Annotated in this window: 227 protein-coding genes, 1 pseudogene and 2 riboswitches (1 of these 230 cut by a window edge); of the genes and pseudogenes, 158 read left to right on the top strand and 70 right to left on the bottom strand. The window is 40.6% G+C overall.

Annotated features, from left to right (window positions below):
- From EV282_RS16170 to EV282_RS16155, 4 genes are all read left to right on the top strand, one after another.
- Nucleotides 1–563, top strand: partial view of a bifunctional 3,4-dihydroxy-2-butanone-4-phosphate synthase/GTP cyclohydrolase II gene (locus EV282_RS16170; RefSeq protein ID WP_130296778.1) — the 3' portion only. It extends 631 nt beyond the left edge of the window; the window shows 563 of its 1194 coding nt (coding positions 632–1194); its start codon lies off the left edge, out of view; it ends in the stop codon at nucleotides 561–563.
- Nucleotides 564–580: 17 nt separating this feature from the next.
- Entirely contained in the window at nucleotides 581–1048 is a 468-nt protein-coding gene (gene ribH, locus EV282_RS16165; protein WP_130296777.1) for a 6,7-dimethyl-8-ribityllumazine synthase, read from the top strand.
- Between the two features lie 860 nt (nucleotides 1049–1908).
- The gene (locus EV282_RS16160; protein WP_130296776.1) at nucleotides 1909–3666 is read left to right on the top strand and encodes an ABC transporter ATP-binding protein; all 1758 of its coding nucleotides are present in this window, start codon (nucleotides 1909–1911) and stop codon (nucleotides 3664–3666) included.
- A gap of 2 nt (nucleotides 3667–3668) precedes the next feature.
- Nucleotides 3669–5699, top strand: a complete 2031-nt coding sequence (locus EV282_RS16155; RefSeq protein ID WP_130296775.1) for an ABC transporter ATP-binding protein — start codon at nucleotides 3669–3671, stop codon at nucleotides 5697–5699.
- Nucleotides 5700–5926: 227 nt separating this feature from the next.
- Here EV282_RS16155 and EV282_RS20350 read toward each other — a convergent pair whose 3' ends face one another.
- Nucleotides 5927–6079, bottom strand: coding sequence for a hypothetical protein (locus tag EV282_RS20350; protein WP_165389501.1), 153 nt, complete (start codon nucleotides 6077–6079; stop codon nucleotides 5927–5929).
- 174 nt (nucleotides 6080–6253) lie between these two features.
- Here EV282_RS20350 and EV282_RS16150 point away from each other — a divergent pair, with 174 nt between their 5' ends.
- Nucleotides 6254–7573 carry a globin-coupled sensor protein gene (locus EV282_RS16150; RefSeq protein WP_165389500.1) on the top strand — a complete coding sequence of 440 codons (1320 nt, stop codon included), beginning with the start codon at nucleotides 6254–6256 and terminating at the stop codon, nucleotides 7571–7573.
- Between the two features lie 47 nt (nucleotides 7574–7620).
- Here the strand turns inward: EV282_RS16150 and EV282_RS16145 are convergent, their stop codons facing one another.
- The 4 genes from EV282_RS16145 to EV282_RS16130 form a co-directional block, all read right to left on the bottom strand.
- Nucleotides 7621–7956, bottom strand: a complete 336-nt coding sequence (locus EV282_RS16145) for a hypothetical protein (protein WP_077363514.1) — start codon at nucleotides 7954–7956, stop codon at nucleotides 7621–7623.
- 81 nt (nucleotides 7957–8037) lie between these two features.
- On the bottom strand, nucleotides 8038–8559 hold the full coding sequence (locus tag EV282_RS16140; protein ID WP_165389499.1) for a GDYXXLXY domain-containing protein: 522 nt from the start codon (nucleotides 8557–8559) through the stop codon (nucleotides 8038–8040).
- A complete protein-coding gene (locus tag EV282_RS16135) occupies nucleotides 8552–9790 on the bottom strand; it encodes a DUF2157 domain-containing protein (protein WP_130296772.1) in 1239 nt (412 codons plus the stop codon). The genes EV282_RS16140 and EV282_RS16135 overlap by 8 nt, the downstream gene beginning before the upstream one ends.
- Nucleotides 9791–9986: 196 nt before the next feature.
- A complete protein-coding gene (locus EV282_RS16130; protein WP_130296771.1) occupies nucleotides 9987–10763 on the bottom strand; it encodes an SDR family NAD(P)-dependent oxidoreductase in 777 nt (258 codons plus the stop codon).
- Between the two features lie 143 nt (nucleotides 10764–10906).
- Between EV282_RS16130 and EV282_RS16125 the strand changes: the two genes are divergently transcribed.
- Nucleotides 10907–12424 carry an aldehyde dehydrogenase family protein gene (locus EV282_RS16125; protein WP_130296770.1) on the top strand — a complete coding sequence of 506 codons (1518 nt, stop codon included), beginning with the start codon at nucleotides 10907–10909 and terminating at the stop codon, nucleotides 12422–12424.
- 240 nt (nucleotides 12425–12664) lie between these two features.
- Here the strand turns inward: EV282_RS16125 and EV282_RS16120 are convergent, their stop codons facing one another.
- Entirely contained in the window at nucleotides 12665–12973 is a 309-nt protein-coding gene (locus EV282_RS16120) for an ArsR/SmtB family transcription factor (protein ID WP_130297034.1), read from the bottom strand.
- A 170-nt stretch (nucleotides 12974–13143) separates the two neighbouring features.
- On the opposite strand from EV282_RS16120, the gene EV282_RS16115 reads away from it, so the two are divergent.
- On the top strand, nucleotides 13144–13335 hold the full coding sequence (locus tag EV282_RS16115; protein WP_130296769.1) for an alpha/beta-type small acid-soluble spore protein: 192 nt from the start codon (nucleotides 13144–13146) through the stop codon (nucleotides 13333–13335).
- 78 nt (nucleotides 13336–13413) lie between these two features.
- Nucleotides 13414–13662, top strand: coding sequence for a hypothetical protein (locus tag EV282_RS16110; RefSeq protein ID WP_130296768.1), 249 nt, complete (start codon nucleotides 13414–13416; stop codon nucleotides 13660–13662).
- A 34-nt stretch (nucleotides 13663–13696) separates the two neighbouring features.
- On the opposite strand, the gene EV282_RS16105 is transcribed toward EV282_RS16110, so the two are convergent.
- From EV282_RS16105 to EV282_RS16080, 6 genes are all read right to left on the bottom strand, one after another.
- Nucleotides 13697–14350 (bottom strand): amino acid ABC transporter permease, encoded by a 654-nt coding sequence (locus EV282_RS16105; protein WP_130296767.1) that lies wholly within the window; start codon nucleotides 14348–14350, stop codon nucleotides 13697–13699.
- Nucleotides 14343–15104: a transporter substrate-binding domain-containing protein gene (locus EV282_RS16100; RefSeq protein ID WP_207224341.1), complete on the bottom strand. Its 762-nt coding sequence runs from the start codon at nucleotides 15102–15104 to the stop codon at nucleotides 14343–14345. Before EV282_RS16100 ends, EV282_RS16105 begins: the two co-directional genes overlap by 8 nt.
- Nucleotides 15105–15451: 347 nt before the next feature.
- Nucleotides 15452–16549 carry an ABC transporter ATP-binding protein gene (locus tag EV282_RS16095; protein ID WP_130296765.1) on the bottom strand — a complete coding sequence of 366 codons (1098 nt, stop codon included), beginning with the start codon at nucleotides 16547–16549 and terminating at the stop codon, nucleotides 15452–15454.
- A gap of 140 nt (nucleotides 16550–16689) precedes the next feature.
- Nucleotides 16690–17622: an ABC transporter permease subunit gene (locus EV282_RS16090; protein WP_130296764.1), complete on the bottom strand. Its 933-nt coding sequence runs from the start codon at nucleotides 17620–17622 to the stop codon at nucleotides 16690–16692.
- Nucleotides 17619–18641, bottom strand: a complete 1023-nt coding sequence (locus tag EV282_RS16085; RefSeq protein WP_130296763.1) for a hypothetical protein — start codon at nucleotides 18639–18641, stop codon at nucleotides 17619–17621. Before EV282_RS16085 ends, EV282_RS16090 begins: the two co-directional genes overlap by 4 nt.
- Nucleotides 18642–18769: 128 nt before the next feature.
- On the bottom strand, nucleotides 18770–19651 hold the full coding sequence (locus EV282_RS16080) for a PucR family transcriptional regulator (RefSeq protein WP_130296762.1): 882 nt from the start codon (nucleotides 19649–19651) through the stop codon (nucleotides 18770–18772).
- Nucleotides 19652–19782: 131 nt separating this feature from the next.
- Here EV282_RS16080 and EV282_RS16075 point away from each other — a divergent pair, with 131 nt between their 5' ends.
- From EV282_RS16075 to EV282_RS16050, 6 genes are all read left to right on the top strand, one after another.
- Nucleotides 19783–20388 (top strand): polysaccharide deacetylase family protein, encoded by a 606-nt coding sequence (locus tag EV282_RS16075; RefSeq protein ID WP_242611893.1) that lies wholly within the window; start codon nucleotides 19783–19785, stop codon nucleotides 20386–20388.
- A gap of 25 nt (nucleotides 20389–20413) precedes the next feature.
- Nucleotides 20414–21115 (top strand): diphthine--ammonia ligase, encoded by a 702-nt coding sequence (locus EV282_RS16070; RefSeq protein ID WP_130296761.1) that lies wholly within the window; start codon nucleotides 20414–20416, stop codon nucleotides 21113–21115.
- Between the two features lie 79 nt (nucleotides 21116–21194).
- Nucleotides 21195–22340, top strand: coding sequence for a DUF445 domain-containing protein (locus tag EV282_RS16065; protein WP_130296760.1), 1146 nt, complete (start codon nucleotides 21195–21197; stop codon nucleotides 22338–22340).
- 50 nt (nucleotides 22341–22390) lie between these two features.
- The gene (locus tag EV282_RS16060) at nucleotides 22391–22759 is read left to right on the top strand and encodes a YlbF family regulator (RefSeq protein ID WP_130296759.1); all 369 of its coding nucleotides are present in this window, start codon (nucleotides 22391–22393) and stop codon (nucleotides 22757–22759) included.
- Nucleotides 22760–22913: 154 nt separating this feature from the next.
- Complete coding sequence (locus tag EV282_RS16055) at nucleotides 22914–23765, top strand: Cof-type HAD-IIB family hydrolase (protein WP_130296758.1); 852 nt, start codon at nucleotides 22914–22916, stop codon at nucleotides 23763–23765.
- Nucleotides 23766–24141: 376 nt separating this feature from the next.
- A complete protein-coding gene (locus EV282_RS16050) occupies nucleotides 24142–25626 on the top strand; it encodes an aldehyde dehydrogenase family protein (protein WP_130296757.1) in 1485 nt (494 codons plus the stop codon).
- Between the two features lie 296 nt (nucleotides 25627–25922).
- Here the strand turns inward: EV282_RS16050 and EV282_RS16045 are convergent, their stop codons facing one another.
- The gene (locus EV282_RS16045; protein ID WP_165389498.1) at nucleotides 25923–26357 is read right to left on the bottom strand and encodes a GNAT family N-acetyltransferase; all 435 of its coding nucleotides are present in this window, start codon (nucleotides 26355–26357) and stop codon (nucleotides 25923–25925) included.
- Nucleotides 26358–26386: 29 nt separating this feature from the next.
- On the bottom strand, nucleotides 26387–26572 hold the full coding sequence (locus tag EV282_RS16040; protein WP_077363479.1) for a YhzD family protein: 186 nt from the start codon (nucleotides 26570–26572) through the stop codon (nucleotides 26387–26389).
- Between the two features lie 149 nt (nucleotides 26573–26721).
- Here EV282_RS16040 and EV282_RS16035 point away from each other — a divergent pair, with 149 nt between their 5' ends.
- The 9 genes from EV282_RS16035 (at nucleotide 26722) to EV282_RS15995 (ending at nucleotide 38517) form a co-directional block, all read left to right on the top strand.
- Entirely contained in the window at nucleotides 26722–27618 is an 897-nt protein-coding gene (locus EV282_RS16035) for an ABC transporter ATP-binding protein (protein WP_130296755.1), read from the top strand.
- Nucleotides 27611–28885, top strand: coding sequence for an ABC transporter permease (locus EV282_RS16030; RefSeq protein WP_130296754.1), 1275 nt, complete (start codon nucleotides 27611–27613; stop codon nucleotides 28883–28885). Before EV282_RS16035 ends, EV282_RS16030 begins: the two co-directional genes overlap by 8 nt.
- A 353-nt stretch (nucleotides 28886–29238) precedes the next feature.
- Nucleotides 29239–30453, top strand: coding sequence for a metallophosphoesterase family protein (locus EV282_RS16025; RefSeq protein WP_165389497.1), 1215 nt, complete (start codon nucleotides 29239–29241; stop codon nucleotides 30451–30453).
- 7 nt (nucleotides 30454–30460) lie between these two features.
- A complete protein-coding gene (locus EV282_RS16020; RefSeq protein WP_130296752.1) occupies nucleotides 30461–33322 on the top strand; it encodes an ATP-binding protein in 2862 nt (953 codons plus the stop codon).
- A gap of 19 nt (nucleotides 33323–33341) precedes the next feature.
- Nucleotides 33342–34019 carry a response regulator transcription factor gene (locus EV282_RS16015; RefSeq protein WP_130296751.1) on the top strand — a complete coding sequence of 226 codons (678 nt, stop codon included), beginning with the start codon at nucleotides 33342–33344 and terminating at the stop codon, nucleotides 34017–34019.
- Nucleotides 34016–35380 (top strand): HAMP domain-containing sensor histidine kinase, encoded by a 1365-nt coding sequence (locus EV282_RS16010; RefSeq protein ID WP_130296750.1) that lies wholly within the window; start codon nucleotides 34016–34018, stop codon nucleotides 35378–35380. Before EV282_RS16015 ends, EV282_RS16010 begins: the two co-directional genes overlap by 4 nt.
- A gap of 91 nt (nucleotides 35381–35471) precedes the next feature.
- Nucleotides 35472–36431, top strand: coding sequence for a 3'-5' exoribonuclease YhaM (gene yhaM / locus EV282_RS16005; RefSeq protein ID WP_130296749.1), 960 nt, complete (start codon nucleotides 35472–35474; stop codon nucleotides 36429–36431).
- Between the two features lie 379 nt (nucleotides 36432–36810).
- Nucleotides 36811–38118: an MDR family MFS transporter gene (locus tag EV282_RS16000; protein WP_130296748.1), complete on the top strand. Its 1308-nt coding sequence runs from the start codon at nucleotides 36811–36813 to the stop codon at nucleotides 38116–38118.
- 66 nt (nucleotides 38119–38184) lie between these two features.
- Nucleotides 38185–38517: a sporulation YhaL family protein gene (locus tag EV282_RS15995; RefSeq protein WP_242611892.1), complete on the top strand. Its 333-nt coding sequence runs from the start codon at nucleotides 38185–38187 to the stop codon at nucleotides 38515–38517.
- A gap of 278 nt (nucleotides 38518–38795) precedes the next feature.
- Here EV282_RS15995 and EV282_RS15990 read toward each other — a convergent pair whose 3' ends face one another.
- Complete coding sequence (locus EV282_RS15990; RefSeq protein WP_130296747.1) at nucleotides 38796–39692, bottom strand: peptidylprolyl isomerase; 897 nt, start codon at nucleotides 39690–39692, stop codon at nucleotides 38796–38798.
- A 233-nt stretch (nucleotides 39693–39925) separates the two neighbouring features.
- On the opposite strand from EV282_RS15990, the gene EV282_RS15985 reads away from it, so the two are divergent.
- The 4 genes from EV282_RS15985 (at nucleotide 39926) to EV282_RS15965 (ending at nucleotide 41990) form a co-directional block, all read left to right on the top strand.
- A complete protein-coding gene (locus EV282_RS15985) occupies nucleotides 39926–40021 on the top strand; it encodes a YjcZ family sporulation protein (RefSeq protein WP_130296746.1) in 96 nt (31 codons plus the stop codon).
- A 102-nt stretch (nucleotides 40022–40123) separates the two neighbouring features.
- Entirely contained in the window at nucleotides 40124–40210 is an 87-nt protein-coding gene (locus EV282_RS15980) for a YjcZ family sporulation protein (RefSeq protein ID WP_130297031.1), read from the top strand.
- A gap of 475 nt (nucleotides 40211–40685) precedes the next feature.
- On the top strand, nucleotides 40686–41264 hold the full coding sequence (locus EV282_RS15970; RefSeq protein WP_130296745.1) for a YpmS family protein: 579 nt from the start codon (nucleotides 40686–40688) through the stop codon (nucleotides 41262–41264).
- Nucleotides 41265–41648: 384 nt separating this feature from the next.
- Nucleotides 41649–41990, top strand: coding sequence for a DUF1878 family protein (locus tag EV282_RS15965; protein ID WP_130296744.1), 342 nt, complete (start codon nucleotides 41649–41651; stop codon nucleotides 41988–41990).
- Here the strand turns inward: EV282_RS15965 and EV282_RS15960 are convergent.
- The gene (locus tag EV282_RS15960) at nucleotides 41981–42562 is read right to left on the bottom strand and encodes an HTH-type transcriptional regulator Hpr (RefSeq protein WP_130296743.1); all 582 of its coding nucleotides are present in this window, start codon (nucleotides 42560–42562) and stop codon (nucleotides 41981–41983) included. The genes EV282_RS15965 and EV282_RS15960 overlap by 10 nt on opposite strands.
- 210 nt (nucleotides 42563–42772) lie before the next feature.
- A complete protein-coding gene (locus EV282_RS15955; RefSeq protein WP_165389496.1) occupies nucleotides 42773–43054 on the bottom strand; it encodes a YtxH domain-containing protein in 282 nt (93 codons plus the stop codon).
- Nucleotides 43055–43419: 365 nt separating this feature from the next.
- Here EV282_RS15955 and EV282_RS15950 point away from each other — a divergent pair, with 365 nt between their 5' ends.
- Complete coding sequence (locus EV282_RS15950) at nucleotides 43420–43848, top strand: YkvA family protein (protein ID WP_165389495.1); 429 nt, start codon at nucleotides 43420–43422, stop codon at nucleotides 43846–43848.
- Nucleotides 43849–43874: 26 nt separating this feature from the next.
- Here the strand turns inward: EV282_RS15950 and EV282_RS15945 are convergent, their stop codons facing one another.
- The 3 genes from EV282_RS15945 to EV282_RS15935 form a co-directional block, all read right to left on the bottom strand.
- On the bottom strand, nucleotides 43875–44387 hold the full coding sequence (locus tag EV282_RS15945; protein WP_130296740.1) for a tryptophan transporter: 513 nt from the start codon (nucleotides 44385–44387) through the stop codon (nucleotides 43875–43877).
- A gap of 119 nt (nucleotides 44388–44506) precedes the next feature.
- Nucleotides 44507–45586, bottom strand: a complete 1080-nt coding sequence (gene serC, locus EV282_RS15940; RefSeq protein ID WP_130296739.1) for a phosphoserine transaminase — start codon at nucleotides 45584–45586, stop codon at nucleotides 44507–44509.
- 82 nt (nucleotides 45587–45668) lie between these two features.
- Nucleotides 45669–46097: an HIT family protein gene (locus EV282_RS15935; RefSeq protein WP_130296738.1), complete on the bottom strand. Its 429-nt coding sequence runs from the start codon at nucleotides 46095–46097 to the stop codon at nucleotides 45669–45671.
- A 737-nt stretch (nucleotides 46098–46834) separates the two neighbouring features.
- Here EV282_RS15935 and EV282_RS15930 point away from each other — a divergent pair.
- From EV282_RS15930 to EV282_RS15910, 5 genes are all read left to right on the top strand, one after another.
- Nucleotides 46835–47362 carry a PCYCGC domain-containing protein gene (locus EV282_RS15930; RefSeq protein WP_242611891.1) on the top strand — a complete coding sequence of 176 codons (528 nt, stop codon included), beginning with the start codon at nucleotides 46835–46837 and terminating at the stop codon, nucleotides 47360–47362.
- A 70-nt stretch (nucleotides 47363–47432) separates the two neighbouring features.
- Nucleotides 47433–48176: an ABC transporter ATP-binding protein gene (locus EV282_RS15925; protein WP_130296737.1), complete on the top strand. Its 744-nt coding sequence runs from the start codon at nucleotides 47433–47435 to the stop codon at nucleotides 48174–48176.
- Nucleotides 48173–49390, top strand: a complete 1218-nt coding sequence (locus EV282_RS15920; protein ID WP_130296736.1) for an ABC transporter permease — start codon at nucleotides 48173–48175, stop codon at nucleotides 49388–49390. Before EV282_RS15925 ends, EV282_RS15920 begins: the two co-directional genes overlap by 4 nt.
- A gap of 90 nt (nucleotides 49391–49480) precedes the next feature.
- Nucleotides 49481–50848 (top strand): FAD-binding oxidoreductase, encoded by a 1368-nt coding sequence (locus EV282_RS15915; RefSeq protein WP_165389494.1) that lies wholly within the window; start codon nucleotides 49481–49483, stop codon nucleotides 50846–50848.
- A 56-nt stretch (nucleotides 50849–50904) separates the two neighbouring features.
- The gene (locus EV282_RS15910; RefSeq protein WP_130296734.1) at nucleotides 50905–51651 is read left to right on the top strand and encodes an EcsC family protein; all 747 of its coding nucleotides are present in this window, start codon (nucleotides 50905–50907) and stop codon (nucleotides 51649–51651) included.
- A gap of 85 nt (nucleotides 51652–51736) precedes the next feature.
- On the opposite strand, the gene EV282_RS15905 is transcribed toward EV282_RS15910, so the two are convergent.
- Entirely contained in the window at nucleotides 51737–52168 is a 432-nt protein-coding gene (locus EV282_RS15905) for a ferritin-like domain-containing protein (RefSeq protein ID WP_077363426.1), read from the bottom strand.
- Between the two features lie 205 nt (nucleotides 52169–52373).
- Between EV282_RS15905 and EV282_RS15900 the strand changes: the two genes are divergently transcribed.
- Nucleotides 52374–52706: a DUF3243 domain-containing protein gene (locus tag EV282_RS15900; RefSeq protein WP_130296733.1), complete on the top strand. Its 333-nt coding sequence runs from the start codon at nucleotides 52374–52376 to the stop codon at nucleotides 52704–52706.
- A gap of 449 nt (nucleotides 52707–53155) precedes the next feature.
- The gene (locus EV282_RS15895; protein ID WP_130296732.1) at nucleotides 53156–53863 is read left to right on the top strand and encodes a phosphatase PAP2 family protein; all 708 of its coding nucleotides are present in this window, start codon (nucleotides 53156–53158) and stop codon (nucleotides 53861–53863) included.
- Here EV282_RS15895 and EV282_RS15890 read toward each other — a convergent pair.
- Nucleotides 53841–54755, bottom strand: coding sequence for a diacylglycerol/lipid kinase family protein (locus EV282_RS15890; RefSeq protein WP_130296731.1), 915 nt, complete (start codon nucleotides 54753–54755; stop codon nucleotides 53841–53843). The two genes, EV282_RS15895 and EV282_RS15890, sit on opposite strands and share 23 nt — an antisense overlap.
- Nucleotides 54752–55243, bottom strand: a complete 492-nt coding sequence (locus tag EV282_RS15885) for an antibiotic biosynthesis monooxygenase family protein (protein ID WP_130296730.1) — start codon at nucleotides 55241–55243, stop codon at nucleotides 54752–54754. The genes EV282_RS15890 and EV282_RS15885 overlap by 4 nt, the downstream gene beginning before the upstream one ends.
- 157 nt (nucleotides 55244–55400) lie before the next feature.
- Between EV282_RS15885 and EV282_RS15880 the strand changes: the two genes are divergently transcribed.
- Nucleotides 55401–57629 carry a transglycosylase domain-containing protein gene (locus EV282_RS15880; protein WP_130296729.1) on the top strand — a complete coding sequence of 743 codons (2229 nt, stop codon included), beginning with the start codon at nucleotides 55401–55403 and terminating at the stop codon, nucleotides 57627–57629.
- 260 nt (nucleotides 57630–57889) lie between these two features.
- Here EV282_RS15880 and EV282_RS15875 read toward each other — a convergent pair whose 3' ends face one another.
- Entirely contained in the window at nucleotides 57890–61108 is a 3219-nt protein-coding gene (locus tag EV282_RS15875; protein ID WP_130296728.1) for a M36 family metallopeptidase, read from the bottom strand.
- Between the two features lie 608 nt (nucleotides 61109–61716).
- Here EV282_RS15875 and hemE point away from each other — a divergent pair.
- From hemE to EV282_RS15835, 8 genes are all read left to right on the top strand, one after another.
- Nucleotides 61717–62745: a uroporphyrinogen decarboxylase gene (hemE, locus tag EV282_RS15870; protein ID WP_130297029.1), complete on the top strand. Its 1029-nt coding sequence runs from the start codon at nucleotides 61717–61719 to the stop codon at nucleotides 62743–62745.
- Between the two features lie 6 nt (nucleotides 62746–62751).
- Complete coding sequence (hemH, locus tag EV282_RS15865; protein WP_130296727.1) at nucleotides 62752–63690, top strand: ferrochelatase; 939 nt, start codon at nucleotides 62752–62754, stop codon at nucleotides 63688–63690.
- A 5-nt stretch (nucleotides 63691–63695) separates the two neighbouring features.
- Nucleotides 63696–65102 carry a protoporphyrinogen oxidase gene (hemY, locus tag EV282_RS15860; protein ID WP_130296726.1) on the top strand — a complete coding sequence of 469 codons (1407 nt, stop codon included), beginning with the start codon at nucleotides 63696–63698 and terminating at the stop codon, nucleotides 65100–65102.
- A 105-nt stretch (nucleotides 65103–65207) separates the two neighbouring features.
- Complete coding sequence (locus tag EV282_RS15855; protein ID WP_130296725.1) at nucleotides 65208–66485, top strand: ATP-binding protein; 1278 nt, start codon at nucleotides 65208–65210, stop codon at nucleotides 66483–66485.
- Nucleotides 66485–67054 carry a TetR/AcrR family transcriptional regulator gene (locus tag EV282_RS15850; RefSeq protein WP_130296724.1) on the top strand — a complete coding sequence of 190 codons (570 nt, stop codon included), beginning with the start codon at nucleotides 66485–66487 and terminating at the stop codon, nucleotides 67052–67054. Before EV282_RS15855 ends, EV282_RS15850 begins: the two co-directional genes overlap by 1 nt.
- Before the next feature lie 287 nt (nucleotides 67055–67341).
- Entirely contained in the window at nucleotides 67342–69480 is a 2139-nt protein-coding gene (locus EV282_RS15845) for a YhgE/Pip domain-containing protein (protein WP_130296723.1), read from the top strand.
- 408 nt (nucleotides 69481–69888) lie between these two features.
- On the top strand, nucleotides 69889–71040 hold the full coding sequence (locus EV282_RS15840; protein WP_130296722.1) for an ABC transporter ATP-binding protein: 1152 nt from the start codon (nucleotides 69889–69891) through the stop codon (nucleotides 71038–71040).
- Entirely contained in the window at nucleotides 71033–72577 is a 1545-nt protein-coding gene (locus EV282_RS15835; RefSeq protein ID WP_130296721.1) for a glycine betaine ABC transporter substrate-binding protein, read from the top strand. Before EV282_RS15840 ends, EV282_RS15835 begins: the two co-directional genes overlap by 8 nt.
- A gap of 214 nt (nucleotides 72578–72791) precedes the next feature.
- Here the strand turns inward: EV282_RS15835 and EV282_RS15830 are convergent, their stop codons facing one another.
- Nucleotides 72792–73514, bottom strand: a complete 723-nt coding sequence (locus EV282_RS15830; RefSeq protein ID WP_130296720.1) for an amino acid ABC transporter ATP-binding protein — start codon at nucleotides 73512–73514, stop codon at nucleotides 72792–72794.
- Between the two features lie 203 nt (nucleotides 73515–73717).
- Here EV282_RS15830 and EV282_RS15825 point away from each other — a divergent pair, with 203 nt between their 5' ends.
- The 20 genes from EV282_RS15825 (at nucleotide 73718) to paaX (ending at nucleotide 92906) form a co-directional block, all read left to right on the top strand.
- Nucleotides 73718–74704 carry a LacI family DNA-binding transcriptional regulator gene (locus tag EV282_RS15825; protein WP_130296719.1) on the top strand — a complete coding sequence of 329 codons (987 nt, stop codon included), beginning with the start codon at nucleotides 73718–73720 and terminating at the stop codon, nucleotides 74702–74704.
- A 46-nt stretch (nucleotides 74705–74750) separates the two neighbouring features.
- Nucleotides 74751–76052 (top strand): ABC transporter substrate-binding protein, encoded by a 1302-nt coding sequence (locus EV282_RS15820; RefSeq protein ID WP_130296718.1) that lies wholly within the window; start codon nucleotides 74751–74753, stop codon nucleotides 76050–76052.
- Nucleotides 76053–76207: 155 nt separating this feature from the next.
- Complete coding sequence (locus EV282_RS15815; protein ID WP_130297028.1) at nucleotides 76208–77536, top strand: carbohydrate ABC transporter permease; 1329 nt, start codon at nucleotides 76208–76210, stop codon at nucleotides 77534–77536.
- A 29-nt stretch (nucleotides 77537–77565) separates the two neighbouring features.
- Nucleotides 77566–78393, top strand: coding sequence for a carbohydrate ABC transporter permease (locus EV282_RS15810; RefSeq protein WP_077363390.1), 828 nt, complete (start codon nucleotides 77566–77568; stop codon nucleotides 78391–78393).
- A 117-nt stretch (nucleotides 78394–78510) separates the two neighbouring features.
- Nucleotides 78511–78843 (top strand): YmaF family protein, encoded by a 333-nt coding sequence (locus EV282_RS15805; protein WP_130296717.1) that lies wholly within the window; start codon nucleotides 78511–78513, stop codon nucleotides 78841–78843.
- Nucleotides 78844–78958: 115 nt separating this feature from the next.
- Entirely contained in the window at nucleotides 78959–79693 is a 735-nt protein-coding gene (locus EV282_RS15800) for an MBL fold metallo-hydrolase (protein ID WP_130296716.1), read from the top strand.
- Between the two features lie 27 nt (nucleotides 79694–79720).
- On the top strand, nucleotides 79721–80710 hold the full coding sequence (locus EV282_RS15795; RefSeq protein WP_130296715.1) for a lipoate--protein ligase: 990 nt from the start codon (nucleotides 79721–79723) through the stop codon (nucleotides 80708–80710).
- Between the two features lie 556 nt (nucleotides 80711–81266).
- Complete coding sequence (locus EV282_RS15790; protein ID WP_130296714.1) at nucleotides 81267–82595, top strand: phenylacetate--CoA ligase family protein; 1329 nt, start codon at nucleotides 81267–81269, stop codon at nucleotides 82593–82595.
- A 70-nt stretch (nucleotides 82596–82665) separates the two neighbouring features.
- A complete protein-coding gene (paaA, locus tag EV282_RS15785) occupies nucleotides 82666–83631 on the top strand; it encodes a 1,2-phenylacetyl-CoA epoxidase subunit PaaA (protein WP_130296713.1) in 966 nt (321 codons plus the stop codon).
- 24 nt (nucleotides 83632–83655) lie between these two features.
- Nucleotides 83656–84000, top strand: coding sequence for a 1,2-phenylacetyl-CoA epoxidase subunit PaaB (gene paaB / locus EV282_RS15780; RefSeq protein WP_130296712.1), 345 nt, complete (start codon nucleotides 83656–83658; stop codon nucleotides 83998–84000).
- Nucleotides 84000–84806 (top strand): 1,2-phenylacetyl-CoA epoxidase subunit PaaC, encoded by an 807-nt coding sequence (gene paaC / locus EV282_RS15775; protein ID WP_130296711.1) that lies wholly within the window; start codon nucleotides 84000–84002, stop codon nucleotides 84804–84806. The genes paaB and paaC overlap by 1 nt, the downstream gene beginning before the upstream one ends.
- 26 nt (nucleotides 84807–84832) lie before the next feature.
- On the top strand, nucleotides 84833–85333 hold the full coding sequence (gene paaD, locus EV282_RS15770; protein ID WP_413466131.1) for a 1,2-phenylacetyl-CoA epoxidase subunit PaaD: 501 nt from the start codon (nucleotides 84833–84835) through the stop codon (nucleotides 85331–85333).
- Nucleotides 85334–85374: 41 nt separating this feature from the next.
- Nucleotides 85375–85680, top strand: coding sequence for an EthD family reductase (locus EV282_RS15765; RefSeq protein WP_077363372.1), 306 nt, complete (start codon nucleotides 85375–85377; stop codon nucleotides 85678–85680).
- Complete coding sequence (locus tag EV282_RS15760; RefSeq protein WP_130296710.1) at nucleotides 85673–86449, top strand: enoyl-CoA hydratase/isomerase family protein; 777 nt, start codon at nucleotides 85673–85675, stop codon at nucleotides 86447–86449. The genes EV282_RS15765 and EV282_RS15760 overlap by 8 nt, the downstream gene beginning before the upstream one ends.
- Nucleotides 86450–86459: 10 nt before the next feature.
- Nucleotides 86460–87230: an enoyl-CoA hydratase-related protein gene (locus EV282_RS15755; RefSeq protein ID WP_130296709.1), complete on the top strand. Its 771-nt coding sequence runs from the start codon at nucleotides 86460–86462 to the stop codon at nucleotides 87228–87230.
- 26 nt (nucleotides 87231–87256) lie between these two features.
- Nucleotides 87257–88765 (top strand): aldehyde dehydrogenase family protein, encoded by a 1509-nt coding sequence (locus tag EV282_RS15750; protein ID WP_130296708.1) that lies wholly within the window; start codon nucleotides 87257–87259, stop codon nucleotides 88763–88765.
- A 311-nt stretch (nucleotides 88766–89076) separates the two neighbouring features.
- Complete coding sequence (locus EV282_RS15745) at nucleotides 89077–89949, top strand: 3-hydroxyacyl-CoA dehydrogenase (protein WP_130296707.1); 873 nt, start codon at nucleotides 89077–89079, stop codon at nucleotides 89947–89949.
- Complete coding sequence (locus tag EV282_RS15740; protein ID WP_130296706.1) at nucleotides 89949–91154, top strand: thiolase family protein; 1206 nt, start codon at nucleotides 89949–89951, stop codon at nucleotides 91152–91154. The genes EV282_RS15745 and EV282_RS15740 overlap by 1 nt, the downstream gene beginning before the upstream one ends.
- 12 nt (nucleotides 91155–91166) lie before the next feature.
- Entirely contained in the window at nucleotides 91167–91943 is a 777-nt protein-coding gene (locus EV282_RS15735; RefSeq protein ID WP_130296705.1) for an enoyl-CoA hydratase-related protein, read from the top strand.
- Nucleotides 91944–92012: 69 nt separating this feature from the next.
- A complete protein-coding gene (paaX, locus tag EV282_RS15730; protein ID WP_130296704.1) occupies nucleotides 92013–92906 on the top strand; it encodes a phenylacetic acid degradation operon negative regulatory protein PaaX in 894 nt (297 codons plus the stop codon).
- A 247-nt stretch (nucleotides 92907–93153) separates the two neighbouring features.
- On the opposite strand, the gene EV282_RS15725 is transcribed toward paaX, so the two are convergent.
- Nucleotides 93154–93669, bottom strand: coding sequence for a gamma carbonic anhydrase family protein (locus EV282_RS15725; protein ID WP_066286691.1), 516 nt, complete (start codon nucleotides 93667–93669; stop codon nucleotides 93154–93156).
- Between the two features lie 67 nt (nucleotides 93670–93736).
- Between EV282_RS15725 and EV282_RS15720 the strand changes: the two genes are divergently transcribed.
- The 4 genes and pseudogenes from EV282_RS15720 to EV282_RS15705 all read left to right on the top strand — a co-directional run.
- Nucleotides 93737–94687: an NAD(P)H-dependent flavin oxidoreductase gene (locus EV282_RS15720; protein WP_130296703.1), complete on the top strand. Its 951-nt coding sequence runs from the start codon at nucleotides 93737–93739 to the stop codon at nucleotides 94685–94687.
- 37 nt (nucleotides 94688–94724) lie between these two features.
- Nucleotides 94725–96074 (top strand): sodium-dependent transporter, encoded by a 1350-nt coding sequence (locus EV282_RS15715; protein WP_130296702.1) that lies wholly within the window; start codon nucleotides 94725–94727, stop codon nucleotides 96072–96074.
- Nucleotides 96075–96160: 86 nt separating this feature from the next.
- The gene (locus tag EV282_RS15710; protein ID WP_130296701.1) at nucleotides 96161–96880 is read left to right on the top strand and encodes an SDR family oxidoreductase; all 720 of its coding nucleotides are present in this window, start codon (nucleotides 96161–96163) and stop codon (nucleotides 96878–96880) included.
- Between the two features lie 138 nt (nucleotides 96881–97018).
- Nucleotides 97019–97459: pseudogene (locus tag EV282_RS15705) on the top strand (AhpC/TSA family protein); the annotation flags it as partial.
- Nucleotides 97460–97638: 179 nt separating this feature from the next.
- Here the strand turns inward: EV282_RS15705 and EV282_RS15700 are convergent.
- A complete protein-coding gene (locus EV282_RS15700; RefSeq protein ID WP_130296699.1) occupies nucleotides 97639–98058 on the bottom strand; it encodes an HIT family protein in 420 nt (139 codons plus the stop codon).
- Between the two features lie 152 nt (nucleotides 98059–98210).
- Between EV282_RS15700 and EV282_RS15695 the strand changes: the two genes are divergently transcribed.
- The 12 genes from EV282_RS15695 (at nucleotide 98211) to EV282_RS15645 (ending at nucleotide 109486) form a co-directional block, all read left to right on the top strand.
- Nucleotides 98211–98606, top strand: coding sequence for a thioesterase family protein (locus EV282_RS15695; protein WP_130296698.1), 396 nt, complete (start codon nucleotides 98211–98213; stop codon nucleotides 98604–98606).
- 94 nt (nucleotides 98607–98700) lie between these two features.
- A complete protein-coding gene (locus EV282_RS15690; protein WP_130296697.1) occupies nucleotides 98701–99801 on the top strand; it encodes a Leu/Phe/Val dehydrogenase in 1101 nt (366 codons plus the stop codon).
- Nucleotides 99802–99815: 14 nt separating this feature from the next.
- A complete protein-coding gene (pdhA, locus tag EV282_RS15685; protein WP_130296696.1) occupies nucleotides 99816–100880 on the top strand; it encodes a pyruvate dehydrogenase (acetyl-transferring) E1 component subunit alpha in 1065 nt (354 codons plus the stop codon).
- A complete protein-coding gene (locus EV282_RS15680; RefSeq protein ID WP_130296695.1) occupies nucleotides 100880–101875 on the top strand; it encodes an alpha-ketoacid dehydrogenase subunit beta in 996 nt (331 codons plus the stop codon). The genes pdhA and EV282_RS15680 overlap by 1 nt, the downstream gene beginning before the upstream one ends.
- Before the next feature lie 12 nt (nucleotides 101876–101887).
- Nucleotides 101888–103165, top strand: coding sequence for a dihydrolipoamide acetyltransferase family protein (locus tag EV282_RS15675; RefSeq protein WP_130296694.1), 1278 nt, complete (start codon nucleotides 101888–101890; stop codon nucleotides 103163–103165).
- Entirely contained in the window at nucleotides 103166–104599 is a 1434-nt protein-coding gene (gene lpdA, locus EV282_RS15670; RefSeq protein WP_130296693.1) for a dihydrolipoyl dehydrogenase, read from the top strand. It begins immediately after the preceding gene.
- 175 nt (nucleotides 104600–104774) lie between these two features.
- Nucleotides 104775–105839, top strand: coding sequence for an undecaprenyldiphospho-muramoylpentapeptide beta-N-acetylglucosaminyltransferase (locus EV282_RS15665; RefSeq protein ID WP_130296692.1), 1065 nt, complete (start codon nucleotides 104775–104777; stop codon nucleotides 105837–105839).
- A gap of 106 nt (nucleotides 105840–105945) precedes the next feature.
- Nucleotides 105946–106671, top strand: coding sequence for an AzlC family ABC transporter permease (locus EV282_RS15660; protein ID WP_130296691.1), 726 nt, complete (start codon nucleotides 105946–105948; stop codon nucleotides 106669–106671).
- Nucleotides 106664–106969, top strand: a complete 306-nt coding sequence (locus tag EV282_RS15655; RefSeq protein WP_130296690.1) for an AzlD domain-containing protein — start codon at nucleotides 106664–106666, stop codon at nucleotides 106967–106969. Before EV282_RS15660 ends, EV282_RS15655 begins: the two co-directional genes overlap by 8 nt.
- Nucleotides 106970–107063: 94 nt before the next feature.
- Nucleotides 107064–107198 (top strand): hypothetical protein, encoded by a 135-nt coding sequence (locus tag EV282_RS20630; RefSeq protein WP_264191234.1) that lies wholly within the window; start codon nucleotides 107064–107066, stop codon nucleotides 107196–107198.
- A gap of 418 nt (nucleotides 107199–107616) precedes the next feature.
- Nucleotides 107617–108477, top strand: a complete 861-nt coding sequence (locus EV282_RS15650) for a Cof-type HAD-IIB family hydrolase (RefSeq protein WP_165389493.1) — start codon at nucleotides 107617–107619, stop codon at nucleotides 108475–108477.
- A gap of 154 nt (nucleotides 108478–108631) precedes the next feature.
- A complete protein-coding gene (locus tag EV282_RS15645; RefSeq protein ID WP_130296688.1) occupies nucleotides 108632–109486 on the top strand; it encodes a glycerophosphodiester phosphodiesterase in 855 nt (284 codons plus the stop codon).
- Between the two features lie 28 nt (nucleotides 109487–109514).
- On the opposite strand, the gene EV282_RS15640 is transcribed toward EV282_RS15645, so the two are convergent.
- The 4 genes from EV282_RS15640 to EV282_RS15625 form a co-directional block, all read right to left on the bottom strand.
- Entirely contained in the window at nucleotides 109515–110207 is a 693-nt protein-coding gene (locus EV282_RS15640; RefSeq protein WP_165389492.1) for a DUF421 domain-containing protein, read from the bottom strand.
- 95 nt (nucleotides 110208–110302) lie between these two features.
- Complete coding sequence (locus EV282_RS15635) at nucleotides 110303–111361, bottom strand: ABC transporter permease subunit (RefSeq protein WP_130296686.1); 1059 nt, start codon at nucleotides 111359–111361, stop codon at nucleotides 110303–110305.
- The gene (locus tag EV282_RS15630) at nucleotides 111351–112235 is read right to left on the bottom strand and encodes an ABC transporter ATP-binding protein (protein WP_130296685.1); all 885 of its coding nucleotides are present in this window, start codon (nucleotides 112233–112235) and stop codon (nucleotides 111351–111353) included. Before EV282_RS15630 ends, EV282_RS15635 begins: the two co-directional genes overlap by 11 nt.
- Entirely contained in the window at nucleotides 112219–112623 is a 405-nt protein-coding gene (locus EV282_RS15625; protein WP_130296684.1) for a GntR family transcriptional regulator, read from the bottom strand. Before EV282_RS15625 ends, EV282_RS15630 begins: the two co-directional genes overlap by 17 nt.
- A gap of 141 nt (nucleotides 112624–112764) precedes the next feature.
- On the opposite strand from EV282_RS15625, the gene EV282_RS15620 reads away from it, so the two are divergent.
- On the top strand, nucleotides 112765–113592 hold the full coding sequence (locus EV282_RS15620) for an HAD family hydrolase (protein WP_130296683.1): 828 nt from the start codon (nucleotides 112765–112767) through the stop codon (nucleotides 113590–113592).
- A gap of 74 nt (nucleotides 113593–113666) precedes the next feature.
- The gene (locus EV282_RS15615; RefSeq protein ID WP_425590203.1) at nucleotides 113667–114953 is read left to right on the top strand and encodes a M48 family metallopeptidase; all 1287 of its coding nucleotides are present in this window, start codon (nucleotides 113667–113669) and stop codon (nucleotides 114951–114953) included.
- Between the two features lie 299 nt (nucleotides 114954–115252).
- Here EV282_RS15615 and motB read toward each other — a convergent pair whose 3' ends face one another.
- Both motB and motA read right to left on the bottom strand, forming a co-directional pair.
- The gene (gene motB, locus EV282_RS15610; RefSeq protein ID WP_130296682.1) at nucleotides 115253–116026 is read right to left on the bottom strand and encodes a flagellar motor protein MotB; all 774 of its coding nucleotides are present in this window, start codon (nucleotides 116024–116026) and stop codon (nucleotides 115253–115255) included.
- On the bottom strand, nucleotides 116019–116804 hold the full coding sequence (motA, locus tag EV282_RS15605; protein WP_066286740.1) for a flagellar motor stator protein MotA: 786 nt from the start codon (nucleotides 116802–116804) through the stop codon (nucleotides 116019–116021). Before motA ends, motB begins: the two co-directional genes overlap by 8 nt.
- Before the next feature lie 229 nt (nucleotides 116805–117033).
- Between motA and EV282_RS15600 the strand changes: the two genes are divergently transcribed.
- On the top strand, nucleotides 117034–117591 hold the full coding sequence (locus EV282_RS15600) for a peroxiredoxin family protein (protein ID WP_165389491.1): 558 nt from the start codon (nucleotides 117034–117036) through the stop codon (nucleotides 117589–117591).
- A 234-nt stretch (nucleotides 117592–117825) separates the two neighbouring features.
- Nucleotides 117826–119238 (top strand): PAS domain-containing sensor histidine kinase, encoded by a 1413-nt coding sequence (locus tag EV282_RS15595; protein WP_130296680.1) that lies wholly within the window; start codon nucleotides 117826–117828, stop codon nucleotides 119236–119238.
- A 42-nt stretch (nucleotides 119239–119280) separates the two neighbouring features.
- On the opposite strand, the gene EV282_RS15590 is transcribed toward EV282_RS15595, so the two are convergent.
- Both EV282_RS15590 and EV282_RS15585 read right to left on the bottom strand, forming a co-directional pair.
- Nucleotides 119281–119925: a CAP domain-containing protein gene (locus EV282_RS15590; protein WP_130296679.1), complete on the bottom strand. Its 645-nt coding sequence runs from the start codon at nucleotides 119923–119925 to the stop codon at nucleotides 119281–119283.
- Nucleotides 119926–120014: 89 nt separating this feature from the next.
- Nucleotides 120015–120554 (bottom strand): histidine phosphatase family protein, encoded by a 540-nt coding sequence (locus EV282_RS15585; protein ID WP_130296678.1) that lies wholly within the window; start codon nucleotides 120552–120554, stop codon nucleotides 120015–120017.
- Between the two features lie 335 nt (nucleotides 120555–120889).
- Here EV282_RS15585 and EV282_RS15580 point away from each other — a divergent pair, with 335 nt between their 5' ends.
- Nucleotides 120890–121528: a hypothetical protein gene (locus EV282_RS15580; RefSeq protein ID WP_130296677.1), complete on the top strand. Its 639-nt coding sequence runs from the start codon at nucleotides 120890–120892 to the stop codon at nucleotides 121526–121528.
- Between the two features lie 232 nt (nucleotides 121529–121760).
- Here EV282_RS15580 and EV282_RS15575 read toward each other — a convergent pair whose 3' ends face one another.
- From EV282_RS15575 to EV282_RS15565, 3 genes are read right to left on the bottom strand one after another with little or no spacing between them, the layout of a single operon-like run.
- Nucleotides 121761–122750 carry an NAD-dependent epimerase/dehydratase family protein gene (locus EV282_RS15575; RefSeq protein WP_130296676.1) on the bottom strand — a complete coding sequence of 330 codons (990 nt, stop codon included), beginning with the start codon at nucleotides 122748–122750 and terminating at the stop codon, nucleotides 121761–121763.
- Between the two features lie 13 nt (nucleotides 122751–122763).
- Entirely contained in the window at nucleotides 122764–124008 is a 1245-nt protein-coding gene (locus tag EV282_RS15570) for an MFS transporter (protein WP_130296675.1), read from the bottom strand.
- 1 nt (nucleotide 124009) lies between these two features.
- Entirely contained in the window at nucleotides 124010–124606 is a 597-nt protein-coding gene (locus EV282_RS15565) for an ArsR/SmtB family transcription factor (protein WP_130296674.1), read from the bottom strand.
- A gap of 172 nt (nucleotides 124607–124778) precedes the next feature.
- On the opposite strand from EV282_RS15565, the gene EV282_RS15560 reads away from it, so the two are divergent.
- From EV282_RS15560 to EV282_RS15530, 7 genes are all read left to right on the top strand, one after another.
- Complete coding sequence (locus EV282_RS15560; RefSeq protein ID WP_130296673.1) at nucleotides 124779–125246, top strand: MarR family winged helix-turn-helix transcriptional regulator; 468 nt, start codon at nucleotides 124779–124781, stop codon at nucleotides 125244–125246.
- Nucleotides 125247–125387: 141 nt separating this feature from the next.
- Nucleotides 125388–126542 carry a stage II sporulation protein P gene (gene spoIIP / locus EV282_RS15555; RefSeq protein WP_130296672.1) on the top strand — a complete coding sequence of 385 codons (1155 nt, stop codon included), beginning with the start codon at nucleotides 125388–125390 and terminating at the stop codon, nucleotides 126540–126542.
- 429 nt (nucleotides 126543–126971) lie between these two features.
- Nucleotides 126972–128483: a cardiolipin synthase gene (gene cls, locus EV282_RS15550; RefSeq protein ID WP_130296671.1), complete on the top strand. Its 1512-nt coding sequence runs from the start codon at nucleotides 126972–126974 to the stop codon at nucleotides 128481–128483.
- Nucleotides 128484–128578: 95 nt separating this feature from the next.
- Nucleotides 128579–129361, top strand: a complete 783-nt coding sequence (locus EV282_RS15545; protein WP_130296670.1) for an undecaprenyl-diphosphate phosphatase — start codon at nucleotides 128579–128581, stop codon at nucleotides 129359–129361.
- Nucleotides 129362–129439: 78 nt separating this feature from the next.
- Nucleotides 129440–129597, top strand: a riboswitch (cyclic di-AMP (ydaO/yuaA leader).
- 137 nt (nucleotides 129598–129734) lie between these two features.
- Nucleotides 129735–130391 (top strand): potassium channel family protein, encoded by a 657-nt coding sequence (locus EV282_RS15540; protein WP_130296669.1) that lies wholly within the window; start codon nucleotides 129735–129737, stop codon nucleotides 130389–130391.
- Between the two features lie 3 nt (nucleotides 130392–130394).
- Complete coding sequence (locus EV282_RS15535) at nucleotides 130395–131741, top strand: TrkH family potassium uptake protein (protein WP_278043781.1); 1347 nt, start codon at nucleotides 130395–130397, stop codon at nucleotides 131739–131741.
- A gap of 181 nt (nucleotides 131742–131922) precedes the next feature.
- Nucleotides 131923–133041 (top strand): GerAB/ArcD/ProY family transporter, encoded by a 1119-nt coding sequence (locus tag EV282_RS15530; RefSeq protein WP_130296668.1) that lies wholly within the window; start codon nucleotides 131923–131925, stop codon nucleotides 133039–133041.
- 8 nt (nucleotides 133042–133049) lie between these two features.
- Here the strand turns inward: EV282_RS15530 and EV282_RS15525 are convergent, their stop codons facing one another.
- On the bottom strand, nucleotides 133050–133508 hold the full coding sequence (locus EV282_RS15525; RefSeq protein ID WP_130296667.1) for a hypothetical protein: 459 nt from the start codon (nucleotides 133506–133508) through the stop codon (nucleotides 133050–133052).
- A 397-nt stretch (nucleotides 133509–133905) separates the two neighbouring features.
- On the opposite strand from EV282_RS15525, the gene hutP reads away from it, so the two are divergent.
- From hutP to EV282_RS15485, 7 genes are all read left to right on the top strand, one after another.
- Nucleotides 133906–134340 (top strand): hut operon transcriptional regulator HutP, encoded by a 435-nt coding sequence (gene hutP, locus EV282_RS15520; protein WP_130296666.1) that lies wholly within the window; start codon nucleotides 133906–133908, stop codon nucleotides 134338–134340.
- A gap of 321 nt (nucleotides 134341–134661) precedes the next feature.
- Nucleotides 134662–136188 carry a histidine ammonia-lyase gene (gene hutH / locus EV282_RS15510; RefSeq protein WP_130296664.1) on the top strand — a complete coding sequence of 509 codons (1527 nt, stop codon included), beginning with the start codon at nucleotides 134662–134664 and terminating at the stop codon, nucleotides 136186–136188.
- 15 nt (nucleotides 136189–136203) lie between these two features.
- Nucleotides 136204–137865: a urocanate hydratase gene (gene hutU, locus EV282_RS15505; protein ID WP_130296663.1), complete on the top strand. Its 1662-nt coding sequence runs from the start codon at nucleotides 136204–136206 to the stop codon at nucleotides 137863–137865.
- 288 nt (nucleotides 137866–138153) lie between these two features.
- Nucleotides 138154–139425, top strand: a complete 1272-nt coding sequence (gene hutI, locus EV282_RS15500) for an imidazolonepropionase (protein ID WP_130296662.1) — start codon at nucleotides 138154–138156, stop codon at nucleotides 139423–139425.
- Nucleotides 139400–140365 carry a formimidoylglutamase gene (hutG, locus tag EV282_RS15495; RefSeq protein ID WP_130296661.1) on the top strand — a complete coding sequence of 322 codons (966 nt, stop codon included), beginning with the start codon at nucleotides 139400–139402 and terminating at the stop codon, nucleotides 140363–140365. The genes hutI and hutG overlap by 26 nt, the downstream gene beginning before the upstream one ends.
- Nucleotide 140366: 1 nt before the next feature.
- A complete protein-coding gene (locus EV282_RS15490) occupies nucleotides 140367–140624 on the top strand; it encodes a helix-turn-helix domain-containing protein (protein ID WP_130296660.1) in 258 nt (85 codons plus the stop codon).
- Between the two features lie 375 nt (nucleotides 140625–140999).
- The gene (locus EV282_RS15485) at nucleotides 141000–142688 is read left to right on the top strand and encodes a S8 family serine peptidase (protein WP_242611889.1); all 1689 of its coding nucleotides are present in this window, start codon (nucleotides 141000–141002) and stop codon (nucleotides 142686–142688) included.
- Nucleotides 142689–142747: 59 nt separating this feature from the next.
- Here EV282_RS15485 and EV282_RS15480 read toward each other — a convergent pair whose 3' ends face one another.
- From EV282_RS15480 to EV282_RS15470, 3 genes are all read right to left on the bottom strand, one after another.
- A complete protein-coding gene (locus EV282_RS15480; RefSeq protein WP_130296658.1) occupies nucleotides 142748–143788 on the bottom strand; it encodes an acyltransferase family protein in 1041 nt (346 codons plus the stop codon).
- Between the two features lie 152 nt (nucleotides 143789–143940).
- On the bottom strand, nucleotides 143941–144975 hold the full coding sequence (gene ytvI, locus EV282_RS15475) for a sporulation integral membrane protein YtvI (protein ID WP_130296657.1): 1035 nt from the start codon (nucleotides 144973–144975) through the stop codon (nucleotides 143941–143943).
- Between the two features lie 160 nt (nucleotides 144976–145135).
- On the bottom strand, nucleotides 145136–145948 hold the full coding sequence (locus EV282_RS15470) for a YihY/virulence factor BrkB family protein (protein WP_165389490.1): 813 nt from the start codon (nucleotides 145946–145948) through the stop codon (nucleotides 145136–145138).
- Between the two features lie 504 nt (nucleotides 145949–146452).
- On the opposite strand from EV282_RS15470, the gene EV282_RS15465 reads away from it, so the two are divergent.
- Both EV282_RS15465 and EV282_RS15460 read left to right on the top strand, forming a co-directional pair.
- Nucleotides 146453–147163 carry a TerC family protein gene (locus EV282_RS15465; RefSeq protein WP_130296655.1) on the top strand — a complete coding sequence of 237 codons (711 nt, stop codon included), beginning with the start codon at nucleotides 146453–146455 and terminating at the stop codon, nucleotides 147161–147163.
- 277 nt (nucleotides 147164–147440) lie between these two features.
- Nucleotides 147441–149447, top strand: coding sequence for a methyl-accepting chemotaxis protein (locus tag EV282_RS15460; protein WP_165389489.1), 2007 nt, complete (start codon nucleotides 147441–147443; stop codon nucleotides 149445–149447).
- A 290-nt stretch (nucleotides 149448–149737) separates the two neighbouring features.
- Here EV282_RS15460 and EV282_RS15455 read toward each other — a convergent pair whose 3' ends face one another.
- The 3 genes from EV282_RS15455 to EV282_RS15445 are packed head-to-tail and all read right to left on the bottom strand — an operon-like array spanning nucleotide 149738 to nucleotide 152425.
- A complete protein-coding gene (locus EV282_RS15455; RefSeq protein ID WP_130296653.1) occupies nucleotides 149738–150718 on the bottom strand; it encodes an ABC transporter permease in 981 nt (326 codons plus the stop codon).
- A complete protein-coding gene (locus tag EV282_RS15450) occupies nucleotides 150711–151625 on the bottom strand; it encodes an ABC transporter ATP-binding protein (protein ID WP_130296652.1) in 915 nt (304 codons plus the stop codon). The genes EV282_RS15455 and EV282_RS15450 overlap by 8 nt, the downstream gene beginning before the upstream one ends.
- A complete protein-coding gene (locus EV282_RS15445; protein ID WP_130296651.1) occupies nucleotides 151622–152425 on the bottom strand; it encodes a GDSL-type esterase/lipase family protein in 804 nt (267 codons plus the stop codon). The genes EV282_RS15450 and EV282_RS15445 overlap by 4 nt, the downstream gene beginning before the upstream one ends.
- 145 nt (nucleotides 152426–152570) lie before the next feature.
- Between EV282_RS15445 and EV282_RS15440 the strand changes: the two genes are divergently transcribed.
- The 7 genes from EV282_RS15440 to copZ all read left to right on the top strand — a co-directional run bounded on the left by EV282_RS15440 (nucleotide 152571) and on the right by copZ (nucleotide 160370).
- On the top strand, nucleotides 152571–153782 hold the full coding sequence (locus EV282_RS15440) for a DUF418 domain-containing protein (RefSeq protein ID WP_130296650.1): 1212 nt from the start codon (nucleotides 152571–152573) through the stop codon (nucleotides 153780–153782).
- A 121-nt stretch (nucleotides 153783–153903) separates the two neighbouring features.
- A complete protein-coding gene (locus EV282_RS15435) occupies nucleotides 153904–154218 on the top strand; it encodes an ArsR/SmtB family transcription factor (protein ID WP_130296649.1) in 315 nt (104 codons plus the stop codon).
- An 18-nt stretch (nucleotides 154219–154236) separates the two neighbouring features.
- Nucleotides 154237–156294: a heavy metal translocating P-type ATPase gene (locus tag EV282_RS15430; protein WP_130296648.1), complete on the top strand. Its 2058-nt coding sequence runs from the start codon at nucleotides 154237–154239 to the stop codon at nucleotides 156292–156294.
- Between the two features lie 294 nt (nucleotides 156295–156588).
- The gene (locus tag EV282_RS15425; RefSeq protein WP_130296647.1) at nucleotides 156589–157134 is read left to right on the top strand and encodes a TVP38/TMEM64 family protein; all 546 of its coding nucleotides are present in this window, start codon (nucleotides 156589–156591) and stop codon (nucleotides 157132–157134) included.
- 77 nt (nucleotides 157135–157211) lie between these two features.
- Nucleotides 157212–157499 (top strand): metal-sensing transcriptional repressor, encoded by a 288-nt coding sequence (locus tag EV282_RS15420; protein WP_278043780.1) that lies wholly within the window; start codon nucleotides 157212–157214, stop codon nucleotides 157497–157499.
- Nucleotides 157500–157516: 17 nt separating this feature from the next.
- On the top strand, nucleotides 157517–159913 hold the full coding sequence (locus tag EV282_RS15415; RefSeq protein ID WP_130296645.1) for a heavy metal translocating P-type ATPase: 2397 nt from the start codon (nucleotides 157517–157519) through the stop codon (nucleotides 159911–159913).
- A 247-nt stretch (nucleotides 159914–160160) separates the two neighbouring features.
- Nucleotides 160161–160370 (top strand): copper chaperone CopZ, encoded by a 210-nt coding sequence (copZ, locus tag EV282_RS15410; protein ID WP_130296644.1) that lies wholly within the window; start codon nucleotides 160161–160163, stop codon nucleotides 160368–160370.
- Nucleotides 160371–160430: 60 nt separating this feature from the next.
- On the opposite strand, the gene wrbA is transcribed toward copZ, so the two are convergent.
- The 3 genes from wrbA to EV282_RS15395 all read right to left on the bottom strand — a co-directional run bounded on the left by wrbA (nucleotide 160431) and on the right by EV282_RS15395 (nucleotide 162403).
- Nucleotides 160431–161057, bottom strand: a complete 627-nt coding sequence (gene wrbA, locus EV282_RS15405; protein WP_130296643.1) for an NAD(P)H:quinone oxidoreductase — start codon at nucleotides 161055–161057, stop codon at nucleotides 160431–160433.
- A 97-nt stretch (nucleotides 161058–161154) separates the two neighbouring features.
- Nucleotides 161155–161613, bottom strand: a complete 459-nt coding sequence (locus tag EV282_RS15400; protein WP_130296642.1) for a hypothetical protein — start codon at nucleotides 161611–161613, stop codon at nucleotides 161155–161157.
- A gap of 124 nt (nucleotides 161614–161737) precedes the next feature.
- A complete protein-coding gene (locus EV282_RS15395) occupies nucleotides 161738–162403 on the bottom strand; it encodes a phosphatase PAP2 family protein (protein WP_130296641.1) in 666 nt (221 codons plus the stop codon).
- A gap of 338 nt (nucleotides 162404–162741) precedes the next feature.
- On the opposite strand from EV282_RS15395, the gene EV282_RS15390 reads away from it, so the two are divergent.
- From EV282_RS15390 to EV282_RS15355, 8 genes are all read left to right on the top strand, one after another.
- Nucleotides 162742–162966 carry a hypothetical protein gene (locus EV282_RS15390; protein ID WP_130296640.1) on the top strand — a complete coding sequence of 75 codons (225 nt, stop codon included), beginning with the start codon at nucleotides 162742–162744 and terminating at the stop codon, nucleotides 162964–162966.
- Nucleotides 162967–163042: 76 nt separating this feature from the next.
- The gene (locus tag EV282_RS15385; protein WP_130296639.1) at nucleotides 163043–163255 is read left to right on the top strand and encodes a hypothetical protein; all 213 of its coding nucleotides are present in this window, start codon (nucleotides 163043–163045) and stop codon (nucleotides 163253–163255) included.
- 435 nt (nucleotides 163256–163690) lie between these two features.
- A complete protein-coding gene (locus EV282_RS15380) occupies nucleotides 163691–164935 on the top strand; it encodes an MFS transporter (RefSeq protein WP_130296638.1) in 1245 nt (414 codons plus the stop codon).
- Between the two features lie 181 nt (nucleotides 164936–165116).
- The gene (locus EV282_RS15375) at nucleotides 165117–165674 is read left to right on the top strand and encodes a DJ-1/PfpI family protein (RefSeq protein ID WP_165389488.1); all 558 of its coding nucleotides are present in this window, start codon (nucleotides 165117–165119) and stop codon (nucleotides 165672–165674) included.
- A gap of 220 nt (nucleotides 165675–165894) precedes the next feature.
- On the top strand, nucleotides 165895–166539 hold the full coding sequence (locus EV282_RS15370; RefSeq protein ID WP_130296636.1) for an FMN-dependent NADH-azoreductase: 645 nt from the start codon (nucleotides 165895–165897) through the stop codon (nucleotides 166537–166539).
- A gap of 95 nt (nucleotides 166540–166634) precedes the next feature.
- Nucleotides 166635–167246, top strand: coding sequence for a nitroreductase family protein (locus EV282_RS15365; protein ID WP_130296635.1), 612 nt, complete (start codon nucleotides 166635–166637; stop codon nucleotides 167244–167246).
- A gap of 106 nt (nucleotides 167247–167352) precedes the next feature.
- Nucleotides 167353–167547 (top strand): YtzI protein, encoded by a 195-nt coding sequence (gene ytzI, locus EV282_RS15360; RefSeq protein ID WP_130296634.1) that lies wholly within the window; start codon nucleotides 167353–167355, stop codon nucleotides 167545–167547.
- 32 nt (nucleotides 167548–167579) lie between these two features.
- Nucleotides 167580–168503 (top strand): DNA-3-methyladenine glycosylase family protein, encoded by a 924-nt coding sequence (locus EV282_RS15355; protein WP_165389487.1) that lies wholly within the window; start codon nucleotides 167580–167582, stop codon nucleotides 168501–168503.
- 260 nt (nucleotides 168504–168763) lie between these two features.
- Here the strand turns inward: EV282_RS15355 and EV282_RS15350 are convergent, their stop codons facing one another.
- From EV282_RS15350 to EV282_RS15320, 7 genes are all read right to left on the bottom strand, one after another.
- Nucleotides 168764–169699: an ATP-grasp domain-containing protein gene (locus tag EV282_RS15350; protein WP_130296632.1), complete on the bottom strand. Its 936-nt coding sequence runs from the start codon at nucleotides 169697–169699 to the stop codon at nucleotides 168764–168766.
- A 96-nt stretch (nucleotides 169700–169795) separates the two neighbouring features.
- Nucleotides 169796–171007: a DUF4129 domain-containing protein gene (locus EV282_RS15345; protein ID WP_130296631.1), complete on the bottom strand. Its 1212-nt coding sequence runs from the start codon at nucleotides 171005–171007 to the stop codon at nucleotides 169796–169798.
- Nucleotides 171001–172215: a DUF58 domain-containing protein gene (locus EV282_RS15340; RefSeq protein ID WP_130296630.1), complete on the bottom strand. Its 1215-nt coding sequence runs from the start codon at nucleotides 172213–172215 to the stop codon at nucleotides 171001–171003. The genes EV282_RS15345 and EV282_RS15340 overlap by 7 nt, the downstream gene beginning before the upstream one ends.
- Nucleotides 172216–172217: 2 nt before the next feature.
- Nucleotides 172218–173168 (bottom strand): AAA family ATPase, encoded by a 951-nt coding sequence (locus tag EV282_RS15335; protein WP_264191237.1) that lies wholly within the window; start codon nucleotides 173166–173168, stop codon nucleotides 172218–172220.
- A 366-nt stretch (nucleotides 173169–173534) separates the two neighbouring features.
- The gene (gene bacA / locus EV282_RS15330; protein WP_130296628.1) at nucleotides 173535–174335 is read right to left on the bottom strand and encodes an undecaprenyl-diphosphate phosphatase; all 801 of its coding nucleotides are present in this window, start codon (nucleotides 174333–174335) and stop codon (nucleotides 173535–173537) included.
- 150 nt (nucleotides 174336–174485) lie between these two features.
- On the bottom strand, nucleotides 174486–175073 hold the full coding sequence (locus tag EV282_RS20705) for a 3D domain-containing protein (RefSeq protein WP_130296627.1): 588 nt from the start codon (nucleotides 175071–175073) through the stop codon (nucleotides 174486–174488).
- 221 nt (nucleotides 175074–175294) lie between these two features.
- A complete protein-coding gene (locus tag EV282_RS15320; RefSeq protein ID WP_130296626.1) occupies nucleotides 175295–175453 on the bottom strand; it encodes an aspartyl-phosphate phosphatase Spo0E family protein in 159 nt (52 codons plus the stop codon).
- A 212-nt stretch (nucleotides 175454–175665) separates the two neighbouring features.
- Between EV282_RS15320 and EV282_RS15315 the strand changes: the two genes are divergently transcribed.
- Nucleotides 175666–177243: a cation:proton antiporter gene (locus tag EV282_RS15315; RefSeq protein WP_130296625.1), complete on the top strand. Its 1578-nt coding sequence runs from the start codon at nucleotides 175666–175668 to the stop codon at nucleotides 177241–177243.
- Between the two features lie 25 nt (nucleotides 177244–177268).
- On the opposite strand, the gene EV282_RS15310 is transcribed toward EV282_RS15315, so the two are convergent.
- Nucleotides 177269–177436 (bottom strand): aspartyl-phosphate phosphatase Spo0E family protein, encoded by a 168-nt coding sequence (locus EV282_RS15310; protein ID WP_130296624.1) that lies wholly within the window; start codon nucleotides 177434–177436, stop codon nucleotides 177269–177271.
- Between the two features lie 41 nt (nucleotides 177437–177477).
- Nucleotides 177478–177564, bottom strand: a riboswitch (cyclic di-GMP riboswitch).
- A gap of 258 nt (nucleotides 177565–177822) precedes the next feature.
- Here EV282_RS15310 and EV282_RS15305 point away from each other — a divergent pair.
- The 11 genes from EV282_RS15305 to EV282_RS15250 all read left to right on the top strand — a co-directional run bounded on the left by EV282_RS15305 (nucleotide 177823) and on the right by EV282_RS15250 (nucleotide 191642).
- Nucleotides 177823–179133: a hypothetical protein gene (locus EV282_RS15305; RefSeq protein ID WP_130296623.1), complete on the top strand. Its 1311-nt coding sequence runs from the start codon at nucleotides 177823–177825 to the stop codon at nucleotides 179131–179133.
- Nucleotides 179130–181916, top strand: coding sequence for a DEAD/DEAH box helicase (locus EV282_RS15300; protein WP_130296622.1), 2787 nt, complete (start codon nucleotides 179130–179132; stop codon nucleotides 181914–181916). The genes EV282_RS15305 and EV282_RS15300 overlap by 4 nt, the downstream gene beginning before the upstream one ends.
- Nucleotides 181917–182265: 349 nt before the next feature.
- The gene (locus EV282_RS15295; RefSeq protein ID WP_130296621.1) at nucleotides 182266–183036 is read left to right on the top strand and encodes an SDR family NAD(P)-dependent oxidoreductase; all 771 of its coding nucleotides are present in this window, start codon (nucleotides 182266–182268) and stop codon (nucleotides 183034–183036) included.
- 128 nt (nucleotides 183037–183164) lie between these two features.
- Nucleotides 183165–183443, top strand: a complete 279-nt coding sequence (locus EV282_RS15290) for an HU family DNA-binding protein (RefSeq protein ID WP_130296620.1) — start codon at nucleotides 183165–183167, stop codon at nucleotides 183441–183443.
- A 278-nt stretch (nucleotides 183444–183721) separates the two neighbouring features.
- Complete coding sequence (locus tag EV282_RS15285) at nucleotides 183722–185557, top strand: PAS domain-containing sensor histidine kinase (RefSeq protein WP_130296619.1); 1836 nt, start codon at nucleotides 183722–183724, stop codon at nucleotides 185555–185557.
- A gap of 63 nt (nucleotides 185558–185620) precedes the next feature.
- Nucleotides 185621–185869, top strand: a complete 249-nt coding sequence (locus tag EV282_RS15280; protein ID WP_130296618.1) for a hypothetical protein — start codon at nucleotides 185621–185623, stop codon at nucleotides 185867–185869.
- Nucleotides 185870–185943: 74 nt separating this feature from the next.
- Nucleotides 185944–186387 (top strand): helix-turn-helix transcriptional regulator, encoded by a 444-nt coding sequence (locus EV282_RS15275; RefSeq protein ID WP_130296617.1) that lies wholly within the window; start codon nucleotides 185944–185946, stop codon nucleotides 186385–186387.
- Between the two features lie 107 nt (nucleotides 186388–186494).
- A complete protein-coding gene (locus EV282_RS15270) occupies nucleotides 186495–188240 on the top strand; it encodes a metallophosphoesterase family protein (RefSeq protein WP_130296616.1) in 1746 nt (581 codons plus the stop codon).
- 150 nt (nucleotides 188241–188390) lie between these two features.
- Nucleotides 188391–188831, top strand: coding sequence for a chemotaxis protein CheW (locus tag EV282_RS15265; RefSeq protein WP_130296615.1), 441 nt, complete (start codon nucleotides 188391–188393; stop codon nucleotides 188829–188831).
- A 246-nt stretch (nucleotides 188832–189077) separates the two neighbouring features.
- Nucleotides 189078–190766, top strand: coding sequence for a methyl-accepting chemotaxis protein (locus tag EV282_RS15255; RefSeq protein WP_130296613.1), 1689 nt, complete (start codon nucleotides 189078–189080; stop codon nucleotides 190764–190766).
- 54 nt (nucleotides 190767–190820) lie between these two features.
- Nucleotides 190821–191642 (top strand): DUF2785 domain-containing protein, encoded by an 822-nt coding sequence (locus EV282_RS15250; protein WP_130296612.1) that lies wholly within the window; start codon nucleotides 190821–190823, stop codon nucleotides 191640–191642.
- Nucleotides 191643–191692: 50 nt separating this feature from the next.
- On the opposite strand, the gene EV282_RS15245 is transcribed toward EV282_RS15250, so the two are convergent.
- The 3 genes from EV282_RS15245 to EV282_RS15235 form a co-directional block, all read right to left on the bottom strand.
- Nucleotides 191693–191923, bottom strand: a complete 231-nt coding sequence (locus EV282_RS15245; protein WP_130296611.1) for a hypothetical protein — start codon at nucleotides 191921–191923, stop codon at nucleotides 191693–191695.
- Nucleotides 191920–192240: a YbjQ family protein gene (locus EV282_RS15240; protein WP_130296610.1), complete on the bottom strand. Its 321-nt coding sequence runs from the start codon at nucleotides 192238–192240 to the stop codon at nucleotides 191920–191922. Before EV282_RS15240 ends, EV282_RS15245 begins: the two co-directional genes overlap by 4 nt.
- A 63-nt stretch (nucleotides 192241–192303) precedes the next feature.
- Complete coding sequence (locus tag EV282_RS15235) at nucleotides 192304–193647, bottom strand: FAD-binding oxidoreductase (protein ID WP_130297024.1); 1344 nt, start codon at nucleotides 193645–193647, stop codon at nucleotides 192304–192306.
- A gap of 147 nt (nucleotides 193648–193794) precedes the next feature.
- On the opposite strand from EV282_RS15235, the gene EV282_RS15230 reads away from it, so the two are divergent.
- Together EV282_RS15230 and EV282_RS15225 are read left to right on the top strand one after the other, a co-directional pair.
- Nucleotides 193795–194331 (top strand): BsuPI-related putative proteinase inhibitor, encoded by a 537-nt coding sequence (locus EV282_RS15230; protein ID WP_165389486.1) that lies wholly within the window; start codon nucleotides 193795–193797, stop codon nucleotides 194329–194331.
- Nucleotides 194332–194714: 383 nt separating this feature from the next.
- Nucleotides 194715–196856 carry an ATP-dependent Clp protease ATP-binding subunit gene (locus EV282_RS15225; protein WP_130296608.1) on the top strand — a complete coding sequence of 714 codons (2142 nt, stop codon included), beginning with the start codon at nucleotides 194715–194717 and terminating at the stop codon, nucleotides 196854–196856.
- A 152-nt stretch (nucleotides 196857–197008) separates the two neighbouring features.
- On the opposite strand, the gene EV282_RS20700 is transcribed toward EV282_RS15225, so the two are convergent.
- Nucleotides 197009–197092: a putative holin-like toxin gene (locus tag EV282_RS20700; protein ID WP_226536613.1), complete on the bottom strand. Its 84-nt coding sequence runs from the start codon at nucleotides 197090–197092 to the stop codon at nucleotides 197009–197011.
- A 410-nt stretch (nucleotides 197093–197502) separates the two neighbouring features.
- Between EV282_RS20700 and EV282_RS15220 the strand changes: the two genes are divergently transcribed.
- Nucleotides 197503–198132 carry a hypothetical protein gene (locus EV282_RS15220; protein WP_226536582.1) on the top strand — a complete coding sequence of 210 codons (630 nt, stop codon included), beginning with the start codon at nucleotides 197503–197505 and terminating at the stop codon, nucleotides 198130–198132.
- 202 nt (nucleotides 198133–198334) lie between these two features.
- On the opposite strand, the gene EV282_RS15215 is transcribed toward EV282_RS15220, so the two are convergent.
- Nucleotides 198335–198523 (bottom strand): hypothetical protein, encoded by a 189-nt coding sequence (locus EV282_RS15215; RefSeq protein ID WP_130296606.1) that lies wholly within the window; start codon nucleotides 198521–198523, stop codon nucleotides 198335–198337.
- Nucleotides 198524–198931: 408 nt separating this feature from the next.
- Between EV282_RS15215 and EV282_RS15210 the strand changes: the two genes are divergently transcribed.
- The 3 genes from EV282_RS15210 to EV282_RS15200 all read left to right on the top strand — a co-directional run bounded on the left by EV282_RS15210 (nucleotide 198932) and on the right by EV282_RS15200 (nucleotide 202236).
- On the top strand, nucleotides 198932–201334 hold the full coding sequence (locus EV282_RS15210) for a penicillin acylase family protein (protein ID WP_130296605.1): 2403 nt from the start codon (nucleotides 198932–198934) through the stop codon (nucleotides 201332–201334).
- 85 nt (nucleotides 201335–201419) lie between these two features.
- Complete coding sequence (locus EV282_RS15205; protein ID WP_130296604.1) at nucleotides 201420–201704, top strand: hypothetical protein; 285 nt, start codon at nucleotides 201420–201422, stop codon at nucleotides 201702–201704.
- Between the two features lie 193 nt (nucleotides 201705–201897).
- Nucleotides 201898–202236: a VOC family protein gene (locus EV282_RS15200; protein WP_130296603.1), complete on the top strand. Its 339-nt coding sequence runs from the start codon at nucleotides 201898–201900 to the stop codon at nucleotides 202234–202236.
- Between the two features lie 208 nt (nucleotides 202237–202444).
- Here the strand turns inward: EV282_RS15200 and EV282_RS15195 are convergent, their stop codons facing one another.
- Nucleotides 202445–202699: a hypothetical protein gene (locus EV282_RS15195; protein ID WP_130296602.1), complete on the bottom strand. Its 255-nt coding sequence runs from the start codon at nucleotides 202697–202699 to the stop codon at nucleotides 202445–202447.
- A 188-nt stretch (nucleotides 202700–202887) separates the two neighbouring features.
- On the opposite strand from EV282_RS15195, the gene EV282_RS15190 reads away from it, so the two are divergent.
- Nucleotides 202888–203139, top strand: a complete 252-nt coding sequence (locus tag EV282_RS15190; protein WP_130296601.1) for an HPr family phosphocarrier protein — start codon at nucleotides 202888–202890, stop codon at nucleotides 203137–203139.
- Nucleotides 203140–203194: 55 nt separating this feature from the next.
- Here the strand turns inward: EV282_RS15190 and EV282_RS20345 are convergent, their stop codons facing one another.
- Nucleotides 203195–203344, bottom strand: coding sequence for a hypothetical protein (locus EV282_RS20345; protein WP_165389485.1), 150 nt, complete (start codon nucleotides 203342–203344; stop codon nucleotides 203195–203197).
- 238 nt (nucleotides 203345–203582) lie between these two features.
- On the opposite strand from EV282_RS20345, the gene EV282_RS15185 reads away from it, so the two are divergent.
- On the top strand, nucleotides 203583–204173 hold the full coding sequence (locus EV282_RS15185; protein ID WP_226536588.1) for a YitT family protein: 591 nt from the start codon (nucleotides 203583–203585) through the stop codon (nucleotides 204171–204173).
- A gap of 45 nt (nucleotides 204174–204218) precedes the next feature.
- Here the strand turns inward: EV282_RS15185 and EV282_RS15180 are convergent, their stop codons facing one another.
- Nucleotides 204219–204392: a YjcZ family sporulation protein gene (locus EV282_RS15180; RefSeq protein ID WP_379832789.1), complete on the bottom strand. Its 174-nt coding sequence runs from the start codon at nucleotides 204390–204392 to the stop codon at nucleotides 204219–204221.
- A gap of 182 nt (nucleotides 204393–204574) precedes the next feature.
- On the opposite strand from EV282_RS15180, the gene EV282_RS15175 reads away from it, so the two are divergent.
- Nucleotides 204575–204874 (top strand): hypothetical protein, encoded by a 300-nt coding sequence (locus EV282_RS15175; protein WP_130296600.1) that lies wholly within the window; start codon nucleotides 204575–204577, stop codon nucleotides 204872–204874.
- A 320-nt stretch (nucleotides 204875–205194) separates the two neighbouring features.
- Nucleotides 205195–205332 (top strand): aspartyl-phosphate phosphatase Spo0E family protein, encoded by a 138-nt coding sequence (locus EV282_RS15170; RefSeq protein ID WP_226536614.1) that lies wholly within the window; start codon nucleotides 205195–205197, stop codon nucleotides 205330–205332.
- On the opposite strand, the gene EV282_RS15165 is transcribed toward EV282_RS15170, so the two are convergent.
- Complete coding sequence (locus tag EV282_RS15165) at nucleotides 205333–205527, bottom strand: hypothetical protein (protein WP_130296598.1); 195 nt, start codon at nucleotides 205525–205527, stop codon at nucleotides 205333–205335. It abuts the gene before it with no gap.
- Between the two features lie 136 nt (nucleotides 205528–205663).
- Here EV282_RS15165 and EV282_RS15160 point away from each other — a divergent pair, with 136 nt between their 5' ends.
- The 8 genes from EV282_RS15160 to EV282_RS15125 all read left to right on the top strand — a co-directional run bounded on the left by EV282_RS15160 (nucleotide 205664) and on the right by EV282_RS15125 (nucleotide 216825).
- The gene (locus EV282_RS15160; RefSeq protein ID WP_278043779.1) at nucleotides 205664–206518 is read left to right on the top strand and encodes an aldo/keto reductase; all 855 of its coding nucleotides are present in this window, start codon (nucleotides 205664–205666) and stop codon (nucleotides 206516–206518) included.
- Between the two features lie 262 nt (nucleotides 206519–206780).
- Nucleotides 206781–207728, top strand: coding sequence for a ring-cleaving dioxygenase (locus EV282_RS15155; RefSeq protein ID WP_130296597.1), 948 nt, complete (start codon nucleotides 206781–206783; stop codon nucleotides 207726–207728).
- The gene (locus EV282_RS15150; RefSeq protein WP_130296596.1) at nucleotides 207729–208337 is read left to right on the top strand and encodes an alpha/beta hydrolase; all 609 of its coding nucleotides are present in this window, start codon (nucleotides 207729–207731) and stop codon (nucleotides 208335–208337) included.
- Between the two features lie 12 nt (nucleotides 208338–208349).
- The gene (locus tag EV282_RS15145; RefSeq protein ID WP_130296595.1) at nucleotides 208350–208961 is read left to right on the top strand and encodes a flavin reductase family protein; all 612 of its coding nucleotides are present in this window, start codon (nucleotides 208350–208352) and stop codon (nucleotides 208959–208961) included.
- A gap of 623 nt (nucleotides 208962–209584) precedes the next feature.
- Nucleotides 209585–213931, top strand: coding sequence for a S8 family peptidase (locus tag EV282_RS15140; RefSeq protein WP_130296594.1), 4347 nt, complete (start codon nucleotides 209585–209587; stop codon nucleotides 213929–213931).
- A gap of 178 nt (nucleotides 213932–214109) precedes the next feature.
- A complete protein-coding gene (locus EV282_RS15135) occupies nucleotides 214110–215132 on the top strand; it encodes a fatty acid desaturase (RefSeq protein ID WP_130296593.1) in 1023 nt (340 codons plus the stop codon).
- A gap of 117 nt (nucleotides 215133–215249) precedes the next feature.
- Nucleotides 215250–215744 carry a hypothetical protein gene (locus EV282_RS15130; protein ID WP_130296592.1) on the top strand — a complete coding sequence of 165 codons (495 nt, stop codon included), beginning with the start codon at nucleotides 215250–215252 and terminating at the stop codon, nucleotides 215742–215744.
- Nucleotides 215745–216012: 268 nt separating this feature from the next.
- Nucleotides 216013–216825: an alpha/beta hydrolase family protein gene (locus EV282_RS15125; protein ID WP_130296591.1), complete on the top strand. Its 813-nt coding sequence runs from the start codon at nucleotides 216013–216015 to the stop codon at nucleotides 216823–216825.
- A 40-nt stretch (nucleotides 216826–216865) separates the two neighbouring features.
- Here EV282_RS15125 and EV282_RS15120 read toward each other — a convergent pair whose 3' ends face one another.
- Nucleotides 216866–217093 (bottom strand): XRE family transcriptional regulator, encoded by a 228-nt coding sequence (locus EV282_RS15120; RefSeq protein ID WP_130296590.1) that lies wholly within the window; start codon nucleotides 217091–217093, stop codon nucleotides 216866–216868.
- Between the two features lie 628 nt (nucleotides 217094–217721).
- On the opposite strand from EV282_RS15120, the gene EV282_RS15115 reads away from it, so the two are divergent.
- Nucleotides 217722–218165, top strand: coding sequence for a MarR family winged helix-turn-helix transcriptional regulator (locus tag EV282_RS15115; protein WP_130296589.1), 444 nt, complete (start codon nucleotides 217722–217724; stop codon nucleotides 218163–218165).
- Nucleotides 218166–218299: 134 nt separating this feature from the next.
- Here the strand turns inward: EV282_RS15115 and EV282_RS20620 are convergent, their stop codons facing one another.
- Complete coding sequence (locus EV282_RS20620) at nucleotides 218300–218422, bottom strand: hypothetical protein (protein WP_264191238.1); 123 nt, start codon at nucleotides 218420–218422, stop codon at nucleotides 218300–218302.
- 242 nt (nucleotides 218423–218664) lie between these two features.
- Here EV282_RS20620 and EV282_RS15110 point away from each other — a divergent pair, with 242 nt between their 5' ends.
- The 3 genes from EV282_RS15110 (at nucleotide 218665) to EV282_RS15100 (ending at nucleotide 221683) form a co-directional block, all read left to right on the top strand.
- Nucleotides 218665–220407 carry a carbon starvation CstA family protein gene (locus EV282_RS15110; RefSeq protein WP_130296588.1) on the top strand — a complete coding sequence of 581 codons (1743 nt, stop codon included), beginning with the start codon at nucleotides 218665–218667 and terminating at the stop codon, nucleotides 220405–220407.
- Between the two features lie 68 nt (nucleotides 220408–220475).
- Complete coding sequence (locus tag EV282_RS15105; RefSeq protein ID WP_130296587.1) at nucleotides 220476–220739, top strand: cory-CC-star protein; 264 nt, start codon at nucleotides 220476–220478, stop codon at nucleotides 220737–220739.
- Between the two features lie 11 nt (nucleotides 220740–220750).
- A complete protein-coding gene (locus EV282_RS15100) occupies nucleotides 220751–221683 on the top strand; it encodes an ArsA family ATPase (protein ID WP_130296586.1) in 933 nt (310 codons plus the stop codon).
- Nucleotides 221684–221891: 208 nt separating this feature from the next.
- Here the strand turns inward: EV282_RS15100 and EV282_RS15095 are convergent, their stop codons facing one another.
- A complete protein-coding gene (locus EV282_RS15095; protein ID WP_130296585.1) occupies nucleotides 221892–222638 on the bottom strand; it encodes a class I SAM-dependent methyltransferase in 747 nt (248 codons plus the stop codon).
- A 227-nt stretch (nucleotides 222639–222865) separates the two neighbouring features.
- On the opposite strand from EV282_RS15095, the gene EV282_RS15090 reads away from it, so the two are divergent.
- Complete coding sequence (locus EV282_RS15090; protein ID WP_130296584.1) at nucleotides 222866–223576, top strand: vanadium-dependent haloperoxidase; 711 nt, start codon at nucleotides 222866–222868, stop codon at nucleotides 223574–223576.
- Nucleotides 223577–223605: 29 nt separating this feature from the next.
- On the opposite strand, the gene EV282_RS15085 is transcribed toward EV282_RS15090, so the two are convergent.
- Nucleotides 223606–224463 carry a TIGR03943 family putative permease subunit gene (locus EV282_RS15085; RefSeq protein ID WP_130296583.1) on the bottom strand — a complete coding sequence of 286 codons (858 nt, stop codon included), beginning with the start codon at nucleotides 224461–224463 and terminating at the stop codon, nucleotides 223606–223608.
- Nucleotides 224464–224480: 17 nt separating this feature from the next.
- Nucleotides 224481–225392 (bottom strand): permease, encoded by a 912-nt coding sequence (locus EV282_RS15080; RefSeq protein ID WP_130296582.1) that lies wholly within the window; start codon nucleotides 225390–225392, stop codon nucleotides 224481–224483.
- 208 nt (nucleotides 225393–225600) lie between these two features.
- Between EV282_RS15080 and EV282_RS15075 the strand changes: the two genes are divergently transcribed.
- From EV282_RS15075 to EV282_RS15045, 7 genes are all read left to right on the top strand, one after another.
- Complete coding sequence (locus EV282_RS15075) at nucleotides 225601–226428, top strand: VanW family protein (protein WP_130296581.1); 828 nt, start codon at nucleotides 225601–225603, stop codon at nucleotides 226426–226428.
- Nucleotides 226429–226632: 204 nt separating this feature from the next.
- Nucleotides 226633–227586, top strand: coding sequence for a magnesium/cobalt transporter CorA (corA, locus tag EV282_RS15070; RefSeq protein ID WP_207224305.1), 954 nt, complete (start codon nucleotides 226633–226635; stop codon nucleotides 227584–227586).
- Nucleotides 227587–227652: 66 nt separating this feature from the next.
- Nucleotides 227653–228084 (top strand): general stress protein, encoded by a 432-nt coding sequence (locus EV282_RS15065; RefSeq protein WP_130296579.1) that lies wholly within the window; start codon nucleotides 227653–227655, stop codon nucleotides 228082–228084.
- A 108-nt stretch (nucleotides 228085–228192) separates the two neighbouring features.
- Nucleotides 228193–228816 carry a phosphatase PAP2 family protein gene (locus EV282_RS15060; RefSeq protein ID WP_130296578.1) on the top strand — a complete coding sequence of 208 codons (624 nt, stop codon included), beginning with the start codon at nucleotides 228193–228195 and terminating at the stop codon, nucleotides 228814–228816.
- A gap of 82 nt (nucleotides 228817–228898) precedes the next feature.
- Entirely contained in the window at nucleotides 228899–229420 is a 522-nt protein-coding gene (locus EV282_RS15055; protein WP_130296577.1) for a hypothetical protein, read from the top strand.
- A gap of 86 nt (nucleotides 229421–229506) precedes the next feature.
- Nucleotides 229507–229734 (top strand): hypothetical protein, encoded by a 228-nt coding sequence (locus tag EV282_RS15050; RefSeq protein ID WP_130296576.1) that lies wholly within the window; start codon nucleotides 229507–229509, stop codon nucleotides 229732–229734.
- A gap of 87 nt (nucleotides 229735–229821) precedes the next feature.
- On the top strand, nucleotides 229822–230469 hold the full coding sequence (locus EV282_RS15045; protein WP_130296575.1) for a nitroreductase family protein: 648 nt from the start codon (nucleotides 229822–229824) through the stop codon (nucleotides 230467–230469).
- Nucleotides 230470–230686: the final 217 nt, after the last annotated feature.

Genomic DNA, 230686 nt, shown 5'->3' with positions numbered 1-230686 from the left:
ACCTTCCAACAGAGTATGGAGATTTTAAAGCGGTAGGCTTTTCAAATGTATTGGACAACAAAGAACACGTTGCGCTTGTAAAAGGTGATATAAGCGACGGTGAGCCTGTGTTGGTTCGAGTGCACTCTGAATGTCTGACTGGAGATGTCTTTGGTTCTAACCGCTGTGACTGCGGGCCGCAGCTTCATGCAGCTCTTTCACAGATCGATAAAGAAGGCCGCGGCGTCTTATTGTATATGAGACAAGAGGGAAGAGGCATCGGACTCATTAACAAAATGAAAGCTTACAAACTGCAAGAAGAAGGCCTTGATACAGTTGAGGCAAACGAACAGCTTGGATTTGCACCAGATTTGCGTGATTATGGAATCGGAGCACAAATCTTAAAAGACCTAGGGATCAACAAGATGAAACTTTTAACGAACAATCCTAGGAAAATAGCCGGTCTTAAAGGCTATGATCTTGAAGTTACAGAGCGAGTGGCGCTTCAGATGCCTCATAATGAAAGCAATGAAGACTATTTAAAAACAAAGAAAAGCAAATTGGGGCATATGCTTCATTTCTAAAACAGGAGGAACCAAAAATGGCAAAATTATTTGAAGGACATTTAGTTGGATCAGGATTAAAAGTAGGAATCGTTGCAGGACGCTTTAACGATTTTATTTCAGATAGATTAGTTTCTGGCGCGCAGGACGCTTTCAAAAGACATGGGGTGTCAGAAGAAGATGTGGATATCGCATGGGTTCCAGGAGCATTTGAAATTCCGTTAATCGCAAAAAAGATGGCGGATAGCGGAAATTATGATGCCATTATTACGTTAGGTGCTGTTATCCGCGGATCAACTCCACACTTTGATTATGTGTGCAACGAAGCGGCTAAAGGCGTAGCGCAGGCATCAATGACGAGCGGTGTGCCCGTCATTTTCGGTGTATTAACTGTAGATTCAATCGAACAGGCTATTGAAAGAGCTGGAACAAAAGCAGGAAACAAAGGCTGGGAAGCAGCGGTTTCTGCAATTGAGATGGCAAACTTAACACGCCAGTTCTCATAATAATACGTTTAGAGATCGGCCCGTCACTTTTAAGTGGCGGGTTTTTTAACGGTTAAAAGTTTTAAAATCAGGATTAGGGTTCTCCTGATTTTTTTTTGGATTGCAGTTGGTGTTTGTCGAAAATTCCATAAATCGCTTTTTACCGTTAATAAAATGTGAATTACCGTGAATATCATTCAGATTAGCGTGCATAAAAGTCATTATTATTTTTTTCATGAAATTGGACTCACCATCCTTGTCATCTTGTCATATATTGAATGGCAAAATAAAAATTTGGTATATCGAAAATAAATTGACATAGTTATTAGAATAGTGTTAAGATTACCAAAGTTACAAACTACAAAATTATGGAAAGGATGGTTGTGTCATGGTGAAAGAAATAATTGTTACTCAGATTACTGTCTGTATTGCAATGGGCAAAGACTCTACAATTTCATATCATGGCCTGCCGAAAGAGTTGTATTAGGATTCCTTTCTCTTAGTTTTGTCTGATCTTTATACATATTCATTACGCAGGTCACCCCAGTCGTGACGTGTGTTTTTTTATGGTTTCTAAAGCATATCGCCTTCGAGTGGTATGCTTTTTTATTTTCATTTGCACGAAGAGATCTCTCTTCTTTTGCAATATAAAAAGGCGAAGGTGCTTTTGGTCTTTTCTTAGATTCTCTTCATTGACAAGTTGATTGGAGAGCAAGGTACGAGCAACAAAGTCTAACAGCCTAAAAAAATCTGGAGGTAAAGGACATGAAAAATGGAGTGTTAATGGTGTGGCTAGAACGCAAGGATCATACACTTTTTGGGTAGCTCAATTATTACAAATTGTTTAATAGTAGACAGCGAGATAGAGAGGAGAGAACGATATGTTTTCGGTTTTAGGAAAGTTAGCCTGGTTTTTTAAGAGGCATTGGATAAGGTATACGGTGGCGGTCGTCCTGTTAACCGGTGTTGGAATTATTGAGATCATTCCTCCTAAACTAATAGGAAATACAATAGATTCCATTCATATGGGCACGATCACGAGAGAAGATATGATGAAAACTCTAGCGATCTTTGTGGCAGTACTCGTATCGATGTATATCACGATGTACATCTGGATGTACCAGCTTTTTGGAGGCGCTTTTATTATAGAACGGACGATGCGTTCGAGATTCATGCGTCACCTATTAAAAATGACTCCTACATTTTTTGAGAAAAATAGAACTGGAGATTTGATGGCACGTGCGACAAACGATTTAAAAGCCATCTCAATGACTGCAGGTTTTGGAATTTTAACGCTCGTTGATTCCAGTCTGTTCATGCTTACGATCTTGTTTGTAATGGGTTTTATGATCAGCTGGAAATTAACGTTCGCAGCTCTTATACCGCTGCCGGTTATCGCGTTTATTATTAAGAAGTACGGTAAAAAAGTGCATCAGCGATTTACGGTCGCACAGGATGCATTTGGGGAAATGAACGATTCGGTTCTGGAAAGTATTCAAGGCGTCCGTGTTATCCGTGCTTATGTACAGGAAGAAGCGGATGTAGAACGGTTCAACAAAGTAACAGAAGATGTTTTTGAAAAGAACCTTGCTGTTTCGAGAATCGATGCTCTTTTTGAACCGACGATTAAGATATTAGTAGGGATGAGCTATTTGATCGGATTAGGTTATGGAGCATACATGGTTTTCCATAATACGATTACCCTTGGAGAACTTGTTACCTTCAACGTCTATCTAGGTATGCTAATCTGGCCGATGATTGCAGTCGGTGAATTGATCAATGTGATGGAACGCGGAAGTGCTTCACTTGACCGTGTAAATGAAACACTAGCGTACGAAGCAGATGTTAAAAATGGTGAGGATCTTGTTCCTTTATCAGATCCGGGCACGATTAAATTTGAGGATGTAACGTTCAGATATCCTTCATCAGAGTCTGATAACTTAAAAGATATCAATGTTACGGTTAAGAAAGGTGAAACACTAGGAATTGTGGGACGCACGGGAAGCGGTAAGACGACATTACTGAAGCAACTGCTGAGAGAGTATCCTGCTGGTGAAGGGAGAATCAGCTTTTCTGGTGTTGACATTGAGGATATCGCCCTAGAGGACCTTCAAGGCTGGATCGGGTATGTACCTCAGGATGCGATTCTATTTTCTAAAACCGTTCAAGAAAACATATTGTTCGGTAATCGTTTAGCAGATACAGATAAGCTGAATCATGTTATGGAGATGGCGTCATTTAAAAATGATGTTAATTATCTTCCTGAAGGCTTAAACACCCTTGTTGGAGAAAAAGGTGTTGCGTTATCCGGAGGACAGAAACAGCGTGTATCTATCGCGCGTGCACTTTGTGTTGATCCTGAAATATTAATCCTTGATGATGCGCTTTCTGCAGTTGATGCAAAAACGGAGACGGCTATTATCGGGAATATTCGGAAAGAACGTGCGGGTAAAACGACATTTATTACGACGCATAGATTATCTGCCGTTGAACACGCAGACTGGATCATCGTTATTGATGACGGAATGATTGTGGATGAAGGCAGACATGAGGATTTGATTGCAAGAGATGGCTGGTATAAAGAACAGCATGAACGCCAGCAGATCGAACAAAACTTAAATGATAATAAGGCGGTGTAGCCATGAACGTTGGAAAACGCCTGTTTCAATACGCACTTCAATATAAAAAGAACTTCATTCTAGGGTTGCTCATGCTGACTGTTGCTATCGCAGCTGAGCTGACAGGACCATTTATCGCTAAAACAATGATTGATGATCACATCCTTGGTATTGAAAAACCATGGTATCAGGTGAGTGAAGAAGAAAAAGCGGCAGTGAAGTACGATGGAAACTGGTATAAACGAAGTGATCATTTTGATCAGGGAGAAAATAAAGGTAAAGAAATACGGGTTGTGCAGGTGAAACGTGATTATTTTGTAATTGATCAGCCTGTTTCAATTACCGGTGAACGATCAGCTAAAAACGGAGAAGTTACGATTTCATATAAAGGGAAATCTGAAACTTACCCGGCAGATAAGCTGAGTATCAGTGAAACATTCTCTTTTTATGAACCTGAAATTGCAGGGATCATGAAACTTATGATGATCTATTTAGGATTGCTTCTATTCGCAGCATTCTTTCAATATGGGCAGCGCTATATGTTGCAGCGATCATCAAACTTGGTTATCAAAAAAATTCGCCAGGACGTATTCGCCCACGTTCAGCGGGTAGCGATCACGTATTTTGATAATCAGCCGGCAGGTAAAATCGTTTCGCGCATTACAAACGATACAGAAGCGATAAAGGAGCTTTTTATTAACGTACTTGCGAACTTCTTTACGGGTATCATCTATCTGACAGGTATCTTCACAGCATTGTTCTTGCTCGATGTTAAGCTTGCAACGATCTGTTTGATCCTCGTACCGATACTGGTAGTCTGGATTAAGATTTACCGCAAGTTCGCATCCAAATATAATCATAAAATCCGTTCAACATTAAGTGATATTAACGGAATGATCAACGAATCCATTAACGGTATGACGATCATTCAGGCATTTAAGAGACAGAAGGAAACAACAGAAGAGTTTGAGACAATGAATAAAGAATACTTCACGTTTCAAAACAAACTGTTAAGTCTGAACGCCATGACAGGACACAATCTCGTGTTATTCCTGAAGAACCTTGCGTTCATGGCTTTTATCTGGCACTTTGGAGGGCAGGCACTTGGAATTGGTTCAGCTATATCAATCGGTGTGCTATATGCATTCGTAGATTATTTGAACCGAATGTTCCACCCTGTTACAGGGATGGTGAATCAGCTTGCTCAACTGGAACAGGCACTGGTTTCCGCTGAGAGAGTTTTTGTATTAATGGATGAACCTGGCCAGACGGTTACGAAAAATGAGATCACTCGTTATAAAGGAAATGTAGCATTCAAGGACGTTACGTTCAGCTATGTGGATGGAGAACCTGTGCTGAAAAATATTGACTTTGAAGCGAATCAAGGTGAAACAGTAGCGCTTGTTGGCCATACCGGCTCCGGTAAGAGTTCAATCATGAACTTGCTTTTCCGTTTTTATGACATTAAGCAGGGCAAGATTACGATTGACGATCAGGACATCATGGAACTGTCCAAACAAGAAATGCGTCAGCATATGGGAATTGTTCTTCAAGATCCTTTCCTATTTACAGGAACGATCGCATCTAACGTCAGCCTTGATAATCCAGAGATTACGAGGGAACAAGTCGAAAAGGCGTTAACTGATGTTGGAGCAATGCCTTTTATTAATAACTTGCCAAAAGGACTGGATGAGCCTGTTATCGAGAAGGGGAGTACGCTCTCTTCAGGACAGCGTCAGCTGATCTCGTTTGCTAGAGCACTCGCTTATAATCCGGCTATTTTAATTCTGGATGAAGCAACAGCAAGTATCGATACTGAAACAGAAGCAGTCATTCAGGAGGCACTTGATGTATTAAAGCGGGGAAGAACGACGTTCATTATTGCTCACCGTCTTTCAACCATTAAGAGTGCAGACCAGATTCTCGTTCTTGACCGCGGTGTCATCGTAGAACGCGGAAATCATGATGAACTGATGGAGCAAAAAGGACGATACTTCCAAATGTATCAGCTTCAGCAAGGGAAAACAGAAAAACGTACTGAAAAAACAGCTTGATGACTCCTGTAATTGTGAAAAATAGATGTTTTTGAGCGCTCGTAAGATGATTTTGAGCGAAACGGGATGGGTTTTGAGCTTAGCTAGAGCAGTTTGAGCGTAACTTGACGTATTCTGAGCGTAACAAGCCATTCTTGAGCGAAAGTGTAATAAATATAAGAACACGTACCGTAAACAGCAAAAACGAGCTGATTCAACTTCCGTTGAGCCAGCTCGTTTTCTTGTATTTAACCTTCTTCTTTATTCTTTTCATCCATTTCATCGTTTTGTTCGCCATCATCTACACCATTATCCTGGTCGACGCCATCACCGCAAGCAGTTAATCCACCTAATGTTAACATCGCGGCCAGTGTACCGGCTGCCCATCTTTTTTTCCACATGTGAACCACTCCTCGTTTCATTATTTTTAGTAATAGTTATTTTTGCTTACTTGAAGATACCCGATTTGTGGTCGATAAAACATAGGAGTGACAAAATGTGATAAAAGTCACATCGATTCGCTAAATTTTGGATTAGATTAAATGAGTGATCATAAAGGAAGAAGGAAAATATCTATGGCTTCAATCCTAAGCATTCTTACTAAAAAAGCTGAAAAAACCCCAGTTACAAAAATACCTAATGATTTTATGAATGAAGTGAAAATTGATGTGCCGAAAGACAGTGAGTGGCAGAAGCAATTAAACATGATTTCTCTTACACTCGAAGATCTGTGTCTTATCAAGTCGTTAAAGCCATTAATTTCAGAGAACATTGAGGGAATTGTAGATCAGTTCTATAAAAATATTGAATATGTTCCTGGCCTTCTGAAAATTATCCAAAAACACAGTTCAGTGAACCGTTTAAAAGTTACGCTGATCAAACACATCCAAGAAATGTTCGATGGTATCATCGATGAGAGTTATGTGGACCAAAGAAGAGTAATCGCCCACATTCATTTTAAGATAGGATTGCAGCCTAAATGGTATATTTGTTCGTTTCAGGATATGCTTCTGTCCATTCTATCCATTTTAGATAAGAATATCGAAAGCAAGGTAGAATACCAGCAAGCTGTCAAAGCAGTAACGAAAATTTTGAATTTTGAACAGCAGATTGTTTTGGAAGCTTTTGAATTTGAACAGATAAAAGAAAGAGCACGACACGAAGAACAGAAACAGCAGATCACCCAATCTGTAGGGAATTCTGTAGAAGAGCTGGCAAGCATCTCAGAGGAAACAAGCGCTGCACTGCAAGAACTTACGTCTAAAGCAGACGAAGTTGTGGTATTCGCTAAAGATACAGCTGAATCAGCGGGAGAAGTTTCGAAGAATTCACTCGCAGGTAAAAACAAACTTGAAGAACATCAGCAGATGATCAATAAAGTAAAAGAGCAATCTGAACAAATTTCTGCAGAGCTCATAAACCTTGAACAGGCTACAGTTAAAATCAATGATGTGGTTGATATTGTAACAGCCATTGCTGAACAAACGAATCTTCTATCACTGAATGCAGCAATTGAAGCGGCGAGAGCTGGAGAAGCAGGTAAAGGGTTCTCGGTTGTTGCTCATGAAGTCAGAAAATTAGCTGACCAGACTAAAACTTCAGTATCTGGTGTATCAGACCTTGTGAAAAATACTCATAAAAGGATTGAAGCAGTTTCGGAATCTGTAGCAAGCATTCACCACTTTATTAATGACAGTGTTTCTGAAGCTACAGAGATCTCGGATTTCTTTAATGCGATTTTATCTAAAATGGATGAAAGCACCGAGAGAAGCGGGAAGCTTGAAAATGAAGTAGAAGTTATGGCAGAAGTAATAGAAGAACTCAGCCAAGCGGTAGGACAAATCGCTATTTCTGCGGACTCTCTTTCAGATGTAACAAGAAGCATGCAGGATTAAAAAAAGGGGCTCCCAAAAGTAAGTGTACCTTACCTTCGGGATGCCCTTTAATTTTTATTTACTACATATTGAGCTCTGCTTGTTTCAAAGGACACGATATCCGAATCGAGTCTGATGTCTGTAATTCCGTCAATTGGGATTTCGTAAGTGATTGCAGGAAGTTCTACTGAAGTGCCTTCTTCTGCAGCATACGCTGTTCCGTGTAAAAACAATATGTGGTCTCCTAAATATTCATCTTCTGCATCTCGCTGTTCGAATGTTGCTTTTTGCAGGGAAATCCTGATTTGGTCAATATCACCTGTTTCTTCCTTGCGTATTGATATTTGATTTCCAGCCCAGCCGTTAATTACATCTTTAAGTTCAATTATTTTAGTATCAGACATTGTTTTCACCTCATTATCAATTTTCCCGTAATATGCAATCTTAAACCGAAGAAAAAAAGCCCCTTTTAAAGAGGCATTAAATTAACGAGGGTTTATATCTGTGATCTTATGTGCTCCCCAAGGTGCGATTCTAACTGTAACAGCCATATCGCTTGCTTGCTTTTCTAACGTTTTACCGGTATTTTCTTCAACATAATAACGTTCCATTCCATAATGAATCTGCATCTGTTCAATGGTGTCTCCCCATAATCTTTCGGCTTTCCCTTTTAAAATAACCTGGTCATCATGCACTGGAGGTTTTTCAGGATGAACACTTTGAACGTCATAATAACCTTCCTTGTTTTCTTCCAGTACAACAAATACTGTCTGCTGTCTGCTCGTTAATAAATTTTTTTCACCTTTCCATTTAGAAACAGGAACAGTACTGATATCAAAACGAAGCGTCACGTAATCACCGTATAGGATGTCTCTTGGATCGACGGGAACGGTTTTTATTTTGATCTCTTTACCAAAATAATCGATGCTGTAGTAGCTTCCAGCGATAAAAAGTAAAAATAACACTTGAAGGATAGCCGCTATGATCCAGCCTTTTTTTCTATTCATGATGCGGCCCTCCGTTTTTGAGGATTTTCTTTTTCTTGCGCTGAAGGAAACCATTAAGTATGAATAACAGGATACCCCCGATTAAGAAAAACACTGACTTTGGCATGAAAGCCCATGCGAGGTTGAAGTACCCCATTAAACAAACAAGCAAGAAAAGGACGATTCCAAAATTGATTTGTGAGCGATTTTCATTTTTATACCCCTCTGCGAGCATGAAGCCAGAATAGGCAAACATAACTACTAGATATAACAGACCAGTTAGCAGTGGATCTGCTGCTTTTGCTATATAAAAATACGGAACGAAGATCATTAATTCCCACGAAGGCAGATTTGGGCCACCTTTTCTTTTACTTAGAATGGCTAAGGCAAAAATAACGATCAAGGCTGGCAGATAAAATGCCGCATTCGGGAATTCAAAATCTGATAAAAATTCATTTGTAAGTGTGAAATACAAACCGTACGCATAAGCAAACCCGATTAGAGAGCCCATTCGTTTAAACGATTGTTTAAACAACGATTTATTTATCCACATGCTAGCCGTATATAAGGCAAAACCAAACAGGAAGAACCAGAGCAGGTTTAGATCTTCGATAATGACCAACAAGAATGCTTGAATACTCAATCCGATTGTAAAAAGCCAAGTTTCCAATGCCCTTGGGTATAAATAAACAAAGCCTCCAATACTTATCAGAAAGACAGTGAAAAGAAAATAACTAAAGGTATCATATTCTCCCATACTGTACAGCTGTCCGCCTATTGTTAATACAGCTAAAAGAAAGAAATAAAGCTTGTGTCTGTCTCTGAATAAATAGAATAAGGCAGGCAGACTCCAAAAAACAAAAAGTCTTGCATCTGTGGCAGTCAGGTGAAAAGTTTGACCTAACAAAATAATACTTGCTCCGAAGGTCACGATACCAAGAAGATTAAGCGATGTTCCAAGCGTTTCATTGCCTTTTTTAAGATGTTTATCACCGGCTACATAGAAACTGATCATGATTAAAATTAAAAGACCGAGCCTTGCTAGGGGAGGAATATCACTCCAGTTGGATGCGATAAATGATAAAATACCGATCGCGATTAATATGCTTGCTAATACAGGTAAAATGCCAGTAGATTTTTTGGCTTCTTTTAAATCTGGATAACGGGCAACGATTAGTTCAAGCTGGTCAGGCGTAATGATTTTCTCTTCGACCCATTTTCGTCCTTCATGTCTCATCCATTTTTGGTTCATCTTATCCCACCTCACCACAAGTATATGTAAGTATTTCTGGATTCAGATTAAATTTTAAAAAAGTTCTCTATAAGTGTAATATTACACTATATGAATAAGGCTATTCAAGATATAAAATGAAGATTAAATTCGAACTGTTTATTGTCGATATAAAAGTTTAGGAACAGCTTGAGAGCAAGCTGTTCCTATCGAAGGGCTACTTTTTGTCTTGAACATAATGAACAATCTTTAATACGGACTTTCGAGGCAGAAAGCGGACGAGGTTTGCTAATGCGTTATTTTTAAAACCAGGAATCTTTAATGATTTGTTATCCATTAAAGCTTTATATCCCTCCAGGGCAACATCACGGGCATCCATTGCTCCTGATTGGAATAGTCTTGATGACTCAAGGCTTGCTCTTTTTTCAAAGTTTGTAGCTGTAGCTCCAGGGCAAAGAGCCGTTACGCTCACATTTGTATTTCTTAGTTCGTAATTGACTGCTTCAGAAAATGAGAGTACATATGCTTTAGTTGCATAATAAACAGCCATTAGTGGTCCAGGCTGAAATGCAGCAGTTGAGGCTACATTTAAGATTTTACCGGAATTCCGTTTGATCATGCCTGGAAGAAGCTGTTTTGTTAAGGCGGTTAAGGCCATAATATTTACTTGGATCATATCTTTTTCTTCTTTCCAAGATGTCTCATTAAATGGACCATATGCTGCAAAACCAGCATTGTTGACCAGTACATCTACCTCAATTCCTGCTGAGGCAAGTCCAGAGGTTAATTCATCTGCACTTTCAGGGAGACTTAAATCTTTTGCAGCAACTGTAACATTCACGCCATATTTGGATTTTAGCTCATCAGCGATCTCTTGAAGTCTTGATTCGTTTCTAGCAATAAGCACTAGATGATACCCATCTTTTGCAAAGAGAGATGCAAACTCTAGTCCGATTCCACTTGATGCGCCGGTGATTAATACTGTTTTATTCATGAAAGGTTAACTCCTTTTTGTTTATGTTTATATGTTTAAGTATATCGACATATTATCACATTATAAAAAATAAATAAACAACAAGCTCAAAAAAAGGTATGATTAAAGATGTATGAATATTTTGATAAAAGGAGGTGCGCAACATGAAGAACGTTTTGATTGCAAAGCATCCTGCTACAGGGGAAACCATTGATCAATGGCTTGAAACAGACATTCAGCAAGTTCCTGACATGCATGAGAAAGCAGCGGCAGCATTTAAGTTTTGGTCGAGTCGTTCTTTGGAAACCAGGCTTTCTTTTATAACAAAGATGAAGCATTATCTATTGGAAAATATGGATGAAATCGTTGAAGAAATATGTTCAGCAACAGGGAAAGTAAAGACAGAAGCTTTGACTGCAGACCTTATGCCTGTCATTGACATTCTGCAGCATTATGAGAAGCGCGCACCAAAAATATTAAAGCGCAAAAGGGTATCAACACCACTTCTTTTTGTTGGAAAGTCTTCTTATGTGGATTATTTTCCTTTAGGAACGGTTTTAATCATCTCTCCATGGAACTATCCGTTTCAGCTTTCCATGACACCCGTTATATCAGCATTAATTGCTGGTAATTCAGTGATTTTAAAACCCTCTGAAGTAACACCGACTATTGGTCTGTTAATAGAAAAGATCGCAAGAGAAATCAATCTGCCTAAAAACCTGCTGCAAGTTGCTCACGGCGGCAAAGAACTCGGTCAAGAACTCGTTTCCGGAACTCCCGACAGTATTTTTTTTACGGGATCTGTTGAGACCGGAAGAAAAATCGGAATAGAAGCAAGTAAGAGGTTTATTCCGTACACACTGGAGCTTGGCGGGAAAGATCCGATGATTGTATTTGAAGATGCTCCTTTAAAAAGGGCTGTTCACGGTGCGATATGGGGTTCCTTTACGAATGCTGGCCAAGTATGTATGTCAGTAGAGCGCGTATATGTACAAAGCTCGGTTCATGGAGAATTTCTAGATCTTCTTGTAGAGGAAACGAAAAAGCTGAAGATGGGAGAGGACGTAGGTTCTTTAACCTTCGAGAATCAAAAAGAGATCATAAAAGATCATGTGCTGGATGCGATTGAAAAAGGAGCATTGCTTCTGACAGGAAAACACCCTGATCAATGGGGAGAAAGCATGTATATCGAGCCGATGATCCTAACAAATATCACCGAAGATATGAAGATCGTCAGAGAAGAAACGTTTGGTCCTGTAATGCCCGTCATTGCGTTTACTACCGAGGAAGAAGCCATTCAAAAAGCGAATAGTACGGAATTCGGCTTGAATGCAAGTGTCTGGACAAAAGATAGCGGAAAAGCGAACCGCGTTACATCAAAGCTTGTTACAGGCAATGCCGTGATCAATGATGTTCTGGTTTCTGTTGCCAATCCCCATCTTCCGTTTGGAGGTGTCAAGAGCAGCGGCACTGGAAGATATCATGGTGATGAAGGATTATACACGTTCAGCCGTCAAATGTCCGTTATGAAAGATCCTGGACTTAAGCAAAAAGAGATCAACTGGTATCCTTATCAAAATAAATATAATAAAGTAAGAACTCTGATCCAGGCTTACTTTTCAAATAACAAACAAAAAGCAGAGCTATTACGTTCATTCTATAGACAGCTGCTTAAAAAATAAAAGCGATTCAGCATAAGCTGAGTCGCTTTTTTTATGGCTTTTTTGAGGAATTTAATCCTTTCTTCGTAGACAAGTTGATTGGAGCGTAAGGTGCGAGACTCCTGCGGGATCAGCGGGACAGGTGAGACTCCTGAACGTGCAAAGCGCGAGGAGGCTCACCGCACGCCCCGCGGAAAGCGAGTACCTGGAGCGGAGATCAACCACTTACAAAAGCAACCAGAGAAAGCGAGTAAGAACCTTTTATAAAATACAATCTTGTTCGATGATGTTAATCAGTTGTTTAAGCTGCACAACTGTTTGATCAAGCGTTAAAAAATAAAAGATTTCTTTTCCTCGTTTTTCTGTTCCAACGATTCCGGCTTCCCTTAAAATTTTTAGGTGATGGGAAACTGTCGGACGTGACATGGGGGATTGATTTGCTATCTCTGTTACGTTCATTTTTTCAGCTTCAGCTAAAAGTAAAACAAGATCTTGCCTTACGGGGTCACCAAGTGCTTGAAATAAAGGGATTGTTTTACGGAACATTTCAACTGCATGTTCATTCGACATCATTTCACCAACTTCGTTTCGTTTCAACTTCCTATAGCTCAGTATAAACGATTCAAACAAATAATGAAAAAAATCCTTTTTGTGTGGGAAGAACGCTATAAATTGCCAGGAGGAGCTACGCATACAGAATTTGAGAAGGAAACACAATATGAATAAGGGGGTGAAACAAAATGGCAAGACGAAACAAATTAGTGGTACCTGGTGCACAACAGGCTATCGATCAAATGAAGTATGAAATTGCATCTGAGTTCGGTGTGACACTTGGACCAGATACAACAGCGCGTGCTAACGGTTCAGTTGGTGGGGAGATCACGAAGCGTTTAGTAGCAATGGCACAACAACAATTAGGCGGATCTCGCTAACTCTAAAAAACATGGCTGTAAAGGGGTGGAGTATTCCACTCCTTTTTATAAGGATGTAACGTAAAGGAGTAAAATGTTATGGCAATGTGTCCGATATGCAATAACTTTCAAACGATAAATGTTCGCTGTCCTGAATGTGGAAGAGCAGTTCAGGATCAGGGGAGAGTAAGTGATTTTTTCGATGATTACAGTCCATATATGGAAGTGGATGAACTGAAGCTGGAGGATGGATATCCGACAGATTTTAAAGAAAGCCAATGCCCGCATGTTTTTTATTGTGATGCCTGTCATCAAGAGGTGCTCTATTTTATTGGCGAATGGGCGTAAAAAAGCTTCATATCCCTTTTAGAGGACATGAAACTTATTGACTTAATTTGATACGGCGTTCCAGTAAAACTCGTAAACCATCCAGTAAAGAAGTTAAGATCCAGTAAATAACCGCGGCTTCTAATAACACAGGTAATACAATCAGCTGTGATGCACTGATCTGATCTGCCATAAGTGTCAATTCTGGAACCGTTATGACTGATGCAAGAGATGAAGCTTTAACAATATCGATCAAGGAATTCCATACAGATGGAATGGATATTCTCCAAGCTTGGGGCAGTATGACTTCTTTATATGTCAGATATCTGTTCATCCCTAATGAAAAAGCTGCTTCCCATTGCCCTTTTTCAATGGATTGAATAGCACCGCGATAAGATTCAGCGATATATGCACTAAAATGCAGGATCAAACCGGCCAGTGCAGCTTGCCATCCTTCTGGTACATAGATAAAAGTAAAGCCGTTGTAAAGAATCAATAATTGAATTAATAATGGCGTCCCTCTAAAAAAAGAAATATATCCTTTTGCAAACCCCGAAAGAATCCTACTTGACGACATTCGGCATAACGCGATGACCAATCCGAAAATAAGAGCTCCTAAAATTGAAAACAAACTGATGAGGATAGTAAAAACAGCTCCCTCCAGCAGATAGGGGAGGGAGTTGATCAGAATCTCTGATAGGTTATTCACTTACATCTTCTCCAAAATACTTTTCAGAGATCTCTTTTAACGTGCCGTCTTTTTTCATTTCCTCAAGAGCTTTATTAACCTTTTCAGAAAGTTCTTTGTCGTCTTTTCGGAATGCAAAGGCCATTTCATTTTTGTTAAAAGGTTCACCTACAGCTTTTACTTTATAATCCGTTTTCTTTAGTTCCGTTAAGATGAACAGCTGATCGTTCATAGCTGCATCAACACGATTAACATCAAGGTCAGTGAGAACCTGTGCTATCCCTTTGTAGTACTTTATTTTTGCTCCAGCTTTTTCAGCTTCTGCAGCATAGTTGCTTCCTTGTGTCGTTCCAACTACTTTTCCTTTTAAGTCATCGATGCTTTTAATATCATTGTTGTCTTTATTGACGATTACTTGACCGCCTGAAACCGTATATGGAGTCGAGAAAACATATTTCTGTTTTCTTTCATCTGTAATTGTTACTTGGTTTGCAACTAGGTCGAAACGCTTTGAGTCCAGTGACGTGAACATGTTTTTCCACTCTGTCGCTACAAATTTTGGTTTCATATCAAGTCTTTTTGCTACTTCTTTCGCGACTTCAACATCATAACCTGTAATGTCGTTTGTTTTTTTATCACGGTATGAGAAAGGCGGATATGTAGCTTCGGTACCAATCGTCAAAACTTTTTTATCTTTATCAGCACCACTATCCTTAGATTGATCAGATGTGCCGCAAGCTGCTAAAAGAATGACAGAAAGAGCTAGTGCCAACATGATTTTAACTGTGTTTTTCAAATGAAGTCCTCCTAGTCGGATTAATCCCGACAATTTTTATAGAATTAATTGTATAAAGCGATTGTCATTTCGTCAATCATTTAACATTTTCCCCGAGAAAGACAAAAATAACAGGGAATATTGTTCTATTTCTTGCCTGGGTATACGTGATCACATAAAAAATAAGGACAATCACATAAAAATAGGCATCCATCACATAAAAATGGAGAGTCATCATATAAAAACAGGGCATCACCACATATTTTTCTGGAATATGGAATAAGGGGGGTATTCCGGAAAATAAAAAAGCCCTGCTACAAATCAGCAGAGCTTGTTAAAACGGTGTATTAACGAATACGAAGTTCTGTTTCTTTATCAAAGAAATGCGCTTTGTTCATATCGAATGCAAGGGAGATGCTTTGTCCGTTGCGGATATCCGTACGAGAATCAACACGTGCGATGAAATCTTGTCCGCTTACTGTTGAATAAAGGAAAGTCTCAGCACCCATCAATTCAGCCACATCGATTTTCGCCTCGATCTTCGTGTTTGAAGAAGATTCTAAGAATACAGGCTCATCATGAATGTCTTCAGGACGAATACCAAGAACGATTTCTTTTCCTGAATAGCCTTTATCTTGAAGGATTTTCATCTTTCCACCTGGAACAGCAATCTTTGTATCGCCAACTTTAAAGAAGCCGTCCTCTAAAGTTCCGTTCAAGAAGTTCATTGCTGGACTTCCGATAAATCCGCCAACGAAGATGTTTTCAGGTGTGTCATAAACTTCTTTTGGAGATCCAACTTGCTGGATGCGCCCGTCTTTCATGACAACGATACGAGTTGCCATTGTCATTGCTTCTGTTTGGTCATGCGTTACATAGATCGTAGTTGTTTGCAGACGCTGGTGAAGCTTTGTGATTTCAGCACGCATCTGAACACGAAGTTTTGCATCCAAGTTAGATAATGGCTCATCCATCAAGAATACTTTTGCGTCACGAACGATCGCACGTCCTAGTGCAACACGCTGGCGCTGACCACCAGAAAGAGCTTTTGGTTTACGGTCTAAGTATTGCTCAAGACCAAGAATACGAGCAGCTTCTTTTACGCGCTTATCGATTTCGTCTTTGCTGAATTTACGCAGCTTAAGTCCGAAAGCCATATTGTCATATACGTTCATGTGAGGATATAGTGCATAGTTTTGGAATACCATTGCGATGTCACGATCTTTTGGTGCAACATCGTTTACCACGCGCTCGTCGATTACTAGCTCACCTTCAGAAATTTCTTCAAGACCCGCGATCATACGAAGTGTAGTTGATTTACCACATCCGGATGGACCTACGAATACGATAAATTCCTTATCAGAAATATCAAGGTTGAAGTCATGTACAGCTGTTACTTTGTTATCATATCGCTTAACGATGTTGTTTAACTTAATGCCTGCCATTTTAATAATCCCCTTCCGATGTAAACGTTTTCTTGATGTTTTAAGTTTACGCTTTCATACTGGTGGCGTAAATGGACGACTTGCCCAAAATAAAAATCCCTCTTTATGCAAGATGCACAAAAAGGGGTGAGGGTTTTTATTTAACGAGGGTCTAATCGTCTTATCAATAGGCTTCCAGCTGCAAAAAGAACAAAGAACGGGAGAAATATAGCGATTAGACTGATAGCAGCAAGGTGAGGGTTTTCCACACCGTAATCCGCTACGAATCGGGTGATGCCGTATATATTAAAGATAATTTCAAGCATCAGCAAATTAGAAAGCAGGATCCAGAATATATTCTTTAATTGGCCAAACAGCTGTGCTGCCGTGTTTTTCAACAGATAAGCAAGTAATATATATATTTTTTTTAATCCTTTTCCTTTTGCAAATTCCACATATATCTTAGTTGATTCTTCTTCCATCGTTAAGATGAGGTACTTAATAACATACAGTGTCGGAAGAATTGATATGGCAAGAGTGGGAAGGAAATAAGCTTTTGTTTTGTACACATTTACAATATTGAACATAAGCAGTCCAGTATTTTTATAAATCCATATGACTGCCAATTGCACCAAAAGAATGACGAAAACGTCAGGCAAGGTTTCGATAGCTAGAATGCACTTTTTAATAAAATTTTTGACGACAACAGGGAAATTCATATAGAGAATTGTAAATGTAATGCCAAATAATAAGCTTAAGAAAAGTCCTCCTATTAAAAAGGAAATCGATTGTGGATATACTTCCATTAACATGGGCAGCAATGGCTTATTAATTCCATTATTATAAAAAGTGGTGTTCGTTATATCAGTGAGTTGAATAACTGTAGTTTTGATCTGATCCCAGTAAGCTAAAGGCTGAAAAACAATAGAGTTTACTAAAAAAGAGTTATTTGTCATCTGGCCAGTATCAATTAATCTAGTGTTGTTCATCAAAATAGCATAATCGAAAATTAAAACAGGCAATGATGTAAATAAAATGATCCCGGTTAAAGACAAGAGTAAAAAGAGAACCAATTTCCAAAGCAGTCTCATCATGATGCATTCACTCCTCTATCTTTTAATGGAACAAAAGAAGGAGATTCTGCTTCTGGGACGATTAATGTTTTTGTTCTTTTTATATTTTTGTAAGAATGTTGATCAGCTCTTGCAATCCCGGAAACCATTAGATTAATAGCGATAATACAAACTACAAAGCAACAAACGGGAGCAATAACCAAAACGGGTGCTGCATAATAAGCCGGCCAGTTCTGAACAATTAATCCGCCCCATTCATGTGAATCTGAAAAAGTTCGTATATAAGTAATTTCAGTGTTGGAAGGACCTGTTGTTTGATAAGTAATCTCATGAAAACCACCGATGAAAATTTTCAAAAATGCTAGATGGGCAATGATAGACAGAGTCTGCCCAGCTTGTTGTACTGTAAGAAGCAACAGTTTAGGAGAAAGACAAGGAAGAATATGTCTGTAAAAAATATGAATCATACCGCCTCCTAAGAGGTGTGCGTTCTGAATATATTCCTCTTTTGATAAAATAGAAATTTCATCAGCGATCTGTAAAGATAAAATGGGCAGTGTAAGACAGATTAATACGATCATCGTTACAGTAAATTGAGTGAGATCAGAGTAGCTCCAACTAAATACAATGAGAACAGGCGCGATTAATAAATACGCAAAAATAGACAGTGGAGCAAAGTAAAAGATATTACATAATTGGCTCAATATTCTTTTAATAAACTTTGGAACGATTAAGAGAACAAATGCACCAAATATAGACAATAGCATCCGTCCTAAAGTAACTAGCATGACAAGACCTAATGTGTATTTCGCTCCTTCCACCAAGACGTAGAGATAATTATTTCCGTCTTGATCTGAACCTAGCGGGTATTCATCATTTGGTTTAAAAGGTGCATGATCAATAATTGTACCGCTATCATCGTATAAAAGTTTAGATGGGGTACTAGGCTCTTTTATAGCAGAAAAAATAAAGCTTCCGCTTAGGATGACCAGCAAAATCAAAAAACCGCATAAAAAAAAGGGCTGTTTTACATATCTCATAAAATTTTTATCCCCCTAATTCTTCTATCTCTTTAATAGTTTTAAGAATTCTAGAAGGGTATTAATATTCCTTTATTTGTAAAAAAAAGACCGCTTCTTTTATTAGAAGCGGTCCAATTTCACATCGTTTATAACTGTTCCAGAGACAATATAGCCATGTACACAGAAAGAGCATTCTTAAACTGTTTCACGTCGATTCCTGTTCGGTCAAAGAACTTATCCACGCGATACTGCAGGCTGTTGCGGTGGATGTATAATTTCTTTGCCGCAAGGGATATGTTCATGTTGCACTCAACAAAAACTTTTATTGTTTGAACGGTTTCTTTGTCTTCTTCCATCCATTCAGCCAGAAGCCCTGTTAAAGTTTTTTGTGTGGCAGGACTTGCAGAATGAAGCAGCATGAGGGGTATAAGGTCAGCGATGGTATAAACAGCTTTAGGCTGCAAATACCCTCTAACACTTAAAAAGTCATTTTTTTCACGTTCATAGATTTCTTTCGCTAAAGCTTTATCGGTTTGAAATAAACCAATGTAGATTGATAGATCCATATAAAAATCTGTAGACAACGTATCTTTTAAAGCTTCGTATGGTGTGTCATTGTATTCTTGTTTTGATGTTTCGATAATGACTCCGCTCTTGCTTTCTTCATTTAAAAGCAAAACAGCTTCTTCAGGAAAGAGTCCGCTGACAGCCTCTGAGAAAGAGGTGTAATCAAGAATGGGTTGCTTGCTGAAGAAGTGAATATAACGATAGAATCCTTGGTCGTTCACTTTGTTTTCACCTGAAAGGATCTTCTTCCAACTTAACTGTGCAGAAGTATACTGAACGATAGTTTCGTTCTCGTATCTTTCAAACATGCTTTGCAGCAGCTGTATTTCTGAATCGGATAGTACAGATTGTTTTATACCAAACGGTTCTCCGGTATGTGTAGCGAACCACATGTACCCCGATTGATTTGAAAGGTCAGTTGTTAACGCCTCTTTGTAGTGATTCTTTAATTTATTTAGCATCCTATTTCATATCCTTTCAAAGGAAACCTTGTTATTATTATAGCAATGTTATGCCGTATTCAAAAACCGATTTGAAAGAACAGGAGGAGAGGGAGATGAAAAAATCCCCTTGAGTAACTTCATCAACGGTCGTGTACGACTGGGAGAATTCAGAAATATGGACGAACAAACGAGACTGGAACCATCATTCATCAAAGTCTCTGATTCTGACTTTCGATGATGGACCTTCTTCAGTACTGGTTCCGATTTTAGATATTTTAAAGAAGCATGAAGTAAAAGCGATGTTCTTCTGGCAATCCAGATTGCTGCATAAACACCGTCCCTGGAAGAGGGTATTAGATGATGGCCACATGATAGGTGGTCATTCCATCAGACATAGAGATTTGACGAGACTTTGCTATAAGGAACAGCTTCACGATATCACATCAAATAAGCAGTATATTGAACACTTAACCGGCCAGCAGATGAAATATTTCCGTCCGCCATATGGCCAGTTTAATGAAGATACACTTAAAGTTCTGAAGGAGTTAGATGTTATACCATTTTTATGGGAAGTAGCGGGACTGGATTGGGAGCATAAAGAAAATCCCGTCCATATCGTTCATAACATCCTTAATTTTGCAGAGGCGGGCTCAGTCATTCTGTTGCATGAACTAAAGCAAACGGTGAAAATTTTAGATGAACTGATTACAGAACTGAAAGCGGAAGGCTATTCGTTCGAGCTGCCGCCTTTATAAACTAACAATAAAAGGTGGGGGAAAGATGAAGAAAAAAATTGCTGTTTCGTTCAGCGGGGGGAAAGACTCTGTTCTAGCTTTACATAGATTGCAGAGGTCTGGTGAGTGGGAGGTCGATTCCCTGCTGACCACGTTAACAGAAGACTACGACAGGACAACGATGCATGGCGTTCGAAACAGACTTTTGGAACTTCAAGCTGAATCCCTAGACATCCCGCTAAGAAAAGTTTGGATACCGCGTGATTGCCCGAATGAAATCTATCAGCAGCGAATGGAAGAAGCTGTGGATGGAATAATTGCTGATGACATATCTTATATCATGTTCGGTGATATTTTTTTAGAAGATGTTAAATCCTATCGTGAAAAGATGCTTGAAGGAACAGGACTAACACCTGTTTTTCCTATTTGGGGAGAAGATTCAAATAAGCTGATAGATGAATTTGTGGATAATGGTTTTAAAACGGTAGTTTGCTGTGTGGATACATTTAAAATAGATTCTGCGTTTTCCGGAAGAGTGATCGATAAACAGTTTGTAAATGATTACCCGGCAGATCATGACATATGCGGAGAAAATGGAGAGTTTCATACATTTGTGTTCGACGGACCGAACTTTTCTTTTCCTATTGCGTATAAGTTAGGGGAGTACCGGCTTGCAAAAGATATGTATACAGGTGAAGATCGCTTTTATTATGTAGATCTGCTTCCGGACAATGGTGATCCAGAGTAAGCCTCAGGTCCAAATTGCTTGGAGCTTTTAAAATGGCGTATACTTAGAAGATAGATTAAGCAGTAATGGAGAGAATGCTATGAATATGTGGCTTACATTGACAATCATGGTCGTTGTCGGAGCATTTATTGGCGGTTTGACAAATTTAATCGCCATCAAAATGTTATTTCGGCCTTTTAACACATTATATATTGGTAAATTCAAGGTGCCTTTTACTCCCGGACTCATTCCGAAAAGAAGGCATCAGTTGGCTGTACAATTAGGAGAAACAGTTACGAAGCATCTTCTGACAGCTGAGGGTGTGCAGACGAAAATTAACGACTCGGGCTTTCGCTCAGAGATGACGGCACTCGTTCAAGGTGAGGTTAAACGCTTTTTACAGAGTGACATCACAATCCAAGAACTGCTGAAAAAAGACTTCGGCGTTGAAGATGTTCATAGCCGTATCCAAACGACGACTGAAACGTGGCTAGCGAACAGAATGAAAAAAATGCTCGAGGAATCAGACAGCAAAGAAATGAAGGATGTAATGCCTGAAAGGTTTGTAGCAGCAGGGGAGGAGAAGCTGCCTGAAGTTGTGGACTGGCTATTAAACAGAGGTGTGCTCTATTTGGAGAGTACAGAAGGCAGGAAGGCTTTAGCGGGCGGTATAGATGCTTTTCTAATGGATAAAGGCATGCTTGTCAACATGGTTTCAATGTTCTTCGGAAACGTAAGCATTGCTGAAAAAGTACAGCCAGAATTAATGAAGTTTCTGAAACATGAAAATACACGTGAGACATTGCTTAAACTGCTTCAGCAGGAGTACCGCGGTTTTATGGAAAAAAGAATGGGAGAAGCTGTTGCACTTCTGAACATGCCGGACATGCCGGACATTACGGCTGGACTGGCAAAAGAAATTACGGAAAGACTGCCGATCCAAGAATATTTAAACACTCCTCTCAGTACTTTGGCAGAAACATTCGAAAACTGGCTTATCGATGAACTGACGCCAAAAGCGGTTGCTGCAGGGCTTGATCTTTTTGCAGCAAGACTTGACGTACTTCTTGAAAAGATGCACCTGGCTAAAATTGTGGAAGAGCAAGTTGAAGCTTTTTCGCTTGAGCGTTTAGAGGAGATCATCATCTCGATCGCGAAGAGCGAACTGAAAATGATTACGTGGCTCGGAGCGCTTTTAGGCGGAATTATTGGTCTGTTTCAGTCTATCCTTGTACTATTTTTGTAGAGTCTGTTATAGTGGGTACCGTACTTTAATTCATGGGAGGTATTATACCAATGGCAAACGTATATGATGTTGCATACGATCTAGAAAAAGCATTAAGAAACAGCGAAGACTTCCAAGCTTTAAAAAACAGCTATGATGAAGTTAATAATAATCCGGAAACAAAAGAACTTTTCGGCAAATTCCGCGATATTCAAGTCAATCTTCAGCAGAAGCAAATGAGCGGCCAAGAAGTTACACAAGAAGAGATCGAAGAAGCTCAAAAGCTATTTGCTGACGTTCAGCAAAACGAGACGATCTCAAAGCTTATGGCAGCTGAACAACGCATGAGCACGATCATCAATGACCTTAATAAAGTCATCACAAAGCCTTTGGAAGAGCTTTATGGTCCAATGGTTGAAGAAGATGGACAACAGCAATAATTGCTCATACACTGAACCCCTGTTTCTTTAAATGAAACAGGGGTTTTTGTATGTGTATAAGTTTCTAGGCTTGTCAGCGTTCTAAAGCATGTTTAAAGGTCATAGACTTAACTCGAGTTCTTATACTTTATTTTCGCGAAATGGGGGGAGCAACATGGTATACCGTTTACTGGCGATTGACATCGACGGAACCCTACTGCGAAGCAATTTCCGTATCGATAAAGAAACGAAAGAAGCCATTGATTATGTGCAGCAAAAAGGGGTCTATGTCACACTCGCTTCGGGCAGGAGCTTTCCGTCTACACAAAAGATAGCAAAAGCTCTTAAGATCGAGAATTACCTTATCAGCCACAATGGCGGTTTCATTGCTTCATCTCTTGACGAACCGCTTCAGGAAAATCGGCTGTCTGTGGAGGATACCTACAGAATAGTAGATATTCTCGAGAACTACGAATGTCATATGCGAGTTGTACATGAGCGCTTTTCAATCGGAAATCAGCTGAAGCAAAAGAGCCAGCTTGTCGCAAAACTAACACTAAGCACTGGCGATCCTTTATTCTATCCGGTTTCTTTTACAGAGAACCTCGGAGATTACGTATTATCACAAGAAGTTTCACCGCCTAAGATGGAGGTTCAGTTTTTTGATGAAAAAGAATGCGAGTCAGCTATTAAGTATTTGAAAGAACAGATGCCAGACTTTGAGTATTCCTCTTCAACAAAATGCAATTTGGAAATCACAGCGAAAAAAGTAACAAAAGGAAATGCGCTTCGGTTCTTAGGCGAAAAGCTTGGGATCGCACCTAATGAAATGGTGGCGATCGGTGACTCTTACAATGATATGGATATGATCGAGTTTGCTGGATTAGGTGTAGCGATGGCGAATGCGCCTGATGAAGTAAAGAAGAAAGCAAAATGGATCACACGCACAAACGATCAGCTAGGCGTTCCGTACATGGTAAAAGAGGTATTCCGTAAGCAAATGCGATTCCAGACGTTGAAAAGATAACGAGTTTAGAGAAAAGAGGGCCTTTTATGGATACTTTTGTCCAAAGAGGGTTCTTTTTTTGTTTGCAGGGACTAACTAATGTGTGGTTCTTGAGATTTACGAGCGGTTTCTTGAGATTTACGAGCGGTTTCTTGAGATTTACGAGCGGTTTTCGGGATTTACGGGCGATTCATGAGATTTACGACCTATCTAGAATTTAAAACCTTTTCTCCGACGGTATCTATCCATCGTCAAAATCCTCCATATACCGACATACGTTTGCCGAATTTAGTCAAAAACGTTTCAGTTTTATTACAATTGTAGAAAATGAAAGGGTTTTCATGAATCGTGACGAATATTATTTACGTAAGATTCACTTTGTAAAGGGAGGATTCAAATGGAAAAAACATTAGACCTACAATTAAAACCAAAGGTGGCCGAGTTCCTGAACGGAACGAAAAAACATTTTATTAATGGAGAATGGGTCTCCTCAGCAAGCGGAAAAACATTTGAAACATTAAACCCTTCAACTGGCGATGTACTAGCAGTGGTTTCAGAAGGTGGTCCAGAAGACATCGATAAGGCAGTAAAAGCTGCTAGAGCAGCATTCGAAACTGGATACTGGTCGAAGATGCCTGCATCAAAGCGCAGTTACTTAATTTACAAACTAGCTGATTTAATGGAAGAAAATAAAGAAGAATTAGCACAGCTTGATACATTGGACAACGGTAAGCCTATCGGTGAAACGATGAACGCTGATGTTCCGTTGGCAATCGAGCATTTCCGTTACTATGCTGGATGGTCAACAAAGATTGTTGGACAGACGATTCCTGTCGCAGGAAGCTTTTTCAACTATACTCGCCATGAAGCGCTAGGCGTAGTTGGACAAATCATTCCTTGGAACTTCCCGTTATTGATGGCGGCTTGGAAGCTTGGAGCAGCACTTGCGACTGGATGTACAGTTGTATTGAAGCCTGCAGAGCAAACGCCTCTTTCTGCATTATACCTTGCTAAATTAGCTCAAGAAGCTGGTTTCCCTGAAGGTGTGCTAAACGTTGTAACAGGTGCTGGTGAAACTGGAGCAGCTTTAGTTGACCATCCAAATGTGGACAAGATCGCATTTACTGGATCAACTGAAGTTGGTAAGCTGATCATGCGCAATGCTTCTAACTCTTTGAAGCGTGTTACATTAGAGCTTGGTGGTAAGTCACCGAACATTATCTTGCCTGATGCTGACATGAGCCGTGCGATTCCAGGAGCATTAAGCGGAATCATGTTCAACCAAGGACAAGTTTGTTGTGCGGGATCCCGTTTATATATCCAGAAGAAGTCGTTTGATAACGTAGTAGCTGACCTTGTGTCACATGCTAAAAAAATCAAGCAGGGACCTGGACTGGATCCTGAAACGACAATGGGACCTCTCGTTTCCCAAGAACAGCATAACCGCGTTCTAAGCTATATCCAAAAAGGTAAAGATGAGGGTGCTGAACTTCTATCAGGAGGATCTGTTCCTTTTGATAAAGGATATTTCGTAGAGCCTACGATTTTTGCTGACGTTGATGATAAGATGACGATTGCAAAAGAAGAAATCTTTGGACCAGTTGTAGCTGCAATGCCGTTTGATGACTTGGATGATGTTATCGCTCGTGCGAACGATTCTGAGTATGGTCTTGCTGCAGGACTATGGACAGAGAATTTAAAAACAGCTCACTATGTATCTAACAAACTTCGTGCAGGTACAGTTTGGGTGAACTGCTATAATGCATTTGATGCTGCATCACCATTCGGAGGATACAAGCAATCTGGTATCGGCCGTGAGATGGGATCTTATGCTTTGAACAACTACACTGAAGTGAAGAGCGTGTGGGTAAATCTAAAATAGACAACATAGACATTACGGGGTCAATAAAATGATCGGAATATAGGAAAACCGGGTGCCACGATCCAGCACCCGGTTTTTTTGTTTTTGTATTTACTTCTTTGGCAAGTAATTGGAGTGTAAGGTGCGAGACTCCTCGAAAATGAAAATCAATTTTCTTCGTGCGATGTAATGCTGTCGAAGTTTTCCTTGTCCTGCGGGACGAGCGGTCAGGTGAGACCCTTAAAGGCGCAAAGCGGCAAGGGGCTCACCGCACGCCCCGCGGAAAGCGAAGCAACCTGGAACGGAAATCAACCACTTTAAAGCATTACTTTAATAAAACGAAGACCTGTATCATCATAATCTAAACTCCGGTAGAACTCATGAGTATCGGTCCTTTGTTTTCCGCTGTTCAGCAAGATAGCAGTTGCTCCTTGTTCTTTTGCCCATTCTTCTCCGAAGCGGACAAGCTGTTTGCCGATGCCGTTTCCTCTGAATTCTTCACTTACAACAAGAGCAGAAATCCTGGCGTAACACCCATTTTTCTCGAAGTAGAGGCCTTTTGTCAGACCGATCATGCCGATGACCTGATCGTTTATGCAAGCAACAAAACAAGCATATGCTTCGTTAGGAAGCAGCGTTTCTAATCGCTCGGTCATTTCTTCAGGAGCAGTGGGGTAACCAAGCTCACCCATTAATAAAGAAAGTTCGTAGCTGTCCTCATAACGTGCTTCTCGAATTATAACTTCACTCACTGTTTTTCCCCTCGTTTCCATGAGTTTCATTAGCGATGGAAAAGAAGCAGTTGCCCCTTTGGTGAAGTCAGGCGATGCGTTTTTTCTTGCATGTTTAGTTCAGCCAGACGGGCTTCTCCACGTTCTTTTGCTTCAGAATCATTTGATGCCGTAATGGCCTCATCTAATATTTTTTCGCCGTTCTTTTCGTAAGCAGTTAATGCATATGTATTCATGATAAGTCTAACTCCTTTCGTATCTAAAAATTGATTTCAACATTCGACGGTTTTTTCCTGCAAATTCAGCAATAAATTCTCTGAAACTAATGGAGATACACCACGTATAAGGTAGAATATGGTATATTTTACATCGGGGAGGGAAGTTGATGTTACAGATTAAAGATGTTCGAAAACAATTTGGTACTTTTACAGCAGTAGATGGACTGAATCTAGAAATTCCTAGAGGTGAAATTTTTGGGTTGTTAGGTGCAAACGGCGCAGGTAAAACAACAACATTCAGAATGATTCTCGGTTTATTAACTCCGACTCAAGGAACGATCACTTGGGATCACAAAGAAATATCTTATCAAACTAGTGATCTTGTCGGTTATTTACCCGAAGAAAGAGGACTTTATCCCAAACTTACCGTAAAAGAACAGCTGATCTATTTAGGACAGCTTCGGGGAATGTCTCGTTCACTTATTCAAGAACAAACTGATAAATGGTTAAAACGCTTTGGGGCAGAGGAGTATTTGAATAAAAAAGTAGAGTCTCTTTCAAAAGGAAATCAGCAGAAGATACAGTTTATTGCGGCCGTTATTCATCGTCCAGAACTATTAATCTTGGATGAACCGTTCAGCGGTCTGGACCCGGTAAACGTAGAACTATTAAAGAATGCTGTTCATGAACTGAAAAAAGAAGGTACGACTATTGTGTTCTCCAGTCACAGAATGGAACATGTAGAGGAACTGTGTCAGCATTTGTGCATCATGCATAGAGGGAAGTCAGTTGTTCAGGGCAACTTAAAAGAGATTAAGAGATCTTTCGGAAAGAAGAATGTTTTGGTAAAAGCAGATTTTGATCTTACTTATTTAAAAGATACAAATGGCGTTTTGAAGCACCGCATGACTGCAGACGGCATTTCGCTGCAAGTTGAAAGGGAAGAAGTAGCGCATAGTTTGTTCCAAGCGGTTCAGTCAAAAGGATTTGTGAGAAAGTTTGAACTCGAAGAGCCATCATTAAATGATATTTTCATTGAAAAGGTAGGTGTGGTTCATGAGTAAATTTATCACCGTCATGATGCATACATACCGATCTAAGATAAAGTCAAAACCGTTTTTGATCACGACTCTTATTACCATCGCTTTATTATTCGTCGTAACGAACATGAATGAGATTACAAAAATGTTCGGTGAAGAGGAAGCATCAAAAGTAGGAGTGATCGATAAAACAGGCAATACACTGCCGGCACTGCAAGCACAGTTAGAGCAAGCAGGGGATGACTTGAAAGCGGAAGCATACACGAAATCAGAAGGTGATGCTGAAAAAGCTGTAATTGACGGGAAGCTAGATGGTCTTTTGATTTTAGATAAAGATGCTTCAGGCATCGTAACAGCGGTTTATAAAGCTGAAGATGTAACACAGCAGAGCCTGATTACTGATATAGAGATGGCTTTACAGCATATTAAGAATAAGTCGGCAGCTGAGTCGATTGGATTAAATCAGGAACAGCTTGCAGCAATCTATCTGCCGGTATCATTTGAAAAAGAGTCACTTTCAACAACAGCTAAAAGTGAAGAAGAAGCGGAACAAGTCTATATTCTTGTATACGTGGTTCTGTTTTTCATGTATATGTCTGTCATGATGTACGGCAGTATGATCGCGGTTGAAGTGGCAACAGAAAAGTCTTCAAGGGTAATGGAGATTTTGATTTCATCTGTATCACCTGTAACACAGATGTTTGGTAAAATCTTCGGTATCGTTCTGATCGCACTGACACAGCTTGTACTATTTATAGGTGGAGGATTTGCGGCTGTAAAATTGAACGAAAATCTTAGTGGAAGCGAAAGTATTATACAAGAGCTTAAGCTCAATGAAATACCAATCTCATTAATGGTTTATGCTCTCGTTTTCTTTATTTTAGGATTCTTCCTTTATGCAACGCTCTTTGCCATGATGGGTTCATTGATAAGCAGGGTAGAAGAGGTAAACAATCTGATGACGCCAGTGGTGATCGTGATCGTGGCTGCCTTTATGATTGCGATGTACGGCAGAGAGAACCCAGAGTCTGGATTTGTTGCAGCAGCTTCATACTTCCCGCTTTTTACACCGATGCTTATGCTTCTTCGTGTAGGTATGCTTTCGCTGCCAGTGTGGGAAGTTGCACTCGGAATTGGTGTACTAATTGCTGCCATCGGTCTTTTCGCGGTAATTGGCGCACGCGTATATCGCGGAGGAGTTCTTATGTACGGCAACGCACCATCATTGAAACTATTCAAGCAAGCACTGCTTTTATCAAAACAAGAAAAGAAGAATACAACTGAACTTTAATCAATTTTATTAAAAAAGAGAGCTGATTCATTCAGGAAATACCCGAATGGATTCAGTTCTCTTTTTTTGTGTAATTTTTAGCGAGTTCAGGATTGTTAAACATTTGTTTAAACTTAGGGTAGGTCGTACTGCGTGAAACTCGATTCATAATGCGTGAAACGAGAGATGTTCTGGTTAAACTCGATTCATAATACGTGAAACTTCGTGTTTTCTGCGTGAAACACTTCAAATTTTGCGTGAACGTGTAAAAAATAAATAAAAGAACACGTACCGTAAACGGCTTAATTAGCGAACGTGCTTTCGTATATATGTTAAAATGAGGGGAAGAATGGTAGAAAAAGAGGATGAGTGGAATGATAAAGTTTTTACATTGTGCAGACCTGCATTTAGACAGTCCGTTCAAGGGGCTTTCCTCATTGCCGGAAGGGATGTTGAAGCGTCTTTTTGAAAGTACGTTCTTGTCGTTTAATAGACTTGTTGATATAGCGATTCAGGAAAAAGTAGATTTTGTAATCATCGCCGGCGATCTTTATGACAGCGGTCAGCGAAGCTTGAAGGCACAATCTTTTCTGAAAAATTGTTTTACAAAACTAGCGTCTCATCATATAGAAGTTTACATCGTTCATGGCAACCATGATCCGCTAGATGGTCAGTGGGTTGCATTGGAGTGGCCGAAGAATGTTCACTTCTTTCAAGGGAGCAGCGTCCAATCTTTATACTATGAAAAAGAAGGGAAGATGATTGCTTGCCTGCATGGATTCAGTTATGAAACATCAGCTGTAACAGACAACCGAACGATCCATTTTCCAGAAAAGCAAGACGATCTGTATCACATCGGGATTTTGCACGGACAAGCCGACGGTTATAGCGGACACAGCCGTTATGCACCGTTTTTATTATCGGAGCTTTTAAAAAAGGGCTATGATTATTGGGCTCTAGGCCATATTCATAAAAAAATGGATCTTTATGATGAACCTTCTGTCCGCTATTCCGGAAACATCCAAGGAAGACATAGCGGTGAAACAGGTGAAAAAGGGGGTTATATCGTTACTCTTAACGGTACCGAGGCTTCAAGCGTTTTTCATGCGACTTCAGATATTGAGTGGTACGAAGCTACCGTTGATTGTAATGATGCTGAAAATCTGCAAGAAGTGATTACACATTGTGAAAATATAAAAGATACATACAGAAATCCATATAAAGGGATATTCCTAACCATTCGATTAACGGGATCTACACCGTTATATGAAGAACTATTGGATGGGGGTTTCATAGAAGATCTTGAGGAGATATTGCGAGAAGAGGATCCAGAAGGTTCGTTCGTGCATGTTGTTTCATTAAAAAATGATGTTCTTTCTCTTAACCAAGATGAGTTATCTATTAAGCAGTCTCAATTCTTTCAAGATATTATGAACGTTCTTCAAGACGAACGAGAGCTTGAAACGGCTTTGTCTGAATTAAAGACTCACAGAACAGTAAGGAAATTTCTCTCACTCGATGATGAGGATTGGGAAGATGTAAAGAAACAGGCTGAGCAGTTATTATTAGCAGAACTGTACAAAGGATAGGTGGATTATGAAAATAATATCTTTGCATATCTATCATTTTGGGGCATTAAAGGATTGCAAGCTTACTTTGGATCGTTCAGGCTTTCAATGGCTGTTTGGTGAAAATGAAGCAGGGAAAACAACATTAATGGATTTTATTAAATGTATATTGTTCGGTTTTCCTTTGAAGAACCAATCAAAGCGGCAGTATGACCCTAAAGACGGCAGCAGAATCGGTGGAAAGATCACTGTTGAACATACAAAACTCGGAATATGGACAATCGAAAGAATTTCTGGAACAAAAGCTGCTGGAGACGTAATCATCTATGATGAAACTGGCCAGCAAAAAGATGAATCATTTTTAATTCAACTATTAGATGGAATGGATCAGTCTTTGTTTACGGGAGCATATTGCTTTGGACTTGACGGGTTGCAGAAGCTAGATAAGTTAACTTCGGAAGAACTAGGGAACTTCTTGCTTAGCACGGCGATCTCAGGTGACCGCGACCTGCTGGGAATTGAACTGACGTTTGAAAAGAAACAATCTGTATTGTTTAAAAAAGCGGGAAAAAAGCCTGTTATTAATGAAAAGTTGGAGCAGTTAAAGAGTGCAGCTCAATCCCTACAAAAGCTTAAAGAAAAAAATGAAAACTATCAAATAATCGAAAAGCAAAAAGAATCACTCGAGATTAAAATACAGGAAACAAGCCGAGATCTGGCTCTCATACAAAAAGAGTTAAGATCTATCAAACGTCTGTTTGAGCTGAGTCCTGTTTTAGAAAAGTACAAACAGCTGAATCACGAACTAAAGGCGTTTGGAACAATAAAGCCGACTTTTCCGGAAAATGGCATTCAGCGATATGAACAATGGCAAAAAGAAGTATCTCTCTTAAATGGAGAAATGCAATATATCGAAGACCGTTTGGCCAAAATAGATAGAGATCAGCAAGTGCTAGAAACTGATGGCAGGTTGCTGTCCTATCAAAAAGATATTAAACAATTGTTTAATAAACTTCCTCAATATGAGCATCTACAAGAGCAGCTCATATCGCTCAATAGTCAAATAGATGAGTGGCGTGGTCAGGAATCCGGACTATTTGAAACTATTGGAGAAACTTGGCATCATGAGGATCTTAAGAAGATGTCACTTTCCCTATCTTCACTTCAAGAGCAGGAGGAGCTCCTGAAACAACATAATGCGATTCTGGAGAAAAAGAGAAGATTAGAAGATGATTTAGAAGATTCCAGAGTAAAGCTTGAGAACTTGGAAAAGGAGGAAGCAGAAAGAAAAGCTTTGCTTCTCCCTGAAGAAGAGTTAGCACGTTATGAACAAGAAAAAAATAAAAAGTATCAAAAGCAAGCTTTTCCTGCATACGCTTGGATGCTTCCTGTAATTTCGGCAGTTGTTCTGATTTGGTCTGGCTGGTCTTCTGAAAATACGGCGGTAATGTACGCTGGAATTATGCTCCTTCTCTTAGCCGGTGGTCTTGCCATCATCACCGGAAAGAAAGCTATAGTCCCACAAGATAATACCCTTCGTACTAATCAGCGTTATCTTGAAGAGGAGGAAAACCGAAAGCTTTGGATTCAGCTAACAGCAGCTCTTAAGCACGAGAATAATGTATATCTGCAAATTGCCAAACAGCTGGATTATTTAGAGATAGAAGAAGCAAAAGTGAATGAGAAAACAGAAAGATGGGCTGAACAGTACAGATATACGGGTGATAAAGAGAAGCTGATGTTATCAGGTTATATGAACACCCTCATGAAAATTAAAGAGGTCATAAAACAAAAAGAAAAAGCGATCAATAAACTGGAGAATACAGAAGCCGAACTCGACCAGTTAAATAATGAAGCTAGTAAGCTTGCTTATTACTTGGAGATGGAAGCTGTTGAAGACTTTAAAAAGCTGATCGAAGCGATGTATACGAAACTAGAACACCAGTTAAAAAATGAAGCTGAAAGTGAGCATTTAAGAAAAAGTTTTAGTGAGTTATCAGAACGAAAAGACTCTCTATCAAAGCAAATTCATAGCATTAACGATCGAATAGCCAAATTATGGAGCGAAGCAGAGGCTGATACAGAGGAAGCTTATTATGATATAGGCAAAAAAAATGCCGCTTTTATAAAGGTATCTAACGAGTGGGATGCACTAAACAATCAGTTGCAATCATTAGGATTCGAACCGCATGAAATTGACACCATGGCTGAAAAGATGACTGAGAAATATGAAGAAACGGTTCAGCTTTTTGAAGATCTTGAGAGAAAAGAAGTACTACAGAAAGATGAACACACTGCTGCTACAGAAGACAAAGCGAAACTGCATTGGGAATTGAAAAATCTCTTAGAGGATGGCACATATTCCGAGCATCTGCATCGATATGAACTATTAAAGGATGAATGGAACCTTCTTGTTAAGAAATGGGCTAGCCTGCGCCTGGCTCAACATGCCTTGCAGAAGGTGAAGGAAGACTACCAAAAAACGAAGCTTCCAGCAGTTTTAGAGACTTCGAGTGTTTATTTTAGTAAAATAACAGAAGATGAATATCAATCTATTTCGTTTACAGATGCCAATGAACTAGTCGTGTTAAAAGAGGACGGCACCCGCTTTTATCCGCATGAGCTGAGCCGGGGAACTGCAGAGCAGGTTTATTTATCGATCAGACTCGCTGTTGCAGCGAATGCCGGTCCAGCTGGATTCCCGATACTTATGGATGATATCGCAGTGAATTTCGATCAAAACAGGGCTCGTCGCACGCTGTCATTGATACAAGAAATCGCACAGGACAGGCAGGTTCTATTTTTTACTTGCCACTCGCATTTAGAGCCGCTTGTGCCAAATGTACCTTTTATCCACTGGCCAGAGGGTTCTGTTTTAGCTGAAAAATAATTGAAGGAGGGGATTGCCCATGTCAAATGAGTATACGATTTACTTGGTAGAGGATGAGCAAGATCTTTCACACGTCTTAAAAGCCTATATGGAAAAAGAGGGTTGGAATGTTTCTGTTTACCACAATGGAGAAGAAGCATTAAAGAATTCTGAAGGATCCCCTCCGCATCTTTGGATCTTAGATATTATGCTTCCAGGTATGGACGGCTATGAAATTATTAAAGAAATTAAAAAGAATTCGGATATACCCGTTATTTTCATTTCAGCAAGAGATCAGGACCTCGACCGGATCGTGGGCCTTGAGCTCGGGAGTGATGATTATCTCGCTAAGCCTTTCATGCCAAGAGAGCTTGTTATTCGCGTGAAAAAACTTTTAACAAGAGTTTATGAAACGGGCAATAGAATGCCGCAGATCATTGAGATTACGGGGTATACGATCGATCCAATCTCAAGGAGAATCACACGGGATGGAGAAATCATTAATTTAACCGGCAAAGAAATAGACGTTCTGCTCTATTTGATTGAAAACAAAGGTAAATCAAGAAAAAGAGAAGAAATCCTTGAATATGTTTGGGGAGACGATTACTTTGGGTCTGAACGGGCTGTAGATGATGTGATCAGACGTGTGCGCAAGAAGATGCCCCGTCTAAATTTGGAGACGGTCTACGGTGCTGGATATAGGATCATCCCATCATGATTCGATTAAATCTGACGCAGCGCATCTGGCTATCGTTCGGGTTGCTTCTGTTTACGATCGGTTTATTGACAGCCATTATCTATCCGCTGTCCATTAAAGATACGCTGACAGAGGAAACATATAGAATTATTGAAAACGAGCAGCAAAAAGTGCGTGATCCTCAAAAGCAGTTTCCTCAAAAAGGGGAGTCATCGGTTGACTTTATTGAAAGGCGAAATGCTGAACGGTCTGTAGGCCATTTTTTAATTATCGATCAATATGCCAATTCTCAAGGGGATCCCGTTCCTCAAGAAGTATTAGGTGAGATGGCGGAAAAGGCGTATGAGCAAAAACAGAATAAAGGCCGATATGAGTTAACATATGAAGGCGCGACTCTGTTTTATGTGATCTCCACGGGGACGAATGCGGAAGGTGAAGCTGTCTACTTGATCTCTTACATGTGGGACACATACCGTGATCAGATGGTTAACAGACTTTGGCTGAGGCTCGTGTTAATCCTGTTGTTTACAGGTGTTTTTTCGATTATTCCAGCAATCTGGCTGGCAAGATATCTCCGCTCACCACTGACGATATTAGGGAAGCGTTTTGAGCAGATCGCTAAAAGAAACTGGCAAGAACCCTTTCATTGGAAGGGGGATGACGAGTTCTATGTGCTATCAAAACAATTTGAGGAAATGAGGCAAAATCTCCTGCGGCATGATCATGCCCAAAAGACATTTATTCAGCATGCCTCTCATGAGCTGAAAACACCGATCATGACGATAAAAAGCTATGCACAGTCTGTAAAAGATGGCATCATGCCAAAGGAAACGACTGAAGACATGATGGATGTTATCTTAAAAGAAACACAAAGAATGGAAAAACGTGTTCAAAACATGCTGTATTATACAAAGCTCGATGCGATGAAGCTTGATGTCCTCTCTAAAGAAACGTTTGAGTTTGGTGATCTGGCTGAAGATATTATTGAGCGGTTCAGATATCAGCGTGAGGATATAAACTTTGAGATCACAGGCAACCATTACAAGATTAACGGCGACCATGAACAGTGGAGTATCCTGCTCGATAATCTGGTTCAAAACGCACTCCGTTATGCGAATGAGACAATCAGGCTCTCTGCATTCTTTAAAGGCAGCTACTTCATCGTCGAGGTCTTTAACGATGGTGAGCAGTTGACAGGTGTGACAGGAGAAGAGATTTTTCAGCCGTTCCGAAAAGGAAACAAAGGGCAGTTTGGGCTTGGGCTCGCTATTGTAAAAAGGATTGCTGAACTCCACGGAGGCAAAGCAACAGCGCTTAATACGAAAAATGGTGTGGCGTTTCAAATCAAAATGCTGATAAACGACATGCAAAATAAAGAATAACGAGCTATTGCAACTGTATTTCTTAGCGTTTACAAAAGTAGTTTGATAAATTGATATGCTATACTTAAAACAAAGAAAGGCGGGGTGGAATATGAAAAAAGGACTTGCTTTTTATAAGGTAGGAGAAATGGTGGACGGATTTTTTCTCGTCAAATCATCTGTAAAGGGAACTGCCAGCAACGGAAAGCCGTTTTTAACGCTGATCCTCCAAGATCAGTCAGGTGATGTAGAAGCAAAATTGTGGGACAGCTCTCCTGAAGATGAGGAGCTTTATGCGGCACAAGCCATTGTGAAGCTATCTGGTGAAATGGGCAATTACAGAGGGAAAATGCAGCTTAAGCTTAAAGCAATCCGCCCTGCAACGGAACTTGACGGCGTAAAAATAAGCGATTTTCTTGAAACAGCTCCACTCACACAAGAGGCTATGGTGGAGACGATTACGCAATACATATTTGAGATGAAAAATCCGAATATACAGCGAATCACGAGGCACCTGCTTAAAAAGTATCAAACGGATTTTCTTGAATATCCAGCTGCTGTGAAGAATCATCATGAATTCGTTTCTGGTCTTGCTTATCATGTTGTTTCCATGCTCAATATGGCTAAGGCGTTCAGCAACTTATATCCGTCCTTGGACACAGATCTTCTTTATTCTGGAATCATTCTGCATGACCTTGGAAAAGTGATCGAACTGTCAGGACCTGTTGCAGCGACTTACACCTTAGAAGGTAAATTGCTCGGTCATATTACGATCATGGTAAATGAGATCGGGATGGCAGCAAAAGAACTGGAGATTGATGGAGAAGAAGTAACTGTCCTTCAGCATCTTGTGCTCAGCCATCATAGTAAACCAGAATGGGGAAGCCCGAAGCAGCCGCTGATCAGAGAAGCAGAGATTCTTCACATGATTGATAATTTTGATGCAAGAATGAATATGATGGACAGAGCACTGGATAAAGTACAGCCAGGAGAGTTTACAGAGAAACAATTCGCTCTTGAGAACCGTTCCTTATACAAGCCTCAGTTCCAAGCAGAATTTGCTAAAAATTAATTATAAAGAAAACGATTGTGAAATATTTGAAATTATGTTAAATTGGGAATTGGAAATATAAGAAAACATTCAGGAGGCAATGACTCATGAAAAGCATTGTTCAAATTAAGGCAGGAAAGCAAGCTAAATAACGTCCAATCCTTCTAGGAAAGGCTTATTTTGCTATGCATTCTACCTTCTTTTGAGCGATCTTTCTTGTGTCATCTTCAGCCTTTTTATGAAAAAGTCTGTGGTATGCACACGCAAAGGTGCTTATCCATGGGCTTTTTCTGTTTTTATTAGGAATCCCATTGTTTACTCCATATAGCGCTCAAAAGACAGGTATAAGTGATTATAGGTAAAGGATCTGAATTTAAATTACAAGAAAAGAGTGAGCAACATGAAATGGAAAGACTGGGATACAAATATTAAAGTGCGTTTAGTCGGAGAGTTTTTTGTAAGTTTATTATTTTGGATGTTCTTCCCGTTTATGGCCATCTATTTTTCAGATGAACTGGGTAAAGAAACAGCTGGAATTTTACTTGTGCTTTCACAGGTAGTCGGTGTAGTCACGAACTTAGTAGGAGGATATTGTGCCGACAAGTATGGCCGCAAAAAGATGATGGTCATTTCTGCCTGGGGGCAGGCTGCAACTTTTATCGTTTTTGTTATAGCCAACTCCCCATGGCTCGATTCACCGATTTTAACTTTTATCGCGTTTTCGGTTCTTGGACTGTTTGGTTCTCTTTATTGGCCAGCAAGCCACGCGATGATCGCAGACGTGGTAGAAGAAAAGGATCGTACGGAAGTATTTGCGGTATTCTATACTTCGATGAATTTATCAGTTGTATTTGGACCGGTGCTGGGAAGTATCTTCTTCTTTTCTTATAGGTTCGAACTAATGATTGCCTGTTTGATCTTCAGTGCTATTTTGGCTGTGGTCCTAGCAAAGTACACGAGAGAAACAAATCCGGTTAAAAAAGAAATTCTTGAACAAGTAGGTCCCGATAAAAAGTGGCATGAAGCGGTTTGGGAACAATTGAAAGATTACAGAGTTATTGCGAGTGATAAATTATTTTTGCTGTTTATCCTGGCAGGAATTCTAGTAGCTCAAACATTCATGCAGATGGATTTATTACTGGCTGTCTACCTGACAGAAAAGGTACCTGAACAAACACTGATTGCAATTGGAAGCTGGGACCTTAAATTAACGGGTGAAAAAGTTTTCGGCTATTTAATCTCTTTAAACGGATTGATGGTAGCACTTTGTACCGTTTGGATGGCTAAATGGATGAACCGCTTTAAAGAAGGAAGAGTATTTATTCTTTCTGCCCTTTTATACGGTGTATCCATGCTCGTTTTCGGCGGAACAACAATGATGTGGGTGTTGTTTGCGGCGATGGTTATCTTCACGACTGCCGAACTGATGGTAGTAGGAATCCAGGAAAGCTTCATTTCTAAGCTGGCACCTGAGGATATGAGAGGTCAATACTTTGCTGCTGCAGGCCTTCGTTTTACAATCGGCCGCACGATAGCGCCAATCTCAATTCCGTTAACGATGTGGATCGGCTTCGATAATACATTTTACCTGCTCTTTGTTCTAGCTGTAGTAAGTGCAGGAATCTACTATGTTATGTTCCGTGCTTTTGATAAAAAAGTGAAAACAAGTCCAGCGGCTGAAACGAAAGCAAAACCTGCACTTTCGTGACATATCTAATTAAGCTCCCTCATAGACTTAAATAAAAGCTTGTCTAACAAAAGGGGGAGTTTATCGATGAAAGGATATGCTGCTTTATTTTTTGGTGCGATACTCATTGCTGCATTTGTGCTGAAAGAATATTCGGCAGGGGTAAGTGAGTTCTTTGTAATGACTCCGTGGTGGATGTATTTTCTATTATGCGGCATTATTTATAGCGGATATAAGGCAACGACACTTTTCCAAGAGGACCGTGTGATCGAGCAAAAGGTGATTGAGGAAGAAGGAAAGGTGTACATGAAACGCCTGGAGTTGGCGAGAGCCCATGAGGAAGCGAAGGAAATGAATGAGCGGTTCGAAATGTCTGGTGAAGAGGAAATAGAGACAGAGCAAAAGGCTTCAGGAGAATAAGGAATTGAATGAAAGGAAAAGACCTGCTGATTTCAGCAGGTCTTTGTTTGTTTGTGAATGTCTTCCTGAGGCGAACAGATTTAGGGCCAAAAACCATTTTTGTACGGTTGGGAAGATTTTTTGTACGGTTAACATGTTTTTTTGTACGGTGGAAGCAATTTTTTGTTCGGTTCACGGTGTTTTTTGTTCGGTCGTGTTTTTTTTCTGAAAAGAACAGCACCTGCAATATAATAAAACCCAGGCACATTAATATGGCCTGGGTTCATCATTTTTACGAATTATTGTTGCTGTTGAGGCATTTGTGGTTGTTGCGGTTGTTCTGCTTTCTTTTCGATCTTTTCTTTTAGTTCTTTATCTTTAATCTTAACGTCCGCTTTTTTGCGAAGGTTTTCTAGGATTTCAGTGATTGGCTTAGCTTTTTGCTGCTTTAATTCTTGTTCAACTTGCTCTTTTTTGTCTTCGAACTTGTTTTCACGCTTGTCCGTTACTTTGATGATGTGTACACCATAATCAGACTTAACAAGGTCACTTGTTTCACCTTTATCAAGAGTGAACGCTACTTTTTCGAATTCAGGAACCATAGCACCTTTACCGAAGAAGCCTAGGTCTCCACCTTTTGATTTAGAACCAGGGTCTTTAGAGTATTCTTCTGCAAGTTTAGCGAAGTCTCCGCCCTCTTTAAGTTTCTTTTGAACTTCTTTAGCTGTTTTTTCATCATCAACTAAGATGTGGCTAGCTTTTACTTCTGTTTTGTATTTTTCTTCAAATACTTTCTTCATTTCATCTTCAGAAATCTTAACGCCTTCCGTTGCAGCTTTTTCATTTAGAAGCATAGACTTAACGCGTTCTTTTAGCTGTTTTTCATCAGATAAGCCGTTTTGCTCAAGTGCTTGTTTGAAAGCATCTTCTCCGCCAAGCTCTTCCTTGATCTTGTCGATTTCTTTATCAATCTCTTTGTCTGTTACTTTGTATTTATCTTCAAGTACCATTTCATCGATCATCTGGTTAAGTACTTGATCACCATATTGTTCTTTCATTTTATTGTAAAACTGTTCTTTTGTAATATCTCCAGCTTTAGATTCAACAATTGCTTCTGAGTCAGCACCAGCGTTATTACAAGCGGATAGAGAAATTAGTCCCGCTGTGAGCCCTAAAGATAACATCCATTTTTTCATTTTCAAACACTCCTACTGTGAAGTAATAATTTAACAACTCTAACTATAGCATAAACGTTGTGGGTATTCCTATTCAATAAACGAAATATGAGAAAATTTACACATTATATTTTGCTTGTTTTAGCGTATTGTCATCCATTTTCATAAAAAAATTTTAAAAACCCGGGACATTCGTCTAATCAAAACAGGGCGCATCACTATATGATATGGAGAAAGAAAAGGGAGGTATGATGATGAGTTACGGTTATGGTTACGGGTGTGGGGGAGGATTCGCATTAATTCTTGTTCTTTTTATCCTTCTCATCATTATAGGAGCAGCATACTGCTAAATGATGAAAGTATGAAATTTCAGCGATATGAGGGCAGATGCCTATGCGTGTCTTACTCATGATGCATAGGATAGTGTACAGATTGATGAAGGAGGTGGCAACATGGGCTACGGACATGGAAAAGGCTTCGCTTTGATTGTAGTGTTGTTTATCTTATTGATTATCGTAGGTGCTGCTTGTTTCTGCTAATATAAGAGCTAACCTTGCAGCCTTTTCTTTTGAAAAGGACTGTACGGATTGAACTCTTTAAGCAGATTTGTTAGTGTTGTTTTTACTACTCTTGATCAATAGGTGCAGCGCATATGTATTTTAAGGTTACACAAGGGGGAAAGCATTCTGGTTCCCCCTTTTATTATTTGCATCTTAGGAAATCGTACAGTAAGCAAACTTTTCATTAAAAGACGTTTGAAATATAAGAAGAAATGAGAAGAATGGTAATAGAAACATTTATGGTGCGGTAAACTGAATCTTCCTGTTTTGAGGACAAGTTCTTTTTATCACAGAGCTTATATGTGAGTGAATTGAATACATATAAGAATACAGGTGCTAAAAAAACGAATAAATAGCCAGCCATATAAAAACCTCCAACATGAACTACTTGTTTAACTTTACCAAAATATGTGGAATATGAATAGGAAAAATACTTTCAACAAGGGGAGAGAAGATGCGTAATAAATGGAAAGCGGCATTCTTTGTATTATTACTCATAATTATTGCAATTCCAGCAACAGTCATCATTTTACTTTTTACAGATCCAAAAGGCGGACATTTGGATAGAAGTTCACTAGATTCAGATATTCGGACTAATCAAAAATTGTTAAGCATACATACTGAGAAGGAACAGGTGGAAGATTTGCTGAACAAAGAGCTGAAGAAAAAAGCCCCTAATGTCAATGTTTATGTTAACCTTCGGGATGAAGCTGTATTGAATGGTTCATTTGTGGCTTTTAATCAGGAACTTCCTTATCAGATTACCTTTGAGCCTGAAGTTATGGAAAATGGTGATCTGTTATTAAACGAAAAAGACATTCAAATCGGTCGTCTTCCTTTACCGGGGGAAGAGATATTTAAACTACTAAAAAATACGGTGAAGTTTCCAGAATGGGTAGATGTTTATCCTGCAGATGAGAGTATCTTGATGAGGGTAACTGAAATGCCGACAAAGCCAGGATATGCTGTAAAAGCAGAAGAGTTTGATTTAAAGAAGAATTCTATTAAGTTTGGTGTTTATACGAAAGAATAGCGGGAAACACTCTGGTTCGCAGATTTTGCGGGCTAGGGTGTTTTTTAGGTTTTGTGAATGTTGTTGATTTCCGTTCCAGGTGCTCGCTTTCCGCAGGGCAGGCGGTGAGCCACATTCGTACGTTTCACTTTTAAGTGTCTCACCTGACCGCCAGTCCTGCAGGAGTCTCGCATCTTCCACTCCAATCAACTTGTCAGTGAAGGAACAAAAATATTTAAAGCACAATCTTTTAGTAAGGAACCTTTTGAAAACTACCTTTCGTCATTTACGGTTAACATGGCTGTCGTTCAAAAAACCACATTCTTTTAGAAAATTAAAACCATATCCAAATGGGGAAAGTTGGATTATAATATAGACATAGTATGACTAGAAAGCAGGGTATGTATGGAGACGGTTGAAGAGAGGCTAGAACGACTGGAATATTATAATCAGCTAACGATTGAAAGTGTCGATCTTACTTCGTATCCATTCTTCAGGCTAGTCATGGAAAAAAAGCTCACCGAAACAGAAGTGAATGATATCATTCTGCTTTGCGATGAGCTTGAAAAAATATTTTTTATGCAAAAAGAAGCAGGTTTTGTTCATTACACACCACTGTTAATTCACTTTGCTGGCATGTTGACACCAAAGCTTAATCCTAGAGAAACAATCCTGGCATTACTTCATCAGGAAAAATATATTTCATTGATGGAAAAGCTATATGAACTTTCTGTTCGTTATGAATGAGAAGAAGCGATTTCTTCAGCTGCGATAACAGGTGAAGCTGCTTGTTCTTCGATCGTTGCTTCGATTTTTTCTTCCAGCTTGTTAAAGATAGACATGAAGTCTTCACCATATAAATTGCGGATGATTGACATCAGCTCAGGGAACTCTGGAAATCTACCAAAGAGCTCTTTAATAGGCATTGATGCACTGAATACACCGAATTTTGATGGGTCATATGTATTTAGAGTTTGTAATAGAAGTTCTTCACCTTTATCTGTTAAACAGATGTATGTATTTCGTTTGTCGTCTTCTTTTTTAGAAAATGTAAGATAACCCTGTTCTTCAAGTTTCTTTGAGAAGTTAAAGGCTGTTGATACATGCATAACACCGAATTTTGCGATATCCGAAATTGAAGCACCTTCTAGATGATGAGCAATCCAAAGGATATGGTGTTCGTTAATGTTTAGTCCATAATCTTTAATCCAGTTTTGCCAGTCTTTCTCTACACTTTTCCATAAAGCTTTACTAATTTGTGAAAGTTTGTGACTATAGATCATGGCTTCTTGAAAACTATATAATTGATCTTTGTTCATTTTTAAAATGCCCCTCCATCTTATAAAACACATCCTATTCCTCATTATGCCAGTATTTCCTATAATAAGAAAGTAAAATTTTTCAATTTCTGCTTATTTTTTAGTAAATTAGATGTATAACTTTTAGCTGATATAGTGACAAAGTCAGAGTATATATATGTTTGTACATAAAGAAAAAAATTCCCCACTGCTGGAGAATTTTTTTCCTGTTTATTTCGTTTCCTGCTCGATTTCTTCTTCCAGGTTTTCAATTGTAGAAGCAGCTGTTTCTTGCATCGCTTCCTCTTTTTCTTTATTAGCAAATTTGATCTTTGCTCTAAGCTGAATACCGTCACGCTTAATGCTGGAGAATGTAGATTTCATTTTATCCATATTTTCTTTCAGATCTTTTCTTACCTCTTTCCCTGCCTTAGGCGTTGAAAGCAAAGTAGCTGCTGCTGTTACTACCGTTCCTAATGCGAAACCTACTACCATGGATTTTGATTTAGACATCTTAAAATTCCTCCTCATTCTTTTATTATCTAATAAATTCGTGAATATCTCTTATAATCCTATGAAAAATAATGACGAATATAAAAATATTTCCCGATAGATTTCGTCATGTTTGGACATGATACACGTTGTGGAATTGGTGTGGATCAACATGATTAAAACCTTAGAATGAAGGGGACTATCGCTGTTTTTATTGTTGTTTTTTGTGCCCGCTTAATAACTCGCTCTTTGTCTGTTTTAGTAGATTGCTGACATACTTTGCGATTAGAAAAGCGAAAATAAAAAAAGGGATATCGGTAAAAGTATTTGACGAAGAATATAAAAAGAGGGTATACATATAAAAAACGGTCAGGAGGGGAATGGGTTTGAAGCAAAATACAATCGGCAATTATTTTAATAAGATGAAAGAAAAGGCGAACGCTGTTTTAGAAAGTTCGACACAAACAGGTGAGCTCGTTACAAAAGCCGAAGACAAAACTTCTCAAACAGATAAGCAAGGTTTGAAGGATTTAGGATCACAGGTAAAAGCCCTTGTACGTTTAGTAAGATCCTATAAAAAAGGTGATTACCGAAACGTCTCTACAAAATCAATGGTTCTTATCGTTGCCGGTCTTCTCTATTTTGTAAGTCCGATTGATGCGGTGCCTGATTTCTTGATCGGGGCAGGCTTATTGGATGATGCTACAGTTTTGGCGTTTTTGTTTAAAACATTATCAGGTGAAATTTCAGCGTTCCAAACTTGGGAAGAGACAGAACAAATAGAAGAAGAAACATACGTAAAGCCAGCTCCTTAAAAGGAGCTGGCTTTTTAAATTTAAATTTATGCAGTTAAGCTTGATCGCTTTGAGAATCGATTTGCAACCGGATAGATAAAGAACATGATTAGTCCGCTAATAATGCTGGTAGGAAGTACGATCATTCCAATGAAGCTGAATAAGGATCCTGGCAGACCAGCGACCATCATGGCTACGATTAAGAATAAGGTCCCGCTGACAATCGTTCCGATAACCGTTAATAGAACAGCACTATAAGTATTTACTTTCACTTTGCGTGCTAATAAGAACATTCCTAAAAATATAAAGGCTGTTATCGGCTTTTCCACGATGTTGGCGATCTGTCCTCCAGCCATTCCCGTTGTCAGGGCTGAAATAACGCCGGCTGCCATACTCGCGATTAGCACATTCGGTTTAGTAGGTGCGAGCATGATGGCTAAGAACATCATTACCAGAAGCAAATCTGGTTTCATCCCGAAGAATAATGGTGGTACCACTGTGTGAAAAACATACCCTAATGCAATAAGTACTGATGTTAATGCTAATGATTTTGTTTTCATTTCTCATCTCTCCTCAGCTATTCTGTTAGCCTTAATTTCTTTCCAATAGTGCCCTCATGGCCTATTGCGAAAGTATCTCTACTTTACCAAAGATATAAAGATTGTTAAAGGGACAATGCTTATTTACCGTATTTTACCTGAAAATGACGCATGAAATCTGCAAGTTTTTCGCATGATTTTTCTGGTACAGCGTTATAGATCGAAGCTCTGAAACCACCAACAGAACGATGCCCCTTTAATCCAAAGATACCGTTCTCTTCACTTTCTTTTATAAAGTGTTTTTCTAATCCGGCATCACTTAATGTGAAAGTTACGTTCATATGCGAGCGAGACTCTGGCGTGGCATAACCTTGATAAAAACCCTCGCTGCTGTCGATCGCGTTATAAATAATTTCTGCTTTCTTTTTATTTCTAGATTCCATTTCTTGTACACCGCCTTGTTCATCGATCCATTGAAGAACAAGATTAAGGAGATAAATCGAGTAGGTTGGCGGTGTGTTATAGAGAGAACTGCTTTTTGCATGCACCTGATAAGACAGGATAGAAGGGAGAGATTCATTTTCCTTCAATAGCTCTTTTCGGATAATAACAGCAGTAACACCTGCAGGTCCGAGGTTTTTTTGCGCGCCTGCATATATGAGAGCATAGTTTGAAACGTTGAAAGGCTTGCTCATGATGTCGCTCGACATGTCGGCAACAAGAGTCGGGTGAGAAAATGCATTTAGGTCTGGCCATTGAGTACCGTAGATCGTGTTGTTAGAGGTGATGTGCAGATAAGCGTCTTGATTGCTTGGTTCATAATTCATGTCTGGCAGCGTTCGGTATTTCGTTTCTTTTCCTGATACAACTGCTTCACATGAGCCGATTTTAGCGGCCTCTTTAAACGCTTTTTCTGACCATGAGCCTGTTAATACGTACTTAGCTGTTTTGCCGGAATGGAGTAAGTTCATAGGAAGCATGGCAAATTGAAGACTTGCTCCACCTTGCAAAAACAAAACATCATGTGTTTCAGGAATGTCTAATAATTTCCGCATAAGAGTCTTAGCCTGTTCATGAATTTCTTCATAAGTTGCACCTCTGTGGCTATGTTCCATAATATTTAAGCCTGTTTCCTTAAAATCATCCCACTCTGACTTAGCACGAATCATAACCTCTTTAGGCAGAGTAGTCGGTCCTGCTTGAAAATAGATGCGTTCCATTTCTTTTCCTCCTCTGGTGATATAATGCTCCTGAATATGAAAAAACTGCCTGAAAAAAGATAGGCAGTTTTACTATGTAGTGTTAGTTCTTGACGTTTTCTTTAATGGTTTGAGCGATCTCAGCCATTTCTTCAACAGGGAGCTCCTGCGTTTTCCATACTGCACCAAAACCGTCGCCTGATCCATAACGGGGTATAAAATGCATATGGAAGTGGAAGACAGACTGGCCGGCAGCTTCTCCGTTATTATTTAAAAGATTCAATCCGATGGGGTTAAACGTTTGTTTAATGCTAGAAGCGATTTTAGGCACAGCAGAAAAAAGCTTGGCTGCAGTTTCTTCAGACAGCTCAAAAACATCTTTTGAATGTTCCTTTGGAATGATCAGCGTATGTCCTTTTGTAACCTGGCTGATGTCTAGAAAGGCAAGAACATTCTCATCTTCATACACTTTGTAGGAAGGAATAACACCCTCAACAATTTTACAAAAAATGCAGTTTGAATCATGGGACAAGCAGCTCACCTCATTTTTTTTTACTTATCATAACACACATTAACGACGAGAAGAATAAGGCTGTTTTCTAAAAATGATAAGTTATTGGAGTGTAAGATGCGAGGATACGGCTAAGTGTAGCGACTTTACGGTACGTGTTCTTATATTTATTACACGTTCGCTCAAAAATCCTGAGTTTCACTCAAAAAAGCCGAGTTACGCTCAAGATTCTCACGTTTCGCTCAGACTTCCTTTAGTTTCGCTCAAAATCTTCATTCTTCGCTCAAAGGATCTCTTTTTTACCAAAATACAGACGCAATCTCAGAGGCTCACCGCACATCCCGCGGAAAGTGGGCATCCTAGAACGGAAATCAACCACTTCTAAGTGCAATAGCTATCAAAAAAATAGGTAAAAATAAAGAAGAAGAGTCCTATTATAAAATAGAACTCTCCTTCTTATAGAGGTTAGAGAAGAAAGGAGAACATGAAAACAAAGCAAAAGATTTTTTAGCCATGCACCTCTTGTTTAAGAATCTGCAATTGCTCAAGCACTGAATAGTCCAAGAGAACCATCTCCTTAAAATGAATTGCATAAAACATAAAAATCTGAACCGTTGTATCTTTCTCCCTGAAGAAGGGGGGATACCTTCTTCAATAATATTCTGTCCATACAGTCTCACTTGTTATACATATTAAATTGGAAAAGATGGCTTGAATTGAGCTATTATTAGGTAAGAATGACAAGAGGAGGGTCCTCCGTGAAAAGAAGACAACTAGTAATAACGATGACTCTAGCTGCATGTGTTCTCATCTCAGGATGCGGGAATGAGAAAGAAGAGCATAAGAATCATCAAGAGCAATCACAACAAGAACATAAGGAAAGTGCACATGAAGAGCATCTTCCTAATGGTGATATTCAACAATTAACAGCTTCTATTGACATTATGCCTGCATTTTTAGATAAACAGCCTGAAAATATTTCAGCGATTTATGCGGCTGCCCCAAAGTTTAAAGAAGTGCTGGAATCCATGCCTTGTTATTGCGGGTGCGGGGATTCGGCTGGGCACAAAAACAATTATGATTGCTTTGTAGCTGATAATAAAGAAGATGGAAAGATCGTATGGGATGATCATGGAACAAAATGCGGTACTTGTCTTGAAATTGCGGCGATCAGTATGAGTGAATCTGCAGAAGGCAAGAGCACACTGGAGATTCGAAAAATGATTGATGAGAAGTATGAAGAAGGTTTCGCGGAGCCTACACCAACTCCAATGCCTGCATCTTAAAGGGTAAAACGGAAAATATGGTAAATAATAGATAAGTAAAGATAAACAAAAGAAAAGGGAGGGTAATAAAATGAAACCTATCCTAGAAGTAAGTGACTTAACGGGCGGTTATTTGCCGAATCAGCCTGTTATCCATAACCTTAATTTTTCTGTGAAAGAAAGTGAGATTGTCGGGCTGATCGGGTTAAACGGGGCTGGAAAAAGTACGACGATTAAACATGTTCTCGGGTTGATGGAACCAATGTCTGGCAGCTCGAAAATTTTAGAGCAAACCTTCCGGGATGAACCCGAAAATTACCGCAGCCAGTTTACTTATATTCCAGAGATGCCGATCCTTTATGAAGAGTTAACGTTATGGGAGCATCTTGAGTTAACGGCTATGGCTTATGGTCTTGAAGAACAAACTTTCTTAACAAGAGTAAGGCCTTTGCTTGAAGAGTTTCGTATGGATAATAAGATTAAATGGTTTCCGAACCAATTCTCTAAAGGGATGAAACAAAAGGTAATGATCCTTTGCGCTCTATTAGTAGAGCCGAAATTATATATTGTAGACGAGCCATTCGTGGGACTAGATCCGCTAGGTATTCAATCTTTCCTTGAATATATGGTTACTTTTAAAAATAGCGGTGCAGGAATCTTAATGTCCACTCATATCCTATCTACGGCCGAGAGGTACTGTGACCGTTTCTTGATCATGCATGAAGGCAGACTAGTGCTAAGCGGTACTTTAGAGGAACTGAGGGAAAGAAGCGGTTTGACTGAGGCTACCCTTGATGAGATCTATCTTTATGTAGCTCGGGGTAAAGTGACATGATCGATGTAAAAAAATTATGGCGCAAACGCCGCAACGCACATTTAACTCAAACGTTAAAATATTTTAGTTTAATGGCAAACAGCGGACTCATTGTTTCATTAATTTTACTCATCATTGTGGGAAGTATCTATTATGCAAAGCTTCTTAAAGCACTGCCGGAGAATTTTCCTGCCGTACTTATTTTGACGGTTCTGTTTTCGTTCTTACTGACGAAAAGTGCGATCAGAACATTATTAAAAGAGGGAGACCTGGTTTTTTTACTCCCTGTTGAATCTGGAATGAAGCAATACTTTTCAAAGAGTTTATCTTCAGCGATCGCGAGCGGTTCGTTCATAACACTTTTCGTATTTACTCTAACCTGGCCGATTGTACAGGTGTTCATTACAGATGGATGGAAAATGTATGTCACTTTTGCTTTCTTCTTAATCGCTGCGAAAGTTTTTAATTTGTATGTAGCATGGGAAGAGAGAAGGCTGCCGTATAAAAGCCATCAAATGAACTATAAGATCATGAGATTTATCGTGAACTTTGTTTATGTATATCTTCTGTTTAACGAAGCTTATGTCTTTTTAATTGCCATGTTTGCGATTATGTATGTTTTAAAGAACTTTGTGTTCGGAGTATTTAAGAAGATGCATGGTTATCAATGGGAAATGCTTTTAGCGGAAGAACAGACACTTAAGATGAAGGGGTACCGTTTAGTAAACTACTTCACAGATGTTCCTGCACTGAAACAAACCGTGAATAAAAGGCCTTTGCTGAACATGCTTGGTACGTTCTCTTTTAAGAAAAAGAATATGATGTCAGCACTGTTTATGAAAACTTTCATCCGATCAGGTGATTACTTAGGATTGTACATAAGGCTGATCTTAATCGGTTTTCTTTTTCTGTATCTGATTCCAGCCGGTTGGTGGCAGCTGGCTGTTGTGATATTGTTCTTTCAAATGCTGTCACTCCAATTGTTTACACTCTACACGCAATATAGATGGAATGTGATTTTCAACATATATCCGATCGAGTCTAATGTGAAAATCACCGCATTCATGAAGTGGCTACGGGGGCTTTTATTGATCCAAGGACTCTTATACGGAGTGTTTTACGGATTACTTACGGGTGATTGGCTGATTGCACTATTGATGCCTGCTGCATCATTAGCTTACAGCCTGTTACGCCTGCCGTCTATGACAAAAAAACATATTACGCTATCTTCCTAGCCTTATAGGTTAGGAAGTTTTTTTGTTTAACCATAAGTGGGCTCCTTTCATATGTTACCTTGAACAGTTCTATGAAAGGAGACCTGAATGATGGGGAAATGCAGGCTGACAGGCAGAATTGTAACACCAGGCAATCCTGAATATGACCTTGCCCGGGAAGAATTTAATACACGCTTTGATCTTTTCCCAAGTGTAATTAATTTTTGCAGCACAGCTAAAGACGTATCCAATGCTATTTGCTGGGCAAGAGAGAAAAAGGTGAAGTTTAGGATTCGAACAGGCAGACATAGCTATGAAGCTTATTCGTCACTGGACGGGGGGCTTGTCATCGACATTAGTGAGATGAACGAGATCAAGGTGAATCATAAGACAAAAACAGCAAGACTAGGTGCAGGGTCTCTTCTATTTCCGCTTTATGAAAGGCTGTATGAAGAAGGATATACAATTCCAGGAGGGACATGTCCTTCCGTAGGATTGTCAGGGCTTACCCTCGGAGGAGGCTGGGGCATGCTGACCCGGCCGTACGGCATGTTGATCGACCAATTAATCGAATTAGAGATGGTAGATGCAAAAGGAAAAATGATTACGGCAAACAGAGAAAAGAATGCTGATTTATTCTGGGCGTCGCGAGGAGGCGGAGGAGGCAACTTTGGTGTAGTTACGTCATTTGTATTTCATGTGATTCCTGTTGATAGAGTAGCAACGTTAAATATCACATGGGACTGGAAAGGGTTTGAACCAGTTGTGATGGCTTGGCAGAATTGGGCACCATCTACGGATATAAGGCTGACTGCAATTATTGATCTCTTAACGAAAGAAAAGGGAGAGATCAGAGCATTAGGAGAGTTTACAGGAACGGCTTTCGAATTATGGCGTATTGTTCAGCCATTAATCGATGCCTATCCACCGAAAAAAGTAGAGATAAAAAACGTCTCATACCTGGATGCAGTAAAAATGTTCGGCGGGATGATGCCAGGTATGGAGGAATATTCGGTCAACCATGGCGACCCGGATGCCCATCCTTTTAAAAATACAGGTGCATTTGCAAAAATGCTTCTGCCACGAGAAGGGATAAAAATATTAAAAGACTTCTTGTCTAAATCTCCAAGTTCTGAAAACAAAGTGCAGCTGCAGGCACTGGCTGGAAGATCAGGTGAAGTTTGTCCTACCTGTACCGCCTATGTGCATCGAAAAGCGCTGTTCAGCTTGCTGTATATTACGAAATGGGAAAATGAGCGAGAAGCGGATATTAATACAAAGTGGGTAGAAAGATTAAGGAATTCTCTATTGCCATATGCGGATGGGGCTTACGTGAATTTTCATGACAATTGCATTAAGAACTGGCTTGAACAATGCTATTTCGAGAATCTGCCAAGGCTGATCGAAGTAAAAACAAAATATGATCCTGAAAATCTATTTCATTTTCCGTTAGGTATTCCAACTGCAAACGAAATTTGAATCATTTTGAAACTTGTAAAACAAAGTTAACGTATTGTCTAGGAGAGGGGAGTAAGATGAACACGTATGATGAAAAAGTTTTTGAAGAGCTTAAAAAATGGGAAATAGAAATGACGAAGCGTCCAACTCTTTGGAACAAAGCTACAAAATCCATTCAGACAAAGATTAATGAGAAAATACCTCAAAAGGTTCATGATGTGGTTACAGCCAGTATGAAGCATATGATAAAAGCTACTTTAGTCGGATCGGAATATACGACAAAACGGACGAATCAGCTCGAAGCAGAACTTCGTGAAAGAGATGAAAAGCTGAAAGAACGTCTCGCTTTTTATAAAAAAACAGCAGCTGTAGAAGGTGCTGGTACAGGGGCAGGCGGAATATTACTTGGTCTTGCAGATTTTCCACTGCTGCTGGGAATAAAAATGAAGTTTCTTTTTGAAGCAGCAAGTATTTATGGATTGGATGTAAAAGACTACAGAGAACGGATTTTCATACTTCATGTGTTCCGTCTTGCTTTTTCGGATCCTCATAAAAGAAAAGAAGCGTTTGAAAAGGTAGTATTTTGGAAAGAAACGATTCATGAGTTTCCTGAGCACCCAGGTGCAATTGACAATATAAACTGGCAAGAGCTGCAACAGGACTATCGTGACCATATCGATTTGATTAAGATGCTTCAGATGGTTCCAGGGTTAGGCGCGATTGTTGGAGCATATGCCAATTATCATTTCTTAGAAGATCTCGGGGAAGTGGCTCAAAACTGTTTCAGATGGCGTGTTTTGATGGAACAGAGTAGAGATATATAAGTGAAAGCTAGCTTTCTTCAGCAGCTTTATATAACCACCAAAAAGACCAGCTAAAATGATAGCTGGTCTTTTATTCATATATCGTTTAGAATCGGCTGTCGCTCAAGAGACGATCCATTTCTTCCTTATGCTTTGTTTCATCAGCAATCATATCTTCAAGCTGAACAACTAATTCAGTCAGCTTTAAGTTTGATGCTTGCTCTTTGCGCTCTTCATAACGTCTGATCGTGTCTTCTTCAGCATTACGGGCTTCTTCAAGCATTTCGCGTACGCTTTCTACTTGTTTAACTGGCTTCGGCTGAGTAGTTGGTGTTCCGCCTAATGTTTTGATCTTTTCTGCTAGATAAAGAGCATGTCCCTGCTCATCCGAAATTTCACTTTGGAAGAAAGGTTTTAAGATCTGACGGTACAAGCCTGATACTGTTGCAGCATTATGATTGTACATAATGATCGCAGAGTACTCGTTTGCAAGATCCTCATTTAGTCCATCAATTAGTGCTTGTAAGTCTTTTTCCATTTGTATAACCTCCTGAATCTTGTTCTACAAAAGTATCCTTCCCTTTTTCTAATCATAGTAAACCGAAAGTATGAATAGAAAAAACGGAAACAAATCAAACTGTATAAATACGTTTAAGATGTGTAAAAAAAGGAAAAAGGATAACAGGCCTGACACATTTGTTAAACAAAGGTCATACACACATACTTTTAAGGAGGTAACAAAAATGGAAAGCAGACACATGGTGGACAAAGAACGTGACGTGGACATGAGTAAGGTGGAGGACACAGCAAACCGTATGAGCGAAAGCAAAAAAGAAGAAATCTTGTCTAACTTTGAAGAGTTCAAAAGCTATCTCCATAGCAAAGTTGAAGTAGGCGAGAAGATGGGTATGAGCGAGGAAACACTTGCGAAAACGGCAGAAAAAGTAGCTGATTACCTTGCTGCTCATGAGGAGCCTCGCAACTCTGAAGAAAACCTCTTAAAAGAATTATGGAAAGTCGGAGAACAAGAAGAGCGCCATAAGCTGGCTCATATGCTAGTGAGACTTGTTAAATAAAAATGAGACCTAAAAGCTGCCTGTATACAGGCAGCTTTTTACTTTTATATGAAGGCTGTTTTCGCATAAAATGTTGCTCTTGAAAGTAGTTGATCTCCTCTCCAGGTTGCTCGCTTTCCACGGGGCGTGCGGTGAGCCTCCTGCCGCTTTGCGCCATTAGGAGTCTCCACCTGACCGCTTCATTGAAGTAATCTTGCTCCTGCGTCTACAAGTAAATGCTACCGATGTGAGCTTCCTCGTAGCATGCCTAGCGAGAAGCTTCTCATGTGGTAGGCACGCACCTTACGCTCCTATCCACTTGCAAATGATGAGTATAGAAAAAACAAAAGCAACAATCTTTTAGAAAAAATCCTACATGAAAAAGCACAGCCTGGTGGTTAAAAAAGTTTAATCCTTGTTCAAACGGTGAAAACTTGAGGTATATATATTTTCAAAAAAGAGGAGATCTTATGTTACGAGACATAGCAAATAAATTACCTTTTCCGATACTCCCCGTTATTTATATTTTAGCCGGTCTCTTTCTTTCTTTTTATTCCTTAAATGTTTTCTTTGAACTGTCTGAAGATCTCATGGAAGAAGAAAGGTTTCAATTTGACCAAGTAATCATTCACTACGTTTCAGAAATTAGAAATGATACGTTAACTGCTATTATGAAGTTTATTACTTTTCTAGGTTCAACTACGATACTCACCATATTATTAATCGGCAGTCTGATATGGCTGATCGTAAAGCGCAAAAATTATTGGGGAGCCATATTTTATATTATTGCTGTAGCAGGCGGTGGCCTTATCAATCTTGGTCTTAAGCACTGGTTTGGAAGAATACGTCCGGAAAACAGTCTTGTAATTGAACAAGGGTTCAGCTATCCTAGTGGTCATTCAATGGGTAGTCTAATTTATTATGGATTCCTAGGCTACTTAGTAATAAGAAGCCAGAGAGGCAGGTCACTCAAGCTATTATTTGGGATTGGTTTTATTACTTTGATTTTGCTGATCGGATTCAGCCGAATCTATTTAGGCGTCCACTATCCATCTGATGTGCTCGCAGGCTTTTCCGCTGGTACGGTTTGGCTGCTTCTATGCATCGGCGGCCGTGAGTCTATTCGGGCATACAAAAAAAGGACGCTTCCTTTTTTTAAAAGGAAACATCCCCAGTAAGGGCTGAAAGATGCTGCTTCTTGCATTTAATAACAGAAGGTGTTTGATGTTCCCGCTCTCCATCACAGTCAATTAGCTGCTGGGGAGCGGTTTTTAATTGGATTTCTGAGCTTTGAAAATAGTGATAGCCTTGTCCTTCATAGGATGTGTCGGTAAGCCGGTTTTGCAGAACATCCCATATAAAAGAAATTGAAGGTTCTTCGATCAGCAAACAATCCAGTTTGCCATCTTGAATATCAGTATCTGGAAAGAAAGGTTTGATGCCGCCTGTAAAAGGTCCGTTTACCGCTAAAAACATGGCAGCTTTCCCTTCGAATTGAAACTCCTCTGATTGAATAGAGATCTCAAAGGGTTCCCACGTTTGCATGGATTTTGCTGCAGATAAATAATAGGACAGTCTTCCGAATCTTTCTTTTGTATCGGGGTCTATCGATTCTGAAACATGTGTAATTAAACCGACACCCCAAAAGTTCGTGAAGTAATGGCCGTCGAATTCTCCTATGTCGATATGCCGGATCTTTTTCTGGCTAAGCTGTTCGGCTGCTTTTACAGGATTTTGATTCATGCCGAGAGCCCTTGAAAAGTCATTACAGGTTCCTCCAGGCAAAATTCCGAATGCCGGTTTTCTTTCTTCTATTGATAATAATGCCTCTGCAACTTCATGTACCGTTCCGTCACCGCCAGCTGCAAGGATTACATCTGTTTCTGAATGAAGCTGCTCTACAAAAGATGCCCCTTCACCAGGGGCTGTTGTTTTATATACTTGAACATCATGAAACCCCTTTTGTAATGCATTTAGTACTTCGTTCCAATTGCTTAGAAGGCGCCCCTGTCCTGCTTTAGGATTTAAGATAACAGAAACACGTTTTAGTTCTGGTGTATTCATACTCATTGAACGACCATGTATTCTTTGACAAATGATCTGCCAGAGAATAGAGTTTCAGGAAGTCCTTTAGACGTCCCCCTGTCCTTATGGGCTTCTTCATATGCTTTCGATTGCTGCCAATTGATGAAGTCCGCATGGGAATTCCAAAGAGTCATTATAATATAGGGATCTTGGTGCAGCGGGCGAAGTACACGAATTCCAATAAATCCAGGTTCACTCTCAACAAGCCCTGCCCGATTCTGAAATCGCTCTTCAAAAAGACTGCGGCCATCCTCTGTAACTGGAACGTGGTTCATAACGACAAAGCCTGCACCTGATAAAGATCCTCTCTGGTTGATCACTTCATATTCATGTTTTTCAGTAAAAGGATTCTCTCCATCTGTTTCGTAAACGAGTGCGGAGTTCGAATCACCTTCTAGCAGGAGCGCCTGGTTGTATTTTTCTTGATAGCTGGATAGATAGTCGGTTGTTCCGTATGTGATATAAGTCTTCATTTGCTAATCCCTGCCTTTTAATCGATTTATCTTTGTTTTACCCAACCAACATGCGGGTTAAACAGTGTAAGAATCTTACTGCTTGTAATATACTTTCCATCTGAGGGAAAATTATATAAAATGTACTTTTCGACCTAGAAAGAAGTGAGGTTTGATTATGGTGAAGAAAAGTCTTGTCGCACTAGGTATTTTAGTTGGTTCATTGATCATTGGATTTTTTGCCTATCTTTTTATCATTATGGCAGGAGACTATGTAATCGATGAAAAAGACCTTGTGATGGATTCAGCGACATTTTTGGTGAACGAAAAAGGTGAGAGAATCACAAAAATATATGATGAAAACAGGGAGATCGTTGATATTAATGATATCCCCAAACATGTTCAGGAAGCTTTTGTAGCAGTTGAGGATTCACGATTTTATAAACATAGCGGAATTGATGCAAAAGCCATTTCCCGCGCCATCTATAAAGATATTTTAGCTGGTAGTAAGGTGGAAGGCGGAAGTACGATAACGCAGCAACTGACTAAAAATGTTTTTTTATCACATGAAAAATCCTGGCTGCGCAAAACGAAAGAAGCAGTTATTGCAATTAATCTTGAACGAAGGTATTCGAAAGACAAGATTTTGGAGATGTACCTGAACCAAATTTATTTTGGACATGGAGCATATGGCATTCAGCTTGCTGCAAAAACGTATTTTAATAAAGATGTAAGTGAACTAACTGTTGCAGAGGGTGCGATGCTAGCCGGTCTTCCGAAAGCTCCAGGTCATTACTCGCCGATTAAACATCCGGATGCTGCAAAGGAACGCCGTGATCTAGTGCTGAGCCTTATGGAGAAACAAAACTATCTATCTCCGAATGAAACAGTAAGAGCGCAAGGCCAGACAATCGCTGTAAACTTTACGCAGGAAGAGCGAAATCCGGCATATTCTACTTATATTGACATGGTTATTAAAGAAGCACGAGAGAAGTATCATATCTCGAGAGAAGAATTGAGGCAGGGCGGTTACAAGATTGTCGTGCCAATGGATCCTGCCGCACAAAATTCTGTCTATAAAAGCTTTCAAGAAGGAAAATATTTTATCGGAACCGGAAAGGAAAAACCTGAAGGAGCCATGGTTCTCATGGACAGCCAGACAGGGGGACTGCTAGCTGTTCAGGGCGGTCGGAACTATGTGACAGAAGGGCTGAACCGTGTTGAAGTAAACCGGCAGCCGGGATCAACCTTCAAACCATTAGCCGTATATGGACCTGCTTTGGAATCGGAAAAATATAAGCCATATTCCATGCTGCTCGACGAGGAAATGAGTTATAACGGATACGAGCCGAAGAACTACAACGGCAGATACGAAGGAAAAGTATCGATGGTGGATGCTATCACACACTCTGTTAACTCATCTGCTGTATGGCTGTTAAACGAGATTGGTATTTCTTACTCTAAAAAGTATTTGGAAGAGTTGGGGATGCCGATTGAAGATAAAGGACTCGGCATCGCGCTTGGCGGAATCGATCATGGGGTAAGTCCTTTGCAGATGGTTAAGGGCTATAGAAGTTTCCTTCATGAAGGGAAGATCGTCGAACCTTTTGTGATCAGCAAAATCTACAATCATGAGGGCGAGCTGATCGGCAAGGCTAAACGTGAAGAAAAGAAAGTCTGGACGAAGCAGAATGCATGGAACATGACGCGCATGCTTCAGCAGGTAGTGGAGAACGGAACGGGTTCAGATGGACCGGAAAATATGGAGATTGCCGGAAAAACAGGGACGACCAATTACCCGAATGTGGATAAAGGAAATAAAGATACGTGGTTTGTTGGGTATACCCCTCAAGTAGTCGGTGCTGTTTGGGTAGGATACGATAAAACCACAAAAGAATCTTATTTAAACAGCGGGAGTGCACAGCCTACGCTTCTATTTAAACAAGTGATTAATCAGATGCCTTCACAACAGGGATTAGCCTTTAAGAAGCCTGATGGAGTGAAAGATTTAGAGCCTCCGATTGAAATGATCGAGGTCGGTGATCTCTCTGCTGAATTTGGTATGGGTGACTATGGCATGCCATCCGTTAAGCTAAACTGGACGCCTTCTAAGGACAAACGTCTTCAATATAAAATCTATGCTGTAAATGATGGGGAAACGACGAAATTGGATACGGTAAAAGGAAAAGGGGAGTATGTTGCTTCAGGCAAGCATTTGTTCACACTGCCTGACTTTTATGTGGTTCCATATAATCCTCTTACGAAAGAAGACGGACGCCCTTCCAACACAGTTTCGATCTCATTCTTCCCTGGCTTTGGTGATGATGACGATGATAAAAAAGAAAGCCGCGGAAAAGGGAAAAAGGAAAAGAAGAAAGACAAGAAGAAAAAGAAGGAAGATGATTGAGATGAGGGAGATGGTTTAGGAGCCATCTCTTTTTTTTTTGCCAGCTTTATTGAGGGGGATTGTCGAAAGTTGACGGAAATCGTTTTTAATTAAAATAACGTGCGATTTTATGAGGCTAACGTGCGATTATTTAAAATAATGTGCGATTATTTAAAATAACGTGCGTTTAAAATCAATCAAGTACAGTCTGATGCTTATAAACTGTTAAAACGAACAAAAAAGATGGGCGCGAGGCCCATCTTTCACATTGTAATTTGAATTTAATTCGCAAAAGGACTTTTCACATTAACAGTAAAAGGAACATTTGCACCCGAATACAGCCCTACATAGATATAAGATGTGCCGCCTGGAACTACTCCTGACTCATTTGCACCTGCTGTTGCGATGCTGCCGATCAAATTGAATGATGAATCATAGAAATAAACATCAAGATCATGTGCCCCGTCATCAGGACCACTGACAGATACATTATGCAATCCATCACGATATTGTTCTGGGAGACTTACTACATATCCATCTGCACCTTGTGAGGCGGGTTCAGGGTTTTGGGTCGAAACGAATTCGTTCTGTGTTACACTTCCAGTCGCGTCCAAGTCAGCTAAGCTTCCTATGCCTGTTGCCGGGTTGCCTGCCTGGATTACCCCTTCACTTGTAAATGGTTCGGTAACAACAGGAGGCAATGCCTCAACTTTGGATGACCGTTCTGCAAAGACTTGAACTTCGGCAACCTGAACATGGCCGAGAGAGTTATCTTGAGCATTATTTGCAACGAACTTAATAAAGTTGGCTTTTACCGGTTCGGCCAGATCGAATGTTTTATAATGCAGATCAGGTGTTGCAGGGCGCGGTTTTCCAGCGGTGAACGTACCGTCTTTAACAGCAGTCCAGTTCTCACCATCAAGTGATGTTTGAACGGTAAAGTCTTTTAATGCTGAAAAACGAGCTTTTGCAATATCTTTAAATGCACTTACTTGGATACTTGAAACGGTGGCTGGTTTGTCACCTGCAAGATCTACAACAAATTCAGATCCCGTAAAACCTTCTTCTTTTGTTTGTGATGCATACACGGTCGCTTCGGTATCATCCAGAGCATTTTTCACAGGATGTGTTTCTGTTTCATCTGATACCGAAACTACTTCAGCTCCGTTTGCTGCAGAAGCAAGGTTAGGTGATAGATTCACATGTAATGATTCAATCTCACCAGCTGTAATAGCTACGTTCTTAAATGTTGTTGAGCCGAAGCCACGAGCCTGAATGGTAATATCATAGGTCCCCGAGACGATAGGTAAGCTAAATCCGCCGGTATCACTTGATAAAGCTACAGGACTTGTACGGGCTTCATACTGTCCAATAATAATCTTTGCATCTTGTACCGGTTTTTTTGTTGAAGAATTAATAATCTTACCGGCAAGCATACCGTTTTGTCCGGATACTGGGTGGTCATACGCTGGTACTGGATCAGTATCATCACCAGATAAAGATTTAGCTGAAGCTCCAAGGCCTCTTTGTGCAAAAGCTTTCCATAAAAGGTCATAGTGCTCCCCGCCATACCTGTCTTGGTCAGCTGCAAGAATGGCAGTACGCATATCATCCATTGATGGATCAGGTGCTGAGATTGGCATTGCATCCATTACGATATGTTCTGCGACAGATTCTCCTTCTTCTTTTCCTAACTCAGCTATTAAACTTTCTCGAACATGCCAAAGAATAGCAGCCCATATCTCACCATCAGCGTGGACTTCCGGACCAACAATATCAAAACCAACGTCCCCAAACTGAAGGGGAGCGTCATTCAGTGCCCAGCTTCGGATTCCACGTTCCTGATTCCCTGTTACATAAGCGCCAACAACCGGTTCCTTTTGCAGACCGTTTTTAACAAGATAGTGCATGCCGAACCAGTCACCCCAAGCTTCACCCATGGATCCTGCTTGATGGCTGTTCAGAGATTCACCTCCTGCTACATAGCGGTTGGAGAGAGCATGGCTGTATTCGTGATAAATGATTCCGGCATCAAAGTCGCCATCTGTATATTCACCCTCGAAAGCTCCTTTAATCGGCTCCCATAAAAACATACCGCTCCACGCAGGAATACCATCTGGAAGTGTTAGCATATAAGCGTTGTCACGGCCTGTATAAGTAGGTTCACCTCCTGATGCAGCGCCCGCTTGAACAAGACCGAGTATAGGATCACCTTCCATACCGCCTTTTCCAAAATTCGCAGCTTGCAGGTTGCCAGCAGCTTCTGTCCAGCCTAGCTTATAAAAATAATCGTGAAACAGGTTGTGATGGTAGAACAAATTTGTTGCTGCACTGTTCACATCTTCTGCATAAGAAGGGGGAGCGGTTTGTCCTTCAGTTTTGTTCCAAGCATCCTTAAACGGGAATTTGAATTGCCCGAGCGGGTTTACCGGTCTGACAAGCCCAGCTCCTTCTGGGACGAGGAAATTACTCCAGTTTGCATACGTGTCCGCGTTATTTCCAAGTGTTGTAACACCAGCATCATTTGCAGGCAGCAACCACCCTTGCGGAGAAGCTTCTGGGTCACCTTTTAAAGATTTAACAACCTGTGTGCCGCCTGTCGGAGAACCGGGATAATTTTCAAAAATTAAGCCTTCTGGATTAAGGTTTTGAACAAGTGATCGTTCAAAAAGAGTTTTACCTGTTACTCCGTCAACAACAACTTCTTTACCTTTGTTCAGTTTTTCGATAAAAAGTACGCGGTAAGCAGGTCTTACACCATCAGATGTGACAAACGCTGATTTCTTAACGCGCTGAACAGTTGGCAAGGTATCGCCGCCAGCATATTCTTCCCAGCCTTTATTTGACCCGTTTAAAACAGGCGTATAATTTAAATCAGGAAGGTGCTCCTTAACTACAGAAAGAAGAACTTCTTTGCTTGAGAGTTTATGTGCTTCTTCCATTTCTGACGCCTTTGAAGCATTTGATGCTACAGAAAGAATACGTCCTTCTTTATTGACAGCAACAATAATACGGCCCCCGTTTGCGGATTCAAGGCCAGAGAAAGTTTGCTGAAAAACAACCGTTTGAAGACCGCTGCCAGGAATAGAATGATTTTTTATGAGGGTAAGGGAGTCTGCTTGATCGGTAGAAAGTCCGAACATTTGTGAATTTTCTTTAAGCCAGTTTCGAGCAATAGTCTCACTGTTATAACTGGATGGAGGAGATAGGTATCCTTTGTTTTTTGTAATAAAAGAAGGTGTACCAAATATTGAATTCCAGGAAATTTTTGTTCCGGTGCCTGTTTTTTGAATAAATGAATTTGCGGCTTCTATTTGTGAGTTATCAGGAAGCACTGCAGATAAATTTTTACGTATATCAAAATTCTCGTGATTATGTTCTTTTGCAGTTTCATTTGATGAAAGAGCATTCACGGGGAGATCACTGGCTGGCAAAAGCTGTGATAAAAGTAAAACAGAACTTACAGCTGAAACGGTAATTGTTTTTTTGTTGATGGACATTGTACCCACTCCTTAACGGAATTTTCTGACTTTTATTACAGTCATTAAACAATTGTCCTAAAAACGAGTCAATGCAATTCCCTTAAGATAGTGCTTTATCTTAAAATTTTTAGCCTGAAGTTATAGTGCTGGCATACAACTAAGGTAATAGAGGGATATGATTATCAGCTTATGTAGGATTATGTGGACGCACTCCCCGCGGAAAGCGAAGCAACCTGGAACGGAAATCAACTACTTGCAAGACCAATAAACCTTGTGCAAACAGCCTTTAGACCCAGCAGTGTCGATTATTGGCTAAAGACCTAATTTATTTAATTTAGACTTAATTGAGGTTTGATTAGACTTAATTGAGTGCTGTTTAGACTTAATCCACATATAAAAAGACTCAATCTATGAAAAACAGACTTAATCTTGGGAGAGTTAAACAGCAGGTGACTAGGGCAATTTGCCAAAATGATGACAATTGAGCTTTCAGCCTATACTTTTATTATGAATTCCCTTACAATGTGTATGGATATTGACGTTTAAAGGTTTTAAGTTTCAGCAGCTAGGAGATAACAATAGTGCTGTGCTTTTGGTCTTGATAGAAAGGTGTGTACGTTTTGACAATGAATGAAGAGTTTTTGAAGGCGTGTCGTAAGGAGAAAAATTCACATATTCCTGTATGGTACATGAGACAGGCGGGCCGTTCTCAGCCTGAGTACCGTAAATTGAAGGAGAAGTATTCACTGTTTGACATCACTCACAGACCTGAGATGTGCGCAGGCGTTACAAAGCTGCCTGTTGACCAGCACGGTGTTGATGCAGCGATTCTATATAAGGATATTATGTCACCGGTTCCTGCGATTGGTGTCGATGTTGAGATCAAGCCAGGAGTAGGTCCTGTTATCGATAATCCGGTTAGAACGCGTGAGGCTGTTGAAAGACTTGGAACAATCAACCCTGAGAAAGATGTTCCTTATGTACTTGAAACAATTAAAATTTTGCGTCAGCAATTGGAAGTTCCTCTTATCACTTTTGCAGGTGCTCCATTTACACTTGCGAGCTATATGGTTGAAGGAGGTCCTTCACGGGATTACCATAAAACAAAGCAGCTTATGTTCTCAGATCCAGAAAGTTGGTTCATGCTGATGGACAAGCTTGGAGACATGACGATCGCTTATGCAAAAGCTCAGATTAAAGCTGGAGCTCAAGCTTTTCAAATTTTTGATTCTTGGGTAGGAGCTTTAAATCAGCAAGATTACGCGAAATACATTATGCCTGTTATGGAGCGAATCTTCTCAGAACTTCGCGGAGAAGGTGTTCCGTTGATTCTTTATGGAACAGGCGCGCGTCACCTTGTGATGGAGTGGAACGAACTTCCTATCGATGTGATCGGACTTGACTGGAGATTGTCACCGAGAGAAGCGCGTCAGATGGGTGTTACGAAGGCGCTACAAGGAAACTTGGATCCTTCACTTCTCCTTGCTCCTTGGGAAGTTATTGAAGCAAGAACGAAAGAAATTTTGGATGAAGGTATGGAAGAGCCAGGATTTATCTTTAATGTAGGTAAAGGTATTTTCCCTGAGGTCAACATCGCAACATTGAAGCAACTAACCACTTTTGTCCACGAATACACGTCTAAAAAACTAGGGTGATAAAAAGTGACTAAAAAAATCGGGTTACTCGTGATGGCATATGGAACGCCAAGAAGTCTGGATGAAGTAGAGAGCTATTACACACATATTAGACGAGGCCGAAAACCTTCTCCTGAACAGCTTCAGGAGTTAACGGAGAGATACGAACAGATCGGCGGAATATCTCCATTAGCAAAAATCACTGAAGATCAGGCTCGAAAACTAGAAGAAGAAATGAATCGCCGCTACCCGGATCAAGAGTTTAAAAGCTACCTGGGATTAAAGCACATCGATCCTTTCATTGAAGATGCTGTACAGCAGATGAAAGAAGATGGTATCGAGGAAGCTGTAACTCTAGTACTGGCACCTCATTATTCAACGTTCAGTGTTAAATCCTACAACGGGCGTGCGGTAGAAGAATCAGCGAAGATCGGCGGTCCTAAGTTTGTAACGATCGACAGCTGGTATGACGAGCCTCAGTATGTACAATATTGGGCGGATGGAATTAAACAAACGTTTAAAAGTATTCCAGCAGAAGAGCATGATAAAGCGGTTGTTATCTTTTCTGCGCACAGTCTTCCAGAAAAGATTTTGCAGATGGGTGACCCATATCCTGCTCAATTACAGGAAACAGCTGATCTGATCGGAAAAGAGGCGAACGTTCCTCATTATACGATCGGATGGCAAAGTGCAGGCAACACGCCAGAGCCTTGGATTGGACCGGATGTGCAGGACCTTACGCGTGACCTGTACAACGAGCATGGATACAAGCATTTTATCTACTGTCCTGTAGGTTTTGTTGCTGATCACTTAGAAGTTCTGTATGACAATGACTATGAGTGCAAAGTTGTAACGGACGAATTAGGCGTTAACTATTACCGTCCTGAAATGCCAAATGCAAAACCTGAATTTATTGATTGTCTGGCAACAACAGTTGAAAAAGCACTAGCAAAAGAAAGAATGTGAATCAGATGAGCGAGCGAAAGCACGTGATCATTTTGGGCGGCGGCATTACAGGTTTAGCCGCTGCCTTTTATGTGCAAAAATATGCAAAAGAAACAGGAAAGCCTGTAACATTTACAATGCTTGAAAGCAGCAACAGGCTTGGTGGGAAGATTGAAACGATCAAGGAAAATGGATTTGTGATCGAGCGGGGGCCGGATTCCTATCTGGCTCGGAAAACGGTTATGACCGATCTAGCTAAAGAGGTAGGTCTTGAAAATGAACTGGTTTCCAATGAAACAGGACAAGCTTATATTTTGCATAATATGAGACTGCATCCTATTCCAGAGGGAGCTGTAATGGGTGTCCCGACAAAAGTGATGCCTTTTGCGTTCACGCCGCTCTTTTCAATCTTTGGAAAAGCAAGAGCTGGTTTTGACCTTGTCCTTCCTAAGCGTTCGAATTCAAACAAAGATGTATCGGTAGGGCACTTTTTTAGAAGACGTCTCGGGGATGAAGTAGTAGACCGTCTGATCGAACCTTTGCTGTCAGGAATCTATGCTGGCAAGATCGATCAATTAAGCTTGCAGTCTACTTTCCCTCAATTTATTGAAACAGAAAAAAAACACAGAAGCTTAATTCTCGGTATGAAGAATTCACAGCCAAAGCCTGCAAAAACTCAGAAGACGGAAAAGAAAAAGGGTGCCTTTTTAACATTTGAAAATGGACTTTCCTCTTTTGTGGCTGCTCTTGCTGGATCACTTCCTGTTGAGAGTGTGAAAAAGGGAGTTAAAGCTGAATCTGTAGAACGTACAGAAGACGGAACTTATTCAGTTAAAATGGAAGATGGATCAATACTAGCTGCTGATCACGTGATCGTGACCACGCCTTACTCAATCACGAAAAAATTATTTAACGAGAAGCTGTTTCCAGCAAATTTTCATAAAACAAAACCAACTTCTGTAGCAACCGTTGCGATGGAATTTAATGAAGATGAGGTTTCATTCTCTTTAGATGGCACCGGATTTGTTATCGCAAAAAGCGAGAAAACGTCTATCACAGCATGTACGTGGACAAGCCGCAAGTGGCCGCATACGACACCTGAAGGAAAGGTGCTCTTAAGATGCTATGTAGGCCGGGCTGATGATCAGGGAATCGTTCATGAGTCAGATGAAGTGATCCTGAATAAAGTACTGGATGATCTGAAAAAGATTATGGGTGTAGATACTCGGCCCGAAAAGTATTACGTCTCCCGTATGATCGATTCGATGCCGCAATACGAAGTCGGGCATAAGGAATATGTAAAACAACTTAGAGCGTCTTTCGAAAAAGACCTTCCAGGCGTACTTCTTGCAGGTGCTCCATATGATGGGGTAGGACTTCCGGATTGTGTGAATTCTGCTAAGCAGGCAGTAGAATCACTTTTTACCAAATAAAATAATATTTGTTAAACGGCAAACGGATAAGTTTGTCGTTTTTCTTATTTTCTTGTAGAATGATTCTGCTATACTGAAGAAAGAAAAAAGGGAAGGGGGAGCATCATGCAGGCATTTATTGAACCATTATTCGTTAATATTGCAATCGTTTTCTCGTTTACTCACCTCTTGAATATGTTCTTCCCTCTTCACCCAGGTGTGATACCAAGCTTGAAAAACAAAGTGATCTTTGGCGTGATTAGCGGATGCGGGGCTTTAGTATGCATGATGTTCCCGATTGAAACGCTTAAAGATTCTTTTTTTGACCTCAGAAATGTACCTATTATGATCGTGACTCTTTATGCCGGCTGGCTGCCCGGAGCTATCTGTTCATTGTTTGTTATCGTCGCAAGAAGCGGTATGGGCGGGGACTTTGCATGGCTCGGTGTCGTATTAACTCTACTAGCTTATGTCGTTGCATTAATCTATCAAGGTTTCTTTGACGAAGATAAACGAAGGTGGGTTTCAGCGATCTACATCGCTGTCATCTATACATTATTCTATATCTTGTTCATCCACTCGTATCTGGAATTTCTAACACTCGATTTTTACCTGGTGTATTTTTCAAGTTTTCTTATCGCTTTCTTTTCTTGTATTTTTCTTATCGAGAGGCTTGTTAAGATCAATATGCAATTAAAAGAAACGGTTTATCTGGATAAATTGGCAGTTGCCGGCCAGATGGCAGCGGCGATCGCACATGAAGTCAGAAATCCGATGACAACCATACGAGGTATGATCCAATTTTTAGGGAGCACAACAAGTGATGAAAAATTGAAAGAGCACTCCCCTTTATTAATTGAGGAACTCGATCGGACGAATAAAATCATTACAGATTATTTATCAATGGTGAAACCTGATATTCCTAAACTGGAAAGTATTGATGCCGAAACCGTTTTAAAAGACGTCGTTTCATTAACTGCTCCGTATGGATCCATACACAATGTGGAAGTGTCTTTAAGAGAAATTGGTTCATACTTGATATGTACAGACGAACAAAAACTTAAGCAGGGACTTATCAACATTATTAAAAACGGTATTGAAGCAATTGATCATACGGGTGCTATTCAAATTTACAAATACAAAGTCACAAGAAAATATATAACCATAGCGATTGAGGATAACGGAAAAGGAATGACTGATAAAGAGCTTGAGCAGATTGGTCTTCCGTTTTACACAACGAAAGCAAAAGGTACAGGTTTAGGTATGATGGTAACCTTTAAACTGATAAAAGATATGAGCGGAAAACTCCGCTATGAGAGCGAGTTGAACGAAGGGACTAGAGTGCTCTTATCTCTGCCTTTGTGTACAAAATCTGATCAGCTGCAAGAAGAGGTGGTAATATAATGGATCGCAGACAAAGTATATTAGAAGCAGCTGAACGTTCCTTTTCAATGTTTGGCTATAAGGCAAGTACGGTTGACCAGATCGCGAAAATTGCGAATGTAGGGAAAGGGACCATCTATACTTTTTTTGCAAATAAAGAAGAGCTGTTTTCTGAAATAATTACGAGCCTGGTAAAAGAAACAAAGGTTGCAGCATCGCAAGCAATCAATGAAGATCGGCCGTTCTATGAAAATCTGCACTATGCCCTGTACGAAGTGATCGAGTTCCGAAAAACGCATCAATTAGCGGTGAAGCTCTCTCAGGAAGTAAAAGAAATGAATACCTCTCCTGTAACAGAAGCTCTGCAAAGAATCGAAAAAGCCGTACTGAGTTTTGTTCAAAGAGAACTCGATAAAGCGATACAAAAAGGCGAAATCAAAGAATGTCCTACAGACATCGTGGCATTCATGATGGTCAAATTGTACCTCGCTCTTATTTTTGATTGGGAAAGGGATAACCCCGCGATTCACAAAGAAAAGATGCTTGAAGTACTAGAAATGTTCGTCATGGACGGACTTCGAAAAGAATAATGTTGCAGAAGTAAATAAAACATGATAGATTTATTTGTGACCAGAATTCGATTTTGGTCATTTTTGAAAAAGCTTAAAGAATGTTGTTAATAGTGGTGGTTGATTTCCTTTCCAGGAGTCTCGCACTTGCGCTTCAACCAATAGTCAATGATTCTTTATTTAAATGTTTAAGCAACAAACTTTTAAGCTTTTAGAAAAAAAGAATCCTGAATGAGGTCTCTTTTTTTACAGTGAATTGACCAAATGACTAAAATAGTCAATTTGTATTTTATAAGGAGTGAAAAACATTGTTAAAGAGTATAGGTGCTCAGTTTAAAGCGGTATTTTCGAATAAGAAGATTGTCATACCGGTTTTTGCCGTTCTTTTTATACCTGTGCTGTATACCGGGATGTTCTTATGGGCTTTTTGGGATCCGTATGACAAGATGGAGGATCTGCCGGTCGCAGTCGTTAACCTTGATGAAGGGTATGAATATAACGGAGACAACCTTGATGTTGGGGATGAATTTGTAAAAAAACTGAAAGAGAATCCTCAGTTTAAGTGGAAGTTCGTCAGTGAGAATGAAGCGAAGCAAGGGCTTGAAGATAATGAGTATTATATGATGATCGAAATTCCAGAGAACTTTTCCGAGAAAGCAACATCATTATCAGGAAAGAAAAATGAAAAACCGGAACTTATCTACACACCGAATGCCGGTTTTAATTTTCTAGCTGCACAGATCGGCGGTACAGCCGTTGATAAAATGAAGGAAAGCCTCTCAAATGAACTGACAAAAACATATGCTGAAGTGATGTTTGGTCAGGTTGAGCAGCTTGCGGGCGGTCTTGATCAGGCGGCTGATGGCTCGAGTAAAATAACGGATGGTCTAGAAAAAGCGTCTTCTGGAAGCGGCGAGCTTGCAGCGGGCATGACTGAAAAAACACCTCAGATCAAAGAATTGGAAAGCGGGGCAGCTTTATTCAATTCTAAGATAAAGGAGTTTGACAGCGGTATAGATCAATTGCTTGCTGCACACAAAAAGTTAGCAGCGGGTACAGGAGAGCTCAACACAGGAGCACAATCATTAAAAAGCGGTCTCAGCCAAGCGACAGCTGGTTCTGAGAAGATTAAAGATGGAAGTCTAGCTCTAAAAGGCGGAGCTGAAAAGTTGTCAGCGGGTGCTGGCAGTTTAGCAAGCTCTGTCAATGAGTGGAACGCAGGAGCTCAAAAAGCTGCTGCAGGTTCAAAACAGGTTGAACAGCAGATCAACAACTTAATTCAAAATCAGGGTAATATGTCTGATGAAGAAATAACAGCCTCATTAAAACAGATTGCCGCTATCAGCGGTGGGGTGAATAACGGGATGGACGGCTTAACGGCTGCATCGGGTAAAATTGCAGGTGGTGCTAATGAAGTATCAGCAGGTGCAAAAAAATTAAGTGATTCACAAACTGCAGTGGCACAAGGAGCTGAACAGCTTCATGCTGGACAACTTAAACTAGCTGATGGTGTTGACCAGCTGGCTAGCGGGCAGGAAAAAGTAAACGCAGGGACGCAAACGTTCCAGTCTAAGCTAGGGGAAGCGGCGTCTGGCTCACAACAATTACTTGCAGCTAGCGGAAAACTTGCCGATGGAACGGCAACCGTGTCTTCTGGCTGGCAAGAGGTAACAGGTCATGTAAATGAAATTCATAACGGTGAACAAAAGCTCCTCGAAGGAAGCGTGCAATTATCATCTAAACTGGGAGAAGCTGCTGACAAAACAGGAGAGCTTGATCCAGACAGCGAAATGTTTGAACGGATCGCCAACCCGGTTTCTGTAAAAACAAAAAGTTTTTCTGATGTTCCAAACTACGGTACTGGCTTTGCTCCTTATTTCTTATCGTTAGGATTATTTGTAGGGGCACTATTGATGTCAATTGTGTTCCCGTTGCGTGATAAAGCAGGGGAACCGCGTTCAGGTTTTGGATGGTTTGCGAGCAAGTTTACATTCTTAGCTGCAGTCGGTGTAGTTCAGGCATTGATTGCTGATGCAGTTCTTTTATACGGTTTAAATATCGAAGTAAGCAATCTACCGGCATTCATCGGGCTAAGCATAATTACTAGTCTTACGTTTTTAGCGCTTGTTCAATTACTTGTAACTGTTTTAGGAGACCCTGGGCGATTCGTTGCGATTATCATTTTGATTCTTCAGCTGACAACGAGTGCAGGTACATTCCCACTGGAACTTATCCCAGACGGACTGCAAATCTTCAACGTATGGCTCCCTATGACTTACTCTGTATCAGGCTTTAAAGCTGTGATTTCAAGCGGAGACATGAACAGTTATACTTTCAACGTATGGGTGTTAATAGGATTTATGGTTCTATGCATGGTCGGAACATGGGCATATTTCGCAGCTCATTTTAGAAAAAAGAATAGACAAACAGACGAAATTGCAGCTTAAGCTGCACGAAAAACACTTGGAGACGTAAATCCAAGTGTTTTTTTGTTTGAATACAAGCGATGGTAGATGTTTTAGAAGATGTAAAACCTTGTTTTGAGCGCAGGTGATAAAAGTTGAGCGCTCCTGAGCTTTTTTGAGCGAAGCTAGCATTGGTTTGAGCGTAACTCAGACATTTTGAGCGAAGAACAAGGATTTTGAGCGAACGTGTAATAAATAAAAGAACACGTACCGTAAACCCGGACTTTGGCGGGTAAGCGAGCATACTAAAACGGAAGTATACCACTTCCAATAGCAAAGTTTTTCGTTCAGCCTTAAAAAAGTGGTTTTCAAGCAAACGAGCAAGGGAAAGATAATAATTGGACATTCTAATGGATGCAGCTTATTTTATGCAAAAGGAGAGAACCTAACTTGATTACTTTCAAAAACGTAGGGAAAACGTTCCCTGACGGTTTTGAGGCTTTGAAGAACATTGACTTTCAGATTAAAGAAGGAGAGTTAGTTGCGTTAATCGGGCCTAGTGGTTGTGGTAAAACCACGACCATGCGAATGATAAACCGTTTGATCGAACCATCAAAGGGAACGATTTTAATTGATGGAGAGGATATTGCAAACCAAAACCCCGTTGAGCTGAGAAGGAATATCGGATACGTGATTCAACAGATCGGACTTCTGCCTCACATGACGATTGAAGACAACATTTCTCTCGTTCCGCGCTTAAAAGGCTGGGAGAAAGAAAAATATGATAGCAGAGTAGATGAATTGCTTGATTTAGTAGGGTTGGATCCTAAAACCTTCAGACAACGTTATCCTTCTGAGCTAAGCGGTGGTCAGCAGCAGCGTATAGGAGTAATTCGTGCCTTAGCAGCTGAACCTCCTATCATATTGATGGATGAACCGTTCTCTGCATTGGACCCTATCAGCAGAGAACAGCTTCAGGATGAACTTGTTAAATTACAGGATACGATTAAGAAAACGATCGTATTTGTTACGCATGATATGGATGAAGCGATCAAGATTGCGGACCGAATCGCGATTTTAAATAAAGGGGAAATCGTTCAATTCGACACACCTGAACGAATTTTAAGACATCCTGCCAATGACTTTGTTAAAGGATTTCTTGGCGAGAACAGACTATCTTCAGAGACTGCCATGCCAGAAGCTGTTGATCTGATGAGAAGGAACCCTATTACATCAAAACATTCAAGAGGGCTTGCTGAAGCTTTAAAAATGATGAAACGTTATGGGGTAGACAGTCTTCTGATCACTGATCAGCAAAATAAGCTGCTAGGCATTACTACCCTACAAAGCATTGAAAGACATTATGCGGAAGAAGATAAAACAGTCGGAGATCTAATGGAAAAAGAAATTGCTACTTTGGCTCCAGATGCGTCTTATACCGATGCGGCAGAAATTTTTGCGACCAATCAAGTAAATATGATTCCTGTACTAGAAGATGGGAAAGTTTTAGGAATCATAACGCGCGCGACGATGATGAGGGGACTTGCTGGATTAAACATCACCGCACAAAAACCTCTTGAAGGAGGTAAGGGTGATGAATAATTTACTTGATACATTAGTTAACCGCTGGCCTGAAATTTTAGTAGGATTGCAGCAGCATTTATTTTTATCTCTTGTTTCAATACTAATAGCTACTGTTATTGCTATTCCGCTCGGGATTTTTATATCAAGGCAAAAAAGAGTGGCTGAACCCATTATCGGGGTCACAGCTGTTTTTCAAACGATACCGAGTTTGGCTCTGTTTGGATTCTTGCTCCCTGTCTTTGGTATTGGAAGCACTACCGCTATCATCGCACTGACTGTTTATGCATTATTGCCGATTCTTCGCAATACTTACACAGGGATCACGGGAGTAGACAAATCAGTCGTCGAAGCAGGTAAAGGAATGGGAATGACCAATTCTCAAATCTTAAGAATGATCGAACTGCCTTTGGCGCTGCCTATAATTATGGCAGGTCTTAGAACCGCAACAGTCCTTACCATTGGTGTGGCTACCTTAGCTGCATTCATCGGTGCAGGCGGACTTGGGGATCTGATCTATCGCGGGCTATCTATGACTCGTAATGAACTGGTTTTAGCAGGGGCTATACCAGCTGCATTGTTAGCCATCCTTTTTGATTTTATATTGCGAAGAATTGAAATGGCTACTGAGCCAAAAACATCAGCAAAAAAGGGAAGTTCTTGGAAAGTGCCACTATTTATTGGTATTCCGATTGCGGCTCTCGTCCTATTCTTTGCCTTGCGCGGAGGCGGAGACGAAGATGCTATCGTCATTACAGGGAAGAAATGGACTGAGCAATATATACTTCCTTACATCATTTCTGAATATGTAAAAGATAAAACAGATTACCCTGTTGTCGTTAAAGAAGCGATTGGGGAGACGCCGATCTTAACAGAAGCGATTAAAAAAGGCGACATTGATATGTATGTTGAATATACCGGAACAGGATATTTGACGATCTTAAAAGAAAAGTATGATCCAGGGATGACACCTGAAGAAATCTACGACACCGTTAAAAAAGGCTATGAAGAAAAATACGACCTGAAATGGACAAAGCCATTAGGGTTTGAGAACACTTATGCATTAGCTTTAAATCCTGATAAAGCAAAACAACTGAATGTAAAGACGATCTCAGAATTGGCTCCGATATCAGATGAAGTCTCGTTTGGTGGACCTACAGAGTTCTTTGAACGTGAAGACGGGTATACACCGTTTGTAAAAACGTATGGATTAAACTTTAAAGTAAAAAGAAGCCTCGACCCGAACTTAATGTATACGGCAGTTAAAGAAGGGAAAGTAGACGCGGTCCCAGCGTTTACAACAGATGGGCGAATTGTCCGCTTTAACTTAAAGACATTGGAAGATGACAAGAAGTTCTTCCCGCCTTATTTTGCTGCTCCAATCGTTAGGGAAGATACTTTAAAAGAGTATCCGAAGCTTGAAGGTGTGCTGAATGAACTTGAAGGAAAGATTTCCGAGGAAGAAATGGCTGAGATGAACGCGAAGGTTGACTTAGATAAAGAAGATCCGCGTAAAGTAGCTAAAGATTTCCTGAAGAGCAAAAAATTGATCAAATAATGTTAGAAACTGGACTCTGTAGGGGGTCCAGTTTTTTGTTATTGAGTCTGTTTTAAATTAATTAAGCCTATTTGGTATAGTATTAAGTCTAAATTTAAAAAATTAGGTCTTTTCATTAAACAATTAGGTCTAAATGAAAATAATTAGGTCTTTCGACAAAAACATATAAAAAAGCTAGCGGATCCACTCTTGGAATCGCTAGCTTTATTACGCTTTATAACACTTTACTTAGAAACAGCTTAGTCCGTTCGTGTTTAGGGTCACCAAACAATTCTGAAGGAACGTTTTCCTCGACGATGTACCCGCCGTCCATGAAGATCACCCGGTCTCCAACTTCACGAGCAAAGCCCATTTCGTGAGTTACAACGACCATCGTCATTCCTTCCCGAGCGAGATCTTTCATAACTTCTAAAACTTCACCGACCATCTCTGGATCTAGTGCGGAAGTCGGTTCATCAAAAAGCATGATTTTCGGGTCCATTGCCAGTGCGCGTGCAATCGCGACCCGCTGTTTTTGCCCTCCGCTCAATTGGGAAGGGTAGGCGTTCGCTTTATCTTGCAACCCAACTTTTGCGAGCAGTTTCAGTGCCTTGTCTTTAGCTTCTTCTTTGTTTGCATTCCTTACTTTTAGAGGAGCAAGTGTAACGTTTTCGAGTACGGTTTTATGGGGAAAGAGGTTAAACTGCTGAAATACCATGCCGACATCTTCCCGGATCTTATTGATATTTGTTTTGGAATCAGTGATATCTGTTCCATCTACTAAAACTTGCCCGCCTGTAATTTCCTCCAGTTTATTGATGCAGCGGAGAAAAGTACTCTTTCCTGAGCCAGAAGGACCGATCACACATACTACTTCTTGTGGTTTTATTTCAGCGTTGATGTCCTTGAGTACTTCGAGATCGCCGAAGGACTTCTTTAGGTTTTTTACTTTAATCATGTTCCGGCTCCTTTCATGTAACTAATCGTTTATGTATTTTATCATAAGTTCGTTTGTTTCGATTAAACTCCTGCTTCATTCAATCTTTAATTACAAAACTTTCTGAAAAAGGCATTGACCTACAGATAAAAGTTGAACTATACTCTGAGTATGAAAACGATTTCATGATTTCGATTCCAGAAAGTTTTAAAGAGGAGAATCTGATGGCAACCATTCAAGATGTGGCGAAATTGGCAGGGCTGTCCCGCACGACTGTTTCAAGGGTGATCAACGAGCATCCGTATGTTACAGAAGAAAAAAAGCGGCTTGTGTCAAAAGCTATGCAACAACTCAACTATGTACCTAATTCATCAGCAAGAAGACTGCGAAGACAGCAAACAGAAACGATTGCCGTCTATGTTCCGCGTATCACGAATCCCTTTTTCAGTCATTTAGTTGAAGTGATGGAAAAAGAGGCAGCTAAGAAAGGCTATCAGCTGATTTTGTGTCAGACACGCTATAAAAAGGAACAAGAGCGCAACTTTTTGGAGCTTTTAAAAACAAAGCAGGTAGATGGTTTGATCCTGACTTCGATCGAAAATGACTGGAGTGAGATAGAACCCTATTTGGCATATGGTCCTATTGTTGTTTGCAACGAATACTCTGACTCGGCACAAGTTCCCCTTGTTTTTTTAGACCAGATCGAAGGCGGCTACATAGGAACGAAGCATTTGATCGAAAAGGGATATACAAAGCTTGGGTATTGTACGGGAGATCATAAGAGTTCAAGAGTTGCGCATGACAGAAGAATCGGGTTTTTGAAGGCAGTGAATGAAGCGGGACTTCAGATGAAGGATGAATGGTTTTTCGGTGGTGCTTACAGTGTGCAAGACGGAAAGAATACATTTGAAGCATTGAAGCAACTCTCTGATCCGCCTCAAGCACTTTTTACGGGAAGTGATGAGGTGGCTGCAGGAATTGTAAAGGCTGCATCTGATGCGGGGTGGAAGGTGCCTGAAGATCTTGCCGTTATTGGATTTGATAATCAGCCTCTAGCAGAATTGATGGAATTGACTACTGTCGAACAGCCGATTGAGACGATTGCCCGGCAGGCGATGGAATTAATGATTGAATCAATTAGGTCAAAGAGGACATCTGTTAGAAAAGAAGTCATTTTACCTTTGAATCTGATTCAGCGTTCTTCCACATAACAAAAATGAAATCGTTTACAAAACAGGAGAGTAGGGGGATATAACTATGAAAAAGCTTAAGAAGATTTCAAAAGTGATTTCGACTTCACTTGCGCTTTCACTTGTGCTTGCAGCTTGCTCAGACAAAGAGGAAGGCAGCAGCAATTCTGGCGGCGGAGATAAAGACGAAAAAGTAAAAATCGTTTATGCGCGTGGTAAGGATGATACACAAGGGACTACAGCAATGGTGGAAGCTTTTGAAAAAAAATACCCTAACATTGACGTAGAGTTTAAAGAGATGCCAGCTGATACAGGTAAACAGCATGATCAATATGTAACATCTTTTAACGCAAATTCAGATGAGATTGATGTAATTGACCTCGATGTTATCTGGCCAGCTGAATTTGCACAAGCAGGTTTCTTGATGCCACTGGATCGTTTTATCGAAAAAGACAGTGTTGATCTTGGCGCTTATAACGAAGGGGCAATCAGTGCTGCGAAGTTCAAAGGCAAGCAATGGGCACTTCCTAAGTTCATCGATGCGGGAATGCTGTTCTACCGTACTGACTTAGTTCCTGAAGGTGAAGTTCCAAAAACGTGGGATGAACTTTTAGCGAAGGCGAAAGAAACAAAAGGTCAAGGCGGAACACAGTTCGGTTACTTGATGCAAGCTAAGCAATATGAAGGTCTTGTATGTAACGCTGTTGAATTCATCGCTTCTTACGGCGGAGAAATCATTGACGAAAATGGAGAAGTAAAAGTAGATTCCCCAGAATCGATCAAAGGGATCTCTAAGCTTGTTGAGATCGTAAACTCTGACGTTGTGCCACAAAACATCACAACTTTTGCTGAGCCTGAATCTCATACAGCATTCATCAACGGTCAAGCAGGTCTGATTCGTAACTGGCCTTATCAATATGCACTGGCAAACGATGAGAAGCAATCGAAGATCGTAGGTAAGGTAGCAGCTGCTCCACTTCCGGCTGGAGATGCAGGTTCTGCAGCAACACTTGGCGGATGGATGGCTGGTATCAACAAGAACACGAAGCATCCTGAAGAAGCATGGAAGTTCTTAAGCTTTATGGCTGGTGAAGAAGGACAGAAGATCGATGCAATCAAAGGCGGACATGCACCAACGATTCTTTCTCTTTATGAAGATGAAGAAATTCTAAAAGCAAATCCTTACTACAAAGATGAAGGATTTGTAAAAGCTCTTGAAGCGGCGGTTTCTCGTCCTGTAGCACCGAACTATCCAGAGATTTCTGACATCATCCAAGTTCAGGTATCTCAAGCGATCGCTAAAAAGATAACACCTGAAGAAGCTGCAAAGAATATGCAAAAAGAAATTTCAGAAAAGCTTGAGAAGTAATTTTTGAGAAATAGGGGTCAGCCTTCTGCATAGAAGGCACCCTTTTCTCAATAACTGGTATCGATTCCATAAGAGTGAAATGGATGGACGTTACAGCGCCCGTCCGTCGATTGCATTCGAAAAGCAAGGAGCTGACCCTTTTGAAACCTAATTTGATGCCTAATCATCCAAAACCTATTAACGCAAAAACGAAAACGAAGAACAAAAAGAAACTGTCTGAACGTTCGCTCGGCTATTTCCTTATTGCACCTGCCATGATTCTTATTTTTGTCATTGCGATTTGGCCAGTTTTCCAATCTTTTTATTACAGCATGTTTGACTTGAGGCTGAACAATCCAGGTAAATCAGAAGCTCATACTTCATACAGTGTGAACCTCCAAACTTATTTGGATAACTATCCTTTTTTAATGAATACACTGGATGAAGAGATAGGAGAAGCTTCTGGGAAAACGAAAGAAGAGCTTGAAGCAATACAGGCTGATCTTGAAAAAATAGATTCAGAGTTACAGAAAGACAGCGAACTGAAAGAAAAATACAAGCAGGTTGATGAAAAGCTCATGGTCATGAAGCCTGTCAGTGAGGATCTTGCTGTTGCTGAGCTGGACAAGGATGTAGCTCTTGACCTTGAAAAAACGGTAGATGAAACAACAGACCGTGTTCGGGAGTTGAAAGGTGAACTGAAAAACCCTGATGATGTGATCGGCTTATCATCTTCATTAAGTGATTCTGTCATCACTCCGAACTTTATCGGGCTTAAACACTATAAAGAAAATTTATCTGACGGTCGTATGTGGAAGGCAATCTCAAATACTACGGTCTTTACCGTTATTTCTGTTTTCATCGAGCTTGTGATCGGTCTTGCAATCGCAATCCTGATTAACAAGGCGTTCTTTGGAAGAGGGCTTGTCCGTGCAACCATCCTCATACCATGGGCCATTCCGACAGCTGTTTCGGCGTTCATGTGGAAGTACTTATATGATGGACAAAACGGGATTGTAGCGAAGGCTTTTGAGAGCATTGGTCTTTTTGATCGAATGACCGATTTGTTAACAAGCAGCAATGGTGCTATGTTCTCAGTTATTTTTGCGGATGTATGGAAAACGACACCTTATATGGCGTTGCTATTGCTTGCTGGATTGCAGACGATCCCGAGTTCGCTTTATGAAGCAGCAGCGATTGATGGAGCGAGTAAGTGGAAGCAGTTCTTGAAAATCACATTGCCATTATTAAAATCTAGCATTCTTGTTGCTTTACTTTTCCGAACACTGGATGCGTTCCGTGTATTTGACTTGATCTATGTTCTAACAGGCGGAGGTCCGGCAAACTCTACGGAAACGATCTCCATATTAGCTTATAAAGTTATGTTTGCACAAACCAATTTCGGCGAAGGTTCGGCGTTGTCCGTCATTGTGTTTATCTGTGTAGCGATTATTTCAATGATCTACATTAAATTCTTAGGCCGTGATCTTTTAAATGATAAGTAAAAACGGAACACATAAGGAGTGAGTAGGAAATGAACAAAAAAGCGGGTCCAATGTTTTATGTATTTCTAGCATTGTTTGTCTTCCTTGTCATGTTTCCGTTTTTATGGGTACTGGCAAGTTCGATTAAACCGGTTGCCGAGCTGTTTGGCGATCGTGCGTTCATACCGTTTACGGATAATATGACACTTGAAAATTACGAATCTGTATTTGTGAATTATCCTTTCTTAAAATACCTGTGGAACAGCTTGGTCGTTTCCACAATTACAACAGTCTATGCCGTTCTTGTAGCAAGTTTTGCAGCGTATGCGATCGCACGCTTAAAGTTTAAAGGGAAAACATTTATTTTAGGATTAGTGCTTTCAGTTTCGATGTTTCCTCAGATTGCAACGATTTCACCGATCTATATCGTGTTAAAAAATCTTGGATTGACGAACAGCTATCTTGGTTTGATCATTCCATATACAACGTTTACACTGCCGCTTTCAATCTGGTTATTGGTAACGTTCTTCCGCAAGATTCCGTTTGACCTTGAGGAAGCAGCGAAAATGGACGGGGCATCACTGATGCAAACGTATTGGAGAGTCATCCTGCCGCTGGCAATTCCAGGGATCTTCACAACAGCGATCCTTGTGTTTATCTCAGCATGGAACGAATTCCTGTTTGCGTTAACGATCAACACGGATGATGCCTACAAAACCGTTCCGGTCGGTATCGCGATGTTTGAAGGTCAGTTCACGATTCCGTGGGGTGAAGTTACGGCTGCAACAGTTATTGTAACGGTGCCACTTGTAATAATGGTTTTAGCTTTCCAGCGAAAGATCGTATCCGGACTGACATCAGGTGCGGTAAAAGAATAGAAGTCTTTTTTGAGAAACCCTGCAGTTTAAATTAGCTGCAGGGTTTCTTATTATGTATTTTTTGAAAACACAAACATAGAAATATGAATGATAAAAATTAAGAAAGGAGGGAGTTTTGTGCACGATCATGATATTGAACAAATAAAATGGATGGGGAGAAACGTGCATGTTCATCAATATTCTACTCAGACGTCGGTAAATGATGGACATTCCCATACTGTTCAAGGGGTGACCAGTCCAGCAAATGGCACGATGGGCCATGTTCATACTTACCAGGGAACTACAACTTTTGACGACGGTCATGTTCATCGCTTCTCGGGTACGTCTGGACCTCCAATTTATACAGCGGATGGAACACATTATCATATGATAAGCGGGACGACTACGTTTAATGACGGACACACACATCAGTACACAGGCTGGACAGGGAAAAATGTATCTGGTTCATAAGTGCATATTAGATAAGGAAACACCGAATTTTTCGGTGTTTTTTATTTTGTAAAATGGAAGACTAAACTTGATTCTGATAATCTAAAGATATCTAATGAAATCGGAGGAAATTCACATGAAACTTACTGTTTTAGGCTACTGGGGTGGATATCCTGGGGCAGGGGAAGCGACATCCGGCTATCTTTTACAAAGCGATGGCTTTAATCTGCTTATAGATTGCGGAAGCGGTGTACTTGCCCAGCTGCAAAAATACATAAAACCTGAAGAGCTGGATGCGGTTGTAGTTTCTCATTACCATGCTGACCATGTGGCGGATATTGGAGTGCTTCAATACGCTCGTCTTATTCAGTCTTTTTTGCAGGAAGGGATGCAGACGCTGCCGATCTATGGCCATAACCAAGATGAAGACAGTTTTCAGTCATTAACGCACGGGACACATACAAAAGGGATTGCGTATGATCCTTCAGGTGAATTAAAAGTGGGTCCGTTTACGATTACGTTTCAGCTGACGAAGCATGCAGCCGTTTGTTATGCGATGCGTATAACAAATGGGAAAGATACGATCGTTTATACCGCAGACACGGCTCTTATTCCTGAACTAGTACCTTTCAGCCGGAATGCAGATCTTCTTATTGCAGAATGCAACTTTTATAAGGGAATGGATGGAAGCGGTCCTGGCCACATGACTTCTGAAGATTGCGGGAATCTTGCACAGCTATCAGAAGTCCGCGAGCTGCTGCTCACACATCTTCCTCATTTTGGTCAGTTATCACAGCTTGTCACGGAGGCAAAAGAGGTGTATAACAATAAAGTGGAGCTTGCCTCATCCGGCTGGACTTGGGGAGCTTAAAGATAGGGACTGAAAGAGGAGAAAACTATGCTTTTTATTGATAATGAAAATATTACAGACCCAAGAGTGAATTTGGCGATAGAAGAATTCGCTTTGAAGCATTTGGACATCAATGAAACGTATTTGCTTTTTTATATAAATGAACCATCCATCATCATCGGCAAGAACCAAAACACGGTTGAAGAGATCAACGCCGAGTACGTGCGTGATCAAGGAATTCATGTAGTTCGCCGTTTATCTGGAGGCGGAGCTGTTTACCATGACCTTGGAAATCTAAACTTCAGCTTTATCACAAAGGATGACGGAAACTCTTTTCATGATTTTAAGAAGTTCACTGACCCTGTAGTAAAAGCGTTGAAAAAATTAGGTGTAAATGCTGAATTAAGCGGACGTAATGATATTTTGGCTGAGGGCAAGAAAATTTCGGGCAATGCTCAGTTCTCAACAAAAGGGCGTATGTTCAGCCACGGAACATTATTGTTTGATTCGGAGATCGAAAATGTAGTATCGGCTCTGAACGTACGTATGGACAAGATTGAATCAAAAGGCATCAAGTCAATCCGCAGCCGTGTTACGAATATTCGTGAGCACTTGGACGAAGACATGACGATGGAAGAATTTAAAGAAACACTTCTTACTTACTTGTTTGAAGCGTTTGATTCGGTTCCAAAATACGAATTAACGGAAAGTGACTGGACTGAGATCCGTAAAATCTCTAGAGAGCGTTACGCGAACTGGGATTGGAACTACGGGAAGTCGCCGAAGTTTAACGTTGAATTATCTAATCGTTTTGCCGCAGGTTCAATTGATATCCGCCTTCACATCGTAAAAGGGATTATCCAGGAAAGTAAGATTTTTGGGGACTTCTTCGGTGTAGGTGATGTATCAGATATCGAGAATAAGCTGAACGGTATACGCTATGATCGCGAAGAAATTGAAAAAGTACTGGAAGATATCGATCTGCAGCACTATTTTGGTAATGTTTCACGTCAGGAATTTCTAGATCTTCTATATTAATAGATAATATTGTGAAAACCGCCTTTTTGAGGGCGGTTTTTTTATATGGAGAGAATTTCGTGATTGGAGGAAATGGGGAAAACCGTTTTTGTTCGGTGAACAACTTTTTTTGTGCGGTCACACGAACTTTTTGTACGGTCATAGCCGATTTTTGTTCGGTCAGCTTTAATATTTGTTCGGTGAAGAAAAAAACGAATAGATATCATGATCTGTATTGGGTCAAGCGGGCGAAAGTAAGGTGTAATGCGGCGGAAATGGGGGTTTTATAGGCGAAAATAAGCTATGTACAGGCGGGAAGTACGTGTTTACCAGCTAAAATGAGATTCTATCCGGTGAACGTGTAATAAATAAAAGAACATGTACCGTGAAACGAGAGTGTTTACAGCTTCATAACCAGCCGCTTCAACACTCAAAATCATTTGACAGAAAATTAATATAAATGATAAGCTTAAAATAAATTACATTACACAAATATTTAATAACGCTATAAAAACGTCATATTTTTTTATTCTCTAATGTAATCGCTTACATAATCCTAAAAGGAGATGAACGATAAATGATTCTTCATCCTAAAGTGGAGTGCATGAATGGTGAGGAGAAAGAAGAACTTCAACTTCACCGTTTAAAGCAGACAGTACATGCAGTTTACGAGAATGTGCCTTTTTACAAAAAAGCATTTGACGAAAGAGATATTCATCCATCTTCAATTCACTCACTCGATGATCTGAAGAGGCTGCCGTTTACAGTGAAAAAGGATTTGCGTGATCATTATCCATTCGGCCTTTTTGCGGTTCCGCAAGACCATCTTGTTCGGCTTCACGCATCCTCTGGAACGAGCGGAAAACCTACTGTTGTCGGTTATACAGAAGGTGACATTGAAAGATGGAGTGACATGGTAGCGCGATCCATCGCAATAGCAGGGGGTGAGCCGGGCAACGTCTTGCACAATGCTTACGGTTATGGCCTTTTCACTGGCGGGCTAGGTCTTCATAACGGATCAGAACGGCTCGGCATGGTGACGGTTCCTGTATCAGGAGGGAACACAGAGCGCCAGATCCTCCTTATTGAAGATTTTAAACCGCAAGTCATTTGCGGCACTCCATCATATATCTTAACTATTGCTGAGAAGATGGAAGAGCTCGGAAAAGATCCAAAAGCTACTTCGCTTCAATACGGTATCTTTGGTGCGGAGCCTTGGTCGGAAGAGATGCGGGCGACACTCGAAGAGAAGCTCGGGATCAAAGCGATGGATATTTACGGGCTGAGTGAAGTAATGGGTCCTGGTGTAGCCATGGAATGTCACGAAGCACAGAACGGTTTGCATATTATGGATGACCACTTTATTGCTGAGATCATTCATCCGGATACGCTTGAACCGGTGCCGGACGGAGAGTATGGGGAGCTTGTTTTTACAAGTTTAACGAAGGAAGCGTTCCCGATTATCCGCTATCGTACAGGAGATATCGCTTCACTTGATCGCACACCTTGCAGCTGTGGCAGGACTTCGGTCCGGATGAGCAGGGTGAAGGGGCGGATCGACGATATGATCATTGTCAGAGGAGTTAACGTTTTTCCATCAGAAATCGAAAACTGCCTGCTATCCATTGAGGATATCGTTCCTCATTACCAGGTGCATATACAGACAGAAGGATTCAAGGAGCATATTGAACTTCATGTTGAGATAAGTGAAAACCTTTATGCGATAACGAATGGTGATGAAGCACATGCAGCGACAGAACTGCTTAAACAAACCATCTCCAAAAAAATTAAAGACACTTGCCTTGTAACGATGAAGATAAAAGTGTTTCCGCCAAAAAGCATTCCGCGTTCTGAAGGGAAAGCAATCAGAGTTGTGAGGCATGCTCAGAAAAAAATGGGTGTTTAACCATTGTTTAAAAATATGACGTTATTTTATAATTACGGTAATAAAACGTAATACAACAGGAGGGAATAGCATGACAGTTGGTGTGAGCTTTAATCAACTAAGTGAAGAAGAAAAAATGCAGCATTTTTTAGATCGAATCAATGCTGGCGAAAAGATTGAACCCGATGACTGGATGCCGGAAGATTATCGTCTGCAGCTGATTCGTTTGATTTCCATGCATGGCATTTCGGAAATTATGGGAGCGCTTCCAGAGAAAGAGTGGGTACCTAAAGCACCTTCGTTGCACCGTAAGCTTGCAATCATGGCTAAGGTGCAGGACGAAATGGGTCACGGCCAATTGCTGCTGCGTGTAGCAGAAGACTTGATGGCTCCGCTTGGAAAGACGCGCCACGATATCATGGAAGACCTTTTCTCAGGGAAACTGAAGTTCCATAATGTTTTCCATATGGATGCTCCAACTTGGGGTGATGCTGGAATCATCGCTTGGCTCGTAGATGGAGCAGCGATCATCTCTCAAAGTATGATGCTTGATTCTTCGTATGGTCCGTATGCGCGGGCATTAAAGCGTATTTGTGCAGAAGAAGTGTTCCACGCACAGCATGGAGAGAGCATTATTCTAGCGATGGCAGAAGGTTCGCCTGAACAGCGCCAGATGCTGCAGGACGCCCTAAACCGCTGGTGGGAATCACTCATCATGTTCTTCGGCCCGAAGTCGGCTAAAGAGACGGGTAACTCGAATGCGGATAAGAACATTATGTACAAAATCCGTACAAAAACGAATGAAGATTTAAGACAGGAATTCTTTACAAAATATATTCCGCGAATTTGGTCGCTTGGGCTTACGATACCGGATGATACGATTCGTTTTGATGAAGAAACGCAGATGTGGATCTATAAGGATGCCGATTGGAGCAAGTTTAAGCAGATCGTTTCCGGGAACGGACCACAATCTCAAAATCGCTTAGACCTTCGCCGCCGCTCATATAAAAATAACGAGTGGGTACGCGAGGCATTAGCTGCTAAAAAAGCGATCTAACAGCGGAAGGGAGAGAGAACCAACGTGAACGAACCGAAAAATGAATTTTACAACGTGTATGAAGTGTTCAGCAAAAAGACAGATAAATCACCGTTTCAGCACAGTTTCAGCCTGCTCGCTCCTAACGCTGACATGGCACTCATCATGGCAAAAGAGAACTTTTTCAGAAGAGAGCCGGTCGCTGACATCTGGGTTGTAAAAAGAGAGAACATCCGCGGTCTGAACCAGGATGAGAGAGAGATGCTCAAAAGGCTTGATAAGGAGTATAGAGAAACAAAAGGATACGGATATTTAAAGAAAAAATGGCGTGACTACAACCAGGAGCAGTTTACAGAACAGCACATCCTTGGCGGAAGGGGAGACAATTAATGACACAAGAAACATTGAAGCCACAAGAGAAAGCCGCATTGATCGAGCTCCTCTATCAGATGGGAGACGATGATTTTATTCTTTCGTTCCGTGGATCTGAATGGCTCGGACTTGCGCCGCATATTGAAGAAGACGTTGCATTCTCTTCCATCTCTCAGGATATGATGGGGCACGCAAACCTCTACTATCGTCTGTTAGAAGATCTTGGTGAAGGGGAAGCAGATAGAATCGCTCACCTTCGTACACCTGATCAATTCCGCAACGCCATCATTCTAGAAGAAGTGAACGGACCGGGAACGTATTTAAAAGAGCCTGAGTATGACTGGGCATTTGCAGTAGTCCGCAACTATTTTTATGCGGTGCATAAACAGATTCGTTTAGATTCGCTTCGCCATTCTTCCTATGAACCATTAGCTGAGGCAGCACGTAAAATCATGACAGAACAATACTATCACCTCATGCATTGGGAAGTTTGGTTTAAGCAGCTGATGACGAGTACGGACGAAGCAATCGGTCGCATGAACGCAGCTGTAGAAAAAGTTTGGAGAGATTTCGGTGGAGTTCTAACGCTTGGTCCTTCATACGCTGATATCGTTAAAGCGAACTTCATTGATGATGAAGCCGTCATGAAAAAACGCTGGACGAACAAGTTTGAAGCCGTGTTAAAAGAAGTGGGAGCAGCTTATCCTGGTGAGCCTCGAATGGAAAGAGGCAACGGGAGAAACGGTGTTCACACAGATGATTTAAAACAAGCATTATCAACACTTTCAGAAGTGTATGCTACAAACCCTGCGACTGGCTGGTAAGACGATTAAGAAAGGAGATGAACCACGTGTCCGAATTGAAAAACAACATGACCGATACCGTTATGGACGCGCTTGGGGATGTAAAAGATCCTGAAATCGCCTCCGTCAGCATATTAGACCTTGGTATGATACACGAAGTTGAGGTGACAGACGGAAAAGTGAAAGTTTCCGTGCTTCCTACCTTTTCCGGGTGTCCTGCTTTGCACATCATCGAAAGAGATATCAAAAAAGCATTGGAAACAGTGGCAGGAATTGATTCGGCAGAAGTGAACTTTGTATTTACACCCTCATGGACGACAGACCGGATCACACCAGAGGGGCGCGAGAGATTAAAAGAGTTTGGCATCTCTCCTCCTCCAGCAAACCATGTAATGGGTGAGCCTTGGGAGATCGACTGTCCGTACTGCGGGTCAACATACGTAACGATGGAAAACATCTTTGGTCCGACAGCATGCCGAAGCATCCTGTATTGCAAGTCTTGCAAGAACCCGTTTGAAGCAATGAAACCAGTTGCTGATATGGGATAGTCACAAAAAAATATGAGGTTAAAAATAGGGAGGAAACACACATGGTAAAATTAATCGCACTTTACAAAACACCGGAAAACATCGAACAATTCGACGAGCACTATTTTGGACATCATACAGAGATTACAAAAAAGATTCCTGGACTTCGCAAAATGGAAGTAACGAAGATTGTTGGTTCTCCAATGGGGAAAAGCGAGTACCATATTCTTTGTGAAATGTACTACGACGATCATGATGCACTAAAAGCAGCGATGAAATCTGACGAAGGTAAAGCTTCTGGTAAAGACTTGATGAGCTTTGCAGCAGAACTTGTAACGCTCATGATCGGTGAGGAAATCAATGAGTAATTACGAAACAATCTTAACCTCAGTTGATGATGGGATTGCCTTAATTCAATTAAACAGGCCGCGCGTTTTAAACGCGATCAACCGGCCGATGGTTACGGAGCTTTTGGATGCATGTGAGAGTTTTGACCGTAATGATGAGGTGAAAGCAATTGTTTTAACAGGCAGCCAGCGTGCATTTGCTGCTGGTGCCGATATTGATGAAATGAAAAACGACGACAGCGTTTCTCTTGAACTATTAAATCAGTTCAAAGAGTGGGATCGTTTAGCAACGATAAAGAAGCCCATCATAGGTGCTGTGAACGGCTATTGTTTCGGCGGAGGCTTCGAGCTCGCTCTATGTGCAGATATCCTTTTTGCAGCTGAAAACGCGCAGTTTGGATTCCCGGAAATCAAGCTTGGCGTAATGCCTGGTGCTGGCGGGACAGTGAAACTTACGAAGCTGATGGGACAGAAAAAAGCATTGGAATGGCTGTGGCTGGGTGATCCTATGACAGCAGGCGAGGCTTTACAATATGGGGTCATCAACCGTGTTATCGCACCAGAACTAGTTCTTGATGAAGCGAAAAAGTATGCAAGACTCGTAGCATCCAGAGCGCCATTATCAGTTCGCTTGATAAAAGAGACCGTCTATAAATCTATCGACTATTCGACATACGAAGGCATGCAGTTTGAACGAAAAAACTTTTACCTATTATTCTCATCACAGGACCAAAAAGAAGGCATGAAAGCATTCGTCGAAAAACGTCCTGCAGAGTTTAAAGGGAAGTAGGGGGATAACCATGTTTGAAACGATTAGCTACGAAACAAGAGGAAAGACAGCTTGGATCACATTGAACCGTCCGGACAAACTTAATGCTTTTACATCGCTCATGCATAGGGAAATGGTCGCAGCGATTAAAGAGGCGAACAAAGACAGTGGTGTAAGAGCGGTTGTAATCACAGGTGCCGGCCGTGCTTTCTGTTCGGGTCAGGACCTATCTGGCTCGACAGATACAGATTACGGTGAAGTGCTGCGCAAAGGGTACAATCCTATGGTGCAGGCCCTTGTATCGATGGAAAAACCGGTGATCGCAGCGGTTAACGGTGTGGCAGCGGGCGCTGGTATGAGCCTGGCATTGGCATGTGACTTCCGCATCGCTAGCGAGAAAGCGAGTTTTATAGAAGCTTTCATTCACGTTGGCTTAGTTCCAGACTCAGGTAACCTTTATTTCTTGCCAAGACTTGTCGGACACGCGAAAGCGATGGAGCTGGCAGTGTTAGGTGAAAAAATCACAGCACAACAAGCAAAAGAATTTGGTCTTGTAACAAAAACGGTAAGTGAAGAAGAGTTCATGCTTGAAGTTGAAACGTTTGCTGAAAAACTATCAAATATGCCTACAAAAGCAATCGGACTCATCAAACGCTATATGAATAAAAGCTGGGAAAGCGATCTGAATGAAGTTCTAGAGTATGAAGCTCAGGCTCAGAAGATTGCTGGAGAGTCTGAAGATCATCAAGAAGGTCTTGCAGCATTTTTAGATAAGAGAAAACCGGCATTCACAGGTAAATAGACATCTTAGATAAGGGAGTGGAGAGAATGAGTACAGCAAAAACAGAAATTAAAGCAGTGAAGCGTGATCAATACGATATGGTTATTGGTGGCCAAAGTACGGGCGGGTCTGAAGGGGAGTATTTTGTTACATACAACCCTGCTACTGGTGAACCTCTAGCAAAAGTGGCAAAAGCGACTAAAGCTGATGTGGATCGTGCAGTTGAAGCCGCACGAACTGCATTTGAAACAGGAAAATGGAAGCGCTCTCCTGTCAACAAGCGCTCTCGTACGATGAATAAGATCGCGAGCATCATGCGTTCGCGTTATAACGAACTTGTTGAGCTTGAAATCCTGAACAGCGGAAAATCATTAAGCGCTGCACAAGGACAAGTGATGCAGGCGATCGAAGACTTCGAATTCTATGCAGGGGCGATCGTAAGTCACCGCGGTGCAGTAAACCCGATGCCAGGACCGTTCATGAACTACACGCTAAAAGAACCTCTTGGAGTTTGTGCACAGATCATTCCATGGAACTATCCGATGATGATGGCAGCTTGGAAGATTGCACCAGCTATCGCAACAGGCTGTTCAGTGATCTTAAAGCCTGCAAGCTTAACGCCATTAACAGCGATCGTTATGACAGAGATCTGCCACGAAGCAGGTGTTCCTGAAGGTGTAGTAAATATCATCACAGGTGATGGAGCTACTGTTGGTTCGTACCTTGCTGAGCATGAAGGTGTTGATAAAGTCGCGTTCACTGGTGAAACAGGTACAGGTAAAGACATTATGGCGAAAGCATCTCAGACATTAAAGCGTGTAACACTTGAGCTTGGGGGGAAATCTCCTAACTTAGTGTTTGCCGATACAGATATCGATGCTGCTGTAGATGGTTCATTGTTTGGTATTTTCTATAACACAGGCCAATCATGTGAAGCACGTTCGCGCCTTTACATCGAAGAGAGTGTATATGACGCGTTCATGGAAAAGTTCATTGAAAAAGCGAAGAAACTTGTTCTAGGCAATCCGCTTGATCAAGGAACACATGTTGGTGCGATCATCTCGGAGCGCCAGCTTGAAGTAATCGACGGCTATGTAAAATCTGCTGAAGAAGAAGGAGCGACGATCGCACTAGGCGGCGGACGCGCCAAAGTAGATGGCTTCGAAAACGGCCACTGGTACTTGCCGACGATCATTACGGATGTAAACGAAGATATGAAAGTGGTTAAGGAAGAAATTTTCGGACCGGTTGTCGTTGTATCGACGTTTAAGGACGAAAAAGAAGCTGTGAAATTAGCGAACAACACGGACTTCGGTTTAGCAGCAGCGATCTGGACGAAAGACCATGCGAAAGCAACACGTGTTGCGGGCATGATCCAAGCTGGAACAATCATGATCAACTCACCGTTCTCAGCATTCCCGGGTACGCCGTTCGGCGGCTACAAGCAATCCGGATTCGGACGTGAGCTTTGTATCGAAACGCTGGATCTTTATACAGAAACAAAGAGTGTCGTTTCCTATACAGGATCACGACCGTTGAATCCTTTTAATCTATAAAATCTAAAAACAAGGCTTCATGACCGATTGTTGCTTCTGGCGAGAGTTATAATTGCTTCCTTGGACAGGTTGATTGGAGTGTAAGGTGCGAGACTCCTGCGGGACGAGCGGTCAGGTGGAGACTCCTAAGGGCGCAAAGCGGCAGGAGGCTCACCGCACGCCCCGCGGAAAGCGAGCATCCTGAAACGGAGATCAACTACTTCCAAAGACAACAACGATTATGGAAACAGCTAAAACAAAAAGCGGGCATTCGTGCTCGCTTTTTACACACAAAAGTTAAACATTTATTTAAAAGAAAGGCAGGAGAGACCATGTTGCAAAATGCAGTAGTCATCGGATCTGGTGTAATGGGGAGAGGTATTGCCTACGTTTGTGCGGTTGGAGGATTTGATGTTCAGCTCGTTGATGTTAAAGAAGGTCAGCTGGAAAATGCTAAAAAAGAAATCGATTCTATTTTTTCAAAAGCGGTATCTCGAGGTAAGCTGTCACAAGAGGATGCAAGCGCAGCTCAAGAAAGACTTTCTTATACTGTACATTTGACAGCAGCTGCCAGCGGTGCAGATATAGTCATTGAAGCTGTTCCAGAAAATATAGAGATTAAGCGTGCTGTTTTTGAAGAATTAGACCACTCAGCACCAGAACATTGTGTGCTTGCTACAAATACATCGACAATGAGCCCTACAGAAATCGGTTCTTTTACTAAGCGACCACAAAAAGTAATTGCGATGCATTTTTTCAACCCCGTTCATAGAATGCCGCTTGTAGAAATCGTGCGCGGCCATGAAACGGATGACGAAACGGTTGAGCTTGCTAAAGAAGCTGCTGTGAAAATGGGCAAAGAGACAGTTACGGTAAACGAGTTTCCTGGTTTCGTAACAAGCCGTATCTCTGCCATGATCGGTAACGAAGCGTTCTACATGCTTCAAGAAGGTGTGGGTACGCCTGAAGATATCGATAAAGCGATCAAGCTAGGACTGAACTTTCCGATGGGACCTTTCGAACTTGGTGACTTGGTAGGACTCGACACCCGATTAAATAACTTAAACTACCTTCATAAAACATTAGGTGAAAAATACCGCCCGGCTCCTCTTCTTGTTAAGTATGTAAAAGCAGGAAGACTTGGACGTAAATCTGGCAAAGGGGTTTACGATTACACAACGGAAGGCAGCGGGGTGAAGAAGTAATGAAAGAGGTTGTTATTGTTGATGCTGTCCGGACACCGATCGGCCGCTATAAAGGTGCACTAAAGTCGGTGAGACCAGACGATCTTGGTGCAGTCGTTATCTCAGCTCTTTTAGAAAGAAACTCGGCATTGCCTCCATCAGACATTGAAGAAGTTATTTTTGGGAATGCAAACGGAGCTGGGGAAGACAATCGAAACGTAGCCCGGATGTCTGCGCTTTTGGCAGGACTGCCGGTTGAGGTTGGCGGAACAACGATCAATCGCCTTTGCGGTTCTGGGATGGATGCGGTGATCTATGCTGCACGTGCCATCATGTCAGGTGAAGGTGATGTGTTCATTGCTGGAGGAACAGAGAGTATGACACGGGCTCCTCTTGTTATGGGGAAGCCAGAGGTGGAATATCCGCGCGGCGATATGAAGATGTTCGATACGACGATCGGCTGGCGTTTTGTTAATCCGCTTATGCATGAAAAATTCGGAACAGATTCTATGCCTGAAACAGCTGAGAATGTAGCGAAGAAATATGACATCTCTAGAGAAGCACAAGACCAATTCGCGTTCAGTTCTCAGCAAAAAGCTAAAAAAGCGATGGAACAAGACCGATTTAAAGAAGAGATCGTACCTGTAAGATTAGTTGATCGCAAAGGAAATGAAACGTGGGTGACAAAAGATGAGCATCCTCGTCCAGAGACGTCACTTGAGAAACTCGGGACACTTAAACCTTTGTTTAAAGACGGATCGGTTACTGCAGGTAATGCTTCAGGAGTAAACGATGGTGCTTCTGCACTTTTATTAATGAGCCGTGAAAAAGCAGAAGAACTGGGGCTTAAGCCTTTAGCAAGATACGTTTCATCAGGTGTAGCAGGATTAGAGCCTGCGATCATGGGTGTTGGACCGATTGAAGCATCTCGCAAAGCACTAAAACGTGCAGGCCTGTCTGTGACTGATCTGGACTTGATCGAATTGAATGAGGCGTTTGCATCCCAATCGCTTGCATGCATGAATGAACTCGGACTTGATTCAGAAAAAGTAAACGTGAACGGCGGTGCGATCGCATTCGGTCATCCGCTTGGAGCAAGCGGTGCAAGGATACTTACAACGCTGATCCATGAAATGAAAAAGCAAGGTTCCCGATATGGTCTTGCAACAATGTGTATTGGTGTAGGCCAAGGAATCGCGTCTGTTGTTGAAGCTATTAATGAGTAGGAGGATGATCCGATGAGTGCCATTTTATATGAAGTAAAAGACCATGTTGCCTATGTAACATTGAACCGTCCTGAGGTCTTGAACTGTTTTAACTATGCAACTTTAAAAGAGCTGGAAGAAACGGTCGAAGATATCCATCACAACAATGCCGTGCGTGTTGTGATTTTTACAGGAGCAGGGGAAAAAGCATTCAGTGCAGGTGCTGATTTAAAAGAGCGCCGTACGCTGACAGAATCTGAAGTTCGACGCAACGTGCGTAAGATCCGTGATGTGTTTTCAGCTGTAGAAGCTTTGCCTCAGCCTACGATCTGTGCGATCAACGGGCACGCGTTTGGCGGTGGATTCGAGTTAGCTCTTGCTTGTGACCTTCGCGTTTCTGTTAGAGAAGCATCTATGGGGCTGACTGAGCTTAGTTGGGCGATCATTCCTGGAGCAGGCGGAACGCAGCGTTTGCCAAGACTGATCGGTCAGGCCAAAGCGATGGAGCTAATTTTAACTGCGAAAAAGATGATGGCTGAAGAAGCATTCTCATATGGCATCTTAAACCAAGTAACATCCAGAGAAGAACTGATGGCAGTTTGTGAAAACTATGCCGGGCTGATCATGAAGAATGGCCCAGTAGCGGTTCAGCAGGCAAAATATGCGATCAAACACGGAACAGAAGTTGACCTTCAGACGGGGCTTGCAATTGAAGCGAAGGCATATGAAGTGACGATTCCGACAAAAGACAGAATGGAAGCTCTTGTTGCTTTTGGAGAAAAAAGACCACCTGTATTTAAAGGAGAGTAACTTGTTTTCGCTCATATTGTTCTGGTAGGATTGTACAGACAATTACAGGTACAAATGAGGTTATATACAATGCAAAATAGTTTAAACACACGTTCCATGATCTTTACCCTTTACGGGGATTATATACGGCATTATGGAAGTGAAATATGGATCGGCAGCCTGATCCGTCTTTTAGAAGAGTTCGGTCATAATGAGCAAGCTGTTCGAGCTGCGATCTCAAGAATGAACAAACAGGGATGGATCGCTGCGAGAAAGCAAGGAAACAAAAGCTATTATTACTTAACCGATCGCGGAAAAAAACGGATGGATGAGGCTGCGAAGAGGATCTTCAGAGTCCAGCAGGAACCGTGGAACGGGGAATGGCTGATGTTCACCTACACCATTCCTGAAGAAAAAAGAAGCATCAGGGATGAACTTCGTAAAGAACTTGTATGGAGCGGCTTCGGCTTGCTCGCAAACAGCTTTTGGATTTCGCCTCACCAGTCTACTGAACAGGTTCAATTGATGATCGACAAATATCAGATCGAAGACTATGTTCATTCATTTACAGCTGTTTATAACGGTCCTAATGAAAACGAAAAGCTCGTATCTGAGTGCTGGGATCTCAATGATATCAACACGAAATACAATGAATTTATCGTGACGTACTCTCAAAAATATGTAATCGATAAGAACAAGATCGAAAAAGGCGAAATGACTGACGGGGAATGCTTTGTGGAAAGAACGAAACTCGTCCACGAATACCGCAAGTTCCTTTTTATCGATCCGGGCTTGCCTCAGGAGCTGCTGCCAGCTGAATGGCTCGGCGATCACGCAGCCTCTTTGTTCAGTGATTACTACCGAGCACTCGCCGGACCAGCAAGCCGTTTCTTTGAAAGTATCTATTCAGATGGGAATGCCCTAAAGAAGAACTCAGAATTTGATGCGCTGAATCATCCGTTGATTCAGGAGAATCGGTCTTAAAGGAAAGCTTTACTAGTAACTTCTTGGAGTGTGAAAGTAATTGATTTCCGCTCCAGGCACTCGCTTTCCGGGGGGCGTGCGGTGAGCCTCCTCTGCGCTTTGCGCCGTTAGGAGTCTCACCTGTCCCGTTGATCCCCCAGGAGTCTCGTACCTTGCGCTCCAATCAATCTTCAACGATGCTTTTAGGTGTCTCTTAGAAAAACAACAAGCACCTTCGCCTCAATGAGCGAAAGTGCTTGCCAGTGAATTACTTTTTAAGTTCAGCTGCGAACTGCTTTCCTTTTTCGTAGTACGTGTCGATCGTAAGCTGGATCAGCTTTAAGTCTTCATCGTTCAGTTCTCGGATGACTTTACCCGGTGAACCCATAACCATGACCCTTGGCGGAATTTTTTTGCCCGGAGGAATTAATGTGTTTGCACCGATAAAGGCTTGTTCACCGATTTCGACACCGTCTAGAATTGTTGAACCCATGCCGACGAGCGCACCTTTTTTTATCGTACAGCCATGGAGAATGACGTTATGCCCGATTGAAACTTCATCTTCAAGAACAAGCGGATACCCTTCGTAAAGATGAAGTGTACAATTATCTTGAACGTTTGTTTTTTTACCGATTGAGATAGGGCCTTCATCACCGCGAAGGACGCTGTTAAACCAGATGCTCGCCCCTTCACCGATTGTTACGTCACCAATGACGTGAGCACCTGGAGCGATAAAAGCGCTTTCATGAACTTCTGGCGTTTTTCCGTTAAATGAGTATTTCATATGAGCCTCCCTGAATAATAGGTTGATAGGTTCAGTATAACAAAGGAACAAAAGGGAGGTGGAAAATTTGAATCCGGTTTGCGAAAAGTTAAACATAAAGTACCCGATTATTCAAGGCGGGATGGGAAACGTTAGTAACGCAGAGCTTGCTTCAGCCATCTCGAACGCCGGAGGATTAGGGACGATCGGTGCCGGAACGATGCCGGCAGATGAGGTTGAAAAGCTGATTGTTGCAACAAAAGGGATGACAGACCGCCCATTTGCTGTTAATGTACCTTTAACTGTAGCATCAGACGTTAAAGGCATTCTTAAGCTTCTTGTTAAACACAACGTTGAAGTCGTTTCTCTTTCAGCAGGCAATCCCGCTCCTTACATACCGAAATTAAAGGAACACGGAATTAAAGTGATTACGGTGGTCGCATCAGTCTATCACGCCAAAAAAGCCGAAGCAGCAGGGTCAGATCTACTGGTTGCAGAAGGTTATGAAGCAGCAGGGTTGAACTCACCGTATGAGACGACAACGATGGTCTTACTTCCGCAAGTGAGCAGAAGTGTTTCTATTCCTGTTATTGCAGCTGGAGGAGTTGCTGATGGAAGCGGGTTAGCTGCAGCTTTTGCACTTGGCGCACAAGGCGTACAGATGGGAACACGCTTTATTGCGACAAAAGAAGCTCCGTTTCATGAGGTCTATAAGTCATCTCTCCTAGAGGCTGATGATACGAAAACGATGATCGTCGGCCGTTCGGTCGGGAAGATCCGGAGAATTTACGATACACCTTATGCTCAGAAATTGATTCAGCTTGAAAAAAATGGCGTTACACCAGAAGAGTTTCTTGAACATACAACGGAAGATCGCCATATTTTAGGGGCAGTTAAGGGTGATCTCGAGAATGGTTTTATTAACAGCGGGCAGGTTGCGGGTACGATTACAGACATTCCAACCGTTAAAGAACTGCTTGAAACCATGATGAAAGAAGCGAAGGAAACAGTTAGTTTGTTAAACAAACGTTTAATATAGGCTAGTTGTATTTGTAACAGAGGGGGAAGTTTAAATTATGAATCAGCAAGATCAATGGACATCGAAGTTAGCCTTTATTTTAGCCGCAGCAGGATCCGCAATCGGACTCGGAGCGATCTGGAAATTCCCTTATGTCGTTGGGACAAGCGGTGGAGGAGCATTTTTCCTTATCTTTTTATTGTTTACTTTTTTAGTAGGTTTTCCGCTCTTAATGGCTGAATTCGTAATCGGCCGCGGAGCGCAGAAAGAAGCTGTCTCTGCATATCGTACTCTAGCGCCAGGATCTGCATGGCCATGGCTTGGACGCATGGGTGTAGCAACTGCATTTATTCTATTATCCTTTTATAGTGTAATCGGCGGATGGATCGTACTTTATCTAGGCAAGAGTTTTTCAGGAGATTTTTTCAAAAATGATTTTGGGGCAATGTTCGGAGAGTCGATATCAAGCCCTTGGCCAGTATTGATTTCACAGTTTATCTTTATGGTCATTACAATCTTTGTTGTAAGCCGCGGAATCAAAAACGGTATCGAAAAAGCAAACCAGATTATGATGCCAGCTCTTTTCGTTCTGTTTGTTGTCTTAATCGTTCGTTCATTGACATTGGACAATGCGATGGAAGGTGTAAAATTCTTCTTGTTTCCTGACTTTTCAGAGATCGGCGGAGACGATATTCTTTTCGCGCTTGGCCAGTCATTCTTCTCTTTAAGTGTCGGTATTTCAGTTATGGTAACGTACAGCTCTTATTTAGGAAAGAACGAGAGCTTAACGAAATCTGCTACAACAATTGTACTGCTTAACGTATTAATTTCATTACTTGCTGGATTGGCGATCTTCCCAGGAGTATTCTCACTAGGACTTGAGCCTGCAGAAGGACCGGGATTATTGTTCGTCGTGCTTCCGGCAGTATTTGACCAGATTGTATTTGGACAATTTTTCTTTATCATTTTCTTAGCTCTATTCTTGTTCGCGACATTAACTTCAGCGTTCTCCATGCTTGAAATCATTGTTGCATCAATCACAAAAGGAACGTTAACGAACCGTGCAAAATGGTCTTGGATTATCGGATTGCTTATTTTTGCAGCAGGTATTCCTTCAGCACTTTCTATGGGTGTACTATCTGATGTCACGCTGTTCGGAAAGACGATCTTTGATCTATTAGATTACTTGGTTAGTAATATCCTGCTTCCGCTTGGTGCGCTGTTTATTGCACTTTTCGTCGGGTATCGATATCCAAAGGATCTGTTGCTGCAAGAGTTTAAATCAGGATCAACGGTTACGGTTAAAGGATTCGCATTATGGCTCATGCTAGTCCGCTACATTGTGCCAGTGATTATTTTCATCGTATTCCTTAACACGCTTGGCGTATTTAAAATGATCACAGGCTGATCTCATTGACGCAGACCATATTTGGTTCTGCGTCTTTTTATGCTTATAATAGAGCAGAGTACGAAAGTGAAAGGATGATTTTTAATATGCTACAAAATAAAGTTGCTGTTATTACAGGTGCTACTCGCGGCTGCGGTAAGGCGATTGCTGAAAAATTAGGAACACTTGGTGCAAAACTAACAGTTGTTGGTTCATCAGAAGGTATTTTTAAAACAGCTGAAGAGCTAAAAAATAATGGTTATGACGTGCTAGCTGTAAAGGCTGACGTATCCAAAGAATCAGATGTTGCTGACCTTTTTAAACAAACGTTTGATCATTTCGGACAAGTAGATATTCTAGTAAACAATGCAGGTGTTGGCCAGTTTAAATTGGCTGAGGAGCATTCTTTAGCAGACTTTCAAAAAATGTTTGAAGTAAACGTACAGGGTGTATTCTTATGTAGTACAGCGGTTGTTCCACATATGAAAGAGCGCAAAGAAGGAACGATCATCACGATCTCTTCTGATGTTGGAAGAAGAACAATTGCGAACGGTTCCGTATATACCGCTACAAAATATGCTGTACAAGGATTCTCTGGCTCGCTTGCCCAAGAGCTTCGCGAATTCGGCGTGCGTGTAGGAACTGTAAATCCAGGTGCGATTGATACGTATTTTGCAGACAGTGAACCTGGCCTTGATTTTAAAGAAGACTGGCTGAAAGTAACAGACATCGCTGAAGCTGTTGCCTATATGGCAAGTGCACCAAAGCATATGGTGGTTGATGAGATCATGCTTCATCCACTTTCTCAGGAATACCCAAACGTATAAAAGGAGGCATTTACCATGGACTTGAATCAAAAATTGGTTTCAACTGAGGGTTCTGATTCAGTAGTTCTTCGCGACTTATTTGGTGAAGATAAGACATTCGTGGCTTTAGTCAGACACCTTGGCTGACCGTTCTGTCAGCATTTTCTTGCGCAGTTGCGCAAGTCATACGAGGAGTTTGAGGCACGTTCGGTCAAGGTAGTTATTGTCTCACCAGCCGATCGTGAACAGATTGAAAAGTTTTTAGAGATTCATGGTCCATTTCCTTTTAATATTTACGGAGATCCCAAGCTGAATGTATATAGAGAGATGGGAAATCACCGCTTCACGACTTTAAAGAGCCTGGCGTATGTAGGTGCAGGAATTTTGAGCGGAAAAGCCAAAATAAGCGACATTATTCCGAAAGAAGAGAAGAAAAGAGATCTTTTCTTTAGTGCAGTCAAGAATCAGGACGTAAACGTGCAAGGGAGCTCTTGGCTGTTTGATCGTGAAGGTGAAATCTTGTGGAAGCACATGGATGATTCACCAAAAGATCATGCACGCGTAAGAGAGATTTTGAAGCAGGCTAGCGAAAACAAATAAGGTTTATAGCAGAAAGAACCCTGTCATTGAAAAACTGGCAGGGTTCTTAGTATTTTTACGGATATGGGCATTAATTTAAGCTGCTAATGTCGCTTGAATATGTTAATCACATAAAAAATAGCCGTTATCACATGAAAATCGAGTGCTATCACATAATTTAACAAAATATGTAAATCTAACTACTTAACTTCAGCCTCAACCTTCCGTCGTCCGGGCCGGCGGTTCGCTTCTGATTTAATCCACGCTCGGATACCTTTACCGGCAAACGGTTCATCAGCAAAACGTGGAATGATATGAAAGTGGGCGTGAGGTATGCTCTGACCGCCAACGGGCTTAACGTTCCAGCCAGTGCTGTATCCCTCAGGTCCGTACGTTTCATCCAGTAGTTTCTTCGCTTTATGCATCAATTCGTATGTATCCATCCACTCTTTTTCGCTTAAATCAAACACGGTTTCAACGTGGGCCTTTGGAATAATCAAGCCGGCACCTTCCAGAATATCCTGTGCTTTCGGACTTTGGATAAAATAACAGCTTTCATTCTCAAAGACTATTTTCTGTTCTGGGAAACTCATGGGATTGCAAAATAAACATTCTTTCATTGAAAAACACCTCCGCTTTTATTTTTGCATATTTTTCACATTTCTTACAAATGGAACAATTCGGGCGATTCATTGACCGCTTATCACACAAAATGATATGATAACGTTAAGAAAACGTTATATAAATTAGATGAAAGATATGAGGTGTATACATGAAACCAGGTATGGAGGTTGGTCAAAAAGCCACCATTACAGCTACAGTGACACCCGATATGTTTGCTCAATTTGAAGGGAAGCTGGTTCATCCGGCATATTCAACTGTCAGCATGGTCTACCATATGGAGTGGGCAGCGAGACAGATCATATTGCCATATCTTGAAGATCATGAAGAAGGAATGGGCGGAGGAGTAGCTGCAAAACATATGGCTCCTACACCAGAAGGCGCTGAACTGACAATCACAGCGACTTTACGCGAATTAAAAGGAAAAGCAGTTATTTGCGATGTTACCGTCCATAATGGAAAAACACTTGCAGGTGAAGGTGAAGTCACTCAATATATCCTGCCGAGAGCAACGATCTCACAAAAAATTGGAGAAATGAAAGTTTAATATTTTTTTAGCTTATAATGAAAGCGCTTTCACTTTAAAGCAGCAAAGCAAAAAAGAATCAAAGTGAAATAGAGACACACTAGGGGGATTCAGCATGTTTGAAAAAATATCACAGCACGAACAAGTCGTATTTTGTAATGATCCATCTACAGGTCTTAAGGCGATTATCGCAATACATAATACAACCCTTGGACCAGCTCTAGGCGGATGCAGAATGAGACCTTATGCATCTGTTGATGAGGCACTTGAAGATGTACTGCGCCTTTCAAAGGGTATGACGTACAAATGTGCAGGGGCAGATGTTGACTTTGGCGGCGGGAAGTCCGTTATTATCGGTGATCCTACATCCGATAAATCACCAGAGCTTTTCCGTGCATTCGGCCAGTTCGTTGATTCATTAAACGGACGTTTTTATACGGGAACTGACATGGGAACGACGCCAGACGATTTTGTTCATGCTTTAAAAGAAACAAACTGCATCGTTGGAGTTCCAGAAGAATACGGCGGAAGCGGTGATTCTTCAGTACCTACTGCACAAGGCGTTATCTATGGTCTGCAGGCTACTATTCAGACATTAGAAGGTACAGATGAACTGTCTGGAAAATCCTACTCCATCCAAGGCTTAGGGAAAGTTGGGTTTAAAGTTGCAGAGCAGCTATTGGCAGCTGGTGCACAAATTTACGTAACCGACATCAACGAAAAAGCACTGAAACAGATTCAAGACAGAGCTGAAATGCTTCCAGGGAATGTAGAAGTAGTTGAAGGCAGTGACATTTACGGAGTAGACGCAGATATTTTCATTCCTTGCGCACTCGGCGGAATCATCCATGACGAGACGATTGAACAGCTTAAAGTTAAAGCGATCGTCGGAAGTGCGAACAACCAGCTTTTAGAAGATAAGCATGGCTTGTACCTACAGCAAAAAGGAATTCTGTACGGACCTGACTATATCGTAAATGCAGGCGGACTGATCCAGGTCGCAGATGAACTTTATGGACCAAACAAAGCGCGTGTACTGACAAAAACAAGAGCGATCTATGACAGCTTGATCCAGATTTACAGCGAAAGTACGAAGAACAGCATTTCGACGATGGAAGCGGCTAATCGTTTTTGTGAAGAAAAATTAGCAGCTCGTTCTAAACGCAACAGCTTCTTTGCTCATAACAGAAGACCTAAATGGCAGGTTCGAAACTAAGGAGGGATTCATTCATGGAAAAGCTATTTCCGAAATTGCAGATCATTAATGAAAACGGGGAATGGAACGACGAAACATACAAAAGTGAAATAACGGAAGATCTTACAAAAGAACTTTATACAAAAATGCTTCGTTCCCGTCTGTTTGACCGTAAAGGTGTTAACTTGCAGCGTCAAGGGCGAATCGGGACGTATGTACCTTTCGAAGGACAGGAGGCTTCACAGATCGGAAGTGCATTGGCGATGGGAGAAGGCGACTGGATGTTCCCAACTTATCGCGATCATGCGGCGACAATGACATTTGGCCACTCTTTAAAAACACTTTTCCTTTATTGGAAAGGCCGTCAAGAAGGCTGTATCCCTCCTGAAGGGAAAAATATATTCCCGCCGGCTGTACCGATCGCATCACAGCTCTTACATGCGACAGGTGCTGCTTGGGCTGAAAAACTTAAAGGGACAGATCGTGCTTCCATCGTTTATTTTGGAGACGGTGCAACATCAGAAGGAGATTTTCATGAAGGGCTGAATTTTGCGAGCGTATTCAATGCTCCTGTTGTTTTCTTTAACCAAAACAACGGCTTTGCGATTTCCGTTCCGATTGAAAAACAGATGAAGAGTAAGACGATCGCTCAAAAAGCAGTCGCTTATGAGATGGAAGGCGTTCGTTTAGATGGCAACGATGTGTTCGCGGTCTACTTTCACACACGTACGGCGGTTGAACGCGCAAGAAAAGGCGAAGGTCCGACATTGATCGAGTCTGTTACTTGGCGTTATGGAGCGCATACGACAGCTGACGATCCGTCGAAGTATAGAGACCAGAACGAGTCAGCGACAAGACGTGAAAAGACAGATCCGATTCTTCGTCTTGAGCGTTTTATGAAAAATGAAAACATGTGGGATGAGAAGTGGGCAGAAGAGCTCCAAGAGTCTTTAACAGCTGAAATCGAAGCTGCAGTAAAAGAGATGGAAGAGGCTCCGGCACCACATTATAACGATGTATTTGACCATGTATTTGCGGAGAATCCTTGGCCGATCGAAAGCCAAAAAGAAGCATATACACATTCAAGAGGTGATCGCTAATGACAACGGCAGTTGATACGAAAAAGTTAACGATGGTTCAAGCCGTGACAGACGGCATGCGTGTCATGATGAAAGAGCATGAAAATGTAATCGTGTTAGGTGAAGACGTTGGGCAGAACGGCGGCGTTTTCCGGGCAACTGACGGACTGGTTGCAGAGTTCGGCGAGAAAAGAGTAATCGACACTCCGCTTGCAGAGTCTGGAATCATTGGTACGTCGATTGGTCTTGCGATGAACGGGTTTAAACCAATCGCTGAGATGCAGTTCTTAGGGTTCATCTATCCGGCGTTTAATCAGATCATGACACATGCTTCTAGAATTCGTGCAAGAACACTAGGCCATTTTACAGTACCTATGGTTATCCGTGCACCGTTTGGAGCAGGAGTGCGTGCACCTGAAATACACTCTGATTCTGTTGAAGCACTTTTTACGGGAATGCCTGGAATGAAGGTAGTTGTTCCGTCTAATCCTTACGATGCAAAGGGAATGCTGATCTCTGCGATTGAAGATCCAGATCCGGTGCTATTCCTTGAGCCTATGCGCTGCTATCGAAGCACGAAGATGGATGTGCCTGAAGGAAAGTACAATGTTCCTCTAGGAAAAGCGGCTCGTCTGCAAGAGGGAAGCGATGTTTCGATCTTTGCATACGGTGCGATGATCGATGTTGTGACAAAAGCAGCGAAAGCGGCAGAGGAAAAAGGCATTAAGTGTGATGTGATCGACCTGCGCACGCTTTATCCGCTTGATAAAGACATGATTGCAGAGAGTGTTCAGAAGACTGGACGCGCTGTTATCGTACACGAAGCACCGGGAACCGGCGGACTTGGTGAGACGATCATGTCGCTGATCAACGATACTTCATTCTTATACATGAAAGCACCAGTTGAGCGTGTGACTGGTTTTGATACACCAGTACCGATGTTCGCTCTTGAAGACCACTACCTGCCGAGTGCAGATCGTGTTGTTCAGGCAATCGAGAAAGTCACTCAATTTTAGGAGGTGGAACAAATGGTAGAAGTGAAACTGCATGATATCGGAGAAGGCATGCATGAAGGTGAAGTCATCCACTTTTTCGTAAAAGCGGGGGATACGGTTAAGATCGACCAGCCGCTCGTGGAAGTGCAAACAGACAAAGTGACGGCTGAACTTCCTTCACCTGCAGCCGGTACGATTAAAGATATCAAGGTAAAAGAAGGAGATGTTGTGACAGTTGGTTCTGTCATTTTAACGATCGAAGCGTCTGCAGCAGCTCCGTCTGATAAAAAAGCAGAAGAGCGTGTGGCTGAACAGGAACAGCCAGTCGTAGATAAAATCGTAGCTGCTCCTAAAAATACTGTATTTGCAGGTGGAGTCGCTACACTAAACAAGCGTGTTCTTGCTGCGCCTTTCACAAGAAAAATCGCCCGTGAAAACGGAGTTGATATTGAACTGATTGAGGGTACAGGACCTGGCGGACGCGTTACGGATCAGGACGTTTATAACTTTATCGAGAATGGTTCTGCTACTCCAGCTAAAGAGGAAGCTAAAAACCATATCGCAGAGGACAGGAAGACAGAAGCTCCTTCCTATACTTCAAAAGATGCAGAGGAGATTCCGTTTAAAGGGCGCAGAAAACAGATCGCGAAAAAGATGGTTCAATCTCTTGCAACAATTCCGCATGTTACGCACTTTGAAGAAATCGATGTAACAGCTGTAATGGACTTGAAGAAGCAGCTAAAAGCGATGGACCCGGAGAATAAGCGTGGAATGAACGTTTCTGTTGCGGCATTTTTCGTAAAAGCGATTCAGATTGCTCTGAAGGACTTCCCTATTTTCAATGCGAAGCTTGATGAAGAGAAAGAAGTAATCCGTCTTGAGAAGAACGTGAATATTGGAATCGCAACAGATTCTGATGAAGGCTTGATCGTACCTGTTATCTCACATGTGGAGCAGCGCAATGTACGTGACATCGCAGTAGATATGAAAGATAAGATCACAAGAGCGAAAACGAACAAGCTGAAAGGTTCAGATATGACTGGCGGGACATTTACGATCTCTAATGTTGGACCTCTTGGATCGATCGCAGCAACGCCGATTATCAACCATCCGGAGGTTGCACTGATGGCATTCCATAAAACGAAGAAAACACCTGTTGTCGTTGGGAATGAAATCGTGATTCGTTCGATGATGAATGTATCTATGTCGTTTGACCACCGTGTAGCGGATGGTGCGACAGCTGTTATGTTCACGAACCGTGTAAAAGAACTCATCGAGAACCCTTACTTCATGACACTGGAGCTGATATAAATGGTTGTAGGTGATTTTGCAACAAAACGACAGCTGGTTATTATCGGAGGAGGACCTGGCGGCTATCATGCTGCGATTCGTGCAGCTCAGCTGGGACTCGAAGTAACACTGATCGAAAAAGAAAAGCTTGGCGGAGTTTGTCTTCATAAAGGATGCATCCCTTCAAAGAGCTTAACGCAAACAGCGGCTAATTTTTCCGGACTGTCGTATTATAAACAAATGGGCATCTCGGTACCTGAGGCAACATTCGAATATGAAACATTTACAAACTACTATTCTTCTGTTGTAACAGGTTTGCAAAAAGGCGTTGAAGCACTGATTAAAGCCAATAAGATCGAGCACTTAACAGGGACAGCTTCCTTCATGTCAGGCGAGAGAGTCGGCATCGATTCGGGACACCATTTTGAGATGTATGAATTTGAACATGCACTGATCGCAACGGGGAGCAGTCCGTTGCTTCCGGGTGGTGTGAAACTATCAAACCGGATCATGACGCCTCATACTTTATGGGAGCTAAATGGGCTGCCTGAGAGCCTTGTAGTTTACGGTGAAGATTATTTTGCATTGGAAGCCGCAATGGCTTATAAACAGCTTGGAAGTGAAGTAACATTGATCACTCCCGGAGATGGATTCGGCTTAGACAGCGGGATCGAAAAAGAACTGCTGCGAGTTTTAAAGAAAAATAAGGTTAAAGTGTTCAGGAAACATCAGTGGGAAAGTGCAGAGGAAACAGCTGACACTGTTGCGGTGACGCTGTCAAAGGATGCTGAAGAAAAGGTTTCTATAGAAGCTTCTCATGTGCTCTATGCAGCAGGTTATTCACCGAATGTTGATGGACTTGGGCTTGAAGTCATCAATGTGGAACGTGATGAGAACGGGTTTATCGTCGTAAATGAGCATAGCCAGACGAGTGTATCCAATATCTATGCTGCAGGTGATTGTACGATCGGCATGAAGCTCGCTTCAAAAGCGATCAAACAAGGGAAAACAGCTGCTGAACATATGTCAGGCTTATCTTCGGCATTTAACTTAAGCCTAGTACCTTACGTGGTGCATACAAATCCGCCGATCGCGACAGTCGGTTTGACGGAAGAACAAGCGAAGAATGAAGGATATGAAGTAAAAACCGGTCAGTTTTCAATGAGCGGAAACGGGTTTGCTTCTATACTAGGTCAAAAAGAAGGACTTGCGAAGATGATAATCGACGCAAAGACGGATGTGATTCTTGGCATTCATATGATGGGTGCAGGTGCTGTTGAAATGATTCAATCAGGCACTTATGCACTAGAGATGGTCGCTCGTGAAGAAGATCTTGCTTATCCGGTCTATGCACATCCAGCGTTAAATGAAGCGTGGCTTGAGGCTGTTGAAAGTGTGAGCGGAAAAGCGATTCATGTTCCGCCAGCTCGGAAAAAAGAGAAAAGTACAGTTTAAGAAAAGCGGTCTTATAGGCCGCTTTTTTATATGTTGTTTCGAAAGATATGAAACAGCTGTTTAACAGTAAAGAATCATACAGCTGCCATTTTCCTTTTTCAGCAACATATATTAAAATGGCGATAAGATTAAATCCGTGCAGCGAACGGATAAACAAAGAAGTGAGGAATGCAGTTTGAAGAAACTAGTTTTAACCGGCGGTGGTTCAGCAGGCCATGTAACCCCGCATTTGGCATTAATACCTAAATTAGAAAAAATGGGATGGGACCTTCACTATATCGGTTCTGTTGATGGAATAGAGAAAAGCTTGATAGAAGAAGGAACGAATGTACCTTATTACGGCATTTCCAGCGGTAAATTAAGACGCTATTTTGACTTAAAAAATATTAAAGATCCGTTTAAAGTAGCGGCAGGTGTAGCCCAGGCTTATTTGAAACTTGGAAAGATCAAACCCGATGCTGTATTTTCAAAAGGTGGATTTGTAGCAGTGCCTGTAGTTATCGCAGCCTGGCTGCGCAAGATTCCTGTATATATTCATGAATCTGATATTACCCCAGGACTTGCAAACAAGATCTCTTCAAAATTTGCTTCTAAAATTTTTGTAACATTTGATGAGGCGAAAAAGCATTTTGCTGCAGGGCAAGCCATCGTAACAGGTTCTCCTATCCGTGATGAGCTATTGCAAGGATCGAGTGAGAAAGGACTCACTTTTCTAGGGTTTAGAAGCCACTTGCCAGTGTTAACGATCATGGGTGGAAGCTTAGGCGCCCGTAAGATCAATGAAGCTGTAAGAGAGTCTCTTCCTGAACTGCTTCGATCTTATCAGATTGTTCATATATGCGGAAAAGGAAACTTAGATGAGAACCTGAACAATACAGAAGGTTACCGCCAGTTTGAGTACATTCAAAAAGAATTGCCTGATGTCGTGGCTGCAACTGACTTTGTGATTTCACGTGCTGGTTCTAACAGTATTTTTGAATGGCTGACACTAAAAATTCCAATGTTGTTAATTCCACTAACAAGAGCTGCGAGCCGAGGGGACCAGATCTTGAATGCACAATCCTTTGAGAAACAAGGGTTTTGCCATGTGCTTTATGAAGAAGATTTAACAAAAGAAACGCTTCTAAATTCTTTAAAACAGCTTAAAGCGGATAAAGACAGCATGCAGCGAAACATGGAGAGCTTTAAAGCCTCTGATAGCGTAGACCTTATTTTGCGAACAATCACGGGCGGTAAATAAAAGGTTTGAGAATTGAGAATTGAAGGGGTCTGTCCCCGGGACAGACCCCCTTCAATTTATACACAATTCCTGCAAAAATCACACAATGAAGATGGAGATGAAGACAATGCTGCCTAGTCCTGCAATTTCTAGTGAACAAACCGATGGACTTTGGAAAAAAGGGATTCAAGCAGGACTGCCAATCGCAATCGGCTATATGCCCGTTGCTTTTACATTCGGTCTGCTGGCCAAAGCTGCCGGTCTCAGCCTTTTTGAAACAGTTGGCATGAGCGTTATTGTATTTGCTGGTGCATCACAATATATTGCTTTATCAATGGTCGCTGCCGCTAGCGGGGCCGCTGAACTTATTTTAACTACTTTTATTATGAACATCCGTCATTTGCTTATGAGTGCGTCTTTAAAGGAACGTGCCGAAGATGAGCCGAAATGGATAAAAGCTATTTATGCTTTTTTTATTACAGACGAAACTTTTTCAGTAGCGGCAACGTCTCAAGAAAAAAAGATAACGGCAAGCTATTTGCTAGGTCTCTGTCTAACAGCTTATAGTTCTTGGGTCGTTTTTTCAGGTGCAGGATACTTGATGGGTTCTGGACTGCCTGAATCACTTCAGGCATCCATGGGTATCGCGCTATATGCAATGTTTATCGCACTGCTTGTACCTGCCGCTAAAAAAAGCCGAAAAGTCATTGCCCTTGCAGGAACAGCTGCAGTCCTGAACTCCTTATTTTCATTTATCCCGTTCCTTAGCGGGGGCTGGGGGATTATTTTATCTACGTTGATCTCAGCTGTTTCAATTGAGTTTATTGTGAAGGGGGATGAGCGGAATGAATGAGAATCTGATTTGGGTTATTATCGGAATGGGCCTGGTTACGTACATTCCAAGAATGCTGCCGCTCGTCATGTTTCACACGAACAACCTGCATCCAAGAGTACAGGGGATACTGAAAAATGTTCCGTTTGCCATTTTAGGAGCGCTCATTTTCCCGGGAGTGCTTACGATTAATCCGGATTCAGTTCTCTATGGAGTAATAGGAGCAGCAGCTGCCTTTATCGCTGCATGGCTTAACCTTAATGTTATAATTGTTGTATTAGCCTCTATCTTGGTTTTATATGGATATACTTTTTTGTAGACAATTGTCATAATTTACTTTGTAAATAATTAACCTTATGAATTGATTTTCAGATGCGAATGGGCGTATAATCACAATTAAAAGGAGGAGATTAATGATGCCTCATTTAATTCGATTTGTACTTATAGGGTTATTTTCTATCTCAGCTCTTTCTGTTTTATCATTTCAAGCCGTTGAAATTTTCCACGCTTTAACGGATATGGTACAATCATTTATCTACAAAGATTAATACTAAGAATGTTTTTTAAAGGGAGCTTCTAAAGCTCTTTTTTTATTTTTAAAATTTGTGTTCGTAAAAATGGATGCTAATGAAAGTGGTTGATTTCCGCTCCAGGATGCTCGCTTTCCGCGGGGCGTGCGGTGAGCCCCCTCGCCGCATTGCGCCTTTGAGTGGTCTCACATGACCGCTCGTCCCGCAGGACAAGGAAGGATACGACAGCGATGCATCGCACGAAGAAAATTGATTTTCATTTTCGAGGAGTCTCGCACCTTCCACTCCAAACAACTGAACAGTGAAGGAAAGAAATAAACAAAATACTTAAAAGCAATAAACTATTAGAAAGCTTATTTTTAATACTTAAGTTGCTTTGAATTATTGTACTTATGGGTAAACTTACTAATGGACTAAGCAATAAAGGATGATTTTAATGAAGCTGATCGCTATTGATATGGATGGAACACTTGTTAATAAACAGTTAAAAGTAACGAAAGAGAACAGTAAGATCATTTCACAAGCGGTAAAGGATGGACATCATGTTGTGATCGCAACAGGACGTTCTTATGATGAAGCTAGACATACATTAGAAGATGCAGAATTGCATCTGCCCCTTATTTGTGTGAACGGTGCCGAAATCAGATCTGCTGAATGGGAGATTCTTTCTTCAACACCTCTAGAGTTCTCACAATATGAAGAAATCAAACGGATTCTGGATAAAGAGGACATCTATTACGAACTGTATACAAGCAAGGGAACATATACGGATAATCGTGAAAAAGCCTACGAGGTTATGAAGGATATTGTAATTACTTCTAACCCTGAAGCAACGGATGATGACGTCCAAAAAGCAGCGTTGCGCCGTTTTCGTTTAGGGCTTGTCAGTGTAGTTGGAGATTTTGAAAAACTTCTGGATCAAAATGACATAGAGGTCTATAAATTTCTTGCATTCTCGAGTGATACTGCTAGACTGCAGCGTGCGTTTCAGCATCTGCAAGCGGTTGATGATCTAGCAGTCAGTTCATCAGCTGATAATAACTTGGAGATTACAAACAGTGAAGCACAAAAGGGTGTAGCTCTAAAAAGGTTTGCAGAAATAAAAGGGATCCCATTGGAAAACACGATGGCAATCGGTGATAACTACAATGATGTTTCAATGCTCGAAATTGCAGGATTTCCAGTTGCTATGGGGAATGCTGTAGATGAAATAAAAGAAATGGCTTCATTTGTTACGAAAGAGAATGACGAAAGCGGAGTAGCGTTTGCGATTCAAAAATTTTTAGAAACAAAATAGAAAGACTTTTACAGAAGCTGGTTCGAATATTTCGAACTGGCTTTTTTTATATATAATCTCTTTACTTCGGCTTTACGCAGGTGTAAACAAGTCTTCAAACTCCCTTGGTAGAGTGAGAGAGTACTTCACTGACAACAAAGGAGAGTGTAACTAAATGAAGAAGGCGTTTAAAACTACGATTGGAGCTCTTGCGTTAAGTCTTACAGTTATGGGATCTGGATTTACAGCAGATGCAGCTGAAAAGGAGAAAGATATAGTAAATGTGGCACATCGCGGTGCTTCTGGTTATGCACCAGAGCATACTTTAACATCTTATAAGATGGGCGAAAGAATGCATGGAGACTACATTGAAGTAGATCTTCAGATGACAAAAGATGGTGAACTTATCGCCATGCATGATGAAACGCTTGACCGTACTACGAATGGAACAGGACAGGTAAAAGATTATACGCTAAAAGAAATTAAAGAGCTTGATGCAGGCAGCTGGTTCAATGAAAAATATCCGGAAAGAGCAAATCCAGATTATGAAGGTCTAAAAGTGCCAACGTTAGAGGAAGTGTTCCAAACGTTCGGAAAGAATGCGAACTATTATATCGAAACAAAATCACCTGAAGTTTACCCTGGGATGGAAGAAAAACTCGCTGAGATCGTAGATGAATACGGAATCGACAAAGATACATTACTTGTACAGTCGTTCAGCTCTGCTAGTTTACTAAAAATGAACGAGATTGACCCTTCTATAAAACTAGTACAGCTAATGTGGTATACATCACCAGCTGCCCTTTCTGATGCTGAAGTTCAAGCGATCAAACAATATGCAGTCGGAATTGGGCCAAACAGTGATATGATCGACAAGGAGTATGTTCAGAAAACGGTTCAAAACGGACTTGAGATCCATCCTTATACCGTGAATGAAAAAGAAGAAATGCAAAAGCTAATCGACTGGGGCGTAACCGGAATGTTCACAAACTTCCCTGACCTGTTGAATGAAGTGAAAAAAGGACGATAAACAAAAGCAGCTGGCATATATGTCTATGTCAGCTGCTTTTTTCCTTCATTACAAAAAAGACTTCACCATCTTCCGTTAATTGAGCAAAAAAGATCTCATTTATGGTTTGATAGCCCGCACGTTGCAGCTGGATTTCAAACCATTCATTCGTTAGATTGTACTCGTGAAAAGCCTGCTCTATTTTTTCTCCGTTTGAAACGAGCATAGTAGGCAAGTATTGTCCTGATTTAGGAGGGATATTAAGATCTTCTTTTGTCACGGAGTCTTTAAGAGGCTTTTTTAAAACACTAAGTTGTCCGTTGGGCTCCATAATTGCATAATCAACTTCTTGAATATCAAATACAGAATTCATGCGTAAGAGCATTAATAAATCGTCCATGGACAACTGATGTTTTTTTATTTCTTTTTGCATAATCTGTCCTTTTTTTATTAGTATGCTTGGTTGTCCTTTTGTGAGCTTTGTCAAAAGGGGAGAATGTTTGTTAAGAAACTCTATTAAAAACACAGATACCGCCCAAAAGCTTAAAGCAGCTAAGCTTTCCCAAACGGTAATCTCTTTATGAACAACCATATCACCAATGATGTTTCCCATAGCAATTCCGGTCGCGTAGTTAAAAAAGGTAAGTTCTCCAAGCTGCTTTTTCCCTAGTAATCTCATCAGCAATAATAAAAAGGCAAAGCCTAAAACGGTACGGTAGATTGTAATCAGTATTCCATCCATTGTTGTCATCCCTCTTTCAAATGGCTATTAAACAGGATGCCCAACAGACAAAATGGCAAACAAAAAGAGCGGAGTTTGACCGCTCTTTTATGAACCTATTTACTTAATCCTAGTCGAATATTCATGATCTTTCTTAATACAAAGTAACTTAAGACGGCGCCAATGGCTGCGGAAAAATAATAGCCAAGTAATGACGGCTGGTCATAAGATCCGAAGATACCTCCGCCTGCCATACCGAATGCAAGTGCAAAGCAAACGACAACCCCTACACTAAAGAATCCTTTGCCTTTCTCAAAAACAAGTAATCTGCCATTGTTCTCGTTCTTCGTCCGGCTAAAGAACCAGATTCCAAGAGGAAACGTCACTGCAAAATAAAGAAGAGGAGAAAGCAACACTAGATAATCTGGCATTCTGGTATAATCCATTACCGATCCGTCGATTTCATTTACGACATCAGTATAATAAGCGAACTCGAAAATAGGAACAGGCAGTGTAGCTATTGAAATAAAATCTCCGAACGAGTTAAACCTGCCGTTTACATCATACATCATATCTAATTCGAGCCCGTGATACATCAGAAATGTTCCGACCAAAGAGAAGAAACCGATCGGGAAGAAAAGGAATATAAAACTTAAAATAAACTGAGATACAATGCTGCCAGCAATAGTTCCAATAAATAAGCTGAAAGTAAATATGGCAATTGAAAAGGGTATAACGAGCGCCATGAAATGGAGCAAAAATGACGCATCGGCAATTTCATGTAAAATCGTGAATCGTATGATAAGCATACATAATAAAAGGTTGATTAATAGACCTGTTGTAATATGTACAACGCCAAACATCCATTTTGAAAGAAAAATATCTTTTCGTTTAAAAGGAAGTGAGAATGTCAGATCTGTAGAATGAGTGGTTCGCTCCTGTCCTAACAGCAATGAGGCGAATCCAACAAGAATAAGCGTCAAAAACAAAGCGATTTCAACACCATGAAAAGCAAAGTTTAATTGTGTATCATTAAATTTCTCTGCTTGTGTTTGAAGACTTTGCGCTCTCCCGAAAAAAGAGAATGGCAGAAAAAAGAATAAAGATAGGTAAACGGCCCAAACAGCTGGAGCTGCAAGCTTTTGGTTTCTCATCCATAATGCTTTATGAAACATGTGATTCCCCTCCAAGCGATGAAATAAATATATCTTCAAGTGTCATCGGAAGTTCTTCTAACAATAAAGGCTGCTCTTGCTGCATTTTTTCCATTGTTTCCTGGATATTGCCTTTGATCATTAGCGTATAGACTCTTCCTGTCTGCGAAAGAATGGTTACGTTGTTTAAGTTTGCAATTTTTTCAGGAAGAGCATGCTTATAAACAGCTTGAACTTTTCTGAAAGATGACTTAGCGTCTTCGATCGAAGTAGTCGATTCAATCTGACCATCTTTCATCATAATAAGGACGTCAGCAATCTTTTCAACTTCCTCGAGGTGATGGGTTGAGATGAGTACACTTAATTGACGTTCACTTACTTCTTCAATAATAAATTGAAGAATATTTCTTTTGACGATCGGATCGAGTCCGTTTGTCGGTTCATCCAGAATAATAAAATCAGCTTTTGTAGAGAATGAAAGGATCATTAAAAACAAAGCTTTCATCCCTTTTGAGTAGGTTCTGAGCTTTCTGTTCTTAGGAAGCTTGAAACGATCCATTAACGAATAAAAATACATCACGTCAAAATCTTCATAGATCGCATCATACAGTTTCACAATTTCTTTCACATTATAAGTTTTTAAGATTTCAGTTGAATCGGGAACATAAGTCAGCTTCTGTTTGATCGCGGGCTCTTGGTGGATATTGATTTCATTAAAAGTGACTTCGCCTTCATCCGGGTCCAAAATACCAGCAAGCGTTCTGAGCAATGTAGATTTACCGACACCGTTTCGGCCGACAAGACCTGCAATCATACCGGGCTCAAGTGTTACGTTCACATGCTCTAAAACCTGGCGTCCATCTATCGTCTTACTAACATTAATCATTTTTAACATGGTTGTTATTCCCTCCAAGCTCTTCAGAAATCTTTTTTAACCATAGTGCCAATGTTTGCTGATCGATTCCTAAATAGGAAGCATCAATGACAAGCTGTTTAATCTGCTGCTTCATTTCGGCAATCTTCTGCTCATCGGCTCTAGGAGTTATGGAAGCAGAAACAAAAGTCCCTTTACCGCGCAGGGTCTCTATAATTCCTTGGCGTTCCAGCTCTTGGTAGGCTTTGCTTACAGTGTTTGGATTTATCAATAATGTTCCTGATAGTTCTCTTACCGAAGGCAACTTATCTTCGGGCTGCAGGATCTCCTTCAAAATCAGTTCTTTAATTTGATGGACGACTTGCTCCCATATCGGCGTATTGCTTCGGGGATCTAAATTTAAAATCATATTATCCCACCTTTAAATACTACGTGTGTACTACTTAATATAGTACACTTATAACTTACATGATTAGTAAATTCCTGTCAATATGCTTTTCTTTACTTTTAACGGTGCAGGAACCTACAATAATTGCAGGAGGTGTTCAGCTTGAAACACTTGATTGATGAAGCAAAGCTGCTGATTTTTGATCTGGACGGAACGCTATATGAAGACACGGATCATTTTGATTATTATGGCAGGCTGATGCAGCAGCGTGTTGCAGATGATAAGAAGCAGGCATTTTGGGATACATATGAGAGCATGAAAGAAGGGACTCATCCTGTCGCGATCGGGAAGGTATATGATATTAAAAACGATACGAGTGTAACTGTTGATCCTATGACACTTCAGGTAACGAAGGTTACTTCATTTGATGGGGAAGAGTGGCCGGAAGAAAGAATGAAGCAGGAGTATGCAGGTGAACTTATATATGATTTTGAGCGTCTGATCGCAATTGGTGATGGATGGTGGCTGCCTTATGCGACAGCTATGCATTTTGGCTTAAAACAGAGCGATACGTGGGAATGTTATAACGCAACAAAAGAATATATGGTTACGGATCAGTTTCATTTAACGAAAACACCTGGGCTAAAAGATGGTTTGGTTCGTCTTAAAGAGGAAAAGAAGCTTGTCCTGCTAACGAACAGTGAAAGAGAAGATGTAAAAAGACTTCTTAACGAGCTAGAACTAGAGGGGGTTTTTCATGCTCTTTATACAGAAGGACATAAGCCGCTCAAAACAAAAGAAAAGATGCAGACCATTCTAGACGAGTTTGGTGTGCAGCCGCATGAGGCCGTATCGATCGGCGATAATTTCATCAACGAAATTGCACCTGCGCTTTTAATGGGATTAAAAGCTATCTATATTCAACCTAACCGCATAGAGGTTGAGCATGAAAAACTTACCGTTGTCCCTACTTTGACGAATGCTTTATAAAAAAGTTTTCCATGACTTGTTCTAAATTGGACAAATCCCCTTACACTTTATAGTAGGTATAAAAGGGGGCATGTATTTTGAAAAAATCCATGTGGTTTATGCTGGGCTTTGCCATATATGGTGCATTGATGTGGTATTACTTGTTTCATGGAGCCGACTCCGCACTGCCGGTCGACCTTAAGGGATCCGCAGCTGATCCTGCTATGTTTATGACGGATAGAGAGCTAGAGTTAAGCACTGATTTTTCAAGAATAAAGGACTTTTTGTACTTTATTTCTGTACCGCTCGAATGGCTGATCTATTTGTTTGTACTAGGCTTTGGCCTGTCGAGGTGGTTTCGAAAAGCAGCTGGGGGACTTACGAAATTTTCTATTGTCCATACCGCGGTCTATGTATTGCTACTTTCTTTTGCGAGCTGGGTTTTAACATTCCCGCTTCGCTATTACAGCTTTACAGTATCAAAAAGCTATAACATATCCGTTCAATCCTTTCACAGCTGGATGCGGGATGGCCTTGTGGATTTCTGGATCAGCTGGGCATTGACTACGCTCATGGTTGGAGTCATGTATTGGCTGATCAAAAAGTATGAAAAGAGATGGTGGCTTTTTGCATGGCTGCTCTCCATACCATTTACGGTGTTTTTATACTTTATTCAGCCTGTCGTAATCGATCCTTTGTATAACAAGTTCTATCCGTTGCAGGATGAAGCGCTAAAGGAAAAAATCCTGAACATTGCGGACAAAGCGGATATACCGGCCGAAAATGTGTACGAAGTGAACATGTCTGAAAAGACGAATGCATTAAACGCATATGTAAACGGAATCGGTTCTAACTTGAGAATCGTCCTATGGGATACGACCTTAAATAAACTGAGTGATAACCAAGTGCTGTTTGTCATGGCTCATGAGATCGGACATTACGTGATGCATCATCTGTATTGGAACTTGATTTCTTCGATAGTTCTTTCTTTCTTGGGCTTGTGGCTCGGTAATATCATCTATCGCAAGTGGATTGAGAAATACGGTAAGAAGTGGGGTGTTAAAGGAGTAGGTGATCTCGCAGCTCTTCCTGCTTTGCTTTTAATTTTCTCACTCCTTAGCTTTGCGGTTTCTCCCGTGGAAAATGCCGTTTCCAGAAAAGCGGAACGTGATGCTGACCAATACGCGATCCAGATGACAAAGAATCCAGAAGCTGCAGTAGGTGCTTTTCAGCAGCTGGCAACCGTATCACTAAGCGAGGTGAATCCGCCTAAAATTGTGAAGTGGTTCTTGTACGGGCATCCGACAATGCTAGAGCGTATTCATTTCTTAGATAGCTATAATACAGGTAAAACAATGGACAAAGAGCAGTTACCTCATTAATTAAAGACTGTTGATGAAAATCATAAGAAAAGCTGGTCGAGAGTGGATAATATCCACTTTCACGCACCAGCTTTTTCGTGTATACGAGCGGTTTTCAAGATTTACGAGCGGTTCTCGGGATTTACGAGCGCTTATCAAGATTTACGAGCGGTTTTCGGGATTTACGAGCGCTTATCAAGATTTACGAGCGCTTATCAAGATTTTTGAGCGCTTATCAAGATTTATGAGCGGTTTTCGAAATTTACGAGCGGTTCCTGAATTTTACGAGTGAAACCCAGACTCACTAGAACTACTGTGTATTACTTCACTGCCTGCAAGCTTACATTCGGAAGTATCAAAACTTCTACACGGCGGTTCTTTGCTCTGCCATCTGCTGTTTTATTATCAGCTTTCGGCCGGTACTCGCCATAGCCGCTTGCACTTACTTGATTTGGTTTTAACGCAGGATTCTCAAGCAGAACCCGCATAAAGTTAATTCCACGGAATGCGCTTAGCTCCCAGTTAGACTGGAAACTAGCTGTACTGATAGGCACATTGTCAGTATGTCCTGCAATTACAATATTGCGCGGAGGGTTCGTAACAAGGAGATCGGATAACTTCTTGCCGATTTCTCTTGATCCGGGTTTAACGGTTGCACTTCCTGAATCAAACAGGGCATTATCTAGAATGGTGATCAATAGACCGTTCTCTGTTAACTGCGTTTGGAGACTTGTTGTAAGATTGTTAGCCTGAATGAATGCATTGATTCTTTTTTCCAAGTCTTCTAGAGCTTCGAGTTCTTTCTTTGCTTCTTCAAGACGTTCTTTTTCTTCCTTAGAGATGATTTCTTTTTGCGTTTGTGGAATAGGCGTTGAATCTGGAGTAGGGATCGGCGCCTGTTCCTCCATTACACCTGTACCGCTTGTAAATTCATTTCGGAATGCACTTGCCATCTGTTTAAACTTTTGAGCATCGATCTCACTCATGGCAAATAGGACAATAAAAAGAGCTAAAAGCAATGTAAGCATGTCAGCATAGGGTATGAGCCATGACTCGTCTACATGATCTTCATGATGTTTCTTCTTTTTAGCCAACTGTACCACCCGCTTTGTATTGGTCGCGTTCACTAGTCGGAATGTATGTTAAAAGCTTTTCTTCCAAAATTTTTGGTGATGTACCATCTTGAATGGAAAGCAATCCTTCAATCATAATTTCTTTAATCATGACTTCCTTTTTCGATTTACGCTTTAATTTATTGGCGAATGGATGCCACAGGACATAACCGGTAAAGATCCCGAACAAAGTTGCGATGAATGCTGCTGAAATCGCAGAGCCCAGTGCAACGATGTCTGCCATATTGCTTAAAGCGGCAACAAGTCCAACAACAGCACCCAATACACCAAGAGTAGGAGCGTATGTACCTGCCTGCGTGAAGATTGTAGCGTTAGAAGCATGGCGTTCTTCCATGGTTTCTAGATCTTTTAACAGTACATCTTTAATGAATTCAGGAGGCTGACCGTCAACGATCATCTTAATTCCTTGTTGTAAAAATGGATCATCAACTTCTTCAGCTTTAGGTTCAAGGGCAAGAAGACCTTCTTTTCTCGCGATTGTAGCCCATTCGATAAAGATCGTTACAAGGTCCTTCATATCAATGAGTTTTTGTTCTTGAAAAAGCACTTTAAACAATGCTGGTATTTTTTTTATCTCACTCATCGGAAATGCGATTAGAATGGCTGCAGCAGTACCAGCAAAAATTATTAACAGTGCTGCAGGGTTGAGTAAAGAAACCGGACTGACACCTTTTAATACCATTCCGACTCCGATTGCAATAATTCCAAGAATAACCCCTATTAAACTCGAGCGATCCATAAGATGTTTCCCCACTTTATCTTTTATTTCTGTAGCTCATTTCGTGTATGCTTAGATATTCTTTTATATCGGAAAGATAAGGGGAAACTTAATGATAAATGATGGAAAAACACCAATCGTGGGATAAATTTTAAACAAATGTTTAATAAAGCAACAGCTGCAAAAGACAATTGGAGCCAGTTTTTGATATGATAAAAGTTGATAAAATGAAGGGAAAAGAGGAATTTACTTGAAGCTCAAACCGGTTATTCTCACACTTATATTTGCAGTTTTAATTGGTCTTGCATTATATACATCACAACAAGAAAACGAAGAGGCCAACAAACAGACGCCAGCTACAGAAAATACCGGTTTAAAACCAGGAAGTAAAGCGCCTGATTTTACACTTCATACACTTGATGGCAAGCAAATTTCACTTAAAGAATATAGGGGAAAAAAAGTAATATTAAATTTCTGGGCAACATGGTGTCCGCCATGCCGTGAAGAGATGCCTGAGATGCAGAAGTTTTATAAGGATTATAAACAAAAAGATGTCGAGATCCTGGCAGTTAACTTAGAATACTCTGAAACAAAGCCAGAGAAAATACGGGATTTTGTAAAAGAATATGAACTTGAATTTCCTATTCCACTCGATGAAAAAAATACGACTGGAAAACAGTTTAGAGCGGTTTCAATACCTACTAGCTATTTTATTGATGAAGAAGGAACCATCACGAAGATGCATATAGGACCAATGAACTATGAATTTATGGAAGAGGAAATACAGAAAACGAATGAAATAAAGTGATATTTGAAACCTTTGTCGATTTTGGGCAGAGGTTTTTTTATTTCAATCGATTAAGTTTCAATATAAAAAGTAATTCTAAAGACCTGTTTCCTTTTTCTGAAAAAATGGGAAAGTTGACCAATAGGGAAGATATTATTTTTGTCGAATTAAGGTATTAGGGAACTTATTGAATGTCAGGAATATTAATCTTACTAAATACCCGTATCAGATTATGTAAGAGAAGGGGACTGCTTAATGAACAAGCAATATGAAGAAATTGATATAAAACGTATTGCAGATTTTCACAGTACACTTTCACGATGCCCCATCCATCTATTTGGACTAAAAAGAGAGGACAAAGGTGATTATATTTTTACTCATTCTTCTGGAGCGATGTATGATGCTCTGGGAGTGTCCGATAAACCAGCACCTGGTACAAAGCTTTATGAACTTCATTCTAAAGAACTGGTATCGAGCTGGACACCTCAAATTGAAAAAGCTTTCTCAGGAGAAACGCAGACAGCAGATATCGAAGTAGCAGCTCATACAATTCGTACGACGCTGTATCCTGTTTCAGGGGAGAATAGAGTGATCGGTACTTCTTACATGGTGTCTTTAAATGACCAGTCGGAGAGTATTCGTGATAATAAATTTAAACAGTTGTTTAACCATGCACTTGAGGCCATTATCTTATGCCGCTCAAATATGGAGATCGCAGAAGTAAATGAAAGAGCTTGTGAGTTATTGGAACTATCCAGGGAAGAGCTTATAGGAAAGAATGCTGAATCCTTTTTCATGAAAAATGGCAGAGAAGTTATCCAAAAAAAATGGGAAGAGGTTATGCACGGCAAAAAAATCTCAGGGGAAATTCGTTATAGAACGCCTGGTGGATACCTGAAAGAAATCGAATACTCTTGTGAAAAAGATATGGTTGATTTTTTGCATGTAACGATTCTTAAAGATATTACAGATCAAAAATTAACGGAACAAAAGCTCTTGAAAGCAGAAACGCTGAATGTTGTAGGAGAACTCGCTGCAGGTGTAGCACATGAGATCCGCAATCCATTAACTTCCTTAAAGGGATTTGTTCAGCTGATCCAAAACCAAACGAATGACTTCAACCAATATTTATCCATTATTTTGTCTGAAGTTGATCGAATTGAACATATTATAAAAGAGTTTCTAGTGTTATCGAAAAGTAACACCCAAAACTTCGAAGAGGCTAGTATTGAAGGGATTATTAAAGATACTGTTGATTTGTTGAACACACAGGCGATCATGAAAAACATTGAAATTTCAACTGAATTTGAGAATGGAATCCCGCTTTTATTTTGTGATCCCATGCAACTGAAGCAGGTATTTATTAATTTTATCAAAAATGCGATTGAAGCTTCATCAGTTGGGAATAAAGTAGATGTCACAATAAAGAAGTGCCCGGATTCAGAATATGTTCAGGTGCAAATATGTGATTACGGATGCGGTATGGAAGAATCGGTATTAAAAAAGATCGGAAAACCATTCTTCACGACCAAGGATGAAGGAACAGGACTGGGGCTAATGGTCAGCAATAACATTATCAAACATCATAACGGCAAGCTTGATGTGCAGAGCGAAAAAGGGATCGGAACAAAATTTATCATTTCATTGCCTATGAATCAGCAAAAATAAAAAGCTTTCCCGAATCGGGAAAGCTTTTTGTTTCAGAGTATATTACCCTTTGAATAATTGAACGAACATTTTACCATATTGACCACCGTCAACTACACCGATACCAACGTTTGTGTAGTCAGATTTTAAGATGTTTTCACGGTGACCTTGAGAGTTCATTAAGCTAGTGTGAGCACCTTCTACAGAAGAGTTTCCTGCTAGGTTTTCACCAGCTGTCTTATATTCCACACCAAACTGCTTCAACATATCAAATGGAGAACCATAAGTTGGTGAGTTATGATCGAAATAGTTGTTGTCGATCATGTCTTTTGCTTTAACACGAGCTACTTTTGTTAATTCTGGATCAGCTTTTAATGCTGGTAAACCTTGCTTTTCACGTTCTTGGTTTACAAGATTAAGCATTTGCTGCTCATCTGCAGTAAGTTCTGCATTAGTTTCAGCTTTTGGTGCTTCTGCAGCTGGAGCTTTTGTCTGCTCTTGCTGAGGTGCTGGAGCTGGAGCCGGAGCTGGAGCTGGAGCCGGAGCCGGTGCAGCTTGCTGCTGTTGTTGTGGAGCTGGAGCAGCTTGAGCTTGCTGCTGATTATTATTTAAAGAAGCAAATGGGCATGTAGATGCCGCTTCTGAGATTCCTGCGTTTGCGCCGAATAGGGAAGCGCCTAATACTGATGCTACTACTAATTTTTTCATAAGATGTTTCCCCTCCTAATAAATTATCTTACGTGTACATGTTTCGGGACTTTTGTAGGAGGGTTGGGGGTCTGGAAGTAACTACCAGTTTAAACGACCCACAAGTTGGTTACATCATTACTTTGCATATCAATCATGAAAACATCTGGGTTTCGTAATAGCTCCCATTCTTTAAATCCAAATGACGGATCGTATAGATTGATCAATAAGCTCATTAAGTTTCCATGCGTTACAAGCAGAACAGATTGATGGCCAGCTTCCTTTAATTCTTTTATGAGAGAACGAACTCTCTGTTTTGCCTCAAATGTAGACTCTCCACCAGGAAACGTTAAATGTTCTTCCTTATATGTACGTTCTAAATGAAACCTCCAATCCCAATCAGGATCTGTTTGTGTTGAAAGAATGCGCTCGGCTAGCCGCTCGTCTGTTTTAATTTCGGTATGAGTTAATTCAGCGTAAGATTTTATTGTATCTACAGCTCTTTTAAAAGGGCTTGATATGACACAATCGAATCGATGACCCTTAAGAAAACGTGCAAGCTCCTCTGCTTGTTGGAACCCTTCTTCCGTTAAGGGAGCATCATGTTCTTGACCACTTGCTTTACAATGTCTAACAGCTATAATTTTCATATATATTTCCTCACTTATTTAGAAGTTTTTTTCCTTACTTCATTGCAAGTTGATTGGAGTGAAAGGTGCGTGCCAACTTCCTGAATACTCTTCTCGTAAGGCATGCGACGAGGAAGTCCACTTCGTTAGGAATTGCTTGTAGACGCAGGAGCACACACTCCATTGATACTCCTAACAGCGCAAGGCGCTAGGAGGCTCACCGCACGCCCCGCGGAAAGCGAGCATCCTGTAGCGGGAATCAACAACTTACAAAAAGACCCTTTTTTTTCATTCGAGACGTTAAACCTAATTCCTTCCCGAATACTATTAATGGTGAAAGACGAAGGGAGATTGTTATGTATCCTGAATTAAATCATTTTAAACAAATGAAAAAAGAATACGATGCGGATATAAATCGAGCACAAGAGAAGTGGCAGCAGCTAAATAAACAAAAAGAATGGGCGTCTGCTGAATATGAAGAACTATTGAATGAGTATGGTGCTAGAAATACTAAAGTTACGATGGAACACTTAACGGAAGCAAAAAACAGTTATCTGAGAGCCATGGAGAAAGAACGTGCCTCTATGGAACATCTAGATGAGTTAAAAGAAAATAGAGATGATAGGCTTTCAGAATACATAAAAACGGTATACACATCCCGAGATCGTGAGCTTGATGCTGCGAAAGGCAGTATGGAGAAAAAAATTGATCAATTAGAGCGACTGAAGGCAGAGTACTTAATGATGGTTCAGCAGATTCAAGAAATTCATGCCTATCGAATTTCAGTTGAAAAGGAAACAAATGAGGCGATTAATAGCTATCATCAATCTTATGAACCAAAGGAAATTCTACCACTGTATCCGCCTCTGGCACGTTTGGAGATTCCTTTATCAGATATTCAGTATGTATTTCAAAAGGGAGAGCTTCCCGCTCATTTAAATAAATACCTACAATTTAACGAAACGCGTTCAACCTTTTCAATAAAAAAGCCATAACCCTCTGAAGAGGATTATGGAAAGAAAACCGAACGCATGATGAAGAAATGGGGGTAGGGAATTGCTCTGCTGACCTCTTGCCAGCAGGAGAGATTTGTATCTCACAATCCTACTATATGACCATAAGGGATAAATGGTATGGACAAGTGCCATGGGCATTCATGTATTTTTTACTTCTTTTAAAAAAAGCCGGCTCATTTAGGAAAGATATCCTGATATGCCAGCTTATTTTTTATTTAACTTTTTGTTTCCACTTCTGCAATAAGTCTGCTTCTTTATCAGGATGTAATCCTGCTTTCCAGTCGTCCTGGTCTAAATTTCTTGAACGTGACCAGGCAGCAGTATCCTGAATGGTTTCTTCCATCGAACGAAAAACGAGTCCTTTATTTATGGCCTTCGTGTCATCCGCATAATCAAGACCTCGATATTCCTCACTTGAGATCCAAAGCGGCATATCGACCCATTCTCTGACTTTTTCTTCTACTAGAAAAGATTCTGGAACAGATACAATGGCAGCAGCGTTTTGATTCGCGATACATTGTTGTACAAAGTCATTGAAATTATAACTTCCGCCAACAGCTTGATATACACCATTCTCCTGATTTTCTGCCATACGTACGATCCAATCCGCTAAATCCCTTGCATCTATAAATCGGATGGTTGGATCTTTCATCTCTGGTACAAGTATTTCTCCGCCTTGTGCACCCCTATGAGGCCAATAGGTAAAGCGGTCGGTATAGTCATGGGGGCCAACAATTAATCCGGGGCGAATGATCAATGCCTGTTCACCAAACACCTTTTGAACTTCTTTTTCACAAGCAGCTTTCAAAGCACCATAATTCTCACCGATTTCAGTTGTGTCCGGGTCTTTAAGTACAGCCGTTCTAGCTTCTTCAGTTAAATAACGAACAGATTGATCTTCATATACGGATACGGATGACACAAATAGATAAGAAGAAACATTTTCTCGAAGTGCTTCAGCTGACTTTCTTACGTGTTTTGGAAAATACCCGCAAGTATCTATTACTGCGTCCCAGCTTCTTTTTTCTAAAGGAGAAAGATCTTGTTCACGGTCACCGATAATTTCTGCTACTCCTTGAAATAAGCCAGGAGCAGCAGTTTTTCCTCTATGAAACAAAGTGACCTCATGGTTGTTTCTTAAAAAAGATTCCGCCAAGTGCCTGCCTAAAAAACGTGTTCCGCCAATGATTAATACTTTCATCGATTCACACCGCCTATTCCATTTTTCTTAATGCAGGAAGTCTCCACATGATTAAAAGGTTAACAGCAATTAAAGACAGTGCTCCGCCAGCCATAATGTTATCAATTGTAAAACCATATGAGATCAGCATGGAGGTAGCGGCAAGAGATAAGGGAGCAAGCCCCATACTTGCCATTGTTAAAAGTCCCATCAGGCGCCCGAGCAGCTTTTTATCCACAGAAGATTGAACCGCTGAGATGAGAGGTATATTTGTCGCAGGGAAGGTAACCCCAATAAAAAAGATCGCCATCATACAAACGTAAAGGGAAGAACTCTGACTAAACCAGAAAAAGAATATATTCATCGTGAATAAAGAGACGGTTACCATCAACCCTCGTCTTTTTTTGATATTCAGAATACCGATAATGACTGAACTGATCAGCATTCCTGCAGCCATAGAGCCTTCAATAAAACTAAAATCTAGTGCGCTGCCGTCTAGTATGTTTTTTACGAAAATAGGAAGCCCCATCATGAGCGGACCCACTACAAAAACGTTAAGAAAGATTGTGCTCAAAAATAAAGCTTTTAGAAAGGAGGATTGTTTTACCACATCGATTCCTTCCTTAATGGACTGCCACATACCCGGCTTCTTGGTTCCTGCACTTTCAGAAGCAGGAATATTTAATACATAGGCCAGGATTGCAGAGATCAACAACATAACTGCTGGAACACCAAACGAAAGCATATAACCTCCGCTAGAGGCAACAAGTAATCCGCCAATCATCGGGCCAAGTATAAGTGAGCTTTGCTGGGTTGTTTGGATTACTGAATTAGCACGTGTCAGCTGTGAGTGATCAACGACATTTGGCAGTAACGAACCATTCGCCGGCCAAACAAAAGCATCCAGGACACCAAAAAGAAAACCAAAGATAATAAAAGACAAAAGGGAAAGATGACCTGTTGCCAGCATGACTAGCAGACTGCATAGGACAATGGTTCTTAAAAAGTTCGCTGCGTATAAAATTTTCGTCCTGCTGATCCTGTCTGCTAAAACACCTCCAACTGCCATGAACAAAATACGAGGTACGTTTGCAGCAATAAAAACGATCCCTAGTGAGGCTTCTTTATCAAGCGTTTTAACCACGTACCAGCTTTGCGAAAACTGAAAAATAGCAATAGAGAAAGAAGAACAAATGGTTATTGCCCAAATAAATAAAAAGGAACGCTGTTTAAATAATGATTCTGTTTTAGGTTCAGCTAATGCTGAGGCTTGTGCCATCTCAATCAATCTCCTCTTCTGGATAAGGTGTATCTTTTAATGGAAACGAAAGCATGAAGTAGTGGTACATTTCACCTTCTTCCTGTTCATTTTTTTTAAATTCCGATATGAGCTCTGAAATTTCTTTTGCTTTTTCATGAAGCAGTTTGACTTGATCAGGTGAGAGTTTCACATGTCGATAACCAAATTTGAGCGGGGAATCTGTGTATGCTAATACTTCAGGATCGAGCTTTCTGATCATGGATTTCGTTTTGTCCAATGAGACAAGAATGTTCTCCTTCAACGCATCAGAGAGTTCGTCTTTTACAGTGTTGCGCTGATCAGGCAGGATTTCTGCAATTGAAAAAGATTGAGCTACAGGTCTGTAGAACTTTTGTATAATCCCGTTTTTTTCTTCAGTCCTTTCCACGATTAATAAACCAACGCGCTCCATCTCTTTCAAATGATAGTGAATCTTTGGAGCAGGGACTTCTAGGATGTCGGCAAGCATTTTACCGGTCTTTGCCTCATCAAGGATCTCCCATAGAATTTTGATGCGCAGCGGGTCACTTATTACCTTTAATTGTTCAATCTCACGTATATGATAAATTTCTTGCATGTTTAACACTCCTAAAACGTTCAAATATATTTGAATGTATCATAAATTAATTATATGCTAATGGTCAATGATTTTGCACATTATTTGTAAAAAATAGTTCAAATGTTATGAAAATTCTTGTATAATCTTAGTATAATGTTCGCATTACAACTAGAGGCTGGAGGTTCACAGTATGGGGAATAAGGATTTGAAATCCTATGTGGAGAGGTTAGAAAGAGTACATTACATTGTTTCAAAACGGTTGCACCCAGAAATTGCGATTGAAAAAGAATTAACGAAGACACAATTTGTTCTTTTGAAAACATTATGTGTAAGAAATAAGTGGACAGTTTCAAAACTGGCCGAATATATGGGTGTTAAGCCAAGTGCAATTACTGTGGGGGCAGACCGATTGTACAAGCGTGGTTTTGTACGACGCTACCGAAGTGAACTTGACCGTCGAATAGTTTATCTTGAAATCACAGATGAAGGACACGAGATTTTGAGAGAAGCTGAAAATGAGAGAGTGAACTCTATCAGTGACTACCTAAATCATTTGTCATCAGAAGAACTAGGAACGTTTATAGATATTTATGAGAAATTGGCTAGCGGTACACAGCCAGACAGAGAAGAATATGTGCTTTCCTCGAAGACCAGCTGATTATGGCTGGTTTTTTTGATTGATAAGCTCGGTTCCCTTCTTCCATATATTTCTCTATTATTTTTTCATAGATTTCATTCTATTTGAATTTTTCGGTGCATAGGATGTGATAGAAACGAATTAAGAAGTGGAGGACGACAAATGTTTACCCCGCAATTAAATATGAAACGTTTACCGCTTTTATTAGCAGGAGCCATGCTTTTTATTGTCATTGTCACTAGCTTCATCACATCCTTCGAGCACAAGTACAGGCTGAGCTCATCCACCATGCATAAGTGGTTAACCGAGTTTTCAGGGGAGGCACTCGTATACTTTATAGGCTGGGAAAACCGATATTTTACACAGGAGCTGCCGAAAGAAAGTGAACCTCCAGCCTTATCCAGTATCTTGCTCGAGCTCACAACCAGTATAAAGCCTGGTGATATCAGAAGCTTGCTTGGAAACGAGCTCCCTGGATTTGCACTATATGATTCAACTATTTTTGTAGCTGGTGAAGGGACGGACTATACAAACATCGGATATGAATCACCGCCTCCGATGGAACTGCTCTTAAGCGGTGAAGATGCAGAAGTACAGGATATTGAACGACTGGAGGATCCAAATCCTGCAGAACCGCAAAATCCGCCTGGACAGACAACGGGTGGGAAACAAGTAGCTTACATTTATCATTCTCATAGCTGGGAGTCTTTCTTGCCGCATCTAAAAGGAGTAACAAATCCTGATCACGCTATCCACTCAAAGGTAAACATCACGATGGTTGGCAAAAAGCTTGGCGAAGAGCTAGAAGCTAGAGGAATCGGTTCATCTGTAGATATGACGAATATGACCGAGTTCTTAAGAAAGAACAATGCTGATTATCGTAAAAGTTATCCGATGTCGAGAACGTTAGTGGAAAGTGCGATGGCCAGTAACGACAGCTTAGAACTAATCTTTGATCTGCATCGAGATTCATCCCGTAGAAAAACAACCACTGCAACGATTGATGGGAAATCTTATGCAAAAATCTTATTCGTTATTGGAAAAGGAAATCCACACTTTGAAAAGAACCAAGCTATGGCACAAGAAATCCATAATATCTTAAATAAGAAATACCCAGGCATAAGCAGAGCCGTAATCGGAAAAAACAAATCTGAAGGAACCAATGGTGTTTATAATCAGGATCTTTCGGAAAAAGCATTGCTTATTGAATTCGGTGGTGTTGACAACAACATGGATGAATTGTACAGAAGCGCTGAAGCTGTGGCTGAAGCAGTTGCAGAGTACTATTGGAAGCAGAAAGATGTGAAAGCTGAATAGAGTTGTAGGCTCTAGAGGGTGTAGAATCCTCTGGAGTCTTTTTATGTGGAGGGTATTTAAGCGTTAGGGCCTGTCGAAGAATGTCGACTCGTGGATAAATGGCTAAATCTCGTGGATTGGAGCTTGAAATTTTTGGATTCAAGGTCATAACTCGTGGATAAACCTTTTAATTTTGTGGATTCACATTGCAGGCTATGCGATAATACCCGACCAGGTATAACTTAGGAATCGTTTCGTCCCTTCGAAACTGAACAATATTTGTGTTGGAAGTCCTTAGAGTTCGTTACAGGAAGATTTCTTGGTCATAACAGGCATGAATTCTGCAAATCCTAATTAAAAATGGTATAAAAAGAGAGGAACGTTTGTTTTAATTACCAGTGGACGGGAATAAAAAGAGAAAAGAGAAGAATGTGAAAAAGGAGCTATTGCATGAAGCGGATGAAACGAATCTGGGAATTTTTCCTTACTGTACTGTTGCTTATCTGTTTATACATCGTGTTCTTCGCAGAAGGATATGTCGTTATTAAAACGATATTCGGGCTCCTGTACGTTGCGGTGATTTTGTATACGATCTATTCGTTGATGCTGGAAAACAGAACCGCACAGCACACACTATTATGGATTTATGTACTTATATTGTTTCCTTTTATCGGATATATGTTCTATCTGTATTCAGGACAGCTTTATCTAAAAGGACATCTGTTCAAGTCTAAACGTAAAAATGATCGGGATGAATGGATCAGGGTTTCTAAACAAGATGAGAAACCAGATTTCAGTGATTTGAAAAGACATCAGCAATGCTTTGCAACGCATGCCCATCACATCACATTAACAAAAATTAATCGGCATACCGGCACTAAGATACTGAAGAACGGGCAAGAGACTTTTCCTGAAATTATAAGAAGACTTCAAGAGGCGAAAGAGTACATACACATTCAATATTATATCTTTCGTTCAGACCGCCTCGGGAAAGATATCATTGATCTTTTAATCAAAAAAGCGAATGAAGGTGTTAAGGTCAGATTCCTTTTTGATGGAGTAGGCAGTTTATCTCTTCAGCAATATGATATTGATCGTATGAAAAAAGCTGGTATCCTTGTGGAAGCGTTCTTACCGGTAAGATACGGATTCTTTAATCAAAAACTTAACTTCAGAAACCATAGGAAAATAATTGTGATCGATGGCAAAGTTGGATTCGTCGGCGGGTTAAACGTAGGGGTTGAGTATTTAGGGGAAGACCCCGATATCGGATTTTGGCGTGATACCCACATGGTCATGGAAGGGGAAGCTGTTCAAGTTCTTCATGCAATATTCCTGATGGACTGGGAATACGTATGTGGAGAAGACCTTCTGGAAGACTCTCATTTAACGGAAGCCTATCCAGCTGAAGGGGATGGAACCGTACACGTAGTTGCGAGCGGACCTGATACACAGCTGGGAATCATGAGTGATCTGTATTACTCGCTCATCTCCTGTGCTGAGAAATCGATTTGGATCGCGACACCGTATTTCGTTCCCAACGAATCTATCCGGACGGCATTAAGGGTAGCTGCTAAAAAAGGCGTTCAAGTAAGGTTGATGGTACCAGAGATCAACGACGGATTTTTAACTCAATATGCAACACGCTCTTATTTCCCAGAGTTGCTCCGATCAGGTATTGAGATCTATTCGTATCAAAAAGGGTTCTTGCATCAGAAAGTTATCATCATTGATGGAGATACAGCATCCATCGGAACAGCGAACATGGATATGAGGAGCTTTCATCTGAATTTTGAGGTGAATGTATTTTTGCTTAACACAAAATCAGTTGAAGACCTTGTTGAACAATATGAAGAAGACATGGAAGAATCAGCAAAAATCCGCCCTGTAGAGTTTTACAAAAGAGGGCTGTGGGAAAGAACAAAAGAATCATTCTCACGTCTTTTCTCAGGTGTTCTCTAATATTGAAGAGATCTTCGCCCAACAAAAAACATAGAATAGAAAGTCCTCCTTACGAATAGGGTTGTACGAGACCATCTATTAAGGGGGATTTTTTTATGGACTGGCTTGAAGCCCTTATATTAGGGATTGTTCAAGGTTTAACTGAATTCTTGCCGGTAAGTTCAACTGGTCACCTGCTGCTGGGGCGGCAGATCTTTAATCTGGAGGAAGCAGGTCTATTTCTGGATAGCATGCTTCATATCGGGACATTGATTGCTGTTATGACGGTTTATTGGAAAGATATTTTTCAAGTAATAAAAAAGCCATTTAGTAAAACTGGCTTATTGCTCATTGCAGGAACTATTCCAACCGCCGTAATTGGACTTACTTTTAAGGATTTTTTTGAAGAGATTTCGAAAACCGGTGTAACGGTTGGATGGGAGTTCCTAGTAACAGGGCTGCTGCTTTGGTGGGCAGATTCTTTTAAAAGAAACGGATATAAAGGAATAGAGGAGATCACAATCCGGGATGCTCTTGTAATCGGTACTTTTCAGGGAGCGGCTATTCTGCCTGCGGTTTCGCGTTCAGGTTTAACGATAGCAGCAGCTCTATTCTGCAAGATTGATAAAAAAGCTGCCGCTTATTTTTCATTTCTTTTGTCGATTCCATCAATCGCGGGAGGAGTGGTATTGCAGTCAAAAGATCTTTTTACAGCAACTGCGCCTTCCATCGCGTACTCATCTTTAATTATAGGTACGATCGCCTCTGCATTATTTGGCTATATCGCTGTGAAATGGATGATAAAATTATTGCAAACGGGTACGTTAAAAGGCTTTGCAATCTATGTATGGCTGATCGGCTTAATCGTTCTTGGACTGCAATTTTCAGGAAAAATGTAAAGTATTTGTTAACACGTAAAAAATGGATTGACAATTAAAAGACGGAGGATTACAGTATATGTAATTCAAAATTTAGCAGGCTTTAGATCGCTGAATTTACAGTCAATTTCTTTATTTGAAGAAGACTGTGAAACGGGGGAACCAATCTTTTGGGGTGAATTTTGCAAGTAAGCAAAAAGGGATACTCCATTCCCTAATCCGACAGCTAACCCCGTAAGCGTCATGTCACTGGAGAGGTCAAATTGGTGAAAAACCGGACCCGCTTTTTTGTGTGGTCTTTTTTTTGTTTTTTACAGCTTTTTGAGAACCTCTTAACCAGCAAGGCTAGAAAACAACGAAGGAAAACTTCATGGAATTTAAGGGGAGAAATAAAATGAAAAAACAGTTTGCAGTTATAGGATTAGGCCGTTTTGGGGGCAGTATTTGCCGGGAGTTTGCCAAAATGGGCTATGATGTACTCGCGATCGATAATGATATGGAAAAGGTCAATGAATTTGCGACGATTGCCACTCAGGCAGTCCAAGCTAATTCAACAGATGAAAAGGTAATGAAATCGCTTGGGATCAGGAATTTTAACCATGTGATCGTCTCGATCGGTGAAGATATTCAAGCAAGTATCTTAACAACTCTTTTATTAAAAGAATCAGGTGTAAATAAGGTATGGGTAAAAGCTCAAAATGACTATCACCATAAAGTATTGGAGAAACTAGGAGCAGACCGCATCATTCATCCAGAACGCGATATGGCTCTTCGGGTTGCTCAGCTTATCTCTTCAGAGAAGATTATTGATTTTATTGAACTGTCACATGAACACAGTATTGTAGAGATTGGTGTTACGGACAAATTGGTGAGCAAAACCCTGACAGATCTAGACGTTCGAGCTCGCTATGGATGTAATATTGTTGCGATTAAGCGCGGTGATGAAATTCTAGTTTCTCCAATTGCAGATGTTACTCTACAATATGGAGATGTCCTTGTGGTAATCGGGCGAAATGAGGACTTGAACCGCTTTGAGGATGAGGGAGTGTAAGCAGTGGCACTGCATGTCAATAAATCCAGGCTGCATAATCCGATAAAAGTGAGCCCTCCTCAATTTTTAGCTTTACTTTTTTTGTTCTTAATCATTTTAGGTGCTCTTTTATTAAAACTACCCATAGCTCACGAGGAATCATTACGCTGGATTGATGCGCTGTTTATAGCAACTTCGGCGGCTACTGTAACTGGGCTAGCTTCCGTCGATCCGGGATCGACGTTCACTTTATTCGGAGAGATCGTCATTTTATTTTTAATACAGGTTGGCGGACTTGGTGTGATGTCCTTTGCATCTCTGGTTGTAATTATGATGGGAAGAAAGATCTCTGTTAAACAGAGGGTTTTGATGCAAGAAGCGCTAAACCAGCCTTCTATCGGCGGAGTGATAAGGCTAGTTCGAAACTTATTTGTATTTTCGATCATTATTCAAATCATTGCTGTGTTCTTTTTATCACTAAGATGGGTACCAGAGATGGGATTTGGAAAAGGAATCTATTACAGTGTATTCCACGCCATCTCTGCCTACAATAATGCAGGCTTTGCGCTTTGGTCTGATGGTTTGATGGGTTATGTCGGTGATCCGATGGTTAACATTGTAATCTCTCTGCTCTTTATTACAGGAGGAATCGGGTTTACCGTTCTAGTAGATCTCTGGGTCAGCCGTAAATGGAGAGATCTTTCGCTTCATTCAAAAGTAATGATTATTTCAACATTTGCGATTAATATAGTGGCTATTCTATTTGTTTATTTATTTGAATTCAATAACCTAAAAACATTAGGCATGTTATCCGGAGCTGAAAAGCTTTGGGCAGCCTATTTTCAGGGAGTATCTCCAAGAACAGCAGGGTTTAATTCGATCGATATGACGGCGATCAACCCCGATACTTCTCTTTTAATGATTTTATTGATGTTTGTCGGTGCAGGAAGTACTTCAACAGGCGGAGGAATTAAGCTTACGACATTCGTAGTTATCCTCTTTACGGTTGCTGCGTTCTTAAAAGGGAAAGATGATACGGTTGTAATGAGGAGAACGATTCGTAATGCAGTTGTTTATCGTGCCTTAGCGATTACGACCATATCAATTTTATTTATCTTTGCCGCATTATTCATCGTAACTTACGTGCAAAAAGGCGATTCCTTCATGCTCATTATGTTTGAAGTGATATCAGCATTCGGAACGGTCGGACTAAGTATGGGATTAACACCCGATCTTACCATCATCGGAAAAATTGTAATTTGCGCAGTGATGGTGTTTGGGAAACTTGGTCCCCTGACTTTAGCGTTCAGTCTTGCTAAACAAACAAGAGAAAATATTAGATATCCAGATGGTGAAGTATTTACTGGATAATAAAAACCCAGCTCGAAAGGTCATTTACCTTTTTGAGCTGGTTTTTTTATGGCTATGAAAGTATCTTCACTCCAGACTACCTCTGAGCCATGAACTTTATTGGCTAAAAATGGGATGAATGAGGTTTTGTTGGGAATGCTAAAACAAGATTTAACGCATGTCATTGAAAGGGTGAGGACGTATGCAAAAAATTAAAGAAATATTTCTTGTTTCTCCCTTTCTTGTCTTCTTTCTTGTTCATTCAGAGCAAGTGGGGGTCGGAGTATTAGGGTATCAGCGGGTCATAGCAAAATATGCAGGTTATGATTCTTGGATCTCCGTTATCATTGCTGCTATTTTCGTTCATATTTTGATCTGGATGATCTATTACGTGCTGGATAATGGCGGGGGAGATATTGTCACGATACACAAAACATTATTTGGCGGAATGCTGGGAAACATCTTTAATTTGGCTCTAGCTTTGTATTTTCTTTTATGGTCGATAACGGTTTTAAGAACATATATTGAAGTTGTACAAGTATGGATGTTTCCAACTCTAAAAACATGGACCATTGCTTCGGTAATCCTTCTGCTAACGTATTATGTCGTGTCTGCAGGATTTCGTACGGTTGTTGGCGTTTGTTTTTTAGGAGTTGTTATTCCTTTAGGACTTATATTGCTTTTAATCTATCCACTTGAATACACCCACTTTTCTAATTTGCTGCCAGTTTTCGATGAGAGCCTGCAAGATTATTTAACGGCATCAAAAAATATGATGCTGAGTTATCTTGGATTTGAAACGCTGCTTGTTTTTTATCCATTTATTAAACATGCGAAAAAATCGCAGAAATTTGCACACCATGCTAATATTTTTTCATTTATGATGTATCTTTTAGTCACACTGTTTTCTTTTGCTTTCTTCAGTCAGGAACAGCTTGCTCGAAATATTTGGGCAACACTTTCTATGGTGAAAATCGTACAAGTATCTTTCGTGGAACGTTTTGATTTTGTTTTCGTTTCGATGTGGTGTCTCGTGATCCTGCCGAATATAAGCCTTGCGATCTGGTGTTCCAGCCGAGTTGTGAAATTGATGATGAACATCAGGCAGCACGTTACATTAATCGCTTTATTATGTATTGTGCTTTTAGCTTGTATCTTCTTGGATACCCGTTTCAAAATAAACATGCTCAACAATTATACGAACATCATTGGATTTTACCTTGCAATCAGCTATATACCTTTACTATTTGTTATGACTTTTATTAAGAAAAAAATCAAAAACAAAGGGACGAATAACGGTCAAACGTCATCGTCCACTTGATCATCTTATTAAGCTTGTAAAAGAAGTGTTAGCCTGTCCTTATGCTTTTCTCGCTGCTGGCTGTCTGATGTATTATGCCAATCCTGAAGTGTTTCATTGATCAGCTGTTTAACCATATGTTTTGTCCATACGACATATGCACCATACGTATCACCTTTAAAGAAGCTTTTAAGCATATTGTTTTCAGGACCGAAAAAGAATCCTAACTGATCATGAATTAATGTAGAACCATCAATTGAAAAGGGTACGATTTTATCTGAGAGCGTATATTGATAGGAATTGTTTTCTTTTTTAATAAAAGCGATGCTGTAGAGCTGTCTTTCCGGGAGAAACCCCTTTGTTGTCGGCAATAGCAATAAAGGGTTATGTTCTTTGTCATAAGCAATAAAAAAATCATTAACATCTTCTTCAAAGTGCGGAGTTCTTAACATTGAAGCAAGTGTGATCTCTTTTTGTACGTCTAACATTCAGCAGCCCTCATTCCGTTTATTTTCTTACAAACAGTCTTGCCGCTAGATTGCTAGATTATACGTCAGTAATAACTTTTGTTGTATTTAAAAGAAGCTGATTCTTTTCTAGCTTTAGATGTTTGAAGTGGGAATTTGAGCGAAAAAAAGGAATCTTGAGCAAAACCAAAGTCGGCTTGAGCGTAGGAAGAGAATTTTGAGCGAAACTCGGAGTTCTTGAGCGAAACTCAGGAATTCTGAGCGAACGTGTAATAAATATAAGAACACGTACCGTAAATGGAGTTTTGTTCTTTATTGTACTGCTGTGATAAGTTGTTGAAAGGGAATTGACGGACAAAATGTAAACGCATACACTAGAGGTAGTTAATAGTCGCGAGCAGAAAGAGTGTATATATGTATGGCATTATCTAATGAAAAACTTATCGGAAAAATGGCCATTTTAGGTGTGCTGGATGAGAGCCATCTATCAGAGATCGAAAAACAGGGCTGGAAGTATTGCGTAGGCAAAGCCGGTTCTATGGACTCTCAGAAGGTAGTAGCAGCGATCGAGACAGCAGCCAAAAATGAAAAAGTCATTCAGAGCGGTATTTATAGGGAAACTCATTCCCTTTATCATGCCATTATGGAAGCTTTTCATGGTGTAACCAGAGGCCAGGTTCAGCTGGGAACGGTTCTTCGTACAGTAGGACTGCGTTTTATCGTTGTCCGCGGAAACCCATATGAGAAGAAGGAAGAAGGCGACTGGATTGCAGTCGCACTTTATGGAACGATCGGTGCACCAGTAAAAGGGCTGGAGCATGAGGCGATCGGACTTGGAATCAATCATATTTAAAAACTGCCCATAGTGATTAGTGATGAGGGGGCGTATTCGAAAGAAGTTTTCTTTCGGGTGCGCTCTTTTTTGTTTGTAAATTAGAAAAAGCACTTTGTTGCTGGTTGAAAGTGGTTGATCTCCGCCCCAGGATGCTCGCTTTTCGCGGGGCGTGCGGTGAGCCTCCTTGGCACTTTGTGCCATTAGGAGTCTCACCTGTCCCGCTGATCCCGCAGGAGTCTCGCACCCTGCGCTCCAATCAACTTCAACGGAGTTTTTTCTAGTACATGATCAAAAAACAATGACCTTTTAGAAAAGAGTCTAAGAAAAAGAGGGATGAAGATGGTTACTTTAACTGGTAATACGCTTTCGATGGAAGAGATCAAGCGTATTCTGCACGACAATGAACCGGTGGAAGCGTGTCCTTTAAGCATGAAAAAGGTGGCTGACAGCCGTAAAGCAGTGGAAGAGATCGTGGCTTCAGGCAAAGTTGTATACGGTATTACCACAGGATTTGGAAAGTTCAGTGATGTATTTATTTCAAGAGACGATGTGGAGACGCTGCAGATTAATCTGATCCGAAGCCATGCATGTGGAATTGGCGAACCGTTTCCTGAGACGATCAGCAGACTAATGCTTATTTTAAGAGCAAATGCACTATTAAAAGGTTTGTCTGGGATTCGCCCGGTTGTTATTGAAAGATTACTAGACCTTGTTTCACATGGAGTACATCCCGTTGTACCTCAGCAAGGCTCACTAGGTGCAAGCGGTGATCTCGCGCCTCTCTCACATCTGGCACTTGTTTTAGTTGGTGAAGGTGAAGCTTATTACAAGGGAGAACGCTTGTCAGGTCAAGATGCACTTAAGAGAGCAGGAATTGAACCTGTAGTTCTTACAGCGAAAGAAGGACTCGCGCTGATCAATGGTACACAGGCGATGACTGCTCAAGGGATAGCAGCTTATATAGAGGCCGAGAGAATCGGATTGATGGCTGATGCGATCGCTTCATTAACGACTGAGAGTTTAAGAGGAATTACGGATGCTTTTGATGAAGATGTTCATATTGCGAGAGGCTACAAAGAGCAAGTCGAGGTAGCCGAGAGACTTCGAAACTACTTAGAGGGCAGCCAGCTCACGACCAAGCAGGGAGAAATCAGAGTACAGGATGCTTATTCTTTACGCTGTATTCCTCAAGTCCATGGTGCTTCATGGCAAGTGCTCGGCTATGTAAAAGAAAAGCTCGAGATTGAGATGAACGCAGCAACGGATAATCCGTTAATTTTTGATGATGGAAACAAGATCATTTCAGGCGGAAACTTTCATGGACAGCCGATCGCATTTGCGATGGACTTCTTGAAGCTTGCTGCAGCAGAGTGGGCGAACATTTCTGAGCGACGCATCGAACGGATGGTCAACCCTCAATTGAATGATCTACCAGGGTTTTTAAGTCCAAATCCTGGACTTGAGTCTGGTGCCATGATCATGCAATATGCGGCAGCATCGCTCGTATCAGAGAACAAAACTTTGGCTCACCCGGCGAGTGTGGACTCTATTCCGTCTTCAGCCAATCAGGAAGATCACGTGAGTATGGGTACGATCGCTTCAAGACATGCAGCTCAAATTATTGCGAACGCAAGGCGAGTTCTTGCGGTTGAATTAATCTGTGCGATGCAGGCTGCTGATTTCAGGGGCCCCGAAAAACTGGCCCCAAAAACAAAGAAAGTATATGAGCATGGAAGAAAAGTGTGTCCGACGATTCAATGTGACCGTATGTTCCATCGAGATATGGAAGCCGTAGCATCTTGGATTTTAGACGGCTCGTGGAATGACATTTTAATAGGAACAAAAACTCAAAAACTAGCACATTAAGAGGAGGTTTTTTACATGTCAGAAGTAAAACATTCAATTTCAGCTGCAAGAGGAACTAAATTATCTGCAAAGGGCTGGGTGCAGGAAGCAGCCATCCGTATGCTTATGAACAATCTAGATGGGGAAGTAGCAGAAAATCCAGATGACCTCGTCGTTTATGGAGGAATTGGAAAGGCTGCGCGCAACTGGGATTCCTATCATAAAATCGTTGAAACATTAGAAAGACTTGAAAATGATGAAACACTTCTCGTGCAGTCCGGAAAGCCTGTTGCTGTTTTCAAATCACATACGGATGCACCGCGTGTATTGCTTGCAAACTCTAATCTCGTTCCGGCATGGGCAAATTGGGAAACGTTCCGTGACCTCGAAAAAAGAGGTCTCATGATGTATGGCCAGATGACGGCAGGAAGCTGGATCTATATCGGTACGCAAGGAATTCTGCAAGGAACGTACGAAACTTTTGCCGAAGCAGCACGCAAGCATTTTAATGGTTCGCTAAAAGGAACGATTACACTTACAGCTGGACTTGGCGGAATGGGCGGTGCTCAGCCTCTTGCTGTAACGATGAACGATGGTGTAGTGATTGCGATCGACGTGGACGAAACAAGAATTCAGCGCCGCCTTGATACAAGATACTTAGATAAAAAGACGGACAGCCTAGATGAAGCTCTGAAGATGGCAAAGGAATATGCAGCAAAAGGAGAGCCATTATCGATCGGACTCTTAGGAAACGCAGCAGAACTTTTACCGAAAATGATCGAGATGGGTGAGATCCCTGACCTCGTTACAGACCAGACATCTGCACATGACCCTCTTCATGGGTACTTGCCACTTGGACTTTCCATGGAGGAAGGCGCAGAACTTCGTAAACGAAACCCAGAGCAGTATATTGAAAAGTCAAAGCATTCGATGGCTGTTCACGTACAGGCAATGCTGGAAATGCAGAAGAAAGGTGCGGTTGTCTTTGATTATGGCAACAACATCAGACAAGTAGCTTTTGATGAAGGAGTTAAGAACGCTTTTGATTTCCCTGGCTTCGTTCCAGCCTTCATACGTCCACTTTTCTGCGAAGGAAAAGGGCCTTTCCGCTGGGTAGCTTTGTCTGGTGATCCGGAAGATATCAGAAAAACTGATGAAGTTATCTTAAGAGAATTTAGTGACAATGAGCACCTTTGCAAGTGGATTAAGATGGCACAGGAAAAAGTACAGTTCCAAGGGCTTCCTTCACGCATCTGCTGGTTAGGTTACGGAGAACGTGCGAAGTTCGGAAAAATCATAAACGAAATGGTTGCTAATGGTGAGTTGTCAGCACCGATCGTTATCGGACGCGATCATCTCGATTGTGGATCTGTAGCATCACCAAACCGTGAGACTGAAGGAATGATGGACGGCAGTGATGCAGTTGCAGACTGGCCGATCTTAAACGCAATGATCAATGCTGTTAACGGTGCAAGCTGGGTTTCTGTCCACCATGGCGGAGGCGTAGGAATGGGCTACTCTCTTCATGCGGGAATGGTAGTTGTTGCAGATGGCACTGAAGAAGCAGCACGCCGATTAGAACGCGTATTAACGAGTGATCCTGGAATGGGAATCGTCAGACATGCAGATGCTGGTTATGATCTAGCGGTTAAAACAGCGAATGAAAAAGGCGTTGACCTGCCGATGATCAATAAATAAGGGTGTTTTTGGCTGTTTTGCAAGTAAAATTGGCTGATTTACGCTCACTTGTGCTCGCTTTCTCTTGCGGAGTATAGTGAACCGCTCGAGTTTGCCCTCGTTTTTCGTTACTTTGAGCGAAAAAGGGACATTTTGAGCGAAACGGTAGGCAGTTTGAGCGCAGCGAGAGAATCTTGAGCGTAACTCGGCTTTTTTGAGCGAAACCTCAATGAGTCTGAGCGAACGTGTAATAATTATAAGAACACGTACCGTAAATAAGCCACATAACTAAAAAAAGGAGTGTGACGAATGCTTGATACATTAATTTTTGCTTCACAAATTGTCGTTCCGGTTGGAGAAGGAAGAGCACTTCGCGGAACGGAAATGAATGAGCTCAAAGTCATTGATAATGGAGCTGTAGGAATAAAGGATGGCAAGATTGCTTTTGTTGGGACACGTGAAGAAGCCGCTGATCTAAAAGCCAGCGAAACGATAGATGCGAAAGGGAAGTTATTATCACCTGGCTTGGTCGATCCCCATACACATTTAGTGTTTGGGGGATCGCGTGAGCATGAGCTTGCACTTAAGCAGCAGGGTGTTCCTTACCTGGAAATCTTGGCGCAAGGCGGAGGAATTCTTTCCACAGTAAGAGCGACAAGAGAAACGACTGAAGAAGCACTTTTTGAAAAAGCTATGTTTCATTTAAACAGATGTTTAACGTATGGCGTGACGACAATGGAAGCGAAAAGTGGATACGGGCTTGATAAAGATACTGAACTGAAGCAGCTTCGCGTAGCTAAAATGCTGAATGAATCACATCCTATCGATCTCGTTTCTACTTTTTTGGGAGCGCATGCTGTTCCGGAAAACTATAAAGGAAGACCGGATGCTTTTTTAGAGGAAATGCTGTTAATGCTGAGTGTGATCTCGAAAGAAGGTCTGGCTGAATTTGTAGATATTTTCTGTGAGACGGGTGTTTTCACGGTTGAGCAGTCGCGAACCTTTTTACAAAAAGCAAAAACAGCAGGGTTCGGTGTGAAGATACATGCTGACGAAATCGATCCGCTCGGCGGGACAGAAATGGCGTGTGAGATCGGTGCTGTTTCAGCGGATCACCTAGTTGGAGCTAGCACGGAAGGCGTCCGAATGCTAGGAGAATCAGAAACGATTGCTGTTCTGTTGCCAGGAACAACGTTTTATTTAGGAAAAGATCACTTTGCACCTGCCAGAGAGATGATTTCAAGCGGAGCAGCTGTAGCTCTTTCAACAGACTTCAATCCAGGCAGTTCCCCAACTGAAAATATTCAGTTCATTATGAACTTAGCTGCACTAAAGCTGAAGATGACACCGGAAGAAATCTGGAACGCTGTAACGGTTAACGCTGCCTATGCGATCGGACGCGGTGATGTTGCCGGCAGCTTGATAGAAGGCAGAAATGCTGATCTTGTGCTGTGGGATGTACCGAACTACAAATATGTTCCTTATCATTATGGTGTAAACCACGTAAATAAAGTTTGGAAAAACGGTGTATTGGTCGCTGGAAAGGCGGATTCGCATGCAAACTATACCGTTTCTTCGTAAAACAGGTGAAGCCCCGTTTACTGATCGAGGAATAAAGAAGGCAGGGCAGCTCCTAAAATCATGGGCAGGTGAAGATGTGAAAGGGGTAGCGATTTCAGGCGCACCTCTTTCAAAAACATCTATTTCCCACTCAGGCGCGTTTATGGCACCACAGACGATCAGGCAGATGATGCACTCTTTTTCGACCTATAGCATTGAGCAAGAAACTGACATGTGGGATGGGGTTATCACTGATTTTGGTGACATTGAGATGCATGTAACGGATCTGATTGAATCTCAAAAACGAATATATTCTGCTTTAAAAGAAATTCAAAGTCAGCACAACGAAGCTTTGATTATTACATTAGGAGGCGACCATTCTGTTTCTGCAGGTGCCATTAAAGCCTTTCAGGAAACAAGGGGTCGTGTAGGAATCATTCAGTTTGATGCACATTTTGACTTAAGAAACACCGAGGATGGCGGTCCATCAAATGGAACACCATTCCGCCAGCTTATTGAAAATGGCGTGATAGGCGGTGATCAGCTCGTTCAGATTGGTATTCGAGATTTCTCAAACGGAAAACTTTATCATGATTATGCAAAAGATCATTGTGTAACCGTCTATACGATGGGTGATATCAAACGCGAAAGGCTTCTCACTTTGCTGAAAAAATCAGTTGAACAGTTAAAACAGACAACAGATAACATATATATTTCTTTAGACATGGATGTACTGGATCAGGCTTATGCACCAGGCTGCCCAGCGATAGGACCTGGCGGATTAGACAGTGATTCATTAATAGAAGGAATCCAATGGCTTGCCGAAAATCCTTCTGTAAAAGGGATGGATATCGTGGAAATCGACCCGACGCTCGATTTTCGAAATATGACAAGCCGGTTGGCCGCTTATATCATCATGCAGTTTTCGCTTTTTTACTTAAAACGAGAAGGAGGAAAATAAAATGAGCGAGTTTGGAAGATTCATCGAGAACTCCAGAAAGCAGAAAGGCTTAAGCAAGTCTGAGCTTGCAAGGAGATTAAGTATCACGCCTCAGTATATGGCAGATATCGAAAAGGGAAGAATGATTCCATCTGAAGAGAAAATCGAGAAACTAGTAACAGCTTTGGAGCTGGACGAAAAAGAGGCGTTTAAGCTAGCGGATAAACTTCCTTTGCGTGTGCTTGCTGAAGCAAAACAAGAATACTATAAACATGGATGACTGAAAGAAAAGCCTGTCCGGTGCGGCAGGCTTTTTCTTTTTGCTCATGTACAATGTCCTTCTCCATAGATCCAGACTATCTAAAGAAACAGCAACTAGGGAAAAGTCTAGTTAATTTCTACTAAAAACTATAATCCTTTCAAATTATACCAAATGCTAGTACCTTTTCAGTAAGGTCTATACCTCTTTAATTCATCCTTACCTACTAAAAAGGGTTTTCCTGCATAAAACTCCCCGAAAACTAGCTAAATAGTCGGACGAGGAAAATAAATCATCTACCTTATCCTCATTCATCCGAATTCTGTTTAATATGGAAGTAATCACCATGAAATGACACAATTTTCAAACTACATATTAAGCAGGAGGTTATTTAGGGTGAATAAAAAGAAATTTGTGGCGACAACACTTTTAGCAACATCGATCATGCTGACTCCGTTTTCGGTAATGGCGGAAAGTCCGAAGCAGGTAACCGACCAGAAGATGACCGAGGCATTTGTAAACGTAAATAAAAACAAACTTTTCGATAACCTGGAAAGTAAACTTCAGCAGCTTTCAAATGAAGAGAAGGTCCCGGTAATTATTCAATTCAATGAGGAATTCGCTGCCGGAAAAGCCTTTGAGAAACTTGCCTCAAAAGTTGGGGTGTTTAAAAAGTCCTTCGACTACAAAGTCATCAATGGTATGGCTGCAACGATGACGAAGAAGCAGATCATGCTGCTGGAACATCTTCCGTTCGTAAAACAAGTTGAATATGATGCACCGATACAAATGAATCTGGAAACTGCGAACAGCTGGTTCGGAACGGCAAAAGCCCGTGCCGATTATGGTGTAACGGGTGATCAAGATGGGAATGAGCGCTCCTATTCTAAAGCCGATAGCGTAGTAGCAGTTATTGATACAGGAATTGATGCTGCACACGTTGATCTGGATGGCGGAAAAGTGATCGGCTGGAAAGACCTTGTGAACAATCGTACTACTCCATATGATGACCAGGGACATGGAACGCATTGTGCCAGCATCGTTGCGGGTGAGGGAGATGCCAATCCTGCACAAAAAGGTGTTGCACCAGGTGCTGCTTTAGTTGGGGTAAAAGTACTGGACAGTCAGGGTTCAGGAAGCATGAGTACCGTTACAGCGGGAATCGACTGGGCCGTGCAAAATAAAGATACGTACGGTATCGAAGTTATTTCATTGAGTCTTGGTACATCGGGAAGTTCAAACGGCCAAGATGCTACATCTGTAGCGGTAAATAACGCATCAGCAGCTGGACTTGCTGTTGCCGTGGCAGCAGGAAACTCAGGGCCGTCCGCTTCAACGATCGGATCACCGGGAGCAGCTGATAAAGCAATCACAGTGGGAGCTGGTGCAGATCTTAACGAAGGCGGATTCAATATCACGTACTTCTCATCTCGTGGACCGACAGCTGATGGAAGAGTGAAGCCAGATATTTTTGCACCAGGCTATAACATCACAGCAGCAAAAGCTAATTCAGGAAATCAATATGTAACATACAGCGGTACGAGTATGGCTACGCCATTTACAGCGGGAACCATTGCACTTATGCATGATGCGAATCCGTCGATCACTGAGCCTCAAATCAAGGATGCACTTTATTCAACAGCGATTGATTTCGGAAAAGCAGGTAAGGACAATGAATATGGGTACGGTCGTCTAGACGGACATGCTGCCGTTAAAACGGCTGGTGGTCTTACTGGTTCTGGACCTGCTGTACCGGACCATTTTTATAAACGAGGAACTTTAAGTTCTGGAGGATCCCAGGCATTTTCACTGAATGTAACATCTACTGCGTATCCGATCTCAATGACAGTGATTACAGAAAACTATAGCCCGGGCTGGTTTATTTTCCCGGCATCGCATAACTACTCGGTTTCATTAATCGATCCTAGCGGGAAAACGGTTGTAAGTTCATCTCAAAATGAAAGACAGGATCACGCATTCTTTAAGCCGACGCAAACAGGTGTCTACCAAGTGAAAGTTTCTTCAAGCAGAGGAAGCGGAGCATATGATTTAGATGTAAGTGCAGGAGCATCGAGCTTAAATTAATAAAGGAAAGAAACACCGCTGTTGACACGAATGTGTACAGCGGTGTTTCTGTGTGATTATTAACTTTCGCTTTCTTGCGGCCTTGACGGTTTGGGTTTCAGCATTCGTTTCAGTTTAGACCAGCGGAGTTCAATGAAAGGTTGTGCCAAAGCAATTACTGGTTTGCTTGCTAGGAACAGCGTTACAATGACCGCTAGGAAAAGAAGCATAAAGTAAGCTCCGTTCTCTTCGATTGATGCAAATAAATCTGTCGTGAACAAATACTTTAATACAAAGCCATGCAGCAAATAGATGTACAGCGTCCGTTCACCAAACTCTGTGAAAAACATCTTTCGACGTGGAAGAAGTGCCAAGAAACTGAACGTAGCGGCAAACATAATGCCATACATCGCAAGTCTGATAAGTCCTCCATACCAGTCGTTGTATCCTAGAATTTCAGAATAGGATGATGAAGCGAGCAGCCATTCTTTCGTTCCGTTCGGAAAAATAAAGTGATAGGTAATGAATAATACAATTAAGAATGCTGCCGCTGCTGCTTTTGCTGAAGGCTTCAATATTTTTTTAAAGTCTCTCTTTTCTAACATATGTCCAAGCAAGAATACAGGGAAAAAGACGAAAGTTCTAAGCAAACTCAAGAATGTGCCAATATCGTGTATATAACCGACAGCTACACCAATACCGATTGCCAAAACAAGTGGGTACTTAATCTTTACAAATACTTTCAGCAGAATGTTCCAGAATACAAGGCTCAATAAGAACCATAGCGTCCAATGTGGTGCAAAAAAGTCTAGTTTTACTTCACTTTTTCCGTAAAGATCATAATAAAATAAACTGTACACCAACTGAAATACTAGGTAAGGAATAAGAACCTTTCTAAAGATCTTGGGCAGGTAGCCGTCACGCCAAACACCTTTCGTAAAGAATCCGCCAATAAGAATAAAGGCAGGCATGTGAAACGTGTAAATAAAGTTATAAATCGTGTAAAGCCACTCGTTCTGACCTTTTATCGGCGAAATAAAGTGCCCGAACACGACCAGAAAAATGAGAATAAACTTTGCGTTGTCAAAATAATAATCGCGTTCTTTTGCTGCAGTACTCATCTAGATTCCTCCAATAAAAATTCACCATATAAATGGTTCGTATGAATTTCACGTTTTTCTTCCTATCCTCTATAATTCCCAACCTTTCATAGTTTTCTAACCTCTAAATTTAAAAAACGCATTTCCTTATGCAGGAAATGCGTTTTTAATAATCAAAAGTCTATTTTTATTTTAATAAAACCAGCACTTCTGAGCGCTTCATAAATAATTACTACAGCTGGTCCCACGATCAACCCTATCATTCCAAGAAGCTGGAACCCTATGTACAAGGATACGAGAGCGGCTAATGCGGAAATTCCAAGACTTGAGCCAAGAATTTTAGGCTCGATGATTCTTCTTACAATTGTAATCACACCGAACATGATCAATAGACCGAACGCGAGGTGGTCATTGTTGTTGATAAAGAACGAGTAAGCCGCCCAAGGTACAAGGAATGACCCTGTTCCCAAAATTGGGAGGATATCAACAATGACAATTAATAGAGCGATGATTACAGCGTATTCTACATCTAAAATCATTAGTCCCACTAATGCAAGGATATATGTAATGAAACTTAAGATGATCTGTGCTCTAAAAAAGCCAACAGTCGCTCTTGAAAGCTGACTGAATACAAGTTCAACCTTTTCACGGGCAGATGTTGTAAACAAGTTCAGAAACTCTGCATATAAACGAGGCAGGTCCAATGAGAATAAAAATACAGCAACAACATAGATAATAAAATAAATCAGCATACCTGGTATCGCAGTTATAAGACCTAAGATTCCCGTTGTTAATCCCTTTGCGGTTTCAACACCATATTCCTTTAGTGCTACCAAACCTTCCTCAAGTGTCCGAACAACTTCAGGCGGAAGAGTTGCATAGAAGTTTTCCATTTCATAGAACGTATCTTCAGCCACTTCAAACAGATGGACTGAGTAGGATGGAAGAACTGTAATGAACTCGATCACTTGAATAACAAGAGTTGTAGTCAGCCAGTATGATAGGATTCCAAATCCAGCTAAAAATAGCACGAATGAAATAGTGACGGACAGCAATCGTCTGCCTTTAAAAAGTTTGATGAACAATTTAACTACCGGTTCAAGCATTATAGCGGTTAATAATGCGAGAAGGAGAGGTATGCTGTAAAAGACAAATATGACGATTCCAGCGAGCAAAAATAATAACAAGACAACGTTTTTTACAGTCATTTTCCGGCTCCAATCTCCGTAAAATTATCCGATCTACACTAAAATAGGCTAGTACCCATTATGACCGGAATAAGAGATGAAAATTCTTTATATATAAACAATGATGTTACGATACAGTGAAAAAGTCAATTGCAGAAAGAAAAGTTTTTGAAAATCTTTTTTATTTTCTGTCTTGTGCCCTTTGGGCCAATATTGCATTTAACTGTCCTCCTGCTATTAAAATCAATGCAGAAAGATAGAACCAGATCATAAGAGTCAAAAGAGCTCCCATATTTCCGTATATTTGTCCGTAATCAAAAATGGATACATAGGAAGAAAAAAGATATGAAAATAAATGCCATCCTGCTGTGGAGAAAACTGCCCCTGGCCAAACGTTACGAAATGTAAGCTTAATGTTCGGAGCGAACCGATATAATGCTGAAAAGATAAAGAGAAGGATGGAAAAACCGATCACATACCTTGCCGTTTCCCAAATGTGCCATACCGGATGAGAATATCCTGTTTGCTCAAATATGTAGATTCCGATCGTCCGTCCAAATACAGGCAGCAATAATGCAGTGATAACAGCTACCACTAAACCGAACGTCAAAAACATCCCAAGAATTAATTCTTTAAAGAAAGGTCTGCTTTCCTCCACTTGGTAAGCAAGATTAAACACTCTTATAATGGCATGTGTACCAATGGTGGCTAGCCAAATCATGATAATTAATGAGATCGAAAATACATCTCCCCGGTGTTCGTCTAAAACTGCAATTAAATTATACTCTAGTAAGGTATATGCTTCTTCTGGTGCAATAGACTGAAAAAGAGAGAGCACATATGCAGAAGATATCGGCAAAAAACCCATCACAGTGAAAATAAGAAAGATAAAAGGAAATAATGAAACTAAGAAATAATAAGCAAGCTGAGCCGATAGATCAAAGACTTTATCTTCGAAAAAACGGCGTACCCACTGCTTCAATATCCATCGCATATGCATGCCTCCACGGTTACGGCGTATCATTCTATCCTGCATTATTCCCGTAATCAAAAAAAAGAACGCTTATTTTGAAACAAAACGTTCATTTGCACGTATGAATTAAAGTCGTAATTGAATTTCTTTATAAACCATCCTAGGAATTACAGCAGGATGAGGACCTTCTTGTTGGTCTAGAGCAGCAATTGGATCGGCAACAAAGAACAAAAGGAGAGGTTGAAGGTGTAGATGGCGTTGGGTAAATTGGACAGCAACAAGGATTTACATCCCGGCAAAATAAAGGGACGCCACAAAATATAATACATTTTTTACACGTAACAGAACATCCAGAACAGCACATGAAAAAACACCCCCTTTCATTATATATATGAAAAAGTGGATAAGCCTGTAAGGGCAATAGAGGTGTTAGGACAGCCTTTTTTTAGAATGTGAATTGATTATCTTTTTACAAAATCATGGGGTATACTATTATACAGATGTTTAACAGGGAGGATTTATTGAATGGAATTATTTGCACCGGATTTTTGGTCAGCCTTGCTTGCAATTGTCATTATTGACTTAGTTCTGGCAGGTGATAATGCAATTGTTATAGGTTTAGCAGCTAGAAATTTACCGAAAGAAAATCAGAAAAAAGTAATCATTTGGGGTACAGTAGGTGCCATCGTGATTCGTGCAGCAGCAACGCTTGCTGTTGTGTGGCTATTGAAAATTCCAGGCTTGCTGCTTGGCGGCGGACTAATCCTTTTATATATTGCTTATAAGTTGATGATCGAAGAAAAAGATCATGATATTGAAGCACAAAACAGTGTGTTTGCGGCTATCAAAACGATTATTATCGCTGACGCTGTTATGGGTCTTGATAACGTGCTTGCCGTAGCCGGTGCAGCACATGGTGACTTCCTGCTTGTTGTCATCGGATTATTGATCTCTGTGCCGATCGTAGTTTGGGGAAGTACACTTTTCCTTAAACTGATTGATAAATTCCCTTTTATCATTACAATCGGTGCAGGTGTTCTTGCTTGGACAGCTTCTAAGATGATCGTCGGCGAAAAATTCATGAAGCCTTATTTTGAGAATGGATTCATCAAGTATGGCTTTGAGATTCTGTTGATTGTGGTTGTTTTAGGACTAGGGACTTGGAAGAAGAAAAAAATCGCTGAGGAACGAGCAGCAAAAGAAAATACTCCAGAGCCTTCTAACAGTGAGGCCTAACAAACAGACTTGCATGGGGAAATACCCTATGCAGGTCTTTTTTTATGGGTCTAGAGATCGTGTTGTCGAAATTTCTATAAAAGTTATATTACCGTTTAAAAAAAGAACCTTAACGTGAAAAAGAAGATTTACTGCAAAGTGTAACTAGGTACAAAGTGCTAATATTAGATACTTTTTATTTAAAAGTAATTCCAAAGTACTGGTTTTGCCCGATTCTATAAAAGTTCTGTAAAAAAATGTCGATATTTAGCAGAGATATAGAATGGGGGTTAAACAGTTGTTTAAAAAGATACAAACCAAAATTATGCTTTCTGTCAGTGTTCTTGTAGCAATCGCTTTAATATCAGCATCGTTATTTTCTTATTTTCAGACGAAACAGCAGATCGCAGGCAATGTTCAAGAGCAAGCTGCTGGTTTAGCGAATGACGTAAAATCTTCGACTGAGCTGTATTTAGATTCGTATGGAAATACGGTAGACCGTTATAGTCAAGACAGCAGGTTAATTGACTACTTGAAGACTTTGAAACAGGATGAAGCAAAAGGATTAAATGAATCTTGGCCAATTGTCGATCAGGATTTTGAACACTTTTTAGAGTTGAACAAAAATGTAGCAGTTCTATACGTTGGAGCTGAGACTAAACAATTTAAAACATCACCGGTACTTGAACTTCCTGAGGGGTTTGATCCCACTGGACGTCCATGGTATCAGGCTGCTGTCCAGTCACCTGAGAAGATTATGTGGACTGAACCATATGAAGATGCCAGCTCAGGTGAATATGTAGTTACAGTAGCAAAACCAGTTTTAGACCCTGAGACAAAAGATATTCTTGGAGTAGTTGGTTTAGACTTGAGTCTTGCTGGGCTTTCTGGCATGATCAACCAAACAAAAGTAAGCTATAACGGTTATCCAGTCCTGCTTGATCCAAAAGGAATGGCACTCGTTCACCCTAATCAGCAAGGAAAAGATCTGAGTAAAGAATCGTTTGTGAAAGCGATGTATAAGAATGAAAAAGGAAATATTTCATACGAATACAAAGGTGCAGACCGTGAGCTTTATTATACGACGATTGGAAATACAGGGTGGAAGCTGGGGTTTGTGTATGAGACAGATGAACTGTTAAAAGATGCTCAGCAGCTTTTTAACATGATATTGATCTTTGCTTCTATAGCAGTGGTAATTGCTCTTGTAGTTACATATTTCCTCGCTAAAAGCATATCGAATCCTATTCGCAATCTGCAAAAACAGGTTCAGCTTGTAGCAGAAGGAGATCTGACTGTATCAGTAGAAGCAAAATCCAAAGATGAAGTAGGAACACTTACTCACCATTTTAATGCCATGGTTGAGAACATGAGAGGACTGATTTCATCTGTCAGCCAGTCCGTTGTTACGGTAAATGAATCGACTTCAAATTTAAGTGCAGTTTCCGAAGAAACGATCGCAGCGAGTGAAGAAGTTTCAAGAGCGGTTGCTGAAATTGCTTCAGGTGCAACAACGCAAGCAGAAGATGCAGATGAAACAAACCGCAGAACTCTGGATCTTTCTTCACAGATCGAAAAGGTAAACGAACAGGCTGAGATGATGGCTCGTCTTTCGATTCTAGCAGAAACAGCAAACAAGAATGGACTATCACAAATGCACGTCCTCCGTGAGAAAACCGGTGAGAGCAATGAAGTTCTGCAAAATATAGAAGAAGTAATCTCAGGATTAGCTGGAAAAGTAGCAGAGATCGAGCAGGTCATTCAATCCATTACAGAGATCTCGGAGCAAACGAACCTTCTTGCGTTGAATGCAAGTATTGAAGCAGCACGAGCAGGTGAAAGCGGAAGAGGTTTTGCAGTGGTTGCCGATGAAGTTCGTAAACTAGCTGAACAGTCATCGATTGCAGCAGACAAAGTAAGAAAAACTATTACAGGTATCGGTGCAGAGTCTGTTCGTGCCGTGAAGGAAATGGAACAAACAAAGCGGATCGCAGAAGATCAGAACAGCACTGTAACGGATACAGAGCGTGCATTTGATGAGATCGCAGATACGATGGATCAGATGGTAAAATCGATTCAGCAGATTACTAGTGAAGTTGAAATCATCAATAACTATAAAGAGGAAGTAGTAGCTTCTATCCAAAGCATAGCTGCTGTAGCTGAACAATCTGCGGCAGCCAGTGAAGAAGTAAGTGCCTCATCGGAAGAACAAGTCCGCGCACTTGCAACCGTGTCACAGTCGGCAGAGGAATTAAATGATGCTTCCACAGCATTAACAGAAATGATCAAGCACTTTAAAATTTAGTTCAAAACTATTGGATTTAGACTGTTTTCGTGAATTTTCCCGTGTTTAAAAGTGGTTGATGTCTGATAATGGATGCTTCAAGAGGGACTTTGAGCGGAGAAGGAAGATTATGAGCGAAACTAAGGGTAGTTTGAGCGTAGCAAGAATATTTTGAGCGCAGCTCGGTGTTTTTGAGCGAAACTCACAAATTCTGAGCGAACGTGTAATAAATAAAAGAACACGTACCGTATAATTGCATTGACATTCAAAAAAGGAAACGGAGCTGAAATCCGTTTCCTTTTTTCATTTTATTAATAGATATCCCGTTTTGAAAACGTAACGAAAGCGATGATGAAACCGGCAATCCCCCAAACGGCTAGGACTGCCATCGAGAATCCTAATGACATACCCTCGATCGGAGTAGCCATTCCGCTTACATAGTTTGTGAGATTCAGGTTTACCATGAAAAAGTATTTTGCACTTTCCCATGAGGAAACCATATTGACCAATATAGCTCCTGCGATGAGTGAAGCGAGCATGATGCCCATTACAGCGGCGGTGCTTCGCAGTAATACTGACAGCATGAAAGTTAATGTGCCTACGATGACACATACATACCATACTAGTCCGAACTCCATCAGGATATATTGCCACTGAGGTACAATGTGTACATTTTCTGTAAGCAATTCATCACCTGAAACCGCAAACCCTGTTAAGAGCGGCATATTCCAGCCGCCGTATCCGAAGACCAATCCGGATATCCCATAAGACAGCACAGCCACTGACAATACGATAAAAGATATAGACAGCATCATGGCTAAGTACTTGCTTAGTAGGATGCGCCACCTTTTTACGGGTCTTGTTAGTAGCAGCTTAATCGTGCCTCCGCTGGCTTCAGAAGAAACGAGGTCAGCAACGATTACCATGACTAGAAGCGGCAGCAAAAGATCGATCGAGTTCTCTACGAAAATACGCATAAAGGTTGGTGCTCCTGGTGCACGCGGATCGATATCGTTCTCAAGATAATATTGCTGCTGAGATAATCGGATCTTTAAATATTTCCGCCATTCATCTTGAATTCGGCTGGAGCTGAGTCTGTTTTGTGTATCTGTAATCTCCTGCTGAAGGACTGTGCGCCAGTCCTGATTCCCCATCTTTTCACGCTGGTCCTGGATTTCTTTAAACTGAGCATATGTAAAAAGAGGTACAAGAAACGCAATGATGAGAATGATGACATATAGTCTTTTTTTACGCAAAAGCTTTAGCATTTCGTTGCGTACAAGATTAATCAATACTTTCGCCTCCAGTCACTTCTAAGAACAGATCTTCAAGAGAAGGAAGCTGCGTTCTCATTTCTTTTACTTTCACACCAGCCTGTACAAGTTTTTCATTCCATTCAGGCAGAAGAGGTTCGTCATAAAGAGTGATCAGTGTACCGTCCAGACCTTCCTGTATCTCTGTTTCTTTCTCTAAAATTTCTTTTGCAAGAGAAAGCGGCTCGGCTTTCCAGATGACTCTCTCTTGTTCTGCTAAAAGGTTTTGCACAGAGTCCGTCCGTATAACGGCCCCTTTTAAAATGATCGCGACTCGATCACACATGAGCTGGATTTCGCTCAGCAAGTGGGAAGAGACTAGTACACTTAAGTTTTCTTCTCTCGCAAGCGTTCGGATGAACTCACGCATCTCGCGTATACCAGCGGGGTCAAGACCATTCGTCGGCTCGTCCAATATGAGTACTTTCGGTTTTCCTAAAAGAGCCTGCGCGATTCCTAAGCGCTGTCTCATACCAAGAGAATACGTGCTGACTCGGTCATGAATCCGGTTTGATAAACCAACCAGTGCAACAACTTCCTGCAGTCTGCTTTTTGGAATAGATGCATCCATTTTTGCAAAGTGCTCTAAGTTTTCCCAACCTGTTAAATAAGGGTAGAGTTCAGGGTTCTCAACAATACAGCCAAGATGCCGCATCGCTTCTGTAAACTCGGTACGAACGTTTTTACCGCCAATTTTTATCGTTCCTGAAGTAGGAGAAATCAACCCGACGATCATACGGATCGTGGTCGTTTTGCCAGCACCGTTCGGTCCCAGGAACCCGAATACCTCACCAGGATAAAGGGTAAAAGAGACACCTTTAATGATCAGTTTCCGTTTAATTTTTTTTGTCAGATTTTCAACTTCTAATGCGGGAATATCACTCATGATTCATCTTCCTCCTGTTCAAAAGTGATCAGCGAGGCTACACGTTCTGCGATTAACTTATAACCTTCTGTATTAGGGTGGAACTGATCAGAGTATAGGTAGTTTTCAACCTGCAGCTGAAAAAGGTCAAACGTTGGTACATACACAATATTTTCAAACTCGGCAGCTGCTGCGGCCGTTTGGAAATTCCAGTCTCTCACAACAGATGAAGTCGTTTTGGCATCCGAAAGATTGCTGAAAGGGTTGTAGAGTCCTACATGATAGATGACAGCATCTTGATTTAATTCTCTGAGCTGTTTGTAGATGTTGTTTACATTTCTTAAGTAAATTTGCTTCTTGCCGTTGATAGCGTTCATATCTAAGGATTCAAGGGCAGCTCCTTGCTGAAACAGATCGTTCCCGCCGATCGTCATCACGATTACATCCGCTTGTTTGGCCTGTCTTTGAATCTCGCTTTGCTGGATCTGTTTCAGAAGACCTCGAGATGTTTCTCCTTTAATAGCAGTGTTAAATAGATTAATATCCTGTTCTGATTTCTTCTTTAAAAGGTCTGATAAATACCCTGTGTAGCCTTTTCCATCTGCATCGCCCGTTCCGCGTGTCAATGAATCCCCCAGAGCGAAAATGGTGAGCTTACCGTCTTCATTCTTTGAAGTGGCTGACTCTGTTTTTTCTTTCGGCTGTTCGAATTTTTCGTTTGCTGTAAATTGATCTTGCAGTGTCCAGCCAAGACCAAACAACCATAAAAGACTTGCCGCAATGGAAACTGCTGAAACAATCGTTAAGGTGTATTTTTTCAAAACAGGTTTCATCCTTCCCAATTCTCATTATCTGTTCTTTCTAGAATAGCAAAAATTGATTCGTATTCTAACTTTTTTGCCTATTTGAGGTAAAATAAACCAAAGGGAGTGGAATCATGAAAAATTTTTTTGAGATGATTGAAATATGAAGTGGTCGCCAGTTGGAGAATCGCAAAGAATTGAATCGCTGGATATCATGAGGGGAATTGCCATTTTCGGTATTCTGCTCGTAAATATGAAGTCGTTTTCAGGACCAGATTCACCCATAAGAGCATTAAGCTATGAATACTTCGATCAGCCTTATAACATTTGGACGAACGTCCTTCTTGAATTTTTCGTTCAGGGAAATTTTATAACAATGTTTTCGTTCTTGTTTGGCTTTGGGATGATCCTGATGTCTGAAAGAGCAAAGGCAAACAACAGAAGTTTTTTACCGGTTTTCCTGAGAAGACAGTTCGTACTGCTATTGTTTGGTGTCGTTCATGTTCTCTTTTTTTGGTACGGGGATATTCTTGTTACGTATGCCATAGTTGGAATAATCATGCTTTTGTTCTATAGGTTACCGAGGAAAGCACTGCTAGTCACAGGTTTGATTATGATTACCGCTTACAGTTTGTTCATGTCGGTTCTGACGTATGAGTACTGGACGAGCGGTGCGGCTTTAAGCTATCAGGATTCATTAGACGTTCAGCATGAAAATGAGATACAGAAGTCTATTCAGATCTATAGCGAAGGTACATATTCAGAAATTATGACAGAAAGGATTCGTGAATGGACGGATCTTAACCAATATTTCTTGTTCTTTTTGTTCGGTATTCTACCTATGTTTTTGTTTGGCGCTTATGCTGCCAAGAGGCGGCACTTTAAAAATAAGACTTTATGGAAGCTTTGGGGACTGACTCTTGTATTGGGGCCAGGCAGCAAAATCTTCGCCGTTCTCTTCTTTCCTTTTAAAGGGGAAGACTGGCGGTATGATACAGCCATGTCGTGGGGCTATGAATTTGGCGGAGTAATGATGAGCATTTTTTATATATGTTCGATTGTCCTGCTCTATAGAAGCGGCAAGTTTAAACGTTTGTTTAACATGTTCCGGATTACGGGGAGGATGGCTTTCACGAATTATCTGACCCAGTCGATCGTCTCTACCTTCATTTTTTACAGTTATGGACTCGGTCTTTATGGAGAATACGGTCCGTTAACCGGGGTTTTATTTACGATCATCATCTTCAGTTTGCAGGTTCTTTTTTCAAAATGGTGGCTGAGAAACTATAAAATGGGACCGCTTGAATGGTTTTGGCGCTCGTTAACCTATGGGAAGAAACAAAAGTTACAAAGAACAGAAGAGAGTTTGTCCTAGTAAAGCTGGAAGATTCCAGCTTTTTTTTGCATGTTTTCTATATTTACGTTACACTTGCAGTAACATATATGAGCATATATTCATATAATAAATAAAGAACAATATCTGGGGGTGCCTGTTCATGATAGAAAACAACGAAAAATATGAACAACTTGATGAGGAAACACTATTTATTGTATCGCAAACTTTTAAAGCACTCTCAGATCCGACAAGGATTCGGATTCTTCACTTATTAGGAGAAAAGGAATGTAATGTTTCAGAAATAGCAGATGAACTGTCACTTATGCAGTCGACGGTCTCGCATCAGTTGCGTTTTCTAAAAAACTTACGGCTTGTAAAATTCAGACGTGCAGGAACAACTCTTTTTTATTCGATAGATGATGAGCATGTGATGACTCTCTTAAATCAATCGATTCATCACGCAAGACACGACTAGAGAGAGGAGGGACACCAGATGAAGGAACATAAGATTACCGGCTTATCATGCGGTCATTGTGCAATGAAACTGCAGGAACAAATTCAGCAGCTTCCAGGCGGACATGAGGCACAAGTTCAATTTAATTCAAGTAAAATTCTTTTAGATGAAGAAATCGATATAAATGCTGTTCGTAAAATTCTTGCATCGGAAAAAGTTCGTTTTGAAGCAGATGGCAAACCAAAAGGTCCGAACTGGCTGATGATCTTACTGTATGTTTCAGCTGCAGCTTTTATCGCTGCCCTAACAGCTGAATGGTATACGGACCAGCCGGCTTTATCTATAGTCTTTTATGGGATTGCGACGATTCTCTCTGGATATCCAACATTCATGAAGGGACTTCGTAACTTAACAAAATTAAAATTTGATATTAATACTTTGATGACTGTCGCTTTAATAGGTGCAGTCGCTATTGGAGAGTGGAGAGAAGCTGCGCTTGTAGCGATCCTGTTTGGTATCAATGAACTGCTTGAATCATACGGTATGGAAAAAGCGCGCAAGTCTATGGAAACTCTTCTGAAAGTCGCTCCTAAGGAAGCTGTTTTATTAAAGGACGGAAAGACTGAAGTCATCTCAATAGAAGAATTGAATGTGGACGACATTGTCCTTGTAAAAACAGGTCAGAAGATTCCTTCTGATGGCGTTGTTGTTCATGGTAAAAGCTCTGTAAACGAAGCAGCGATTACCGGAGAGTCCCTGCCTGTTGAAAAAGAAAACGGAGAACCAGTCTTTGGCGGAAGCATCAACAATGAAGGAATTCTTCATGTTAAGGTAACGAAAACCTATAAGCAATCCGCTCTTTCTAAAATTCTTGCTTTAGTCCAGGAAGCGCAAGAATCCAAGACCCCTACTGAATTGTTTATCAATCGGTTTGCGAACTACTATACACCGGCAGTCATGATTATTTCAGCACTTGTGATGCTGATTCCGCCACTGTTATTTAATGGTGCATGGGGTGAATGGTTTTATCAGGGGTTAGCTGTATTGATCGTCGGATGTCCATGTGCCCTGATTTTATCCTCTCCTATCGCTATTCTATCAGGGATTACAGTGAACGCCCGAAACGGTATTCTGATCAAAGGCGGAGCATATTTAGAACAGCTCTCCAAGATTGACGTCATCGCCTTTGATAAGACGGGGACGTTAACTTTAGGTGAGCCACATGTTGTGGCAGACTCATTATTTCATCCTGACTTCTATAAAGTCGCATACGCCATAGAAAAGTCTTCGTCACATCCTTTAGCAAAAGCTGTTATAAAGCGCTGTGAAGAACTTGGTACTGAAGAAGTCGAGGTCGATGAGATTAAAACGGTATCAGGTCAAGGTATTTCTGCAATCATAGATGGTGTTACGTACCGATTGGGCAATGAAAAATTAATTGGTGATACGGATACAGATGAAGAAACTTCAAAAGTGATTGGAAAGTTTAAAAAAGAGGGCAATACGATTGTCCTTGTAGCAAAGGATAGAGAGGTATTAGGCGTTTTCGCGATCGCTGATGAAATACGCAAAGAAAGTACTGACATCATTCGTGATCTTCATAGAAAGGGTATCAAAGAAACGGTTATGCTGACAGGAGATCATCCTTTAGTTGCAGAAAAAGTAGCAAAGAAGACAGGAGTATCTTCTTTCTTTGGAGGGCTTCTGCCTGAAGAAAAGGTAAAAAAGGTAAAAGAATTAAAAGGAAAATATAAAGTAGCCATGATCGGAGATGGAATTAACGATGCACCGGCACTAGCTACAGCGGATCTTGGGATCGCAATGGGTAAAGGAACGGACAGCGCTATCGAAACAGCTGATATCGTGCTCATGCAGGATCACTTAGGCAAACTGCCTGATGCGGTAGAGGTATCTCGCAAAGTAAACACAGTCATCAAGTGGAACATTGGTCTCTCACTCGGGTTGAAATTGTTTGCTCTTCTTTTGACAATCCCAGGCTGGCTGACGTTATGGATCGCTATCCTATCCGATATGGGAGCAACCATCCTTGTTACACTGATCAGCTTAACGGTCTTGCTTCATAACAGGAATAAATGATTGCTTTTGTAATGAGACATTCTAATATTGTTGGTTACCTTTCTTCATTGATAAGTTAATAGGAGTGTAAGGTGCGTGACTCCTGGGGGATCAGCGGGGCAGGTGAGACTCCTAACGGCGCAAAGCGCAGAGGAGGCTCACCGCACGCCCCCCGGAAAGCGAGCAGCTGAAACGGAGATTAACAACTTACACCATCCCGAGGATCATCATTCAAAAATTCAAGCCATGCATTTGCGTGGCTTTTTTAGTACGATTAATGGGTATAAGGGAAAGTTTATTAGGAGGACTTCTTACATGTCTGAAACGCTACTTACATTTTTCAAAGAATATAGGGAATGGGCAATACCTGTTTCCATTTTATTAAATGTGATCATCGCAATATTAGGGATTGTGCCATCTGTTTTTTTAACCGCTGCTAATCTTCTTTTCTTTGGCTTCTGGAACGGTACCCTCATATCGTTTATAGGGGAAACAGCAGGTGCAGCCATTTCATTTCTTTTATATAGAAAAGGATTTAAAAAAGTTTCAAGACAGAAGCTAGAGGGGTACCCCCGGGTGGTTAGGCTATTAGAAGCAAAGGGAAGGGAAGCATTCATCCTGATCTTTTCGTTACGTCTGCTTCCATTTGTTCCTTCTGGTCTTGTGACATTTGCTGGAGCGATCGGTGCGGTGTCGGCATATGTATTCGTTGCTGCCAGTTCAATCGGGAAAGTTCCTGCGTTGCTGTTAGAAGCTTATTCTGTTTATAACGTTACAGAATGGAATACGGAAGGGAAGATTATTTTAGGCGTGGTAGCAGCCATTGGTATATATGTAATTGTGAAAAAAAGAAGATCATAAACAAATTATTTGCATACTATAGGGGGGTATAGTATATTCTAATTAAGAAAGCATCCCTGCAGGGAAGGATGATGAAAATGGATAAAATAACACATCGTTGTGAAAGTGACAAACAGGACTTAAACAACCGTTTAAAAAAGATTGAAGGCCAGGTTCGCGGACTGCAAAAGATGATCGAGGATGATCGTTATTGTATCGATGTTCTTGTTCAGATCTCTGCGGTTACAGCAGGATTAAAAAGGGTAGGCTTTCAACTGATGGAGAACCATACCCACCATTGTGTGGCTGATGCGATTAAGTCAGGTGACGGTGAAGCATCAATCGATGAACTGATGAAAGTGATTAAACAGTTTTCCAAATCTTAAAAAGGCTGGTGAAGATCATGAGCCAAAAAGAAACGAATTTAGACATAACCGGAATGACATGTTCAGCATGTGCCGTTCGAATCGAAAAAGTATTAAACAAGATGGATGGTGTTGACGCTAACGTTAACTTGGCTATGGAAAAAGCCGCAGTAAAATATGATCCAGATGTAACAACACTCGCAGATATCGAACAGAAAATTGAAAAGCTCGGGTATGGAGTCACAAAGGATAAGGTGGAGCTTGATATTTCAGGTATGACATGTGCAGCTTGCTCAACTAGGATTGAAAAAAGTCTCAACCGGATGGAAGGTATCTCTAAAGCTTCAGTTAACCTGACAGGTGAAACGGGTACGGTGGAGTATAATCCTGCTGTTGTATCAATAGAAGATATGTTATTGAAAATTGAGAAGCTGGGATTTAAAGGGTCGATTAAGCAAGACAGAGAAACAAAAAAATCAAAGAAAGAAGAAGAAATCTCTTCTAAGAAAAGAAAACTGTTCCTTTCTATTGTTTTATCGCTTCCGCTTCTTTATACCATGTTGGCTCACATGCCGTGGGATACAGGGCTCCCGATGCCTCATCTCTTAATGAATCCATGGTTTCAATTAGTGCTTGCATCTATTGTACAGTTTTATATTGGCGGTCAATTCTATGTTGGGGCATATCGTGCGCTTCGTAATAAGAGTGCCAATATGGATGTGCTCGTCGCGTTAGGTACATCAGCCGCATTCTTTTATAGTGTTGCTGAAGCATTTAAGACGATCGGAAACCCTGGATATATGCCGCAGTTATATTTTGAAACGAGTGCGGTGCTCATCACATTGATTCTAGTAGGCAAATATTTTGAGACACTTGCTAAAGGGCGGACGACAGAAGCCATTTCAAAACTATTAAATCTTCAAGCAAAGGAAGCCACTATTATCCGGGATGGCCAAGAAGTTAAGATACCTTTGGACCAAGTGGCTGCTGGTGATACATTGATCGTAAAACCAGGCGAAAAGATTCCCGTCGACGGCAAGGTGATTTCAGGAAACTCATCTGTGGATGAAAGTATGATTACCGGGGAATCCCTCCCTGTTGAAAAAGCAGAGGGTGATTCGGTCATAGGCTCAACGATCAATAAAAATGGAACACTTCGAATGGAAGCTGAGAAGGTAGGAAAAGAGACAGCACTTGCAGGGATTATTAAAATCGTAGAAGAAGCCCAAGGATCTAAAGCACCCATTCAAAGAATGGCTGACTATATCTCCGGGATTTTTGTACCGATAGTTGTCGGTATTTCAATCGTTGCCTTCCTTGTGTGGTACTTCTTTGTTTCGCCTGGAGAACTGCCACAAGCTCTTGAAGTTGCTATCGCTATATTAGTAATCGCATGTCCTTGTGCACTAGGGCTCGCAACACCTACATCCATCATGGTCGGAACAGGTAAAGGGGCAGAACAGGGAATCCTTTTTAAAGGCGGAGAGTACCTGGAAGGAGCACACAAGATCAATGCTGTCCTTCTAGATAAAACGGGTACGGTTACCAAAGGGAAACCAGAAGTAACAGACGTCATTGAAATAAAAGAAGGATTTATCGCTGAAGTAATTTCTGCTGAGAAAAATTCGGAGCATCCATTGGCAGAATCTATTGTTGAATACGGAAAGAATAATGGCATTGAATCACTGTATGGAGAATCCTTCTCAGCTATTCCAGGACACGGAATTGAAGCTGTTGTTAATGGGAAAAACATTCTTGTCGGGACACGAAAGCTGATGAAAGAAAAAGCTGTTTCCTTTGGTCAGCATGAAGAAACCATGAGTAACCTTGAATCTGAAGGGAAAACAGCAATGCTTGCTGCTGCAGATGGTGAACTTGTATGCATCATTGCAGTTGCAGATACGGTGAAGGATTCATCTAAAGAAGCGATTAAAAGCTTGTTTAATATGGGTATTGATGTATATATGATCACGGGTGACAATGGAAGAACAGCCCAGGCAATCGCAAAACAAGTAGGTATACAGGGTGTTTTTGCAGAAGTACTTCCAGAAGAAAAAGCGAACAAAGTAAAAGAGCTGCAGGAACAAGGGAAAAAAGTTGCCATGGTTGGTGACGGCATCAATGATGCGCCAGCCCTTGCCACAGCGGATATTGGGATGGCAATCGGAACTGGGACTGATGTAGCGATTGAAGCCGCAGATGTTACGCTTGTCGGCGGTGACTTGAATCATATTCCTAAAGCGATCGAGCTAAGTCGAAAAACGATGAGAAACATCAGACAGAACTTGTTCTGGGCGTTGTTTTATAATACTGCAGGAATTCCAATTGCAGCCTTCGGATTGCTGGAGCCTTGGGTAGCAGGAGCCGCAATGGCGTTCAGCTCAGTATCCGTAGTTTCAAATGCATTACGATTAAAAAGAATAAAACTTAGCTAAAGGTTTTTTTCTAAAGGATTGGACTTTGAGCATTTTGTTAGATTTTCTTCATCGACAAGTTGATTGGAGTGCAAGGTGCGAGACTCCTTCGGGACGAGTGGGACAGGTGAGACTCTTAAAGACGCAAAGCGTCAGGAGGCTCACCGCCCGCCCCGAGGAAAGCGAGCACCTGTAACGGAAATCAACTGCTTTCAAAAACATCAAAGCTTGCGAAAAGCTGATCTTTAAAAAACAGGAGGAATAAATGATGGAAAAGAAAACAATAAAAGTAGAAGGTATGACTTGTGGACATTGCAAAAGCGCGGTAACAAACGCATTAACAGAACTTGAAGGAGTAAAGAATGTTACTGTACACCTTGAAACAGGAACAGTAGATGTAGAGGTCGATGAATCAAAAGTATCTGAATCAGAGATGCGTGAAGCAATTGAAGAACAAGGATATGACGTTAAAGCATAATATGAAAAGCCTCCCATCATTCGGGGAGGCTTTTTTTGTGAATTAATAAGTTGTCCAAATTTAAATATTTCCCTTTAATGCTTTAGCCACTTTAGCAACACGTGCTCCTAAACGAGAAGCCATTTTTTTCTCAGCATCCACAGGTTCTTTGCTTCCATCGGCTCCGGCTACGGTTGAAGCAGCGTACGGGGAACCACCGATGCCATCTGCTGTCATCTGCTCAGGGTTCTCACCATATGGCAGTCCAACATAGATCATTCCAAAGTGCATAAGCGGAACGAAAGAGGTGATTGCCGTAGATTCCTGTCCGCCGTGTATCGTATTAGAGCTTGTAATAACAGCCGTCGCTTTGCCTTCAAGATCACCATTAGCCCAAAGACCACCGGCAGAATCTAATAACTGTTTAATTTGTGCTGGCATCATACCGTAACGAGTAGGGATGCCCCAAACGATTCCATCAGCCCATTTCAAATCATCCAAAGTTACTTCTGGAATGTCAGACTGTGCCTCTTGCGCTTTTACATAAGCTTCCTGCTGCGACATATATTGTTTGGTCACTTCAAACTCTGGAACCTTTACGACTTTTACTTCAGTACCCTCTACTTGCTTAATTCCTTCAGAAGCCGCCAGGGCCATCTCATAAATATGTCCATACGAACTGTAATATACAACTAATATATTCGCCAAAATATTACCTCCTTAAAATTTACGACTATAATACTCTTCCCGATTATTCGTTTACGAAATCATAAAAAAATCCGCCTGAATGTTCAGGCGGTCATTTTTAATAATAGGGATATGGATATGAATAGGGGTAAGGATAGTACGGGTATGGATACGGTGGGTATGGATAAGGCGGATAGTAAGGATAAAGTGATAGAGCTGCAAGTGTTGCCAGCGGAAAAATCTGACGATAAAATCTCCTATACCTCGGTCTTCCATACCATTGACGCTGATTTTGCTGTTGAGTTCCTTGCTGCTGCATAGTCTGCTGAGGTCCGGCAGCTTGCTGTCCAGTTCCTTGTCCTGGTCCTGATTGTGGACTTTCTTGCTCATCTGCAGGCATCATGTCCTGCGGAACAAGCATATACACATTCTTCTTGTCTAAATCCGTGATAATTCCTTCTGTTTGCTGTCCATCGTTGGTCTTAACAATTACATGGTAAAACATATGATGCTGACAAGTTTGATGCATGTTTTGAGCGCGTATCTGATCTTCGGTTTCCTTTTGATTATTACTCATGGTTATCACTCCTTCCCACTCTATTTCTATTTTTTATTTTTACTTGTTATGCATAACTAAATAAAATACGTATTTTTCCGCAAAAAAAAAAGAACCGCAAACGAGCTGCAGTTCCTTTTTTGAATTAACTTTTTTCCGTGCTCTGAAGTTTGGTTTTAAACATGCGTTTAAAAAAGTTAACCACTGTTTCAGCTTCCAGGTAATAGAACAGCTTGAATAACAAGCTTCCTAATAACACACCAGCCACTACATCCAATACAACGTGCTGTTTAACAAAAAGAGTCGAAAGAATAATACTGTATGCGATGGTTGAGACGATAATATCTTTTCGAATGGTCCAAAGTTTGCTGTGGCGTATGCCCAAAATCATTAAATAACTGCTTAATACGTGAATGCTTGGGAAACAGTTAAAAGGTTGATCCGCTCCATATACATATTTGACCATACTCGTTAATATCCCATTTCCCATAAGTTCTGGACGGGGAACTGTCGTTTGGAAAAAGAAATAAATAACGTAGCAAACCAGCATGCCTACACAGAAACTCAATAATGTCCGGTAATAAATAGCTCTGTCGTATATACAGAAGTAAACAAACATTAAAAAGATAAACGCATACCATAACACATACGGTACTACAAAAATTTCTACAAAAGGTATTTGATGATCAACTGCTGTAATAAGTTGTCTCGCTCCACGTTCCCCGTGATTTAGCACCTGATAGATGATATTTAGCAAAGGGATAGAGAGGAGAAGACATAATGCTAAAATATTTTCTTTTATGATACGCAATACGAACTACTCCTTTGTCTATATCATCAGCTTTTAATTCTATACCCGATTAACAATGTTTTACACGTTTTTAATATACCTTTTAGACATTACCATAATATGGTTGTTTTGTCATAGGAATTGAGGCGTATTTTTAAAAAATATTATTACTTTTTTTATTCTATTTGTAGTCTTCCCAGTAAAGCAGTAAAAAGGGTTTCCACTATTTGCACAAGACGTATATCTACCCGGTGAAGACACATAAAAAAATTTTGACTTTTCTGACAAAAGACTTATAATGAAGGTACAACCGTGTAGACCTAATGCATAATTAACCTCTTTGAAAGGGAGTGTTATGGATGTATGTAGGCAATACCATTAAGGTTAACCGCTATAATGGCGAGTATTTTGAGATCAGCCGGAAGTGGCTCATGGAAGTGGTATGGAACAAGTACAATATGCCATTGCATGAGTTTTTGCTGTCCTACGATAAGTTTGACAGTGATTATATTTATTCGCTTGCTGTCCATAACGCTGTAGATTTTAAGCTGGAATTTGACGAGGACTACCTGTACATCGGGTAGTTTTTTTTATTTTGTTTATGTCAAAAGCCCACCCTCCTACATACAATGATTTAGGATTCAGGGGGAGGGCTTAATAATGGCGAAAAAAAATACGAAAAAGAAAGTTAATAAATATGATAGCTCATTTAATAAATATCAGCACACACTAAAGATGGTTACAAGTGAAACGTGCATTGCCTGCAAAACCCAATGTGCAAGAGGTCTGGACTATATAGAACGAATGTCAAAACCAGGAGCACTAGGAAAAGGTGTTGCATGCCATCTTACAAAAGGAAAAGGGCATAAATAAGCGGGATTTAGGGCTGACCTACGAGGATTGTGGGTCAGTTCTTTTGCTTATCCAGCAAGATTTTTACTTGCTGGAAGAGTGGTTATTGAGATTTACGAGCGGCTATTAAGATTTACGAGCGGTTATTAAGAATTACGAGCGGTTATTAAGAATTACGAGCGGTTATTAAGAATTACGAGCGGTTATTAAGAATTACGAGCGGTTATTAAGATTTACGAGCGGTTATTGAGATTTACGAGCGGTTATTGAGATTTACGAGCGGTTATTAAGAATTACGAGCGGTTATCAAGAATTACGAGCGGTTATTGAGATTTACGAGCGGTTAATTAGATTTACTACCGGTTATTGAGATTTACGATCGGTTATTACAACATCCCCATTTTTCGTATGCTATTATTAAATAAGCTATTACCATAATAAGGATGGTGCCCATCAGTGATTAAAGCAAAACGTTCATTTCATTTTTTATGGAGCGGTCAAGCATTAGGGAATTTAGGGGATATTCTTTATATCATCTGTTTGATTACTCTTGTCTATAAAGAAACGGGATCTGTTCTGCATATGGCATTGATTCCTTTTGCGAAAACGATGTCCTTATTGGTGTCAGGGTTTATTGCTCCGCTATTCATAGAAAAGTATAGAAGATCTGCATTGCTGATTGTAACATTAGCCGCTAAGACTATCCTTTTGCTGTTACTATGTTTTCTAGCCAGCTATGGAATAGATACACCATTTACTTATAGCCTTTTATACATATTAATAATCATTATCTCAGTGCTTGAAGGAATCGGAAGTCCAGCACGCCGTTCTATGATTCCGGACTTGGTTAAAGAAGAAGAGCTTGTAAAAGCAAACAGTTTCATTAGTATTACAAATCAGACATCGATGCTGCTTTCTTGGCCGTTGGGAAGTATTCTACTAGTGGTCTGGGGAGAACAGAATATGCTATGGCTAACGTTTGGACTGTTTTTTATCTCTTCTGTTTTAACGGCCCAAATACAAATTAAAGAAAAAGAAGTGAACAAGGAACAAAATAGTAACTCTAAATGGAACACCATTCGTGAAGGCTGGCATCTTATTTTCCGATCAAAAAAGCTGAGAACACTTACTTTAATGGATGTATTAGAGAATTTTGGTCATGGGGTATGGATCGCAGCTATTTTATATGTGTATGTGGATACAGCTATTGGTAAAGGCGAAGAGTGGTGGGGATATATTAATGCTGCGTTTTTTGCAGGTATGATGGTTGCGGGTATTGTTGTCTACAGATTCTCGAAAAGAATGGAACCGCATTTAGGAGCGGTTATAATGATTTCGACCTTATGTTTGCTTGGTTTAAATGTATGGTTTGGGCTCACTTCATCTGCATGGGCAGCATTGTTGGTATCGTTTATTTTCGGATTTCCTCAGATGGCTCGGGATGTTTCGCAAAATACGCTCATTCAGCAAACGTATAGAGATAAACAGCTCGCTAAAGTATATGCGTCACATGGAACACTTGTATATGGTACATTCGGAATCGCGACTCTAGTTTTAGGCTGGTTTGCTGAGGAGTACGGGATTCGCCCGACTTACATGCTCGTCAGTGCTATGTTTTTACTTTCATTTTTCATTGCATTTACTAACCGAAAAGTATTGCATGCAAACAGACATTCAGATGTTCTTTATGAAGCGAATTGATGGTTTCCGGAGACTTTATACCATCATAAGTTGGGAAAACTGCTTGTTTTATACTAAAAAGAAAGCACATGTTCTCCTTCAATTTTCCCAATACAAAGCTAGCCCACTCCCTGTTAAAATAAGATTACACCCACTTTCAAACGAAAGACGGGGAAAATGGTAACAGGAACGGGTGAATGGTGTGAAAAAGAAAGTACTTGTCTATTTATATCCGCAATTTAGAGAAGTGGAGATCATGACAACTTTATCTATTATAGGTAAGAAATACGAAGTGCTCCCTTTTTCGCTTTTACCAGGTACAGTTACTAGTGAATGCGGATTAATGATGCAGCCAACGATCAAAATGAAAAATATAAGTCCTATGGATTATGAGATGCTGATTATCCCTGGAGGAAAACAAGCTTTTACTCAAGGTAATCCAAGACTTCTTCACCTTCTGCAAGTATTTGATCGCGAGGGAATCAAGATAGCAGCGATCGGTAACGGAGCTGCCATTTTAGGAAGGGCTGGCATCCTTAACGAAAGATCGTATACGGTTTCGTTACGTGAAGAAGAATTTGCAAAAACGTCAAACTGGCTGAATGGGACTTATGTATCTAAACAGATCGTAGAAGACAAAAACTTATTAACTGCTAAAAGTCATGCTTATATTGACTTTGGATTAACAATAGGGGACCGCCTGCAATGCTTTGACGGCCTCGAAGAATATAACTTTTTTAAAGGTACAAGCTCTTTTTAACTATGCTCCCCTTTTCGCTCTCTGGTTTAAAACTGGAGAGCGTTTTTTATTGGAATTTATTACTAACTAAGGTTTTGATAATAAATAAAAGTTCATCGCTTGACAAAAGTAAGTAAAGCTTTTAAGATATAAAAAGAATTAACTTACTAAAGGGAAGTTAACTTCTGAACGTTTACTTTAAATACAAATAAAGCATTTAACTCAAAGGAGAGAACTACTTATGAAAGTACTTTACATCAATTCAAATCCAAAACCATTAGATCAATCATTCGGACTTCGCTTAGGGCGTCATTTTTTAAATGAACTTTCTAATCAAAATGAAAAGGTTGAAATTGAAACAGTTAATCTTTATGAAGAAAATATTCCGTTAATCGATGCAGATGTTTTAGACGCTTGGGGTAAGTTAGCTGCTGGTCTTGAGCTATCTCCATCACAAGTAGAAAAAACGGCTCGAATGAGTGAGATTTTAGAGCAATTCCTTTCAGCTGATATGTACGTTTTCAACACCCCTATGTGGAACTTGAGCTATCCGCCAATGCTTAAGGCATATATCGATAACGTTGTAATGGCTGGAAAGACATTTAAATACACAGAAAACGGCCCGCAAGGACTCCTTGGTGAAAAGACGGCTGTACACATTCAATCTCGAGGCGGAGTATATTCTGAAGGACCTGCTCAAAGCTTTGAATTTACAAATGGCTACCTTCAAGGGGTAATGGCATTTATCGGAATCACAGATTACCATCATGTATACACAGAAGGAATGGCAGCAGCACCAGATCGTGCTGAAGATATTCTTGATGCGGCTAGAGAGACTGCATCAGAATTAGCAAAAGAATTAGCATCTGCTAAAAGAAACGCATAAATTTTACACTGATAACGAACCGTTCTAAGAGGAATTATATAAAAAGGTGTCTGAAATTTAGACACCTTTTATTGTTTTAAGGGAGTGGAGAAAGAATGAACGAAACATTTAAAGTTATGGAAGAAAGAGCATCCGTTAGACTTTATCAAAAGGATAAAGAGATCCCTAACGAGACTATTCATAAAATTTTAGAGATGGCAGGGAAAGCTCCATCTGCATGGAATCTTCAGCACTGGCGCTTTATTGTTGTAACTTCTCAAGAACAGAAAGAAAAATTGTTTCCGATTGCCTACAATCAGAAGCATGTTCTTGATGCATCGGCAGTTGTAATCGTCCTAGGCGACACGGAAGCGGATAAAGTGGCTTCAGAAGTATTTGAAAAAGCACCTGAAGAAGCGCGAAACATCTTGCTTAAGAATATTAAAAGCGCCTATTCCCAAGGCCGTCCATTAGGGGAGAGAGAAGCTCTTAAGAACGCTTCACTTGGAGCGATGCAGCTTATGCTCGCGGCAAAAGCGCTAGGCATTGATTCATGTCCGATGACAGGGTTTGATCACGAAGCCATCTTGCCTGCACTGGGTATTCCTGAACGATTCATTCCTGTAATGATGATCACCTTAGGTTACGCAGACGGACCAGCGAAACCTACAGAACGATTTGATGTTAACCGTTTAATCATGCATGAAAAATACGAAGAAAAACTTTAAAACCTACAAGCAGTCTATAGTCATCTCCATGGCTTAGGCTGCTTTTTTTTTAGCAGAATATGCTATCATACAAGTATTAAGTCAATTATTTGAAAAAGGAGCACTCATGAGCACGCTAACGATTTCAATACTTATTTCACTCGTGATCATCGTGTTTGTAATCATTATATTTGCAGCTGCGATAACAAAAGGTTATTCATACAAACATACGGTAGACAAACTCGAAGATAACCCTTATTTAAAAGATAGTAATGAAAAAACGGGATCGGATCAAAGAGAACAAGAAGATACAAACAAATAGCCTAGAAAGTCTTAGAGGAGATGGAGAGAAGTATGAATTTTACGATTTCACCTAAGCCGCCATTTGATTTTCAAAAAATGATGAAGCGTTTAACAGTCACGGGAAAGACGCATGTGTTAAAACTCTCTGAGGATTTTACGCAGTATGAAAAAATTGTACATATCGAAAATGTATCTTGCTATTTAAAAATCAAATCAGAAGGTTCTCTTGAGAAACCGCTTCTTTCTTGTCAGGTCATACCGATAGACGGAAAAGTTTCAGAATCAAATGCAAAGATGAAAATTCAACAGCTGTTCTCTACAGAATTAGACCTTTCACCACTATATGAACATTTTTCTGGGCACCATGAATTAGGTTCAGTGCTTAACCGTTTTAAGGGCTTGAAGCTTTTAACCGAAACCGATCTTTTTGAAGCGATAATTAAAATTATAATCGGCCAGCAGGTAAACTTAACGTTTGCAGGTACATTAACAGAACGGCTGATCAAACTTGCAGGGAAAGAGATAGAAGTAGAAGGGAATGTCTTTCAAATCTTTCCTTCTCCTGAAAGTACGGCGAAATTAACTTATGACGATATGCGCGAGCTTCAGTTCAGCCAGCGGAAAGCAGAATATATTATAGACCTTGCACGAATGATAACTGATGGCAAACTGGATTTAGAAGCTTTGTGGAATAAATCGGATGAGGAAATTTTTAAGATCCTGCTTCCAATCAGAGGGATAGGGAAGTGGACGATCGAGTGTCTGTTGATCTTCGGAATGGGGAGACCAGACATTCTTCCTGCAGCAGACATCGGTTTAAGGAATGCTGTTCGTAACGTCTGGAATCTTGAAAATCAGCCGTCTGAAGATGAAGTGAGACAGTTAGCTGAAGATTGGAAACCATGGAGAACCTACATAACCTATTATTTATGGGAAAGCTTGAATCAAACGCCAGAGGTTGTTGATCATACATAAAAGCTGTTTTCGTATACTTTGCAGTCTTTGAAAGAGGTTAATTTCCGCTTCAGGACTCCCTTTCCGCAGAGTGTGCGGTTAGCGCATTCGCCGCTGTGCGTCAATGGGAATGGTCTCACCTGTCCCACTCATCCTGCTGGAGTCTCGTCCTTACGCTTCAATTAACTATTCACTGAAGATTTTATTAAAAACATCCAATCAGAAATATTCTATGTAAAAAAGGTGAGGAGCTCTTGAAGCTCTTCACCTTCGTTTTGTATTTATTGATTTAATTCTTTTCCTAAAAACTTTGCGATGGCTTTCATGCCAAATATGCCGGCTTTCTCTTCAGCTTCACGGTTGTAATTCGTGTTCGTATTTACATCATACGCATACACGTTTCCGGATTTATCGGTAATGATTTCAATACCGGCGAATGTGATGCCGTTGGCTTTTAAGAATGCTTCAATGTTTGATTGGTAAGGAAGAGTAAAGTCTTCTAGAATCTTGAACTTTGGTTCGGGTTCTTCAGGCTGTTCGGTGATTGGACAAAATTGATCTCCAATCTGACAAGCATCTGCTGGACAAAGTTCAAACCCTTCTGATGTGTCCACTTTTACCGCATATAGAAATTTCCCGCCTATAAATTCGCAGCGGACGATATACGGTTCAGGTGCCTCAATGTAATCCTGAAGAAGCGTTATCCCATCTATGGACTCATCAAAAGTTTCACTGTTCACATAAGTTTCGAGAGCGGCTTTGGTTTGAAATAATTGTACGCCAAGCCCTTTTCCCGCTCTGTTATGCTTTGTAATAAAAGGACCATCGAAATGTGCTGCGGCCGTTGAAAGTTCTTCTTTTCCATAAGCTGCAATCGTACGAGGTACAGGAATATCAAAGGCTTTCAAAGCACTGTATTGATTTACTTTACTGATCTCAAGCTGTAATGCTCGGCTGTTATTGAATACTTTTCTGCCGTAGCTTTCAAGCCAGGCCAATACAACAGAAGTATACTCAGGGGCATAACGGTGGCCTCGAGTATGAGAAGAAGCACTCATCCGATTATAAAAAACGCCTTCGGGAGGAGCTTTTGTTAAATCAATATGCCCTTTTGACATGTGCCAGTCTTCATAAGGTAAACCTAATTCTTCAAAGCGCTGAAATAATGGCGCAGTCCATTCACTATTTTCGTGGATAACATATATTTTTGGAACCATTGTAATCCTCCTTAACACTTAATTCCGAGTGTTTCTATACACCTAGTCTAATATACGAGGTTTAGAATGAAAAGAAAACACACAAAAAAAGAAGCCTTATTTTGACTTCTTTTTCTGAAGATGATCAGATTGTTCGAATTTTTTTATTGCTTTTGCGTAAAGACTGAACTCATCATTTGTTATTTCTTCTTCGCCATAACGCACCTTTTCATAAGCTTGTAATACGGATTCGGCATCATCTCCAGATAGTTTTAGGCGTTCAAACCATAATGGAGCTGACTCTCCAGGTAAACGTCCATACCCTCGTTTATCCATCGTTTTTTCGAAGTGAAGAAACTTTTTTCTTGTTCGGTCTTTTGATTGCAGCCATCTTTTCTTACCAAAAGCAGAGCCTCTTAAATCTGAGCTGGTTAATGATGAAACATTACCCGATAAAGCTGCATCAGGTCTAAGATTAAACAATAACTTTTTTCTCCAAATATAAACAGCGACAATAAGTACCAGTATGGCGGCGACTGTCCACCAGAGAAGTGAGTAATCATTTGCGAGCTCTTGTGGCTTTAGTTCGAGAATCTCTTCATTTTTTCCAACTTCTAACTTGCCTGCTTCATCATCTTTTTTAAACAGTTTTATTAAATAAGCAATCGGAACAGCCAGCAAAGTGAATATCTTCCAGAGCGGGACCGCAACGATATAATACATCAAGAACAGAACGCCATCTAAAACCCAGTAGATAAATTGTTTAAGAGGTCCTAACAAGGCAAAAACAACACCGCTTAAAGCAACAAGAAAAAGCGGAACAGAAAAGTCTCTCCATACTTTCTCACCATCTGCATTCTTAAAATAGTGAACGGTCATCTTAATGGCAAGCATGAGCATGAATTGAAGCCAGACTGCTCCATACATGACTGTGAATCCATCCTTGAAAAAGAAAGAAAGTAAGAGTGCAAAAACCGCACTAATTGAAAGAATGATTTCTAAGTCAGTTTTAAATGGGTCCTGCCAATTTTCTAAGCTTCTCCAAGCAATGACTACTGCAAGTATCGAAGAAAAAAGGATAGAGGAGGTTAAAAACCAAAATGACATTGCAGAAATTAAAACTGTACATACCAATGTCAATTTAAATAGGCTGGTTTTGTAAATATATAAAGCCCCACTTACAGCAATAATAGGCAACAGTGCTGTTATGTAAAAGGCTAGATCCAACCATGAGCCACCTTGTTGAAGAAGAACATAAAATAAAAAGAGAAGCATGGCATCAAAGGTTAAGTTCATTCCATATAAAATCAACTTCTGGCTGTTTAACATGGAACGACCTCCTTAGAAGAGTAAGGCATCAAGTATGCTTCCGCCCCCGCTTGGTTGACCAAAAAGATCTTACCGCCCGACTTAATCCATTTATTCGTAAGGAATTGTGTATTTGTATCGTTTGGAACAGCCCCAAGAAGAATAATAAAAGGAGCAGTCCCAGCAAAGTTACGATCCATTTTTGTCCACATGATGGTCGGCTTTACAATAACATTTGAACGATCGATACGAGCGAGTCCTTCTAATACTTTACTTAGATGCTGCGGTCCACTTCCCGTTGTTACATGATACATTCCTAATGGACCAGGTACTTTAAAGTTGATGTAAACTTCGAATGGAATGTTCTTCTCGGCAGCAAATTGGCACATATAAGCCAGATAGCTTATTTCGCTTTCCATTTGCTCAGAAGATTTCATATCTTTATGATCCGGCAAGATGGTATATACAAATGTCCAATGATAGACTACCGTTTTTTCGAAAACCTTGGTTTGAAGAGTTCCTGTTCTAGCTGTCGCTTTCCAGTGCAGTTTGTGAAAAGAATCGCCATACGCATAATCACGGTTTCCGGCAGGGAGCGAGACATTCTCAAACAATGCAAACGGACGAACTGCTTCACCGCTTCCTTGATGAAAGAGATGTTCAATCTTGTGAACAGGTAGAGGTCTAGGATAAACAATAATCTCAGCAGGAAACAGTTCCTGATATGTTAGAGCCTGACCACTCGTTTGAAGCGGATCCTGGATTTGCAGAGTAAGGTTTGCGATTCTTGTAGTACCTCTTTTTCTAGCTGTAAAGGGAACCGTTTGGGTAAATGCCGTTTTTTTGTAAATGGCAAATGGCCTTTTCAGCTCTATTCTTCCTTTTAAACTCTCCACGTCATCTTTGTTCGTATCAGAAATAACATCTCGATGAGTTAAAAAGAGCTCTCCTCTAAATGATGGCCATCTTCCCGTATGAAGCAGTTTGATATGAAATTCATCTGAATCACCCGGAAACAGACGATAAATCTGCTTGTTTAAATCCAGTTTTAAATCTTGAACAGAGGATCTAAATTGCAATAACGTTGCACCATACAAAAATATAATGACCAAACCTAAAACAAAAAGAAAGGATATATTTCGGTAAAATCCGATTAAAAGGATTAACGGACTGAATAAAACAAGCGCTTTAAAAATAGGCTTGATCCAGATCTGATTACTCCACTGCATGATTATCTTCCTGCCTCAGATTCAACAGGGACATCAATGGATTCAAGGATATCTTTTAATACCTGTTCTTTGGTTTTTCTCATAGTTCCTTCCATTGATAAGACTAAGCGATGAGAAAGAACATGTGGAGCGACAAGCTGAACATCATCTGGTGTAACGAAAGTTCTTCCATTTACATAAGCGGCACCTTGAGCAGCTTTCATGAAAGCAAGTGTTCCACGTGGAGAAACACCGTTTTCGATAAACTCGTGCTGGCGTGTAGCATGAACAATCGATAACAAGTAATTCTCAATTTCATCACTTACAAAGATCTGCTGTACTTCTTCTTGCATTTTTATAATGTCTTCTAAAGTAAACACAGGCTCGAGCAGCTCTTGCGGATTTTGTGCACGATACATATGGAGCATATCTTTTTCTTGATCAAAGTCAGGATAACCGGATGGCAGTTTCATAAAGAAGCGGTCAAGCTGTGCTTCAGGCAGTGGGAACGTACCATGTGACTCAATTGGATTTTGTGTTGCAATTACAAGGAAAGGTGCAGGGAGCTTTAGCGTTTCGCCGTCAATAGTTACTTGGCGTTCTTCCATAACTTCTAACAAACTTGATTGAGCACGGGGAGTAGCACGGTTAATCTCATCAGCCAATAAGATGTTCGTCATGACAGGTCCAGGGCGCATTTCAAATTCTTGATGTTTTGGATGAAAGAATTGAATCCCTGTAATATCTGCAGGGAGTATATCTGGGGTGAATTGTATACGTTTAAACTCTCCGTCAATTAAACGTGCAAGACTTTTAGCAAGCACAGTTTTTCCGGTGCCTGGTACATCCTCTAATAAAAGGTGTCCCTTATTCACTAAAGCGATCATTGTAAGTTCGACCAGTTTATCTTTCCCTGTCAATACTCCAGCAATAGCGTTTTTAACAAGGTTTACTTGATTTACGATAGTCATCATTATCTTCCTCTCAAAGTTAGATAAATTAACCATACCATTATTACAATATTTAGAAAATAACAATTGTAATATTTTTGAAATTATTGTAATGAAAAATAAAGATTTTTGCACAAGCTTAGAAGCTCTAGTAAGTGGTTGATTTCCGCTCCAGGTGTTCGCTTTCCGCGGGGCGGGCGGTGAGCCTCCTGCCGCTTTGCGCCTTCAGGAGTCTCACCTGTCCCACTCGTCCCGCAGGAGTCTCCCACCTTGCGCTACAATCAACTGCATAGGAAGAAAAAAGAAAAAATCCAAAAAGCAACAATCTTATAGAAATAGATAAAAAATAAAAAAGCTTACCGCATAAAGAAAGCGGTAAGCTTGAAAATTTTAAAGATAGAAGAAAACTGCCAATATTGCAGCTATTATAAAACGATAATAGGCAAAAGGGGTTAATTTTACTTTTGCGATCAGTTTTACAAAGAAAAGAATGGCAACGGCTGCTACTAAAAATGCTGTAACAAAACCAGTTAAGAAGAATGGCAGATCGGCTGCACTTAGAATGTCTCGGCTTTTATATAGATCGAGACCGGATGCTGCGATCATGATCGGCACTGCTTGGATAAAAGAGAAATCTGCAGCTGTACGGTGATTGAGTCCTGAGATCAATCCGCCCGAAATGGTTGCTCCAGAACGTGAAAAACCTGGCCATAATGACAAACATTGAAACAATCCAATTTTCAAAGCTTGTTTATAAGTCATGTCATCAAGGTCTGATGCATTTACACCTTTCTTGTTCTGTACTTTTTCTGCAAAAATCATTAAGAATCCGCCAATTACGAGCCCGATAATGACTGTATTTGGTGAAAATAGATGTGCTTTAATAAAATCATGAACTAAAAGTCCAATTACTACTGCTGGCATGATTGCGATAAAAATATGTCCGAGATTCAGAGAGTTTTCTTTTTTCGCCATCTTGCCGACACCGAGCAGACTCCAGAGGCGATTCCAGTAGAGAACCACAACAGCAAGAATGGAACCAAGCTGAATCACGATCTCAAATGTTTTAGCTTTGTCACCTGTAAAATCAAGCATGTGTCCTGCAACGATTAAATGTCCTGTCGATGAAACAGGGAGAAACTCTGTTAATCCTTCAATAATACCCATTACGATTGCAATCCAAAGAAACATACATTCACCTTCGCTTATGTTAAATTCAAATATTTAAATTCATGAAATCTATTATAGGTTAGAAGATGAGCATTGTCATATTCTTTTTCTAGCTGATTTTTCAAGAATTTGTAGAAATGAAAAAAGATGGGGGAGAGAACCCCATCTTCATTAGTTAATAATTGTAATATTTACGTTCTTTCTGCCCCAGTTAATAGCATCTGAGTAGTTCTGCATATATATATCAATCTCGTTTCCATTGATGCCTCCGCCTGTATCAGCAGCTACTGCATAACCATAACCAGGTACGTATACAACTGAACCCATTGGTATTACATCTGGATCAACTGCGATTACCTTAGCATAAGGAATCTCTTTAAGGTTTGTACCGCTTGATGTCGTTCCGCTGCAGCCTTCGCAATTTGCTGTGTAAGCTGTTGCAGCTACAGTCATACCTTTTCTTTGAATATTGTTTTGAATACTATTAAAAGTTTGTGGTCCTGCAATACCATCTACTAATAATCCTTTAGCTTTTTGGTATTTAATGACTGCGTCTTTAGTGACTGGGCCATAATATCCTGTTGTTACAGCGAAATCGAAGTATCCCATCGCTTTTAATTTCCCTTGAAGTTCATATACATCATTATCCCATGTGCCAGGTCGAAGAGTGTGATCACCCATTGCTGCAAATCCGCTAACGGGAGCAGAAACGAGCAATCCGAATGCCATAGCCCCTGTAATTACCCATTTTTTTATCATAATAACTCCTCCTAATATGTATAATTGGTTAAATACGCCTCGGTTGCCAATTATACTAATCGAATATGACAAAAGGATTAGGAGAAGGTAACAAAGAGATTACAATATTATATTCATATAATAATAGGTAATTTAGGAATTAATTGGATGATAGGTAGATGAAACTAAAATGATAGAGGTTTCTGTGGTTCTCGACAAATTTCCCAGGAAATAGACAAAGATTACTGATTGTCATTCCTATCGTCATTCCATTCATCAAGACGGTTTAATAGCTGATCGAGCTCTTGACTGCATATAACTGTTTCCTTCGCTGTAAGTCCATACGTTTTTCCAAGACAAAGCAGGACTTCGCGTTTCTCTTCAATTAATTGTAGCAGCATGTATTATTCACAACTTTCATGAAAGATTTTGTCTCAATTAATATGCAATATTTTTACGAAAAGAAAAAGGGTTTCGTGTAAAGAAGTGGTAATGTTACAAGATTCAACAAATTTCTAATAGATAATGTCGATTTATGTGAATATCATGTTGACTAAGTTTGGAAGAGGTAGGGAATTATATAACTAGAGAAATAGTTTGAGAGGAGAACAATATGCATCATTCATTAAATATTGCATTTATTTTATTGGCTGTAGCAGTTGGCGTAACGGCTTTGGCAAAGAAAATAAAAAAACCTTATCCAATTGCACTTGTGGTAGTGGGAGCCATTATCGGACTAGTACCTCTACCGGCCTTGGACCCGTTAAAAGGATTTGTTGAAGAGGGCTATACATTTCAATTTATTATCATTTCGCTATTGCTCCCGACTTTACTTGGAGAGGCAAGTTTAAAACTTCCTTTCAGCCATTTGAGAGAAAATACACAGGCGATAAGTGCATTAGCAGTTGGGGGAACTTTTCTTACCTTTCTGATTATCGGTGCTGGATCTTATTACATATTAGATTTGAGTCTGCAAACTGCTTTTGTATTTGCTGCTTTAATGAGTGCGACAGACCCTGTATCTGTATTAAGCATTTTTAAAACGCTTGGAGTAAACCGTAAACTTTCAACTGTCATTGAAGGAGAGAGTTTGTTTAATGATGGATTAGCAGTGGTGCTTTTTATGATTGCCTCAATCTACCTGCCTTCTTATATTGAAATGGGTGCAGGAGGGATAGTGGCTGCTGTTCTGATGCTTTTCAAGGTTGCGATCGGTGGAGCTATTGTAGGTGGAGGATTAGGATATGTTTTTTCAAAGTTCACGAGCTGGTACGATGATTACCCTTTAGAGATTTTGTTTTCTATCCTTTTATTCTATGGCAGCTTCCTGGTTGCAGAGTCTATCCACGTTTCGGGGGTAATTGCTGTAGTAGTTGCAGGTCTGGTCTTTGGAAATTATGGAGCAAAAATAGGAATGAGCCCAACTACTAAAATAAACATTCATTCTTTTTGGGATGTTTTGGCATTGTTTGCAAATTCACTAGTGTTCCTTCTTGTAGGGTTGGAAATTGCCTATATCGATATCAATGATAAATGGGGATTGATAGCAGCAAGCATTCTTATAGTCCTAGCTGCAAGAACGATTGCAGTTTACGCATCCATGCTTCCTATTAAAGGTATACCTTTAAAATGGAAACATGTACTGAATTGGGGAGGACTGAAAGGATCTTTGTCTATCGCGCTTGCGCTTAGTTTACCTGGGGATTTTCCTGGCAGGGAAGATATTATTATTTTGGCATTCTCTGTTGTGTTCTTTTCGTTGCTTGTCCAAGGAATGACAATCTCTTCCCTTATAAACAAATTGAAAATTAAAGGACCGAATAAAGAAAAAACAGAATACGAAGAGGTGATGAGCGCTGTTCATAGGTATGATCATGCCATTGGAAGACTTCAACAGCTAAGAAAAGAGGCAGTTATTTCTACAATAGTTTTTGAAAGAATGAAAGCATTGTATGATCACAAGCAAGAGGAGGCAAAAAAAACACTGGATGTCATGTATGAGGAGCATCCGGAGTGGAGGAAGAACCAAGAACATATTGCTTCTATTGAAGCTTTGTATGCCGAACACGAGGCAATTGAACGATTGTTAAGAAAAGATATGATTTCAAGCCAGCTGGCAGAGGAAGAAATTGAACGAATCATTGATCTTATTGAACAGAAGAAGAATAAATATTACGAAGAAGAACATTAAAAAAATGGCCAGAAGATGGCCATTTTTATATGTTTTCTTGTCTTGAAAGAGTGAATTGATTGAGAAGCTGATCAAGCTGCTGACTGACCTTTACTAATTTGGGATGGGCCAGTTCATGGTTCAGCTGAAGTGAAGTACGATACAGCTCTTCTCTTAAGAGGCTGATTCGATCTTGAATTGTTTTTTCCTTCATATGTATATCTCCCTTGCAATTATTACCGACGTAGGAGTTCATTCGGCAACTGGCTGGCATATCCGTTTAAAGACTTAGCCCCTGTAGCTTTGCGTCCTTCTCTTTCGAAAAGTTTGCCCTTTCGTCGATTGATTTTATAAGTATAGCATAACGACAGCAACTTTTTACAAATAATTACAAAATAATACAACCGTTAAGTTTTTGGTTAATGAAAAATATTCCTGTTACTCATGATATCGGACGAGACAGCACTAAGTTTAAGAGCAACAAAGTTGTTTTTTTGGTCAACTTAAGTAATTTCCTTTAAAATAGAAATGATATGCAATGAATGAGGAAACGTCTAATTTGCTATAATTGGTAATAAAACCTGAAGGAGGGGAGACGGAATGAAGCAACCAGAGGAACACGATGAAAAAAATCGTGCACAATATGATTCCCCTGAGAAGAAAGTCCAAAATACACATTCGGTTCAATTGTGGCGTGAGTATTTTTCAGAACGATTCGAGACGTTCGAAAAACGGAAAATGCAAACCGTCTCCTTTCGTGATCTTGCTGATGGAAAAGATACGAGCTACACATTTGTACATATCTATCGTGATTATTATCCGGCACTTCTAAATGCTGGACAATTTTTTGATGAGGATATTGCGTTGCTCTATAGATATCATGTGCAAATTGAAACGCTGATCCGCTTATTTTCATTTGAAGCACAATATGGGATAGCAGCTTATATGCAGGCCAACTTTGATGCGACCGTTGAAAAATTATCTGATCAGATCTATGTGGCATTAAAAGAAATGAATAGTGAAAAGCTTCTTAATGAAAATAAAAAACTCGTTGAAGAGAGTCTCCGAAACTTTCAAAGTCTTTATGAGATTCCTCCTAAATGGGGTTATTTATTATTTTATCTTTTTCAGGTCAGCTGGTCTCTTCTTTATTCTGAGAGAACGTGGATCGAAAAATATGAAAGTCAGCTGCTTGAAGAAAAGGAATCTGGCAAAGTATCTCAAATGCTGGAGCTTGCTTTAGTGCATTTTGCTTTTGCACGCCAGCAGGATGATCTTGCTTTTGAACGTTTGGGTCAGAACGATAAGAAAGTCGAAATGGTTCATTACCTTGTCTGGATGAAACTTTTGGTTGATAAACAGGAATGGGAGCGTCTGTTGGCTTGGCTTCTTTATTTGAAGCCCAATTTCCTAGAGGGTGTCAGTTCCTATTATTATCATTCAGACGCTCGTGAATTTTTTCACGAATATCTCAATTATTTCTGGAAATATGCACAGCATACTGGTGACGAAGAAAAGTATGAAGAGATGCTTATTGAGTTTTTGCCGATCACTTTCTATGAATACGGAGAGTATTTAATGGTGATCGGTGAACATGAGCGATGGGTGGAGCTTCAAGTGATCATGGGCTACTCACCAGAGCTCATTCAGCGAAAGGATTTAAAAGAAGTCCTTGCTTTTGAGAAGGAAACAGTTTTGCCGATCTATCATCAAACGATTGACAGGCTGATTAACGAACGGACGAGAAAATCTTATCAATCAGCCATAAAACATTTAAAAACGCTCCGTACCATTTATTTTGATATAGGTGAGGAAGAACGATTTTCTCAATATATTAATCAAATCGCAACGATTTATGGACGGTTAAGAGCGTTTCAGGAAGAGTTAAGGAAAGGAAAGTTTATTTCATGATCGATACAAGCAATCTTTTACTTCACGCAAAATGGCTTCATGGAAATATGGTTTTATGGGCCACTAAAGATAAGAAAAGAGTGCATGTGAACGATTGGAAACCTCTTTTATTTACGTGGCATCAGCCATCTTTTTATGGAACGCTGCTCGATATAGATGACGATCAAAATATATATTTGAATGCAGGAGAAGCTTTTGTACTGTTCAATCGCTATCCGGAATTTTTCCTTTCAGAAAATACGTGGGAAAAAGAGGCTTGGCAAGTGGTAAAAGAAGCAAACCACTATGATAAGTTATTGAAATCTGATTTTGTGTCTCCTGACTTTGAGGCATGGAAATCAGGTGATTGGTCATGGAAAGCTGAAGGGAAACGTATCGAGTCTCCTTGGATCAATGAGGCTCTTTCAACTTTGCCGAATGCCGGCTATACAGCGATGCCATCATCATTTAACAAAGAAATGGTCAGAGGTAATTCAAAACAGATAATCTCTGCACTCGGACATTTGGATGAAGAAGAATGGCTGATCAAAATCGGCTGGAGAGAAGATCCGAAGCCTTTTAAACTCGTATTTGAATTATCCGAACCTGCTGAGGAAGAAGAAAAGGATATATGGAGTTTGAATGCCTATCTTCAGGAAAAAGAAGAAGGGATTCGAGTTCCATACAAAGGAAAAAGTACACTTCTACCTGACGAATGGAAGCCATATCAATCGATGCTGGAAAGTGATATGGAACTGGTCTCAAAGCTGATTTCATGGCTTAAGGTTGGCAGCCGTAAAGAAATTAGAGAAGAGATTACGGAAAAAGAAGCATGGGATTTCCTGACTTTGAAAAGCGAACTTCTTCGCCAGATCGGAATCGTAAGTATTCTGCCGGAATGGTGGCAGACGGTTCAGGAACTGCAGCCGAAAGTTAAAGCAAAGATCAAGACCAAACCGCAAACCGGCGGTGGAGCACCGTCCTTTTTAGGGTTGAACGCGATCATGCAGTTTGACTGGAGACTTTCTACCGGAGACGAAGAACTGTCGGAGGAAGAGTTCCGTAAGCTGGTCGATGGCAGCAGAAGGCTGGTTCGCAGGAACGGTCAATGGTACAGAGTAGATCCTGAATGGATGAAACAAGTCAGGCATCTCATCAAAAACGTGGACCGTACGGGCATTCAGTTAAAGGATGTATTAGAACAGCACCTTTTAAATATGGAAACAAACCCTGCAGATGATGAACTCGATGGTATTGAGTTTGAAGGACCAATGCTTGATATGGAATGGGATGAGCCCCTCAATCTATGGATGGATCAGCTTTCTGAAATCAAAACGATACCTGTTGAACCAAAAGCTGAAAATCTGCAAGGAACACTTAGAGATTATCAAAAGACAGGAAGCTCCTGGATGTATTTTCTTCGAAAGTTTGGGCTTGGCGGATGTCTTGCAGATGACATGGGTCTTGGTAAAACTGTCCAGACGATCGATTATTTTTTAAAGGTAAAGGAAAAAGGAGAGCAGGAAGGCACCTTTTTATTGGTGTGTCCAACATCTGTTATCGGGAACTGGCAAAAGGAACTTGAGCATTTTTCTCCTTCTTTAACAGTTGGTTTGCACTACGGCTCTAACCGGAAAAAGGGAGAAGATTTCGAGAGGTGGTATAAGAATTACGACGTTGTGATTACTTCATATACAACTTGTCAGCTTGATTTTACCGAAATGGGTGGAACTTATTGGGAGGCAATCGTCCTCGATGAAGCTCAAAATATTAAGAACAGCTACACAAAACAGTCCAGAAGTATTCGCAAACTGAACGGCCGACACAAGATTGCGTTAACGGGAACACCTGTTGAGAATCGTCTGCTTGAACTATGGGCGATATTCGATTTTCTTAATCCTGGTTATTTGGGAAGTGAGCCTTCTTTTCAGAAGAAGTTTGTACTGCCGGTCGAAAAAGAAAACGATAATGTTAGGCTGCAGCAGTTAAAAAGTTTAGTACAGCCTTTCCTGCTCCGACGTACGAAGATGGATCCTGCTGTTCAGCTGAACCTGCCTGAGAAACAAGAAATCAAAGAATACTGTCCTTTATCAAAAGAACAGGCTTCTTTATATGAGAGACTCGTTCAGGATACCTTTGAACAGCTTGAAAAAGTAACGGGCATTCAGCGCCGCGGTCTCTTGCTCGCTATGCTGGGCAAACTGAAACAGATCTGTGATCATCCTGCCCTTTATACGAAGAATGACAAATTAACGAAGCTAGAAGATCAATCTGCTAAATTTTCGAAGACGATTGAACTCCTAGACGCGATTTTAGAAAAAGATGAAAAATGCTTGATCTTTACTCAGTTTATCTTTATGGGTGAACTGATCAAGAAGTACGCTGAGAAGAAGTTTGGGAAACCTGTCTTGTTCTTACATGGAAGCTTATCCAAGCAAAAACGTGATGAGATGATAGACAGTTTCCAAAATGGGGATAACGCGATTTTCATCTTATCGTTAAAAGCAGGGGGTACAGGTTTAAATCTGACAGAAGCCAATCATGTTATCCACTATGACAGATGGTGGAATCCTGCAGTTGAAAACCAGGCAACTGACCGTGCTCACCGAATCGGGCAAAAGAAGTTTGTTACGGTGCATAAGATGATCACACTCGGCACACTCGAAGAAAAGATCGATATGATGCTCGAAAGTAAAAAAGAACTGTCAGAGAAAGTGATCCAGAGCGAAAACTGGATTACGGAATTATCAACGGATGAACTGAAGGACTTATTTACACTGCGCAAAGAGTGGGTAGAGACTTGATAGGAAGATGAAGACATGCTGATTTACGGCATGTCTTTTTTTGGTGGGTTTGGCTGGCCCAGATACAGGTATCTCAAATTATCATTCAATTTCTTTAAATTATTAATCGAATTCTTCAAATTATTACCGATAAGTTTCAAATTAAGAGCCAATTAAGGCAAATTAAGTCCACTACAGGTGAAATTAATTGCTAAAGTTCTAAATTGCACACAAAAACCACTGTGATTTGAACTTCTTCCAAACAAATAAAAAGTTTTTGAGTCTCATTTTTGATAAACTATCATCAACTACACAATAATAGCGGATTATTATCATAGTAGAACTCTCAAATGAGCAGGAGGCAGCAAACATGTACTTACCGTCATTCTCTTTAAAAGGAAAAACGGCGCTCGTTACAGGGGCTGGCAGAGGAATCGGACGAGCGATCGCAATCGGGTATGCAGAGGCAGGCGCTGATGTAGTGATCGTGTCAAGAACGCAATCAGATCTAGAAGAAACCGCTGAACATATCCAGCAAGCGGGCAGAAAAGCATATACATTTGAAGCGGATGTGACTAACAAAAGTGATATCGAAACGATCTTTGAAAAGCTGGATGCCGACAACGTAAGAATCGATATTCTCGTCAACAATGCTGGGATGAATATTCGATCAAAAGCCCTTGAGGTTTCAGATGATGAATGGGATACGATCATGAACACGAATCTTCGTTCAGCTTTTTGGTTTTCACAAAAAGCAGGGGAAAGAATGAAGGAGAACGGAGGAGGAAAGATCATCACGATTTCTTCCGTTGCAGGTCATGTGGCGCTGCGTACAGGTGTAGTCTATGCATCTACGAAAGCGGCTATTATTCAGATGACGAAAAATCTTGCGCTTGAGTGGGGACAGTACGGCATTAATGTAAACAGTATCGGTCCGTGGTACTTCAAAACACCTCTGACAGAAAAGCTTCTCGCAGACAGAGATTATTTGAATGATATTTTATCTGTTACACCGCAAAAACGAGTAGGAGAACTGCCAGAACTTGTGGGGCCGGCTGTGTTCTTGGCGAGTGATGCTGCGAGTTATGTGAACGGACAGACATTGTTTGTTGATGGCGGAATGACAATTCAAGGTTTTTAAACAACGAATTACTAAACTATATAAATATTTTTCGGAATTTTGTATCTTCCTGTATGAAATCTTCATTATCCGTTAATAATGGAGCTACACAAGCAATAATTTTTAATGTTTGAAGGGAGATATCTATAATGAAAAAAATGGATTTAGTAGATGCAGTACGCAATGCAACAAGTATGAACAAAAAGGAATCAGCACTTGCTGTTGATGCAGTATTAAACGCGATTACAGATGCTTTGAAAAACGGTGAGAGCGTACAGCTGATCGGTTTCGGAACATTTGAAACACGCAACCGAAATGCGAGAAAAGGACGCAACCCGCTGACTGGTGAAGAAATCATGATCCAGGCAAGCAATGTTCCTGCATTCAAGCCAGGAAAATCACTGAAAGAAGCGGTAAGAGCCGTTTAATTGTTTGTAAATACAAAAAGACGCTTTCAATTTTGAAAGCGTCTTTTTTTATCAATATTTTTCGACATGGAGCAGAACATCGATGTAGGAAGTTGAAGAATAACGTACAAGTTCTGCAATGATAGGAAATAAAAACTTGTCGGTGTTAAATCTTCTTTGTCAGATTTAGACGAAAAAAAGAGTAATTTGACGTGCGAATTATCAAAAAATTTAAAGGAAACCAGCCCCTTTTATTTAATAATAAACAGTACGAAGTTTTAGTAAAAGGGTGGATAAAAATGAATATGACAAGCCAGGACGACCTTCTTGCAGTTGCTACTTTTAAAGAGATGATCGATGTCCTGCCTGAATTTGTATGTATTAAATATCCTGATGGAACTTGGGCAGAAGCAAACCGGTTCGCGTTAAATATTTATGGAATATACGATAATGATTATAAAGGAAAAAGTCTGGAGGAAATGGATAACAGACTTTCAAGTGAAGTTGTTGAAAGATGCAATCTATCAGATCAGAAAGCTTGGGAAACGAAGAAACCTACTAAAACAGCTGAAAAGATAAAAATGAATAACGGCAGAGTGGTCATGCTCGAACTGATTAAACAGCCAACTTTTACAAAAGACGGAGAACCACAAATGCTTGTCGTTACTGGAAGGGATATTACTCCGCATAAACAGAAGGAAGAAGAATTAAGTGTTGCTTTAGACCTTCTCGAATCCGTACTTAAAGGTACTACAGATGCGATTCTTATTTTAAATACTAGACAGGAAGTAATAAAAGTAAATGATGCGTTTGAACAAATGTTTGGCTGGGAAGAGGAGGACTTTTCGGAAGAGAATGATACCATTCCCGTTATTACACCCGCTCATTTGCAAGATGAATCTATAGAGATTATCAACCTATTAAAGCAGGGCCAGTCTGTTCCTCTACATGAAACGCAGCGAATTCATAAAGACGGAACAGTATTTGACGTGTCTGCTTCCTTCTCTAATATTTGTGATATGGAAGGGAAAATAATGGGGTTTGTTATCGTTTACCGAGATATTACTTCACAGAAAAAAGTAGAGCGGGCTCTACGCGAAAGTGAGGCGAAATATCGTTTGATCGCAGAACATTCAACGGATTTAATCACTGTTATAGAACCTTCAGGATTGATTCAATATGTATCTCCTTCACACTTTACGGTTTTAGGTTATGAGGAGGGAGAAATTAAGGGGGCTATTCTGGATCTCGTACATCCTGATGATATGGAAGGGCTGTCTGACCAGTTTATGAAGGCACTCGTTAAGAAGATTCCTTTTCAGACTGAATTCAGGCTGCGTCATAAGAACGGTGACTGGATTCTTTTAGAAGCAAGAGGAGTTCCGGTCATGACGAAAGAAGGTCATGTGGAAAGTCTGGTTACATTCGCAAGAGATGTCACAAAAGCTAAGCAGACAGAAGAACTGATGCTTAAATCAGAAAAGCTATCTGTATTGGGCGAATTGGCTGCAGGTGTTGCCCATGAGATCCGAAACCCGCTTACTTCATTAAAAGGGTTTACCAAGCTGTTATCAGATGCTGACGATGTAATCCGCATGGAGTATTTACGTATTATGGAATCTGAACTTAACCGAATTAATGATATTGTCGGAGAGTTGATGCTCGTAGCTAAACCACAGGCAGTAAGTTTTGAACATACAAACATAAGAGATTTGATCTTTAGTGTTGTCAGACTGTTAGAAACACAGGCAATCATGAGGAACATTCAGATCTGGGTGAATATTGCTGATGACATTCCTCCCGTTTATGGAGTCGAAAACCAGTTGAAGCAGCTGTTCATCAACCTTTTGAAGAATGCCATTGAGAGTATGGATTCTGATGGGGAGATTCACATAAAGATCGGCACAAAAGACGAAAGAGTTACAATTGAGCTGAATGACCAAGGCTGCGGTATCCCTGCAGACAGACTAAAGACATTAGGTGAACCTTTTTATACGACAAAAGAAAAGGGGACAGGATTAGGCCTAATGGTGTGTTTTAAAATCATTGACGAACACGGTGGTGCCATTCATTTTTCTTCTGTTGAAGGTCAGGGAACTCGTGTTGAGATTGAACTGCCTACAGCTCCGGTTTAAATAAATTAAAGGTTTATTCCATAGAAAAGCCGACCACACTGTTATTAGAGGAGTGTGAAGGTTGTGGGAAAATACCGTATCTTTTTTGTATACCGGATTAAAGATCTGAATTACCTACATGTTCATGGGATGAACATGGAAAATAAGAAGTTGTTTACCGTTCTCGTTTCATCGCCAAACGACCGGATCGACTTGGATAATCATCATGAACAGCTCCCAGAAGAACTTCTTTCTGTCCTTAAGGATGAGAGCGGCCGCATTAATGCAGGGCTTTATGATCTAGCCCAATGGGAACCGTATACGTATAGCTAGACTCCTTTCCAATTTTGTTGAAAGGAGTTTTTTTGTGTAAAATGTTCCTAAAAGAATAAAAAGGAGAACTTCAGATGACACAGGATGAAATTGTCGATCTGTTGACAGGCAAGATTAAACTTGTTCGAACAGAGCTCGGATACACACAAGATAAAATGGCGGACATACTAGGAATCTCTAAGAAAACATTGGTTCAGATTGAAAAAGAAAGAATTAAAGCTAGCTGGACAGTGATAGTAGCTTTATGTGCTCTTTTTCGAAACTCAGAAATTTTGTATAACTCGCTTGGAGGTGACCCGCTGGACGTGATGGAAGTTGTTGTTCATGAATACGTGGCATCTCCGAAAGAAAAGACTTGGGGCGGACATGTATGGTGGAAGGAAGTGCGATCACAAAAGGGGTGCAGATTGCAGCAGAATATAATCAGTAAACATTATCGTATTCTTGATGATAACAACCATAGAATCTTCAGCTCATTTGATGGAAAAGAAGCTCGTGAGCGTTTGAAGGAGATATGAATTAATATTTCGTTAATAAAACGTTTAAACGGTTGTCACATTATATTTACTTTGTGCTGTTACTTTTAATAGGAAAGTTGCTTCATATATTGAAAGGAGTGCAGCACATGGGATGGAAAACAAAGCTAACCGCTTTCGCAATAGCATCTGCGTTATCAATTCCTGCAGGACATGCCAACGCTTTAACAAGTGTTGATAAAAAAGACGGCGGAATAGGGAATACAACGAACTATTTAGATGAGATACCAAATATTTCACTCGATCCAAAAGTTGAAAATATTATTTACCCTCTAATGGCTACACCAGCTATTAAGAAAAATGGATCAGAACTTACCGTAAAAGTAGATGCTAAAGGAAAAGAGCCTGCAGGCTGGGACATTTCTCTTAATCCTACCGAAGCTGCACAGGTTGAAGGGAAATATACCCTTCCTGTTAAGAGTGTTCAAAAAGGATCTTCCTATTGGAAAGACAGCTCTTCTATTTATGAAGTTACCGTAACGATTCCTGAAGGTATACCTGAGGAACTTTTTGATCTGGAAGTTTCTTATACAGGTGACGGTACACGAATTACAGATGACGAACCGAATTCAGTAAAAGTGGTTAAAGAGTATAAGAAAGACTTTAAATTTATGCATTTAACGGATATACATGTTGGATCTCCAAGAAATATTGCAGACCCTGCTAATGTAACAGAAGCAGGAATGTGGGATCCCGATAAATCAAAAAGATGGCTTTATCTTCAAAAAACGATCAAGCAGGTAAACCTGTTAAAGCCTGATTTCGTTGTGATGACAGGGGATTTAATGTATGGTCAGATGAATCCTCAAGAATATATTTATGAATATGAGGAAACGTACCGTATGCTGAAGCAATTTAATGTTCCAGTGTACATCGTTCCAGGAAATCATGATTATTACGCACAAGATGCAACATTAGCTGATGGTGCAAAATATTGGGAACAATACTTCGGACCACAATATTTCTCATTTGATTACGGTCCGTATGCACATATGATAGGCTATAATTCGTTTGACTGGCATAAGTTTGACCGTCAGGGACATGGAACGGTATCTGTTCCGACTTGGGGCGGTCAAATCCGGGATCAGCAGATGGAGTGGATAAAAAAAGACTTAGCTGAGAACAAGGCAACAGCTCAAGAAAGTCAGACTTCTGGATTGTTCTCCCATCATAATCCAATCTGGCGTGACCGAGACATCTGGCCATCGACTGATCCGAATGTACAGGAGTACTGGAAAGAGTATGATGCTAAACATGACCCGCAAGATTTAAGTACACTTTTAAAAGGTGAAAAGCTTGGTATAGAATATGACCAGCAATGGCATGGTGAAGGGTCACATGAATTGATTGATGTCATGAAACAGAATGATGTTGATATTTCACTTCATGGTCATACACATATCGATAACATCACAGAGCAGGATGGTATTCTATATTCAACGACTGCATCGATCGAATTATCTGCAAAGCCATGGGTAGGTTATCGTCTGTTTGAAAAAGATGCAGCAGCAGATACCTTTAATACGTATATATTTGAAGGTCCGGATAAATCAATGCCTGTTTATCAAGACGGAAACACATCAGCCGGAGTTGTTTCATTCGAAAATACCTTTAAACTGCCGAATGATGGATCACAAGTTACACAAACAGCAACTTTGACAAATCGCTTAAATAAACCTGTAACAGTTAACATCCCGTTCTATATGAAACAAGGGACTTATACGTCATCAGCAGGTGAGATAATTGAAACTCAAGTTTATGGCACAAAGCAGTTTGTAGAAGTACAGATCACCGTGCCTGCTAATAGCGTGAAGAATATCGAACTAGCTCGATAAAAATGAAATTTTAGGCCGCCTCGGTTAATTCCTGGGCGGTTTTTCCATTTTTAGATTAAAAACTAAAATAAAATCATTCTTTAACCGATAAGAAGTATGGGACTTGAGACTGTTCATTAAGCCGAAATACCTAGAAAAGGAGCAAGTGAGATGTCACTTAGCACTCAAACTTTGAAAATTGTTATTGTTTCAAACGGAGATGAAGAATTTGGTCTGCCGATTCAGTATGTTGCTTCCATTGAGCGTGTTACAGAGATTACCCCAATGCCTGAGATGCCGCAGGAAGTTACAGGGGTTATTCATTTAAGAGGCAATGTCATTCCGATTATTGATTTCGGACAGCTCATCGGAAACCAACAGTCATTAAGAACGGATTCTTCTAGAATTGTTGTTCTGCAAAAGGAAGATAACTTTCTAGGTCTGCTGACTGAAGCTGCAACAGATGTCATCGATATTGACACAGCATCGATTCAGACTCCAGGAAGCTTTGCACAAAAAGAAGATTCGCTTATACAAGGCGTTGCTAAACATAACGATCGTCTGATTGTCATTTTAAACTGCCCTGTGATATTTAATAATAGAAATTTCTAGGCTCAATTTAAAAAGATTGTTGTTTTGAACATTTTTTGTTGATTACGCTTCTTTGACTAGTTGATTGGAGCGCAAGGTGCGAGACTCCTGCGGGATCAGCGGGACAGGTGAGACCAGTCAATGTCGCAAAGCGACGAGTGGGCTCACCGCACGCCCCGCGGAAAGCGAGCTCCTGGAGCGGAAATCAACATCTACTAATAGCGCCAAAGTTTACGAAAACAGCCAATATTTAAGAAGAGGTGACATATGAAACTGACGTTAAGAAAAAAATTAATTGGTTCATTTTTGATCGTTGCCGTGTTGTTCGCTGCGACATGCGGTATTTTCTTTTATTTCTTAAAAGACATGCAGAATACATATAGCGAGCTTTTAGACAGAAGAGCAGTCATTCATCAGAATGCAAAAGAGATTGAGCTGAACGCTACGATTCAAAATAACAGTGTGCGTGAGTATCTACTAGAACAGTCATCTGACAGTAAAGCAAAGCTGCTAGAATCTACCGATCGAATAGATGCGCTAGTGAATTCAACAATGAAATTGGTTAAGGCTAAAGCGGATAAGGAAAGACTTGAAAAAATCTATTATTTAAACAACGATTATCGTACAGAGTCCGAGAGAGTGCTGCAGAACTCGATGAGCAACATGGAAGCGGCGAATGAGTATGCGAAAAGCTCATTGTTCCCGCTGGGAAGAGAAATGCGTGATGTGACAGCAGAAATGGCTCAAAGACAAGCAAATCTCATGGACGAAGGTGAGATAACAGTTAAGAATGCAGAAAAGTTTGTCGTTACATTAGTAACTGTCTTAGGTATTGTTATTGTTATAGCGGCACTTTTAATCGGCTATTTCATTTCAAGAAATATTTCAAGACCTGTTATAAAAATGGCAGATATGCTCAATGAAATAGCTGACGGTGACCTTACAATGGAACCGATCAAAGTAAAAAACAAAGATGAAATCGGAATGCTTGCTGACGGAATCAATCATATGGGAATGAACCTCGCAAGCCTGATCAGACAAGTAAGAGTAACGTCTGAACAAGTGGCTGCATCTTCAGAAGAATTGACTGCGAGCGCCGAGCAGACAAGCCTTGCCACCGAGCAAATTGCAGGTACAATCCAGCAAGTTGCCGGCGGATCACAAGAACAAGTAAGAACTGTTGAAGATATCGTTGAAGCGATGAATCAGTTATCTGCTGGTATTCAGCAAATAGCAGTAAGCATGCAGAACATGTCTGAATCATCTTCAAGATCCCTTTCTGTTGCTGAGGGCGGCAATGAAACAATCAAGGAAACAATTGGTCAGATGGATGCGATTCATGCCTCTATCACCAATACATCTCAGGTAGTAAAAGACTTAGGGGAACAATCACAGGAAATTACAAAAATCGTAGATGTTATCACAGACATTTCGGGTCAGACGAACTTGCTAGCGTTAAATGCGGCAATCGAAGCTGCACGGGCAGGAGAGCAAGGCAGAGGGTTTGCAGTAGTTGCAGATGAAGTAAGAAAGCTTGCAGAACAATCTTCTGCATCCGCTCAGCAAATCGGCCAGCTTATTACAGCGATTCAAGAGTTGACAGAGAAAGCTGTAGAGGCGATGGAAAGCGGAACAGAGGAAGTAACGGGCGGACGAGAGCTTGTGTACCGTTCTGGAGAAGCATTCAAGAGCCTATATGATAGTGTGGCGGAAGTATCGAATCAAGTCGGAGAAGTATCTGCAGCCACTCAGCAAATGTCTGCTAGTACAGAGCATGTTGCAGGAGCGATCGATGTCATTTCATCTATGGCTGAAACAGCAGCGTCTTCTACCCAAGAAGTTTCTGCATCAGCAGAAGAACAGCTTGCAAGCATGGAAGAGATTTCTTCATCTTCAAATGCCCTATCACAGCTGGCAGAAGAAATGAACGAAACGATTAATAAGTTTAGAGTTTAATTTGAAGAAAGCCGCCTGAATTGGCGGCTTTTGCTTTATGAAAGGATTGATGAAATGGATAAAGAAGAGTTGAGAAGCATAATTAAGGATGATTACAATCTTCCTGATGGTAAGACAGAATTTGAGGCCATTCAAGATATTATCGGTATATTAGGATCTACGGATGCTGAATTACGAGATACTCTTGGATACGGTATATTAAATCAATGGTTGTTAAAAAAGAAACTTTTAAATGAAGAACAATTAGAAATTCTCCTAGACAAAGCTTTATCTGAAGATATGTTATTTTATAGAATCGGTGAGTCCGGAACAGATAGCGTATTTTTACGTTCGTTTTCTTCCCTCTTAATTGCATTAATTCTTAATAGAGATAATAGAATTAAATTCTTGAGCAGGAAAAAGTATGAGCAAATGATAGAGAGAATTTGTTCTTATTGTGATCTTGAGAAAGATTATAGAGGTTACCTTGAGGGAAAAGGTTGGGCACATGCACCAGCACATATTGCAGATGTCATTGATGAATGTATGAAAAATAGTTACACAGCTTTAAATGAATGTGCAAAATTATGGTATGCACTACTTGCATTAACTGAAGGTGCTTCAGAAGTTTTTGAGGCTGAAGAAGATGAAAGGATTTCGCTAGCAGCTGTTACTATGATAGAACTTAAGAAAGTTCCACTACCCGTTTTTATCGAGTGGCTTTATAAAAAGGAAGAACTTATCGGGAGAGACATTACTTCAATGAAACGCAGAATTAATTTCAAAAATTTAATACGCTGCCTTTATTTTAGGTTAAGTAAAAAAGAGTTATTAGGTGAGATGAAGATGGAATTTTTATCTTTAGAAAAAAAGTTTAATCCTTTCCATAAATACTAAAAAATACCTAAAAATAAAACCCAAAAGTGTAATCACTTTTGGGTTGATATCTATTCTTCTTTATAAAACCTATCCCCAGTATCCGGGTTATAATACACGCGTTCTTTTTTGCCTGTTGATGGATCAATTGATATTTCTTCGGTCCAAATATAGCCTGTAGGAACTTTGGTCTCGCTTTTTTTATAGCGTTTATCGTAATAAAGCCAAGATAAAATAGCAAGAACGATTATTACGAGAATGGAGAGCACTTGCCATCCGATTAAGATACTTATCCAGCTCATTGTTTTTCAGCAACAACGGCAGTTCCATAAGCGACGATCTCACTCATGTTGTTGCCCATTTCACCAGAATCAAAGCGCATCATAATGATTGCGTTAGCACCCATTTCAGAAGCATTTTTCACCATGCGGTCGACAGCTTGTTTACGTGCATCTTCAAGCATGCTCGTATACTCCTTGATTTCGCCACCCATAATTCCACGAAGTCCCGCCATGATATCCCCGCCAATGCCTCGCGCACGAACTACAATACCGAATGCAGATCCCTTAACTTCTTTAATTTCGTAGCCTTTAATGTTCTCTGTCGTAACAACGATCATAATAATATCCCCCTAATTTTAATCCTTCTTTATACGAAAAATACAAGCCTACCGTTTCATTATCTATACTATGATTTTACCTGGATTCAAAATGTCATTTGGATCCAATTGTTTTTTTATCCCTGACATAATAGACAAGGTATCTGCGTGCTCTTTCGCCAGATATTTTGCTTTTCCAATACCGATGCCATGTTCGCCGGTGCAGGTGCCGCCTTTGTTTAGTGCGTACTCCACTATGCTCGAATTAACTTTGTCTGCCTTTTCGCGTTCTTCTGGCCGTATAGGGTCGTACATCAGGATCGCATGAAAGTTTCCATCTCCCACATGTCCAAGAACGGCTCCAGGCACACCGATTGCATCCATTGTTTCTCTCGCGTGTACAATCGCTCCTGATAATTCAGATAAAGGAAGACAGACATCCGTGAACATCATCGATTTGCCAGGGTACCCGTGTTTGAATGCATAAGCTAAGTGATGACGCGCTTCCCAAAGTTTTGCACGTGCCTTGGAGTCCCGTTCTTCTACCCATTCTACACCACCGAAGCTTTCGAGAAGCTCTTTTGTAAGTGAAGCTTCATATGTAACGCTTGCAGGATTACCGTGGAATTCTAAAAAGAGTGTAGGTGCCTCGGTATAGGAAGTATCACTGTTGTTGTTTACTTGGACAATCGAACGTTCATCAACAAGCTCGATACGGGCAATTCCTGTACCTGAGCCTAGAACACCTGATGCGGCCTCAACAGCAGATTGAACAGAAGGGAACGTACAACGTGCAGCTAAAACAGCTTCAGGAATTCCGTAAACTTTTAAAGTTATTTCGGTAAACACCCCGAGTGTTCCTTCTGAACCGACAAACATGCCTGTCAGGTGATAGCCCGCTGATGACTTTGCCGCGAGCCCTCCTGTTTGGATAACTTGTCCATCTGCTAATACGACTTGAAGGTTTCGGACTTGATCACGCATGATTCCATATTTAACACTGGTTGTTCCGCTTGCATTCGTTGCTGCCATCCCGCCGATTGTTGCATCTGCACCAGGATCGACAGGGAAGAACAAACCATGCTTCTTTAGAGCAAGGTTCAGCTGAGTGCGTGTCACACCTGGCTGCACTTTTACTAAAAAGTCATCGGGACGAATCTCAAGGATTTGATTCATCTCCTGAAAATTAATGGAGATGCCTCCCTTAACCGGAATACAATGACCTTCTAGACTGGAACCTGCGCCAAAAGGTACGACAGGAATTTTGTTTTCATTTGCGAATGACATAATAGAAGAAATTTCTTCCGCGGATGAAGGGTATACTACTACATCAGGCAGTACTGGACTGTGATAGGATTCGTCACTGCTATGCTGCCTAAGGATGGTTTCGTTTTGCGTGGCACGTTTTTCAGATGTGCGTTTTGTCATTTCAAGTAAAAGATCTGCTTGTGCAATATTCAAGAAAAACACGCTCCTTTTGTTGTTATAGTTCTATTTTACATAAACATAGTCAAAAATCCTTTTTAAACATGAAAATCAGCATATATGCCCAAACTATCAGATGAGGTGATCATCGTGCCAAAACGCACAAATGTGTTGAGTGTTATACTTTTAATAATATGTATTTCAATAGCTGTCACGGGCTGCGGAAAGGCTGACAGTCCGAATCAATCTGAGGGGAGAGAAGAACCGGTGATGGGTGATGGAAAACAAGATCAAAAGAAAGACCGTCCTGAAGAAGGGCAGAATGGAATCGTTGCAGGTAGTATTGAGTCTTCTATTCAAGTGTTGGAGCCGCAGAATGAAAAAGGAATATTATTTCGTTATGAATTAAAAAATCAAACAGAGAAAGAAAAAGTATTTCAATTTCCGACAAGCCAGAAATTTGATTATGTGATCAAGGACAAGAACGGCAAAATCGTCTATCAGTATTCAAAAAATCATATGTTCATGCAGGTATTATCTTCTTTAAAGCTAAAGCAGGCGGATACGTTTAAACAGGACATTTTAGTCAAAGATTTAGAAGCAGGTACTTATGAATTAGAAGTCTGGTTGACGGCAAAAGGCGAAACAGAAGATTATCGTCAAAAAATTACTTTTAATTGGAACTAAATTGGGGAAGAGATGAGTTAAGAGCTCATCTCTTTTTAGTTTTTATTTTTCCTTTCAAAGTTTGTGAATACCCTTCCTTGGCAAGTTGATTGTAGCGCAAGGTGCGAGAATCCTGCGGGACGAGAGTGGGACAGGTGAGACTCCTGAAGGCGTAGAGCGCCAGGAGGCTCACCGCCCGCCCCGCTGAAAGCGAGCACCTGGAGTGGAAATCAACCTCTTCATTTCAATGAAGAAACAAAATACTTGAAAGTCAAAAAAGGTCAAAGTATAATATGATTAAAGATGAAAGGTCAAAGAAAGTCAAAGTCAAACTTTCATCAAAAAATACAATCAAATAAGCGTTTATCGCAAGTTAAATAAAATAATTTGAGGGGGTTACAAATATGCGTTGTGAACAATGTGAAGTTAATCCTGCTACGATCCAAATGAGTATCTCCATGAATAAAGAGAAAAAGCAATTTGTACTTTGCTCTGATTGTTACCATCAAGTAAAACAAGAAATGAATACTGGGGGAGGAATGAACATGAACTTCTCTTCTTTCGATGATATATTTCAGCAGATGATGAGTGGTCAGGCATTTACTGATCAAAACAATCATCAGCAACAGCAAACGCAAAAAGGAAAACGCGGCGGAGGCTTTTTAGATAAATTCGGGCGTAACTTAACAGACGCTGCTAAGGCGGGGATTATTGATCCTGTTATCGGGCGTGAAAAAGAAGTACGCCGTGTGATTGAGATATTAAACAGACGTACAAAAAACAATCCAGTACTAATTGGTGAACCTGGTGTCGGTAAGACTGCAATCGCAGAAGGACTGGCTTCTAAGATTGTAGAAGGAAATGTACCGGGCAAGCTTTTAAATAAAGAAGTCTACCTGCTAGATGTTGCTTCATTAGTAGCAGACACGGGGGTAAGAGGCCAGTTTGAAGAGCGTATGAAGCAGCTGATCGCTGAACTTCAAAAAAGAAAAAATGTCATTCTATTTGTAGATGAAGTCCATCAGATCGTAGGAGCAGGCTCTGCAGAAGGATCTATGGATGCCGGGAACATCCTAAAACCAGCACTAGCCCGCGGTGAACTTCAGATGGTCGGCGCAACTACTCTTAAAGAGTACCGTCAGATCGAGAAAGATGCTGCCCTAGAGCGCCGATTCCAGCCGATCATCGTCAATGAGCCTACAGTAGATGAAGCGATTGAAATATTAAAAGGTCTTGCACCTCGATACGAAGACTATCATCAAGTTAAATTTACTGAAGATGCACTAAGAGCGTGTGTACAGCTCTCACACCGTTATATTCAGGACCGATTCCTACCTGACAAAGCGATTGACCTGATGGACGAAGCTGGCTCAAAGAGCAATCTTCAGCACATCACGATCGAAAAGTCTTCAATTGATGAGCGTTTAGAAGAAATCGTAAAAGAGAAAGAAAAAGCAGCTGCTGATGAGAATTATGAATTAGCTGCGAAACTGCGTCAGGAAGAATTGATGCTAGAAGAAAAATTAAAAACGCAGGAAAAAAATAAAAATGCAGCAATCGTTCAAGTTGAAGATATTCAACATATTGTAGAACACAAAACTGGCATTCCGGTTCGCAAGCTACAAAATGATGAACAATCAAAAATGAAAGAATTGGCATCAAAACTATCATCCCAAGTAATCGGACAAGACGAGGCGGTAGAAAAAGTCGCAAAAGCGATCCGCAGAAGCCGTGCAGGTCTAAAGGCGAAGAAACGTCCGATCGGATCGTTCTTGTTTGTAGGACCGACTGGTGTTGGTAAAACGGAACTAACAAAGACATTGGCGAAAGAACTCTTCGGGGATGAAGACAGCATGATTCGCCTTGACATGAGTGAATACATGGAAAAACATGCGGTTTCTAAATTGATCGGTTCACCTCCGGGATATGTAGGACATGAAGAGGCTGGCCAATTAACAGAGCAGGTGCGCCGCAAACCATACAGCATTCTGTTATTGGATGAAATCGAGAAGGCACATCCTGATGTACAGCACATGTTCCTTCAAATCATGGAAGACGGAAGATTAACAGACAGCCAAGGACGTACGGTAAGCTTTAAAGACACAGTAATCATTATGACAAGTAATGCAGGAGCATCTGTTAAGCAAACAAAGAAACTTGGATTTAATGCTGAACAATTGGAAAAAGAGACCCACATTCTTGATTCATTAGGCGGATATTTCAAGCCAGAGTTCCTTAACCGTTTTGACAGCATCGTTCAATTCCAGTCATTAAAAGAAGAACATCTTGTGAAAATTGTTGACTTGATGCTTAAAGAACTTTCTGGACAGCTTCAGGAGCAGAATATCGAATTAACAGTAACAAATGCTGCCAAACACAAACTGGCGAAGTTAGGATACCACCCATCATTCGGTGCTAGACCGCTCCGCCGCATCATCCAAGAACACATCGAAGATAAGATTGCTGACGTACTTCTGGATGAAGAGAATGTAGAAAAGCTGGCAGTTAATGTGGTTGATGGACAAATTATCGTTAAAAAAGCGTAAAACAGAAAAAACCTTGCTAGAGTATACCTCCAGCAAGGTTTTTGTTTTACAATTTAAATAGAAGGTAATTCTATTACATAGAGGTGCATTACGAAAAAATAAGCCATGCGCCTGCATGGCATAATCTAAACGAAAAAAACTTCTCTCTATTCTTAGGAGTTGTCTTTGGAGCGGATAATGGTAAGAACAAGCATTGAAAAACCAATCATGAGCGACATTGCTTCAAATACCGTCATCCCAATCCCTCCTTTTTATAGTAGGCAAGACTCGTACAAGAAATAGAGAAGGAAAAGTATTGTATGTTTTCCATTTTATCCCGAATACGCGATTCGTACAAGAATCGGAATAACTATTTCTGATGATCACAATTAGGTCAATAGGTTTAATTTCCTAATATTATTCCGTGATATTTCTATTTTTTATTTTCCAATGAATACTGAATGGTTAAAAATACCTACGAATACTACAATTTGTTTTACATGACGGGAACAGCCATAAATAGAGTGAGAAGGAAAATGAACACACCGAGCAAGACTACTAAACATGTTCTAGTCATTTTATTCAATCCCCCTTGTGTATTTCAATGTATAACAAAAACGGGGACTTCATGACAGTTATTCAGGGGAAATTTCGAGGAGGAAAAAGGTTGGACACATCTTATGTATGGTATGTAAGTTATGGATCAAATCTGATGGAACATCGCTTTTTATGCTACATTCTTGGAGATCAGCCTGAAGGTTCATCTCAAAAAGAAAGAGGCTGCAGAAATCCGGCCATGCCTTTAAAAAATGGCAAAGCTGTTCTGCCATTCCCTTTATATTTTGCAAGAGAACGGACAAAGTGGGGTGAAGGTGGAGTAGCTTTTATCGGTCACGAAAAAAATGAGAAATACAAAACATATGGACGAAAATATTTGGTTACGGTTGAACAGTTCCTGGATGTAACAGCACAAGAAAACAGCTGTGATGAAATAGAAGCAGATCTGGAGGAAGTAATCGAGAAAGGATACATCCATTTTGGATCAGGATGGTACAGCAGGATGGTCTATCTAGGTGAGGAAGAAGGCTATCCGATGGTCACGTTCACATGCAATCTGGATCTGCATGAACAGAATTTGAACCCGCCGCCAGCCACTTATTTAACAACAATCGCGAAGGGACTCAGTCAGATTGGGTTGACATGCGACGAGGCTGTGAAATACTTTGCTGAAACTCCAGGGATTTCAGGGAGAATGAAGGAAGATGAGATTGAGAGTATTATTTGCTCCCACTTTTAACATGCCAAAAGTTTTATAGCATGACCTTTGTTTTTAAAAATTACCGATAAAAGGGATGGAACTAGGTCGACCGTTATATGACTTATGGAACTTTTTTTAGCTGTGTATAGGTGAGATAATAAAGTCCCCTATACATAGAGAGGTGCTTCTTGATTAAAGCACCTCTTTTTTTTTTTTTTGAGAAGCCCTCCAATCACTACGTCTAAGTGTTCATTTTAATTTCCTTGATAGAAATGATACCGGCAGAGCAGTTGAATTGTTCAGCGATCAGGTTCCTAACTTGATCATGGAGATTTGATTTTCCAGGGTTGATATTCACTATAACAATGTTGCCTTGAGTGATTTTCTCCTGGCCATGGCTGAGTTCAAAATCTACTAGAAGTTTAGCCATTATACATCTCTCCTTTTTTTCATGTATTTTGTGGCTGTTGGAAGTAGTTGATTTGCGCTTCAGGCTGCTCGCTTTCCACGGGGCAGACGGTGAGCCACATTCGGACGTTTCACTTTTAAGTGTCTCACCTGCCCGCCTGTCCCGTAGGAGTCTCGCACCTTCCACTCCAATCAACTGTCAAAGAAGGCACGGATTTAAAAGCAACAATCTATTAGAAAAGAGCCTTGATAATAAACTGCTTGTTGATACATTCGACATAATTCTGAAAATTCTGTCTGTTTTTTGAAAAATCAGGCGGAAAGTATTGCTGTTTCCCTTAATATTGTACTTTTCTTACTTTTTTCACAGGTAATACCATCCTTTCAGAGAATTTATATAGGTAGATTGTCAGATAAAGGGGGATCCTGTGTGGACGGTGCACTTCAGAGAAAAAGCATTCGTAAAAGGTTATCTTGGAGAAAGAGTTTAATCATTATTGGAGCAGCACTTCTCGTTATTTTAGTAGCTGCAGCAGGTACCGCATATTTTTTATTGCAAAAAAGTGAACCTCAAGTAGAGGGAACGCTTGTCTTAAATGGATTGACTTCAAAAGTAGATGTGTACAGAGACAATCATGGGGTCCCTCATATTGAGGCAGACTCTATGAAAGATCTGTTTATGGCACAGGGATATGTAACCGCGCAGGACAGAATGTTTCAAATGGACCTTAGCCGAAGACAAGCTTCTGGAATGCTAAGTGAAGTCATTGGGGAAAAGACTCTTTCAAGGGACCAGTTTTTTAGGACTCTTGGATTGAGAAGAGCGGCTGAAGCATCTTATAACGAATATTCTTCTGAAGCTAAACAATATCTTCAATGGTATGCAGATGGAGTAAACGTTTATTTGGAGCAAGCAAAAAAGGAGAGTACGTTGCCGATCGAATTTTTGCTGGTCGGCTACAAACCAGAAAAGTGGACCCCTATCGATTCACTGGTAATCGGAAAATATATGGCGTTTGACCTCGGAGGACATTGGGAGGGACAAGCTTTCCGCTACTATTTGATGGAGAAATTTCCAAAAGAAAAAGCTTTGGATCTTTTTCCAGGTTATCCGGCAGATGCCCCAACTATATTAGAAGATTTAAAAAAGAGTGGTCTTGATTTCAATAAAAGTTTCGCAGATGCTGTCATTCCCAACTTTCACAACGGAAGCAACAACTGGGTGGTTTCGGGAAGAAAAACGGAATCAGGTAAACCATTCCTGGCTAACGACCCGCATCTGCAACTTGGTACTCCATCTATCTGGTATCAGACCCATTTAAAAGCACGAGATTATGAAGTAAGCGGAGTCATCTTTGCAGGAATTCCAGGAATTATTGTAGGTCATAACAAACAAATTGCCTGGGGTGTAACAAATGTTGGTCCTGATGTTCAGGAATTGTATGTAGAAAAGAGGAATCCGGATAATCCTTATGAATTTCAGTACATGGCCAACTGGGAAAAAGCCGATGTGTTAAAGGAAGTAATCAAAGTAAAGGATAAACCCGATGTCGAGCATGAGGTTGTGATTACAAGGCATGGGCCGGTGATCTCAGAATTTGCTCATCAAGATAAACCGGGAACAGCATTGGCTTTAAGATGGACAGCACTTCAACCCTCGAAGGAATTAGAAGCAGTCATTCAAATGAATCGTGCGAAAAATTGGCAGCAGTTTGAAAAGGCGTTAGAGTCTTTTCACACCCCAGCTCAGAACTTTGTTTTTGCGAGCACAGACGGAACAATAGCATATAAAGCAAATGGTCTCATACCGATCAGGAAGCAAGACTATACATCTCTTCCTGTACCGGGATGGACGGACAAATATGAGTGGAGCGGCTATATTCCTTGGAACGAGCTCCCGACAACTGTAAATCCAGAAAAAGGGTTTATCGCAACTGCTAACAACAAAGTAACATCTGATTCGTATCCTTATCATATATCAGATACATTCGCACAGCCCTACAGGCAGAAAAGAATCGTTGAAGTGCTAGAAACAAATAAAAAATTGACGGTAGATGATATGAAAGCTCTTCAGTTCGATCAGGCGAATAAACAAGCAGAGGAAATGCTTCCGATTCTTTTAGAACAGGTAATGAATGAACCATTATCAAAAAAAGAAGAAGAAGTTGTTGCTGTCCTCAAAGAATGGAATAAAAATGATAGCAAAGACAGTGCGGCTCCTCTTATTTTTCATATTTGGATTGAATCCTTCAGTCAGGAACTCTTTGAAGATGAAATCAGTGAGGAAATGATGAAGATGTTTGACGGTAGGGAACAAGTAGTGGATGAACTTATCCGTAAAGCATATGCAGGGAATCCAGGGCCTTGGATCACGCAGAACGGAGGACTCGAAAAAGTTGCTCAAAATTCTTTTTCAAGCATGATCACGAAGCTCTCTGATCAATATAGTGAAGATATTGCCAATTGGAGATGGGGCAAATTTCATTCACTGACTTTTGAGCATCCATTAGCTGCTATTAAACCTTTGAATCTTTTGTTTAACCCTGATACAGAAGAGATGGGAGGCAGCCGTGTTACAGTCGGAGTAGCCGGCTGGAATCGCGAAACAGGAAACATTACTCACGGTGGCGCATGGAGAATGATCATCGATATGGCTGACACATCAAAGGCCAATCATGTAGTAGGACCTGGTCAATCAGGACACGTCCTAAGCCCATGGTACAGCGATCAAGTAAAGGATTGGGCAACCGGCAAGTACCATGTTACAGAATTAAAAATAAAAAAAGAGAATGAAAGCAGACATCTCGTATTGCAGCCATCTAAAGAAAATTAACAGGAGCAGGACACTTGTCTCTGTCAAAATATAGGGTTGGACATATGGTGTAGAGAAGGCAAAAACAAGCTGGGAGGTTTACCCTTTGTCATACCAAACGTACCACCTGTGCCTCCGATATCTTGGCAGATCCGTCTATATCGATTGCCACTGCGGAACAAGGTATCATGGTGTCCTAAAATATGTAGATCATGAAAAGGCCTACATTCTTCCGTATAGTTCAAACCAGGAGGATGAGAGCAGTGATCGTTTCTTTGCACCTGCTCTGATCGGTCTAACACTCGGAACTATCGCTGGATTAGCATTGGCACCGCGCCCTTACCCAATCTACCCTGTATATCCGCCGTACCCGCCGTACCCATATTATTAAATCATGTAGAGGGGCTGTCCCGAAATTAATTTAATCTTACTTTTGGCAGCCCTGATTTTTTTTTGTTTTTATCATTTTTTATTTGTAGGATGCAGGAAAATAAACAGCATAGATGGAAAGTTACGTATACACAAATCAGATGCGAATACAATTTAAACACATAATACAGAATTTTTTACGAGGGGGTTTGGGAATGAAGCTCGCATTTTTGTTTCACCCGGTAAAAGATTTACAAGAATCACAACGGTACTATGAGGGACTCGGTATGACCGAAGCTTGGCGTGAAGGTAATCAAGTGATGGGATTAGCTATGCCTGATTGTGAAGTTCAGTTAATGATCGAGGAAGACGAACTGGAACTTGGACCAGGCGGGGTATTTGTTGTTGACAGCGTCGATCAATTCTATGATGACAACGAGACCAGACTCCATTTTGTTAAAACACCTTGCAGTATCCCCCCAGGTAGATATGCCATCTATAAAGATGAGGCAGGCAATCCGATACGGATTATTGATTTTACAAATAAAGATTAATATGAGAAACACGCCAGGGTGCGGACTCCCTGGCGTGTTTATTTGGGTTATTACGGTACGTGTTCTTATATTTATTACAAGTTCGCTCAGACTCTTTAAGGTTTCGCTCAAAAAAGTCGAGTTACGCTCAAGATTATCTCGCTACGCTCAAACTACTTTAGTTTCGCTCAAAATCTTCCCTTTTCGCTCAAAGGCCACACTCTCTAGCTCAAAACAGGTGTAGATCCGGACCCTCACTTAAGGCAGGATCATGCAGATCACCAATATAATTCACTAAACTTTCTCCTTCGTAATAATAGGGCTCGGTATCTTCGAGCCAGCTTTGATATTCTTGAAAATCATGATCAAAATTCCCGGAGAAGAAGCGGTGTGCCACTTCATTCGTTAAAGTATCAATAATAACAATACCCCTGTACGTCTGACGGTCGGGTTCGTCATAATCACAAGCTATATAGTACGCCATTGTTACGCTCCTTCATAATCGTTCTACACATAATGTTGCAATTTAGTGCTTTTTTCATACCATTTTTTTTCACTTCTCTCATAAAGATAAAACGATAAGCCACAAAAAACTTACACTGCGTTTAAATGCAATTTACATTCTTTCTGTACGATTAAAATTAGGCGGACTGAAAAGAGGGAATCGGAGAAATGAAAACATATTTTATGATTCAAGAAAAAATCAAACCGGCTTGGATTCAGGAAATGGTCATTAAGGCGAATGAATTTGATGAGTGCCAGATCTATTTGGAATGCAACGCACTTAGGATTAACGCAAAAAGTCAGCTGAGTATGAGTTTGTTAAATGGCATGCAAGGAGTTTGCTGTGTTTCTGCACAGGGGGAAAATAGCCGGATTGCCGTTGATGCACTTCGAAGTTTAGGAACCAGAGTTTTAAATTAGTCATAAATGAAATGCCAAAGGCTGGTTCGGAAGCGTCCTTCCGAGCCAGCCTTCTTTATTTTTTATCTTTACCGCTTCTGCTTGTTTGGACTAGTTTTTGCAATAGGACTTCTTGCACAGCTGAACGTGCCAGATCTGCATCCTTATGGTCTTCTCTTGCTTTTTGTTCAATCGCTTTAATATCACTAGAATTGTGATGACTCAATATATTGTCCACCTTTCTGCTGTTTCATAATGTGTTATTTCTGCAAAGAGATGAACAGGGCCCTATTCCTCTAAAAAGGAGAAATTATAATAAACCTATGCACAATCCTATCAAGATATGCTTGGACTAGCTCAAAATTCAAAAATGAACAAAATTTGTGAACCTCCCTTGCAATCTGTTGAGAAGAGTCTAAAATGAATAGTTGAAAAGACGCTTCAGGGAAAAGAAGGGATAAAGGTTGCATAAAGTAATTTGGTTTACAATCGGGGCTTTTTTACAAGGACTTGCGATGGCATTTTTTTTATTTCCGCACGCTGTTCCATCGGGTGGAGTGGCAGGCATCGCCATATTAAACGATTATTTCTTTCAGGTGCCTCTTGGTCTGACATTATGGGTTATAAATTTTGGCTTACTGCTGCTTGCCGTAAAGAAACTTGGAAAACAAACCGCATTGTGGACGATCTATTGTGTGGCGGTAACTTCAATAACGGTGGATTGGCTGGGTTCTTTGATACAAAATCCAATAAATAATATTCTTTTTGATGTAATTTACGGCGCTTTAATATTTGGTGTAGGGGTAGGAGTTCTGTTTCGTTATGGAGCTTCATCCGGGGGAATGGATATTCTAGCTTTAATTATTGCGAAGTGGACAGGAAAGAAGCCAGGTATCATATTATTTTGGATCAACAGCATCTTGCTGCTTTTCACTGCGCTAACGGTTGGAGCCTCCATTATTTTGTTTGCTGTCATTTGTCAGTGGATCAGTACAAAGATCATTGACTACATCAGAACTGCACAATTTCATAAAAAAGCGAAGCAATATATGTAAAAAGGGTACGGTAATAAAACCGCACCCTTTTTTTAAGCGAACAAATTAGCAATCTTTGCCTTTGTGCGCCCACGTAGTACCAACGATTATGAGAAGGATGAATAGAACTACTATGATCGCAAAACTCTTGCCATAACCTCCGCCACCACAATAACCATATCCGCCACCATACATTGGTGCGTTCGCTAGTGAAGCATTTACCGGTGAATTTGCATACATTCTAAAACTCCTCCTTACGATTTGTACTTTCGACTTCGATACATTATATGTGATAGGTGTTAAGGGTGTATGGACAAAAGCTTATATTTTTTGGAATTAGGCGGACTGTAATATTTTTAACAAAAAAATCATGTTACGTCTTTAGTGAATTGGGGTAACTTAAAGCCAAGGAGGCGTTATACATGCAAACTGCAACCCAAACACAAATGAAAACAACAAGTAGATTATTAAAAACTCAATCATGGGCTTTGATCGGTCTTGGTACAGGTGCATTAGTCTGGCTCTCTTTTAAACCAAATCGTATAAAAACGAAAATGAAAATAAAAGACTTAAAACGAAGAGTTCGTCCAGATCATATCGAACGGACTCAGCTGCCAATTAATAAAGCCGGGCACCCAGATCCGATGGATGTCGATGATAATAAGATGGTGGAAGAGGGAGCCATGTACTCCGTAAATTACTATAATGACCGGAAACAATAAAAGGATGGGGGACCCCCATCCTTTTATTGTTCTATAGAGTTTTCTATATGCAAATTAACTTTTTTATCGGGTGAATCTATCAGAAAAAAGTTTGAAAATACAGGAGAATGCGGCTGAATAATGCATAAACCTGTAGGAAATATTAGGTCTTTATGACGATTAGACGTGTAAAAAAATGTCCGGATTTGTAACATTACTTCTTCTTTTGTGGAAAGTATTTTCAAGTCGGCAAAAAGCCGTCATAATAATCAAGAAGTACTAAAATGACAAAAGAGGAGCCGATTTTCGTGGAGAAAAAAGAATGGAATAACTCTCTTCTAATGGAATGCATAAAAGAAAAAAAAGAAAAGCTGGTAGAAGTTGCAGACCGTAAAGGATTAACCAGCAAGGAAACTGTAAAGTGCAGTCAGGAATTAGATGTATTATTAAATGTGATTCAAAGACAAGCTTCCTTTTAATCACCTTTTATTGAAGATGAGTTCATCTGTTAGTTGATCGATGCGAAGTAAAATGGCCTTTTTTGTTACTAAAGGATAATTACAGTGAAATTCCGATAACAGTTCTCTAATTTCCTGAATCAGGGTTATTTCTTGTTCAGGATTATGCTTTAGTGATTCTGTTTTCGATTTAAATTGAATCAAGTTGTCCTTCACGTTAACACCCCATTTTAAATATTGTGTTGGATACTACTTCCATAGAAGGATTAAAATACCTTCTAAAAGTCGAAATGTTTCCTTTCTACAGCAGAATGTGACAATATCTTTTTATAAGCAAATATGAGATGTAGAAATGGAGGCTATTAAACAGATGACAGCTATTAAAACATTGCAGGATACTACAGTTTTGCACAATGGAGTAAAGATGCCTTGGTTTGGCCTTGGGGTATTTAAAGTAGAAGAAGGACAAGAAGTTATTGATTCAGTTAAGTGGGCAATCGAAGCTGGATACAAAAGCATTGATACAGCTGCGATCTACAAAAACGAAGAAGGCGTTGGACAAGCAATCAAAGAAACTGGTGTTCCGCGTGAAGAACTATTCATTACAACTAAAGTGTGGAATAAGGACCAGGGATACGAGAGTACGCTTGCTGCTTTTGAGACAAGCATGGAAAAGCTCGGACTTGAATATTTAGACCTTTATCTCGTTCATTGGCCTGTTAAAGGGAAATACAAAGAAACATGGCGTGCATTAGAAAAGTTATATAAAGATGGAAAAGTAAAAGCGATCGGAGTTTCTAACTTCAAGGTCCATCACTTAGAAGACATTCTAGCTGATTGTGAAATCAAGCCGATGGTGAACCAGGTAGAATACCATCCGCGTCTTGCCCAAAAGGAACTGCTTCTATTTTGTAAAGACAACGGAATCCAGATGGAGGCATGGAGCCCGCTTATGCAAGGTGAATTGCTGAATGAGCCGTCACTTGTAGAACTTGCTGAGAAATACGGAAAATCTGTAGCACAGATCATCCTTCGCTGGGATCTTCAAAATGGAGTTGTAACGATCCCGAAATCAGTTAAACAGCACCGCATCGTTGAGAATGCAGATATCTTTGACTTTGAGCTGTCTCTTGAAGATATGGCAAAAATCGATGCTCTTAATGAAGACCGCCGCATTGGTCCAGATCCAGATAACTTCGATTTCTAAAAGGGGTCTGACCCCAAACAAATACAAACTCACTTTTTGTCCACGTGGAAAATACATGCCATGTGGACTTTTTGATTGTTGTTGATCTATCCGTTTCTGCTCCCTCAATAAGGGTAAAGCTAAGTATAGGTTTTAACGTACATAAATTAGGGGACTCAAGATTTAAACCGCAAACAAATATAGTTACTTGACAAAAGTAAGTTTATTTTCATATAATTAACTTACAAAAAATAAGTTAGTTAATGAAGGGATGTTAAACGTTATGACGATGCATACAGATGGAATTCATCATATAACAGCAATTGTCGGAAACCCTCAAGAAAATGTGGACTTTTATGCTGGTATCCTTGGTCTTAGGTTAGTTAAAAAAACCGTAAACTTTGATGATCCAGGAACGTATCACCTTTATTTTGGTGATGAAGGTGGGAAACCTGGAACGATCATGACCTTCTTTCCTTGGCCTGATGCGTACCGGGGAAGGGTCGGAAGCGGACAGGTAGGGACAACTTCATTTGTTGTACCTGAAGGAGCCCTTTCATTTTGGGAAGAAAGACTTCTTCAATTTCATGTTGAATATAAAAAATCGGTTCGTTTTCAAGAAGAATATCTTGAATTTAATGATCCGCATGGCCTGCAGCTGGAGATTGTTTCAAGACGTGAAGGTGAGAACAGTACGTGGTCGTTTGGTAAAATCACACCACAGTACGCTATAAAAGGTTTTGGTGGGGCTGTGTTATTTTCAGCCGCACCTCATAAGACGGAAAAGGTATTAACAGAAGTCATGGGCCTTGAAAAATTCGGCCAAGATGGAGATTACCTTCGTTTTAAAGCGGCAAGCGATCTTGGAAATGTCATTGATATTAAATTATCACCTGAAGCTCGAGGGGTGAGCGGAGTTGGCACAGTCCATCATATTGCATGGCGCGCCAGCAGTTATGATGAACATGAAATGTGGCAAAAGCACGTGAAGGAAAATGATTTTCATGTAACAGAGATCATCGACCGTCAATATTTTAATGCCATCTATTTCCGTGAAGAAGGACAAATTCTCTTTGAAATAGCAACAGACCCTCCTGGATTTACTCGGGATGAGACAGAAGAGGAACTCGGGAAGAGCCTGCTTCTGCCGCCATGGCTCGTACCGCATCGAGACCAAATACAAAGCCACCTGCTTCCTGCAGAAGCAAGAGTTTTAGAGGAGGACAAATAAATGAAACATTTGTTTAAAAAAGGGTCCGATGAAAGAAAGCCAGTACTTCTCTTATTGCATGGTACTGGAGGAAATGAAGAAGACTTATTGGCTCTAGCAGATATGATTTCGCCAGATTCTGCTGTATTAAGTGTACGGGGCAATGTTTCTGAAAATGGTATGCCCCGGTTTTTCCGCAGATTAGCAGAAGGTGTCTTTGATGAGGAAGATCTGATTTTCCGTACAAAAGAACTTAACGAATTTATAGATGAATCCGCAAAAAAATATCAGTTTGATCGAAACAACGTGGTTGCAGTCGGATATTCTAACGGAGCAAATATTGCTGGAAGCCTGATCTTCCATTACGAAAATGCGTTAAAAGGAGCGATCCTGCATCACCCAATGGTACCAAGGAGAGGGATTGAGCTGCCCGATCTTGCTAATCTTCCTGTATTTATAGGAGCAGGTAAGAATGATCCGATCTGTCCTGCTGCAGAAACGGAAGAGCTTGAGAACTTACTTGCCAATGCGGGTGCAAAGGTACAGGTGAAATGGGAGAATATGGGACATCAGCTTACTAGAGCTGAAGTAGAAGAAGCGGCAGAATGGTTTACCGCAAATTTTAGCTAAAGAGGTGAGAGAATGAAATCGATCGATCCTGACGATCTTTCCATAAAAGAGAACTACAAATTTTTAACAGGAAGCATCATCCCGAGGCCGATTGCATTTGTCAGTACCTTATCAACCAGCGGAGTCTTAAATGCTGCACCATTCAGCTACTTTAATGCTCTAACTTCTAATCCGCCTTTGATCGCTATCTCTATCGGCAGAAAGAACGGTATTCAAAAAGATACATCACGAAATGCAGAAGCACAAGGCGAATTTGTCGTTCATATTCCAGATGAAACCTATATTGAAAAGGTAAATCTCACTGCCGCTAACCTTGGTCCTGAAGAAAGTGAAGTGGATCTTGCAAAGTTAACAGCTGTTGATTCTGTTAAAGTAAAGGTTCCGGGGATTGCGGAAGCAAAAGTCCGGATGGAATGTGTTGTGGAACAAATCTTGCCGCTTGGCGGAACAGCAGATCAGCCTGCAACCGATCTTCTTATTGGAAGAGTAGTTCATTATCATATTGCTGAAGAATTATATAGTGGTGGTAGAATAGATGCAGAAAAATTACGGCCTATTGGAAGACTTGCCGGAACTGCTTATGCAAAACTTGGAGAAACCTTCTCATTAGACCGGCCAGAGTAATCATTGAAGTCTCTCTCTTTTAAAGAGAGAGATTTTTTTATGCCATAAAACGACAAATGCGGTTTATTAAGCGGCACTGAGTCATTTGGTATATATCTTTTAGGATAATAAGTGTTGATCTTCTTTGGGTATTATATATCGTTTTGCCTGAAATGCTAATGGGCAATCTGGAGGGAAGAATTTGAACGGGGATACATTAAATATTGGTTTCTCTTTGTTCGTAAGAAAATTTGAAGAAAATTTTTGGTAGTTAAGTAGAGGATATGTAATAGAAAAAGAGGTACGTAATTCACATTTTTTTACAAAGATTTCTTATTTTACTAAAATAAGTCCATTCGTCCTGGTTCATATGACAGTAATATTTCCGATAATTAAATCGTTTAAAATTTTTCTTGTCCAATAGTCATGAAAAAGTGAATATCGTCTCATACAAAGGATTTATTTTCCAATCTACAGGTAAAAAAGCGACATATTCTTACATTAATTTACAGAACTTATGCTTTATCCTTTAAATAGCAACAAAGAATTACTAGATTTTTATCAAAAAAGCAGGAGGTGTGACCGGGAATTACTTTTACTGGTTTGATCTGTACGACAAAAATGAATAGGGAGGGAAAAGCAACATGAGTAAAAAACGAAAAAAAGTACGATGGTTATCCGTATTTTTAGCTTTTTTAATGGTTGTTCCATTGATGTTCCCGTCTCAAGCTAATGCCGTATCGAAAGACAAACCTTCTACATCAGCAAAAAAGGCAGCAGTAGAAGGTACTAAAAGTAAGGTCTCCAAAAAACTAAATGAACAATTCAGCAAAAAGGATAAGGTCACGTTCCTTATCAAATTTAAAGACCAGGTGGACACGGCTCAGGTAGCAAAGAAAGCTGCTAAAGAGGCTAAATCCCAAAAGCTAACTGCGAATCAATCAAAACTAATGAAACGTTCTTCAGTAGTATCCTCTCTTCGTGCAAAAGCACTTGAAACTCAACAGCACACTAAAACTTACTTAGAAAAACAACAGAAAGCTGGAAAGGCAGCAGATATCCAATCTTTTTATGTCGTTAACGGTATGGCAGTAACGGCTACAAAAGAGGTTATGGAAGAAATCGCAGCCTTCCCTGAAGTTGAGAAAGTCCTTCCAAATGAAACAAGACAGCTTATTCAGCCAGTAAGTTCTGTTAAACTTCCTGAAAAACCTCAACAAAAATCTGCATTACAGGTACAACCGAAAAATGAAACATCATCCATAGAGTGGAATATCGAACGTGTAGGAGCTCCTGCCGTTTGGAATATGGGAATAGATGGCGCTGGAACGGTTGTAGCATCCATTGATACGGGTGTACAGTGGAATCACCCAGCCCTGAAAGAGAAGTATCGTGGATTTGATCCTGCAAACCCTGATGCGGCAAACCATGAGTACAACTGGTTCGATGCAGTTGGCGGACAAGCAGCTGCATACGATGATCTTGGTCATGGTACACACGTTACGGGTACGATGGTAGGTTCAGAGCCTAGTGGAGCAAATCAGATCGGAGTTGCGCCAGGTGCAAAATGGATTGCTGTAAAAGCATTCTCTGCAAACGGCGGATCGGATGTTGATCTATTAGAAGCTGGTGAATGGATTCTTGCTCCTAAAGATGCAGCAGGAAACCCTCACCCTGAAAAAGCGCCAGACGTTGTTAACAACTCTTGGGGCGGCGGTCCTGGACTTGATGAGTGGTACAGAGAAATGGTTGCGGCATGGCGTGCAGCTGAAATTTTCCCGGAATTCTCAGCTGGTAACACAACTATTTTTAATCCAGGCGGTCCTGGATCTGTAGCGACACCTGCAAACTATCCTGAATCGTTTGCAACAGGTGCAACAGACATTAACAACAGTTTAGCTAGTTTCTCACTTCAAGGTCCTTCCCCTTATGATGAAACGAAGCCTGAAATCTCAGCTCCAGGCGTAAATATTCGTTCTTCTGTTCCTGGAAGTGCTTATGAAGGCGGATGGAATGGAACATCTATGGCAGGACCTCACGTATCAGCAATAGCGGCATTGCTTCGCCAAGCTGATGCGAGCTTAACGGTAGAAGAAATGGAAGAGATCCTCATGTCAACGGCAACACCGTTAACGGATGCAACGTTCCCTGACTCTCCTAACAATGGTTACGGACATGGGCTTGTAAATGCTTTTACAGCTGTATCTTCCGTAGTTACTGGGTTAGGAAGAATTGAAGGGACAGTAACAAAAGAGGGAGAGGATAACGAAGCTCCTTCTATCACACATGAAGCACCAAGTGAGTCTTACAAAGAAATGCCTTTAAACCTAGAGGCACAAGCATCAGATAATATCAGTGTAACTTCAGTTCTATTAAGCTACCAAAATGAAGATGGAAGCTGGAGTGAAGTGGCTGCTGAACGAACGGGCGGAGACTATAAGTCTGGCACGTATGCGGCAACCATTCCTGGGGATGTATTAACAGGTGATCAGATCGTTTATAAGTGGATCGTCAACGACTTCGGTGGTAATGAGGTTTCTACAGACGATTATACAGTAACGCTCTTACCGGGTATTTCAACAGGCTATGAGGAAGATTTCGAAGGCAGTCCGACCGGTTGGACTTCGTATGGTAATAACAACAGCTGGGAGCACGGTGTTCCAGCAAGCGGACCTGGAGCAGCACACTCAGGTGAAAAAGTGTATGCGACTAACCTTGTAGGAAACTATGCAAACAGTGCTAACATGACACTCGTGATGCCTCCAGTTGATCTGCCTGAGGGCAACAGCTATCTGCAGTTCAAACAATGGCATGACCTAGAACGCAACTATGATTATGGACATGTATTTGTTTCTACTGATATGGAAAACTGGACACAGAAACTGCGTGTTAACTCTACTTCCGGAGGTTGGATCGATGGAGAAGTAGATTTAAGTGAATACGCTGGTCAGCGCATTTATGTAGCATTCAATGTTACAACAGACGGTTCAGTTGTAAAAGCTGGCTGGTATTTAGATGATGTGAAGCTTATGGATCAGCCTTTAGCACCTGCTCAAAAAGCTAAATTAGGTAAAGGTTCTATCGATAAAGCACCATCTTTAGAAGCGAAGCCAAAGGTAGATCCAGCAAAAATCTCACCAATGAAGCCTTCAGAAGAAAAAGAGCCATCTAAAGACGGTGATGCAGCGCCGATGGCACTTCCGATGAGAGCACAAGTAAGTGTACTCGAGTCTGGAAGATCAGTTTATACAGATCCTCAAGATGGATCGTACGGCTTAACTCATGCAGCAGGAACTTACACAGTAATGGCTGAAGCATACGGATTCCGTTCAGCAACTCAAACTGTAAATGTTGAGCAAGACGGAACAGCTATTGCAAACTTTACTTTAGAAGAAATTCCAAGAGGTACTGTTTCAGGTACAGTAACAAATGAAGTAACTGGAGAACCAGTTGCTGGAGCTACTGTGATGCTTATGGAAGATGCAGCAGTTGCACCGGTCGAAACAAATGAAGATGGAACGTACACAATTGAAGCTTATGAAGGAGAGTACACTTTAAAAGTAGTTGCTCCTTCTTACTACAGCGAAGAAGCATCAGTTACAATCACTGGTGGAGAATCTGCTGAACAAAACATCGAATTAAAACCTTTCATTGGTTATCCAGGCGAGATCGGCTATGATGATGGCACAGCAGAAAACGCACGAGCATTCTATGATGCAGGTAATGGGTGGGCAGTGAAAATGTCCCTTGCTGAAGGAAATGAAAAAGCAGCAGTTACAGGCGGATTGTTCCGATTCTGGGATACAGAGTGGCCAGTACCAGGCGGAACTGATTTCCAAGTGGCTGTTTACGATGCAAGCGGTCCAGAGGGAACACCTGGTAAGAAACTAGCAGGTCCGTTTGATGCAACTGCACTTCGTAACGGAGAATGGACACATGTTGACTTAAGTGAGCATGGCATCATGGTAGATGGAGATTTCTACATGGTGTACATTCAGAGTCATCCGAATCCGAACACACCAGGTCTTGGAACGGATGAAGATGGCGAATGGGCAGGCCGAAGCTATCAGTTAGTTGGAGGAGCTTGGTCTCAGTCTCCTGAAGATGAAGGAAACTACATGATACGTGCTGTTGTTAACTACGAGGTAACGGCACCTGTCATCACGTCTCCAGCAGATGGATCTTTTACAAATGAAGAAAATGTAACGGTATCCGGTACAGCTGCTCCAACAACAACCGTTGAGATCTATAACGACGGAGAAGAAGTAGCGAGTGTGGCAACTACAGATGAAGGAACGTTCTCTGCAGATATCACGCTTGAGAATGGTGCGAATACACTTACAGCGAAAGCCGTTACAGAGCAAGGTTCAACAGATGAATCAGCTCCAGTAACGATTACGCTGGATCAGACAAAACCGAGAGTAAGCATCACTTCACCTGAAAACAATATGAAAACAAATCGTGAGTCTGTAACAGTTACAGGTACAGTTGATGAAGCTAACCTTGACTGGGTAAAAGTAAATGGTCAAAAAGCGCAGGTTGATGAAGAAGGCAACTATAGACATCGTATGCTTCTGAACGAAGGAGAAAATGTGATCAAAGTGGTGGCTCTTGATAAAGCCGGTAACCGTCATGCGAAGACTGTAAAAGTGTATGCGAAGTTTGAAGCACCAGTTATTGAGAACTTGCTGCCTGATACAGACAAAGAGCTGAAGAGCGGGGAGTCTGTGAAGATCGAGTTTGACAGTGAGCCTGGTCTTGATGTAGTATTCGTGATCCACATGCCGCTTACAAACGCAGGTGGAGTGGCGAACGCTACTGAGCTTCCGATGCGTGAAACGTCAGAAGGACATTACGAAGGATACTACACAGCAACGTCTAATGTAAAAGCTCCAGGAGCTGTAATTGAAGTAATTGCTTCTGATGACTACGGCAACGAGACGCACGAAAGAGCAGCAGGCAAACTGTATATCAATACAAAGAAAAAGTAAAAATATAAGTAAAAAAATATCTGTGCCGGTTCCCTTCTTTTGCTGGAGGGAGCCGGTTTTTTTGCGTATATTAGTACCTGGTCATATAATTTGTTCATAATTCGACAAATATAAGTAGAGGCTAATCACATAATCTGTGTTAAGATAGTTAAGATGTGAAATAAAGGAGACTGATTTAATGAGCGAACATTCGAAGTACGACATTCGTGAATGGAAGAAAAAATTAGCACCGTTTGAACGACCGCGTATATCAGCAAGTGTATGGCAGTTAATTAATTCAGTTGGGCCATTCCTGATCTTATGGGTTTTAGCTTATCTGAGTTTAAATATATCGTTTTGGTTAACACTTCTCTGTGCAGTTCCAGCAGCAGGCTTCTTAGTCCGCACATTTATCATTTTTCATGATTGCACACACTATTCATTTTTTAAGAGCCGACGCGCTAATCAAATCGTTGGTATCTTTACAGGGCTATTTACTTTTTGTTCATATGAGCAATGGAAGAACAGCCACGCAACTCATCATGCTACAAACGGAAACTTGGAAAAGCGCGGTGTTGGTGACGTTTGGACGATGACATTGCAGGAATATGCAGAAGCTTCATGGTTTAAAAGATTACAATATCGAACATATCGAAACCCGATCGTTCTTTTCTTGATCGGACCCTTATATATCTTTTTAATCAATTACCGTTTTAATGCTAAAAACGCTTCGAAAAAGGAAAAGATCCATGTATGGCTGACAAACGTTGCATTAGTGGCCATTGTTTTATCAGTAGGTTTTGCGATTGGATGGAAAGCATTCCTGTTAGTTGAACTTCCGATCTTTTATATTGCAACATTCTCAGGCGTTTGGCTGTTTTATGTACAGCATCAGTTTGAAGATGGTTATTTCGAGCATAACGAAAAGTGGAACTATGTAGAGGCTGCTTTAAAAGGAAGTTCGTTCTACAAGCTTCCTAAAGTGCTTCAATGGTTCACTGGAAACATCGGATTCCACCATGTGCATCACTTGAATTCCCGAGTTCCTAACTACCATCTTGAAAAGGCGCATAAAAGTGATCCTAGGCTTCAAGATGTTCCTACACTTACGCTTTTAACAAGCTTAAAGTCATTGACGTTTAAGCTATGGGATGAACAGTCTAAAAAGTTTATCGGGAACAGAGATATCCGCAACTTTATTCGTAAAAATAAAACTGCATAATATGTAAGCCATCGGCCAGCCCTTATTGGGCACCCGATGGTTTTTTTTATTGTTCCAAATGCTTAGATTTGAACATATATTGGCTGTATGCCTACTCACGAAAAGGAGGAGGAGCGGATGAGGTTAAATGTACAATATATTCCGTTAAGAAAAATTAAGCCTAATCTCACTGTTAAAATAACCGAGCACATAAAAAAACTTAGAAATATCATGTGGGATTGTATGCACATTTTAGTTGTGAAAAAAGAAAAGGATGGTACCTACACGATCATCAGTGGAAATGATCGATATGAGTATCTTCAAAAACATACAAAAAATAAATGTGCTCCTTGTATTATAGATGAAAATAAATTATCCACAGAGCTAAAATATTTGTTTTGCCGAATATTCAATGTGAATAAACAGGAGAAGGAAAATAAGGATTTTTTTAATAAGTTAAGCCCTAAGAGCATTTCCATTATCCGAAATTTTTTAAAAGAAGAACCTCGATTTAAGAGTTTATCCCGTGTTGAGAAAACAAAAATTCTCATTTTAGCAATACGGTACAAAAAAACAGTGATTACTGCAATGAAATTAAAAGTAGATGAATGTTTGGAAAAAACTACCCAATAGAATAAAAATAGGGTACAATTTTAGTGTTAGGAAAATAAAGGGAATAAAGGAGGGGACTGTTGTGACAAAAGTACAATTTCAGAACAAACCAATTACGATGTCTGTTACACAGCCTGCCTCTTTAAATAGAAATGTTAAATGTTAGAGACCATCGTACTTACGAAGGTCTCTTTTTTATTTAGAAAAGCCAGTTATAATTTCATTCATCATCGCTTCTTCCTAACATTGGTTTGTTCCTATTCAGTTTATAAAAAGGGAGATTTGATGGATGAAAAGAAATAAAAATGACGGAAAACTAATTTCAAAAGTTGAGGTTCCTGTGCACAGTGATTTCGAAGGTCAAATCACAATATTCAGGATTGAATATTTGGTAGATGAGTTAAGAGTAGTTGGTTTTATTATTCGGCCAAGATCTGATAACAAGCTGCCAGTTCTTATCTATAACCGTGGAGGAAATGGTGAATATGGAAAGCTTGACGATGAGCGTCTATATCGGTTGAGCAAATATGCTTTAGAAGGATATGTCGTTTTAGCTTCTCAATATAGGGGGAATGACGGTGGTGAGGGGAAGGATGCATTTGGGGGTGACGATGTCCGGGACGTTTTCGCGCTTTCTTGGCTTGCAGATGAGCTGCCTTATGCAGACAATAAAAATAAAGTAATGATCGGACATTCACGTGGGGGTATGATGACGTATCTTTGTATAAAGTATGGAATTGATATAAAAGCGGCTGCAGTGATTGGTGCTCCGACAAATTTACTTCGCAGGCCTTTAGCATTCCCTATGGAGAGTATTCTAGCTGATCGCATTGGTGACTTTTCAGAAAAAAGAAGTGAATATTGTGAACGATCTGCATTACTTTGGCCTGATAAAATTAAAACGCCTACACTTATTCTGCATGGGGATGCAGATTCCCGCGTGGACTATAAAGATGCTGAAGAACTCGCAGAATTACTAACGAAAAATAATCTAAAATATAAGTATGTTCTTTATACTGACGGAGATCATGCACTGAATAAGTTTGAAAAAGAACGAGACAGAGAAATTTTTGATTGGTTTTCAATATTTAAAAACGATTAACGAAAAAAAAACGTGCACTCAATTTTCTTGAGTGCACGTTTTAATTCAAATCCCATAAATCACTAACTTTTATAGTAGGATCAACTCGTTTAACAGCAGATAAGATTTTACGAATGGTTATCATTCTTGGACTTTTTCTAGGATTGGATGCTAATTCTTCTATAGTTTTTCTTTCTAAACCTGAAGTTCGTGTTAACCAGTCAGTATCTCTATTATGCCGTTCGAGCCAAATGCCAAGCTTACTGCGTTTCTGCTCCACTTTATTCATTTCGATGATACCCCCAAGTCATTTGCTTTTTCTCTATACTATTGGTTACCCGCTGGAAAAAAATTAAAACCTTTTTATACATTTTTCTACATCTTTCGGACTAATATGGGAAAGAAATGATGTTCATTAGTTAAATTTTTTTAGTAAAAAAATCCTAAAACAAATGGTTGATTTTCTTTTATTTGATGCAGGAAATCACTTGAAGACACAGAAAAAGCCTTATGTAGATAGGTTTTTTTGAGTATCCTATTCAAAAGAACATGATCAGTCATTAATTATTCTTGTAAAAAAATTTCTGAATACTTAATAATGTCCTGAGTAAATTGTAGCAGCTTTTTCGCTTGATGGATGAAGGGAGAACGGTTCTTATCGGCGAGAATTTGTCGACTTCAGGCGGAAACAGTATTTTTACAGGCGAAAATAACACGTTTATCGGCGGAAAAGACCTTTCTTTCGGCGAACGTGTAACAGAAAAAAGAACACGAACCGTAAAAACATATAAACCCCATCGATCCTCCTCAGCAAATCTTTCTTCCACACCTGAATTTTCCAAGTATTTTTTTAATAAGTATTTTCTTTTCTTTTTTAAAGATTTTCACTTATAGTGGTAGCTAAGGTGGTGTCAAATATGGAGGATGTAAGAAGCTTATTTCATGTTCTGAACAGAAGATATAATAATCTTGAGAAAGATTGCTGCCGTATTGAGGGGTCAGGCATTTCACTGGTACATAGTCATATCCTTTACGAAATTGATAAGCAGAACGCACCTTCCATGCAGCAGATTGCAGATTTGCTGGGAATTGACATTACAACTTTCAGCCGGCAGATCCAGACGCTTATAAAAATGGGACTTGTAATGAAAAGTGCCAACCCGGCAGATAAACGATATTATTTTTTATCTTTAACAGAAAAAGGGAAGCGGACTGCAGATGATATTGCTATCATAGTTAATTCAAATTTAGATGAGATCTTTTCGCAAATGAATGAATTCGAACGGGATACGGTTGTTCATTCGTTAAAAATTCTAACTAGATCGATGGGGCAATTAAGAAGCAGCAAGGTATCAAGATAGATTCTTATCTAAAACTTTCGAAACCCGATTCAGGGTTTTCTTTTTTTACAACAAAAAGAGCACCTGAATATGCAGGTGCTCTAAAATGAATGATTGTTTAAGTTAATATTGCTGAGTCTTGCTGAAACTTTTATCTAATTTCGTTCTTTCCTGACTGAAAGAAGAAAGTGAACGAGCAGCTGCTGTAATTGTGGGTCTTGGATGTTTTTCTTGGTGAAATGACGTCTTACCAGATTTCGAATAATCACTTCACTCATTTCCTTTTCCCCCTTTCTTTGTTTTCTCCATATTTCTCGCCTAATCGATAAAAATCCTCCAAAATGTCGAAACAATAGTACTCGTTCCCTAGATAAATATTCAAAAAGTAAATAGCAGGACAATGGATGGAGAAATTCTTTGGCTCTTTCTGAAGTAAATATTCAGAATATATTGACTAGTGCGAACGCTTTCAATTATGATTTAGATGTAAGACCAGGTCATAAGGAGGGGGTTATCAAAGATGAATTCCATTTGGTTAGCCATTATTGGGATGGCAATGTTTGCATTCGGGTACAAATATTACTCTAAGTTTGTAGCTGAAAAAATCTATAAGCTGGACCCGAATTATGTAACACCGGCACACAAGTTCAACGATGGGGTGGACTTTGTCCCAACAAACAAATTTGTACTCTGGGGGCATCACTTTTCATCAGTAGCAGGGGCTTCACCGATTGTAGGTCCAGCGATTGCCTTGTATTGGGGCTGGCTGCCTGCATTTTTATGGGTGATACTTGGTACAGTATTTGCTGCAGGTATCCATGATTTCGGAACGCTCGTCCTATCGGCAAGACATAAAGGTCAGTCGGTTGGTACGATTACGAGCACGATTATTGGTAAACGTGCAAAGGTTATGTTCTTATTCATTATTCTTATCTTGATGTTAATGGTTAACGCTGTATTTGCATGGGTAATTTCAAATCTGTTTATTAAGTTCCCAGCAAGTGTACTGCCGATTTTTATCGAGATTCCACTCGCGGTTTGGATTGGTTATGCAGTATACAAAAGAAAGAAAGAGATGCTTATCCCATCCATCATCGCATTGGTGATTATGTATGGAACAGCCATACTCTCGAGTAAGGTTCCTTTTCTTCAAATCGATCTAGTAAAATACTTTGGCGGTGCTGAGGCTGCCGGTATCTTTGGTCTAGGAGCTGTGGGATCGTCATTCTTAGTCTGGATTGTTATTTTGATGGTGTACTGCTATATTTCATCCGTTCTTCCGGTGTGGAAGCTTCTGCAGCCGCGTGATTACATCAACTCCCACCAATTAGTAGTAGGTTTGTTAATGCTTTACTTGGGACTTGTTTTCCTACAGCCTAAAATTACAGCTCCAGCTGTGAACGCTGCTGCAGGAGATGTTCCTTGGTTCCCGTTATTATTTATCACGATTGCATGCGGTGCGATCTCAGGGTTCCACGGTCTCGTATCTTCAGGAACAACATCTAAACAGCTTGATAAAGAAACGGATGCACGCTTTGTAGGTTATGCAGGTGCTGTTGGTGAAGGGACGCTTGCATTGATTGCAATCATTGCGGTTTCAACGGTTTTTGCTACTCAAGGTGACTTTTTAGCAACTTACAACAGCTTTGCTGCTGCTAGTTCGGGCGGTCTCGGAGCTTTCATCCAAGGGGCGGCTCAACTCGCTACAGGACTTTGGATCCCAGCAGATATTGCTGCTACGATCGTTGCAGTTATCATCGTAAGTTTTGCTGCAACATCACTAGACACATCTTTTCGTTTGATGCGTTATATCATTTCTGAGCTTGGTGTTGAATACAACATGCCTTCATTAGAAAAGAAGCACGTTGCAACGTCCATTGCAGCTGTATCTTCAACAGCACTTGTTATTCTTCCGCAAGGCCCGAACGGTTTTGGATCTGGAGGATACCTATTATGGCCGCTGTTTGGAACAAGCAACCAGCTGTTAGCGGGGATAAGCTTATTGCTTATCACGATCTGGCTGAAACGTCTTGGACGAAATTACATGGTAACACTGATCCCGATGCTTTTCGTGTTTTTCATGACGCTTTGGGCGATGATTCAGCAGGTTGTCTTCACGTGGTCTGGAATGGGAGATAATGATGTGAACATGCTGCTCTTTATCTTCGGAAGCTTGATACTCGGCTTTACGCTCTGGATCATCTTAGAAGCGCTGTCTACATTTAGGAAAAAGACGGTTGAACCATTATCTACGGATATGTAAATAAGAAGTAGGGTAGAGGCTATTTTGATAGTCTCTACTTTCTTTTCAAGAAGGAGGCAGCAGGCATCATGTCATTTACAGAAAAATTAAAAGCCGTGGTAGATCTGTATGATCAAATTTTGAAGCAGCCGCACCGTGCAGAGATAGCAAGAGAATTAAGAGATGAAGAGGATCTTTTTATGCTTTTATGTGTTTCAGAAATGCTTGGGATCCCAAACCCTGCCTATTATTACACACTTGAACTGTATCCATTGCTACTCGATAAATTTCACGATTGGCATGTAAGGATGGGCATGGATAAATCACCTTTAGAAGGAATTCGCTGCTGTTAGGAGAGATAAAGATGAAGGTATATTTTATTGGGGGAAAAGGCGGAGTTGGTAAAAGTACAACGGCTTCTGCATTTGCTGTAATGTGCGCAAGAGAAGGAAAACGGACATTGCTCGTCTCAACGGATCCGGCACACAATACAGGTGACCTTTTTCAGATTAAAAAGGTCAAGGGGAAGACACAAGTAGCACCAAATTTGGATCTGATCGAAATTGATTCAGACCAGGAGGCCATAACGTACATGGCTCAGGTGAAGCAAAATATTAAAGGACTGGTCAAAGTGACGATGCTTGAAGAGGTTCACCGCCAGCTGGATCTAGCAGGAAAATCACCAGGTGCTGCAGAAGCGGCTGTATTTGATAAGATGACCTCGATTTTGCTGGAGGACAGCAAGGACTATGATGCGGTTGTGTTCGATACAGCGCCGACGGGACATACGTTAAGGCTGCTCCTTTTACCGGAATTCATGGGAGTTTGGATGGATGGGCTGTTGGAGAAACGTAAAAAAGTCCAGGACAACTACACTCAGCTTCTGTATGACGGCGAAACGAGAGAAGACCCAATCTATGATGTGCTGCAAGCCAGAAGGCAGAAGTTTAGTAAGGTAAGAGAATTGATCATTGATAAGGAAAAAGTAACATATATGATGGTTCTGAACCCTGAGCGGCTTCCGATACTGGAGACCGCAAGTGCCGTGAATACCTTAAAAGAACATGGCATCTCCGTAAGCAAGATCATTGTGAACAAAGTGATCCCAGAGGATGTAGAAGGTTCGTTCATGCGGAATCGTAAAGAAGCAGAGCGGCCGTATCTTGAGGAAATCAAACAGATGTTTAAAGATACGGACAAAGTCTATGTACCGATGTTTGATCATGACATCGCCACAAGAGATGGATTAGAAGAGTACAGTCGGTTTCTTGAAACGGTTAAATTGCAGAATGTGTAATGGGAGCCAGCGAGCAGACCTTGAGTCTGACGCTGGTTCTTTTGTGTGTCCAGTTGAGGAGGATACGAATTGGATATTATTGTTAAATTATGTGATAGAGGGTCTTTTTTATGTGATTAAGCCGTTTTTTTATGTGATTCGCTTTGATATTTATGTGATTGTACTGCTTTTTTATGTGATTGTTCTGGTCGATGTAGAAAGTGTGTTTTTAGGCGAGATTAAGTTGCTTTTTCCTGGCTAAAAATAAGGCTACAGCGTGTTTTTTAATGATTGTTTCCCCGTGTTTCAGTATTGCTTTCTCAATTCCACTGAATAAGTTATCCTTTTGCTCTTGTGGAAGCACCTGATGCCCCGAATGTGTGTTTAATAGTCCGATATAGTCTTGTGGTGTGTAGATTTGATCCCATTTGTACGTATGAACTTGTAATTGATGAAAGTGACCGGATTGCAGAGAGAGGTCGCTGCGTTCTTTAATAAATTCTTCTATAGAGGGGATGGTATTGTCATCTAAGTGCGGCGCATACTTTTGATAGGCACTTCTAATAGATTTATAAACAGGTTCGTCGGAAGCGATGTGAGCGAACCAAAAGAAGGCAGATACTCCGTCTTTCTTTAAGGATGAAGCTGTATTTGGATATCCGATTTCAGCTGGAATGAAGTGAAAAGCGGTTCCAGAGAAGGCAAGGTCATACTTGTCATCTGAATGCCAGTCCTCGAAAGCTGAATGAACGATCTTTACGTTTGGATGTGCTGAAAACTTGTCTTGTGTGAGCTTTGCGAGGTTCTCGCCATATTCGATACATGTAATGTTTGTAAAATCTTGTGCAATAAAACCTTCTGTTGCTTTTCCAGTTCCGCAGCCGATTTCCAGGAGGGTTAGCCTCTGGTTGTAAATTAGCGTAATGAAAAATGTCTTTATAGAGTTGATCAGGGTAATTTGGACGATATCTTTCATAGGATGGGGCAACTAGATTAAACGATTGTTTAAGAGTGATCATAAATGGTCAGCACCTTCTCGGAGAGATTTAAGGAAAATGATACCAAATATGAGTCGGGTTGCCTAGTATGAATTGTGTCTGAATTGTAGGGGGTCAGACCCGGGTCAGACCCCCTCTTCGGTTCTAATGGATTTGCCTTCCCACATATGATGGGATGATGAATAACTTCTGAGGGGGAGGTACAATGAGCGGCAGAGATTACTTAAGGTGGTCCCAAATTCCTTACCCAGGAGAACTATATCCCCCAATGAATGCTGTTACACCAGAAGCGGGTTCATGGCCGATGTTTTTTGTGTCAAGAAGAGGTCAAGATTTTATAGATCCATTTGGTCAGACTATTCAGTGGAACATCAAAAATCCAAATACGATTGATTGGGAAAGTGAACTCATAATAGTCCAACAAACGCTTAAAAATATAACCCCTCAGCAGATCCGGATCGCACAAAGCTGGGGAACAGGAGAGGTCAGCAAGCAATTGATACCAGTCATCTATAACATGATGGAAACGTATGGTATTGCATCCACGAAAGCTGCCAGGTTTTTAGGTTTTTATCACGCGGCTATCAATGATGCTTTTGTAATGGCATGGCACTTTAAATATCTTTGGGATGTGGCGCGTCCTTGTCAATATGACCGCAATTTAGTACCGGTTTTGTTTACTCCTCGTTTTCCGGGATATCCTTCAGCACATGCTGTTATGGCTGGTTGCTCAGAAGCAGTTTTGAGTTACTATTTTCCTCAAGAGAGATTTCGAATCAATCAAATGATGGAAGAGTGTGCGATGTCCCGCCTGTATGCAGGGGTACACTTTAAAGTGGATAATGATGAAGGTCTCACGCTCGGTAGGCAGCTCGGCCAAATTGTCGTTAACTTGATTCGATCGCAGAATATATAAAGAAAAACCGGACGAAGCCGTCCGGTTTCTTAATACCCTCGATAAACATATTCCTCTTCCGGTTTGTCGATCTCTTTCCAGCTTTTCACTTTTACATAAGGGATATCCGCTTTAAAGGGCTGATAATACATCGTTTCAATGGTGCCATCGACTTCGATCCATTTGTCGTTCTTGAATGTAGTCCCTTTTGGGAATTCAACCATCATTCCGAAAACCCCAGAATCTGCAATACAATGAATCACTCCAAAACGGAGAAGAAAGAGCTCATTACTTTTCGTTTTTGATTGATCCTCCGCATTATAGGTGAAGCCCTTAAACTGAACATCTTTTCCAAGGAAAATCCCCGGCTTATAATAGATGCTTTCCATTCCTTTCAGGTAATTCTTGTCGTTAAGCACGACTTTATCGCCTTTTGTAAAAGGCTTTAACTCTTTATCCATAATGGTGTTGTAGCTTTCTTTCCCGTAATACACGCTAGTGTCAGGTTTTAAGAACTGATGCTCTCCAAAATCACCTTCGTTCTCGAGACCTTTAAAGTGAAATCCTTTTGTTTTAACTGTCTCTGAGTCTAGAGAAGCGATTGGGAAGAACAACCCTGAAATGATTGGGAAGATCAGAATGCTGTTCACCGTCATATTTTTTAATCGTGACGGCTTCTTGTGATGATCGTGGCCGCAATCCACAGCGCATGTTTCATCATGCTCGTGATCATCGTCTTCGCTTTTTCCATATATATAGAACTGGACGAGCGTCAGAAAACCTAGGATAAAAATAGCTGAAAAAGAGATATACGAATATTTCATGTTGATGTATTTACTAATATCACCTGTAGCATGCAGGTGCATAAACAAAAAGGTGAATCCGATTAGAATTAGGATGCGTATCATGTAATGGCACCTCCTTTTTATAAGAATAATGATCCGATCAATACAAGCACGGTTATATATCCAATAAGGCTTAGAACTAATTTCTTCTTAAAAGCAGCGAGCATCATGAGCACGTTTTTAACATCTAGCATCGGTCCGTACACTAAAAACGCCACGATGGAACCGATTGTAAAGGTGCTTTGGAAGGAAGATGCAATAAATGCATCGGCTTCAGAACAAAGCGATAATACGAAAGCCAAGCCCATCATCACAAGGGATGATGACATCTCACCTTGTCCGATCGCTAAAAGCGTAGATGTCTTTACGTACGTCTGCATTCCTGCTGCAATTAAAGCACCGATGACAAGGTACTTTCCAACAGAGAAAAATTCTTCAACCGCATGTACGAATGTTCCTTTAAGTTTGCTGAAAAAAGAAAAAGGCTGTGCTTCGATCGCTGCAGCGGTTTCATTAGCTGCAGGATTCTTAGACAAATGATAAATTTCGTTTTTAAGTACTTTTGCATTCTTAAATTGAACGGCGAGAAGAAATCCAACTAGTACAGCGACAACCATCGCAAGTCCGCCTCTGTAAATCATTACGTCCCATTGATTCCCGAAAGCAACAAAAGTAGAGAATAAAACAACAGGATTAATGATAGGACCTGTAAGCATAAATGGGATCGCTGCAAAAACAGGAACCCCTTTTGCGATTAATCTGCGCGTGATGGGGACAATGCCGCATTCACAGGCAGGGAAGATCGCACCTAAAAAAGCTGCAAACAAAACAGCCAGCACTTTATTTTTCGGCATGATGCGTGCCACCATCTCTTCGGTAACAAACATCTGAATAACTCCGGCAATGAGCACTCCTATAAGAACAAAAGGAAGTGCTTCAATGAGGATGCTTATAAATACCGTATTCATTTGTAAAAACGTTTTGTCGAGCATCCAAAATAACCTCCAAACTCGTAAACTTATTTAACTCATATAAATATAAACCTCATAAATATAATAATCCACTTACAGCATATACACTATAACTCAAAAATCAAAGGAAAATAAATGGTAAATGAAGAATTAGAATAAAATGGGAAATGGGGACTGTCCCCACACAATTTATTTCCCGCGACAAGATCGTGTAAAAGGGGTTAACAGGATGAACCATTTCGAACTGCGTCCTAAGCAAAGATCTGCATTTCGAATTTCGCTAGGCAAAAAGTATTATACGTTTAAGCGATTTCTGGAATGGTATACAGATAAGAAAAAATACGCGAAAACCATAAAAAATGAAAAACTGCCTTTTGTCAGTTTTACACATCAAACCATTCTTCTTCGTAAGCTTAAGGATGTAGAAATGTGGTATCAACATAATAAGGTAAAAAATCTTAAAATCGCGATACAGCACTTAAATGGGATGATAGTAAAACCAGGAGAAACCTTTTCGTATTGGAAAGGTATTGGCACGACAACTAAAGCAAAAGGGTATGTGGATGGAATGGTGCTTTTTTATGGGAAGTTCAAGAAGGGAACTGGGGGTGGACTCTGTCAGTTATCTAATCTAATTTACTGGATGACGCTTCATACACCATTAACCGTTACCGAACGTCATCGGCACAGTTATGATGTGTTTCCAGATTCCAAAAGAACGCAGCCGTTTGGAAGCGGAGCGACATGTGCCTATAATTACTTGGACCTGCAAATCACTAACCATACAGAAAATACATATCAGCTTCATCTATATTTAACGGATACACACCTAGTAGGTGAATGGCGGTCAGATCAGGAACCCTTACAAAGTTACGAAGTGTATGAGAAAGAACATTGGATTACACCTGCATATTGGGGAGGTTATCTCCGGCACAACCTCATTCACCGAAAAGTATTTAACCGTCAAAAGAAGCAGATCGACGATGAATATGTGACTGAAAACCATGCCATCATGATGTATGAACCTTTACTAGAATCCTCTCAAAAAGAAGCATAAAATTACCTTGCCCGATAACATCAGGCTAAGGTTTTTTTAGCTTATAAATGCGCTAAACAAGTAGCTTAGGGTGCAGCACTTTTTCCATTATTCGTTTTTGTTCTTTTCTTGAAAAAACTCATTCCTGCATTATTGTAAATGAATGCTCAATCATTATGGCAAAAAGGGTAATGATAATAAAAAGAAAAGAGAGAAGGGCTGCCTATGATTCGAACGTTAGCGGTATTTGATCGTAAAGTAATCATAAATCCGCCATTAGAGCGCTTAAATGAAATCCAGGCAGACTGGGTGTGGGTTGATTTTGACAGCCCGATAAAAAAAGAAACGGACTTGCTGCGGTCATTTTTTAATTTCCACCCGCTGGCAGTAGAAGACTGCGTTAATAATTTGCAAAGACCAAAAGTAGAGTTTTACGAAGAGCATTTGTTTTACGTTGTTCATGCACTGGATGAAAAAACTCTCGAAGCAACCGAAGTAGATTTCTTCACTAAAAAAAATATGGTGGTCACCTTTCATAAAACAGAAGTTCCAGAGATCGATTTTGTTTGGAACTATGTGAAAGGATTAAAGGTGGTTCCGCCTGAACTTGGGAAAAATGAACTCATTCATAAATTAATGGATAAGCTTGTGGATATGTATTTTCCCATCATGCATAAACTTGAAGAGCGCGTTATCTCGATTGAGAGCAACGAGGATGATGAAGCACCTAAACTGATCAACCAGATCTTTGATATTCGTGCAGATCTCCTTTCATTGCGGAAAACGGTTGTACCTATGCGTGAACTTCTTTATCGCATGCTGGAGTCCAAGCGCGTTGGGCTGGATGCAGAAGAACGTTCTTATTTTCATGATATCTACGACCACCTTCTCCGTTTAACAGACATGATGACTTCTGCTCGTGAGATGACATCAGATATCCGCGACAACTATATATCTCTTAACTCATACCGGATGAACAACATCATGAAAACATTGACGGTCATAACGACAATCTTCATGCCTCTAACTTTTATCGCGGGTCTCTATGGGATGAACTTCATTAACATGCCGGAACTGAAATCAGAGTATGGGTACTTTTATGTACTCGGAGTTATGATTTTGTTAGGAATTATGATGTCTTTATGGTTTAAGAAAAAAGGCTGGTTTGAGCAGGATTAACACACTGTTTAAAACCCTCTGAACAGGGGAACCTACTTGTAAAGAACCCGTTTGGAGGGAAAACAGATGAAAAAAGATATTATCGGTACATATGCGAGAGAAGAAGAGGCGGTAGGTGCGATTAAAGCACTTGTTGAAAAAGGCTATAAAGCATCAGAAATTTCGATCGTAGCTAAAGATGACGAGATCGTTGACAATGTAGCCGATGAAACACACGTAAATGAAGAAAAAGTGCTGGACGATGATATGGATAGTGCTACATATGGTACGATCGCAGGCTTTTTAACTGGTATCGGCGGAGGAATTGCCGTTCCGGGACTCGGAGTGCCAGGAGTAGGACCATTGTTGGCTGCAGGTCCTTTTGCCTCAATGTTTGATGACGTGGAAAACGATATGAAAGAAATTCTTGTGAAAATGGATGTTTCAGAAGATGATGCAGAACGTTATATGCAGGATCTAGAAGACGGGAAAATTATCGTGATGGTCGAACATAAATAAACAATTGATAGACAGAGCGCCACGAGAGGGTGCTCTTTTTTATTGGAATAGAAAACAAGTCAACGGAGAAAATAAACTCAAACTTTGACCTAAGCAGGGTGATGTTATATGTTATGGCGAAAAAAGAGAACAAGTAATACACTGCTTCCTTTACTAGGCCTGGTGTTTACAGGTGGATTTTTTGCGTTTTTAACGATAATCAGAAATCAAGAACCCTACCGCTCCCTAGATAAAAGGTGGAGTCGTTCGATCTATGATTCAGACACTTTATCAAATCCTTTAATGGTGATTTTCTCCCGTCTCAGTTCAGGATTTTTTACAGTTCCGCTTGGGCTGATGCTGTTCTTCAGCTATCAAAATACAGGGAATCGGGACAAGAGCAAATTGATTCTTTTCAATGTGATTGGTATAAGGATTTTGAATGCACTTTTTAAACAGTTGTTTAAAAGAAAGCCTCCTGAATGGGAACGATTAATTAAAGCAAGCAAGTATGGATATCCAAGTGCACATACAATGAACGCTGCAGGGTTTTATGGATTATTACTCTTTTTATCAGGAATGTGGAGAAACTTGTGGGCTCTTTTAGTCTCATTCCTTTTTTTGATTATGATTGGAGTCAGTCGTGTAAAGCTAGGGATCCACTATATTCTCGATATGATTGCTGGACTTGCCGGTGGTTTATTCCTAAACCTGCTGAGCATAAAAACATACAAATGGTTTTTCAAACGCTGAACTTGCTTTCAGCGTTTTTTACTTGAAACTTTTACCATTCCAAAAACGTTATACTATACAGAGAGAACAGGGGGAGATATTCTTGGGGACCATCTTAGATGTTGTGTTTGGTATTATCATTTCCGCAGGTATCGGAACAGCGATCTATTATTTTTTTAAGAACATACATGATAAAAAGAAATCAGAGCCAGTCTATGGATTATCTTATAGCGGAGAATATACGCAAAAGAATTTTTGGACGAATGAGATTGTGATTTTTGCGATTATTACGCAAGGCTTTAGTTTCTTAAAGTTATCCTTAATTGTAAACATCATGATGCTTATTTTGATTTTATTGTTAATCTTCTTGTATTTTACGCAGATTTGGCGCGGTGCTATTGGCAAAAACGGCATCGTTTCTGCAAAACATTTCTACGAGTGGAGACAGGTTGATTCAGTTGAATGGATAACAGGTCTGCAAGCAGAGAACCCAGGTTATCCAAGCTGGGGACTTGTCCGCTTCCATACCGGGAGCCGTTATGTTGAATTTATTATTAAGAAAAAGGTAGAAGATGAAGTGCGGTCTTTTGTAGAGAAGAAAATGAACTTGCGTAAAGCAAACTAGTGCAAATGATTTGTTTTTATTGAAAAAGGTATTCTGTTTTTTCCCTCGAATATGTTAGATGTAAAAGGGAAAAGGTGGTTTTGAATATGAAACCATGGATCAAGGCAGGATTGATCACAGCTGGTGTTATTGTTCTAATCAGTACATTTTTTATTGGAAACCAAGCGGAAAAAGCAGTGGTGCAGCAGGGCAGCTTTAATACGGATTCACTTTACATCGTCAGTGTTTTGTTAGGAGCGTCTCTAATCGCTGTCGGATTAAGGATTAAGGGTAATAAAAATAAAGAAATATCCCCTAAAAACAGTGCGAAATAAGCACTGTTTTTAACGTTTTTTGTAGGTCATTCCAATCTTTTGTATAATACGAGTAGTTAACTATTAATTGTGTCAGAGGAGACAAACATGAAATACGAAGATTTTAAAGAGATTGTACACGGCAGAAGAAGCGTCCGTAAGTTTACAGATGAAGGTGTGGCAGAGGAAGATCTATACGAAATCATGGACTGTGCCCGGTATGCACCTAGTGACACAAACTCGCAGACGTGGGAATTTATTGTGATTCGTAACAGAGATAAAGTGAAAAAGATTGAGGAAATGACTTGGGATGCCATTCACAAACTAGCGGCAAAAGCAGAAGAGAACGGGAAGACGAAGGAAGCGAAACTGCTGACACGTTCATTCGGTCCGTATGCTACAGCGTTCTCGGGAGCTCCTGTGTTAATCATTTGTTTAGCCACTCCGTATGAATCGAAGTTTCGTGAGAAAATCTTTGATCCGATCGAGCTTGCAGAAGAGTCCGTCTGGGAAGAAGAAGGCATCAAGAGCAGCTGTCTTGCTATTCAGAATCTGATGCTCGCAGCCCATGCGCGCGGTCTAGGGTCATGCCCGATGACGGGTCCTGTTTTATTAGCACAGGATGCGATCCGTGATTATTTAGATATACCTGCTCAGAAGCAGATCAACATGGTAATCTCACTCGGCCATCCGCAAGATCAGCCAAAAAAACTGGCTCGTAAAGCAGTTGAAGAGATCGTAACGTATGTAGATTAAAATGAAACCGGCTATTCAGGTTATGTTTATGACCTGAAGAAGCCGGTTTTTATTTTGTTTAGGGAATTTGGCGCTCGTTCGCGAGGAATTTTCCTCGCTGAACGAGCGCTTTCTGAGATTTACGAGCGCTTTCTGAGATTTACGAGCGCTTTCTGAGATTTACGAGCGCTTTCTGAGATTTACGAGCGCTTTCTGAGATTTACGAGCGCTTTCTGAG

Source organism: Fictibacillus sp. BK138 (assembly GCF_004216955.1).
GTDB lineage: Bacteria > Bacillota > Bacilli > Bacillales > Fictibacillaceae > Fictibacillus.
This window is presented reverse-complemented; position numbering and strand designations above follow the sequence as displayed.

Coding starts and splice junctions, on each gene's coding strand:
- EV282_RS15465 (WP_130296655.1), top strand. CDS start 146,453: ATGGAATTATTTGCACCGGATTTTTGGTCAGCCTTGCTTGCAATTGTC.
- EV282_RS15255 (WP_130296613.1), top strand. CDS start 189,078: ATGAAACTGACGTTAAGAAAAAAATTAATTGGTTCATTTTTGATCGTT.
- EV282_RS15820 (WP_130296718.1), top strand. CDS start 74,751: ATGAAAAAGCTTAAGAAGATTTCAAAAGTGATTTCGACTTCACTTGCG.
- EV282_RS15960 (WP_130296743.1), bottom strand. CDS start 42,562: ATGAACAAAGATCAATTATATAGTTTTCAAGAAGCCATGATCTATAGT.
- EV282_RS15680 (WP_130296695.1), top strand. CDS start 100,880: ATGACAACGGCAGTTGATACGAAAAAGTTAACGATGGTTCAAGCCGTG.
- EV282_RS15290 (WP_130296620.1), top strand. CDS start 183,165: ATGAAAAAAATGGATTTAGTAGATGCAGTACGCAATGCAACAAGTATG.
- EV282_RS15065 (WP_130296579.1), top strand. CDS start 227,653: ATGAAAAAAGATATTATCGGTACATATGCGAGAGAAGAAGAGGCGGTA.
- paaC (WP_130296711.1), top strand. CDS start 84,000: ATGACACAAGAAACATTGAAGCCACAAGAGAAAGCCGCATTGATCGAG.
- EV282_RS15170 (WP_226536614.1), top strand. CDS start 205,195: ATGGAATGCATAAAAGAAAAAAAAGAAAAGCTGGTAGAAGTTGCAGAC.
- EV282_RS16150 (WP_165389500.1), top strand. CDS start 6,254: ATGGCTTCAATCCTAAGCATTCTTACTAAAAAAGCTGAAAAAACCCCA.
- EV282_RS15760 (WP_130296710.1), top strand. CDS start 85,673: ATGAGTAATTACGAAACAATCTTAACCTCAGTTGATGATGGGATTGCC.
- EV282_RS16010 (WP_130296750.1), top strand. CDS start 34,016: ATGATTCGATTAAATCTGACGCAGCGCATCTGGCTATCGTTCGGGTTG.
- EV282_RS15320 (WP_130296626.1), bottom strand. CDS start 175,453: ATGCTGCTACAATTAATTGAAGAGAAACGCGAAGTCCTGCTTTGTCTT.
- EV282_RS15110 (WP_130296588.1), top strand. CDS start 218,665: ATGAATTCCATTTGGTTAGCCATTATTGGGATGGCAATGTTTGCATTC.
- EV282_RS15525 (WP_130296667.1), bottom strand. CDS start 133,508: ATGTTAGACGTACAAAAAGAGATCACACTTGCTTCAATGTTAAGAACT.
- EV282_RS15125 (WP_130296591.1), top strand. CDS start 216,013: ATGAAAAGAAATAAAAATGACGGAAAACTAATTTCAAAAGTTGAGGTT.
- EV282_RS15895 (WP_130296732.1), top strand. CDS start 53,156: ATGTTACGAGACATAGCAAATAAATTACCTTTTCCGATACTCCCCGTT.
- EV282_RS15400 (WP_130296642.1), bottom strand. CDS start 161,613: ATGAGTAATAATCAAAAGGAAACCGAAGATCAGATACGCGCTCAAAAC.
- serC (WP_130296739.1), bottom strand. CDS start 45,586: ATGGAACGCATCTATTTTCAAGCAGGACCGACTACTCTGCCTAAAGAG.
- EV282_RS15925 (WP_130296737.1), top strand. CDS start 47,433: ATGAAACCTATCCTAGAAGTAAGTGACTTAACGGGCGGTTATTTGCCG.
- EV282_RS15755 (WP_130296709.1), top strand. CDS start 86,460: ATGTTTGAAACGATTAGCTACGAAACAAGAGGAAAGACAGCTTGGATC.
- EV282_RS15470 (WP_165389490.1), bottom strand. CDS start 145,948: ATGCGATGGATATTGAAGCAGTGGGTACGCCGTTTTTTCGAAGATAAA.
- corA (WP_207224305.1), top strand. CDS start 226,633: ATGATTCGAACGTTAGCGGTATTTGATCGTAAAGTAATCATAAATCCG.
- EV282_RS16155 (WP_130296775.1), top strand. CDS start 3,669: ATGAACGTTGGAAAACGCCTGTTTCAATACGCACTTCAATATAAAAAG.
- EV282_RS15965 (WP_130296744.1), top strand. CDS start 41,649: ATGGAGACGGTTGAAGAGAGGCTAGAACGACTGGAATATTATAATCAG.
- EV282_RS16140 (WP_165389499.1), bottom strand. CDS start 8,559: ATGAATAGAAAAAAAGGCTGGATCATAGCGGCTATCCTTCAAGTGTTA.
- EV282_RS15305 (WP_130296623.1), top strand. CDS start 177,823: ATGAAGCAACCAGAGGAACACGATGAAAAAAATCGTGCACAATATGAT.
- EV282_RS15750 (WP_130296708.1), top strand. CDS start 87,257: ATGAGTACAGCAAAAACAGAAATTAAAGCAGTGAAGCGTGATCAATAC.
- EV282_RS15060 (WP_130296578.1), top strand. CDS start 228,193: ATGTTATGGCGAAAAAAGAGAACAAGTAATACACTGCTTCCTTTACTA.
- EV282_RS15450 (WP_130296652.1), bottom strand. CDS start 151,625: ATGAGTGATATTCCCGCATTAGAAGTTGAAAATCTGACAAAAAAAATT.
- EV282_RS15835 (WP_130296721.1), top strand. CDS start 71,033: ATGAATAATTTACTTGATACATTAGTTAACCGCTGGCCTGAAATTTTA.
- EV282_RS15150 (WP_130296596.1), top strand. CDS start 207,729: ATGAAACATTTGTTTAAAAAAGGGTCCGATGAAAGAAAGCCAGTACTT.
- EV282_RS15350 (WP_130296632.1), bottom strand. CDS start 169,699: ATGGTTCCAAAAATATATGTTATCCACGAAAATAGTGAATGGACTGCG.
- EV282_RS15625 (WP_130296684.1), bottom strand. CDS start 112,623: ATGATTTTAAATTTAGATCCCCGAAGCAATACGCCGATATGGGAGCAA.
- EV282_RS15355 (WP_165389487.1), top strand. CDS start 167,580: ATGAATTTTACGATTTCACCTAAGCCGCCATTTGATTTTCAAAAAATG.
- EV282_RS15900 (WP_130296733.1), top strand. CDS start 52,374: ATGGAAAGCAGACACATGGTGGACAAAGAACGTGACGTGGACATGAGT.
- EV282_RS15580 (WP_130296677.1), top strand. CDS start 120,890: ATGTATCCTGAATTAAATCATTTTAAACAAATGAAAAAAGAATACGAT.
- EV282_RS15530 (WP_130296668.1), top strand. CDS start 131,923: ATGCAAAAAATTAAAGAAATATTTCTTGTTTCTCCCTTTCTTGTCTTC.
- EV282_RS15265 (WP_130296615.1), top strand. CDS start 188,391: ATGTCACTTAGCACTCAAACTTTGAAAATTGTTATTGTTTCAAACGGA.
- EV282_RS15310 (WP_130296624.1), bottom strand. CDS start 177,436: ATGAAGGAAAAAACAATTCAAGATCGAATCAGCCTCTTAAGAGAAGAG.
- EV282_RS16095 (WP_130296765.1), bottom strand. CDS start 16,549: ATGGCAGGCATTAAGTTAAACAACATCGTTAAGCGATATGATAACAAA.
- yhaM (WP_130296749.1), top strand. CDS start 35,472: ATGAAAAAAGGACTTGCTTTTTATAAGGTAGGAGAAATGGTGGACGGA.
- EV282_RS15825 (WP_130296719.1), top strand. CDS start 73,718: ATGGCAACCATTCAAGATGTGGCGAAATTGGCAGGGCTGTCCCGCACG.
- EV282_RS15120 (WP_130296590.1), bottom strand. CDS start 217,093: ATGAATAAAGTGGAGCAGAAACGCAGTAAGCTTGGCATTTGGCTCGAA.
- EV282_RS15880 (WP_130296729.1), top strand. CDS start 55,401: ATGGTGAAGAAAAGTCTTGTCGCACTAGGTATTTTAGTTGGTTCATTG.
- EV282_RS15980 (WP_130297031.1), top strand. CDS start 40,124: ATGGGCTACGGACATGGAAAAGGCTTCGCTTTGATTGTAGTGTTGTTT.
- EV282_RS15245 (WP_130296611.1), bottom strand. CDS start 191,923: ATGAGCTGGATAAGTATCTTAATCGGATGGCAAGTGCTCTCCATTCTC.
- EV282_RS20630 (WP_264191234.1), top strand. CDS start 107,064: ATGATGCCTCATTTAATTCGATTTGTACTTATAGGGTTATTTTCTATC.
- EV282_RS16000 (WP_130296748.1), top strand. CDS start 36,811: ATGAAATGGAAAGACTGGGATACAAATATTAAAGTGCGTTTAGTCGGA.
- EV282_RS15335 (WP_264191237.1), bottom strand. CDS start 173,168: ATGATGACTATCGTAAATCAAGTAAACCTTGTTAAAAACGCTATTGCT.
- EV282_RS15990 (WP_130296747.1), bottom strand. CDS start 39,692: ATGAAAAAATGGATGTTATCTTTAGGGCTCACAGCGGGACTAATTTCT.
- EV282_RS15050 (WP_130296576.1), top strand. CDS start 229,507: ATGAAACCATGGATCAAGGCAGGATTGATCACAGCTGGTGTTATTGTT.
- EV282_RS15045 (WP_130296575.1), top strand. CDS start 229,822: ATGAAATACGAAGATTTTAAAGAGATTGTACACGGCAGAAGAAGCGTC.
- EV282_RS15225 (WP_130296608.1), top strand. CDS start 194,715: ATGCGTTGTGAACAATGTGAAGTTAATCCTGCTACGATCCAAATGAGT.
- EV282_RS15175 (WP_130296600.1), top strand. CDS start 204,575: ATGCAAACTGCAACCCAAACACAAATGAAAACAACAAGTAGATTATTA.
- EV282_RS15250 (WP_130296612.1), top strand. CDS start 190,821: ATGGATAAAGAAGAGTTGAGAAGCATAATTAAGGATGATTACAATCTT.
- EV282_RS15115 (WP_130296589.1), top strand. CDS start 217,722: ATGGAGGATGTAAGAAGCTTATTTCATGTTCTGAACAGAAGATATAAT.
- EV282_RS20700 (WP_226536613.1), bottom strand. CDS start 197,092: ATGACGGTATTTGAAGCAATGTCGCTCATGATTGGTTTTTCAATGCTT.
- lpdA (WP_130296693.1), top strand. CDS start 103,166: ATGGTTGTAGGTGATTTTGCAACAAAACGACAGCTGGTTATTATCGGA.
- EV282_RS15795 (WP_130296715.1), top strand. CDS start 79,721: ATGCTTTTTATTGATAATGAAAATATTACAGACCCAAGAGTGAATTTG.
- EV282_RS15415 (WP_130296645.1), top strand. CDS start 157,517: ATGAGCCAAAAAGAAACGAATTTAGACATAACCGGAATGACATGTTCA.
- EV282_RS15700 (WP_130296699.1), bottom strand. CDS start 98,058: ATGAAAGAATGTTTATTTTGCAATCCCATGAGTTTCCCAGAACAGAAA.
- EV282_RS15910 (WP_130296734.1), top strand. CDS start 50,905: ATGAACACGTATGATGAAAAAGTTTTTGAAGAGCTTAAAAAATGGGAA.
- EV282_RS15490 (WP_130296660.1), top strand. CDS start 140,367: ATGAGCGAGTTTGGAAGATTCATCGAGAACTCCAGAAAGCAGAAAGGC.
- EV282_RS15540 (WP_130296669.1), top strand. CDS start 129,735: ATGAAAAAACAGTTTGCAGTTATAGGATTAGGCCGTTTTGGGGGCAGT.
- EV282_RS20620 (WP_264191238.1), bottom strand. CDS start 218,422: ATGAGTGAAGTGATTATTCGAAATCTGGTAAGACGTCATTTCACCAAG.
- EV282_RS16025 (WP_165389497.1), top strand. CDS start 29,239: ATGATAAAGTTTTTACATTGTGCAGACCTGCATTTAGACAGTCCGTTC.
- EV282_RS15345 (WP_130296631.1), bottom strand. CDS start 171,007: ATGTTAAACAGCCAGAAGTTGATTTTATATGGAATGAACTTAACCTTT.
- EV282_RS15715 (WP_130296702.1), top strand. CDS start 94,725: ATGAATCAGCAAGATCAATGGACATCGAAGTTAGCCTTTATTTTAGCC.
- EV282_RS15085 (WP_130296583.1), bottom strand. CDS start 224,463: ATGATACGCATCCTAATTCTAATCGGATTCACCTTTTTGTTTATGCAC.
- EV282_RS16040 (WP_077363479.1), bottom strand. CDS start 26,572: ATGAATACATATGCATTAACTGCTTACGAAAAGAACGGCGAAAAAATA.
- EV282_RS15995 (WP_242611892.1), top strand. CDS start 38,185: ATGAAAGGATATGCTGCTTTATTTTTTGGTGCGATACTCATTGCTGCA.
- paaA (WP_130296713.1), top strand. CDS start 82,666: ATGACAGTTGGTGTGAGCTTTAATCAACTAAGTGAAGAAGAAAAAATG.
- EV282_RS15275 (WP_130296617.1), top strand. CDS start 185,944: ATGACACAGGATGAAATTGTCGATCTGTTGACAGGCAAGATTAAACTT.
- EV282_RS15370 (WP_130296636.1), top strand. CDS start 165,895: ATGAAAGTACTTTACATCAATTCAAATCCAAAACCATTAGATCAATCA.
- EV282_RS15985 (WP_130296746.1), top strand. CDS start 39,926: ATGAGTTACGGTTATGGTTACGGGTGTGGGGGAGGATTCGCATTAATT.
- EV282_RS15740 (WP_130296706.1), top strand. CDS start 89,949: ATGAAAGAGGTTGTTATTGTTGATGCTGTCCGGACACCGATCGGCCGC.
- EV282_RS16130 (WP_130296771.1), bottom strand. CDS start 10,763: ATGAATAAAACAGTATTAATCACCGGCGCATCAAGTGGAATCGGACTA.
- EV282_RS15440 (WP_130296650.1), top strand. CDS start 152,571: ATGAAGTGGTCGCCAGTTGGAGAATCGCAAAGAATTGAATCGCTGGAT.
- EV282_RS15585 (WP_130296678.1), bottom strand. CDS start 120,554: ATGAAAATTATAGCTGTTAGACATTGTAAAGCAAGTGGTCAAGAACAT.
- EV282_RS16065 (WP_130296760.1), top strand. CDS start 21,195: ATGAATATGTGGCTTACATTGACAATCATGGTCGTTGTCGGAGCATTT.
- EV282_RS15295 (WP_130296621.1), top strand. CDS start 182,266: ATGTACTTACCGTCATTCTCTTTAAAAGGAAAAACGGCGCTCGTTACA.
- motA (WP_066286740.1), bottom strand. CDS start 116,804: ATGGATCGCTCGAGTTTAATAGGGGTTATTCTTGGAATTATTGCAATC.
- cls (WP_130296671.1), top strand. CDS start 126,972: ATGAAGCGGATGAAACGAATCTGGGAATTTTTCCTTACTGTACTGTTG.
- EV282_RS15830 (WP_130296720.1), bottom strand. CDS start 73,514: ATGATTAAAGTAAAAAACCTAAAGAAGTCCTTCGGCGATCTCGAAGTA.
- EV282_RS16160 (WP_130296776.1), top strand. CDS start 1,909: ATGTTTTCGGTTTTAGGAAAGTTAGCCTGGTTTTTTAAGAGGCATTGG.
- EV282_RS15420 (WP_278043780.1), top strand. CDS start 157,212: ATGGATAAAATAACACATCGTTGTGAAAGTGACAAACAGGACTTAAAC.
- EV282_RS15675 (WP_130296694.1), top strand. CDS start 101,888: ATGGTAGAAGTGAAACTGCATGATATCGGAGAAGGCATGCATGAAGGT.
- EV282_RS16145 (WP_077363514.1), bottom strand. CDS start 7,956: ATGTCTGATACTAAAATAATTGAACTTAAAGATGTAATTAACGGCTGG.
- EV282_RS15140 (WP_130296594.1), top strand. CDS start 209,585: ATGAGTAAAAAACGAAAAAAAGTACGATGGTTATCCGTATTTTTAGCT.
- EV282_RS15095 (WP_130296585.1), bottom strand. CDS start 222,638: ATGAAAGATATCGTCCAAATTACCCTGATCAACTCTATAAAGACATTT.
- EV282_RS16135 (WP_130296772.1), bottom strand. CDS start 9,790: ATGAACCAAAAATGGATGAGACATGAAGGACGAAAATGGGTCGAAGAG.
- EV282_RS15425 (WP_130296647.1), top strand. CDS start 156,589: ATGTCTGAAACGCTACTTACATTTTTCAAAGAATATAGGGAATGGGCA.
- EV282_RS15875 (WP_130296728.1), bottom strand. CDS start 61,108: ATGTCCATCAACAAAAAAACAATTACCGTTTCAGCTGTAAGTTCTGTT.
- ytzI (WP_130296634.1), top strand. CDS start 167,353: ATGAGCACGCTAACGATTTCAATACTTATTTCACTCGTGATCATCGTG.
- EV282_RS15885 (WP_130296730.1), bottom strand. CDS start 55,243: ATGAAGACTTATATCACATACGGAACAACCGACTATCTATCCAGCTAT.
- hemY (WP_130296726.1), top strand. CDS start 63,696: ATGAGCGAGCGAAAGCACGTGATCATTTTGGGCGGCGGCATTACAGGT.
- EV282_RS15190 (WP_130296601.1), top strand. CDS start 202,888: ATGAAAACATATTTTATGATTCAAGAAAAAATCAAACCGGCTTGGATT.
- ribH (WP_130296777.1), top strand. CDS start 581: ATGGCAAAATTATTTGAAGGACATTTAGTTGGATCAGGATTAAAAGTA.
- EV282_RS15890 (WP_130296731.1), bottom strand. CDS start 54,755: ATGAGTATGAATACACCAGAACTAAAACGTGTTTCTGTTATCTTAAAT.
- EV282_RS15300 (WP_130296622.1), top strand. CDS start 179,130: ATGATCGATACAAGCAATCTTTTACTTCACGCAAAATGGCTTCATGGA.
- EV282_RS16115 (WP_130296769.1), top strand. CDS start 13,144: ATGGCAAGACGAAACAAATTAGTGGTACCTGGTGCACAACAGGCTATC.
- EV282_RS15340 (WP_130296630.1), bottom strand. CDS start 172,215: ATGCAGTGGAGTAATCAGATCTGGATCAAGCCTATTTTTAAAGCGCTT.
- EV282_RS16090 (WP_130296764.1), bottom strand. CDS start 17,622: ATGATGAGACTGCTTTGGAAATTGGTTCTCTTTTTACTCTTGTCTTTA.
- EV282_RS15810 (WP_077363390.1), top strand. CDS start 77,566: ATGAACAAAAAAGCGGGTCCAATGTTTTATGTATTTCTAGCATTGTTT.
- hutU (WP_130296663.1), top strand. CDS start 136,204: ATGTCAGAAGTAAAACATTCAATTTCAGCTGCAAGAGGAACTAAATTA.
- EV282_RS15640 (WP_165389492.1), bottom strand. CDS start 110,207: ATGGATGGAATACTGATTACAATCTACCGTACCGTTTTAGGCTTTGCC.
- EV282_RS15595 (WP_130296680.1), top strand. CDS start 117,826: ATGAACAAGCAATATGAAGAAATTGATATAAAACGTATTGCAGATTTT.
- EV282_RS15105 (WP_130296587.1), top strand. CDS start 220,476: ATGTCATTTACAGAAAAATTAAAAGCCGTGGTAGATCTGTATGATCAA.
- EV282_RS16050 (WP_130296757.1), top strand. CDS start 24,142: ATGGAAAAAACATTAGACCTACAATTAAAACCAAAGGTGGCCGAGTTC.
- EV282_RS16085 (WP_130296763.1), bottom strand. CDS start 18,641: ATGAGATATGTAAAACAGCCCTTTTTTTTATGCGGTTTTTTGATTTTG.
- EV282_RS16120 (WP_130297034.1), bottom strand. CDS start 12,973: ATGTCGAATGAACATGCAGTTGAAATGTTCCGTAAAACAATCCCTTTA.
- EV282_RS15100 (WP_130296586.1), top strand. CDS start 220,751: ATGAAGGTATATTTTATTGGGGGAAAAGGCGGAGTTGGTAAAAGTACA.
- EV282_RS15545 (WP_130296670.1), top strand. CDS start 128,579: ATGGACTGGCTTGAAGCCCTTATATTAGGGATTGTTCAAGGTTTAACT.
- EV282_RS15695 (WP_130296698.1), top strand. CDS start 98,211: ATGAAACCAGGTATGGAGGTTGGTCAAAAAGCCACCATTACAGCTACA.
- EV282_RS15365 (WP_130296635.1), top strand. CDS start 166,635: ATGAACGAAACATTTAAAGTTATGGAAGAAAGAGCATCCGTTAGACTT.
- EV282_RS15240 (WP_130296610.1), bottom strand. CDS start 192,240: ATGATCGTTGTTACGACAGAGAACATTAAAGGCTACGAAATTAAAGAA.
- EV282_RS15430 (WP_130296648.1), top strand. CDS start 154,237: ATGAAGGAACATAAGATTACCGGCTTATCATGCGGTCATTGTGCAATG.
- EV282_RS16125 (WP_130296770.1), top strand. CDS start 10,907: ATGAAGAACGTTTTGATTGCAAAGCATCCTGCTACAGGGGAAACCATT.
- hutP (WP_130296666.1), top strand. CDS start 133,906: ATGGCATTATCTAATGAAAAACTTATCGGAAAAATGGCCATTTTAGGT.
- EV282_RS15970 (WP_130296745.1), top strand. CDS start 40,686: ATGCGTAATAAATGGAAAGCGGCATTCTTTGTATTATTACTCATAATT.
- EV282_RS16035 (WP_130296755.1), top strand. CDS start 26,722: ATGTTACAGATTAAAGATGTTCGAAAACAATTTGGTACTTTTACAGCA.
- EV282_RS15725 (WP_066286691.1), bottom strand. CDS start 93,669: ATGAAATACTCATTTAACGGAAAAACGCCAGAAGTTCATGAAAGCGCT.
- EV282_RS15560 (WP_130296673.1), top strand. CDS start 124,779: ATGGGGAATAAGGATTTGAAATCCTATGTGGAGAGGTTAGAAAGAGTA.
- EV282_RS15180 (WP_379832789.1), bottom strand. CDS start 204,392: ATGTATGCAAATTCACCGGTAAATGCTTCACTAGCGAACGCACCAATG.
- EV282_RS15635 (WP_130296686.1), bottom strand. CDS start 111,361: ATGTTTCATAAAGCATTATGGATGAGAAACCAAAAGCTTGCAGCTCCA.
- EV282_RS15385 (WP_130296639.1), top strand. CDS start 163,043: ATGGCGAAAAAAAATACGAAAAAGAAAGTTAATAAATATGATAGCTCA.
- EV282_RS16015 (WP_130296751.1), top strand. CDS start 33,342: ATGTCAAATGAGTATACGATTTACTTGGTAGAGGATGAGCAAGATCTT.
- EV282_RS15155 (WP_130296597.1), top strand. CDS start 206,781: ATGACGATGCATACAGATGGAATTCATCATATAACAGCAATTGTCGGA.
- EV282_RS15075 (WP_130296581.1), top strand. CDS start 225,601: ATGAACCATTTCGAACTGCGTCCTAAGCAAAGATCTGCATTTCGAATT.
- EV282_RS15660 (WP_130296691.1), top strand. CDS start 105,946: ATGCTGCCTAGTCCTGCAATTTCTAGTGAACAAACCGATGGACTTTGG.
- EV282_RS15735 (WP_130296705.1), top strand. CDS start 91,167: ATGAGTGCCATTTTATATGAAGTAAAAGACCATGTTGCCTATGTAACA.
- EV282_RS16080 (WP_130296762.1), bottom strand. CDS start 19,651: ATGCTAAATAAATTAAAGAATCACTACAAAGAGGCGTTAACAACTGAC.
- EV282_RS15200 (WP_130296603.1), top strand. CDS start 201,898: ATGAAGCTCGCATTTTTGTTTCACCCGGTAAAAGATTTACAAGAATCA.
- hutI (WP_130296662.1), top strand. CDS start 138,154: ATGCTTGATACATTAATTTTTGCTTCACAAATTGTCGTTCCGGTTGGA.
- EV282_RS20350 (WP_165389501.1), bottom strand. CDS start 6,079: ATGTGGAAAAAAAGATGGGCAGCCGGTACACTGGCCGCGATGTTAACA.
- EV282_RS15390 (WP_130296640.1), top strand. CDS start 162,742: ATGTATGTAGGCAATACCATTAAGGTTAACCGCTATAATGGCGAGTAT.
- EV282_RS15905 (WP_077363426.1), bottom strand. CDS start 52,168: ATGGAAAAAGACTTACAAGCACTAATTGATGGACTAAATGAGGATCTT.
- EV282_RS15945 (WP_130296740.1), bottom strand. CDS start 44,387: ATGAAAACAAAATCATTAGCATTAACATCAGTACTTATTGCATTAGGG.
- EV282_RS20705 (WP_130296627.1), bottom strand. CDS start 175,073: ATGATAAAAAAATGGGTAATTACAGGGGCTATGGCATTCGGATTGCTC.
- ytvI (WP_130296657.1), bottom strand. CDS start 144,975: ATGACTGTAAAAAACGTTGTCTTGTTATTATTTTTGCTCGCTGGAATC.
- EV282_RS15195 (WP_130296602.1), bottom strand. CDS start 202,699: ATGGCGTACTATATAGCTTGTGATTATGACGAACCCGACCGTCAGACG.
- EV282_RS16070 (WP_130296761.1), top strand. CDS start 20,414: ATGAAGAAAAAAATTGCTGTTTCGTTCAGCGGGGGGAAAGACTCTGTT.
- EV282_RS15435 (WP_130296649.1), top strand. CDS start 153,904: ATGATAGAAAACAACGAAAAATATGAACAACTTGATGAGGAAACACTA.
- spoIIP (WP_130296672.1), top strand. CDS start 125,388: ATGTTTACCCCGCAATTAAATATGAAACGTTTACCGCTTTTATTAGCA.
- EV282_RS15655 (WP_130296690.1), top strand. CDS start 106,664: ATGAATGAGAATCTGATTTGGGTTATTATCGGAATGGGCCTGGTTACG.
- EV282_RS15590 (WP_130296679.1), bottom strand. CDS start 119,925: ATGAAAAAATTAGTAGTAGCATCAGTATTAGGCGCTTCCCTATTCGGC.
- EV282_RS15145 (WP_130296595.1), top strand. CDS start 208,350: ATGAAATCGATCGATCCTGACGATCTTTCCATAAAAGAGAACTACAAA.
- hemE (WP_130297029.1), top strand. CDS start 61,717: ATGAATGAAGAGTTTTTGAAGGCGTGTCGTAAGGAGAAAAATTCACAT.
- EV282_RS16055 (WP_130296758.1), top strand. CDS start 22,914: ATGGTATACCGTTTACTGGCGATTGACATCGACGGAACCCTACTGCGA.
- EV282_RS16100 (WP_207224341.1), bottom strand. CDS start 15,104: ATGTTGGCACTAGCTCTTTCTGTCATTCTTTTAGCAGCTTGCGGCACA.
- EV282_RS15790 (WP_130296714.1), top strand. CDS start 81,267: ATGATTCTTCATCCTAAAGTGGAGTGCATGAATGGTGAGGAGAAAGAA.
- EV282_RS15130 (WP_130296592.1), top strand. CDS start 215,250: ATGAGGTTAAATGTACAATATATTCCGTTAAGAAAAATTAAGCCTAAT.
- EV282_RS15215 (WP_130296606.1), bottom strand. CDS start 198,523: ATGGCTAAACTTCTAGTAGATTTTGAACTCAGCCATGGCCAGGAGAAA.
- EV282_RS15315 (WP_130296625.1), top strand. CDS start 175,666: ATGCATCATTCATTAAATATTGCATTTATTTTATTGGCTGTAGCAGTT.
- pdhA (WP_130296696.1), top strand. CDS start 99,816: ATGGAAAAGCTATTTCCGAAATTGCAGATCATTAATGAAAACGGGGAA.
- EV282_RS15710 (WP_130296701.1), top strand. CDS start 96,161: ATGCTACAAAATAAAGTTGCTGTTATTACAGGTGCTACTCGCGGCTGC.
- EV282_RS15745 (WP_130296707.1), top strand. CDS start 89,077: ATGTTGCAAAATGCAGTAGTCATCGGATCTGGTGTAATGGGGAGAGGT.
- EV282_RS15815 (WP_130297028.1), top strand. CDS start 76,208: ATGCCTAATCATCCAAAACCTATTAACGCAAAAACGAAAACGAAGAAC.
- EV282_RS15570 (WP_130296675.1), bottom strand. CDS start 124,008: ATGGCACAAGCCTCAGCATTAGCTGAACCTAAAACAGAATCATTATTT.
- EV282_RS15630 (WP_130296685.1), bottom strand. CDS start 112,235: ATGTTAAAAATGATTAATGTTAGTAAGACGATAGATGGACGCCAGGTT.
- EV282_RS15650 (WP_165389493.1), top strand. CDS start 107,617: ATGAAGCTGATCGCTATTGATATGGATGGAACACTTGTTAATAAACAG.
- EV282_RS16020 (WP_130296752.1), top strand. CDS start 30,461: ATGAAAATAATATCTTTGCATATCTATCATTTTGGGGCATTAAAGGAT.
- EV282_RS15915 (WP_165389494.1), top strand. CDS start 49,481: ATGGGGAAATGCAGGCTGACAGGCAGAATTGTAACACCAGGCAATCCT.
- EV282_RS15235 (WP_130297024.1), bottom strand. CDS start 193,647: ATGACAAAACGCACATCTGAAAAACGTGCCACGCAAAACGAAACCATC.
- EV282_RS15855 (WP_130296725.1), top strand. CDS start 65,208: ATGCAGGCATTTATTGAACCATTATTCGTTAATATTGCAATCGTTTTC.
- EV282_RS15565 (WP_130296674.1), bottom strand. CDS start 124,606: ATGCAAGAAATTTATCATATACGTGAGATTGAACAATTAAAGGTAATA.
- EV282_RS15920 (WP_130296736.1), top strand. CDS start 48,173: ATGATCGATGTAAAAAAATTATGGCGCAAACGCCGCAACGCACATTTA.
- paaX (WP_130296704.1), top strand. CDS start 92,013: ATGCAAAATAGTTTAAACACACGTTCCATGATCTTTACCCTTTACGGG.
- EV282_RS15135 (WP_130296593.1), top strand. CDS start 214,110: ATGAGCGAACATTCGAAGTACGACATTCGTGAATGGAAGAAAAAATTA.
- hutH (WP_130296664.1), top strand. CDS start 134,662: ATGGTTACTTTAACTGGTAATACGCTTTCGATGGAAGAGATCAAGCGT.
- bacA (WP_130296628.1), bottom strand. CDS start 174,335: ATGTTTCTTTGGATTGCAATCGTAATGGGTATTATTGAAGGATTAACA.
- EV282_RS15850 (WP_130296724.1), top strand. CDS start 66,485: ATGGATCGCAGACAAAGTATATTAGAAGCAGCTGAACGTTCCTTTTCA.
- EV282_RS15270 (WP_130296616.1), top strand. CDS start 186,495: ATGGGATGGAAAACAAAGCTAACCGCTTTCGCAATAGCATCTGCGTTA.
- EV282_RS15090 (WP_130296584.1), top strand. CDS start 222,866: ATGAGCGGCAGAGATTACTTAAGGTGGTCCCAAATTCCTTACCCAGGA.
- EV282_RS15080 (WP_130296582.1), bottom strand. CDS start 225,392: ATGCTCGACAAAACGTTTTTACAAATGAATACGGTATTTATAAGCATC.
- EV282_RS15690 (WP_130296697.1), top strand. CDS start 98,701: ATGTTTGAAAAAATATCACAGCACGAACAAGTCGTATTTTGTAATGAT.
- EV282_RS15575 (WP_130296676.1), bottom strand. CDS start 122,750: ATGAAAGTATTAATCATTGGCGGAACACGTTTTTTAGGCAGGCACTTG.
- EV282_RS15955 (WP_165389496.1), bottom strand. CDS start 43,054: ATGTCTAAATCAAAATCCATGGTAGTAGGTTTCGCATTAGGAACGGTA.
- copZ (WP_130296644.1), top strand. CDS start 160,161: ATGGAAAAGAAAACAATAAAAGTAGAAGGTATGACTTGTGGACATTGC.
- EV282_RS15645 (WP_130296688.1), top strand. CDS start 108,632: ATGAAGAAGGCGTTTAAAACTACGATTGGAGCTCTTGCGTTAAGTCTT.
- EV282_RS15480 (WP_130296658.1), bottom strand. CDS start 143,788: ATGAGTACTGCAGCAAAAGAACGCGATTATTATTTTGACAACGCAAAG.
- EV282_RS15285 (WP_130296619.1), top strand. CDS start 183,722: ATGAATATGACAAGCCAGGACGACCTTCTTGCAGTTGCTACTTTTAAA.
- EV282_RS16110 (WP_130296768.1), top strand. CDS start 13,414: ATGGCAATGTGTCCGATATGCAATAACTTTCAAACGATAAATGTTCGC.
- EV282_RS16030 (WP_130296754.1), top strand. CDS start 27,611: ATGAGTAAATTTATCACCGTCATGATGCATACATACCGATCTAAGATA.
- EV282_RS15765 (WP_077363372.1), top strand. CDS start 85,375: ATGGTAAAATTAATCGCACTTTACAAAACACCGGAAAACATCGAACAA.
- hutG (WP_130296661.1), top strand. CDS start 139,400: ATGCAAACTATACCGTTTCTTCGTAAAACAGGTGAAGCCCCGTTTACT.
- EV282_RS15160 (WP_278043779.1), top strand. CDS start 205,664: ATGGAGGCTATTAAACAGATGACAGCTATTAAAACATTGCAGGATACT.
- EV282_RS16060 (WP_130296759.1), top strand. CDS start 22,391: ATGGCAAACGTATATGATGTTGCATACGATCTAGAAAAAGCATTAAGA.
- EV282_RS15800 (WP_130296716.1), top strand. CDS start 78,959: ATGAAACTTACTGTTTTAGGCTACTGGGGTGGATATCCTGGGGCAGGG.